This is a genomic window from Paraburkholderia bannensis (assembly GCF_014200455.1).
GTDB classification, from domain to species: domain Bacteria; phylum Pseudomonadota; class Gammaproteobacteria; order Burkholderiales; family Burkholderiaceae; genus Paraburkholderia; species Paraburkholderia bannensis_A.
The window spans coordinates 172428-358437 of the sequence record NZ_JACHBW010000005.1 but is presented as its reverse complement, the minus strand read 5'-3'; the positions used below and the strand labels follow the sequence as shown (position 1 = coordinate 358437).

Annotated in this window: 160 protein-coding genes and 4 pseudogenes; 80 read left to right on the top strand and 84 right to left on the bottom strand. The window is 63.5% G+C overall.

Features of this window, described 5'->3' with window-relative positions; all coding sequences use genetic code 11:
* From F4827_RS11385 to F4827_RS11350, 8 genes are all read right to left on the bottom strand, one after another.
* A partial coding sequence (locus tag F4827_RS11385) for an ImcF-related family protein (protein WP_221303651.1) occupies nt 1-2219 on the bottom strand: 2219 nt, incomplete at its 3' end.
* 26 nt (nt 2220-2245) lie between these two features.
* On the bottom strand, nt 2246-2536 hold the full coding sequence (locus F4827_RS11380; RefSeq protein WP_183723755.1) for a PAAR domain-containing protein: 291 nt from the start codon (nt 2534-2536) through the stop codon (nt 2246-2248).
* 28 nt (nt 2537-2564) lie between these two features.
* The gene (locus F4827_RS11375; RefSeq protein WP_183723756.1) at nt 2565-3854 is read right to left on the bottom strand and encodes a hypothetical protein; all 1290 of its coding nucleotides are present in this window, start codon (nt 3852-3854) and stop codon (nt 2565-2567) included.
* Nucleotides 3855-4052: 198 nt separating this feature from the next.
* Nucleotides 4053-4949 (bottom strand): T6SS immunity protein Tli4 family protein, encoded by an 897-nt coding sequence (locus tag F4827_RS11370; protein WP_183723757.1) that lies wholly within the window; start codon nt 4947-4949, stop codon nt 4053-4055.
* The gene (locus tag F4827_RS11365; protein WP_233178055.1) at nt 4946-5155 is read right to left on the bottom strand and encodes a hypothetical protein; all 210 of its coding nucleotides are present in this window, start codon (nt 5153-5155) and stop codon (nt 4946-4948) included. Before F4827_RS11365 ends, F4827_RS11370 begins: the two co-directional genes overlap by 4 nt.
* A 262-nt stretch (nt 5156-5417) precedes the next feature.
* Complete coding sequence (locus tag F4827_RS11360; RefSeq protein ID WP_183723758.1) at nt 5418-6314, bottom strand: T6SS immunity protein Tli4 family protein; 897 nt, start codon at nt 6312-6314, stop codon at nt 5418-5420.
* Nucleotides 6311-8101, bottom strand: a complete 1791-nt coding sequence (locus tag F4827_RS11355) for a triacylglycerol lipase (protein ID WP_183723759.1) — start codon at nt 8099-8101, stop codon at nt 6311-6313. Before F4827_RS11355 ends, F4827_RS11360 begins: the two co-directional genes overlap by 4 nt.
* A gap of 33 nt (nt 8102-8134) precedes the next feature.
* A complete protein-coding gene (locus F4827_RS11350) occupies nt 8135-10597 on the bottom strand; it encodes a type VI secretion system Vgr family protein (protein WP_183723760.1) in 2463 nt (820 codons plus the stop codon).
* Nucleotides 10598-10938: 341 nt separating this feature from the next.
* Here F4827_RS11350 and F4827_RS11345 point away from each other — a divergent pair.
* Nucleotides 10939-11139 (top strand): annotated as a pseudogene (locus tag F4827_RS11345) (hypothetical protein); the annotation flags it as partial.
* Here the strand turns inward: F4827_RS11345 and F4827_RS11340 are convergent.
* From F4827_RS11340 to F4827_RS11285, 12 genes are all read right to left on the bottom strand, one after another.
* Entirely contained in the window at nt 11134-12768 is a 1635-nt protein-coding gene (locus F4827_RS11340) for a methyl-accepting chemotaxis protein (RefSeq protein WP_183723761.1), read from the bottom strand. The pseudogene F4827_RS11345 and the gene F4827_RS11340 overlap by 6 nt on opposite strands.
* Before the next feature lie 13 nt (nt 12769-12781).
* A complete protein-coding gene (locus F4827_RS11335) occupies nt 12782-13090 on the bottom strand; it encodes a hypothetical protein (protein WP_183723762.1) in 309 nt (102 codons plus the stop codon).
* A 41-nt stretch (nt 13091-13131) separates the two neighbouring features.
* Nucleotides 13132-15663, bottom strand: a complete 2532-nt coding sequence (locus tag F4827_RS11330; protein ID WP_183723763.1) for an EAL domain-containing protein — start codon at nt 15661-15663, stop codon at nt 13132-13134.
* A 217-nt stretch (nt 15664-15880) separates the two neighbouring features.
* Entirely contained in the window at nt 15881-17509 is a 1629-nt protein-coding gene (locus F4827_RS11325; RefSeq protein ID WP_183723764.1) for a hypothetical protein, read from the bottom strand.
* Nucleotides 17510-17973: 464 nt separating this feature from the next.
* A complete protein-coding gene (locus F4827_RS11320) occupies nt 17974-18921 on the bottom strand; it encodes a DMT family transporter (RefSeq protein ID WP_183723765.1) in 948 nt (315 codons plus the stop codon).
* Nucleotides 18922-19120: 199 nt separating this feature from the next.
* Nucleotides 19121-20377, bottom strand: a complete 1257-nt coding sequence (locus F4827_RS11315; RefSeq protein WP_183723766.1) for an MFS transporter — start codon at nt 20375-20377, stop codon at nt 19121-19123.
* A gap of 17 nt (nt 20378-20394) precedes the next feature.
* Entirely contained in the window at nt 20395-21144 is a 750-nt protein-coding gene (locus tag F4827_RS11310) for a glucose 1-dehydrogenase (RefSeq protein ID WP_311673017.1), read from the bottom strand.
* Nucleotides 21145-21420: 276 nt separating this feature from the next.
* Nucleotides 21421-21822 carry a nuclear transport factor 2 family protein gene (locus F4827_RS11305; RefSeq protein ID WP_183723767.1) on the bottom strand — a complete coding sequence of 134 codons (402 nt, stop codon included), beginning with the start codon at nt 21820-21822 and terminating at the stop codon, nt 21421-21423.
* Between the two features lie 18 nt (nt 21823-21840).
* Entirely contained in the window at nt 21841-22113 is a 273-nt protein-coding gene (locus F4827_RS11300; RefSeq protein WP_183723768.1) for a DUF3237 family protein, read from the bottom strand.
* Between the two features lie 42 nt (nt 22114-22155).
* Nucleotides 22156-22566, bottom strand: a complete 411-nt coding sequence (locus tag F4827_RS11295; protein WP_183723769.1) for a DUF427 domain-containing protein — start codon at nt 22564-22566, stop codon at nt 22156-22158.
* 65 nt (nt 22567-22631) lie between these two features.
* Nucleotides 22632-23837: an MFS transporter gene (locus tag F4827_RS11290; protein WP_183723770.1), complete on the bottom strand. Its 1206-nt coding sequence runs from the start codon at nt 23835-23837 to the stop codon at nt 22632-22634.
* 64 nt (nt 23838-23901) lie between these two features.
* Complete coding sequence (locus F4827_RS11285) at nt 23902-24648, bottom strand: SDR family NAD(P)-dependent oxidoreductase (protein ID WP_183723771.1); 747 nt, start codon at nt 24646-24648, stop codon at nt 23902-23904.
* A gap of 150 nt (nt 24649-24798) precedes the next feature.
* Here F4827_RS11285 and F4827_RS11280 point away from each other — a divergent pair, with 150 nt between their 5' ends.
* Nucleotides 24799-25680, top strand: coding sequence for a LysR family transcriptional regulator (locus F4827_RS11280; RefSeq protein ID WP_183723772.1), 882 nt, complete (start codon nt 24799-24801; stop codon nt 25678-25680).
* A gap of 252 nt (nt 25681-25932) precedes the next feature.
* Here the strand turns inward: F4827_RS11280 and F4827_RS11275 are convergent, their stop codons facing one another.
* The 5 genes from F4827_RS11275 to F4827_RS11255 all read right to left on the bottom strand — a co-directional run bounded on the left by F4827_RS11275 (nt 25933) and on the right by F4827_RS11255 (nt 30939).
* On the bottom strand, nt 25933-26580 hold the full coding sequence (locus F4827_RS11275) for a glutathione S-transferase family protein (RefSeq protein WP_183723773.1): 648 nt from the start codon (nt 26578-26580) through the stop codon (nt 25933-25935).
* A 77-nt stretch (nt 26581-26657) separates the two neighbouring features.
* Nucleotides 26658-27404: an SDR family NAD(P)-dependent oxidoreductase gene (locus F4827_RS11270; RefSeq protein ID WP_176122920.1), complete on the bottom strand. Its 747-nt coding sequence runs from the start codon at nt 27402-27404 to the stop codon at nt 26658-26660.
* A gap of 754 nt (nt 27405-28158) precedes the next feature.
* On the bottom strand, nt 28159-29145 hold the full coding sequence (locus tag F4827_RS11265) for an NAD(P)H-quinone oxidoreductase (RefSeq protein WP_183723774.1): 987 nt from the start codon (nt 29143-29145) through the stop codon (nt 28159-28161).
* 14 nt (nt 29146-29159) lie between these two features.
* Complete coding sequence (locus F4827_RS11260) at nt 29160-29489, bottom strand: carboxymuconolactone decarboxylase family protein (protein WP_183723775.1); 330 nt, start codon at nt 29487-29489, stop codon at nt 29160-29162.
* A 13-nt stretch (nt 29490-29502) separates the two neighbouring features.
* Nucleotides 29503-30939, bottom strand: coding sequence for an NAD-dependent succinate-semialdehyde dehydrogenase (locus F4827_RS11255; RefSeq protein WP_183723776.1), 1437 nt, complete (start codon nt 30937-30939; stop codon nt 29503-29505).
* 367 nt (nt 30940-31306) lie between these two features.
* On the opposite strand from F4827_RS11255, the gene F4827_RS11250 reads away from it, so the two are divergent.
* Entirely contained in the window at nt 31307-32263 is a 957-nt protein-coding gene (locus F4827_RS11250; RefSeq protein ID WP_183723777.1) for a LysR family transcriptional regulator, read from the top strand.
* A 62-nt stretch (nt 32264-32325) separates the two neighbouring features.
* On the opposite strand, the gene F4827_RS11245 is transcribed toward F4827_RS11250, so the two are convergent.
* The 6 genes from F4827_RS11245 to F4827_RS11220 form a co-directional block, all read right to left on the bottom strand.
* On the bottom strand, nt 32326-33753 hold the full coding sequence (locus tag F4827_RS11245; RefSeq protein ID WP_183723778.1) for an amidohydrolase family protein: 1428 nt from the start codon (nt 33751-33753) through the stop codon (nt 32326-32328).
* A 25-nt stretch (nt 33754-33778) separates the two neighbouring features.
* The gene (locus tag F4827_RS11240) at nt 33779-34612 is read right to left on the bottom strand and encodes an ABC transporter permease (protein WP_183724030.1); all 834 of its coding nucleotides are present in this window, start codon (nt 34610-34612) and stop codon (nt 33779-33781) included.
* 17 nt (nt 34613-34629) lie between these two features.
* Nucleotides 34630-35433, bottom strand: coding sequence for an ABC transporter ATP-binding protein (locus F4827_RS11235; protein WP_183723779.1), 804 nt, complete (start codon nt 35431-35433; stop codon nt 34630-34632).
* 2 nt (nt 35434-35435) lie between these two features.
* Nucleotides 35436-36470, bottom strand: coding sequence for an aromatic ring-hydroxylating dioxygenase subunit alpha (locus tag F4827_RS11230; RefSeq protein ID WP_183723780.1), 1035 nt, complete (start codon nt 36468-36470; stop codon nt 35436-35438).
* A 27-nt stretch (nt 36471-36497) separates the two neighbouring features.
* Nucleotides 36498-37433 carry an ABC transporter substrate-binding protein gene (locus F4827_RS11225; RefSeq protein WP_260175111.1) on the bottom strand — a complete coding sequence of 312 codons (936 nt, stop codon included), beginning with the start codon at nt 37431-37433 and terminating at the stop codon, nt 36498-36500.
* A 901-nt stretch (nt 37434-38334) separates the two neighbouring features.
* Nucleotides 38335-38688, bottom strand: a complete 354-nt coding sequence (locus F4827_RS11220; protein ID WP_183723782.1) for a hypothetical protein — start codon at nt 38686-38688, stop codon at nt 38335-38337.
* Nucleotides 38689-38868: 180 nt separating this feature from the next.
* Here F4827_RS11220 and F4827_RS11215 point away from each other — a divergent pair, with 180 nt between their 5' ends.
* From F4827_RS11215 to F4827_RS11200, 5 genes and pseudogenes are all read left to right on the top strand, one after another.
* On the top strand, nt 38869-39669 hold the full coding sequence (locus F4827_RS11215) for a phosphodiesterase (protein ID WP_183723783.1): 801 nt from the start codon (nt 38869-38871) through the stop codon (nt 39667-39669).
* 228 nt (nt 39670-39897) lie between these two features.
* A pseudogene (locus F4827_RS35200) lies at nt 39898-40189 on the top strand (tyrosine-type recombinase/integrase); the annotation flags it as partial.
* A gap of 10 nt (nt 40190-40199) precedes the next feature.
* Nucleotides 40200-40607 (top strand): annotated as a pseudogene (locus F4827_RS11210) (GNAT family N-acetyltransferase); the annotation flags it as partial.
* A gap of 669 nt (nt 40608-41276) precedes the next feature.
* Nucleotides 41277-42224, top strand: coding sequence for an EAL domain-containing protein (locus F4827_RS11205; protein WP_311673028.1), 948 nt, complete (start codon nt 41277-41279; stop codon nt 42222-42224).
* Between the two features lie 2 nt (nt 42225-42226).
* The gene (locus F4827_RS11200) at nt 42227-44140 is read left to right on the top strand and encodes a diguanylate cyclase domain-containing protein (RefSeq protein WP_183723785.1); all 1914 of its coding nucleotides are present in this window, start codon (nt 42227-42229) and stop codon (nt 44138-44140) included.
* A 14-nt stretch (nt 44141-44154) separates the two neighbouring features.
* On the opposite strand, the gene F4827_RS11195 is transcribed toward F4827_RS11200, so the two are convergent.
* The gene (locus tag F4827_RS11195; protein ID WP_183723786.1) at nt 44155-45606 is read right to left on the bottom strand and encodes a PLP-dependent aminotransferase family protein; all 1452 of its coding nucleotides are present in this window, start codon (nt 45604-45606) and stop codon (nt 44155-44157) included.
* A gap of 247 nt (nt 45607-45853) precedes the next feature.
* Between F4827_RS11195 and F4827_RS11190 the strand changes: the two genes are divergently transcribed.
* Nucleotides 45854-47410 (top strand): EAL domain-containing protein, encoded by a 1557-nt coding sequence (locus F4827_RS11190; protein WP_183723787.1) that lies wholly within the window; start codon nt 45854-45856, stop codon nt 47408-47410.
* A gap of 71 nt (nt 47411-47481) precedes the next feature.
* Nucleotides 47482-48918 (top strand): PLP-dependent aminotransferase family protein, encoded by a 1437-nt coding sequence (locus F4827_RS11185; protein WP_183723788.1) that lies wholly within the window; start codon nt 47482-47484, stop codon nt 48916-48918.
* A 44-nt stretch (nt 48919-48962) separates the two neighbouring features.
* Here F4827_RS11185 and F4827_RS11180 read toward each other — a convergent pair whose 3' ends face one another.
* From F4827_RS11180 to F4827_RS11145, 8 genes are all read right to left on the bottom strand, one after another.
* Nucleotides 48963-49331: a hypothetical protein gene (locus tag F4827_RS11180; protein WP_183723789.1), complete on the bottom strand. Its 369-nt coding sequence runs from the start codon at nt 49329-49331 to the stop codon at nt 48963-48965.
* Between the two features lie 7 nt (nt 49332-49338).
* Entirely contained in the window at nt 49339-50460 is a 1122-nt protein-coding gene (locus tag F4827_RS11175) for a porin (protein WP_311673033.1), read from the bottom strand.
* 99 nt (nt 50461-50559) lie between these two features.
* Nucleotides 50560-51798, bottom strand: coding sequence for a dienelactone hydrolase family protein (locus tag F4827_RS11170; RefSeq protein WP_183723791.1), 1239 nt, complete (start codon nt 51796-51798; stop codon nt 50560-50562).
* A 41-nt stretch (nt 51799-51839) separates the two neighbouring features.
* Entirely contained in the window at nt 51840-52553 is a 714-nt protein-coding gene (locus tag F4827_RS11165; protein WP_183723792.1) for an SDR family NAD(P)-dependent oxidoreductase, read from the bottom strand.
* On the bottom strand, nt 52540-52902 hold the full coding sequence (locus tag F4827_RS11160) for a Zn-ribbon domain-containing OB-fold protein (RefSeq protein ID WP_183723793.1): 363 nt from the start codon (nt 52900-52902) through the stop codon (nt 52540-52542). The genes F4827_RS11165 and F4827_RS11160 overlap by 14 nt, the downstream gene beginning before the upstream one ends.
* The gene (locus F4827_RS11155; protein WP_183723794.1) at nt 52899-54050 is read right to left on the bottom strand and encodes a thiolase family protein; all 1152 of its coding nucleotides are present in this window, start codon (nt 54048-54050) and stop codon (nt 52899-52901) included. Before F4827_RS11155 ends, F4827_RS11160 begins: the two co-directional genes overlap by 4 nt.
* A gap of 11 nt (nt 54051-54061) precedes the next feature.
* Nucleotides 54062-55399 (bottom strand): MFS transporter, encoded by a 1338-nt coding sequence (locus tag F4827_RS11150; protein ID WP_183723795.1) that lies wholly within the window; start codon nt 55397-55399, stop codon nt 54062-54064.
* Nucleotides 55400-55501: 102 nt separating this feature from the next.
* A complete protein-coding gene (locus tag F4827_RS11145; RefSeq protein WP_183723796.1) occupies nt 55502-57118 on the bottom strand; it encodes an ATP-dependent acyl-CoA ligase in 1617 nt (538 codons plus the stop codon).
* A 96-nt stretch (nt 57119-57214) separates the two neighbouring features.
* Between F4827_RS11145 and F4827_RS11140 the strand changes: the two genes are divergently transcribed.
* Entirely contained in the window at nt 57215-58120 is a 906-nt protein-coding gene (locus F4827_RS11140; RefSeq protein WP_183723797.1) for a LysR family transcriptional regulator, read from the top strand.
* Nucleotides 58121-58386: 266 nt separating this feature from the next.
* On the opposite strand, the gene F4827_RS11135 is transcribed toward F4827_RS11140, so the two are convergent.
* Nucleotides 58387-59049 (bottom strand): SDR family oxidoreductase, encoded by a 663-nt coding sequence (locus tag F4827_RS11135; protein ID WP_183723798.1) that lies wholly within the window; start codon nt 59047-59049, stop codon nt 58387-58389.
* Nucleotides 59050-59115: 66 nt separating this feature from the next.
* On the opposite strand from F4827_RS11135, the gene F4827_RS11130 reads away from it, so the two are divergent.
* Nucleotides 59116-60051: a LysR family transcriptional regulator gene (locus tag F4827_RS11130; RefSeq protein WP_183723799.1), complete on the top strand. Its 936-nt coding sequence runs from the start codon at nt 59116-59118 to the stop codon at nt 60049-60051.
* A gap of 197 nt (nt 60052-60248) precedes the next feature.
* Here F4827_RS11130 and F4827_RS11125 read toward each other — a convergent pair whose 3' ends face one another.
* The gene (locus F4827_RS11125; RefSeq protein WP_183723800.1) at nt 60249-60617 is read right to left on the bottom strand and encodes an antibiotic biosynthesis monooxygenase; all 369 of its coding nucleotides are present in this window, start codon (nt 60615-60617) and stop codon (nt 60249-60251) included.
* A 94-nt stretch (nt 60618-60711) separates the two neighbouring features.
* On the opposite strand from F4827_RS11125, the gene F4827_RS11120 reads away from it, so the two are divergent.
* A complete protein-coding gene (locus tag F4827_RS11120) occupies nt 60712-61188 on the top strand; it encodes a MarR family winged helix-turn-helix transcriptional regulator (protein WP_183723801.1) in 477 nt (158 codons plus the stop codon).
* Nucleotides 61189-61314: 126 nt separating this feature from the next.
* On the opposite strand, the gene F4827_RS11115 is transcribed toward F4827_RS11120, so the two are convergent.
* Nucleotides 61315-61890, bottom strand: coding sequence for a TetR/AcrR family transcriptional regulator (locus F4827_RS11115; RefSeq protein WP_183723802.1), 576 nt, complete (start codon nt 61888-61890; stop codon nt 61315-61317).
* A 133-nt stretch (nt 61891-62023) separates the two neighbouring features.
* Between F4827_RS11115 and F4827_RS11110 the strand changes: the two genes are divergently transcribed.
* The 6 genes from F4827_RS11110 to F4827_RS11085 all read left to right on the top strand — a co-directional run bounded on the left by F4827_RS11110 (nt 62024) and on the right by F4827_RS11085 (nt 67750).
* Nucleotides 62024-62758 (top strand): SDR family NAD(P)-dependent oxidoreductase, encoded by a 735-nt coding sequence (locus tag F4827_RS11110; RefSeq protein WP_183723803.1) that lies wholly within the window; start codon nt 62024-62026, stop codon nt 62756-62758.
* Between the two features lie 104 nt (nt 62759-62862).
* Entirely contained in the window at nt 62863-63462 is a 600-nt protein-coding gene (locus tag F4827_RS11105) for an NADPH-dependent F420 reductase (protein WP_183723804.1), read from the top strand.
* Between the two features lie 382 nt (nt 63463-63844).
* Nucleotides 63845-64684, top strand: a complete 840-nt coding sequence (locus tag F4827_RS11100) for an ABC transporter permease subunit (RefSeq protein ID WP_183723805.1) — start codon at nt 63845-63847, stop codon at nt 64682-64684.
* Nucleotides 64681-65424, top strand: coding sequence for an ABC transporter ATP-binding protein (locus F4827_RS11095; RefSeq protein WP_183723806.1), 744 nt, complete (start codon nt 64681-64683; stop codon nt 65422-65424). Before F4827_RS11100 ends, F4827_RS11095 begins: the two co-directional genes overlap by 4 nt.
* A 32-nt stretch (nt 65425-65456) precedes the next feature.
* Nucleotides 65457-66479, top strand: a complete 1023-nt coding sequence (locus tag F4827_RS11090; protein ID WP_183723807.1) for an NrtA/SsuA/CpmA family ABC transporter substrate-binding protein — start codon at nt 65457-65459, stop codon at nt 66477-66479.
* 29 nt (nt 66480-66508) lie between these two features.
* Nucleotides 66509-67750: an acyl-CoA dehydrogenase gene (locus F4827_RS11085; RefSeq protein ID WP_183723808.1), complete on the top strand. Its 1242-nt coding sequence runs from the start codon at nt 66509-66511 to the stop codon at nt 67748-67750.
* Between the two features lie 45 nt (nt 67751-67795).
* On the opposite strand, the gene F4827_RS11080 is transcribed toward F4827_RS11085, so the two are convergent.
* Entirely contained in the window at nt 67796-68893 is a 1098-nt protein-coding gene (locus F4827_RS11080; RefSeq protein WP_183723809.1) for an LLM class flavin-dependent oxidoreductase, read from the bottom strand.
* 229 nt (nt 68894-69122) lie between these two features.
* Here F4827_RS11080 and F4827_RS11075 point away from each other — a divergent pair, with 229 nt between their 5' ends.
* Genes F4827_RS11075 through F4827_RS11060 form a run of 4 tightly spaced genes read left to right on the top strand, consistent with a single transcriptional unit; the run spans nt 69123 to nt 73293 of the window.
* Nucleotides 69123-70199 carry an LLM class flavin-dependent oxidoreductase gene (locus F4827_RS11075; protein WP_183723810.1) on the top strand — a complete coding sequence of 359 codons (1077 nt, stop codon included), beginning with the start codon at nt 69123-69125 and terminating at the stop codon, nt 70197-70199.
* 48 nt (nt 70200-70247) lie between these two features.
* Nucleotides 70248-71072 carry a class II aldolase/adducin family protein gene (locus tag F4827_RS11070; RefSeq protein WP_183723811.1) on the top strand — a complete coding sequence of 275 codons (825 nt, stop codon included), beginning with the start codon at nt 70248-70250 and terminating at the stop codon, nt 71070-71072.
* Nucleotides 71072-71680, top strand: coding sequence for a cysteine dioxygenase (locus F4827_RS11065; protein WP_183723812.1), 609 nt, complete (start codon nt 71072-71074; stop codon nt 71678-71680). Before F4827_RS11070 ends, F4827_RS11065 begins: the two co-directional genes overlap by 1 nt.
* On the top strand, nt 71677-73293 hold the full coding sequence (locus tag F4827_RS11060; protein ID WP_183723813.1) for a rhodanese-related sulfurtransferase: 1617 nt from the start codon (nt 71677-71679) through the stop codon (nt 73291-73293). Before F4827_RS11065 ends, F4827_RS11060 begins: the two co-directional genes overlap by 4 nt.
* 54 nt (nt 73294-73347) lie before the next feature.
* On the opposite strand, the gene F4827_RS11055 is transcribed toward F4827_RS11060, so the two are convergent.
* The gene (locus tag F4827_RS11055; RefSeq protein ID WP_183723814.1) at nt 73348-74259 is read right to left on the bottom strand and encodes a LysR family transcriptional regulator; all 912 of its coding nucleotides are present in this window, start codon (nt 74257-74259) and stop codon (nt 73348-73350) included.
* A gap of 222 nt (nt 74260-74481) precedes the next feature.
* Here F4827_RS11055 and F4827_RS11050 point away from each other — a divergent pair, with 222 nt between their 5' ends.
* From F4827_RS11050 to F4827_RS11040, 3 genes are all read left to right on the top strand, one after another.
* Nucleotides 74482-75450 carry an ABC transporter substrate-binding protein gene (locus F4827_RS11050; protein ID WP_183723815.1) on the top strand — a complete coding sequence of 323 codons (969 nt, stop codon included), beginning with the start codon at nt 74482-74484 and terminating at the stop codon, nt 75448-75450.
* Between the two features lie 103 nt (nt 75451-75553).
* Nucleotides 75554-76840, top strand: a complete 1287-nt coding sequence (locus F4827_RS11045; RefSeq protein WP_183723816.1) for an acyl-CoA dehydrogenase family protein — start codon at nt 75554-75556, stop codon at nt 76838-76840.
* 12 nt (nt 76841-76852) lie between these two features.
* Entirely contained in the window at nt 76853-77950 is a 1098-nt protein-coding gene (locus tag F4827_RS11040) for an LLM class flavin-dependent oxidoreductase (protein WP_183723817.1), read from the top strand.
* Nucleotides 77951-78011: 61 nt separating this feature from the next.
* Here the strand turns inward: F4827_RS11040 and F4827_RS11035 are convergent, their stop codons facing one another.
* From F4827_RS11035 to F4827_RS11020, 4 genes are read right to left on the bottom strand one after another with little or no spacing between them, the layout of a single operon-like run.
* Complete coding sequence (locus F4827_RS11035) at nt 78012-79055, bottom strand: ABC transporter substrate-binding protein (protein ID WP_183723818.1); 1044 nt, start codon at nt 79053-79055, stop codon at nt 78012-78014.
* Between the two features lie 39 nt (nt 79056-79094).
* Nucleotides 79095-79910, bottom strand: a complete 816-nt coding sequence (locus F4827_RS11030; RefSeq protein WP_183723819.1) for an ABC transporter ATP-binding protein — start codon at nt 79908-79910, stop codon at nt 79095-79097.
* Complete coding sequence (locus F4827_RS11025) at nt 79904-80950, bottom strand: ABC transporter permease (RefSeq protein WP_183723820.1); 1047 nt, start codon at nt 80948-80950, stop codon at nt 79904-79906. Before F4827_RS11025 ends, F4827_RS11030 begins: the two co-directional genes overlap by 7 nt.
* 23 nt (nt 80951-80973) lie before the next feature.
* Nucleotides 80974-81969 carry an ABC transporter substrate-binding protein gene (locus F4827_RS11020; protein WP_183723821.1) on the bottom strand — a complete coding sequence of 332 codons (996 nt, stop codon included), beginning with the start codon at nt 81967-81969 and terminating at the stop codon, nt 80974-80976.
* Nucleotides 81970-82314: 345 nt separating this feature from the next.
* Here F4827_RS11020 and F4827_RS11015 point away from each other — a divergent pair, with 345 nt between their 5' ends.
* From F4827_RS11015 to F4827_RS10980, 8 genes are all read left to right on the top strand, one after another.
* Nucleotides 82315-83277: an AraC family transcriptional regulator gene (locus F4827_RS11015; RefSeq protein ID WP_183723822.1), complete on the top strand. Its 963-nt coding sequence runs from the start codon at nt 82315-82317 to the stop codon at nt 83275-83277.
* A 130-nt stretch (nt 83278-83407) separates the two neighbouring features.
* Nucleotides 83408-83995 (top strand): carboxymuconolactone decarboxylase family protein, encoded by a 588-nt coding sequence (locus F4827_RS11010; protein WP_183723823.1) that lies wholly within the window; start codon nt 83408-83410, stop codon nt 83993-83995.
* A complete protein-coding gene (locus F4827_RS11005) occupies nt 83992-85107 on the top strand; it encodes an acyl-CoA dehydrogenase family protein (protein ID WP_183723824.1) in 1116 nt (371 codons plus the stop codon). The genes F4827_RS11010 and F4827_RS11005 overlap by 4 nt, the downstream gene beginning before the upstream one ends.
* A complete protein-coding gene (locus tag F4827_RS11000; protein ID WP_183723825.1) occupies nt 85104-85916 on the top strand; it encodes an ABC transporter ATP-binding protein in 813 nt (270 codons plus the stop codon). The genes F4827_RS11005 and F4827_RS11000 overlap by 4 nt, the downstream gene beginning before the upstream one ends.
* A gap of 38 nt (nt 85917-85954) precedes the next feature.
* Complete coding sequence (locus F4827_RS10995; protein WP_183723826.1) at nt 85955-87145, top strand: ABC transporter substrate-binding protein; 1191 nt, start codon at nt 85955-85957, stop codon at nt 87143-87145.
* Nucleotides 87146-87206: 61 nt separating this feature from the next.
* A complete protein-coding gene (locus F4827_RS10990) occupies nt 87207-87974 on the top strand; it encodes an ABC transporter permease (protein WP_233177982.1) in 768 nt (255 codons plus the stop codon).
* Between the two features lie 743 nt (nt 87975-88717).
* A complete protein-coding gene (locus tag F4827_RS10985) occupies nt 88718-89179 on the top strand; it encodes a DUF3304 domain-containing protein (protein WP_183723827.1) in 462 nt (153 codons plus the stop codon).
* A gap of 23 nt (nt 89180-89202) precedes the next feature.
* Nucleotides 89203-91005: a DUF2235 domain-containing protein gene (locus F4827_RS10980; protein ID WP_183723828.1), complete on the top strand. Its 1803-nt coding sequence runs from the start codon at nt 89203-89205 to the stop codon at nt 91003-91005.
* Nucleotides 91006-91466: 461 nt separating this feature from the next.
* On the opposite strand, the gene F4827_RS35195 is transcribed toward F4827_RS10980, so the two are convergent.
* The 3 genes from F4827_RS35195 to F4827_RS10970 form a co-directional block, all read right to left on the bottom strand.
* The gene (locus F4827_RS35195; protein WP_409258784.1) at nt 91467-91859 is read right to left on the bottom strand and encodes a phage integrase central domain-containing protein; all 393 of its coding nucleotides are present in this window, start codon (nt 91857-91859) and stop codon (nt 91467-91469) included.
* A gap of 423 nt (nt 91860-92282) precedes the next feature.
* Complete coding sequence (locus F4827_RS34920) at nt 92283-92486, bottom strand: hypothetical protein (RefSeq protein ID WP_260184517.1); 204 nt, start codon at nt 92484-92486, stop codon at nt 92283-92285.
* Nucleotides 92487-92609: 123 nt separating this feature from the next.
* Entirely contained in the window at nt 92610-93563 is a 954-nt protein-coding gene (locus tag F4827_RS10970; protein WP_183723829.1) for a LysR family transcriptional regulator, read from the bottom strand.
* 104 nt (nt 93564-93667) lie between these two features.
* On the opposite strand from F4827_RS10970, the gene F4827_RS10965 reads away from it, so the two are divergent.
* The 3 genes from F4827_RS10965 to F4827_RS10955 all read left to right on the top strand — a co-directional run bounded on the left by F4827_RS10965 (nt 93668) and on the right by F4827_RS10955 (nt 97312).
* Nucleotides 93668-94783 carry an aryl-sulfate sulfotransferase gene (locus tag F4827_RS10965; protein ID WP_183723830.1) on the top strand — a complete coding sequence of 372 codons (1116 nt, stop codon included), beginning with the start codon at nt 93668-93670 and terminating at the stop codon, nt 94781-94783.
* Between the two features lie 14 nt (nt 94784-94797).
* Nucleotides 94798-96156 (top strand): uracil-xanthine permease family protein, encoded by a 1359-nt coding sequence (locus F4827_RS10960; protein WP_183724032.1) that lies wholly within the window; start codon nt 94798-94800, stop codon nt 96154-96156.
* 85 nt (nt 96157-96241) lie between these two features.
* Nucleotides 96242-97312 (top strand): porin, encoded by a 1071-nt coding sequence (locus tag F4827_RS10955; protein ID WP_260175092.1) that lies wholly within the window; start codon nt 96242-96244, stop codon nt 97310-97312.
* A gap of 69 nt (nt 97313-97381) precedes the next feature.
* Here F4827_RS10955 and F4827_RS10950 read toward each other — a convergent pair whose 3' ends face one another.
* Nucleotides 97382-97597 carry a hypothetical protein gene (locus F4827_RS10950; RefSeq protein WP_183723832.1) on the bottom strand — a complete coding sequence of 72 codons (216 nt, stop codon included), beginning with the start codon at nt 97595-97597 and terminating at the stop codon, nt 97382-97384.
* Nucleotides 97598-97974: 377 nt separating this feature from the next.
* Complete coding sequence (locus F4827_RS10945) at nt 97975-98715, bottom strand: GntR family transcriptional regulator (RefSeq protein WP_183723833.1); 741 nt, start codon at nt 98713-98715, stop codon at nt 97975-97977.
* A 181-nt stretch (nt 98716-98896) separates the two neighbouring features.
* Here F4827_RS10945 and F4827_RS10940 point away from each other — a divergent pair, with 181 nt between their 5' ends.
* From F4827_RS10940 to F4827_RS10930, 3 genes are all read left to right on the top strand, one after another.
* Entirely contained in the window at nt 98897-100435 is a 1539-nt protein-coding gene (locus F4827_RS10940) for a DASS family sodium-coupled anion symporter (RefSeq protein ID WP_311673053.1), read from the top strand.
* Nucleotides 100436-100493: 58 nt separating this feature from the next.
* Nucleotides 100494-102917 (top strand): hypothetical protein, encoded by a 2424-nt coding sequence (locus F4827_RS10935; protein ID WP_183723834.1) that lies wholly within the window; start codon nt 100494-100496, stop codon nt 102915-102917.
* A 163-nt stretch (nt 102918-103080) separates the two neighbouring features.
* The gene (locus F4827_RS10930) at nt 103081-104412 is read left to right on the top strand and encodes an LLM class flavin-dependent oxidoreductase (RefSeq protein WP_183723835.1); all 1332 of its coding nucleotides are present in this window, start codon (nt 103081-103083) and stop codon (nt 104410-104412) included.
* 65 nt (nt 104413-104477) lie between these two features.
* Here F4827_RS10930 and F4827_RS10925 read toward each other — a convergent pair whose 3' ends face one another.
* From F4827_RS10925 to F4827_RS10900, 6 genes are all read right to left on the bottom strand, one after another.
* Nucleotides 104478-105386, bottom strand: a complete 909-nt coding sequence (locus F4827_RS10925) for an ABC transporter permease (protein ID WP_183723836.1) — start codon at nt 105384-105386, stop codon at nt 104478-104480.
* Nucleotides 105383-106177, bottom strand: a complete 795-nt coding sequence (locus tag F4827_RS10920; protein WP_311673055.1) for an ABC transporter ATP-binding protein — start codon at nt 106175-106177, stop codon at nt 105383-105385. Before F4827_RS10920 ends, F4827_RS10925 begins: the two co-directional genes overlap by 4 nt.
* A 255-nt stretch (nt 106178-106432) precedes the next feature.
* Nucleotides 106433-107488, bottom strand: coding sequence for an ABC transporter substrate-binding protein (locus F4827_RS10915; protein WP_183723838.1), 1056 nt, complete (start codon nt 107486-107488; stop codon nt 106433-106435).
* Between the two features lie 68 nt (nt 107489-107556).
* The gene (locus tag F4827_RS10910; protein WP_183724034.1) at nt 107557-108486 is read right to left on the bottom strand and encodes a TauD/TfdA family dioxygenase; all 930 of its coding nucleotides are present in this window, start codon (nt 108484-108486) and stop codon (nt 107557-107559) included.
* 547 nt (nt 108487-109033) lie between these two features.
* Nucleotides 109034-110386, bottom strand: coding sequence for an LLM class flavin-dependent oxidoreductase (locus tag F4827_RS10905; protein ID WP_183723839.1), 1353 nt, complete (start codon nt 110384-110386; stop codon nt 109034-109036).
* Between the two features lie 28 nt (nt 110387-110414).
* Nucleotides 110415-111650, bottom strand: coding sequence for an acyl-CoA dehydrogenase family protein (locus tag F4827_RS10900; RefSeq protein ID WP_183723840.1), 1236 nt, complete (start codon nt 111648-111650; stop codon nt 110415-110417).
* Between the two features lie 251 nt (nt 111651-111901).
* Between F4827_RS10900 and F4827_RS10895 the strand changes: the two genes are divergently transcribed.
* The 8 genes and pseudogenes from F4827_RS10895 to F4827_RS34915 form a co-directional block, all read left to right on the top strand.
* Complete coding sequence (locus tag F4827_RS10895; protein ID WP_183723841.1) at nt 111902-112729, top strand: MetQ/NlpA family ABC transporter substrate-binding protein; 828 nt, start codon at nt 111902-111904, stop codon at nt 112727-112729.
* A 197-nt stretch (nt 112730-112926) separates the two neighbouring features.
* Entirely contained in the window at nt 112927-113490 is a 564-nt protein-coding gene (gene ahpC, locus F4827_RS10890) for an alkyl hydroperoxide reductase subunit C (protein WP_183723842.1), read from the top strand.
* A gap of 142 nt (nt 113491-113632) precedes the next feature.
* The gene (locus tag F4827_RS10885) at nt 113633-114403 is read left to right on the top strand and encodes an SDR family NAD(P)-dependent oxidoreductase (RefSeq protein WP_221303650.1); all 771 of its coding nucleotides are present in this window, start codon (nt 113633-113635) and stop codon (nt 114401-114403) included.
* A gap of 172 nt (nt 114404-114575) precedes the next feature.
* The gene (locus F4827_RS10880; protein WP_183723843.1) at nt 114576-115574 is read left to right on the top strand and encodes an aliphatic sulfonate ABC transporter substrate-binding protein; all 999 of its coding nucleotides are present in this window, start codon (nt 114576-114578) and stop codon (nt 115572-115574) included.
* A 159-nt stretch (nt 115575-115733) separates the two neighbouring features.
* Entirely contained in the window at nt 115734-116201 is a 468-nt protein-coding gene (locus F4827_RS10875) for a RidA family protein (protein ID WP_183723844.1), read from the top strand.
* A gap of 14 nt (nt 116202-116215) precedes the next feature.
* Nucleotides 116216-116377: a hypothetical protein gene (locus tag F4827_RS10870; protein ID WP_183723845.1), complete on the top strand. Its 162-nt coding sequence runs from the start codon at nt 116216-116218 to the stop codon at nt 116375-116377.
* A gap of 96 nt (nt 116378-116473) precedes the next feature.
* Entirely contained in the window at nt 116474-116692 is a 219-nt protein-coding gene (locus tag F4827_RS10865; protein WP_183723846.1) for a hypothetical protein, read from the top strand.
* Nucleotides 116693-116737: 45 nt separating this feature from the next.
* A pseudogene (locus F4827_RS34915) lies at nt 116738-117112 on the top strand (HAD family hydrolase); the annotation flags it as partial.
* A gap of 264 nt (nt 117113-117376) precedes the next feature.
* Here F4827_RS34915 and F4827_RS10855 read toward each other — a convergent pair.
* The 4 genes from F4827_RS10855 to F4827_RS10840 all read right to left on the bottom strand — a co-directional run bounded on the left by F4827_RS10855 (nt 117377) and on the right by F4827_RS10840 (nt 123228).
* Nucleotides 117377-118054 (bottom strand): MgtC/SapB family protein, encoded by a 678-nt coding sequence (locus tag F4827_RS10855; protein ID WP_183723847.1) that lies wholly within the window; start codon nt 118052-118054, stop codon nt 117377-117379.
* A 331-nt stretch (nt 118055-118385) separates the two neighbouring features.
* Nucleotides 118386-120680: a TonB-dependent receptor gene (locus F4827_RS10850; RefSeq protein WP_183723848.1), complete on the bottom strand. Its 2295-nt coding sequence runs from the start codon at nt 120678-120680 to the stop codon at nt 118386-118388.
* A 252-nt stretch (nt 120681-120932) separates the two neighbouring features.
* Nucleotides 120933-122027 carry an ABC transporter substrate-binding protein gene (locus F4827_RS10845; protein ID WP_183723849.1) on the bottom strand — a complete coding sequence of 365 codons (1095 nt, stop codon included), beginning with the start codon at nt 122025-122027 and terminating at the stop codon, nt 120933-120935.
* Nucleotides 122028-122055: 28 nt separating this feature from the next.
* Entirely contained in the window at nt 122056-123228 is a 1173-nt protein-coding gene (locus tag F4827_RS10840) for an LLM class flavin-dependent oxidoreductase (protein WP_183723850.1), read from the bottom strand.
* A 443-nt stretch (nt 123229-123671) separates the two neighbouring features.
* Here F4827_RS10840 and F4827_RS10835 point away from each other — a divergent pair, with 443 nt between their 5' ends.
* Genes F4827_RS10835 through F4827_RS10820 form a run of 4 tightly spaced genes read left to right on the top strand, consistent with a single transcriptional unit; the run spans nt 123672 to nt 127559 of the window.
* Entirely contained in the window at nt 123672-124748 is a 1077-nt protein-coding gene (locus F4827_RS10835; RefSeq protein WP_183723851.1) for an ABC transporter substrate-binding protein, read from the top strand.
* 40 nt (nt 124749-124788) lie between these two features.
* Nucleotides 124789-125904, top strand: a complete 1116-nt coding sequence (locus F4827_RS10830; protein WP_183723852.1) for a PhnD/SsuA/transferrin family substrate-binding protein — start codon at nt 124789-124791, stop codon at nt 125902-125904.
* 13 nt (nt 125905-125917) lie between these two features.
* The gene (locus F4827_RS10825) at nt 125918-126739 is read left to right on the top strand and encodes an ABC transporter permease (protein ID WP_221303648.1); all 822 of its coding nucleotides are present in this window, start codon (nt 125918-125920) and stop codon (nt 126737-126739) included.
* 37 nt (nt 126740-126776) lie between these two features.
* Complete coding sequence (locus F4827_RS10820; protein WP_183723853.1) at nt 126777-127559, top strand: ABC transporter permease; 783 nt, start codon at nt 126777-126779, stop codon at nt 127557-127559.
* Here F4827_RS10820 and F4827_RS10815 read toward each other — a convergent pair.
* Both F4827_RS10815 and F4827_RS10810 read right to left on the bottom strand, forming a co-directional pair.
* Nucleotides 127550-128731, bottom strand: coding sequence for a sigma-54-dependent Fis family transcriptional regulator (locus tag F4827_RS10815; RefSeq protein ID WP_183723854.1), 1182 nt, complete (start codon nt 128729-128731; stop codon nt 127550-127552). The genes F4827_RS10820 and F4827_RS10815 overlap by 10 nt on opposite strands.
* A gap of 108 nt (nt 128732-128839) precedes the next feature.
* Complete coding sequence (locus tag F4827_RS10810; protein WP_183723855.1) at nt 128840-129520, bottom strand: class II aldolase/adducin family protein; 681 nt, start codon at nt 129518-129520, stop codon at nt 128840-128842.
* Nucleotides 129521-129984: 464 nt separating this feature from the next.
* On the opposite strand from F4827_RS10810, the gene F4827_RS10805 reads away from it, so the two are divergent.
* From F4827_RS10805 to F4827_RS10785, 5 genes are all read left to right on the top strand, one after another.
* Nucleotides 129985-131259: an alpha/beta hydrolase gene (locus F4827_RS10805; RefSeq protein ID WP_183723856.1), complete on the top strand. Its 1275-nt coding sequence runs from the start codon at nt 129985-129987 to the stop codon at nt 131257-131259.
* 281 nt (nt 131260-131540) lie between these two features.
* On the top strand, nt 131541-132584 hold the full coding sequence (locus tag F4827_RS10800; RefSeq protein ID WP_183723857.1) for a sugar ABC transporter substrate-binding protein: 1044 nt from the start codon (nt 131541-131543) through the stop codon (nt 132582-132584).
* 10 nt (nt 132585-132594) lie between these two features.
* Nucleotides 132595-134163, top strand: coding sequence for a sugar ABC transporter ATP-binding protein (locus F4827_RS10795; protein WP_183723858.1), 1569 nt, complete (start codon nt 132595-132597; stop codon nt 134161-134163).
* Nucleotides 134160-135212 carry an ABC transporter permease gene (locus F4827_RS10790; RefSeq protein WP_183723859.1) on the top strand — a complete coding sequence of 351 codons (1053 nt, stop codon included), beginning with the start codon at nt 134160-134162 and terminating at the stop codon, nt 135210-135212. The genes F4827_RS10795 and F4827_RS10790 overlap by 4 nt, the downstream gene beginning before the upstream one ends.
* A complete protein-coding gene (locus F4827_RS10785) occupies nt 135205-136164 on the top strand; it encodes an ABC transporter permease (RefSeq protein ID WP_183723860.1) in 960 nt (319 codons plus the stop codon). The genes F4827_RS10790 and F4827_RS10785 overlap by 8 nt, the downstream gene beginning before the upstream one ends.
* Before the next feature lie 112 nt (nt 136165-136276).
* Here F4827_RS10785 and F4827_RS10780 read toward each other — a convergent pair whose 3' ends face one another.
* The 3 genes from F4827_RS10780 to F4827_RS10770 all read right to left on the bottom strand — a co-directional run bounded on the left by F4827_RS10780 (nt 136277) and on the right by F4827_RS10770 (nt 140491).
* A complete protein-coding gene (locus F4827_RS10780; protein ID WP_183723861.1) occupies nt 136277-138490 on the bottom strand; it encodes a TonB-dependent siderophore receptor in 2214 nt (737 codons plus the stop codon).
* Between the two features lie 659 nt (nt 138491-139149).
* Nucleotides 139150-140277: an MBL fold metallo-hydrolase gene (locus F4827_RS10775; RefSeq protein ID WP_183723862.1), complete on the bottom strand. Its 1128-nt coding sequence runs from the start codon at nt 140275-140277 to the stop codon at nt 139150-139152.
* The gene (locus tag F4827_RS10770; protein ID WP_183723863.1) at nt 140261-140491 is read right to left on the bottom strand and encodes a hypothetical protein; all 231 of its coding nucleotides are present in this window, start codon (nt 140489-140491) and stop codon (nt 140261-140263) included. Before F4827_RS10770 ends, F4827_RS10775 begins: the two co-directional genes overlap by 17 nt.
* Nucleotides 140492-140832: 341 nt before the next feature.
* On the opposite strand from F4827_RS10770, the gene F4827_RS10765 reads away from it, so the two are divergent.
* A complete protein-coding gene (locus F4827_RS10765) occupies nt 140833-141099 on the top strand; it encodes a hypothetical protein (protein ID WP_183723864.1) in 267 nt (88 codons plus the stop codon).
* 135 nt (nt 141100-141234) lie between these two features.
* Here F4827_RS10765 and F4827_RS10760 read toward each other — a convergent pair whose 3' ends face one another.
* Nucleotides 141235-141708 (bottom strand): MerR family transcriptional regulator, encoded by a 474-nt coding sequence (locus tag F4827_RS10760; RefSeq protein ID WP_183723865.1) that lies wholly within the window; start codon nt 141706-141708, stop codon nt 141235-141237.
* A gap of 61 nt (nt 141709-141769) precedes the next feature.
* On the bottom strand, nt 141770-142021 hold the full coding sequence (locus F4827_RS10755; RefSeq protein ID WP_183723866.1) for a hypothetical protein: 252 nt from the start codon (nt 142019-142021) through the stop codon (nt 141770-141772).
* A 143-nt stretch (nt 142022-142164) separates the two neighbouring features.
* On the opposite strand from F4827_RS10755, the gene F4827_RS10750 reads away from it, so the two are divergent.
* The 5 genes from F4827_RS10750 (at nt 142165) to F4827_RS10730 (ending at nt 148736) form a co-directional block, all read left to right on the top strand.
* Entirely contained in the window at nt 142165-143403 is a 1239-nt protein-coding gene (locus F4827_RS10750; protein WP_183723867.1) for an NADH:flavin oxidoreductase/NADH oxidase family protein, read from the top strand.
* 365 nt (nt 143404-143768) lie between these two features.
* The gene (locus F4827_RS10745; RefSeq protein WP_183723868.1) at nt 143769-144056 is read left to right on the top strand and encodes a YtcA family lipoprotein; all 288 of its coding nucleotides are present in this window, start codon (nt 143769-143771) and stop codon (nt 144054-144056) included.
* A gap of 1 nt (nt 144057) precedes the next feature.
* Entirely contained in the window at nt 144058-145110 is a 1053-nt protein-coding gene (gene mdtN, locus F4827_RS10740) for a multidrug transporter subunit MdtN (RefSeq protein WP_183723869.1), read from the top strand.
* The gene (locus tag F4827_RS10735) at nt 145091-147151 is read left to right on the top strand and encodes an FUSC family protein (RefSeq protein WP_183723870.1); all 2061 of its coding nucleotides are present in this window, start codon (nt 145091-145093) and stop codon (nt 147149-147151) included. Before mdtN ends, F4827_RS10735 begins: the two co-directional genes overlap by 20 nt.
* Nucleotides 147138-148736 carry a TolC family protein gene (locus F4827_RS10730; protein WP_183723871.1) on the top strand — a complete coding sequence of 533 codons (1599 nt, stop codon included), beginning with the start codon at nt 147138-147140 and terminating at the stop codon, nt 148734-148736. Before F4827_RS10735 ends, F4827_RS10730 begins: the two co-directional genes overlap by 14 nt.
* 27 nt (nt 148737-148763) lie before the next feature.
* On the opposite strand, the gene F4827_RS10725 is transcribed toward F4827_RS10730, so the two are convergent.
* Entirely contained in the window at nt 148764-149111 is a 348-nt protein-coding gene (locus tag F4827_RS10725) for a DUF4148 domain-containing protein (protein WP_183723872.1), read from the bottom strand.
* Nucleotides 149112-149467: 356 nt separating this feature from the next.
* Here F4827_RS10725 and F4827_RS10720 point away from each other — a divergent pair, with 356 nt between their 5' ends.
* Genes F4827_RS10720 through F4827_RS10710 form a run of 3 tightly spaced genes read left to right on the top strand, consistent with a single transcriptional unit; the run spans nt 149468 to nt 155389 of the window.
* Nucleotides 149468-152707, top strand: coding sequence for an efflux RND transporter permease subunit (locus tag F4827_RS10720; protein WP_183723873.1), 3240 nt, complete (start codon nt 149468-149470; stop codon nt 152705-152707).
* A gap of 34 nt (nt 152708-152741) precedes the next feature.
* Nucleotides 152742-153914, top strand: a complete 1173-nt coding sequence (locus tag F4827_RS10715; RefSeq protein WP_183723874.1) for an efflux RND transporter periplasmic adaptor subunit — start codon at nt 152742-152744, stop codon at nt 153912-153914.
* Entirely contained in the window at nt 153911-155389 is a 1479-nt protein-coding gene (locus F4827_RS10710; RefSeq protein ID WP_183723875.1) for an efflux transporter outer membrane subunit, read from the top strand. Before F4827_RS10715 ends, F4827_RS10710 begins: the two co-directional genes overlap by 4 nt.
* Here F4827_RS10710 and F4827_RS10705 read toward each other — a convergent pair.
* From F4827_RS10705 to F4827_RS10695, 3 genes are all read right to left on the bottom strand, one after another.
* Nucleotides 155386-156855, bottom strand: a complete 1470-nt coding sequence (locus tag F4827_RS10705) for a heavy metal sensor histidine kinase (protein ID WP_183723876.1) — start codon at nt 156853-156855, stop codon at nt 155386-155388. The two genes, F4827_RS10710 and F4827_RS10705, sit on opposite strands and share 4 nt — an antisense overlap.
* Nucleotides 156855-157532 carry a heavy metal response regulator transcription factor gene (locus F4827_RS10700; RefSeq protein ID WP_183723877.1) on the bottom strand — a complete coding sequence of 226 codons (678 nt, stop codon included), beginning with the start codon at nt 157530-157532 and terminating at the stop codon, nt 156855-156857. The genes F4827_RS10705 and F4827_RS10700 overlap by 1 nt, the downstream gene beginning before the upstream one ends.
* 145 nt (nt 157533-157677) lie before the next feature.
* The gene (locus tag F4827_RS10695) at nt 157678-157959 is read right to left on the bottom strand and encodes a hypothetical protein (RefSeq protein ID WP_183723878.1); all 282 of its coding nucleotides are present in this window, start codon (nt 157957-157959) and stop codon (nt 157678-157680) included.
* A gap of 361 nt (nt 157960-158320) precedes the next feature.
* Here F4827_RS10695 and F4827_RS10690 point away from each other — a divergent pair, with 361 nt between their 5' ends.
* The 4 genes from F4827_RS10690 to F4827_RS10675 all read left to right on the top strand — a co-directional run bounded on the left by F4827_RS10690 (nt 158321) and on the right by F4827_RS10675 (nt 163179).
* Nucleotides 158321-158824 (top strand): sigma-70 family RNA polymerase sigma factor, encoded by a 504-nt coding sequence (locus F4827_RS10690; protein ID WP_183723879.1) that lies wholly within the window; start codon nt 158321-158323, stop codon nt 158822-158824.
* A gap of 11 nt (nt 158825-158835) precedes the next feature.
* Complete coding sequence (locus F4827_RS10685) at nt 158836-159879, top strand: FecR domain-containing protein (RefSeq protein WP_183723880.1); 1044 nt, start codon at nt 158836-158838, stop codon at nt 159877-159879.
* Nucleotides 159880-159997: 118 nt separating this feature from the next.
* Nucleotides 159998-162442, top strand: a complete 2445-nt coding sequence (locus tag F4827_RS10680) for a TonB-dependent receptor (RefSeq protein WP_183723881.1) — start codon at nt 159998-160000, stop codon at nt 162440-162442.
* Nucleotides 162443-162447: 5 nt separating this feature from the next.
* Nucleotides 162448-163179, top strand: a complete 732-nt coding sequence (locus tag F4827_RS10675) for a hypothetical protein (RefSeq protein ID WP_183723882.1) — start codon at nt 162448-162450, stop codon at nt 163177-163179.
* A gap of 64 nt (nt 163180-163243) precedes the next feature.
* On the opposite strand, the gene F4827_RS10670 is transcribed toward F4827_RS10675, so the two are convergent.
* Nucleotides 163244-164230 (bottom strand): DUF535 family protein, encoded by a 987-nt coding sequence (locus F4827_RS10670; protein ID WP_183723883.1) that lies wholly within the window; start codon nt 164228-164230, stop codon nt 163244-163246.
* A gap of 166 nt (nt 164231-164396) precedes the next feature.
* Nucleotides 164397-165152, bottom strand: coding sequence for a hypothetical protein (locus F4827_RS10665; protein WP_183723884.1), 756 nt, complete (start codon nt 165150-165152; stop codon nt 164397-164399).
* Nucleotides 165153-165552: 400 nt separating this feature from the next.
* Here F4827_RS10665 and F4827_RS10660 point away from each other — a divergent pair, with 400 nt between their 5' ends.
* The gene (locus tag F4827_RS10660; protein ID WP_183723885.1) at nt 165553-166167 is read left to right on the top strand and encodes a TetR/AcrR family transcriptional regulator; all 615 of its coding nucleotides are present in this window, start codon (nt 165553-165555) and stop codon (nt 166165-166167) included.
* Nucleotides 166168-166186: 19 nt separating this feature from the next.
* On the opposite strand, the gene F4827_RS10655 is transcribed toward F4827_RS10660, so the two are convergent.
* Nucleotides 166187-167386, bottom strand: a complete 1200-nt coding sequence (locus tag F4827_RS10655; protein WP_183723886.1) for an MFS transporter — start codon at nt 167384-167386, stop codon at nt 166187-166189.
* Between the two features lie 98 nt (nt 167387-167484).
* Here F4827_RS10655 and F4827_RS10650 point away from each other — a divergent pair, with 98 nt between their 5' ends.
* Together F4827_RS10650 and F4827_RS10645 are read left to right on the top strand one after the other, a co-directional pair.
* The gene (locus tag F4827_RS10650; RefSeq protein WP_183723887.1) at nt 167485-168438 is read left to right on the top strand and encodes a LysR substrate-binding domain-containing protein; all 954 of its coding nucleotides are present in this window, start codon (nt 167485-167487) and stop codon (nt 168436-168438) included.
* Nucleotides 168439-168447: 9 nt separating this feature from the next.
* Nucleotides 168448-169296 (top strand): helix-turn-helix domain-containing protein, encoded by an 849-nt coding sequence (locus F4827_RS10645; RefSeq protein ID WP_183723888.1) that lies wholly within the window; start codon nt 168448-168450, stop codon nt 169294-169296.
* Between the two features lie 22 nt (nt 169297-169318).
* Here F4827_RS10645 and F4827_RS10640 read toward each other — a convergent pair whose 3' ends face one another.
* The 4 genes from F4827_RS10640 to eat all read right to left on the bottom strand — a co-directional run bounded on the left by F4827_RS10640 (nt 169319) and on the right by eat (nt 174315).
* Nucleotides 169319-170347, bottom strand: a complete 1029-nt coding sequence (locus tag F4827_RS10640) for a helix-turn-helix domain-containing protein (protein WP_183723889.1) — start codon at nt 170345-170347, stop codon at nt 169319-169321.
* 250 nt (nt 170348-170597) lie between these two features.
* On the bottom strand, nt 170598-171419 hold the full coding sequence (eutC, locus tag F4827_RS10635) for an ethanolamine ammonia-lyase subunit EutC (RefSeq protein WP_183723890.1): 822 nt from the start codon (nt 171417-171419) through the stop codon (nt 170598-170600).
* Nucleotides 171416-172846: an ethanolamine ammonia-lyase subunit EutB gene (locus F4827_RS10630; protein ID WP_183723891.1), complete on the bottom strand. Its 1431-nt coding sequence runs from the start codon at nt 172844-172846 to the stop codon at nt 171416-171418. The genes eutC and F4827_RS10630 overlap by 4 nt, the downstream gene beginning before the upstream one ends.
* 47 nt (nt 172847-172893) lie before the next feature.
* Complete coding sequence (gene eat, locus F4827_RS10625; protein ID WP_183723892.1) at nt 172894-174315, bottom strand: ethanolamine permease; 1422 nt, start codon at nt 174313-174315, stop codon at nt 172894-172896.
* A 265-nt stretch (nt 174316-174580) separates the two neighbouring features.
* On the opposite strand from eat, the gene F4827_RS10620 reads away from it, so the two are divergent.
* From F4827_RS10620 to F4827_RS10600, 5 genes are all read left to right on the top strand, one after another.
* The gene (locus F4827_RS10620) at nt 174581-175981 is read left to right on the top strand and encodes a TolC family protein (protein WP_260175099.1); all 1401 of its coding nucleotides are present in this window, start codon (nt 174581-174583) and stop codon (nt 175979-175981) included.
* A 42-nt stretch (nt 175982-176023) separates the two neighbouring features.
* Nucleotides 176024-177172 (top strand): efflux RND transporter periplasmic adaptor subunit, encoded by a 1149-nt coding sequence (locus F4827_RS10615; RefSeq protein WP_183723893.1) that lies wholly within the window; start codon nt 176024-176026, stop codon nt 177170-177172.
* Nucleotides 177169-180270, top strand: coding sequence for an efflux RND transporter permease subunit (locus F4827_RS10610; protein WP_183723894.1), 3102 nt, complete (start codon nt 177169-177171; stop codon nt 180268-180270). Before F4827_RS10615 ends, F4827_RS10610 begins: the two co-directional genes overlap by 4 nt.
* A gap of 97 nt (nt 180271-180367) precedes the next feature.
* Entirely contained in the window at nt 180368-181030 is a 663-nt protein-coding gene (locus tag F4827_RS10605; RefSeq protein ID WP_183724038.1) for a response regulator, read from the top strand.
* Entirely contained in the window at nt 181027-182388 is a 1362-nt protein-coding gene (locus F4827_RS10600; RefSeq protein WP_183723895.1) for an ATP-binding protein, read from the top strand. Before F4827_RS10605 ends, F4827_RS10600 begins: the two co-directional genes overlap by 4 nt.
* Before the next feature lie 91 nt (nt 182389-182479).
* Here the strand turns inward: F4827_RS10600 and F4827_RS10595 are convergent, their stop codons facing one another.
* Complete coding sequence (locus F4827_RS10595) at nt 182480-184594, bottom strand: TonB-dependent receptor (RefSeq protein WP_183723896.1); 2115 nt, start codon at nt 184592-184594, stop codon at nt 182480-182482.
* A 257-nt stretch (nt 184595-184851) separates the two neighbouring features.
* On the opposite strand from F4827_RS10595, the gene F4827_RS10590 reads away from it, so the two are divergent.
* Nucleotides 184852-185091, top strand: a complete 240-nt coding sequence (locus F4827_RS10590; protein WP_183723897.1) for a hypothetical protein — start codon at nt 184852-184854, stop codon at nt 185089-185091.
* Between the two features lie 57 nt (nt 185092-185148).
* Nucleotides 185149-185445, top strand: coding sequence for a hypothetical protein (locus F4827_RS10585; RefSeq protein ID WP_183723898.1), 297 nt, complete (start codon nt 185149-185151; stop codon nt 185443-185445).
* A 316-nt stretch (nt 185446-185761) separates the two neighbouring features.
* Here the strand turns inward: F4827_RS10585 and F4827_RS10580 are convergent, their stop codons facing one another.
* On the bottom strand, nt 185762-185902 hold the full coding sequence (locus F4827_RS10580; RefSeq protein WP_183723899.1) for a DUF3563 family protein: 141 nt from the start codon (nt 185900-185902) through the stop codon (nt 185762-185764).
* Nucleotides 185903-186010 lie beyond the last annotated feature (108 nt).

Sequence of the window (186010 nt, the reverse complement as noted above, 5' to 3'; positions counted from 1 at the left end):
TGCGCGCCGGCCGCCCCCTGGAACGCGAGCGACTTCATCAACGCAATCAGCGGGGACTGGCGGGCATCGGCGATGAGCTTCAATTGCCCGACGGCTGCGGGCAACGTGGGCGCGGCAGCGCACCGGATGCTGTTCATGAAGTCCTGCCAGCGCTCGGCGTAGTCGGAGAAGTAATGGGCGCGCAGGGCGGCACGCAATGCATCCGGCGTCATGGCTGTGCCCGCCTGCGAGCTGCCGGAGTTAACGGAGTTAGCGGAGTTGCCGAGCACCCAGTTGCCTTCGACGCCATTGTGTTTCGCTGCGTCATCGATCGCGGCTTCGATGGAGCCTTCCCACGCCTGGCGCGTAAAGACGCCCGGCACCGTCGACGAGGTCGCGAAGAGCCCACGCGTGTCCGTGCCCGCGGTCAGCGACGCGAGGGTCTGGTCGGGGTACTTGTGGCCGACCGAGTCGAGAATGCTCTGATAGATCGTGTCCTCGGAGTTCCTCACGCCGATGATCGCAAGCAGCGTCTGGCGCGCGTTGCCCACGAGATCCTCGCGCGGCTGGATGCGCCAGTCGGGATGCGCGGGGAAATGCTGCGCCCAGAAGCCCAGCAGTTGCGCGGACAGGTCGAGTTTTTCGCCGGGGCGCAGACCGGTATCCGGATTCCAGTGCTGCCCGAGCTGGGGCGTCATGAAGGTGGGATCGGCGCGCTGCGGATCGGCCATCATGAGGTAGGTCTTGAGCGCCTGCTGGCCGTCCTGTGCCACCTGGCTGCTCTGGATGTCGACTTGCGCCGTCGACATCTGGCCGAGATCGACAAGCTGGCCTTCGATGTCCTGCTGGACGGGGGAGACGAGCAGTGGTCTGGCAGCGCGTGCGTAAGGCGCCCACAGTGCGTTGAGTATGGCGTGGTCGTGGTTCAGGCCGAAGCGTGTGAAGATCGGCGTATGTTCCTGCACGCGCGTCTCGTGCAGGGCGATGCGCTGCTGGAGGCCGAGCAGGGCGCGCAGACGGGCCGGGGTGTCGCTCGCGCGGTTGAGCGCCTGCAGCGACTCTCTGGTCAGCATGACCTCGTGGGCGTTGTTCATGCCGGAGATGAGCATGCCGGCGCTGCAGAGGCCGATGAGCACAAGCGCAACGGTGGAAGCGATCGTGACCGGGTGGGTCCAGGTGCGGCGGCCCGGTGTACGGTTTGCGGCGTCTGCGAGGTAGCGCCACAACGGCAGACGGGTGCTACCGGAAGAATCGGACGGCGATGCACCGGACATGGCCAGCGGAGCGAAGAACACACCGGCGACCGGCAACGCCCGACGCTGCCAGTCGGAAAGGCCAGAAATCCAGCGCGCTAGCGGGGTCGTACGGGTATCGAGCCGCTTCGAGAGATCCGAGGCGTAGGTATCCTCAGCATTGCTGGCGATCTGGAACACGCTGCGGTCGGCGAGCCGGTCGCGCAGCTCGAACAGGGCAGTTTCAACAGCGGTTGCGTTGAGAGGCCGGGTGAATTCGCATCCCGTCACGGGCGTGTCGATCCGATGAACTGCGTCAGTGCCTGCGATATCAAGGACAAACACCGGTGCCGACCAGCTCAGAACTTTCCTGATGCGCGCAAGATGAAGGCCCCACGAATTCTTCTCTTGCGAGCGCTCCGGCAACAGTGTGCCGTCATCCAGGACGAGCACAATTGCATCAACCGGACGGCTCCATCGAAGCCAGCGGATCTGGCGCAGCCACTGATCGTTAATGCTTTCATGCGGCGGGGTAGAACCCGACAACAGTACCGTTTCGTTGGAGGCGAGCCATCCGCAGCCCTCGATTTCAGGTATCAGGCGATTGACAGCCGTGTCCTCACCGATGAGCAGAAGCCATGGCTGACGATAGCGCCACCGAAATCCGTTCTGCGCTCGCAATAGCTGGCGAAGTGGCTTCAATGTCGGGGATGACGTCTGACTCTTCGTAGCGACTGCGGGTACACCAGCTTGCGTTGTCTTCGCAATTGCTGGTCCGCGAAGCTGCAACAAGTCCCGGAGTCTGCGTAACGCACCGAACCAGCGAACGAGCCCGTCGAAAGAAACGACAAGTGCCAAGAAAAGTGCGCCAAGCGATATGCCGATCAGCGCAAAGCCTTTTGCATTGGGCGTAGTGATTCCCAATGCGCCTCCCCAGATCAGAATGGCACCTGCAACCACTATTGCGAGAAGTACTATCACAAGCAAATCAATATGCAGTTTCTTCATTGGTTCACGCTCTGGTACGGGATAGCTCACAGATCCATATACGAGGCGTCCTGTGATGGAATCAACAGCGGACTAGGACTGCATCGACAAACACATAGGTCGTCGCTTAAGGCTGCTTCTCTGCCATCAGGCGCGGTCATCGGCAGTCGTCGCCCTGCGCAGACGATTCTTCCAATCGTGTTGCACGCAGGACACCAGACCGGATCGTTCTCGTAAGCCTGCTCACGCCCGTTAAGCATGTCGTTCGAATCCCCGTTTTGGACTATGCCGCCCGCCGTGGTTGAATCGCCTTTCACAATGTCGTAGCGTCGCGTCATATCGCACTGCCTATGATTCAGGTAAATATCAGGTTACGGGTGAGACCGCTGAAACGGGTGGCTCTGCGGTGGAAATATTGCAAAGCACTGCGCAGTCGATAGCGCCCCCTTGGCCAGCAAAGACAACCTGCCGTGGCGCGGTTGCGGAAAGAGATTTTGCTGAACATGCAGCCGCAAGCCATGGGGCTGCAATGCCCGCATAGCCGACACGCGCATCAAGATCGACCGGCTGGATTTCCAGCCCCGACTGGACCGCGGACGTACGCAGAGCCCCTGCCTGGATTCGGTCGAGACCTGACTGCCATCCGCCCGAGATCTCGTCAACGGTCGAACTGGCCCATTTCAACGCATACGCGAATGCGCCATTTGAAAGATCGAATGGCCCATGAACCGGCCGATGAAAGTTTGCTCGACGCATAACCTCGTGCTGGCGTGCCAAACTATCCGGCATTAACAACAGGGCGACGCCAGCCTCAGCAGTACCACCAGGAGGAGAGGCTCCCATCAGCGGATGCAGTTGGATGGCGACGACCAGCTTCGCTTGCTTCTCCAGCCCAGCCTCAAGCTGGTCAAGCCAAAGATCAAGCAACTGCAGATTCGCGGGCTCTGCGACCTGTTTAAAATGGCACGAAGAGCAAAACCCAAAACTATTCCAGCATTCCAGCCACAGCGCCTGGTTGCTCTCGCTGGACGCCATGCTTGAAACTAAGAGATGCACACACAAATCGGTCCTCACGGGCAGCGCATTGATCGCTCCTGTAAGCTCCCCAAGCATTTCATTGAACAGCCATCTCGTGACATCGATGTGCCGTTTCAGGTCATCTTCAGACGTGCCAGCGCGCAAGGCAACACCCGGCACCTCAAGCCAGCGCACCTTCCCTGGCTCGCTGTCATGTGCAAACAGCGCTTGAACCGTCAGTCTGAGCGCACCGGACTGGAGTCCCATAACAGCGTTCTCGTCGGGACTCGCCGAAAATCTATGCGACACACCCAATACCGCTATCGGCACACTCGCTGCAGCGAACACTCGATCGTTGTACTGCCGCGTAGCCTGGTTATCCATCTGTGTATCCAGAATGCGTGCTGCGTAGTGCTGATATCGCAACAATACGATGAGTGCGGACAGCCCGACTGGGAACAGAATCAGAGTGCCCCAAAAATCGAACGTATGGGTCGACATATTCTTTGGCCAGAGCATTAGCACGAGGAAAATGCCAACAAGCGATAGAACCAGAAACACGACAATCCATACAACCAAGGAAGGGGGCTTGCCTGTCTCAGGTTTCTCGATTGGCAACAGCGAAAAATCGACCGCCATATCACACCGTGAATTGATGACGCATGGGCGGCACGACACGCGCCGCCTTCTCGGCGGGAGAGGCAAAGACATCATCGCAGAGATACCGTATCGCGGTGCCTACTGACAGGCTACGCAGGGGTGCAGCATCAACGGGTGGTATCAACGCCGCAGCCGGGAAGGCGGTGATCCCCATGATGAACCTACGGCGGGACGTGCTCATACCGCACCCGGCCGCAGGCGGATAGAACTCACCAGGGTGTCCCACAGTTCCAGCGCCTCGCCATCACTCGAAAAGGACTCCCGGTTCGTGGCATACGCACTTTCGCCGACCTGAAGCGAAACGTTCATGTTCGGTTCGGCCAGCGAGTAATCTTTGCCCGGCGCTTCCCATTTGAAACCATAACCGCGCTTTCCGTTCTGGGTACCGGCAACAAGAATCTCGTCTGCCTGGATAGGACCCACTGGACGAGCGTGATTGCGCAGTTGCGCGAGTCCTGCTGCCGCACCGAGCATGCTTGTCAGAATGCCTCCGACACGCTGACGGAGTCCCTCTTCGACAGCTCCTACAAAGCTGCTGACCTCCAGCGAAACGTCGGGTTTGCCTTCTAGCTGAATCAGCAGACGCCAGCTTTCATAGTTGGGGAAATCGTCAGCTAGCATCGCATTGCCCGCAACAAAACCAATTCCCTCCGGAGTCTGGCCGGCAGGAATTTCACGCCATTTCGCGCTGCAGCGCTTGAAAAACGTAATCGCCTTTTCCCTGTTGCTTAACGGAATTGCATCTTTCTGGTATCGGATAATGCTGCGTCCTGCCTTGAAATATGTATCCGACGCGTAGATGGTTTCGTCGTACGGTTCACTCCACGAAAAGAGTGCCACCGAACCATTCGCCAGCAATACACGATCGACAAAGGAAGGCTTTCCAGATTTCTGCAGCTGTTTTCTTAGCTCAGCCTCTCTCCGGGCAACAAGCTGCGCAATTTGGCCATCGTCGCCCGCAGCGACTCGCTCCAGTGCATCTTTGCCGTATTTCCAGCTCTCAACCAGTTTGGCACCTGTCGGAACGTCGACAAAGTGACGTCCGATTGCGTGGGTCTTCCAGACTGAATTCATGCGGACTCCTTTTTATGCCACTGCGCCTGCTTGGCGATCTTGATAATTGCGTACATCGTCGCAAAGAGCGAACGCTGGTGCTTGTCGGCGTAGCTGCCCTGATGGTCATAGCCGAAATACACGTTCTGCGTGCCAGGATTGTCCTGCCCATGTGCAAAGCGACAGGCAATGCCTGCCTTGCCCGGTCCAGAAACACGACAGTCCATACAAGGAAGGGAGCTCGCCTGTCTCAGGTTTATCGATTGGCAACAGCGAAAAATCGACCGCCATATCACACCGTGAATTGATGACGCATGGGCGGCACGACACGCGCCGCCTTCTCGGCGGGAGAGGCAAAGACATCATCGCAGAGATACCGTATCGCGGTGCCTACTGACAGGCTACGCAGGGGTGCAGCATCAACGGGTGGTATCAACGCCGCAGCCGAGAAGGCGGTGATCCCCATGATGAACCTACGGCGGGACGTGCTCATACCGCACCCGGCCGCAGGCGGATAGAACTCACCAGGGTGTCCCACAGTTCCAGCGCCTCGCCATCACTCGAAAAGGACTCCCGGTTCGTGGCATACGCACTTTCGCCAACCTGAAGCGAAACGTTCATATTCGGTTCGGCCAGCGAGTAATCTTTGCCCGGCGCTTCCCATTTGAAACCATAACCGCGCTTTCCGTTCTGGGTACCGGCAACAAGAATCTCGTCTGCCTGGATAGGACCCACTGGACGAGCGTGATTGCGCAGCTGCGCGAGTCCTGCTGCCGCACCGAGCATGCTTGTCAGAATGCCTCCGACACGCTGACGGAGTCCCTCTTCGACAGCTCCTACAAAGCTGCTGACCTCCAGCGAAACGTCGGGTTTGCCTTCTAGCTGAATCAGCAGACGCCAGCTTTCATAGTTGGGGAAATCGTCAGCTAGCATCGCATTGCCCGCAACAAAACCAATTCCCTCCGGAGTCTGGCCGGCAGGAATTTCACGCCATTTCGCGCTGCAGCGCTTGAAAAACGTAATCGCCTTTTCCCTGTTGCTTAACGGTGTCGCGTCGTTCCGGTAGCGGATGATGTTGTTCCCGACCCTGAAATATACGTCTGTCGCATAAATTGTTTCATCGTACGGTTCACTCCATGAAAAGAGTGCCACTGATCCATTCGGCAACAATACGCGCTCAACGAACGATGATTTTCCAGACTTCTGGACTTTTGCTCTTAGCTCGGCCTCTCTCCGGTCCACAAGCTGTGAAAATTGAGCGTCGCCGCAGGGAGCGAGTCGCTCCAGTGCGTCCTTATCATATTTCCAGCCCTCAACCAGTTTGGCACTTGTCGGAACATCGACAAAGTGACGTCCGATTGCGTGGGTCTTCCAGACTGAATTCATGTGGACTCCTTTTTATGCCACTGCGCCTGTTGGGCGATCTTGATAATTGCGTACATCGTCGCAAAGAGCGAACGCTTGTGCTTGTCCGCGTAGCTGCCCTGATGGTCATAGCCGAAATATTCGTTCTGCTCGCCTGGGTTGCCTTGCCCATGTGCAAAGCTACCGGCAATACCCGCCTTGCCGGGTGCAGCCCCTGAGTAGTACGGCACGGTACCATCACCAGGGCAGTCGGGAGCGCTGAGCGTCAGCTTGACCCCGGATGTGGTGGTCAGCGTGCCCTTGCCATCGTCCCGGTAAACAGCGATCTGCGACGGATCAAGACTGCCGATACCTGAGCCTTCCCATGCGACTTCTCCCCACGTGAACAGGTCATCAGCTTCCAGCAGGCAAGTACCGAACAGACCATTATGTTCCTTCGCCGGTTCAACTCGTATACCTTGCGCTCCGTAGTGAGCGTAGGTCGGGCTCTTGTATTTCTTTTCAATGGATTCGTGAAACGCACGGACTTTCTTGATTACCGTGGTCAATTGATCCCGCTGATTACTACGGCCAGAACCGAGATCAGTTGGCTTCTTGCTTGCCGGATCCATCAACCCCTGGTTGCTTTCCGGCACCATGCCATACCAAGCAGGCGACAGGTAAATCTCGTTGTAAGGATCTCCTCCCATCGGCAGGGCCAGAATCTCCGCACCAACCTTATCCGTATTACTACGCTTTTCCCGCACCTTCAGCCAAGGCTGGCCATCGTTGTAATCCGCGGTCGGCAGCAATTCCAGGCCGCCCGGTGACTGCGACAGGATGGCCACTACATCGGCAGCATTGCGGCCAAGAATGACTTTCGCTGGGCCTTCAAATCCCGAGCGCATGCGTTTGTAGGTAGCCGGGGCACCAGTGGCAGGCTGCACGCCATGAGAAACCCCCATCACCTTGTCGCACTGATGAATCTCCGTCAGAGCCCGACTGACAAGGCCGCCCATCGAGTGCGTGACGACAATCACCTTCTCCGCCAATGGCCGGTCAGGTCTCCTGCGACGAATGCTACACTGCTCCGCCCCTTCACCATCAGGCGCCTGAACGGTCGCTTCCCTGCCTTCGTTGTAGTAAGGCAGGATAGTGTTCTCGATCAGATCCCGGATCGCCGCGCCAGAGTCAACGTTGCTTTGCAGCCAATTGTAGCCGCCGGCCCAGACATCAAACTGGTAATTCGCCGCATGGAGTACTTCTTCGCTGGTGAGCGCCTCACCGCTGGACGCGCCCCATTCCGTTGGCACTTGTTGGCTGTACTTGTCCGCCCACTCCTTCAGATCGGCTTCGCAGCGCTGGAAATCGAACTGCGCAAGGGCATTGAGCTGATGCTGCAACTGGCCCATAAATGGATGATAGGACGAGCGCATCAGCGCACCCCAGCCACGCACCACCAGAACCTTCTTCGGCAGGCCACTTTCACCTGCGTCAATTGGACCGGTCGGGTCGATCTCGGCTTCACTGGTCGCGAGATCGCTCGCACGATCCTTTGTAGACTTTCCCATATAGCCAAAAAGCTGCGTAATCATATCCAATGACCCACGCAGGTCGGCGTTCGGCGGGTTCCAGACGTTTTTTTTGCCTTCCTTCTTTCGCAGAAGCGTACCCATAATTCCTGGCAGAAAGACCACCGGGATAACGTACGGTTTCGAAAGAACGACTTTCTCGCGCACGTTATCGGTCGGCGTAAGGGTAGCCGTCGCATATTGATCGCCACTACTGTCGACGATAATCTGATGAAGCACCGGAGAACTATCACTCATGGTTGGTCTGGAAGAGTCCCGTTTTAGATGCCATTAGTCCAACGTCCTGATCTGAATACCCTCTACCAGAAGGCTTTTCTGCAGGGGCGTTTTGCCAGCCGCATCAGTAACCATTCTTAGTCGCGTACCATCGCCGCGTATTAACTCGATCGCGGTGTTCGCAAGGGGCTCACCGGTAGAGGGATTGCGCAGAACATAGGCATCGTTGAAATCAGCATGCTTCCAGGTGTTCATGGATTCAGAGAGCGAAGCCGGCCCTTGCCTGCTAAAAGCCGCTGATTTGATCGTCCGGTCTCCGCGTGTGCCATCCTCAATGCCAATAGAAGAAAGGCGAATATACGACCCACCGCACTTGAGCAGAAGTTCACGGCTTGCTTCAATGACGACGCAACCATTTACGCTGCTTATGGTCATGTTTTTGTCTGACTGCAAACTCATCTCGTCACTCTGGGCCTGAATCTGGACCTTCCCTTTCGCAGCCACTAGTAGCATTCCAAGTTTCTCGGCGAACATCGATACGACTTCGCCAGCTGCCACCGTGAAACGTTTCAGAACGCTGAGTTCAACATTCCTGCCAGCTGATGCGGCAATGCTTTGCTCCGTAGCGATTTGCACACCGTCGGTAGCCACAACGGCCGCTGAAGCGGGAGTGCTCATCAGCAGACCTGGCTTCTTTAGCCCATCCAGATCGTCCTTGACGCGCTCTTGTACGTCCGTGTCGGCAGCAATAGCCTTGGCACTCGCGGCGGAGGTGGCAAGTGTCCTCGCAAGTTCCAATGCGCTCTCAAGCTGCGCAATGGTCTCCTGCATGTCGAGTTGCTTACCCGTAGCACCGGGCCGGTCATAGGTTGTGAGGTGCAGGCCCTTACCCGCACGGCTCACCCCATAACCGGAGGTGCGAAGCTCAAAACCTTCGCCCCTGTACTCAAGCTTCTGGTTCACCAGATAGCCGAGATTCAGTTGCGATTTTCCCGAGTGCTCCGTGCTGAGCTTGATGCCTTCCTGTCCCTCCCAATCCTCCATGCGCAGCTTGTTGTTGCTCTGCGTTCGGATCATGTTGCGGGAGAGCCAGCGCCGGTCGCTCGTCACCAGGTCGCGGGCCTGCGAATGGTGATGGAAACCGCTGATTTCAGGCTTATCCGGGTCCCCGTCCCGGAAGGTAATCTTGGCCTCGTCGTTATCCAGCGCGACGAAGTGCATGCCAGTCTGCAACTTGCCTGCGAAGGGTTTCGCCAGCCGCAGCGGCACACTCTCGCCACCCTTTGGCCAGTCACCAAAATCAGCATCGAGGCGGACGACGTAATAGCCCGCGGCGTTTAAATAAGCATAGGTGTATTTATCCGGGCTGCACACGCGTGCGCTAAGCGTGCCGGCGATTTTGGCCCACTTCCCGGGTTCGAACTGCAAGCGGAAGCGCCGGTCGGCAGGGATGGCCTTGTAGCTGTTCGAATAAGCCTTTTCACGCGCACCGCTGTGGGTGATTTCGGTGATCATCTGCCCCTGCGGCGCATCGGGCAACACGATATCAGTTTCGAGCACGCGCGCGCACTGCAGCGCGACGATGTTGCTCTCGCCTTCGTAGATCACCTGGCGGGCCAGCGCTGCCTCATGGCGGAGTTGCGCCTGCCACCTGGCACCTTGCTGATCGAGGTGGCCAGTCCCGTAAATGTACGGCTGGCCGTAAGTCGTTGGGTCCTGAGGCGCAACATTCGCCTGATCTCTGTATCGTTCCCAGGAAGACTCGGGGTTGTAGTCAGCGACCTGAACTGACTGTGACACAATCTCGGTGTGGGTCTTTAACGTCGTAACGGACTCGATCCCACCTGCTTCAAGCCCGGACGCCTCGCGATACGGGACGATCAACCGCGGGTCGTAGATATAGTGATCAATATCGTCGCCAAAGACGATCTGGTCGCCGTATTCGGTCTCGACGATGTAGCAGTAGATGCCGCTCTTCTCCATGAGCATATGCACATAGTCGAAGTCCGACATCTGGTACTGGAAGCGCCACAGCACTTTCGGATAGCTACCACGCAGCCGGAACAGCATCTGGTGTTCGCGAATGCCGTGCGTACGCAGGATCTTCTGGATGATCTGCGGAATCGTGAGATGCTGGAAAACCTGGGTGTTGGTGCCAGCCTGCAGACGGGCAAAGTGAGACTTCAGGACCACCTGGTATTTGGTGTAGTCCTTCGTGGTCTGCACGGTGGAAAATCGCTCGATATAGCCCGAAAACGCTCTCGTTACCCCATCGTCAGAAACGATTCTGAATATCGCATCGCGATTAAGATATTCGGTGCGTGCAAGCTGCTGCGGATGGGTCAGTTCGATGGTGGTTACGTTTGGCTCGCCCATCTTTTCGGTGGCGGAAAACGACACGACCGACAACGCGGCAGCGCTTTCCGTCCCCGGCACATCGAGAAAGTACGCCTGGCGACCCGGGATTGACGTCAGGCTGGATAAGGACTGCTTCGCTTCATCATACAAGCCTGCCATCGTGCATCATCTCCCGACCGGATAAGTAATGCTTTCTCAGGCCATGCGCAATGAATTGATTAGTCAGCACGCACGGCACCCATGTCTCGCTGGATGGAAGGTACACTGCGGCATACCCCGCAGTGAAGGGGTCGGGGAGCTTTTGATGAGGTCGCGTTACCTTCGATCAAATCGCGGTAACTGGCAGCATTTCGCGCTGGTTTTGAGATGGGCTGCGTGCTAGAACCCCCTAATCCTGTGGGGCCGGGGTAACTCAGAGGCACGTCGCCTGCAGCCAGGTAATCCGCGATTCACGCCAATCGCAGAACACAGCGCGCCGGACTGAAACGGGACGCCTTACCGGCCAGCCCAACCTGTTCGGCGACTGGTGTATCGCCGACGTCGATCTCGCGCTGATGCTCAACCGCCTCGTGCTCAACGGCGACGCCGTGCCCCCGCCGCTGGCCGATTACGCGCGCTATCAGTGGCAGCGGCCCACGGTGCAGCGCTGGCTGGCGCTGGAGCGGCCGCCGCGCGACATCGGCATCGACATCGCGCTATAACGCGACCGTGCCTGACGCGAACGTTTCGAGCGGTGCGCCTGCGTTTTTCAGGGTCTCGCGCATCTTGCCGAGCGCGCCAGGCTCACGCAGCCGGAACGTCGCGACGGCCTCGGCCATCAGGCTCGCCTGTTGTTCGAGCGACCCGGCGGCCGCAGCGGCCTGCTCGACGAGCGCCGCGTTCTGCTGGGTGACCTGATCCATCTGGCTCACCGCCTGCTCGACCTGTTCGATGCCGGCGCTCTGCTCGACCGTTGCGCTCGCAATCTCTTTCATCAGCCCCGAAACCTTTTCGACCGACTCGACGATCTCCGCCATCGTCTCGCCCGCTTCGCTCACGCGCGCCCGCCCGCCATGCACATCCTTCACCGAGGCGTCGATCAAGGACTTGATTTCGCGCGCCGCCGCCGCGCTGCGTTGCGCGAGCATGCGCACCTCGCCCGCCACCACCGCGAAACCGCGTCCCTGCTCGCCCGCACGCGCCGCTTCGACTGACGCATTGAGCGCGAGAATATTGGTCTGAAACGCAATACCGTCGATGATGCCGGTGATATCGGCGATCTTGCCCGAGCTGCGCGTGATCGCCTCCATTGTCTCCACGGCCTCTTCCACCACGCGGCCGCCGCGCTGCGCGACTTCGGCGGCGCCGGCCGCAAGCGCGCTGGCCTGATTGGCGTGGTCGGCGTTCTGGCGTACCGTGGCGGTGAGTTGCTCGGTGCTCGCCGCCGTCTGTTCGAGCGAGGCGGATTGCTGCTCGGTGCGGGTCGACAGATCGAGATTGCCCGCCGCGATTTCGCGCGCACCCGTGTTGATCGCATCGCAGCATGTGCGCACATTGCGCACCGTCTCAGTGAGGCCGTCCTGCATGCGGCGCATGGCGTCCAGCAACTGGCCGATTTCGTTGCGCCCGCCAGGCGCGATCGGCACTGCGAGATCGTTGGCGGCGATCTGATTGAGGGCTTCAACCGCAAGCGCGAGCGGCGTGGTGACGAGACGGCGCAACGCCAGGTGCGTGGCGACGACGAGCACGAGCGCACCCGCTAGGCCAATCGCGACCATCGCCATGACCCAGTCATGCTCGCGCACGCCCTGTGCGAGCGTCGCGCGAACCGTTGCGTCCGCATCGGTATGGAAAGCAGCGATATCGGCGTTGAGCTGCGCGCCCGCATGTGCGATGTCGCCGCTCGCTAGCGTGGCGTAGGCGGCAGTATCGCCGCGTTCGAGCGCATCGGCCGCGCTTCGCAGGCTGGCAGCGAGCGTTGCTTGTGCTTCGATCACGGCGGCGCGGCGCGACGACTGTGCGCCCGACTGGGCCGTCGCGCGCAACGCGTCGCCTTCGCGCGAGGCCTGCGCGACGAGATTGCGCGCCTCGTTCAGCGCCCCGTCGCGCGCCGCCGTATCGCCTTGCTCCTTGAGCGCGGCATAAGCCCGCGCGAGCGCCGCCTGCGCCTGCGCCGCATCCCGGCCCAACGCGTCGGCCAGCGCGGACGCACCCGCGGCTTCGTGCACGCGATGCGCGGCTTCGTCGGCGCGGCCGATCATCAGGACGCCCACGGCTGCCCCTGTTACTAGCATCGCCGCAAAGGTGCACAGCACCGCCAGTAGCCCGCTTCGAATCGTCAGATTACGCATGTTGGCGGCTCCTTCAACGCGGCGCAGCCGCATTGTTGCCGAGACGGTTCAGCAACATATTGCTCTGTTCAAGCAGCGTGGCGCGATAGTCGCCCGGCAACACGGCTTTATCGGTGTCGTCCGCCACGTCGAGCGCATCGCCGATCAGCACGCGAAACGCCTCGATGGTGCGCTCGATCTGCGCAGCCGAGAGTTGCGGCAAGACCGCCTCGGCGAATTTGCTCATCACGACCACGCTCGCGCCAAAACGCGAAATGGCCTTGCCATGCGAGCTGACGAGCGCCGTCATCGATCGCAGCAGCATCTCATCATGAGTGGTCACATCACTCTCCAGATCAACAGGATTACGAAACATCATTCGATTTATAAGGTCTCACATGACATGCCGAAAGCTGGCATCGCGCGCGGCATCGCGGCGGCAGGACCGGGGCGGGCGAGCAGAAAGCCCTGCGCCCGATCGCAGCCGATCTCGCGCAAAAACTGGAATTGCCGCGTCGTTTCCACGCCCTCCGCCACTACCGACACGTCGAGCGACTTTGCCATCGCCACGATCGCGCGAACGATGGAGCCGTCGCCGCTCGCCGCGTCGCCAATCTGCGCGAGAAAGGAACGATCGACCTTGAGCGTGTCCACCGGCAGCTTCTGCAAATAGCGGAACGACGAATAGCCGGTGCCAAAATCATCTATCGCGAGGCTGATGCCGCGCGCCGCCAGTTCCTGCAATAGTGATTCGATGCCGCCGTTCGCCGAGGTCATCGCCATGCTTTCGACCAGTTCGAGTTGCAGCCGGTTGGCGGGCAGGCCGGTTTCGGCGAGTGTCGTGGCCAGTTGCGGCAGAAAGCCGTCGTGCAGACATTGGCGCGCGGACAGATTCACGCAGATGCGCCCGAAATCGAAGCCTTCGTCCAGCCAGGCGCGTGCCTGGCGGCAGGCCTCGCGCAACACCCATGCGCCAATCGGCACGATCAATGCGGATTCCTCTGCAATCGGGATGAACTGGTCGGGCGGCACAAGACCGCGTTGTGGATGCTGCCAGCGCACCAACGCTTCCACGTTCGAAAACCGGCCTGTCTTCACATCGAATTCGGGCTGATAATGCAGCAGCAATTCATTGGCGTCGATCGCGCGATGCAATTGCGCTTCGAGCTGGATGCGCTCCATCGCGCAGGAGGTCATCGGCGCAGCAAAAAACTGGAAGTTGTTCTTGCCCGCATCCTTGGCCTCGTACATTGCGCGATCGGCCTGCATCAGCAGTTGCTTCGCGCTGCGCGCGTCGTCGGGAAACATGCTGATGCCGATGCTCGGCGTGACGAACAGCGTCTGTTCGGCGGCGCGGATCGGCGCGGCCACGGTAGTCAGCAAGGTCTCCGCGATGCGGCCGACGTGACGGATATCGTCGATATCCTCGATCAGCAGCGTGAATTCGTCGCCGCCCAGCCGCGCGACCGTATCGGTTTCTCGCACCGCATCGCGCAGACGCCTGGCGATCACGGTGAGCGCTTCGTCGCCGATGCTATGCCCCATCGTGTCGTTGATGAGCTTGAAGCGGTCGAGATCGAGAAACATCACCGCGACGCGCTTGCCGGAACGGCGCGCGCGTGCAAGGGACAAGGCAATGCGCTCGGTGAATAGCGTGCGATTCGCCAGGCCCGTGAGCGCGTCGTGGGTGGCGAGGTAACTGAGGCGCTCCTCGGTTTCGCGGCGCTGCGTGATATCCGCGAAGATCGCCGCGTAGTGCGTGCAGCGGCCATGCGCATCGCGGATGCTGGAAATCGTCAGGTATTCGAGAAAAATCGTGCCGTCCTTGCGACGGTTCCAGATCTCCCCCTTCCAGTGCCCCGTGACTTCGATGCTTTGCCAAAGCGCCGCATAGAAGGCCGGCCCCTGACGGCCCGAGCTGAGCAGGCTCGCATTGCGGCCCAGTGCGTCATGCTCCGTGTAGCCCGTGAGGCGCGTGAAGGCGGGGTTGATGCGCTCGATGTTGCCACGCAGATCGGTGATCATCACGCCGTCGAGCGTCGATTCCACCACCTGGTCTGCGAGGCGCAGGCTTGCGCGCGATTCGAGCAACGCGTCGTCGCGTTCGCGCAGCGCGTCCTGCAATTCGCGCACGTATTCGTGTTCGAGGTCGCGCAGGATATCGGCGAAGCCCAGCAGACCGGTCAGTTCGCCCGCTTCGTCGAGCACGCCAACGTGCCGCATGCGATGCTCGATCAAATACTGGCGCGCCGAATAAAGGCTGCGCGAGTGGGCAAGCGAGCGCAGCGGGCGGCTTGCGTAGCGGCCTGCTTCGACGCTCGCCTGTTCCAGCGCGCCTTGTGCTACCGCGCGCACGACGTCGCGCTCGGTGAGGATGCCGAGGCCGCCGTCGGCATCGCGCACGACGATCGCGCTCAGGCGGCGCTCGCGCATCTGCGCGGTGGCTTCCGCAAACGGCGTATTGGCATCGATGCAATGCGGGCGCGGCGGCTTCGCGCAGGCAAGTGTGCGCAGGCGCAGGAAGCACTCCGGACCCTGGCTCATGACGAGATCGGTCTGCGTAACGAGACCGAGCGGTTGGCCCGCTCCATCGACGGCGAGGCAATGGCGGATGCCCTCGCGCGCGAACAGCGCGGCGGCCTCGCGGGCGCGGGTCTGGGCGGGAAGCATTCGCACCGGCCGGCTCATCGCGGTAGAGATCGGCCGGTTGGCGGCGGCTGCGTGTGTGTTCAGTGCGAGCGCGTCGCGCTCGGTCCAGATGCCGATGGGCCGCCCCGCTTCCGCGACGACGATCGCGCTATGGCGATGCTCGGCCATCAGTCGTGCGGCTTCGCGGATCGTTACGTCGGGTCCGCAGGCGAGCAGCGGCCCGGATAGAAGGCGCCCGATTTCGACGTCCAGCGTGTGGTGTTGCATGTCGCGCCCCGTACCGCTCGTGTTTGTCTTTTTGAGATGCGGTGAAGTTAGCAGGCGGGAGGCGTTGATTGGATGATCTAGATCAAGGTTGTAGGGAATGGTGATGCGTTGTGCGCGCTGTGCTTTGCGTTTTGCGCCATGCGCAGGGAAGCGCCGGACCTGAAAGACTGGAAAGGCTTCAGGTCCGGCCCGGGTGAGCCGCGACTCGCGCTCTGGGTTAGTGCTTGTGCGAACCTGATGACGGCGAGGACGTGCCGCCGCCAAGGCCACCTACGCTACCGAGCCCCCCGGTCAGTCCGCCGAGCAGGTTCGTCACGGGCGAAAGCAGTGAGGATGCGCCGCTGCTGCCTTCGCTTTTTCCACCACTATTGCCGCCACTATTGCCGCTGCTTGCACTACTCGTTGCGCCGCCCAGTGCGCCCGTCAACGTGCTGACGATATTCGTCAGCGGCGCTGCAAGGTTGGACGTCGATGTCGACGAGCCGCCGCCCTTGTTGCCCTGTCCGGACGAGCCGCCCGACGATGCGCCGCCCGCCACGCCGCCTAGCGCGCCGGTCAAGCCGCTGAGCAGGTTGGTCGGTGAGGCACTGCCGCTGCCGCCGCCAGACGATCCGCCGCTGCTCGCCGGCGCGACGGCGACGCCGCCGAGCAAGGCCGTCACCGGCGCCAGCAGGCCGCCTGAAGTGTGGCCGCCCGAGCCGCTGGAACCACCCGAGCCGGTTTGGGATCCCGCCGACGAGCCGTTGGCGACGCCGTTGCCATTGCCGCTACCGCTGTTGTTGCCGATCGTGATCGGCACGATCGGCACGCTCACCGCGCCGACGTTCACGATCAGGTTGGCGATCGGGCTCAGCAGGCCGCTGCTGCTCTGGTTGCCATTGCCGGAGCCGCCGACGCCGGTGGTATTGCCAGGGTTGCCGCCGGTGTGGCCGCTGGAGCCGCCATTGCCGCCCGAGCCGCCGTGACCGCCGCTGCCCCAGCCACCGTGCCCACCGTCGCCTGATCCACCTGATCCACCTGATCCGCCTGATCCACCTGATCCACCTGATCCACCTGATCCACCTGATCCACCTGATCCACCTGATCCACCTGATCCACCTGATCCACCTGAGCCGCCCGAGCCACCCGAGCCACCCGAGCCACCCGAGCCTGATCCACCACCGCCCCAGCCACCGTGGCCACCGTCGCCAGATCCACCCGATCCACCCGATCCACCCGATCCGCCCGAGCCACCTGAACCGCCCGAGCCGCCCGAGCCGCCCGAGCCACCCGAGCCACCTGAACCGCCCGAGCCACCCGAGCCTGATCCACCACCGCCATAACCTCCGTGGCCACCGTCGCCAGATCCACCGCTTCCACCTGAACCACCAGACCCACCATGGCCGCCGTCACCAGTGCCACCACCGCCCCACCCGCCGTGGCCGCTACCGCCCGAACCTCCACTGCCACCCGAGCCACCATTGCCTGAGCCATTCCCCCACCCGCCGTGGCCGCCATCTCCGGATCCGCCTGAACCACCCGATCCGCTGGAGCCGCCATCGCCACCGTAACCACCATTTCCGTAACCACCAGAACCACCCGAGCCACCCGACCCGGAAGAGCCCGAGCTCGCACCCGATCCGCCTGCATAACCCCAGCCGCTCCAACTGCCGGGAATCGTGCCTTCCGCCCACGCATAGCCCGGGCCGGAGCCGCCCGCGATTGGCCAGCCGGTGTTCTGAATCGTCGAACTTGTCGCGCTTGTCGGCGCGCTCGACGTAGCATCGCCAGCCTGCGCCGTAGCTGCAAGTGACCACCACAGAAGAGCGCTCGCCGATGCAACGAGAGTGTGTTTGAAGAGAGCCATGATTAGTCCTTTCGCGATGAAATCGCGACCTGATTGGTCAAAGGTGTAATCAGTGCCCCCGGGAAACCGCTGATTGGTCTTGCTCTATACGGTTGCTGGATAGCCGATACCGCGTGGTCGCGCGTCGCCTTGTCTGTTTGCCGAGCGGTGCGTGATAGCGCCGCGCTCGTATATGGCTGGATCGGACGTGCCAGATCTGCAAGTTCCAAGCCAATAAAAAAGCGCAAATCGAATTTCGATTTGCGCTTCCAGCGGTTTTGGAAAGGTATGAAAGAAAGCGCCGCGCGCCTTGCTGGTCAAGGCGTTTCGATGAGCGCATTCATGATCGCAAACACCTGTTGGCGTATGCGCGTTACGGCACAGACGTTACGTTTTTGGCGGCAATAGAACGTAACTGCGGAACGTCGCCTGGTGATTACGTTTTGTATGATTCGGTATCCGAATATAATTCAGACAAAAGCGATTTAGACTCCCGCCTCACCCCGCGCCCGTCCCGCTCGCACAAAAATCTGCCGCACCACCGCCTGCCCATTCACGATCACCAGCCCCATCAGCACAAGCGCCGACCCACCCAGAAATGCCGCATCGACGCGCTCGTGCAGCAGCGCCACACCCAGCGCCACCCCGAACAACGGCGTCATGAACGACAGCACGCCCAACCGCGCCGCATAGTAACGGCGCAACATCCAGAACCACACCAGATAACTGGCAAACGTCACCACCACCGTCTGAAACCCCAGACTCGCGAGCGCAATCGGCGTGAGATGAAATGCCGTCTGCCCGGTCACGAAGGCCGCCGGCAACAGCAGCACAAACGCACACGCAAGCTGGTAAAAGAGCGTCTGCGTAGCGGGCGCTTCGCTCAGACGCGTGGTGCGCACAGCCACCGTAGTCATACCCCACGCCGCGCCGCCGCACAGCCCCATGAAGTCGCCCAGCATCCAGTTCGGACCAGGCACCGCCCCATCGCCAACAATCGCTGGGCCCAGAAACGCAGTCGCAATTCCCACGAACGCGAGACCGATACCGCCCCACTGAATTACACCGAGGCGCTCATCAGGCAACTTCATATGCAGACCGATTGCCGCGAACATCGGCGCCGTATAGAGCAGCACGGCGATGTGGGAAGCACTGGTCCAGCGAAGCCCCTCGGCGACGAACAGAAATTCCAGCGCGAACAGCGCGCCCACCACCAGCCCCGAGCGCAGCGCGATGCCAGGCAGCCAGCGCTCGCGCAGCACAAAACGGTTGACGAGCCAGACCAGCGCCGCCGCGCCGCCCGAGCGCAGCGCGACCTGAAGCATCGGCGTGACATCGCCGGCCACCGCCTTGATCGCCACTTGCTGCGTCGCCCACATCAAACACAGCGTCACCATGATGGCGACTGCCACGCCGTCTACATGCTTTCTCATTGCGGTCTCGCCGACATAATTCTCTGACCGACGTAGTATGGATTCGGCGGATTCCAGTCATATAGCGCAAAACTGACAACCGATAGCGATGGACCGCCAGCGGCGCATCCGTTCAGAAGCACTACTGGCGTGGCTTCTTCTCGGGATCGACTGATCTTTATGCCACTCGGGCAAGCCAATACGGCGTTTCAGGTGGGAATCAGCGTCGCTCGTCCTTCGCATTGCGACGCAGGCCGAGCGCGAGTGTGAGCGTGGCGAAGCTCAAGGCGGCGATGACGCCGGCGCCCAGATACACGGCGAAGCCTAGTCCGTGCACCGTCGCCACGCGTCCCAGAATCGGCGCGAGTATGCCGGCGGCCAGATAACCAAGCAGATACAGCGCGGACAGCGTGCCGCCTCGTCGATCGCCGGGGGTCGCGCGGTTGATGAGTTCCAGAGCACCGAGAAACAGCAGGCTATAGCCGGCCCCCGTCAAGGCAGTCGCAGACAGAAACAGTGTCATGCCGTGAAGGGCCGTTGCGAGCGCAAGCAACACCATGCCAGCCGCAGACGCGGCGGAGCCAGCAATCATTGCCGTCCGGGTCGACAGGGTTTTGCCCAGCAAACTCACGACGCCTGACATGATGGCGAATACCGCGAGGATCGAGCCGTTGACAAGCGTGTTCGGGGACTGGACCAGGTCGTGCGCGATCTGTCCGCCGAGCGACAGGATGATGACGCCATGGGTGTAGGCGGTAATCACGGCAAACGCAGCGACCACGAAGGCTTTGCGGGCGCGCTGTGGCACGGAAGGCAAACTGGGCGTCCAGCCGCCTGCGGCGCCGCGCTCTGCGGGCAGGGGCAGGAACCACGTGAGCGGGACCAAGGCGGCGATCAGCAAGGCCAGCAGCCAGAAAACCAGGTGCAAGGGCCACGGCGCGTATTGCGTCAGAGCACCGCCGATGATGAGCGCCGCTGCGAAGCCGGCGGCCTGGGCGGCCGTGGCAACCACGGAGGCACGGCGTGGCGCACCGCTCTGGTTGAATTCGACCAGCGCCGCCGTCGACGGTCCGGCGCTCAGGCCGACGCCGACGCCCATGAATGCCCGTGCCAGGAAAAGCCATGCGATATCGTGCGCGAGCGCGAGGATCAGCGCGCCGAGGAAAGAGGCGCTCAGACCGAGTAGCATCGTCGCCCGCCGGCCGATCTGGTCGGACAGGCCGCCGAACAGGATCAGCACGCTGACAACGGCGATTGGGTAGATCGCGAAGATTTCGGTTGTGGTCGTCGGGGTGAGATGCCATTCGCTGGCATAGAGCCGGTACGTCATGGCGGGTGCCGCGCTGGTCCAGAGGGTATGAGCGACCACACCGGCCGAGACCCAGAAACTGGCCCGGTGGCCAAGAGCGGCACGCCTGTATCGACGGGGGCTCCCGCTGCGAATCGCGGGCGTAGCCGGGCATCGCGTATCGGTCATGGCCGTCTCCCCTCGTATCAGAGCCTGGAGCCGCCATCGACACGCAGCGTGTCGCCCGTCACCCAGCGTGCCGCATCGGATGCGAGGAACACGGCTGCGCCTGCGATGTCGTCGGGTTGCGCCACGCGCTTGAGGGCCTGCATGCCGAGGGTGAATTCCCGCCCGGTATCGGTTTTGGCGAAGTTCGACATGTCGGTTTCAACAACGCCCGGTGCGATGGCGTTCACGCGAATGCCGCGCTCGCCGAGCGCTGCGGCGAAATGCTTGACCAGGGTATCGATTGCTCCCTTGCTCGCGGCATAGGCTGACAGGTTGCCAACCGAAGCGCGGGCTGCAAGTGAGGACAGCAGGACGACGCTACTGCCCTCGCCCAGCACGGGCAGCAGTTTCTGGACGAGGAAGTATGGGGCGCGCACATTGACGGCGAACAACCGGTCGAAGTCCTCTACAGTCGTTTCTGCGATCGACGAGGCCTTCGAGATGCCGGCATTCGCAACGAGAATGTCGAGACGCTCGCCAATCAGCCCGCGTACCTGACGGGCCAGTTCGTGAGGGCCGTTCGGCGCGCTCAAGTCTGCCGCGACCTTGTCGGCAGAACCACCCGACGCACGGATCGCCTCGACGACAAAATTCGCAGCCTTCTCGTCGCTGCCGAAGTGCACTATCACGCGCGCGCCTGCTGCTGCGAGAGCCAGAGCGATTGCGCGGCCGATGCCGCGTGATGCGCCCGTGACGAGGGCAGTTTTACCTTGAAGATTAGTAGTCACGATTAACTCCTGTTGAATTTGGGATCAAATGTGCGTGTAAAACCGGCCGCTCGTGATTGCGACTCTTTCAGAGTCAAGTTCAGCAGATGTTTCCGATACGTTTGAGATGCATCGGTTGCTGCCTTTGCAAGCCAGCCACGCGCCTGGAATTCTCGTGGTGCGTTGTCTGCTGATGGGTAATGTATGCGGGGGCTGGCAAGAGGAAAAAGACTTTCCAGGCACGCGGGCATGCCTGACAGGTATGGCGCGCGCAGGGCTGCCGGTTGCCTGCGAAAATCAGGACGGAAAACGCTCCCCGAACATCGGCAGGCCGCTGACCGATTGCTCCGCGCTGGCCTCGTCCTGGAGCACGTCCCAGTGTTCGGCCAGCCTGCCATTCTCGAAACGCACGATATCGGCGGCAATCCACGCGGTTGGCCTGCCATTCCCGGAAAACCGGCCATGCGCAATCACGTAATCCCCTTCCGCCACCACGAGCTGGTTCTCGTAACGCAAGGTGGCAGGCAGGGTACGGATCAGGTCGAACAGTCCTTTACGTCCAGGCGCGATGTGCGCGCTGTGCTGGATATAGGAATCCGACCAGAAACGCTCGGCGGCAGCGTAGTCGCGCTGGTTGAAGAGCGTATCGAAGGCTTCGAGGAGCAGTGCCTTGTTCTGTGCGGGGGTGGTCGTGGTCATGTTGTTCTCCAGTGAGGATCAGAGCACTTTAAAAACGCTGTACGCGGGGCTGTAGGCGAAGCGATGGCACAGGCCGACGGCCAGAATGCCGTTAAGCCATTCGTAGCGCCCGGCTGGCGCCTCGAACATGCGGTGGACGCGGAAGTCGTCGCTTGCGGGGTCAACGACTTCCCCATGCTCCAGGCGCTGGACCTCGGCGATTTCCTCGGGCGTTCCGGCGCGTTTGAGCGCAACGCCCGACAGCATGGCGGACAGTGCGCCGTTGATCGGTACGACGGGTGAGTCGCTCATGTTGCTTCTCCGGCCGGGTAGCATTCTGCGCAGGAAACGGAATCAAGCGGAAATCGCGTCTGCGGGCAGCTCCTCGATCGCATCGACACGGTCGGGGTAGAAAGCCAGATGCTCGCGGATTGGCGCAACCGCTGCGTACGGTTGCTCGTATGTCCAGACAGCATTGACCCCGCGTTCGCCAGCGGACGGGATCGAGAAGTAGGCGCAGTCGCCCTTGTATGGGCAGTAAGTGGCATGGTCGGTGCGCTCAAGCAGCGCCATGTCGACGTCTTCGCGCGGAACGTAGATCACAACCGGGTAGCGTGCCTCGCGCAGCGTCAGCGCCGCGCGGGTATCGGCGACCACCTTGTCACCTGCCCTGACGACAACCCTCGACGGATGGCGTTCGATGGTGATCGGATGGTCGGGGCCCGGAATCTTGACGGGTTTGTCGTGCGGATGTGCGGTAGACATGATCAACTCCTTGTCGGAACAGCGCAGGGCCGCGGGCCGCACGTGCGCAGCCCGCCGGATTGTGTTCAGGAGGTCGCGGGCTCGTCGATCCTTCGAGGCTGCCCGCCGGTCAGTGCGAGCGTCAGCATCGAGACCACGGCGAGTCCCACGCCGAAGTACATTGCATTGAAGAGACCGAACCCGTCGACGATCCGTCCGCCGATGAATGAGCCCAGTGCAATCGAGATCTGGAAGTTGGCGACGAAGAGCGCCATGCCGCCTTCGCGGACGTCGCGGGTTGCCTGCGCCATCCACATCTGCAGTGCGACCGGCAGCGCGCCATATGCGACTCCCCACGCGGCCAGCGCGACCAGTACCCACGGCCGACTGGTGCCCAGTACCGGAAGCATGGCGAGCGGCAATGCGATAAACAGGATGCTTGCGACCAGGGTTGTCCTGACGCTACGTTGTGCGAACGAACCACCGACGAAATTGCCAAGCAGGCCGATGAACGTATAACCAAGCAGCAGCAATGAGATCACCTTGCCGCCAAAGCCCGACACCGTCGCCAGGAACGGGGTGATATACGTATAGGTCGCAAACTGCCCGCACAGGGCCAACGTCATCGCAATCAGCCCGATGCGAGCCGGCCGCGTAGCGAAGATGCCGAACAGATCGCGCATACCGACACGATGTTCTACATGCAGCGACGGCAACGAAACCCACTGGGCCAGCAGCGCCGCAACGGACAGCGCGAGCGCTGCGCCAAATGCGGCACGCCAACCCGCCAGTTCGCCGAGCAGCGCCCCAGCCGGCCCGCCGATCAACATGCCGAGCGACACGCCCGCAAAGATCAGCGACGTTGCCTGACCGACATACTTCTCCTCGACGAGTCGGGCACCGAGCCCCACGCTGATCGCCCAGAATCCGCCGATGCCGACACCGAACAGCGCGCGCGCCACGACGAGAGTGGCGAAATTGGGCGCAAGCATGGCCGTGAGATTCGAAATCACGAGCAGCAGGCCCAGGCCCAGCAGCACGCGCCGACGGTCGAAGCGTCCGACGGCTACAGTCAGAAGCGGCGCGGAGATCGCGGCCAGCAGCCCGGGCGCCGTGATCATGATGCCGGCGGTTCCTTCGCTAACGCCCAATCCCTGGCTGATATAGCGTAGTAGCCCGACGGGGAGAAACTCAGTTGTGCAGAACACTGTCGCGCTGAGTGCGACCGAAAGAACTGCCAGCCAGTTTCGGGGGCGCGGGAGCTGCTTTGAGGTAGTTTGCGTTTGCATCATGGATATATCCCGGTGCGTGAATCGTATTGAACTGCAAAATATGCCGGTCGCGCGCTCAACGCGCCTAGAGCTTCGAGCCGCCGTCCACATGCAGCGTCGCGCCAGTTGTCCATCTGGCCTGGTCAGAGGCGAGAAAGGTAATCGCAGCAGCGATGTCGTCCGGTTCGGCGAGCCGCTTGATGGCCTGCAGGTTGAGCGTCATCTGGCGGCCCTCATCGGTGCGGATGAAGCTCGACATGGCGGTGTTCACCACACCGGGCGCGACCGCGTTCACGCGGATGCCGCGCGGTCCGAGGTCAGCTGCCAAATGGCGTACGAGCGTATCGACGGCACCTTTCGTCGCGGAGTAGGCCGACAGCTCACCGATGGCTACGTGTGCCGCGAGCGACGAAAGCAGCGTCACGCTGCTGCCCTTGCACATGATCGGCAGCAATTGCTGAACGAGAAAATACGGAGCGCGCACGTTGACTGCGAACAGCTCATCGAAATCCTCGATGCCTGTTTCCTCAAGCGTGGCGGCCTTTGCGATGCCCGCGTTGGCAACGAGGATGTCGAGCCGTTCGCCGACGATTGCCCGGACATGGCGCGCAAGACGATGAGGCCCATCGGATTCGGCCAGATCGGCCTGAAGGCATCGGGCACGGCTGCCCGCCGCAGTGATTTCGGCGACGACGGCCTTGGCCTCAGACGCACCGCGGCCATAGTGAACGATGATCTGAGCGCCAGCCTGAGCGAGCGCAAGTGCAGTGGCGCGCCCGATGCCACGGGAAGCGCCGGTGACGAGCGCGGTCTTTCCAGTCAGGGTGTTCATGATCGTCCTTCCAGCGGATATCTGACGTTGAGGCCAGGGAGGGTTTCGTCCGGCTGATGTGATCGAACGATAGTCGCCAATTGTCCGCGCGAAAAAGACTTTGTAAGCTGATCCCCATACCTGTCAGGCATGACTAAAAGGAACGCGTCCATGGAACTGCGTCATCTTCGTTATTTCGTCGCGGTGGCCGAAGAGGGCAGCCTGAGCGTCGCGGCGGAACGGCGGCTCTACACCTCCCAGCCGTCTCTGAGCCGGCAGATCCGGGACCTTGAATACGAAGTCGGTGCGCAACTGTTCGTGCGTAGCGCGCGTGGCATCGACCTGACCGACGCCGGCAAGGCATTTCTGGACCATACGCGCCTCGCCCTTGCACAAGTCGATGCGGCGTGCGAGGCGGCGCGGCGCGCGGCGCGACCGTCCAAGCCGACGTTTGCCGTTGGCTTTCTGAGCGGACAGGAAGTGACCTGGCTCGCCGAAGCGACTCGCGTGCTCGCGGGCGATCTGCAGAGCATCGAAATGACGGTATCGAGCGAGCACTCCCCTGAACTCGCAGAGGGATTGTCGACGGGACGGCTGGACATCGCCTTCATGCGCGCCGAAGCCAACCGAGCCGACCTCGATTACGTGACGGTCGCACGCGAGCCGTTCGTCGTGCTGATGCCAAGCGACCATCGCCTTGCAGCCTTCGATGAGATCGACGTGCACGAACTGGCGGGTGAATTATTCATCAGCGGCTCGGACGTCGCCGGTCCCATGCGCGGCGCGATCGAAAACTATCTGTCGACACACGGTCTCGCGATCGAGCCCGCGCATCGCGTGCACAACCTGACGATGGCGATGTCGCTGATCGCCTCGACGAGAGGCGTAGCACTACTGCCCGCCTATGCCGAGAAACTGCTGCCCTGGTCGGTAACAAGCCGACCGCTCAAGGGCGAACCGCCAAGGATCGAGCTTGTGGTCGGCTATAACCGGAACAACCGTTCAGCGATCCTGTCGACGTTTCTGTCGCGCATCGACCAGATCAAGCAGTAAGGTGGACGACGGCAGGCTGCACGCCAAAACCTGCGGCTTGCGCGGGAAGCGTTCCTGCACGCGTTAAACGTGCTGAAGCGTGCTGAAACGCGCTGAAAGAAGCTGATTCTTGTCGATGATCGCCCGGACGATCTCCCCGGCGATGACGAAGATGGGATCGAAGCGCTTCCATGTGTCGCTTTCGCCCTACATCCAGCGCTCGCCGAGGCGGCCGAATCGATCTTGACCGATGCTCTTCGGATGGCCGGCTCGTCATGCCTTCGACGACGGACGTGCGTTGACTTTGTCGTACCACGCCTGCAGTGCGTCGAAGCCCGTGGGAATGCTCAACTTCAAGCCGCCCGCCGCGAAGTCGATCGCTACCAGCGTGGTAATGTCAGCCACCGAGAACGCGTCGCCGGCGACGAATGGCACGGTCTTGAGGCGGTCATTGAAATCGGCAAAGAAGTGCTCGACGCGCAGCTTGCTGCGCTCGACGATTTCGGGGATCTGCTCGTACGCATGCGGGCCCGACAGCGCCCGACCTTTCAGCCCGGCAACCGCGTTCCTGACGCCCTCCATCACCGCCGAGAATCCGTCGAGCTCGGCACGCCGTTCCCACATCGTTACGAGCGCCTTCGTAGTTGGCGTCGTGCCTAGCAATGCGGGCCTCTCGGGGTAGGCCTCCTCGATGTAACGCCAGATTGCCGGGACTTCGCCAATCGCTGTGCCGTCTCGCAGCACCAGCGTGGGGACCTGGCGGCGAGAGTTGATCGCAACGTAGGCATCGGAGAATTGCTCTTTGGCGCCGAGGTCCACCGTTTTGGCAGGAATTTCGATGCCCTTCTCGGCGAGAAAGATGCGAACCCGGCGCGAGTTCGGGGAAGCCTTTGATTCGAATAAGGTGAGATCGGTGTTCATCGTTGGTTCTATCCAGATAGTGTCGTTCATATCCGGCTTCGCCGATTCCGCAGGAAGCCTGAATACGCGTTGAAAGCTCAACCCGCTGTCTTGCCGCCATCGACGGTGAGGATCTGCCCCGTAACAAACGCAGCCCCGTCATTGGCCAGGTAGAGCACCGCCGCCGCGATGTCGTCGGGCCTGCCGATTCGTGCGAGCGGAACCGTTGCCGCAAGCGACGCCTTGTTCTCCGGCGTGCCGGTGAAACGGTCCAACATGCCTGTGTCGGTGGGGCCGGGAGCCACGGCGTTGACGCGAACTCGCGCCGACGCGGCCTCAAGCGCAGCCGATTTCGTGATCCCTTCCACAGCATGCTTGCTGCCCGCATACACCGAAGCGAAGGCCGCACCTTCATGACCATAGGTCGAGGAGATGTTGATGATGCTGCCAGCTTGCTGTGCGGTCATCACGCGCAGTTCATGCTTGAGACTCAGCAAGGTGCCGAGCACGTTGGTGTCGAAGGTATCCGCGTAGCTTTCGGCAGTCTGATCGACTACAGGTCCCGGCTTACCTTCCGTGCCAGCGTTGTTGACTGCAACGTCGAGCCGGCCGAAGCGGGCAACGGTTTCGTCGACGAGGTGACGCACGTCTTCGTCGCGGCGTACGTCAGCCTGCACGAAGAAAGCTTGTGCGCCGGCTTCGCGCAATTCGGCCTCCAGCGCCGAACCTTCCGCGGCACGGCGGCCCGACACGACCAGGCGTGCGCCCACGCGGGCGAATGCAAAAGCGGTTGCACGGCCAATGCCCGTGAGGGCGCCGGTGATCAGGACGACGGGTTGGTTCATTTCGCGGCTCCAGTCAGTTAAGTTAAGGTCAAACGCAACGCAGCGAGAGCTTCGATTCCAGGGGAGCGCGCAATATCTGTTGCTTGATATGCAGTTGCCGTCACTGGACGCGAGTTACGCGGCGGCGACGGCGACGTCGTCCGGCTCGTGTGAAATGCTCTAACTCGTGGATGCAGAGTAGCGTTTCAGCTCGCAACGGAAAAAGACTTTCCAGGCTCACCCGCATGCCTACGAAGCATGGCTCCGCAGCCGGGGGTAGTGGGAAAGCATGACGGCCGGTCTACGCTGGCGCGTTACGGTCACTGAACAGGTGTTTGCGTCATGTCATCGGTCGCTCAATCGACCGTTGAGTTAACCGTCGTGCCTGCCGCCGGTGGCCTGCTCCTCTTTGGCGCTCGGCGTCACATTCTGTGCAGGCACGCACAGCCATCGATTCAATGCCGCCGCTGTTCTGGACACTCCTCGGGCTGACGATCGCATTGCAATCGGGTGGAGCGATCGCATTGTTCAGACTGCGGCGCACTGAGCTCCCTCTGTTTACTGGAGGGCTCTGCCTCACCCTCCTTTAGTGGACAACGCAGCACAATGAGTACACGTTTTTGGGAGCCGGTAGCCATGGCACGTACATTGGGTTATTTGGTCTGGCAATCGAATTTCTTGTGCGTGCGTATGCGTGGCGTCTGCGGTCTCGTTCTGTGCTCACCTGAATTCAGCCATCCAGGTCGGAGCGAATCCCGCAGCCTGCCGCCGGAACTCAACTTGTCGTCAGGATGATTTTCCCCACATTCCCCGCCGATTCCATTCGCCGATGCGCATCAGCGGCGCGTGCCAGAGGAAACGTGCTGTCTACAACAGGTTCGAGACGCCGGCCGCCAGTGAACCGGTTGAGCCATTGCTCGCGGAACCGTCGCACCATGGCGTGCTTTTCAGCCTGTGCACGCGACTTCATGACCGTGCCGATAATCTGGATGTGGCGATACAGAATGGTCTCCAGGTCGACACTCACCTGCCCACCGCCGCCGAGTATCCCGACCTGCACAAGCCGTCCTCCATGCGCGAGCGAAGCGACATTGCGCGCGAAATACGGTTCCCCGACGAAATCAATCACAACATCCACGCCCCGCCCATCTGTCTTCTGTGCCACGAGCGCTGCAAAATCCTGCGTTCGGTAGTCGATAGCATGGTCCGCGCCGAGTTGAACCACGCGTTCGAGCTTCGATCCCTCTGCGGTTGCAAACACGGTCGCGCCAGTCGCGTATGCGAGCTGGACCGCAGCAGAACCCACGCCGCCCGCCGCCGCGTGAATGAGCACGGAATCTCCTTGCTTGAGGCGTCCGAGATGCATCATCGCTTCGTGCGCCGTGACGAACACTTCGGGGATGGCCGCCGCGTGCACGTAATCGAGCTGCGCCGGAATCGGCATCGCCATACGCCAGTCGATGCGTGCAAGTTCGGCGTATGCGCCGCCGCCAACCACACCCATCACGCGGTCGCCAACCTTATAGCCTTCTACCGAGGCGCCGACTTCCAGCACTTCACCCGCGATTTCCAGTCCCATGATGGTCGAGTCGCCGAAATTCGGCCGGCCGTAACCGCCACGTCGATGCGTGAGGTCAGCACGGTTCACGCCTGCTGCGTATACACGGACAAGCAGGTCGTCGGGGCGCAGTTCCGGGTTGGGAGCGTCGGCGAGCTTGAGAACATCGGCATCGCCGAATTCGTTGAAGGTGATGGCTTTCATGATTGCGTGTCCTGTTATGCCTGTACATCGCCGAGCGTCGATTGCGCAGCGGCGGAAGCCGAGATTGCGGCCGGGAAACCCGCGTAGAACGCGAGGTGGGTAATGGTTGCAGCAAGTTCTTCGCGTGTGACGCCGTTGCTCACGGCACGCCGCAGATGCGCGGGCAGTTCGTCGTGATGGCCGCCCACAATCAGGGCGGCGACAGTTACGAGACTTCTGTCGCGCAGCGACAGCGCCGTGTCGGCCCACACCTGTGGAAACAGCACGTCATCGACGAGTGCGGCGAGCTTCGGCGTGAATGCGCGCGCGGCTTCGCGCGGGCTGTCGAAATTAGCTTTTGACATGATTGGGCGCTCCTCAAACCTGGCTGATGAATTTGTTGGTGAGATAGAACTCGATACCCTCGGCACCGCCTTCGGAGCCGATGCCGCTTTCCTTGAGGCCGCCGAAAGGCAGCTCCGTCGACACGATGCGATACTGGTTGATGCCAATCATTCCGGCTTCCAACCCGTCGCCAACGTCGAGGGCAGTACGCGCGTTGTTCGTGAACGCATAAGCCGAGAGGCCATACGGCAGGCGATTAGCTTCGGCTAGTCCATCTTCCAGCTGGTCGAAACGCATCATTACCGCGATGGGGCCGAACGGCTCTTCGTGCATCACGCGGGCCTCCATCGGCACGTCCGCCAGCACAGTCGGTTCGAAAAAGTAGCCTTCGCCCGCGACGCGCTTGCCGCCAGCGAGCACCTTCGCGCCGCGCGCCACGGCATCTGCAACGAGTTCTTCCATCTTGGCAATCTGGCGCGGATTCGCGAGTGGCCCGACCTGCGTACCGGGCTGCATGCCGTCGCCCACCTTCAGCGCCTGGGTCGCCGACACAAAGTGCCCAACGAACTCGTCGTAGACCTCGCGCTGAATCAGGAAACGGGTCGAGGAGATGCACACCTGGCCCGTACCACGAAAGCGGTTCGCTGCGCCTTCGACGGCGGCCCGCTCGACGTCCGCGTCCTTGAAGACCAAGACTGGGCCATGACCGCCAAGCTCGAGCGTAATCGGCTTTACGCCTTCGGCGGCGCGTGCAGCGAGCAGGCGGCCTATGGGAACGGAGCCGGTGAAAGTCACTTTCCGGATAATCGGCGAAGCAATCAGCGTTTTCGACACCTCATCGGGCACGCCGAACACGACCTGCAGCACGCCCTTGGGCAGTCCTGCGTCGTCCAGTGCTCGGGCAAGCGCAAGCGCCGTCGCTGGGCTTTCCTCGCCCGGTTTGATGATGACGCTGCATCCTGCAGCCAGCGCCGCCGAGAGCTTGCGGGCAGGCGTGATGGCCGGGAAATTCCACGGCGTGAAGGCGGCGACCGGCCCGATGGCCTGCTTCTTCACGAGTTGCTGCACGCCGCGGCGGTTCGACGGAACAACGCGCCCATCGATACGACGCGCTTCTTCGGCGAACCATTCGAAGTAGTCGGCGGCGCGCAGCACTTCATCGCGGCTTTCGGCAAGCGGCTTGCCCTCTTCGAGCGTCAGCAATCCGGCGATGTGCTCTGAACGCTCGCGAATCAGGTTCGCGCCGTCTTTGAGAATGCGTGCGCGCTCTGCGGGCACGGTATTGCGCCAGACGTCGAAGGCACGCTCCGCCGTCTGCAAGGCCTGATCGAGATCCGCCGCCGTTGCGAGCGGCACGCGGCCAAGTTCCTGCAATGTGGCGGGATTCACAACCCTGGCAGTGTCGCGTTCGCCGGCCGCAATCCATTCACCGTTGATGAAGAGATACAGGAAGTCGTAGTGAGCGTCCATTTTCCATCCTCAATATAGTTTGTAATCCGAATAAATTTGCACTCATACGTTGCCAGATATTCGCGCTCCTCCCGGCGTAATCGCGTTCACGAAACTGGTGGGAGGCCGCTTGAGACTGTCAGTGAGTGCCTGTCTGCGGAACCCAGTCTAGGCGGGATGGCTCTCCGGTTTTAGTCGGGGCAGAAAGAATGATTCTTTCCGTGAGAGGGAAAATCCGGCCGTCGGCTTCAGTTATGGCTTCAGTTACGCTTACCGACATACAGAATGGCGCTCGCCTATGATGGCCGGGCGCCAGACGCCGCAAGGCAACGCGGCACGCGCAACACGGACGCCGGAACGGTGAAATCAGACGAATGGGACAGGTGGGATGGACAAGTTATATAACATGTCGGTTTTTGCAAAAGTCGTCGAAATGGGCAGCTTTACTGCCGTCGCGAACCATCTCGACACGACTGTGGGTAACATCTCGCGCGCGGTTTCGGTGCTAGAGGAGTCGCTGGACACACGGCTCATGCAGCGTTCGACGCGCCGCCTCGTCATCACGGACGCGGGCCGGCGGTTTTATGACCGGTGTGTCGCCATCCTGACCGACGTGGAACACGCAGAAGCCGAGGCCCGAGACGCCCTGCTGGAGCCGCGCGGCACCTTGCGCGTTCACTCGGTGCCCGGCCTTGGGCGCAATCTCGTGACCCGTGCGGTGATGGCGTATCGCAACTCACATCCGGAGGTCACGGTCGAGCTGCTGCTATCCCAGCGCATGCCGAATCTGCTCGAAGAGCAGCTGGACGTAGGCATCGTGATAACGCGGACGCTGCCCGACTCCGCCTATGTCAGCCAGAACATCGGCACCAGCCACTGCATCCTCGCAGCGTCGCCCGAGTATCTGGCCGCCCATCCGGCACCGACGCGCCCGGAAGACCTCATCGACCATCAATGCCTTCTGCTCGGGACGGTCGATTACGCGCCCGACGAATGGCATCTGAGAAGCGCCGGGGGCGATGCGACTTTCCGCCCTGCCGGCCCGCACTTCAGCGTCAACGATATGGACGCCATGTCACAAGCGCTTCGAGATGGGGCAGGTATCGGCCTTCTCGCGGCATTCTCGGCGATGGATGACCTGCGCAGCGGCGCACTCGTTCGTGTGCTGCCGCAGTACCACACGCATGTCCGCAACGTCTATGCGATCTACCCTTCCCGACAGTTCGTCGACGCAAAAATCAAGCGCTTCGTCGAGACGTTGAAGACACATGTGGGTGAGTACCTGGACGCCTACGCTAAAGAACTTGAAAATGAGCCGGCCGCGCCCTTGTCGACCGGGCGCTAGCGTAGTTGACGTGCATATCGCTGCCGCGTCGACATCGATACACTGCCGCCATCCTGCACATGTCAATAGAAAGCACGCACGGCCGCGCGCGCTTCGCGGCCCAGCGCTTCCAAATCGAGACCCGGAATCGCATCGTCGATCACAACCGGCTTGCCCGCCGCAAAGAGCGCCTTCAGCGCAGGCCGGCCGCCGCTCGCCACGGGACCAATGGCAGGATCGTGCAAACCGAAATATCGAGGATCGTCCAGACGATAAACGGCGATGTCAGCAGGCGCGCCGGGTGCGATACGGCCCAGCTCGTTCAGGCCAAGCACATCCGCGCCGCCCGCGGTGCCCCAATGGATCACATCCTCGACGCTCGCCGCGTGCGCGCCGCCTTCGAAGGTCCCGCCCGCGTAGACCGGCCGCGCGGCCATCCCCACGCGCGCACGCTGGGCGAGCCATGTCATATGGACTTCGGAAATCATGTCGGCGGCTTCATTGGACGCCGCGCCGTCCACGCCGATCGACACGGGCACACCCGCCGCAGCCAGTTCGGTCAGCGGACAAATACCGCTGCCCAGCCGCCCGTTGCTCTGCGGACAATGCGCCACGCCCGTGCCAGTCTGGCCAAGCAAAGCGATTTCATCGGCGTCCAGCTTGACGAGATGCGCGAACCAGACGTCGTCACCAAGCCAGTCGTATTCGCCGCAAAACGCCACAGGCGAACAGCCGTGCATCGACTGCGCGCTGTCCTGATACGACACGGTCTCCGAAAGATGACTGTGAAGACGCAAGCCAAGTCGCCGCGCGAACGCCGCGCTCTCGCGCATCTGGTGGGGCGAAATGGAATACAGCACCGTGGTTGGCGCCATGACAACGCGTCGCGACGCGCGCGGCGACGGATCGTGATAGCGCGCGGCCAGGCGTTCGATATCGGCGAGATAGTCGTCGAAGGACTCGGGGCGCAATGCCATCGGCAAGTCGGCTTCCAGTTGGCGCGTGCGCGTCGCGCCGCCCCGCAGCAAGACGAAGCGCAGGCCCAGTCGTTCGGCTTCCTCGAAGAGAATCGCCGAACTGTCGAACGGCATCTGCGGATAGTAGAGGTAGTTGTGATCCGCGACCGTCGCGCAGCCCGAGCGGGCCAGCTCGATCAGGCCGATGCGTGCCGCCAGACGGAAACGCGCTTCGTCGAACGAGGCCCGAAAGCGATAAGGCGTCGCCGCAAGCCAGGGCGTCAGGCTCGCGTCAAGACCGCCGCGATCGCCCTTGAGCAGCGACTGGAACAGGTGATGATGGGTGTTCACCCACGCCGGATAAATCACGCAGTCGGTGGCGTCGATCACCTGCTCGCCAGGCAACGGCGCAAGCGGGCCGATCGCTTCGATACTGTCGCCGCACAGGCGAATGTCGGGGCCGGCCAGACGCGTCGCCTCGTGTTTGCGCGGGTTGCCGCCCGTCATGATGGCGGCGGCATTGCGGATCAGCGTAGTGGAAGAAGTCAATGTCATCAGGAATGCCTCGTCGAGAAACGCGTCATAGCTCACTATCGTGCCAGCCGCGCAGGCAGACACGCGACAGCCATACGGTCAGGCCAAACAGCACGACGCCCGTCACCGTGATCAGCAGCAGCGCCGCAAAAAGCCGTGGGATATTGAGCTGGAAACCCGCCTGCAGGATCTGGTAAGCCAGCCCTGCTCCGCTGTCGCCGGTGCCCGCAACGAACTCCGCCACCACCGCGCCAATCAGCGAAAGACCGCTGGAAATGCGCAGTCCACCAAAGAAGTATGGCAGCGCGCCCGGAATTCGCAGGCGTACCAGCGTCTGCCAGCGCGTGGCGCGATGAATGCGAAACAGACTGACGAGTCCCGGATTCACGCTGCGTAGTCCCAGTGCGGTATTGGAGATCACCGGAAACAGTGCGACGAGCATTGCGCACACCACCAGCGCTGCCGTGGTGTTCTTCACCCAGATGATAATGAGCGGCGCGATCGCCACCACGGGCGTGACTTGCAGGAGCACCGCATAGGGAAAGAAACTCGCTTCGATCAGCGGACTCTGCACGAACAGCAGGGCAATCGCCACGCCCAGCACCGTTGCCACCGCGAATGCGAGCAAGGTAATCTTGAGCGTCGCGAGCAGGCTCACGAACAGCATCGGCCAGTCCTGCAACAGTTGCTCGATGATGGCCGCCGGCGATGGCACGAGATAAGCGGGCACCGCGCCCAACGTGCACCATGCCTGCCAGATGCCGAGCATCAGTAACCCCACGCACCACGGCGCCAGCGCACGCGCTACGCCTGGGCGGCGAAGCAGCGGCACGCGAGTGCGGGTGGCCTTTGCCGGGCTATCGTGTGGGGTTCTCGCCATTTGCATCGATTGTCCGCTCATGATTTCACCTCACTGTCCTGTTCGATCTGCGATGCAGAGTGGGCGCTGGATATCAGTGTTGAAAGCGCACACGTATGTTCGATAAACGGCGCGCTGACGCGCCACGCGTCATCGCGGCTGGCAGGACCGTGAATCGGCACGTCGGCGATCACCCGGCCAGGGCGCGCCTGCATGACCACCACGCGGCTCGACAGGAACACCGCCTCTTGGATGCTATGCGTGACGAACACCACCGTCATCGCGCGCCGCCGCCACAACTCGCGCAGATCGCTGTCGAGCCGGTTGCGGGTAAATTCGTCGAGCGCGCCGAACGGCTCATCGAGCAACAGCAGATCGGGTTCTGTCACCAGCGCACGCGCGAGCGACGCCCGCATCTGCATGCCGCCCGACAGCTCGCGCGGGCGCGCGTTACAGAACTTGCCCAGACCGACGCCTTCGAGCGCCTCGCACGCACGCGCATCCGCTTGCCTGCGCGGCACACCCGCCAGATCGAGCGGCAGCCGCACATTGTCGGCAACCGTCGCCCACGGCATCAACGTCGCCTCCTGAAACACGAACGACAGGCGCCGCCCAGGCGTGCCTACCGTTGCGAACGAACCGCCCCACCAGCGCAGATGGCCGTGCGTGGGCGCTTCGATTCCGGCGAACATCTTGAGCAGAGTGCTTTTCCCACACCCTGACGGCCCCAGCAGCGAGATGAACTCGCCTGCTTCAATATCGAGCCGCACGTCGTCGAGCGCGACCGTGCCGTTGGGATAGCACTTGTCCACGCGCTGGACAGCCAGCAAGGGAACCGTCATGGTCACACCTCCGTTTCGATGCGAAACACTTCGCGCTCGCCATGCGTTTCGAGAAGTTTGAGCAGCATGCGGCGCATCAGCAGCCCCGGCTGGTCCGACTCCATGTGGCACTCCTGTTGCCGGCGAACGTCGATGCAGGCGTCGTAGTCGGTCGCTTCGAGTATGTCGCGGTCTTCGTCGGTAATCGGACGATCCCAGTCGATCAGCTCCTGCGTGGAGCACGCGTCTTCGGTGTCGTTGCGATAGAGCCATTGCGAGAGCATGATCGAGCGATCGTCGATCGGTGTCGCACAGTTATAGATGATGTGATGAACGCCGCTTGCCGGATAGACGCAACCAAAACGTCGCGCGAACGGCATGAACCAGCGGTTCAGCAGGTGGCGTTCAGTGATTTCCTCAGTCGTGCCGGTAATGCGATGGCTCGCAGGTGGATTACGCACAGGTACGTGCGTTTCAGCCTCAAAGCCCCAGTCGTGTGGACGAAATTCGTACCTTGAAGGCTTTGGACTGCTGAACAAACCAAAATTGGCCTTATGCACGAAACTAAAATGAGAATTGTCGAAGGAATTCTCCATCATGCGCAGCGGACTGGTTTCCCAGCGTTCGTAAAACTGCAGAATGCGCCGATAGCCCCCTGCCGCCTCTTCGGGAAATTCGGGGATAGGCTGAAGCGGTTCGTCGAGCGCGACCCACGCGTAGCCATAGCGCGCTTCGCAGCGATAGGCTGGCACCACGGCGCGCGACGGAATCGCCGTGCCGTCGTTCTGCGGAATTTTCACGCAGCGCCCGCTGCAGTCGTATGTCCAGCCGTGATAACCGCAGGCGATATGCCCATCGGCGTCGACGAAGCCTTTCGAGAGCTTCGCCGTGCGATGGCAACAGCGGTCGCGCAATGCGTGCGGCTGACCATCCGCGCCTTTCCAAAGCACGATCGGTTCGCCCAGCAAGGTGAACGGTTGAGGTCCCGCATCGAGTTGCGTCATCGGCATGATGGCGTACCAGAAGCGGCGCAGCACTTTCTGTTGCGTGACGAGCATGCAATTTCTCCTTGTTCCATGCGGTGCTCAGGGCATGACCTTGAGGGTGTCGACGAATTTCAGCGTGTAGGCGTTGCGATAATCCGTATCGGACTTCAGCAGGCCCGCGCTGACCATGTAGTCGTAGGTGCGCTTCCAGCGCGCATCGGTCATCGCGCCAATGCCGAGCGTCGCTGCATCGCCGCCCGTGACGAGTCGCAGTTTCTTCATCTGCGTGACGCCGTACGCGAGCTGCGCATCGCTCATCTGCGGATTGTCTTTCTTGATCAGCGCATTACCCGGCGTCGGATCGCCCAGATAGCTCTTCCAGCCTTCCATCGACGCCTTCACGAAACGCGCGACCAGCTCGGGCCGGTTCTTCTGCGTGTCGCGCATCGTCACAATGGTCGTGTTGTACGGCGGATATCCCGCGTCGGCGAAGAGGAAAAAGTGTGTCTTGACGTGCGCTGCGTCGGCCTGAAAGGTCTCAGACGTGGGGTACGCCTGCATGGCCACATCGCGGTCCACGTAGAACGGCTGCAGGTTGAAGGTATAGGGGCGCGCCTGTGCATCGTTGTAGCCGTACTTCGACTTGAGCCAGGGCCACCAGCTCGTGCGCCCCGATCCGGCAACCAGAATTATCTTGCCCTTGAGATCGGCGAGCGTCTTGACGTCATCGTGCGTCAGCATGCCCTGTGGATCGAACTGGAACGAGGCGGCCACGGTCGTCACCGGAATTTTTGCTTCCACGGCGGACAACACCTGGAAGTCGTAACCGAGAATGAAATCGGCCTGACCGCCTGCCAGCAGTTGAAGTCCGTTGACCTGCGGGCCGCCCATGCGGATCGTCACATCCAGTCCGTACTTCTTGTAGATCCCGGTCGCAACGGCCTGATAAAAGCCGCCATGCTCGGCCTGCGCATACCAGCTTGTGAGGAGGGTGACGTGATCGTCGGCGCGGACAAACGTGGGCAGCAACGTCATCAAAATAGCCGAACACACGCCGGCAGAACGCGCGTGCCGAAGCCAGCGCGCAACGCGAAGCAGAAGATTCATGGAGGCACTCCAGAGGGTGTGGGCGATGGTGGAACGGAGCGGGATCACGGCGCGCGAGAGCACCGTTTTGACGACGAAGAGGGGATGAATCATTTGGGGCTTCTGCATCGCTCGCTCCTTGTTGGCGGAACCCGACGGTTCCGTTCAAACGCCGATCGACGATCGACGTGGGCGCACGATGCGCCCCAAGAGCAATGCCCCACGTTGCCGGCTGCCTGAAAGGCCGTACCGGTCGCTAGCCGCTTCTACTCTGTGTCCTGCTATAAGCGAGCTTCGTGCCAGGGTGGCGCAAAGTCCGAATCCCTTTATCTACCGTTCGCAACCGGATGTGCGTGCAACCTTTGCGGAGCGTTGGCACCTTGACCGTGCATTGAAGCACCATCGCCGTGCGCGTAGGGCAGGAACTATCGCAATGCCGTTTTCACATGCTGCTGATGCTGCCGAAACGCCTCAGGCGCTATCAGGTCAAACCGACACACCTATCGAGGACGCGCTTTCGGCAACCGCGTGCTTATATCGAAGTTCTACGACGCTCCGTCGCCCGGTGTCGACACATGCAGAGTCGTGATTCAGGTTACCCGCGCGATACCGGCGCTTAAGCCAACCTCCACACGCAGGCGCGCTGGGTCCCGCCTACGCTTCTGCCACATGATGGATAGGTATATGGACGCCGTGGGTTAGCAGGGTATTTCTTGGGGCATGCAACATGCATTGGAACCCGGTCCGAAGCGGGCTCGGCGCTTAGCGGGCCGCAAGCCGATGTTCAGACGTATCAATCGTACGTCCGCCTTTGGATGCTCATGCCTGTTGCACGATGCTCAAGCTTCAATCACAGGATGAAGTCTGGTTGACCTTGCAGTGAGCCAATTTTTTGACGTCTGCTAAATTCGGTTGACATCCTTTTCGGTGACACTTCATGAAACTTCGGAACGTGTATTTGATCGAGTCGATGAAAAGCATCGTACTGAGCAGCCCTGACGGACACGAGTTCGAGCTTTGCATGTGCCACAACTAACCAACGGATTTGCGGTTGGTCGCGTGTCCTTGCCAGCGACCGCCTGGCGGCGACGAAGAGCCGTTTCAAGAGCCACGACGAAGGGCGCTTACGGGTCGCGCGCCACCGGTCGCCTGCTCGCGAGGATCGAGCGAAATAGGCATTTCGCATCAGGCGGTAGTCGGCCATGATTGGTCTCTCGTGCTTCCTAACCCAACGTCCGCCATCCCAATCAGCCACTCGGACACAGAATTGTGGACGTTCGGAGCAAGGTCGATGTCACAAAAGGCTCTGTCGATGGGCGAATTTTGTCCGGCCTAAAATCTCTTTGATCTACGCTCGCGCAGGTCAAAGCCAACGGAGAAATGGGTGACGGTCATCGCACAACTTTCAGATGTTCATGTTCGGCCTCACGGCGTCCTGTATCAAGACGCTGTGGATTCAAATCTAATGTTTTCGGCAGCCATCGATGCGCTTAACCGCATTCGACCTGAGCCAGACCTGGTTGTCATCTCCGGCGACCTCACGGACGAGGGCACCGAAGACGAGTATCAAAAGCTTCGCGAAATGCTCGCCGGGTTGAAGCGACCTTTCGTGGTTCTACCGGGTAATCACGATGACCGTGCCAATCTAAGAGCGGCGTTCCCGGAGCACGCGTGGCTTCCAGACAAGGGGGCACTTTCGTTCGCGCTAGACGTGGGCGAATTGCGGCTCGTGGCGTTGGACACCTCCGTTCCCGGACTACATCACGGTGAACTGGACGCCGAAACCTTGGCTTGGCTCGATACCGAACTTATCGAGCATCGCGATCAGACGGTGGTTATCGTCATGCATCACCCACCGTTCTTGACGGGCATTCCTTATCTGGACCTCTACGGGTTACGGAATGCGGACGCATTTGCCGCGGTTCTTGCGCGCCATTTCAACGTAGATCGAATTCTTGCCGGACACGTCCACCGGTCAATGCAGACGCGTCTGGGGAACGTTCCGGTATTCACCTGCCCGAGCACGACCACTCAGATCGCGCTGCGAGTTGAAGCGGACGCGCAACCCGCCTCTTTTCTCGAACCACCTGCATACATGCTGCATCGCTGGACAGGTCGTAGTAAGTCGGCGGTCTCCCACTTATGTTACGTGGGGCACTTCGCAGGCCCGTTCCCCTTCGCGTAAGCGCCCCCTTAGAGCAGAGCGGTCGATAATTTACGAGGCATCGGCACGCTATAGACGGCCTATGGCCAGTTGTTGCCTTCGGAGCCGACATTTCAACTTTCGACGTCGGGTTCCGCAACGGCTCACTCATTGCCCTGCGGCGCCGGGCGCAAACTGTTTCTCCTTCCGTCAAGAGGAGATCGTCATGGAAGCCATTGCTACCGGCAGCGCACGGTACGCCCCTTGAAACTCTCGGTGGGCGACTATCTTTTGCCGATTCGACTCCAAGGCTCGCAGCATCTCTCGACACGGCAATACGCCCGGCTGGTTCATAAGTGGATCGGTGCAATCGGACTTGCCGATGCGGCTAACGGGACGCATACGATGCGCAGGACCAAGGCGTCGCTGATCTAGCGTCACACATAGAATCTCAGGGCGGTACAGTTGTTTCTCGGACATAGCAAGCTGGAGAGCCCGGTGCGGTATCCTGGTATCGAGGTCGACGACTCACTTCGAGATGGCGGAGCAGACCGACGTGTGACCGTCACGGCCGGGCGGCGCTCAAACGATGTCCGGCCAATTTGAGACATTCGGCGGCACCGCGCAAACTACTGCCAAGCATTGTCCGATGGATCCGGGACGGCGACGTCAGCGGCGCAATCGGATTTCGTCGGCAGGCTGGAACAACCGAATTGCCGCCGAACGTGCTTGGACATATCGGCTTCTCTGTCGCGCCTTGGAAGAGAGGCAACGGCTACGCCAGGCAGGCGCTCAACCTGATGCTCGGCGAAGCGAGGCTGCAAGGGTTGTCCTACGTCGAGCTAACGGTTGACCCCGAAAATATAGCCTCGCAGCGGGTTATCGCAGCATGCGATGGTGTCTTGATCGAGCGCTTCCGAAAGACGGCGGCCTATGGATTCGCTGAGTCTCTTCGCTTGCGCATCGAACTGGACCACTGACGAATCTGGCAGCTCTGGTCGGCCATTATTCGTCGTTCGAGTGGACGCCAAGGAGGATATTCAGAGGTCAGCTCGCCGCCGACAGCGGACCTTCGGCAGGAGCCGCGTTATCGGTAGCGTGGTCACCGTCCCTCGCGAATCGACTGCTAGCGAGAACCCGTTTCTAGCCAGGCGACGCGGTGCAGTCACCTCATTCTGGAATCACTGCGCCGCCGGCAAATCCTGCTCCGCTTTCCAGATATCAACATGTGTACAGGGGTGGCAGGCTCCCGTTGTCTATCGCATCTCGGGTCGGGTGTGTACCAAGGGTGAGCTTTCGAAACCAGCCGGACGCGTATCAGCGTGGCACGCAAGCGCTTTGGGCATTTGATGCCTCATGCTCCAGCGGCACGATCTCCGATGCCCAGTCACCGACGGTGATTGTCGTGGCGACGTTGTCAAAGCCGTATAACAGCGTGCCAGACATAATCGATTGCGCCCTGCTTCGGCGACTTGCCGCGCCGACGAACCTCGCATATGACGGCCGATCTGATCCGCATGTTTTGACACGTAACTGCTCCTCGTTTTCGAAACGCAGCCAGGTCATAGTACGCAACTCAGATAACAGCACGAAGTACCCTCATGCGCCTTTTCCGACGCTACATAGCACGAGTAGGCCGGCTGCGACCTGTGTTCGACGAGCATTCGGACACGCTGGTGACTATCGCCGTTGTGTCGGGCGTAGCGGGTTTGCTTGCGGCCAGCCTGATTGCATCTTGCGACACTGTCGTGCGGGTTATCGCGCTATCGGCTTGCGGCGCGTTCGCGTACGTGGCTTATCGGGTTCGCCCACGGGCAAGATTGCGGCGCGCAGTGCGTATCGGTCTTCGTCGCGGGGAGTTCCATGTCGTCTATCAGCCCATTGTGGACACGCGCACGCGCAACTGCGTGGGCGTGGAAGCGCTGCTCCGATGGAGCCATCCAGAGTTCGGAGCTGCAGGGCCGGGGCGGTTCATTGGAAAGCTTGAAGGCACGGATTTGCTCAGGGCGCTGACCTGTTTCGTGCTGCGCGAGGCGAATCGTGCACTCGCCCAACTGTCGCTCCCTCAGTCCTGGCACCTATCGATAAACATCTGCGCGCGGCATCTGATGGAGGACCGCTTTGTCGAGGATATCTGCGAGTCCGCCGGTGCGATGCTGGGGCGCCTTGTTCTGGAGCTGACCGAGCGCAGCTGCGTCGAGCGCACGCCGCGGGTTGTCACAGCGCTTAACCACATGAGGCAACGCGGCGTACGCCTGTCAATCGACGATTTCGGCACCGGCTTCAGCAATCTCGATTTGCTCGCGGACTTCCGCTTCGATTACGTGAAGGTAGACCGGCGATTTCTGGCGATGCGCGGCGAAGCGCGCATTGAGTTTCTGAATTCGATAGCAACGCTGGCGCATTCACTTGATGCGAAAGTGGTTGCGGAAGGCATCGAGACCGCCGCAGAACATGACGTGGTCAAGCGCTCGGGAATCGACCTCGCGCAGGGATACTGGCATGGGAAGCCTATGGCATTCGATCAGCTTCGTGCGTTCGTGTTGGCGCCGGCGTCGATTTACACATTGGACGATGTGGCGGGAATGGAGCATTGAGCGTGAAAGACGACTGCATTATGAATGCGCGACAACCTGGACAAGCAGGCAGCATCCCCTTCCCCACAGAAAGCGAAGGAGATCAGTACTTTGAGCGCGTGACCCGGATCGCAGCACGCGCGCTGAATTTTCCGATCTCCGTCATATGTCTCGACAGTCCGGGCCAGCCGGAAATAATAGGCGTGAGCGGTTGCGAACGGGACGTCGTAGATCATGTGAACACGTACTATGGCCGCACGCTCCAATGCGAAGGACCGTTTGTCGTCAAGGATGCGTTGTGCGATGCGGAGCTTGCGCAGGGGCCGCTGGCAACCAGCACCTTGGCGATCCGCTTTTTCGCAGGCGTTGCGCTGCGTCTACCGTGCGGCAAACCCATCGGTATGCTAAGTGTGATGCACTCGCAGCCGCGGCGCTTCACGCACCAACAGCGTCAGATGCTGGTAGACCTGGGGCAAATGATCGAGCACGAAGTTGGCCTGCGAAAGCTGGACAGCTCTGATCGTTTTGAGGTGCTTCAGGCGATCGACCGGCTTCAGGCCCAGCATGCCCTTTACGTCGACACGTTCCATCGAACTCCGGTCGCTATCGCGCATATCGGAAGGGACTGGGCGTGGCGGCACATGAACGAGGCCTGCGTGAAATTCTTCGCGTGCTCGCGCGCTCCGCTGACGAAAACAAACATACTCGATCTGCTGGATGCGAGCGACCGGAGCAACCTTGAACAGGCCGTGCAGGCACTGAAGCGTGGCCGCGGGGCCGAGGTCCTGACGATCGACGTAACGTTCCGCTTGCGCAACAAGCAAAGCAAACCAGCGCGAGTGCAGGTGGCGTTCAAGCAGACGACGTCGACCCGTGACGGAGGCTGGCTGTTTGTCATTCACGATACCCAGGCGGAGCAACGGGAAAAAACCGCACGCGATGCGCGGGAGGCCGCGTTGCATCGTGGAGCCCATGAGGCCTCTGAAGTTCTGCGCAGGGCGCATGAGCAACTGACGAATGCCGAGCGTCAGTTGGGAGCCACGCGGGTGGACTTGCGCGCCATCGCTGACAATCTGCCGGTGCTGGTCGCTTACGTCGACGGCGAGCGACGTTTTCGGTTCGCTAACTCAACCTATCGCGAGTGGATGGGGCTGGACCCGGAGGAGATCGTGGGACGGCTTACCCATGAGGTTCTCGACACCGACTACTTTGCCGCCATCGAGCCGTACGTCCAACGCGCGCTCAACGGCGAAAGGGTCGAGTACGAGGTCGGAGCCACGCTCAACGGGCTCCAACGTGTCCTGCGTGGTGTCCTGGTGCCGCGCCGCGTCCACGATCAGGTGGCAGATGGCTACTACCTGCTGGTGCACGATGTAACGGAGCGAACGGCATTGCTCGATCGCCTGCGGCATCAGGCGTTCCACGATGCGCTGACCGGCCTGCCTAACAGACGCTCGTTCATCGAGAGACTGGAGCAAGCATGCGCAGCGGGCGCAGACGGTGTGGCGGCCATTCTGTTTATCGACCTCGACGGCTTCAAGGCTGTCAACGATACATACGGGCATCAGTGCGGCGACGAAGTACTTGTTGAAGCCGCGCGCCGGATCAGCCGCTGCGTGCGTGACGGGGATCTGGTTGCGCGACACGCAGGGGATGAGTTCACGGTGCTGCTGACCGGCCCCGCAATCGATCGTGCTGCATTGGAGAGAATCTGCCGTGCAATCCTGCTGGCTTTGAGCCAGCCCGTAGCGCTCGGGGCGAAGGTCGTGCGGTTGTCGGCCAGTATCGGTATGCTACTGCGCGGCCACGCAGCGTCGTCGAGTGGGGAAGCCCTGTTACGCGCGGCGGATGCTGCCATGTATCGCGCTAAAGTCGCAGGCAAGGCGCGTATTGTCGTGCACGAGCTTCACGATTTACCCGCCGGCGTGCCGGGTTGAGATCGACGCCGGTGTCATGCCAGTTGAACCGGCCCGGCCAGGCTGGCGCCGCAACGCGATTCATCGGCGCACAGCGCGCCGAGTGTCGCGACCGCTTTGTCGAACCGGGCCGACCACGGGTATCCATAATTCAGACGTACACAGTGTCGAAAGGCGCCGTCCGCGGAGAAGACCGGTCCGGGCGCGATACTGATGCCACTGTTGAGCGCAGCCTGGAAGAGGTGTATCGAGTCCAGGTAATCCGGTAGCGCGACCCACGTGAAATAGCCGCCGTCAGACTTCGTCGCCGTCGTATTCGCAGGGAAATACCGGCTAATCGCGTCGAGCATTTGCGACTGCTGAAGGGCCAATTCGCGACGTAGTTTGTGCAGGAAGCGTTCATAGCCGCCGTGCTCCAGATAGTCGGCGATTGCGCGCTGCGCCGGCATGCTGGCCGATAGCGTGGTCATCCACTTCGCACGTTCGAGCCTGCACGCGAACCTTCCGGCCGCGGCCCAGCCGATGCGATATCCGGGCGCAAGGCACTTCGAGAACGATCCACAATGGATGACAAGACCTTTGCGGTCGAAGAATTTGGCAGGGCGCACCGGGTCCGGGCCAAAATGCAGTTCGTTGTAGACGTCATCCTCGATGAGCGGCACATCGTGTCTGGCGAGCAGATCAACCAGCGCCTGTTTCCTGGAATCGTCCAGCGTCACGCCGGTCGGATTGTGGAACGAGGTCATGAACCAGCAAGCCCGAACCGGATGTTGCTGCAGCGCTCGCGCGAGCGCATCCAGATCGTGCCCCTCCACCGGGTCGACAGGAATCTCCACGACGTTCAGCCTTAGACGCTCGATAGCCTGCAGCGCCGCATAGAACGTCGGCTTTTCGATCACGATCACATCGCCTGGCGCGGCGAGCAACTGGACGCTTAGCGTCAGGGCTTCGAGTGCGCCGCTCGTGATGATTATCTCGTCGACGGGCACCGTCATCCCCGCCATCAGATAACGCAACGAAATCTGCTGACGCAATCCCTCGTGCCCCGGCGGCAATCCATCTACCATGCCGGCGAGGTACGTTGAACGATTGACCGTCGCGCATGACTTTCCGACGCGCGCCATCGGAAACAGCGCAGGACTCAAAAACGCTGACCCAAATGGGACGGTCTCGGCCTGCCTGATCGTCTTGATGACCTCGAATACAAGGTCGCTGACATTCACGGTCTTCGGGTCGATCGCCAGCGGGGTCTTGGGGCTCGCTCGCGGTAAGTCCGTGCAGCCCGGAGAAACGAAATAGCCTGAGCGCGGGCGCGCCCTGATCTCCCCCCGATTTTCAAGCAGGTAGTAGGCACGAAATACCGTCGCGGGGCTCACGTTCCACGCCTTGCAAGCCGCGCGAACCGAAGGGATACGCGCGCCGGGTGGCAGATCACCGCGCTTGATGAGCTCGCTGAGCTGGTCGGCTAAACGCTCGTACCGTTTCAACGTGTACTCCTCGCAGAACACACCATTGCAGGCGTCGGGTCAGTTCCGTCAGAACGCCCACCCACATTTAGAAGATAGCCACATTCCAATCTGATATGGCGTTTCTTTTGCCATCTGCTGCTATTGCGGACGCCCACACGCTGGCAAAGTGCGGCGCAGACCGGTTCCACTTCTGTCGATGTTTCGTCTACGCATAGCGGTTCGACCGATAACGCTTCTCAAGCTGAATTCCTCTAGCGATAAATCAATGGCATTTGCATTTCCTGTATCAACATTCAGGGGCGGCGCCTTCAACACGCTGCGTCGAGCCTCAGAAACAGGGTTGGCAGTCGTTCTGGTCATCTGCACATGTACCTCACTTGCTTTTGCTGGTCCGGCCGACACCAGTTCTGGTTCCATTCCGACGATTGAGCGCAACGTCTGGCAACAATTGACGGACTGGCTTGCCGGTCCCCCAGCGGCCCCGATTCGCATTGGTTCAGATTGCGCGTCCATTGCGGAGTTACCCGTTGTTCCCGCCGCCCTTGCCGGACCGGTTGCTGGCCCGATGCCTGTGCGAACGAATACCTGCGATTCGCTGAACGACATGCGCGACGTCGCCATCGGAACTGCTGCTGCAAAGGCCGCTTCGGGGCCGAACGCTGTGACGCTGCTCAGGGAAGTACGGTGGCACATCGGCGACCAGGAGGCGGCAGAACGAAACGCCCCTCCTGCTTCTGACGCAATGGCCGGCGTCAGCTCACGCGCCGACTGGGCGGAGCAGTCGCCGGAACAGCCAGCGATCTCGGCCCCCGACTGCTCCGCGGGTAGCAGTTGTGAAACGCAAGCGATCTCGCCTTCGATCGGCGCCGACACACTCGCCCCGGCGCGGGCTTTGGCGGCCATTGCTACGCAGCGCACCTCGGCACGGAACATATTGGGCTTTGTCGTCTGGCCGATCGTGGTGGCGGTCCTGGTCGTCGTTGCCGGCTGGGCGCTCAAAAGATGGTTTCGCTACGACAGGTCGCTCCTGCGTGCTGCGCGTGCAGGGCTGCGTCGCGGCGAATTCCATCTTGAGTACCAACCCGTCGTTAGCGTGAGGCGGGCCAGATGCGTTGGCGTCGAAGCGTTGTTGCGATGGGACAACCAGAAGTACGGCGCACTGGGCCCGGCTCACTATATGGAGTTCATTGAGGACAGTAGTTTGATCGGTCCGATGACGCGATTCGTCGTATCGCGTGCAGCTCAGGAATTGCGCGAAATCGGCGCTCCGAAATCGCTCTACCTGGGCGTTACGGCTCCCGCTTCTTACCTGATAAGTTCCGGGTTCAACGCGCACCTTGCCGACGTTGGTTCCCTCGGCGTCCCACCGCTAATACTCAAGATCGGAGCGGGGAGCGCGAGGAAGTTCAAGAAACGTCTAATCCCGCTGATGGCGCAGGCGCGTGAAAAAGGAGTGCGCTTTGCCCTGTCCGCCGTGCGTCCCACTGATGTCGGACTTGAACTGTCGAAAGAGATGAGCTTCGAGATGGTGAAAATCGACAGGAACGTGCTGGCAAACGATCCTGATGAGCGATCCAGACAGGTCAGCGCATTGACGCGCATGGGCCATGAGATTGGCGCCGTGGTCGTGGTCGAAGGCATTGAGAACGCGGCTCATCACCACATCGCGCGGACGAGTCGTGCCGAGTTTGGTCAAGGTTTTTTCTATAGCCGCGCACTAAGCGCAAGCCGGCTGAAAGAGTTCATCGAGACAGTCAATGCCCCGTCCTCAGAGCGGCCGGGAGCCGCAACCATGCTCACCTGGAGGGTTCGAAATTTCTGAATGAAGTGTTCCACCCGCAACCGCACCCGGAGCAAAGCGCGACAGCTCCATTTAATTAGTATGACATATTAATGAAGCGCTATCTCCAACTGGCGGCGGAGTTCGAAAGCCTGATTCTTAACGGTACGCTTGAACCCGGCGTGCGGCTCCCGTCGGTGCGTCAGGCAAGCTGTTCGTACCGCGTGAGCCCCTCAACTGTTTTCCACGCCTACTACACCCTCGAACGACGAGCCTTGATCGTCGCAAGACCTCGGTCGGGTTATTTCGTCGCAAGTCGGTCTGCGTCGACGAAATCACTGGCAATTGTTCCAAAGCGCAGCATTGAAGAGGCTGATGGTGACAGCCTGACTATCCGCTTCATGAAGGCTCAACGTCGATGCGCGCATCCGGGACTTGGCTCTTCGGAGCCGAGTGCCCAGCTATTCCCGTTTGGCCGAATTTCGCGCTCTTTGACTGCAGCAACCCGGATGATGGCCAGTTCGCGCAATACCTTGTCGGCAGGAACGGCCGAAGCAGCGCTGCGTCGCCAGATCGCACTGCGCTACGCGGTCACGGGCGTCACGGTCCCAATCGAAGAGGTTGTGGTGACGAGTGGCGCGCTCGATGCACTGATACTCTGCTTAAAGGTTCTGACGCGGCCCGGCGACACCATTGCAATCGAACGGCCAGCTTTCCATGCGGTACAAGATGCGGTTAAGCGCCTGCGTTTGAAAACCGTTGAAATACCCGTCGATCCGCACCGTGGACTCGACCTCGGGGTATTAGCGGCGGCGTTGCGGCAGCATCCGGTACGGGTTTGCTGGTTCATGACGACGCTGCACCAGCCGACAGGCGCGACACTCTCCGATGAAAGGAAGGAAGCACTCGTCAGCTTGCTGGCGAAACATGGCGTGCCGCTAATCGAGGACGACGTATTCCGCGAACTGCATTTTGGTTTGACGCCGGCCTATCCGGCGAAGCGCTTCGATTCGAATGGTCTCGTGCTGCACTGCGGTTCGTTTTCGAAGAGCCTTGCGCCGGGTCTGCGGCTCGGCTGGGTCGCGGCGGGCCGCTACGCCGCGAGAATTGAGCACGAACGCTGGCTGACGATGACCCCGGCGTCTGTGCCTGCGCAATGTGCAATCGCTGACTACCTTGAGCATGGGGACTACGACCGGCTTCTACGTAAATTGCGCCGCCAACTGGCGTCCCTTCAGACATTGATGGTGGCCGCGGTTATCCGATACTTTCCCAAAGGGACCGTGGTGATCAGGCCGCCGGGAGGATTCTTTCTATGGGTGCAACTTCCAGAAGGCGTAGAGGCAGTGCAGTTGTTCGAAATGGCGGAAGCGCACGAAATCGCAATAGCGCCCGGCGCAATCTTTTCGTGTGGCCGCGAATTTGACCGTCACATCCGGCTTAACTACGGCCGTCCTTGGTCCCCCGACGTTGAAAAAGAAATACACACTTTGGGCACGCTGGCGAGGCGAGCAATAGCTTGTCAATTGAAGCCAGAAAGCTGCCATTGACGAGTCGCGGGTCGCAACTTGCACTGAGGGTCGACATCAGAAGCTCAGTATATGCATATCCTCTTTCGAATACGATCGTGAGCCTGCTTCCCCTGCTCATCAGGAATTCGATTGCGATCACGGCACTCACGATCCGCCCCGCCACCGTTGACGACGCAGCGCTCATCCTGCGATTCATGCTGGTCAGAAGTTTCAGTCTTCATTGGCTCTTTGCCGAATCTCTTTTGGGGAAACCGGTTGACGTTCTCATATTGCCGAAACATGGCTGGTTCCAGGAATACAACGGCCATTTGGACGGCAAACTGCGAAGGGCGGTTCGCGGCCGAACTCTGCCGGTTGTCCCACTTCAATTCCACGTTGGATAATGAAGGATGCACGAAGCCGCGTCCCGCCTTGAACAGTCGCTCGATCACTTCGCGCTTAGAACTTCTTGCGCATACCGATACGCAGCGCGACCTGATTGGCCGAACTCGAGGCCGACAACACCGGCGCGAGATCAGCAAGCGCACCGCCGCCGGCGTGCAGCCAGGTGGCGCTCGCATACACATCGGTCATTTTCGAGAGAAAGTAGTCGACGCTTGCGTCGAGTTCGGCGTAGTGCGGCAATTGACCGGTGGAGGAAACATTCCCCGCCGTATAACTAAACGCCGTGCCAAGTTGCAGCGTGGGCGTGACGAAATAGCCGCCGACCAGTTCGCCCGTATCGAACGTGACGTGACCGCCTACTTTAGCGCCCAGGGTCGGATCGAGATCGCCAAAACGCGTATGCGTCCAGTCCGCACTCACGCGAAATGCGCCGAAGGTGTAGCCTGCTCCCACCCCGGACACCGAATAGTGGCCCGCGGCCTTGCCGTAATTGCCCGAGACGGTATTCGAGGAGGTCCATAACCCCTCGGTGACTGCATCGGCCGGGTGATCGATTGCGGTGTAGGCCGCGGCGATCTGCACGCCGCCATACGTGTACTGAAGCGCGAACGACTTCGCGCTGTTGCGCGCAAAGTCGCCGGCCACACCACCAAAGCTGTACAGCGCCATGGCGGAAAAACCGCCTATAGTCGGAGAGAGATACTTCACCGTGTTATTCAGGTGATAGTCAATGCCGACGTTGTCCATATCGCCTGGATGCGCGAATAGAATGCCGCCTGGCAGCGAGCCATTCGCCGTGAGCGGCCCGATGTAATCGCCAATCGCCTCGCCCTGACGCCCGAGAGTGATCGTGCCGTAATGGGTGTTGGACAAACCAACGTAGGCAAGCCGTCCAAACAGCCGGCCGCCTTGCGACGCTGTGCCCGTGTTGCCGTTGAAGCCGTTTTCCAGCCTGAAAAGTGCGGACCAGTCGCTACCCAGATCCTCTGTGCCCCTGAACCCCCATCGGTTACCCTGGGAAATTCCCGCCTGCATCTGCCATGCGTTGTGGCCACCCTGGTTGCTCGACCAGGTCAGGCCATCGTCGATGATGCCGTAGATCGTGACACTGCTCTGGGCATACGCCACCTGCGAAGAGAGTAGCAATCCTAACGATAGTGCAGATAACTTTTTCACGAAATCTCCAGTGTGGTTGGCTATGATTGGTATTTGCCTGCCGCCTGAATCGGCCGATACATGTCTGGGACCAGGCGGTCCGCTGGGCAATGACATTGATCAGATGCGCTTGCCTTCGCTCGATGTCCAGTTCGTCATGAGCGTATTGCTGGGCAGCCGTTCATCAACCATTTTCTTCGCGGTCTGGATGCCCGCGATGGGCAGTCCGGTCTGATCGAGAACGCCGATCTGCACCAGCAGCGACGCCTGGTCCCAATAGATGTGTTCGTTGTAGAGCTTGTCGCCGCGGAAGCAGACCACCGCGAGCATCGGAATTTCGAAATACTTGCCGGTGGGTGCCAGCCCCGGAAGCAGCCAGTCTATTTCCCGGTCGTGGGTTGCGCAGAACACAAATTCGTCGACGATGCGGTCCGCGCCGATCGTGCGCGACAAGGGAATCAGACGCGTGTCCTGCGGATTCGCATCCACGAAGTGATACCTGTAGAAGCGCTTGAGCTGATCGTGTCCCACTCCGCCGGTCATGGTCGGTACGTGATTCACGTACGGTTGCGCGACCATGGTCGGCATGATGGCGTCGACGTCACGCGTCGCGAACTCATGGTAGCAATGCGCCTCCCATAACGAGTTCAGATCGTAGACGGGACCAAGCACCTTGCGCAGCAGCGCGACGGTACGAGACCACGCCATGCTGGCAGCGGGTTTGTCATATGAGGCGCGCTCCGGCGTTGCAAATGCGTGGTCGCAATCGGGGTACACGTACTGATCGATGAGCGGATTGCGCGACATCTCGGCCTGAATGGCTTCGCGCACGGGCGGCGGGCAAAGGCTATCGTCAGCCGCGAAGTGAAACGCCATCGGACAGCGTATTGCCGAAATCTCGTCCAGAAACGCGTCAAGTCCCACACCGTAATAGCTGACTGCGCAGTCGACATCGGTGCGCGCGGCCGTCAACATGGCCAGCTTCCCACCCAGGCAGAATCCCAGCGCACCCACCTTGCCCACCTGCTGCCTGAGCCCCCGCAGCGCCGCCATGGTCGCGGCCACGTCCTGCACGGCACGATCGACGTCGAGCCGCGTGTTGTACTGCAGGGCCTGTTCGAGGTCCGCACCTTCGTACGCGAGATTCACGCCGGGTGTCATGCGCCAGAACAGATCGGGCACGAGTACCACATAGCCCTCTTCAGCCAGCAGATCCGCCATGTCGCGCATATAGCCGTTAATGCCGAAGATCTCCTGCAGCAGCACGATGCCGGGCCCCGAGCCGTATTGTGGGGTAGCGAGGTAAGCCGCGAATGTCTGGCCGTCGTTCGAAGGAATGTCGATGAAAGTACCGCTCACAATGTGCTCCTTGATTGCATAAGTATCGAGATGGAAGTCGCTCAGGCGGCGCTCGCTAGATAGCGCTGTGTCGCCTGCCGGTCCGTCGCGAGGCCCGCCGCAACCTGGGCGGCCATGTCGCCTACGTATATCTCGCTGGCCTCGCCGCCGAGTGCATTCAACACGGCCTCTACGACGTCCGCGGGCGCGAGCTTCGGGGGCGGGAAATCACGGCTCATCGCTGTGTCGATCGCTCCTGGCAGAACCGAGATGACACGCACGCCGCGCGGCGCCAGTTCGGCATGTGCGCCTTCAGCCATGCGCAGCGCCGCGGCTTTCGAAGCACAGAGCGTAGCCATCGACGGCAACGTGACGCGCGCGAGAATCGACAGCACGTTGACGATCGTGCTGCCCGCCTCCATTGCAGGAGAGAACGCTCGGATCATCATCAGCGGTCCGAAATAATTGACTTCCATTTCGGCGCGCGCGGCCTGCATGTCGCTACAGGCGAGCGCCGGCTCCAGACGGTTGAGACCGGCGTTGTTCACAAGGAGCGTCGTGTCGCGTGCCAGCGCGGCGGCGCGCGCGATCTGCGCAGGATTCGTTACGTCCAGCTCGACGACGCAAACGCGCGGATCGTCGTAGTTCAAGGCATCGATGCGCCGCGCGGCAGCGTAGACTTTCGCCGCACCGCGTGCGAGCAGCGTGCGCACAAAGCATTCGCCCAGGCCGCCGTTCGCGCCCGTCACGAAGGCGACGCTTTCATTGATCGACATGGTGATCCCCCGCCAATCCGGTTGTATCGATAGGGTGTGCAACGATGCGATGCAGGGCATCGACTGCGAGACTGACTAGCGTCTCGTCCGCGAGCGGCATCTCCATGCGCGCGATCACGACGGGACCTGCCTGCGTGCGCACGCTCGCAAGATGCAGTGGACTGGCCCCGCCCTCGCCCTCGCCCGCGCGATGGCGCACTACGGTCGCTTCCATCACGACGCCAGTTTGCGTCGTGCGCGCCAGCCAGTTCTTCCCTCCGCAGGCGGGGCAAAAGTAACGCGCCGGAAACAGCGTCGTACCGCATTGCGTGCATTCGTGAACTTCAAGTGATGTCGTGGCGCCGTTCATGTCCGCTCCAGTACGACCGCGTTCGCGCACATGCCGAAGCGGTACTCGACCATGCCATAGCCGCTTACGACGGCGCGGGTGGCGCTCTTCACCTGCCGCTCGCCAGCCGCGCCGCGCAGCTGGGTGATGGCCTCCACGAGGCCGTGCATGCCGCCCGCGGCGCCCGCCTGGCCGGCCGATAGCTGCCCGCCCGACGTGTTGACTGCGAGCGCGCGCGTGCCCAGGCGGCTGATCAGCGCGCGCAGATCGCCGTCGGGCGCGAATCCCAGGTCGCACAACTGCACGAGCGTCATCACTGGGTAATCGTCGTAGACCGAAACCACATCGACATCGGCAGCGCCGAAGCCCGCCTGTCGCCAGAGTTCGCCGCTGATGCTTGCAAGCGGCGTTGTCAACCCATCGCCTTCCTGATGATCTGCGTTGTAGAGGCATTGAAGCGCGCGCACGCGAACCGTCGGGACACCGGCGGCAAGATCGGCGCGCGTGAGCAAGATCGCATTCGCGCCGCTGACCACCGGCACGCAGTCGAAACGCCCGAGTGGATCGGCGACCGGCGGCGCTTCGAGATAGTCGGCGAGCGACATCGGTGTGCGATAAACCGCTTGCGGGTTCTGCGTGGCCCAAGCGCGTTGCGCTATGCACACCGCGCCGTAGTCGCTGCGCGTGAGGCCATGGCAGCGCGCGTGGCGTTGCGTGAGCATGGCGAACACGCTGTTGGGACCGCCGTTCTGCAACGGGCGCAGCCAGGTCCGTGTGGTGAGGTTGTAGTGCTCGACGAGCTGACGAAAATCCGCCGCCTCGAATCGGTCGCCTGAGACGAGCGCTATCGCATTTGCGTCGCCGTGCTGGATCGCACGGATCGCATGCTGAAGCAGATTGATGCCACTCGCGCCTCCGTGGCAATCGTCCATGCACCAGCGCGGGCTCAGACCGAGCCGCCACGCGAGATCGATCGCGTGGTCGGGGCCGAGCGTGAACGAGGCCACGCCCAGCCCGTCGATCTGCCTGGGAGACAGGCCCGACTTTTCGATGAGCAGTCCGAACGCGCGCGCAAGCAGATCGCCGGTATTGCCTGCGCCGGGTTGCCGGCTGTACGGCACTTCCACGGCGGCCGGAATCACCACGCCGTCGAAATCGTTGAAGGACATTGCGGTGGGCCTCATGCGGGTGCGCGCCGCACGACGGTCTCGCGCGTAAAGGCCAGCGCGGCGACTGTAATCAACCCCATCGCCATCATCATGAGCGCGACCGGCCATGCTGCGTGATAGTGGGCAAGCAATGCCGTCGCGATCAGAGGGGAAAGGCCACCAGCGAACACCGCCGCGACTTCGTGACCGAGCGCCATGCCCGTGTAGCGCACTTCGGTACTGAAGAGTTCGCTCATCAGACTCGGCTGCGTGCCGATCATTGCACCGTGACAGACCGCATTGCCTAGCAGGAATGCGAGCCACACGAGCGCCGCTACGTGGCTGTCGATCAGCCAGAAGAACGGAAACGCGATCACGACAAGCCCGCCTGCGCCGATCAGGTACACAGGACGCCGTCCGATGCGGTCGGACAGCCGCCCCCATAGCAGCATCGTCACAAGTTCCACGCTCATCGACACGATCACCCCGCCAAGCATCACCTGATTCGACACGCCAATGAACTTGCCGTAGGCGAGCGAGAACGCAAGGATGATGTACGAGCCGCCGTTCTCGGCCACGCGCAGGCCCATCGCCAGCAGGATTTCACGCGGGTGCTTGCGAATGACTTCGACGAGTGGCATATGCGTTTCTTTGCCCTCGGCTTTGTGCTGCGCGAATTCAGCGCTTTCAGGCAGTCGCGAGCGGATATAAACGCCCACGCCGAAAATGAGGATCGACAGCAGAAACGGCACGCGCCAGCCCCAACTCATGAAGGCGTCCTTCGGCAGCATCTGTACGACGAAGAAAATCGCCGCCGAGAGCACAAAGCCGCCACCCACGCCGATCTGGCTGAGCGAGGCATAGAAGCCGCGTCTTTCCGGAGGCGCAGACTCGCTGATCATGAGCACCCCACCTCCCCATTCGCCGCCCGCTGCAATGCCCTGCAGCACGCGCAGCGCGAGCAGCAGCGCAGGCGCCCAGATGCCAACCTGTGCATAGGTCGGGAGTGCACCGATCAGGAATGTCGCGCCGCCCATGATCGACAACGTCCACACGAGCGCGCCTTTGCGCCCGAACCGGTCGCCAACATAGCCGAACAGGATGCCTCCCAACGGTCGTGCCGCAAAGCCCACCGCAAAGCCAGCGAAGGCCGCGAGCGTGCCGATCAGCGGATCGGTGCCCTTCGGAAAGAACAGCTCGCCGAACACGAGCGCGGCGGCAGTGCTGTAAAGAAAGAAGTCGTACCACTCAAGCGCGTTGCCGGCCACAGAGGCCAATACGATACGTTTCAGTGACGTGTCGTCGACGCGCGCAGGCGATGCGCCTGGCGCACGAGGGTCCGGTTGGGACAGGGATTGCAGACTTGCCATCAGCGGCTCCAGATGTGCAGCAAATGCACTGGGTAGTTCGATGGAATTGCAGCGGTCCGCCGCGCACCAATGCACGGCGTCTTTCTTGTCATGCGCGCGGCTTTAAGCGCGCCTAAGCCGGTAACCCGAGGCCTCTAGATCCCAGGTCGTTGAGGTAATACCGATATCGCGCAAGCGGAACTTCTGGATTTTGCCGTTCTCCGTTTTCGGCAAGGTAGTACGGAAGTCCAGATAGCGCGGCACCGCGAAATACGGCAGACGCGGCTCGCAGAACTTCACAAGCTCGAGCGCGTCAAGGACGGCGCCTTCACGCAAAACGATCGCCGCCATCACTTCGTCTTCCGCGAGCGCCGACTTCACCGCGAACACGGCGGCCAGCTCTATCGCTGGATGACTCAGCAGGACCTGCTCGACTTCGAACGACGAAATGTTTTCGCCACGCCGGCGTATCACGTCTTTAAGACGGTCCATGAAACGGTAGTAGCCGCTGGCGTCGCGCACCACGCGATCACCCGTGTGAAACCACAGGTTGCGCCACGCTTCAACGGTCTTTTCCGGCATGCCGAAATAGCCGCTCGCAAACGCCCATGGCTCGTCGGCGCGCAGGATGAGTTCGCCCGCTTCGCCATCGGGCACAGGGCGATCGTGGGCATCGACCACGCGCGCGTGAAATCCCGCCGCGAGCTTGCCCATAAAGCCGTCGCGTCGTTCGGCGAGTTTGCCGCCGATCACCGAATTTGTTTCCGTCGAACCGTAACCGTCAATCAGACCAATGCCAGTGCGCGCTGTGAATGTGTTCTGGAATTTCGCCGGCACTCCCGGCGCGAGCGCGACTCGCACACGATGCGCGCGCTCCTTTTGCGACTCAGGCCGCGACAGCAGGATTGGCACCATTGCACCGAGCACGAAGGTCACGGTCGCGCCAGTTTCGATCAGAGCGTCAAAAAAGCCACTCGCTGAAAAGCGCCGGTCGACGATCAGTTGTGCGTCGTGCATCAGCGCCTGACAAAAGCTGTTGAGCGCGTTGGTATGAAAGAGCGGCAGGCAGGTGTAGAGCACGTCGCCCTTGCGCACCTCGAGATCGCCGCCCGTGTTGGCGCCCCACCAGTAAAACTGCGCATGCGGACAAACCACACCTTTCGAGAGCCCAGATGTCCCCGAGGTATAGAGAATGGCGAACGGATCGCCATCCTCGAGGTCGACCGCTTCAAGTGCTTCACCAGGCCGCGGAAACTCACGAACGGAAAATGCGTGCACGCCAGGTTCGATGCCCGGCACCGCGCCTATCGCCCAGATCGCTTCTAGCGACGTCGTCTGTGCGGGCAGTGCGAATACGGCTTCCAGCAGCGATGCTTCCGCGACCAGCAGACGCGCACCGGAATTGCTGAGAATATGCTGCAACTGCATGCCGCGCGACGCCGTGTTGATCGGGACTGCCACGGCGCCGATCCAGGCGCAGCCCAGCATCGTCTCGATGAATTCAATGCGGTTCGAGCAGAGAATGGCGACGCGATCGCCCTTTTTCACGCCCTGCTCGCCAAGCACGCCCGCGCGCCTCGCAGCGGCATCGATCGCTTCGCAGGCGCTCCAGGTCGTCGCGCGATCGGAAAAAAGCGGCGCTTCGCCGTTGCGCGCCACGCGCTGTTTTAGCAACGCAGGAAGGGTGCGCTGCGATGCGGGAGGACGCGCCGAATCCAGCGGATCGTCTAGCCTATTCATGCGATCAAACACCTCAGGGAATATGTGTGGGTGCGATCGAGTCTAGGTTTGCCTATACTATCCGTCAAATTCATAAATAATATGGGAAACATAAATATGACGGATTTCAACCGGATCGATCTCAATCTTATGCGTGTGTTTCAGGCCGTTCTCGAAGAACGCAGCCTCACGCAGGCAGGCAAGCGCCTTGGCTTGTCACAACCAGCAACAAGCTATGCGCTCGGACGCCTGCGGGCGTTGTTCGACGACCCGCTTTTCATACGCACACCTGAAGGAATGTTGCCAACACTATTCGCGCAACGAATCAGCGATCCGGTCGGCCGTTCGCTAGCCGCCGCGCGCGAGGCAATCCGCCAGAGCGAGCAATTCGACTCCGCAACCAGCACCCGCGAATTTCGGCTTTCGATGTCCGATGTGGGGGAGCAGGTTTTTCTACCCGCCATCTGCGAAAAGCTACAGAAGTGCGCACCCGGCGTTTGCATCGCGGCGGAAACGGTCCCGCTAACTGAAGTCGAGGAACGTATGCGGTTAGGTAGGCTGGATTTCGCAATTGGCAATCTGCCTTCGCTGAAGGCGACGACATTGCACGAACTGCTTTTCAACGAGGAGTACGCCTGCATGACGCGCAAACGTCCGGGTCTGCCGTCGCGCCGGATCTCCGCCAAGTGCTTTCAGGAACTGTCTCACGTTGCAGTTGCTTCGGCGGATCGCAGTCATGTCCTGATCGAGGAATCACTGCGTCAAGGCGGATTGCATCGGCGCATAGCATTGCGTGTTTCGCATTTCAACGTGACGCCAGATATTCTGCGACATACCGACTGGATGGTCACGCTGCCTCGTGGCGTTGCGAAGGCGTTCAACGAATCGGGACATTTTGCCATCTACCCCTTGCCCATCGATCTACCCCGCTTCGAATCGACCTTGCACTGGCACGAACTCTACGACGGCGACACCGGCATACGGTGGTTGCGTCAGTTGCTGGTCGAAACGCTCGGCCATTGAGCATCAGGCAGCGTAGCCCATCGAATGGCTTGCAGAGACAGCAAGCGCTACGTCTTATTCATCGGTGGCTCTTTGTATTGCTGACTGCCTTCGCCAATGAATGAATTCGTCGCATTGATCGCAGGGTGTTGGAGCGGCACGCTTTGCCGCATCGCAGCCGCTGGATGCGGATCATCAATATGCCGCAGGCAGTGCTCAGAGAAGAGATCGACTCACACCACCGCCTTGAGATAAGGGCACCTGGATGGCACGACCGGGCGCCATCTTCAGGCGGTTTGAGTTGGATAGGTCACTTCCGGCGCCCAGCTTTCGCGAGGTTGTGCATACAGATCCCAGAAGGCTTGCGCAACGCCACGCGCCTCAGGCGAGTCAGCCGATACCAGCGTCGCGACGGTGACGGAGGCGGCGTGGACGCCCCGCTTCTTGAACGTGTCGAAAATCCCGTATGTCAGGTTACGAATCCCGGCTTTGCCAATGCTGAGCGACAGATAATCGGGATGGGGCTGGGTCGCAAATGCGCCGCCGGTCAAAAGGATCGCGCCGCTGCCGCGCTCGAACATCCCCTTCGAAACAGCTTGCGTGGCCACCAGGGCCGCGCCGATATTGACGGTCAGATCGGGTACGAACGTGTCGATGGACTGGGTTTCGATCGACGCTGCGTGCATCGACGCCGCATTGAAATGCAATACATCGATTGCGCCGAATTCAGCTTCCGTATCGCGAACCAGTTGCAACACGCTTTGCAGGTCTGCGGCGTCGACGGCCTTGGTGCTGACCGCGTAGCCCTTTTCCGTTAGCTGTTTCGCTCGCTCGACGAGCTTGTCCGGGTTGCGCGACGTCAGGACCACGCGGAAGCCCTCACGCGCGAACCGTTCGGCCGTCGAGATGCCGATGCCGGGACCCGAGCCGATGCTGAGAAAAGTCTTCATGCCACACCTCCATTGAACAATGGGTGCAATGTACAGGCGTGCAACCGGCGAAACAATCCGCGTACAATGCAAATCAATCGTGCATGGAATGCATTTATCGTGTCATATGAAGGTTTCGACGATCTGATCGCGTTCGCCGCTGTCGCAGGCACGGGCAGCTTTCGCGCAGCGGGGGCGGAACTGTCTCGCGACCCGTCCGTCATTTCCCGCCGCCTCAGCCAACTGGAGCGGCGTCTGGGAGTCAGACTGCTGGTCAGGACCACCCGTAGCGTGACGTTGACGGAAGCCGGCACGTTCTACTTTCGCCGGGTGCGCTCGGTGCTTGACGAACTCGATATGGCAACGCGCGAGGTTGGCGACTTTGCGGCCTCGCCGCAAGGTACGCTGAAGGTCTCGTTGCCGGTGTCGATTGGACGTGAGTTGATTGCGCCACTGATCCCGGATTTTCTTCTCAAGTTCCCGCAGATCCACGTCGACGCTCACTTTCTCGACCGCACCGTTGATATCGTGCGCGAGGGCTTCGACGTCGTGATCCGCACGGGCACGATCAAAGACAGTTCGCTAATCGCAAAGCGCCTCACGTCGTTCCGAAGCATTCTCGTCGCTGCGCCAGCTTATCTGGAGGCGCGCGGAGCACCCGAATGCGTCGAGGACTTGCAGTCGCACGCATCATTGGGCTTCACGACCCACGGCGACTGGCCCCTTTGGATACTGGAGAAGAATGGCGAGCGACGCAGCGTGCGTCCGGGCGGACCGTACTCTGCCAACAGCCTTGAAGCCATTTTCGAAGCCGCCGTGAAGGGTGTCGGTATCGCCATGGTGCCGCCGTGGATGGCTGCGCCCTATCTGGCGGATGGACGACTCAGTGAAGTCTTGCCCGGCTGGTGTTCCGTGCGAGACATCGGTATCAATGCGGTGATGCCACCCGGCGCGTTGATCCCCGCGAAGACGCGAGTGTTCGTCGATGAGATTGCAAAGGCACTTCTTCCGGGCGACGCCTGACGCTTGCATCCGGCACATGTCATGCGTGGTCATGGGTGCCAGTGCATGGAAGGACAGTCAGAAGGCGGCTCCGGCCTGCGCACCGTAAAGCTGTCCGTCACATCCCTGTCGCCCTCGTCGCATCCCTTCGTGCGGACTGTGTAGCCAACCCGCGTGAAAAGGCGCGTTGCGACATTGCTTCAGCAGGGCGTCAGTCCCTAGCTGACGCAAATTCCCGGCACGGCAACCTTCTGGAACAGGTGGGGAGAAGCGATTGCCGAGGAGGGATAGGCGGCCAGGCTCGCCTTGAACTCCGGCTGAGAGAAAGCCGCCCGGAAATGAGCAGTGGACTCCCAGACAGCGTAGTTCATGTACGTCGGATGTTCTCCGAGCGCGCGATGGAGTTGCGTCGAAATGAAGCCGGGTTGCTGCTTCATAAACGCGGCATCGTCTTGCCAGGCCTTGAGAAAGATCGGCTCGTCGGCCGGATCCAGTGTGAACACATTCATGAGCACGACGGGAACCGCGTCAGTGGCAAGTTGACGGTCGATCGCGAAGGACGGGTCAAGGGGACGTAACTGCAGCATGGCGCACTCCTCGGTTTGGAAGCATGATGTCAACCTGACATGATCAATTTATAGAAATTGACATGATGTTGTCAATTAAGTTTTATGGTGACATATGCGCAAAAAAGCGAGAACGCCAGCCGGCGAATTCCTGACAGACGTGATTCTTGACCTCTTCCGGCTCAATAGCGGACTTCTGACCGCGGGGGATCGCCTCGTTGCGGGACTTGGGCTTACAAGTGCACGCTGGCAGATCCTTGGCGCCATCAGCGCAACAGAGCGGCCTCAACCGGTGGCTTGGCTCGCCCGGGACTTAGGGGCCAATCGTCAGAATGTCCAACGGATAGTGAACGACCTGGCCGAGGACGGTTTGGTTCGTTTCGAGGCGAACCCGCACCATCGCCGCGCCCAGCTTGTCGTTCTGACAGACGCGGGAAGGCAGGCCTTTGATGCTGCCATGAGCCTTCAGGCGCCATGGATCAACCGCCTCTCTGATGGATTGGCCGTCGACGACATCAAGGCCGCGCATCGCGTCATCATGCGATTGCAAGCGAATCTGGACGGCATGATCGAGGCCGATGGTCCGAATTGATAAGCCGTTCGCCGTTTCTTCTTCTTTAGCCGCGATATCCAATGCACGGTGTGCGACGTGCTAACAGCACGCAGCCGGCTCCGACCCCATCCGACGCAATGCAGACAACAAATTCGTTGGACGCTGTTACGTTGCCGTCTTGATATCGTTGCCGGGCCGATTTGTCAGGATGGCACCCGTAATAACGTGAAATAGATGATCCCCTCGCGGAGCGAACCCGGGCTGGCCGACGAGCCAGCCGAGGGACGACATCAGGGCGAACAGGTCCACCCCATCGATATCGGCGCGCGCCGTTCCCTCGGCCTGAGCACGGCGCAGTAGTCGCTCGCCGGCCGAACGCAGCGCGGTGCTTGCAGCATGAAGCGCGGAGTCCGGGTCCGCGTGCGCGGTCGCAAACATGGCGCAAATCCCGTTATAGCTACGAACGAACGCCACCCCGTCGCGAAACCACGCCACTAGCGCTTCGTCAGGGGGAATCGACGTTTCGAGTTCAGCTGCCTGCTCTATCAACTCGTCCACGTTCATGCGCAGCAACGCTTCGAACAAGGCCTCGCGTGTCGGGAAATGGCGAAATAGTGTGGCAAGCCCGACTTCGGCCCGACGGGCGATATCTCGCATGGACGCATCGGCTCCATGCTCGGAGACGACCTCACGCGCGACTGCAAGTAGATGGTCGTAATTCTTTCTGGCGTCAGCTCGCATAAATTGCCTTGACAAACGGATCAGTGATCCGAATATAATGAGCCCGTATCCGGATCGGCGATCCACAAGATACAGCACATTTGTGCAGCTGGGAACAGCAGAGGCGCAGCACGACACCACGAAAGGAGATGTCATGGGAAAGCTTGAGGGCAAGGTTGCAGTCATCACGGGTGGATCGAGCGGCATGGCGCTGGCGAGCGCCAAGCGGTTCGTCGAAGAAGGCGCATATGTGTTCATCACGGGGCGGAGGCAGGAGGTGCTCGACGAAGCCGTCAAGCAGATTGGCCGGAACGTGACCGCCGTGCGCGGCGACGCGGCCAATCTCGACGACCTCGACCGCCTCTTCGATACAGTCAAGCGGGAGAAGGGGAAGATCGACGTTCTGTTCGCGAGTGCTGGCATGGGTGAAGCGGTTCCACTGGGCGAGATTACCGAGCAGCATTTCGACGCGACCTTCGATCTGAATACGCGCGGAACGCTGTTTGCGGTTCAGAAGGCGTTGGCGCTGTTCAACGATGGTGGATCGATCTTCATGACCGGGTCCGTTGCCTCGGTGAAAGGTTTTCCCGGTTACGGCGTGTATGCGGCGAGCAAGGCGGCGTTGCGTTCATTCGCACGTACCTGGCTTAACGAACTGAAGGGCAGGAATATCCGGGTGAACGTGCTGAGCCCGGGACCGATCGCTACACCGATGCAGGATCAGGTTCTCACCGAGGAGGCGAAGCGGATGTTCGAATCCCTGATCCCGCGAGGAACGATGGGTCGTCCCGAGGAAATTGCGACCGTCGCGCTGTTTCTTGCTTCAGACGATTCGAGCTTCGTGAATGGGGTGGATTTGTCTGTCGACGGCGGCTTCTCGGCGATCTGAAATCGCGTCGCAAGGCGGCTAGCAGGGTCTGTCAACACAACGAAGATGATTCGGTCTGCGTCTATAAATATGGACTACCAATCAATATTGAAAGGAAGATTCGCATGAGCTATTCGATTATTGGCTTTGGTGCGGTAGGTCAGGCGCTCGCCCGAGCCTTCGCAAGAAAGAGCATCGATGTGACCGTCGCCAGCCGGCGCCCTCCTGCGATGTTGATGGAGCGGGCGCGAGCGATTGGCCCCAACGTTGTCCCCGGGACTCTGGAGGATGCGATCGCGTCCGACACGATCTTCCTCGCGGTTCCGTTTTGGGAACACCGCGAAGTCGCGAAGCAACTCGCGACCTGGCAGGGCAAGACGATTATCGACACGACGAATGCTTATGGTGTTCCCGTTGAAGAGCTGGAGGGTCAGCCGCCGGCCACGGTTGTCGCCAGGGCGTTTACCGGCGCCAGGTTCGTAAAGGGATTTAACCATCTCCCCGCTGCCGTCCTGGCCGCTGATCCGGGCGTGAATGGCGGCAGCCGCGTCGTGTTTTTGTCGAGCGATGACGAAAACGCGGTGGCACCGGTCGCGGCTCTGGCCGAACAACTCGGTTTCGCGCCGATTGCGTTAGGACCGCTCAAGGATGGCGGCTTGCTTGTCCAAGGCAGGGGGAATACCTGGGGTCAACTGATCTTCCAGGATCTCGTCAAGTTCAAGTAGCGGCGCGTCACGATAAAGTCACAGCGGCCACGCGCATCGCTCAACGCGTGCTGATGATTTGAGGGGGATTGCACTGGTGCTTCTGCACCAGTGCATGATGGCCGCGCGCGGCAGACGGGTGCGCACGCAAGTTCGTCGAGCCGACGCATCGCGCTGATGCCACGTCGTGATCCCTATTTTATATGCGCATATTTCTTATATTTAATCATGCAACCAGCGCATAACGCAAGCACGAATTGCAGCGCATCAATTCGAAAAAGCAAAGAATAAATAACTGTTTGTCACGGTTCAGCCCAAGCGTCTTTAATAGCCAGTCGATGCCGCATAAACGCGGATTTTTTCAATCCAGCGTGCTGGCTGGCACTGTGCAAAACCTGACTCCATGGCTGACGTTACCTCATCCTCTCCTCGCTATCTCCCGGCGCCACGCGCCGGCTCTTTGCTTGCGAAGGAGCGCGCCTATTACTGGCTGTCGTGGGCCATTCCCGCGTTTATCCTCGCGATCTGGGAGATTGCCGCGCGCGTGGGCTGGCTCGAACCGCAAGTGCTGCCCGCGCCCAGTAGCGTCGCTGTCACGGCGTGGCATCTGGCGCGCAGCGGCGACCTGTTCGTACACCTTGGCGTTTCCTTGCTGCGCGCTGCGTGCGGCTTTCTGATCGGCGGTGCCATCGGACTGGCGCTGGGCGTTCTGGTCGGCTTTTCGCGGCTTGCCCAGGCGCTCATCGACCGCTCGATCCAGATGGTGCGCGCCATCCCTTTTCTCGCGATGCTTCCGCTCGTCATCGTGTGGTTCGGCGTGGGCGAAGGCGCGAAGATTTTCCTCGTCGCGCTTGCCGTGCTGTTTCCCATCTATATCAATACGATGCTTGGCATTCGCCAGATCGATCCGAAGCTCATGGAGCTTGCCACGGTGATCGGCATGAAATGGCCGGCAGTCGTACGCCGGATCATCCTGCCCGGCGCGATGCCCGCCATCCTCACGGGCGTGCGTTATGCGCTGGCCCATGCATGGCTTGCGCTGGTGATCGCCGAAACACTGGCGACGACCAAAGGCATCGGCTTTCTCGCCATGGACGCGCGCGAATTCCTGCAGACCAACGTCATCCTGCTGACCATCATCATTTACGCGATCATCGGCGTCGTCGCCGACGCGCTGGTTCGCACACTCGAAGCCCGCTTCCTGTCGTGGCACGCGAATTACACGAAGGGAGAGAACGCATGAGCGTCGCTGCCACCTTGTCGCCGCTTGCGCAGGCCGCGCCTGAAGGTGAAACCGCAACCGCCGCCTCTCAACTGGCCGTATCGGTGCGCGGGCTCCAGCGCCGTTATGGCGCGCGTACGGTCATCAATGCGCTCGACCTCGATATCCGCAAAGGCGAATTCGTCGCCCTGCTGGGTGAAAGCGGTTGCGGCAAGACCACGCTGCTGCGCTCGCTCGCCGGACTCGACACGCCGGACGCCGGGCAGATTCGCGCGCCCGCACGCCCTTCCGTGGTGTTTCAGGAGCATCGGCTGCTGCCCTGGGCCACGTTGTGGGAGAACGTCGCACTGGGTCATGAATCGAGCATCGGACGCGAGGGTGCATCGCGCGCGCTGGCCGAAGTGGGTCTCGCGGGGCGCGAGCTCGACTGGCCGCGCAATCTGTCCGGCGGCCAGGCACAGCGCGTTGCACTGGCGCGTGCGCTGGTGCGCGATCCCGCGCTGTTGCTGCTGGACGAACCGTTTGCCGCACTCGATGCGCTCACGCGCATCAAGATGCATGGGCTCGTCAAGGAACTGGTCGCGCGCCACGCACCCGGCGTGCTGATCGTCACCCATGACGTCGACGAGGCGCTGGTGCTCGCCGACCGGATTCTCGTCATGCGCGCGGGGCGCATCGCCGCTTCGTTTCAACCCAAAGACCACACACCGCAGGCACTGCGGCTCACGCTACTCGAGGAACTCGGCGTTCAGGAACACTGAACCGCTCCTCGCCATAAAACCAGGAATGATGAATGAATGACGCTTCACTGACTCGCCGCCGCCTCCTGCGCGCGGCGGGTGGACTGCTGGCCGGCGCGGCCGCGGCGCGCCTGCTGCCGGCGCAAGCCGCACAATCTGCACAACCTGCACAAACCGCCAAGCTCACACGCAACACCGATACCGTGCGCATCGGCTGGGGCTACGGCGCCCTGCCCGATATCGCCAAACAGCGCGGCGTGTTCGAGAAAACGCTGGCGGCGAAGAACATCAAGGTCGAATGGGTCGGGCCGTTCCCGAACCACGCACCGTCGATCCAGGCGGTGGTGGGCGGCAGTGCCGACTTTGGTTTCTGGGGCTCGACGACACCGGCGCTTGCCGCCATGCTGGCCGGCTCCCCCATCGTCTTCACCGGTTTCGACGTCTATTCGCCGCGCTCCACCGCCATCATCGTCAAGAAGAGCAGCGGCATCAATTCCGTAGCCGATCTCGCCGGCCGCAAGGTCGCGGTGAACCGCTCGGGGCTGGGCGAGTTCCTGCTCATCGCCGCGCTGGAAAAGCATCACGTCGATCGCAGCAAGGTCGAATTCGTCTATCTGAATCCGCCCGACGCCGCGCCGGCGTTCGCACAAGGCCGCGTCGACGCTTGGTCGATGTGGTCGCCTGCCGTGGATATCTCGCGCCATGCCAACGACGCGAAGGACATTTTCAACGAAGGGCGCGACCTCGATTTCCTGATCGACTACAGCTCGCTGGTAACGCGCCGCAAATTCACGGAAGAAAACTCCGAACTGGTGCGCGCCGTGCTCGACGCGTACTACGTGGAAGGCGCCTGGCAATCGCAGCATTCGGCCGAATCGGAACTGCTGGTGCAGCGCGAGGCGAAATACCCCGATCAGGTGCGCGATTATCTGGCGGGCCTGAAACGCGTGAACCAGTTCCACGAACCGGACGACGCCGCCTTCATGGCGCAGTTCCAGCGCGCGGCGGACTGGCTCGCGCAGCGCAAGATCATCAGCGCGCCGATCAAGGTCGCCGATTACAGCGTCAAAGTGTAATGAGCGTCGCTTTATGAAACGGAACACCCATGGCTGAAACCGCTGTGCATACGCCGGGCGCGGTCGCGCTCGTCTCGCCCTTATCGGCGTCGCTCGGTTTCTCCGAGGCAATCGGGGAGATCGCCGCGACGGCCGCACAGCGCGAACGCGAGCAGCGCCTGCCGTACGAAGAGATCGCCACCTTGAAGGCGCTCGGCTTTGGCGCGCTGCGCCTGAGCGCCGACGACGGCGGCCACGGATCGACGCTGAGCGGGCTATTCGAAGTCGCGCGCGACCTCGCCGCAGCCGATTCGAACATCGCCCACGCGTTTCGCAATCACCTCTGGCAAGTCGAAGCCGCCCTGCTACGCCGCGACCATCCGTTCCACCCCCATGTGCTCGATCTGGCACGCCGGCGCAAGACGGTGGGCCTGAGCTTTGCCGACAGCGACGCGACCGCAGCGGGCGCGCGTTCGAGCCGCGTCCTCAGCCGGCTGGAATGGGACGAGCGCCGCCAGGTCTATGTGGGCTCGGGCGACAAGGTCTATGCGACCGGTAATCTCTACAACGACGCCTTCGTCGGGCTGGCGATCGAAAGCCGCGCGAACGCCACGGTGCAATACGTGCTCGAACGCAGCGCAGGCGTGGCTGCCGAAGACGACTGGCAGGGCTTCGGCCAGCGCCTGACCGGCTCGGGCACGGCGCGGTTTCGCGATGTCGTGGTGCAGCCCGCGCATGTCTATGCGCCCGACCCGCCGAAGACGCCCGAGGCCGCGCCGTGGGGCTTCACCTTCCACCAGGTCTACCTGACCAACTGCATCGCGGGTATCGTGCGGCGCGTGGTGCTGGACGCGGTCGAGGTGCTGCGGGCACGCAAGCGCAACTTCTACCACGGCGAAGCCGCCCAACCCGCCGACGAACCGGCCCTGCAGGCCTTGCTCGGACGCATACGCGCCTACGCCGCGTGCATCGAGGCCAGCGCGCAGCGCGCCGTGCAGGCGCTGGAACGGGCGCAGGCTGGCGTCGGCACGAGCGAGGAATACGCGCGCACGCTGGAAGCCACGCTCGCCGCCTCGGAAGCCAAGGTCGTGATCGACGATCTCGCCCCTCAGGTGGCCAGCTGGCTCATCGATCTGGGTTCGGGGTCGGCGGTGTCGAGCGTGGCCGCGCTGGATCGGCACTGGCGCAATATCAAGGTGATCGCCTCGCACAATCCGCGCCTTTACAAGGAGCGGCTGCTCGGCCAGAACCTGCTGAGCGGGCAGTTGCCGCCAACGGGCGCGTTTTTCTGACCGCCAGGCTCGGGCCCTGCCTCAGCACGTCAGCGCCCGGGTACTTCAGTCCGCCAGCTCGCGTCGCACGCGCGGCACGATTTCCTCGGCGAAACGGCGCATATCGTCCTCGAAGGGCTGGAACTGCAGCATGAACAGCTCGACTCCGGCGCGGTGAAAATCCGCGATGCGCCGCGCGACCGTGTCATAGTCGCCCACCAGCCCTGCCGCCGTCCCGCCATTGGAGCCCACGCGCGGCGAGCGGGCGAAGGTCTGGATCATCACCACGTTCGGATCGATGTTGGCCTGCTGGCGCTCGCGCAGCGGTTTGTCGAGTTCGGCCAGCGCGAACAGATGATCGAGGTGAGCCTCGGCCTGCGCCTGGGTCTCGCGCGCGATCACGAACGCCGACAAACCAAAACCCAAGGCCTCGTGCCCAACGGGCCGCGCGCGAGCCGCTACATCCGCGATCAGACCCGCCACATCGTCGAGCGGCTGGCCGTTGATGAACCACACATCGCCGTGCCCGGCCACCAGCTCGCGCGCCGGTTCGGATTCGCCGCCCACATAGATGCGCGGGCGGGCGCGAAACGGATCGGCGGGCAGCAACTGATAGTCGTCGATCTGGAACTGCTCGCCCCGGTGAGTCACGCGCTCACCGCGCAGCAACGCTGCCACTACCGCGATCCATTCGCGGCCATAGGCATAGCGGTCGTCGTGCTCCGCGAAAGCGATGCCGGCGCGCTCCAGCTCCGGACGGTTCCACGCATTGACCAGATTGATCGCGAAACGTCCGCCGCTGATGTGCTCGATCTGCTGCGCCATCTTGGCGAGCACGACCGGGTGGTACAGAAAGGGCTTGATGGCGGCGATGATCTCGATGCGCGAGGTCAGCGCGGCGAGTGCCGCCGAGGCCGTCCACGCCTCCAACTGATCGAGCGCCGGATCGTGCGGATTGACCGTGTGCTGCGCGACGAGCACGGAGTCGAAACCCAGACGCTCGGCTTCGAGCACGAGCGCCCTGTTGCGGGCCCACGACGCATCGTAAGGTTCGGCGGGATCCTGCAGCGCGGCACGGCTGCCGTGCACGAGCGCCCAGATGCCAAAACGAGGGAATGAGCGGGAACGGGAACGGGAACGGGAACGGGAACGGGAACGGGACATTGCGTGAAAACGTAGAGAGGCGGCATGGCGGGGGCGTTCATGCTAACGCCCTGCTGCACGTGCGCCTTCCAATTTTTCCTGCTATCCAGGCCACAAAAACGTATTAGCGGGCCGCCGCCTCATGATGCTTATGTGGAATATTTATATGCATTCAATATTTAAACTTTGCATGCACCGATGCTAGTCTCCTTGCCATAGATAGCTTAGAGATGCCCTTCAAGGAGCCAGCATGAGTGTTGAATTCATCGGGATGATCCAGCAGCGCAAGGTGTCGGAGACGCATCAGGCGAGCGGCCCCGCCATCGACGTCGACTACGTGCGAGACTTCGCGCAGGCGCACGAGCGCGCGGGCTTCGACCGCATTCTGGTGCCGCATAGTTCGACCAGCGCCGATGCCACGCTCACCATCGCCTACGCCGCGAGCGTGACCTCGCGCGTGCATTTCATGCTCGCGCATCGTCCGGGCTTCGTCTCCCCCACGCTGGCGGCGCGCCAGCTCGCCACCCTCGATCATTTTTCCGGCGGCCGCCTGGCGGTGCACTTCATCTCGGGCGGCAGCGACGCTGACCAGCGCCGCGACGGCGATTTCCTCAGCCACGACGAACGCTACGCGCGCACCGACGAATACCTCCAGGTGCTCAAGCGCGTCTGGACCGAGGATAAGCCCTTCGATCACACCGGCCGCTACTACCGCTTCGAAGGGGCGTTTTCTGAAGTCAAGCCGCGCCAGCAGCCGCACGTGCCGATCTACTTCGGCGGCGCATCGGCGGCGGCGCTCGCGGTGGCGGGCAAGCACGCCGACGTCTACGCGCTGTGGGGCGAATCGAAGCAAGGCGTCGCCGATCTGATCGCCCGCGTGCGCGGTGAAGCCGCCCGGCATGGTCGCGAGGTGCGCTTTTCGGTGTCGTTCCGGCCGATCCTCGCCGATACCGAAAAGGCCGCATGGGAGCGCGCCGAACATATTCTGGCCGAGACGCGCCGCCTGCGCTCGGCCCAGGGCCTCGACAAGGGCGGCCCGCTCGAAAGCGAAGGCGCGCGGCGTCTCTTGGGCGCGGCCGGCGACGGCGTGCGCGCAGACGATCGCTTGTGGACGGCGGTGGCCAAGGAAATTGGCGGGCGCTCGAACTCCACCGCCCTGGTGGGCACGCCTGAGCAGGTTGCGCAGACGCTGGCCGAATACCACGCGATCGGTGTCACGACCTTCCTGATCCGCGGCTTCGATCCGCTTGAGGACGCGCTGGATTATGGCCGCGTGCTGATTCCCGCCACGCGCGAACTGACCCGCCGCGAACGCGCCGCTGCATGAGCGCGGCACGAACTAGAACAAACAAGCACACAGCAAACAAGGAACGACATGAGCGCGATCCTCAGCACGACGACTGATAGCATCGATACGGATTTCAGGCACGCCCCCATCCGCAAGTTCTGGTTCGACGACGAAAACACGCCCGCACGTTCAATCGCCGAGGAGCGCCGTCATCGCCAGACGCGCCTGGCCGGCGCATTCCGCCTGTTCGCGCGCTATGGCTTTGATCAGGGCCTCGCCGGACATATCACCGCACGCGATCCCGAATGGCCCGATCACTTCTGGGTCAATCCGCTGGGCCTGCATTTCGGGCGCATTCGCGTGTCCGACCTGCTGCTCGTGAACCGGCACGGTGAGATCGTGGTTGGCGCAGGCCCGGTGAATCAGGCTGCTTTCGCGATCCACGCGGCAATTCACGAGGCGCGCCCCGAAGTGGTCGCCGCCGCGCACACGCATTCGCTGTACGGCAAGGCGTGGTCCACACTGGGGCGCACACTCGATCCGCTCACCCAGGACTCGTGCGCGTTCTACCGGGACCACACGCTGTTCGACGACTTTCGCGGCGTGGTGCTCGATACCGACGAAGGCGCGCGTATCGCTGATGCACTCGGCGATCGTAAAGGTGTGATCCTGAAGAACCACGGCATCCTTACGGCAGGCCCGAGCGTGGAAGCCGCGGCGTGGTGGTATATCGCGCTGGACAACGCCTGCCACACGCAATTGCTGGCCGAGGCCGCGGGCAAGCCGCAGCCGATTTCGCACGAGATCGCCACCCTCACGCACACTCAGGTGGGCCGCGCGGCGGGCGCACGCCATGCGTTCGAAAGCCTCTACGCGGGCCTCGTCGAGCGTGAACCGGAGTTGCTCGACTGATGGCCATCCATAAACTGCGCCGCTTCGTCGGTACGATTGCGGAACTGGTCGAACGGCAGCCGCAAGGATTTTCGCAGGAATCCGAACTGATCGATCACGGTCTGGACGCATTGCGCGAACTCGTCAGCGAGGACGACTGGCTGCCGCACGCCTACGCCGCGCCCTCGCCCGAGCGCTATCAGCAATATCTGCTGCACGCCGATGCGCGCCAGCGTTTCTCCGTCGTGAGTTTCGTCTGGGGTCCGGGCCAGCAGACGCCGGTGCACGATCACACAGTCTGGGGTTTGATCGGCGTGCTGCGCGGTGCGGAATACGCACAGCCCTACGCGCGAAACGCGGACGGCACGCTGCGCCCCCACGGTCCCGAAGTGCGCCTTGGGCGCGGCGCGGTGGAAGCCGTTTCGCCGACCATTGGCGATATCCATCGCGTACGCAACGCCTACGACGACCGCGTCTCGATCAGCATCCATGTTTATGGCGGCAATATCGGTGCGATCCGGCGCTCGACCTATCCCGCCGACGGCCCGCCCAAAGCCTTCATTTCCGGCTACTCGAACGACGTTCTCCCGAACCTCTGGGATCTCAGCAAGGAATCCATAGCCTCATGAAGTCATTCCCCACGCGCTCGTATCAGGACGTGCGCGACGCCCTGCTCTCGCGTCGCGAAATTGCGCTGCTCGATGTGCGCGAGGAAGATCCGCACGCGCAGAGCCATCCACTGTTCGCCGCCAATCTGCCGCTCGCCAGAATCGAACTCGATGCGTGGACGAAGCTGCCGCGTCGCGACGTGCCCATCGTGTTGCTCGACGACGGCGAAGGCTTTGCCGCGCGCGCGGCCGTCAAGCTGGATGCGCTCGGCTTTAGCGATGTCGCGCTGCTCGAAGGCGGCCTGGCGGGCTGGATCCGCGCGGGCGGCGAGGTGTTTCGCGATGTCAACGTGCCGAGCAAGGCCTTTGGCGAATTCGTCGAAGCGCAACGCCACACGCCCTCGCTCAGCGCCGAAGAAGTCCACGCCTTGCTGGCGGGCGACGCGCCCGTGGTGGTGCTCGATGCGCGCCGCTTCGACGAATATCAGACCATGAATATTCCCGGCAGCATCAGCGTGCCGGGCGCGGAACTGGCCTTGCGCGCCCGCGCGCTCGCGCCCGATCCGGCCACGCGCGTGATCGTCAACTGCGCGGGCCGCACGCGCAGCATCATCGGCGCGCAGTCGCTGGTGAATGCGGGGCTGCCGAACCCTGTCGCCGCGCTGCGCAACGGCACGATCGGCTGGACCCTCGCCGGGCAGACGCTGGAACACGGCGCGGCGCGCCAGTTCGACGCCGAAGCGGGACGCGATGCGGCCACGCTCGCACCGTCGCGCGAAGCCGTCCGCGCGCTGGCCGACAAAGCAGGCGTGCGCCGCACGACGCTCGACGAAGCCGCGCGCTGGGCCGCCGACAGCACGCGAACGACATATCGCTTCGACGTGCGTACGCCCGTCGAATACGAGCGCGCGCATGCGCCTGGCTTCCAGGGGGCGCCCGGTGGCCAGCTCGTGCAGGAAACGGAGATGTTCGCGCCGGTGCGCGGCGCGCGCATCGTGCTGTTCGACGACGACGGGGTGCGCGCCAACATGACGGCTTCCTGGCTCGCGCAGATGAATGCCGAAGTCTATGTGGTCGACGCGGTCGACGGATTCAATGCCGATGCGCTTGGCGAAACAGGCCCGTGGCGCGCGGCAAAACCGGCGGCGCCGGCCATCGCCGCAATCACGCCCGAAGCCCTCGCGGCGCGCCTGGCGCAGCCGGATCACGGCACCGTGGTACTCGATTTCACGTCGAGCGCGAATCACGTGAAGGGGCATATTCCCGGCGCGTGGTGGACGCTGCGCTCGCATCTCTCGGCGGGCTTTGACGACTTGCGCGCGCTGCCGGATGCCAGGCGCTACGTCGCCGTCTGCATGACGAATGCGCTCGCGCCCTTCGCCGCGCCCGAAATCGCCGCGCTCACCGGCAAGCCGGTCGAGGTGCTCGAAGGCGGCACAGCGGCGTGGCAGCGCGCCGGTCTGCCGCTCGAAAGCGGCGACGCGCATCTGGCCTCGCCGCGCATCGACCGCTATCGGCGTCCTTACGAGGGCACCGACAATGCGCGCGAAGCGATGAACGCCTACCTCGAATGGGAATACGGCCTCGTCGAACAACTCGGCCGCGACGGCACGCACGGCTTTTTCACGGTCTGAACGGGAGGCAAAGCCCGGCGGGCCCGGGCCGGGCTCGTTGCGCAGGCACTGCGATCATGCAGCACGCGCGACGCGCACCGCCTTGAAGCTGCCCGCCACGCTCTGCGCGAGCACCGCCAGCGCCGATTCCATCTTGCCGATCGCGCGCGAGCGCACCACCCACACCGCGATTTCCGGCTTGAAATCGCTCACCTGCACGATGTCGAGCGCATCGGCCCAGGCGCTGGCCGCCACCAGCGGCTGCGGCACCAGACCCAGCCCCACCCCATCGGCGACAAGGCCCAGTTGCAGTTCGGTGCCCAGCGTTTCCAGGTTCAGCTTGAGCGAGTGGCCCTGCGCGGCAAGCGCGTGTTGCAGGCCCGCGCGAAACCCGCAGCCATCGGGATTGAGCACCCAGCCGTGCGCTTCGCATTCCGCCAGCGTATGCGCGCGCCGCTTGAGCAGCCCTTTCTTCGCGACCACGGCGAGCTTGAGCGAGCCCAGCGATTCGCCCGCCAGCGTCTCCGGGAGATTGCGATTGGCGGGCAGCAGCGCAACGGCGGCGTCGAGTTCGCCATCCTCCACTTTCTGCAGCAGCGGCGCGCCCCAGCCCGTCGTCACGCGCGCCTGCAGTTCCGGGTGCGCCTGGCGCAGTGCGTGCAGCGCGTCGAGCATGGCGATATCGGCCACGGTCTGCGCCACGCCCAGGCGTAGCACCCCCGCGAGCGGCGCGCCGTCGTTGACAAGCTGACGCAGCGCGTCCATCTCGGTGAGGATCGCGCGGCACTGGTCGTACACGGCGCGCCCCATCGGCGTGGTGCGCAGCGGCTTGGTGTTGCGGTCGAGCAGTTCGACGCCCAGCGCTTCCTCGAAGTTCTGGATGCGCCGCGTCACGGCAGGCTGGGTGAGGTCGAGCCCCGCGGCCGCCTGGCTCAGCGACGCGCTGCGCACCACGGCGACAAAGGCTTCGATTTCGTCGAGTTTCATGAATGGTGTTCGATAGACGTGCAAACGGTCGCCCAGCTTAGCGCCAATACGGCCCTGCGTTCAAGCTTTGCTATTTCATATATGCATATTTGTATCGAAGAACAATGCGTTTGCCTTATGGTGACGCGCTCCGTATCGTGTGTTGCTGTGATTTTGTGATTTCGCGCGCGGGGCTTCGTGCCCGGCGGGCGGCTCCGTTCAGCTTCGATCGAGGATTCTTTCATGCGTCGTCCCTTCTCCCGTCATTCTTCGCGCCCGGTGCGGCTCCAACGGCTTTCGCGTGCGCTGCTGGCGTTCGCCGCCGCGCTGCCGCTGTGCGTGAGCGCGGCCACGCTCAAGGTGGGCGACCAGCAGTTGCAGACGCGCGGCATTCTCGAAGCATCGGGGCAGCTCAAGGACGTGCCCTATGAGATCCAGTGGTTCAACTTCCCGGCGGCGCAGCCGCTTGGCGAGGCGCTCAATGCAGGCGCCATCGACGTGGGCGGTCTGGGCGATGCGCCGCTGATCTTCGCCTATGCGGCGGGGGCGAAGATCCGCGCGGTGTCGGCGGTGCGCTATACGCCGGTCGATCTGGCCATCGTCGTGCCGGGCAATTCGCCGATCCACGGCGCCGCCGATCTGAAGGGCAAACGCATTGCGACCACGCGCGGCTCGATTGGCCACTATCTGGCCATTGCCACGCTGGAGCGCGCCGGGCTCAAACTGACCGACGTGAGCTGGTCCTTCATGCAGCCCGCCGATGCGCGCGCCGCGCTCGCTTCGGGCAGCGTCGACGCCTGGTCCACCTGGGACCCTTACGTCGCGCTGGCGGAGGCGCGCGACCACACGCGCAGCGTCGCCAACGGCGTGGGCCTGTCCTCGGGCTTGAGCTTCGAGGCCGCCACTGACAGCGCAATCCGCGACAAGCACGCCGAACTCGCCGATTTCCTGCGCCGCGTTGCCGCCGCCCAGCGCTGGGCGCTCACGCATCCGTCCGAAGTGGCGGCGATTCAGTCGAAAGTGACGGGCCTGCCCGCCGACGTGCTCACCACCGTCTATCAGCGCGGCCAATGGCATCCGGTGCCGATCGACGATGGCGTCATTGCCGAACAGCAGCGCACCGCCGATCTTTATCACCGTGCGGAAGTCATCAAGGCGCGCCTGGACGTTGCGCCGAGCTTCGACAAGCAGTTTTCAACCGCTGCGCAATGACCGTCGCCCGCTCTTTGCGGCTCGAGCGCGGCTCGAACGCGGCTCGAACGCGAATTGAACACCGATCGAACACAGATCGAACCAAAGGCTCCAAACGACGCTCATGACACACCGCCCGCCCGACACCGTGCTCGCCCAGGCGCAAGCAAGCGCCCACCCCGACACCGAACGCGATAGCGAAGCGCTGGCCGCCCTCGCCGATCTCGACTCGCCCGCGGCTCACGCATGGCTCGCGCAACTGAGCGCCGATTTCGCGCGCGGCGCAGCGGCGCTGGACGCGGGCCCGCATTTCCCGCACGACAATCTCGCGCGCCTGCGCCGCGCCGGGCTGCTGGCGCTGAGCGTGCCGCGCGCGCTGGGCGGCCGTGAAGCCACGCTTGCGCAGACGCTGCGCGTGGTGCGGGCGATCGCACGCGGCGAGCCGTCCACGGCGCTGATCTTCGTGATGCAGTGCCTCTACCATCTGCGTTTGCAGGCCAATCCGCACTGGCCCGCCGCGCTCAAGGAACGCGTGGCGCGCGACGCCGTCGAGCATGGCGCGCTGATCAACTCGCTGCGCGTGGAGCCGGAACTCGGCTCGCCCTCGCGCGGCGGCTTGCCCGCCACCGTGGGACGGCGCGATGGCGATCGCTGGATCCTCAACGGCCACAAACTCTACTCGACCGGCAGCCCCGGGCTGACGTGGTTCGCCGTCTGGGGCCGCACCGCCGAGCCCGAACCGCGCGTGGGCACCTGGCTCGTGCATCGCGATTCGCCGGGCGTGCGCTTCGGCAAGCCCTGGAATCATCTGGGCATGCGCGCAACGGGCAGCCACGAAGTGATATTCGAAAACGTCGAAGTCCCGCTCGAACAGGCCGTCGATTTGCAGCCTCCCGGCCCGGGCAACGGCATGGACCCGGAAACCACGGTCTGGATGAACGTGCTGCTGCCCGCGATCTATGACGGCGTGGCGCGGGCCGCGCGCGACTGGTTTGTGCAATGGGCCGCGAACCGCGTGCCTTCGGGTCTGAACGCGCCGCTCGCCAGCCTCGACAGTTTCCAGCAGACCGTGGGCCGCATCGATGCGCTGCTGCTCGCCAATCGCGTGCTGCTGGATGCGGGCGCGAGCGGCAATGTGCCGGCGGGCGAGGCGCAGACGCTCAAGTATCTGGTCAGCCGTCACGCCATCGAGGCCGTCGAAATCGCGCTCGAAGCCAGCAGCAACCCCGGACTCAGCCGCGACAACGCGCTGGAACGCCACTACCGCGACGTGCTGTGCGCGCGCATTCATACGCCGCAGAACGACGTCGTGCTCGGCAACCTGGGGCGCGCCGCCTTCGCCGCTTTCACCGCTTCCGCCTCATCTGCCTCATCCAACGCATTGAACGACAACGCGTCCCACGATCGATAAAGGAGTCTTGCCATGAGCGTCGAATTCATCGGCTACGTCAGTCATCAAGAGTCCAGCGAAATTCATCTGCCCGAAGGCGCGGCCGTCAATCCGCCGTGGATCGCAACGGTTGCCCAGGCGCATGAATACGGCGGCTTCGACCGCGTGCTGATCGCCCATTCGAGCGCTTCGCCCGACGGCCTGCAGATCGCCTCGTTCGTGGCGCACCAGACGCAGCGGCTGGGCATCCTGCTCGCGCACCGCCCCGGCTTCATCGCGCCGACGCTGGCCGCGCGCCAACTGGCGACGCTCGATCATTTCAGCGCAGGCCGCGCCGCCGTGCACATCATCTCCGGCGGCGACGATGTCGAACAGCAGCGCGATGGCGACTGGCTCACGCACGACGAGCGCTACCGCCGCACCGACGAATATCTCGACATCGTCAAGCGCGCCTGGACCAGCAACGCGCCCTTCGATCACGAAGGCGCGTTCTATCGCGTCGCGGGTCACCGCTCGCAGGTCAGGCCGTTGCAGCAGCCGCATCTGCCGGTGTATTTCGGCGGCTCGTCGGAGGCGGCGATCGCGGTGGCGGGCAAGCACGCGGATGTGTTCGCGCTGTGGGGCGAATCGCTCGACGCCGTGCGCGAAACCATCGCGCGCGTGCGCGCCGCTGCGGCCGTTCATGGGCGCGCGCAGCAGATCCGCTTCAGCCTTTCGCTGCGCCCGATTCTCGCGCCCACCGAAGACGCCGCGTGGGCGCGGGCCGAATCCATCCTCGCGCGCGCCCAGGAGGTGGTGGCGCGTTCGCCCAACTTCACGCGCCGCCCCAAGGACCCGCAGAACGAGGGCTCGAAGCGACTGCTGGCCGAGGCCGCCAAAGGCAAGGTGGTCGATACGCGGCTGTGGACCGGCATCACGGCGCTCACGCGCGCGGCCGGCAATTCCACCGCACTCGTCGGCACGCCGCAACAGGTGGCCGACGCGTTGCTCGAATATCGCAAGCTGGGCGTGTCGACGTTCCTGATTCGCGGCTTCGATCCGCTGGAAGACGCGCTCGCCTATGGCCGCGATCTGCTGCCGCTCGTACGTGCAGCCGTGGCAAAGGAAGAGGCCGCACTACGGGCGGCCTGATATTGCGTGGTGCGGCAATGGCCGCCGCGCCCGCTCTGGCGGGCGCGGCGAGCGAGGTTTGTCAGGCCAGCACGTCAGCGAATACGCGCGACGCAAAGCGGTTCGAATCGGTGCTCGCATTGACTACGCCCACCGTCTTCAGATCGTCGGCATACAGCGCGATCTCCTTGCGGAACGCATCGCCCACCGGATGATGGCGATCCGTGTGGCTCCTGAGCATGGCGGCGAGCTGGCCCACATCGGCGTTCGGCGCATAGCCCGAGAACACCTTGGCGGCGGCATCCTGATGGTTCGCAGTCCACTCGGTGGCTTCGAGCAAGGCAGCGGTCAGCGCCTGCGCGGTGGCGCGGTCCTTGCGCACCAGCGTGCCGCGCACGCCCAGTACGCAGCACACGCGGTTCTCGTATTCGCCGCACAGATTGTTCGACACCTCGTAGAGATGGTCCGATTCACGCAGCGTCCAGATGGTCGGATCACCGTCGGCGATGGCCTGCACCTCGCCCTTCTTGAGCGCCTCGCCAAGCAGATTGGCCGGGTACTGCCGCCAGCGCACCTCGGCGTCCGGATCAATGCCCTGCTTCTTGAGCGTGATCGCAAAGAAGTTCTTCGCCGGGCTAGCCATATCGCTCACGCCCACCGTGCGGCCCTTGAGTCCCGCCAGATCGACGATGCCTGAACTTTTCGTGGCGAGCAGGCGCATGCACCCACCGTGGATGCCCGCCGTGAGCTTGACGTCGAAACCCTGCTCCAGCGGCTTGATCCAGCGCAGCGCCATGCCCACGCCCGCATCCGATTTGCCGGTGGCGATCGCTTCCAGCAACTGGTCGGTCGAGCCCGCGAAGTTCACGAGTTCGACGTCGAGCCCGCGCTTTCTAAAAAAGCCCTGCGTCAGCGCAACGGGAACCGGCGCGGTGCAGATCGCCCCGGCATTCCACGAGAGTTTGAGCGATTTAGCGCCTTCGTCGGCGAGCGCCCGGGTGACGGGCAGCCCGAAGGACAGACCGCCCAACGCGGCGGCGCCGGTGGCGAGCGCGCTTTTGCGCAGCCAGTCGCGGCGTTGCGGGGAGGATGGCGCGGCGTGTTTCGATGCGTCGAGGGGTTTCATCGGTGTGGTGGTTCCGTGAAGGATGTAATGAACGCTTTCTCAAGCTTCGAGCCCGAGTTGCGCGAGCACGTCTTTGCGTAATTCGACCAGAGCCGGATCGTCGCGATGGCGCGGATACGGCGCATCGTTGTGCACCTCGCTGACGATGCGCGCGGGCCGCCCGCTGAACACCACGACGCGGTTGGCCATCACCAGCGCCTCCTCGACGTCGTGCGTGACGAACAGCACGGAAAAGCGCGCGCGCTGCCAGAGCGCCACGAGTTCCGCCTGCATGCGCATGCGCGTGAGCGAATCGAGCTTGCCGAACGGTTCGTCGAGCGCGAGCAAGGCCGGATCGTTGACGAGACCGCGTGCCAGCGCCGCGCGTTGCGCCATGCCGCCCGACAATTGATGCGGCCAAGCCTGCGCGAACTGCGTGAGACCCACGCGTTCGAGCGCGGCGTCGATGCGTGCCTCCACTTCGGCGGCACGCGGGCCGCGCCGCGCACCCTGCGCCTGCGGCCCGAGCGCGACGTTCTCGCGCACCGTGCGCCACGGGAACAGCGTGGGGTCCTGAAACACCAGCACACGCGAGGGATCGGGCGTGATCACCGGTTTGCCGTCGGCTTCGATACTGCCGGTACGCGGCGTTTCCAGCCCCGCCGCCAGTCGCAGCAAGGTGGATTTGCCGCAGCCGCTCGGTCCCAGCAGCGCGACGAATTCGCCGGGCTGGACCGTCAGGCTCACATCGTCGAGCACAGGCAGCGTCGAGCCGCGCAGCGCGAAGCCGTGGCTCACATGGCGAATCTCGATGCGCGCGCCCGTGCGCGTTGCGTCCTGGCGGACGTGTTGCCGCGTTGCCTCTGCGATCACCATTTGAGCAGCCCCTTTTGCCAGCCGAGCACGCGGTCGCGCACGCGGAACAACAGCGTGATGAGACCCGAGCACATCAGCGCCATCACCAGCAGCCCCGCATACATGTTGGAATACGCGGCCCAGCCCTGGGCCCATTGCAGATACCAGCCCAGCCCCGCTTTCACGCCCATCATCTCGGCGACGATGAGCACGGAGAACGACGCGCCCAGCCCCATGAACAGGCCGACGAACACCGAAGGCAGCGCCGCCGGAATCGCCACGCGCAGGATCAGGAAACCGGGCCGCGCGCCCAGCGTGCGTGCGACGTCGTAGAACGCCGGGTTCACACCCGCGACGCCCGACCACGTGAGCACCGCCACCGGAAACGCCGAGGCCAGCGCGATCAGGAACACGCTCGCGCTGAAGCTGGACGGAAAAAAGAAGAACGCCAGCGGCAGCCAGGCCGTGGCGGGCAGCGGGCCGATCAGGCGCAGCAGGGGATGCAGCCAGTAGCCCACCGCTCGCGACCAGCCGATGCTCACGCCCACCACGAAGCCAGTGGCCGCGCCGATCGCATAGCCGTAGGCCAGCAGGCCAAACGAGTGCGCCACGCTGGAGGCGAGGCGTGCGTAGTCGTCGAAGAACACCGCCACCAGCGCTTCGGGCGGCGCAAAGAACGGGCGCGGCAGCCATTCGAGCTTGGCCGTGGCGATTTCCCATGCGCTTATGGCCAAAGCCAGCGCGAGCAGCCACGGTCCCGTTGCGAGCCAGCCGTGCAGCGCCGGGTGTGCCTCGCCCTCTTCCGCCGCAACGGGCCGCTGCGTGCGCTTTGCCAGCGCGATGGCGAACGACACGGCCGCCAGCACCAGTTCGAATGCGAACAGCGCATCGGCGTGCGGCCAGTCGTCGAGGCTGGGCCAAGCGCGCGTGATCGCCGCCGCCCCCAGCCACGCGAGCCCCGCCAGCGCGCTGACCAGACCGCGCAAGGCATCGCCCTTCGGCCTTGTCTGCCGTATGGCGTTTTGCAGCGCCTGCGTGGAAGCTTCTGCTTGAGTAGACATGAATGCGGACTCCGAATGATCGATCAGGCGACGCCGATGTGCGTATCGGCCAGCGACGCGACATCGAGCGGGCGCGGCAGAATGCCGTCGCGCACGGCCACATCGGCGACTTTCTGTAGCGTGGCGATATCGGCCGTGGTCACAAAACGTTGTCTGAGCGACGCGCGCTGCGTGATGGTGAGCGCCGTGTCGGGCGGCGTGCGCGTGAGCTTGCTGTAAACCTCGGCGTAGTCTTGTGGATGAGCCAGCGCCCAGTCGCCGGCGCGTTGCAAACGCAACAGCAGATCGGCAATGGCGGCGCGCTTGAGAGGATTGGCATGCGCCGCGCCCGAGGCCGTGATGAAACCGAGTCCGCTATTGATACCGCTGCCGTCGCGCAGCACGCGCCCGCCGCGCGACGCCGCGATACCGTAGTACGGATCGAAGGTGGCCCACGCTTCGATCGAACCCGAAGTAAACGCCGCGAATGCATCCACCGGCAGGATGTAGCGGATCTGGACATCCGCGCGCGAAATACCCGCTTCCGCGAGCGCGCCATCGAGTTGGTACTCCGAAATACTTCCGCGCGCCGAGGACACAAACACCGTGCGCCCCTTCAGTTGCGCAACTTCGGTGATCGTCGAATGCTGCGGCACGAGGATGCCCAGTTGCCTCGCCGAACCCACGCGAGTGGCGACGATGCGCAGCGACGGATCGCCCGTGGCGGCAGCCAGTACGGGCAAGTCGCCCGCAGGCGCGATATCCACGGCATTGGCGCGCTGCGCCTCGAACAGGGGCGCAGCGCCCTGGAAATTGGCCCAACGATACGTATAAGGCGTGCCTTCCAGCACGCGCGACGCTTCGGCGAGCGCGCGCAGGCCGCCGGCCTGATCGCCCAGCACGAGCGTCAGGCCCGATAGATCCGCTGCGCCGGCGGCATACGCCGTACCCGCGGCGCCCAGCGCCGCAACCGGTGTTGCGGCGATCGCGCCGAGCAGACGCCGGCGCAGACGAAACGATGTGGAACTGGAGCCTGCCATAGGTCCTCGCTAGCGTTATCGAAGCAAGACTAGCGGCGAACCCCGGCACTGTGAATTATTCTATTTTTATATGTTTATCTCGCGCGATCATTTAACGCCCGCATAATTTCGTGATTGGGGACACAGGTGCCGTTTGCGTGTCCCGATGCCAGCGGCCCGATGACTCCCGCGCCGTATGCGAGTAAGCGAATTCGTTCAGAATGCCGATAACGCCCCTTGCAGGATGTCCCAATCCTTCAACGCGCATAAGCATCGAACAATAACTTGTTTGGCGCGCCGCCAAAACGAATTATGGTGAGTCACCGTGCGCAACGTCCGCGTGCGCTTTTCTCCCGTGTTGATTCCATGCCGTCCCACGTCGATGCCTTTTCCGCCTGGCTGATTGAAGGTCTTGAAGTCACCAGCACGCTATTTCACGTCGGCCAGTATTGCGGCGCGTGGCAAGCCTCCACGAGCGGGCATCGGCGCGCCAGTTTTCATGTCGTCCTGCATGGCCGTTGCTGGCTGCATCTGCCCGCGCGCGGCGGCCTGCCTGCCCGCAGCGTAGCCCTCACGGCAGGGGACGCCGTGTTCTTGCTCAACGACATCGCGCACTGTCTCTCGCCCTACGCGCTGCCGCCCGCGGCCGGGCACGAACAAGCGCGTCACGGCACCATGACGCCGCTGGACACCGGCTATGCGCCCGCGCCGGACAGCCTGGGACTCGCGTGTGGCTTTTTTGAATTCAAATCGGGTCTGGACGGCCTGATGCTCGATCTCTTGCCTGACCACGTCGTCGCGCGGCACGATCAGCCCGCGCTGCACGGCGCGCGCCAGATATTCGAGCTGATCCGGGCCGAGGCGCATCTCGATGCGCATACGCCTTCGCCACTGATCGCGCGTCTCACGAGCCTGCTGTTTCTTTACACCCTGCGTGCGCTCGGCACGAATGACGAACTGACGCCCTGCTTCTGGGCGCTGCTGCGCCGCCCGGCGTTCGCGCCGCTCGTTGCGGCCATCGTCGCCGAGCCGGGCAAGCGCTGGACCACCGCCAGCATGGCGGAATTCGCGCACATGTCGCGCGCGCGTTTCTGCAAACAGTTCGCCGAACTCTGCGGCCAGCCGCCCGCTCAATTCCTCACGCTCGTGCGCATGAAGCTTGCCGCGTCGATGTTGAGCACCGGCACAAGCATGCCCGACGCCGCCGAGCAAGTCGGCTACCAGTCCGAATCGGCCTTCGCACAAGCGTTCAAGCGTGTGACCGGCGTTCAACCCGGAGCCTGGCGGCGCGCAGCCGCGAGCGACGCCGAGGCCGCCGCGCTTCACTAGCCCACATCGCTCAGACGAACACGCCGAAGCCCAAGACAAATCCGCATGAATCGCGGACAACGGCGCATTGTCCAGCGCCGCCGCCGCGCAGACAATCGCTCCATCGACCTAAAGTCCACGAGGATATCCGATGAGCCGTCTGCCGCTGCATACCGTCGAAAGCGCCCCCGAAGCGAGCCGTCCTTTGCTTGAACGCTCGCTCGCGTCGAATGGCTTCCTGCCTAACCTGGTGGCCTCGCTGGCGAACGCCCCCGTTGCTCTGGAAACCTATCTGAGCGTTGGCGAGATCAATGGCCGCAGCGGTCTGACGCTGGCCGAACGCGAAGCCGTGCAGATCACCGCCGCGGCCATTCACGGCTGCGGATTCTGCGTGGCGGGCCACACGGCCGTCGCGCTGAAGAAGGCGCAACTTGCCGAGCCTGTGGTCGCTGCACTGCGCACGGGCCATGCAAGCGGCGATACGCGTCTTGACGCAGTCGCCGCCTTTACGCGCGCGGTGATTTCCACGCGCGGCGCCGTGACAGACGACGCGCGCACGGCATTCTCCGCCGCCGGTTTCAGCGACGCCAACGCGCTCGAAGTGATTCTCGGCGTGAGTCTCGCCACGCTCTGCAACTTCGCCAATAACTTCGCCCAGAATGAACTGAATCCGCAACTCGCGAACTATCGCTGGAACGCGGCGGACTACGCGAAACATGCGACGGAGCAGGCTGCATGACACATCATGCCGGGGACGCACTCCCTGCCGGTCTCGCCGACTGGATCGACGTGCATGCGGAGTCGCTCGACACCGACGCCACTTTTGCAGCGCAGGTCGTGCCCCGTCTTGGCCGCGCAGGACTGTTCCGCGTGGGCGTGCCACACGCGCTGGGCGGCGCAGGCGGCACCACTGTCGACGCGATCGAGGCGATTGCATCCGTCGCCCGCCATTCGCTTGCGAGCGCGTTTGTGTTCTGGGGCCAGCGCACCTTCATCGAATATCTGCTGCAAAGCGCGAATGAGCCACTGCGCGTGCGCTGGCTGCCGGCGTTGCTTGCAGGCGAACTGGCGGGCGCAACCGGTCTTTCGAACGCGATGAAATATCTGTGCGCGATCGAGCCGCTGCAGATGCGCGCCACGCCGCTCGACGCCGCTCGCGCCCGATTCAGGCTCGACGGCGCACTGCCGTGGATCACCAATCTGCGCCGCGAAGGCTTTGTCGTCGCGGCGGCGTTCGATCGGCACGACGGCGCGCCGCCCGCAATCTTCGCGGTGCCGCATGATCTACCCGGCGTCGCGCGCAGCGACGACCTCGACCTGATCGCACTGCGCGGCAGCAACACGGCGGCACTCACGCTGGACGGCGCCGAACTCGACGAAACCTGCCTGATCGACGCCGATGCCCGCTCGTTCCTGGTTCGCGCGCGCCCGGCTTTCCTTGGGCTGCAATGCGGTATGTCGATCGGTCTCGCGCGTCGCGCGCTCGACGCGGCCGACGGCAGCAGCGCACCGGTACGCGCGGCGTTGATCGACGATGTCATCGCGCTACGCCACGAACTCAACGCCCTCGCCGGGCGGCTCTACGAAGGCGTGACGTCGGGAACGTTCGTTGCCGCACCGGCCGCGCAGTTCGAACTGCGTATTGCGCTCGCCGCCGTGGTGGACGCGGCGGCGCGGCTCGACGTCCAGGCGGCGGGTGGGCGCGGCTATCTGCGCTCGCATGCCTCGCGGCCAACGCCCAACGACACCGCGCGCCGCAGCCGCGAAGCGGCCTTCGTGCCCATCGTCACGCCAAGCCTCGTGCAGTTGAAATCGCAGCTCGCACAACAACAACGTGGCGAGGCAGCATGAACGCACGGGTCGGCGCGCCGCAGGATGACCTCTCAGCGCATCGCGAAGCGCCGCGTCTGCAACTACGCGGCATTGGCTTGCGCCGTCAGCAGCGCGACGTGCTCTCGAATGTCAACCTCGACGTCGCGCCCGGCGAACTGGTTTCGATTCTCGGCGCGAGTGGCGCAGGCAAATCCACGCTGCTGCGCATTGCGGCCGGACTCATCGCGCCGCACGCCGGCAGTGTGCGTGTGGACGGCACGTCCCTCGACGGAGCGCGCCCGGACGTTGCGCTCGCCTTCCAGGACGCCTGCCTGCTGCCCTGGTTATCGGTCGAGCGCAACGTGGCATTCGGGCTCGGTTTTCGCAAGCAGCCCAGGCTGCCGCGTCAAGAGCGCGAAGCGCGCGTGCACGCGGCCCTGCAGGCCGTTGGCCTCGCCCACGCCGCCCGTTTCGCGCCGCGTCAACTTTCGGGCGGCATGGCGCAGCGCGCGGCGCTGGCGCGCGCACTCGCGCGTGCCCCGCGCACGCTGCTGCTCGACGAGCCGTTCGGGGCGCTGGACGAAGTCACGCGCGCCGATATGCAACGCCTGCTCGTCGGCATCGTGCGCGAAAGCCGTGCGGCGACGCTGCTGGTCACGCACGACATCGACGAGGCACTGCGGGTATCCGACCGGGTCGCCGTACTGGGCCCGCAGGGCATCGCGCTCGATCTCGCCATCGCGCTGCCCGAGCCGCGCGCCGATCACATCGAAGCATCAGAGGCCTTGCGCGTGCGCCTGGTCGCCGCGCTGCATGCAACGATGGCGCGCGCCCCGCGTCCCGTCTGATACCTGTTCCCCCCCATCAACAAGAGGAAGACCACCGCATGTGCCAGCTCCCCATGACCCGCCGAGAGTGGCTCAAGCTCGCCTCGCTGTTTACCGTCGCGGGCGCAGCACCCCTGCTGGGCGCCGCCAATGCCCGTGCGGCGGCCGAATCCGACGCGCCGTTGAGAATCGGCTATCTGCCGATCACCGATGCCGCGCCGCTGCTCATCGCGCACAACAACGGCTATTTCGAACAGGCGGGTTTGAACGTCGAGAAGCCCACGCTTCTACGCAGCTGGGCACAGCTCGTGGAAGCCTTTCTGTCCGGCCAGGTCAATGTCGTCCACCTGCTCGCGCCGATGACAATCTGGGCGCGCTACGGCAGCCACGCAGGCGCCAAAGTGGTCGCGTGGAATCACGTCAACGGTTCCGCGCTCACGGTCGCGCCTGAAATCAACAGTCTTGCCGAGCTAGGCGGCAAAACCGTTGCCGTGCCGTTCTGGTATTCGATTCACAACGTCGTGCTGCAGGACATGTTGCGCGCGCAAGGCCTCTTGCCTGTGCTCACCCAGGATGGCGCGCTGAAGGCAAACCAAGTGCGCCTCGTGGTCATGGCGCCGTCGGACATGCCGCCCGCGCTCGCCGCGAAGCAGATCGCAGGCTTTATCGTCGCCGAGCCGTTCAACGCGACCGCCGAGGCGCTCAAGGTCGGCAAGGTGCTGCGCTTTACCGGCGACGTGTGGCGCGACCACGCGTGCTGCGTGGTCTTCATGCACGAACGCGATCTGAACGGACGGCCCGAGTGGTCGCAGAAGGTCGTCGACGGCATCGTCAAGGCGCAGGCATGGACCCGTGAGCATCCGCAGGAAGCCGCCCAGCTATTGTCGAAAAGCGGCGCGAACCGCTACACGCCGCACCCGGCGGGCGTGCTGCAAAGCGTGCTTGCGCCCAGTGCAGCCGACGAGGGCCGTTATCTCGCCGACCGGGCCATCCTCCACGCCGACTGGCACGAAAAGCGCATCGATTTTCAGCCCTACCCGTATCCGGCCTATACCGAAGAACTCGTGCGTCGGCTCAAAACGACGCAACTGCAAGGCAATGGCCAATTTCTGGCTGGACTGGAGCCTGCCTTTGTTGCGCGCGATCTTGTGGACGACCGCTTCGTCAAGAAAAGCATCGAGGCTGTGGGCGGCATGAAGACGTTCGGGCTACCGGACACCTACGCTCGTACGGAGACCATCGTTGTCTAGCCTTAGCGAAGATCCTGGCGCATTGCTCACCGCCCCTAACGTCGAGTCCGGCGCGGCGCACCTGAAACTCCGTGCGAAGCGTCTGCTGCTCGGCGTCAGCGGACTTGCCGCGATCGTGCTGGCGTGGTGGGTCGGCGTTGCGCTGGTATCGCGCCACAGCGCGCTGGCGGCGCAATTTGGACCGGTTGCAGCGTGGCGCACGCTCCCCGCGCTCGTCACCGAAGACCAGCTGTTCGTCCATGTCGGAGCCAGCTTGCGCCGGATTGGCGTCGGTCTTGTCTGGGCCATCTTGCTGGGCGTCCCGCCTGGTTTTCTGATCGGCCGCTTCAAGAGGCTTGAAATCGCGCTATCACCGGCGCTGCAATTCCTGCGGATGATTTCCCCGCTCGCATGGATGCCGATCGCGGTGATGTCGCTTGGCGTAGGCGATCCGCCGGTCTATTTCCTGCTGACCTTCGCGGCGGTCTGGCCCATCGTCATCAGCACCGCCGCAGGCGTGCAACAGATCGATACGCGCTGGGTCCAGCTTGGCGAAAGCCTCGCCGCCACGCGCGCCGAAATGCTCTGGCACATCTACGTGCCCGGTATTGCGGCGCATGTGCTGACCGGCGTGCGACTCGCCATTGGGATTCTGTGGATCGTGCTGGTGCCGGCGGAGATGCTCGGCGTGAATTCGGGGCTTGGCTTTTTGATTCTCGATTGCCGCGACCGGCTTGCTTACCCCGAACTCATGGCCGTCGTGCTCGTGATCGGCGCGCTGGGTTTCCTGCTCGATAGCATGGCGCGACTCGTCTATCAACGATTCGGTTCGGTGCGCGAGAGCGAGTGAACACCGCGTCGCGCGCGACCGCATTTAATGAAGCGTCACGCCGCCTGCCCGGCAAGTGGCGGCGCGCTGTGTCGTAGCACGCCGTCTATCGTTTGTGGCTGCTTCAGCAGGTTGAAGATCGGGCAGACAGCTTCAACGGCTTCCGCCAGAGCGGACCATAAAACCCTGCAAATTCAGTTATTCACGGGTTTTTGTTTTTCCAGCCCATCATCGCGCACAAACTCACCGCCTTCCTACGCGTTTCAGACATCTGCGCGTCCTGTATCGTTGGCGCGACAGTCCGCTAGAATCCGCTCATTCATGTTTCCCATCACGGGACACCTCATGGACGAGTTCGATCTATGCAGGATCGCCGATACGTCTTCGCTTGCGGGCGCGGCAGCATTGATTTGCGGCATCCGACCTAATAGCTGTCCATGTAGCGGGTAAGACACTGAGGCGCCCCGTGGTTTGGGCAAATACGCTAGTAGTTGTTCCCTTGCTTGAGCTACCCGTTCAGTTCGCGCTTCCGATTGCGCCTCCTTGCGACGTCGCAGTTAGCAAATCAATCACTTCCGCCGAGAGCAGACCGGTCGCCCTCATCGGGGCTCGCTTTGCGCTCTTTGTCAAATATCGTCAATCAATGCTCCGAATCATGGACATTGTTCAGATGATTTGCTCTACTCGATTGCCTTCGACGCGGTCGCTACCCGTTTAGCCACAGCGGAGCGGCCCACTTCATGCAGAACGGCAGTTGAGCACCAATGACAACACCAAGAAAACTTGCCTTTGGACTGGCGTTCGTGCTGAACGCCTTGCTTTCCGGTTGCCATGCCGATGACGGCAGCATCCACCCCGCATCCAGCACCGAGACAATGGGGCTCGGTGTGGTCGGCTACAACCATACCGATCACGATATTGGAGACTTCTCAGTTAACGGCGAGGCCGGTTCATATGTTGGCAGGCACGAAGAGCATGGTGTTGCCTGCTGTGTGTCTCTGCCCGCGAAATATACGCCTGGCCTGACGGTGACGGTGACTTGGACGGATGAGTACAACAAGCACCCGCAAAGTCGTGCTGTCGCCGTTCCTCCATACACACCAGCCGATGGGGGGGAATTTCACGTCCACTTTCTTCGCAACGGAAACATCAAGGTATTTGCCACAGCCATTGTCTTTCTCAGCAACCCCGACTATCCGCTGAAGGGAGACGAAGCCGGGATGTAAATCGAATAACAAGGACAGTCCAAATGTCTTACTCAGTCTCTATTCCTGAACCTCTTCCAGCGGATGGTTACCGCAAGCTCTCTCCGCGTGAAATGGCCCGAAGGGCCGCCGCAATGGAATGCATCCACAAGAAGGAAGCGGGCCAATGCCAAGGGCAGATATATGCCACGCTGTTCTTCGACGGCACCGGTAACAACCAGGACTGGACTGAGCCGAAGACAACAGGCAATCAGCAGGCTCGTAATAAGCACAGCAATGTTGCGCGGCTGTTCAACGCAACGCCAATCGCACGAGCAGAGGGATTTTTTCCCTACTACATTCCCGGCGTCGGCACGCCGTTCGCTAAGATCGGAGACAACAATCAGAGCGGCGATACACTCGGCCTCGGAGCTGGTTACATGGGGGCTGACCGCATCAACTGGGGCATCACGCAACTCTTCAACGCGGTGCATGAATACGCCACGGATGGCCATGTCCTGATCACCGACGATGCGGCCAAGGCCCTCGTGAACTCCATCAGTTCCAACTCAGCCTCAACGCTGGAGCAAATGCTGGCGAACATGGCGGTCGAGAAGCAACGCCGCGTTACAGCTTTGCGCCAACTGGAAGAAAAGCTTGCGGCGGTGCTGAAAACCACGCAACGCAAGGTGACTTCAATCAACGTCGCGGTGTTTGGTTTTTCACGCGGTGCGGCAGAAGCCCGCGCGTTTACGAACTGGCTGAACGATCTACTCAAGCGCGATGATGGCGGTTACTACACGCTGGCGGGCGTACCGTTGCGCCTGTATTTTCTTGGCCTGTTCGATACGGTTGCGTCAGTGGGCGTTCCCAATATGATTCCGGGGGTGAACGGGCATATGGCGTGGGCAGACGGCACACAGACCGTTCCGGAAATCGTGGAGCAGTGCGTCCATTTCATTGCGCTGCACGAGCAGCGCGCCTGCTTCCCGCTGGAGATGGCGTCCAACGTGCGCCAGGTGGCCTATCCTGGCATGCACTCGGATTTGGGAGGCGGCTACCTGCCCACCGAGCAGGGCAAGGCCGGGCAGCTATCTCAGATTCCGTTGAACGACATGTATTACGAGGCGTTCAAGGCGGGGGTGCCGCTGTTATCTCGCGACGAGATAAATAGCAGGCCCGCTCTGAAGACCCAGTTCGAGATTCCAGCTGACTTGCTAGCTGCGTATAACGCGTACTGGCGCGACAACGGTATAGGTGCCGGCGCTTCCGGCAAGGACAATGTACTTCGGATGATCCAGCGGCATACGCGCCAGTATCTCCAATGGCGCAAGGCCCTGCCGTCACGGCTCGACTTGGACAAGCGCCCCTTCTGGGAGCGCGCCGAGAGTGATGACCAGGCGCAATTGTCCGAGGCACAAAATGACCTGACCGAGCAGATACATGATATTGGCCCACGCCTGCAATCCACACTGAAAACCGCTGGAACTGCGACAATGCTTGAGGTGCTTTCGCCAGCCTTAGCTTCACGGTACGCGTGGGACCATCGTCCGGTGAGCAGTGAAACGCGCGAACTGTTCGCCGTTGTGACCGAGAATGCGAAAGTACCCGCCTCCGTGCAAAAATTCTTTGATGACTATCTGCACGATTCGCGTGCGGGATTCCGCATTCGGAACAAGATGGAGTTCCATGGACTTACAGGCGGGTATCTGCGCTATCGCAACATCTATCAGAACACCCGCGAGCAGACGGTGGCGGTTGAACCGCTGGATCCCAACTCCTACGAACAACAAGCCGCACAGATGCAGCAGATGGTCAACATGAAAGGATACGGCGTCCAGGACATGTTCCCACCTGGCGGCTGGTAGCCGGGTTTGCGGCTCAACGGGCGCAAACATGCGCCGCCCACGCTTCCAACATCGGGCGGCGCTGTTCGAGCAAGTCGGTACGGTTATAGGCCGCTTCGACCTCGTTCGAAACCGTATGTGCGAACGCCCGCTCGGCAAGGTCGCGAGCGTAGCCGTTTTCGCTGGCCCAATCTCTGAAGCTTGACCGATAACCATGCACGGGCGCGACGCGGCCCGGCGTATTCGTTTTTCGCCTTCACCCGGCGCAGTAGCGCCGTCAAGGTCATATCGGACGGTACGTTCCCGCGCACCGAAGGAAACACAAGCGTCTCGTGCTGCTCTTCAAGGTCTTGACGATATCGTGCGCCGCCAACGAAAGCGATACGCGGTGCAGTACGTTCGCTTTCATGCGTTCGCCTGGGACAGTCCAGATACCGCCGTCGAGGTCAAGTTCGTTCCACGTCGCACCGCGCACTTCGCGCCTACGCGCCGCCGAACAGCAGGGCCACTCGCGTGTTGTCGCCGGGTTTGATATCGCGAAGCTGCACCTTCGAAAACGCGGGAACGTCGCGCCACGGCATCGCCGGTTGGTGGTCTTTCTTCGCGCCCTGCTTCGGCAAAAGATAGTCAACCACACTAACCGTGGTTCGCCGTGATATGGCCGTGCGCCCAGCACCATTGCAAGTCGCATGCATCCTTTGGCGGACCCGGCTGACGGTATCGGCTTTTTCCAACCAGATCGGTCGAAGCACGTCGGCGCAGTCGGCGGGCGTGATCGCATCGAGCGGCTTGTCGCCGAGTTTCGCGAACACGTAAGTCTCGAGCGTGCTAATCCATTGGGCCGCATGTTTTTCGTTCCGCCAGCCAAGCTTCAATTCCTCGTGAACCTTACGCGCTGCTTTCTCGAGGGTAGCCCGGACGCGGGGACACTCGCGGCTTTCTGTTCACGGTCGCGCTCTTCGATTGGGTCTCTCGCCGCGTCGAGTTGGGTGCGCATGGCAAGCGCCTTGTTGCGCGTCCAGTATTAATACTTCAGCATAGCACCGAGGCCCGCATCGCGCCGCTTGCCCGTTACCGGGCTGGTGAAACGTAGCGTCCACTTGCTGCCCGTCTTGCCCGGCGTGAGCATCAACCCTGTTACCTTCCCGTCGAATACCGGCTTGTCGCCGGGTTGCAGTCCCTTTGCCTGTCTGTCCGTAAGTAGAATTGCAGCCCATCGCAAAGTGGCGGATAGAGCCGGCTTATTGTATGCCTGTTGCGGCTTCCGTATAGATTCAATCCCCTGATAGGATTTAATTTTACGGAGTGACAAGGAAATTCTCGGAATATATTTTGGCTTTCACTGCTTCGTGAAGCAAACGAATAGTTTCTGCGGATTCCGACGACACGATATCGAGCGTATAGCGAATATTGTTCGGAAATATCGGTATATTCTCGAAGCCGGGCCGCTGGGCGTGCCACGCCGCGCGCTTTTGCGTCAGATATTCATTGAGTGTCGTCATGATCGGAACAGGAAAAGTCACGCTCGATAGCGTCTTGAATGGGGTCCGGCTGCAGGCGGTTTCATCAAGAGAAAAAGTATAGGGAACCCTGCGCCCCCGACTAAATGCGCAATTCGAATTTGATTATTCGCGAGCACGCTTTGAACTGCGTCGGCCTCGGGGTGCACCCAGACGATCTTCCATGGCTTCGATGGCCTCGATCAGGATTTGCAGAAACATGTTGATCGCGCCGGTGGTGGACATATCGGCCCGCTGATACAGACAACTGAACGATTTCGCGCCAGCATCCGCAAGCGGCGTCCACGCGAGCGCGCCACGCGCGACATCCTCGGCGACGTTTTCGGCGATCAGAAAGCCGATGCCGACGCCCTCGCCGGCCAGACGCCGCACCATCGACACCGAACTGGTTTCCACCAGCGGGCGCACGCGCTGTTGCTGGCGATGATCGATCTGCTCCACCATCGCGCGCAATTCGGTATCGGGCGACATCAGGATCTGCGGATAGTCGAGGCAATCGCGCAGGCGCGGCTTGCGCCCGGGCGAAGCAAGCGGATGGCCAGGGGCCGTCACCACCCCGAGCTTCTGCGCGAATGCGCGCACTTCCACCACGCCGGGCGGCGGCCGCCTTCTGAGCGCGTAGCCAATGTCGGCCTCGCCCGTTTCGATTGCACGCAGGATGCTCTCGCCGTTGCCCGAGCGCACGCTGTACGTCACGCCGGGGTAGCGCGCCATGGCCTCGCAAATCGCACTGGGTACGAGATGTTCAGCCGACGACGCCGACACCGCGAGATTCACATGACCACGCCGCACGGCGCGCAGATCCTCCACCTGGGTCAGCGCGTTGTCGAAGTCGCGTTGCCCTCGCCGCACCGCGGCAATGATGATCTCGCCCGCCGCGGTCAGGCGCATGCCGCGCGGCATGCGATCGAACAGCGGCGCGCCAACCTGTTCTTCCAGATTGCGGATTTGCTGATGCACGGCCGCCGCCGTCAAATGCAACGATTCGGCCGCTTTGCGGATCGATCCGCGCCGCTCCACCTCGTCGAAACATCGGAACGTCTGTGATATTGAACGCATTTGTCTACCGTTAGATTTTTCTGAACGCCCCGTTTAGAACAATCCAGTTTTCCCGATCGCGCAGATCCCCTAGATTTCGCTTCATCATCTTAACGGAGCATCTCATGGCGACCACTGTCGATCAGATTACCCAGCGCCGGCGTGGCGTGGGTCTCATCGCACACGATCCTCTTCGCAGCGCGGGCGGCTTTACGCTCATTGCACCTCAAACCGCTGCGGGCAACGTCTATCTCGTCGATATCGAAGGGCGCGTCGCGCATCAATGGAAGATGCCGGTCAGGCCGGGCCGTCATGCCGTGATCCTGAGCAATGGCAATCTTGGATATAACGGCAATCATCCGCAAACGGATGCGCGCTACGCGCCCTGGTCGATGTGGCACGGCGGCGACTTCTACGAAGCCACGCCCGAGGGCGAGATCGTCTGGCGCCATGAAGACCCCGACCATCATCACGACGCGCTGTGGCTGCCCAACGGCAACCTGCTCTATGCCGCGTGCGAGCGCGTGTCCGACGACTTCGCGCGACGCGTGCCGGGCGGGACGTCTCACACGGAAAATGAGCCGATGTATGCCGACGTGATCCGTGAAGTGAATCGTCGCGGCGAGATCGTCTGGAGCTGGCATGCGCGCGAGCATCTCGCGCCGGAGGACTTTCCGATCGCCCCGGGCTTCGGTCGCTACCACTGGCCGCTCGTCAACGGTCTGGGGATCGACGCGCAGGGCCGCGTGCTGATGAGTCTGCGCACCACCTCGGGCATCATTGGCGTCGAGCGCGACAGCGGCGCCGTCACGCTGCATATCGGCCCGGACGTGCTCTCGCACCAGCATGCGCCGACGCCGCTCGCCAACGGCCATATCCTCGCCTTCGACAACGGCAACTTCCGGGACGGCGCGCACGTGGCGTTCTCGCGCGTGGTCGAAATCGAGCCGTCGAGCGGCCAGGTCGTCTGGTCCTATACCGACGATGTCGTCAATCTCTTCTACACGCCCTTCATGGGCAACGCCCAGCGCCTGCCGAACGGCAACACCCACATCACGGAGTCCGCCTCGGGCCGTCTGTTCGAGGTCACGCCCGCCGGCGAAGTGGTGTGGGAATACATCATTCCGTGGTTCGCCGAATATCCCGACGAGGACGCGCGCCGCACCGGACCGGGCCAGCTCAACAGCGTGTTTCAGACCTTCCGCTACAGCCGCGAGCAGTTGCCGTGGCTCAAAGTCTGAAGGGGATGAACGTCATGGCCGAAGCCAGCCTCCCAGGCACTGCCGCAGCATCCCCGCACGCGGTCGATGCCCGCCCGCCCTTCTGGAAACTCGTTCTGTTCGGCCTCCAGCACGTGCTGTCGATGGCGGCCTCGCCCATCACCGCCGTCTTCCTGCTGGCGAAGTTGCTTGGCCTCGACTCGGCTCTGACCGTGCAACTGATCGGCTCGACGTTTTTCGTGTGCGGGGTGGGCACGCTGATCCAGTCGATCGGCGTGGGGCCGGTGGGCGCGCGGCTGCCGTTCGTGATGGTGCCGGGCGGCGCACCGGTGTTCCTGTTCGCCGCCGCGGCAAGCCAGGCCGGGCTGCCCGCGGCCACGGGCGCGGCCATGATCACCAGCCTGTTCTACTGGCTTGCTTTGCCCTTTTTCACGCGTGCGCTGCGGTTTTTCCCGCGCATCGTGGTGGGCGTGATGCTGCTATTGGTGTCCATCAACCTCATCAAGATCTATGCGGGCATCGTCGTCGGCCAGCCCGGCAGCGCCGATTTCGCCAGCCCGCGATCACTGACGATCGCACTGGTAACGATTGGGGCCACGCTGATCGTGGCACGCGTGTTTCGCGGCACGGCTGGGCGACTGGCCGTCTTTGCCGGTCTGGTGGCGGGGGCGCTGTTCGCCTTCGCCACGGGCGCGATGCATATCGACGGCCTGTTCGCCGGGCCGCCGCTCATGCTGCTGACTTATCCGCACTGGATGCCCTTTGGCATGCCGCGCTTCGACTGGGTGGCCACGGTTCCCTTGCTGGTCTTCAGTGTTGTTTCGATGGCCGAAGCGGCGGCGCAGACTGTGGCGGTCTCTGAAGCGTGCGGCAAGCCGATCGACTTTCGCCGCGACGTGTCGCGCACGATCCGCGCCGATGCCCTGACCTCCCTGCTGGGCGCCTGCTTCGGCACCTCGCTCATCATTACGAGCGCGGAAAACATCGGCGTCGTACAGACAACCGGCGTGCGTTCGCGCCATGTCACCGCCGCCGCCGGTGTGCTCCTGCTGCTGATCGCGCTGTTCGTACCCCTGGCGCGCATCGCCAGTGCGATTCCCGCGCCCGTGGTGGGCGGCACCGCCCTGATCGTTTTTTCGATGATCGGCGTGATGGGCATCCGGTTGCTGGCGGGCGTCGATTTCGCTGCGCGCGGCAACCAGTACACGCTGGCGACGGCGCTGCTGGTGGGCCTGCTGCCGATCCTCGTACCCAATCTGTATCGCGCCTTTCCGGTTCCGCTTCAGGTGGTGCTGGGCAACGGCATGGCCGCCGGCACGCTCGCCGCGATCCTCGTGAATGCGGTGTTCGTGGCGAGCCGCCAGAGGGCCGGGCAGGCCGCAGCACCGCATTAGCCGTTTTTTTCCTTTGTTTATTACGTATTCCTCTATATTTATGAAAACCAGCCTATTCGCGCGTGCGCTGTTACCGGCGTGCGCTTTGGGGGTCGCTTGCGGCACGGCTTCGTCCGCAGCCCGTGCGCAAAGCAGCGTCACGCTGTACGGCAGTCTCGATGCCGGCGTTGGCTATGTCAGCAACCTGCATGGTTCGAGCGCTTTCATCGCGGAACAGGGCACGCTGCAGGCCGATCGGTTCGGCCTGATCGGCGTCGAAGATCTGGGTGCGGGACGCAGCGCCCTTTTCCGGCTCGAAAGCGGCTTCGTCACCACCACGGGCGCGTCCGCCAGCAGCACGTCGTTCTTCAATCGGCAAGCGTATGTCGGTCTGTCCGACCCGGCTGCGGGCACCGTGACGCTGGGCCGGCAGACGGACTGGAATTTCGACTGGCTCGGCTCCGTTTCAACCGGGCAAGTTCTCGGCGATTTTTCCGCGTTCCATCCCGGCAACCTCGACGGACTGGGCAGCACCTTGCCCGTGCAGCTATCGAATGTGGTGAAGTGGAAAAGCGCGCCGTTTTACGGCCTGACGCTGGGCGCGCTCTATGGTTTCCCGGGCGCGGCGGCCAGCAATACCTCGGGACGCACCCTCAGTTTCGGGGCCAACTATACGCGCGGGCCGCTCAAGCTCGTGGGCGTCTGGTCCGAGTACAACGACCGGCTGCTGCCGCTGGCCACGGCCCTCGGCCTCACATCGTTCCAGGAGCGGACGCTGCCCGCCGGGGCGACCTTTCTCGCATCGCGAGTACGCGACGCAGGCGTGGGCGGTTCGTATCAATTCGGCAAGCTGACGGTGCACCTGCTGGGCACCGATGTGCGCATTGCCTCAGCCGGTGGCGCAGACCACTTCCGCAGTGTGGATGGCGGCCTGAACCTGCGCGTAACCCCCGCCGAGGAAGTGGCCGTGGGCGCGTGGTCGGCCTGGCTGGACGGCAAGCGCTGGACCCAGGCCACCCTTGCGAATGTCTATTCGCTCTCCAAAACGACGCAACTCTACGCGGATCTGATGTACGAAACCGCAGGCGGCGGCGCGGTCGCGGATACGCTGGGCATCGGTGCGTCGTCCGGGAAGCGGCAGATCGTCGTGCTGTCCGGCATTCATCACCTGTTCTGATTTCCAGCCCGCATTCCGGCGATCAGCGGGCAATCACTGCGGACGGCATCGGAGATGCTCGTCTGCGGCTCATTGCGCGGGCCTTGCGCGCTGATCGATCCACAGTCGCGCCCAGCGAGCCGCATACGCAATCGCATGATCGGCCTCGAAGAAGTAGTCGAGCGCTTCGAACGAAAACGACGACCCGGCAGCAGGCAAAGCCGTTTCGATGGTCAGATTCGCCGCGTAAAGTCCGCTCGGCAACGCATAGGCCGACGGCTCCACTTCGTATCCCTTGTATCGCATGCATGTCTCCGTAAAGACAATCGCGGACACAATCGTCCGCCACGCTTGCATGCTAGTGCGCGCGACGCGCGCCGCCAACGAAGGCTTTTGCGTTAGCAAATCACTGCTGACATCAGTTCGTCATGACGATGTGCGGCACGGCCGCGACTCACGATGGCAGACCTTCCCCACCGTCGGACGGGCTTTGTTCGTACGCGTGCGCCACCGCGTCCGCCGCGGCGCGCAGATCGACAGGGACCCGCAAGGCTTCGAGCGCCCTTCCATAGGCCACCACATTGGCAAGCACAGCCTCGGCGTTCGCGTTGCGCCCTGTGTGATATTCGCGATTGACTCGTACGCCTGCAAGGCCCTTCCGCGCTCAGGAATTTCGCTTTCTGCTAGCCCACCACCCGCGCCTCCAACCCACTGCGCGTAACCAGATCGAAACGCTCCGGACGGATGTGAAAGACCGTGGATTCACACACGCGGCCGTCCGCGAGCCGCGAGGTACGCCTGAGCACCAGCAATGGCGCATGCGTGGCCACATCGAGATACTTCGCGATCTCGCGCGACGCGGCCACCGCCGTGATCGACATATCCGCGTCGACGATGTGCCAGCCGTCGAGTTTCTCCAGCATCTCGTAAGACGGCAAGGTCTGTGCCTCTTCGCGTGAAATCACGCTGGCTTCCGGCAGCATGCAGGTCTGCGCCAACGCCACCGGCACGTCATCGACGCGATGCAGGCGCTCGACATAGACACAGCGCGTGACCTCAGCGGGAAAAACCTCGCGCAACCCCGGCGGCACCGCGCACATTTCCATACTGAGCAGTTGCATGCTCGCCCGCGCGCCTTGCGCGGCCAGCGAATCGTAGAAGCCGCGCAGCACATCGAGCCGATGCTGCAGGCGTGATGGCTTCGCGAACGTGCCCTTGCCCTGCTTGCGCTCGACCACCCGCGCGTCGACGAGCTTGCCCACCGCAAGGCGCACCGTCACCCGGCTCACGCCAAAGCGTTCGCTCAGTTCGGCTTCCGATGGCAGCTTGCCGCTCGGTGCATAAACCCCTTGCCCGATTTCCTGCTCCAGCGTCGTCGCAATCTGCTCATAGAGCGACGTCACGTCGTCTCGCACCAACGTCATCAATGTTCCTCGTTGCACCGGCACCGCGCCCTCTGCGCCCTCTGCGCATTTCGCGATATCGATATGAAAAGCAATTGGATGGCTCAACTTGTATTAATACGTATTATGCCACCCAGAACGACCCCGAGCCGCCCCTCGGCTCGCGTCGCCCACCCCAGCAAGACCGCCCGGAAGCATAACAGTGACAGATAAAACCCTCGATGCCCCGCCACTTGAGCGCCCCTTGCACGCGGGCCTGATGCAAGCCGACCGGCACGCCGGCCCGCGCGGCAGCGGTGCCTTGCTGCGTGCGCGTCTTGGCTTCGTGGCCGCGTGGATCGCTTTCTTCGCGGTTGCGTGGCTGCTACCGACGCCAGCCGGTTTGAACGCCGCCGGCCACGCCACCCTCGCCGTCGTTGCGTGGGTGGCGATCGTCTGGGTGACCGAGGCGATTCCCGTCGGCGTGAGCGGCATTCTGCTGCCGATGCTGCTGGTGCTCTCGCACGCCAGCCCGAATTTTCCCAAGGCCGCCAGCGGTTTCGCCGCGCCGGTGGTGTTTCTGTGTCTCGCCGCGTTCCTGTTCTCGGCGATCATGCAGGCGAGCGGGCTGGATCGCCGCATTGCGCTGGCGCTGCTCGACCGTCTCAAGGTGCGCACCGCCAATGGCGTGATCTGGGCCATGTTCGCAGTCAACTTCCTGATGGCGATGGTCGTGCCCGCCGCGAATGCACGCTCCGCTGCCTTGTTGCCGGTGACCAACGGCATCGTCAAGCTGTTCGGCGCTTCATCGCGCGAGCAGGCCGCGAAAAAGGCCATCGTGATCCAGTCGCTGGTCTATGGCGCGATGATCAGCGGCATGTGCATTCTCACTGCGCATCTGCCGAACATGGTGGTGTCCGGCCTGCTCGAAAAGCAGCTTGGCATCCGCATTTCGTACTTCACGTGGTTCAAGCTGCAGTGGCCGTATCTGGGCATGTTCGCGATCACGCAGTGCTGGGTTCAATACTATTTCCGCTCGCGCGCCGTGCAGATTCCCGGTGGCCGCGCCGCCATCACGTCGATGCGCCGCGCGCTGCCGCCGGCCTCGGGCAACGACTGGACGGTGCTCGCGCTGTTCGCCGCCGTGGCGATTCTCTGGGCGACGGAGCCGCTCCATCATCTGTCGTCGGAAATCGTGGCGCTGATCGCGCTGGCGGTGCTGTTCGCGCCGGGCCTGCTGCGCTTCGGCTGGGCCGAGGTCGAGCAGCGCACGATCTGGGGCACGCTGTTCCTTCTGGCGGGCGCGCTCTCGTTGTCTTCGGCGATCAGTTCGTCGGGACTCGCGCAGTGGGCGGCGGATCATATCTATTTCGTCGCACATGGCCACGGCTGGTGGCTCGCCATCGGCATCGTGATGCTCGGCACCCACCTCATCCGTATCGGCATGCTGTCGAATGTGGCGGCCGTGACCATGATCGCGCCGATCGCACTCGCCCTCGCGACGCGTCTGGGCCTGCATCCGGTGGCCTTCACCATGCTGATCAGCGATACCGACAGCTTCGCCTATCTGCTGCCAACGCAGATCACGGCCGGCGTGATCGCCTATAGCAGCGGCGCATTCACGACCGCCGATTACGCGAAGGTCGGCGTGGTGTCCGTGTTGATCGCGATTTTCTACGGGCTTTGCGTGATCGCGCCGTGGTACGCGTTCATGGGCGTGCCCGTTTGGGACGCAAGCGCAGCGTGGCCGTTCGCGCATTGAGCGCGCGCTGCTTTCCCTGTCTCCCTTATTCCCGTATTCCCGAATATCTCGATCCATCATGAGCGAAGCGAATCAACCCGATCTGCATGCCCGCGCGCGCGCCCTGCGCGAACGCCTGGGCGCACATGTCGCCCCTGCGGGCCTCTATGAACAACTCAAACAGCGGCCCTTCGCGGGCAGCGTGCGCTGCAACGTCTCGCGCCTCGAAGCGGGCGACTGGGCCGAGGTCGTGCTCGACTACGAAGTGGGGTCGTCGGGTATCGCCGATGGTGGATGGCTCAAGGCGACGTTCAAGTTCTACTCCGACTGGGCGCTGTTCCAGACCAGCGACCCGCGCGCCGCGAACTACATCAGCGCGGAGTATCACGCTGCGCCGCTCGTCGCGGGTCAGAGCCCGGCGACGGTGCAGGCGCTCAATGTACGCTTCGACCAGAAGGGCCACGAGCGGCCCTATCAGAAGGCCGTGATCGTCGATGTCGTCGATGGTTATCTGAATGCGGGCGACCATATCGTGATCCGTCTGGGCGACCGTCGGCAAGGCCCGGGCACCCGCGTCCAGACCTTTGCCGAAGACAATTTCCGCTTTCGCCTCTATGTCGATCCGCTGGGCACCTCGCGCTTCGTGGCCGTGCCGGGCGATATCTCGATCGACATTCAGGCGGGCGCGCCCACCGATGTGCTGCTCAACGGTCCGCGCTTCGTGCGGCCCGGCGAGCGCGCGCCGTTCCGGCTCGTGCTGCAGGATCGCTGGGGCAACGCGTGCCGCGATCTGGGCGCAGACACGCGTACACCGCCCTTGCTGGCGCGCGTGATCGCGCATGATGAAAGCGGCGAGGCGGTATATCGGCGCGACTTTGCGGTTCCGGCACAAGGTTTCGCGACGCTCGCGCTCGACGATCTGCCGACCGATCGCGGCAGCCTGAAGGTTATCGCCGATGTGCCCGCGCATGGCGGCATCCGCGCCGCGCAAGCCTGGCTTACCGTCGACGCCGCCTTGCCCGCGCGGCGCGCGCTCTACGCCGACCTGCACGTACACGCCCACGACACGGTGGGCACCAACAGCCCGGCGTATAACGCGCAATACGCGCGTGACATCGGCGGCATCGATATCCTCGGCTATACCGCCAACGACTTTCAGATCACCGATGCGAACTGGCAACTCGGCGTCGAAGCCGTCGAGCAGTTCAACCAGCCGGGGCGTTTCGTCGTCTACCCCGTGCAGGAATGGTGCGGCAGTTCGACCGCGGGCGGCGATCACAACGTGGTGTTTCTGGGCGACGAGCGGCCCGGCTTCCCCTACAACGCACGCGGCGAACACAACCGCACGCTGGTGTGGAACGAGGACATGAAGGGCCATGCCGTCGAGCTCGGCCGCTGGCCCGTCGAAGAATTGTGGGACGCCTATGCGGACGACGCCGAACATCACCTAGTCATGCCGCACGTGGGGGGCCGCCGCTACATTCCGGACTGGCATCATCCTGAGCTTGAACGGCTGGTTGAAATCGCCTCGACGTGGGGCCACTTCGGCTGGCTCTATCAGGACGTGATTGCTCGCGGTTATCGGCTTGGCGTAGCGGCGAGCGGTGACGAGCATCGCGGTCGCCCTGGCGGCGGCGCGCCGGGCGTGCAGGTTTTCGGCGTGCATGGCGGCTTGACCGGCGTGCTGGCCGATTCGCTAGACCGCCGCAGCGTGGCGCAGGCGCTGCGCGCGCGCCATACGTGGGCCACCACCGGCGAGCACAGCGCCCTGCTTGTGCGCAGCGGCACGCATCGGCAAGGCGATGCCTTCACGCACAGCGGACCGGCCACGCTCGATTACCGTTTGCTTGGCAATGCGGGCTGGGAATACGTCGCGGCCTACGACCACAGCGGTCTGATCTGGGAGCGCAATCTGCATGAGGAATTGGGCTTTGCCGACCGACTGATCCGCGTGCGTTGGGGCGGCGCGCGTATTCGCGACCGCTATCGCTGGGCGGCGTGGCGCGGCCGGATCCGCATTCTCAACGGCACGATTCACAACTTCGGCTCGCACGGCTTCGAGCACGCCGAGGAATCGGCGTGGCGCACCGGCGCCACCGATATCGAGTTCAGCAGCGACACCTATGGCGACGCCGACAGCATCGACATCGACGTGAGCAATCTGGCGGCGGCGACGATTGTGATCGAGGGCACCATCGACGGTTTCGTGAAGGTGGGCGATCCACTGGCGGGCAATCCGTTCGCCCATGCGCCCACGTTCCGTTTCGAGATTCGCGGCGCGGATCTGCTCGCGCAAGGCAGCGCTACCCATGCGCTGGGTGGCACGGAACTGTTCGTCGCTGTCGAGCGGCTGACGGACAAGCCCTTGCCGGTCGATCTCGAAGGCAGTCTTGAAATCGAGGCGAAAAATGCGCCGTTCGGCTACCGGCCGGTGTATTTCTTCGGGCGGCAGCGCGACGACAGCAAGGTGTGGTCGTCGGCACAATTCATTACGTTCGAATAGGCATTGCGGCGGGCGCTATTCCTTAACGCGTGGATTGCGAAGCAGAAATGCTTCCAAGCCAATCGTTGACCGTGGCGCGCGCGCGGCGCGATCATCATTGGGTTGTGCGCAAGAATCGACACAAACCGGGCACAAACCCGGCACGATCCGCAGAGGCAACGAGATGACCCGCAATCGGCAACTTCACCTTGGCGCCTTCATGCGCCCGGTCAGCCTGCATACAGGAGCATGGCGTTTTCCGGGCGCATGGCCCGACGCGAATTTCAACTTCGCGCATCTGAAGCACAGCGTTCAACTGCTCGAAAAGGCCTGCTTCGACGCCTTTTTCATGGCGGATCATCTCGCCGTGCTCAACATGCCGATCGATGCGCTCAAGCGCAGTCATACGGCGACCTCGTTCGAGCCCTTCACGCTGCTCTCCGCGCTCGCCGCCGTCACGGAACGGATCGGTCTCGTCGCAACCGCCTCCACGACGTTCGACGAGCCGTGGCACATCGCGCGCCGCTTCGCCTCGCTCGACCATCTCAGCAACGGGCGCGCGGGCTGGAATCTGGTCACCACGTCCAATCCGGAGGCCGCACGCAATTTCGGCCGGGACACGCATATGGATCACGACGAGCGCTATCGGCGCGCCCTCGAATTCCATGCGGTCGTCACAGGCCTATGGGACAGTTGGGCCGACGATGCATTCGTGCGCGACGTCGATTCTGGCCTGTACTTCGATCCGGCGAAGCTGCACGTGCTCGATCATCGAGGCGATTATTTTTCGGTACGTGGACCACTGAACATCGCGCGTCCCGTGCAAGGCTGGCCGGTGGTCGTCCAGGCCGGTTCGTCCGAGGCCGGCATGCAGGTGGCCGCGCAGACCGCCGATGCGGTCTTCACCGCCCAGCCCACACTCGCTGCGGGTAAGCGCTTCTACGCCGATCTCAAGGGCAGGCTCGGGCGCTTCGGCCGCTCGCGCGACGATCTGAAGATCCTGCCGGGCGTTTTCGTGGTGGTGGGCGAGACGCGCGAAGCCGCCGCCGAGCAACGCGCGCGGCTCGATACCTTGGTGCACTACGACAGCGGCATCGCATCGTTGTCGATCGCGCTGGGCCATGACGTATCGGGCTTCGATCCCGACGGTCCCTTGCCGGAGATACCCGAATCCAATGCGAGCCGCAGTGCGCGTCAGCGCGTCGTGGATTGGGCGCGTGAGGAGAAGTTGACGATTCGCGAACTGGCGCAGCGGGTAGGCGGCTATTCGGGCCTGGAGATGGTGGGCACCGCGCACGATATCGCGGACCAGATGGAGCAGTGGCTGGTGGAAGAAGGCAGCGACGGCTTCAATGTGATGTTTCCGTGGCTGCCTGCAGGTCTGGAAGAGTTCGTCGGCAAGGTGGTGCCGGAATTGCAGCGCCGCGGCATTTTCCGGCGCGAATATGCCGGCACCACACTGCGCGAGCATCTGGGTTTGCAGCGGCCCGCCAACCGCTTTTTCGCGAACAGCTAAAGAGGAACAAAGCGGAGGCAAAGCGGCGGGGCAACGGCGTGCCCCGCGCGCGGGGATCATCCGCTTTACTGCTGCACGCCCCAGCGCCGTACGGTCAGGCGCTCCAGCGTGTCGAACACCAGATGCTCGACCAGCAGCCCAATGATGATGACCGCGGCGAGTCCGGCAAAAACACGATCCGTATAAAGCTCGTTACGGTTCTGGAAAATGTACCAGCCAAGGCCGCCCTGCCCTGCGCTGGCGCCAAAGACGAGTTCCGCCGCAATCAGCGTGCGCCACGCGAAAGCCCAACCCACGCGCAGGCCGGCGATAATCGACGGCAGCGCCGCAGGCACCAGAATGAGGCCGACATGGCGCAAGCCGGTCAGCCCGTAGTTGCGCCCCGCCATCCTGAGCGTAGCCGGCACGCCGAGAAAGCCGGTGTACACGTTCAGCGCGAGCGGCCAGAGCACCGCATGCACCAGTACAAACAGCAGGCTGCCAGTGCCCAGACCAAACCACAGCAAAGCGATAGGCAGCAAGGCGATCGATGGCAACGGGTTGAACATCGCGGTCAGCATCGAAAGCAGATCGCGCCCGAAACGGGTCGAAACCGCCAACGCCGTGAGTGTGAATGCGAGCACCACACCGATCGCATAGCCGCGCAATAGCACCGAAAGCGATATCGCGGTCTTCTCGATCAGTTCGCCACTGAGGATGCCCTGCACGAACGCTTCGAACGTCGCGCCGAAGGTAGGCACCAGCAGATCGTTATTGACGATGCGGGCCGTGATTTCCCATGCCCCGATCAGGATCAGCGCGATCAGCGTGCGGCGCAGCCAGCTTGCGTCGGCAAGACGGCGCGCGAGCGGCAGCGGCACGGAATCCCCGCCGGGCGGCACAGCTTGCAGCGGGCGCTCGTACTCGGCGCGCACAGGGGGCAGCGGCGGCAACGGCGGCAAGCTGCGATCGCGCGTAGTCGAAGGCGTGCTCATGCGCGTGCCTCCACGTCCGTGCCGGTTTCGAACAACAGGTGATGGATGCGGGCGACACTGGCGCGGAAAGCGTCGTCGTCGGTGCTCGCGTGCGACCACGCGTGGCTGTTGAGTTCCGCGCGCACGCGCCCAGGATGCGGCGAGAGCAGCAGGATGCGATTGCCCACCACCAGGGCTTCCTCGATCGAATGCGTGACGAACAGCAGCGTGAAGCGCTCGCCTTCCCACAGGCGCAGCAGTTCCTCCTGCATCTTGCGGCGCGTCAGCGCATCGAGCGCCGCGAACGGTTCGTCCATCAGCAGCACGCGCGGCTGCATGGCGAGCGCGCGCGCAATCGCCACGCGCTGTTTCATGCCGCCCGACAGCGTATGAGGGTAGGCATCGGCGAATGCGGCAAGGCCGACCTTGTCGAGATAGTGCAAGGCGCGCGCCTTCGCTTCGGCGCGCGAGAGCTTGCGGGCGACGCGCAGAGGAAACGCGATGTTTTCCAGCACCGTCTTCCAGGGCGGCAACTGGTCGAATTCCTGGAACACCACCACGCGGTCGGGACCAGGGCCGCGCACGGTCTTGCCATCGAGCGCGATGGTGCCCGCCACGGGTTCGATAAAGCCCGCAATCGCCTTGAGCAAGGTGGATTTGCCGCAGCCCGAAGGCCCCAGCAAAACGAAGCGGTCGGCGCCATAGACGTCGAAGCTGACCTCATGGGTCGCGCGCACGATGCGCTCGCGATTGCGGTATTCGAGGCTGACGCCATCGATCGCGAGCAGGCGTTCGCCGTACGATGCGTCCACGGCGCCAGCACCGTCTTGGCGCGCGCGCGCCTGGGCGTCGTGGGGCGGCTGGGTTGTTGCAGCCGGCCCGCTGCGCGTCAGCGGCGGGTGGGCTCCAAACTGTGACGGCGGGGACATATTGACATTCACGATCGGAAATCCAGCAGATAAAGCGTCAACATACGGGCCGTGGCCGCGCATCCCAACCAATGAATCGCCATATTCATTACACGGCGACGCATAAACAGCGTTTGCGCCGCTCCAGCAGGCAAGAACTCAGCTTCCGCCCGCCGTGGCCGGATCGTCGAAGAAGTAATCGCGCCACGACTTCGGCTCGTTGCGGATTGCGCCGGTGCGGTACATCGACTGCGCGAGGCCCAGCGTGTTCTGCGGCGCGGTCTTGAACTGCACCTGCGGGTCGCGCAGGATCTTCAGCAGCAGATTGCGGTCGATCTTCGAATCGTTCACGCGAATATAAATATCGGCGGCCTTTTCCGGGTCCGAAGAGATCAGGCGGGCGGCGTCGGCAAGCGCGGCCACGAAGGCGTGATAGGTCTTCGGGTTGTCGTCGCGGTACTTTTGCGTCGTGTAGAGCACCGTGGCGGAACTTGGGCCGCCCAGCACGTCATAGGAATTGAGCACGATGTGCGCCTTCGGATTGCCGGCCAGCTCCTGCTGCTGGAACGGCGGATTGCCGAAATGCGCCGTGATCACGTTGCTGTTCGCAATCAGCGCGGCGGCTGCGTCGGGGTGCGGAATGGCCTGGGTGAACTTGTCGAGGCGATCGAACGCCTTGTCGCCCCACTGCTTCGCCGCCGCGTACTGGAGCACACGCGACTGCACCGACACTCCCACGGCCGGCACGGCGATACGATCCTTCTCCGTGAAATCCGCAATCGTCTTCACGTTCGGATCGGTGCTCACGAGGTAATACGGCAGGTTGCCGAGCGAGGCCACGCCCTTCACGTTCTGACGCCCGTGCGTGCGATCCCACACGGTCAGCAACGGGCCGACGCCCGCGCCCGCGATATCCACCGCGCCCGACAGCAGCGCATCGTTGACCGCCGCGCCGCCCGAGAGGCGCACCCAGTCCACCTTGATATCGAGCCCTGCCTTGCGGCCTTCCTGCTCGATGTAGTGCTGGTCGCGCGCGACGTTCAGCATTAGATACACCACGCCGAACTGTTCGGCGATACGGATGGTGCCTTCGGCGTGTGCCGGCTGGGTGGCCGCCAGCGTAGCCACCGCCAGCACAGTGGAAAGAGCAGGCGCTGCGGCGCGGCGCAGGGCGCGCGCGCCGCGGGCAACCGCGTCGCGAAGCAGAATCGGCATGGAAATACCCCGTGTTTATCGTATTGGAAAGATGGGTCGCGACGCGCAATGCGTCGTGGCGATGCGCCTCAGTACGGCACGCTGCCTTCGATCGTCGTGCGATAGAGCCGACGGCGCAGATGATCGGGCGTGCCTGCCGCCAGATGCATCAACGAGCGGTTGTCCCAGAACACCATGTCGTGCTCGCGCCAGACATGGCGGTACAGGAACTCGTCGCGAACGCTGTGGGCGAAGATTTCGGCGAGCAGCGCCCGGCTTTCGTCCTCGGGCATATCGACAATGCGCGTGGTGAAGTGCTCGCTGACGAATAGCGCCTTGCGGCCCGTTTCCGGGTGCGTGCGCACCACCGGGTGGACCACGGGCTTTACCTGCGCGATCTGTTCGGCGGAAAGATTCGGCCGCCACGGGCTGCGCGACTGCAGCTCGGCGTAGCGCGCGAGATAGGTGTGCTCCGCGCGGCGCCCTTCTACGGCACGGCGCAGATGCTCGGGCAGCGCGTCCCACGCGAGATGCATGTTGGCGAACAGCGTATCGCCGCCTTCCGCGGGCAATTCCTGCGCATGCAGCATCGACCCGAGGCTGGGCTTTTCCTTGTACGAAAGATCGGAGTGCCAGAAGTGTCCCGCATCGCCCAGCCCCACCGGCTTGCCGTTCTCGACGATGTTCGAGACGATCAGCACTTCGGGATGGCCCGCCAGCGCGAACTGGTGCAGCACATGGATCTGCAGCGGGCCGAAGCGCCGCGAGAATGCGATCTGCTGCTCCGGCGTGATGCGCTGGTCGCGAAACACCAGTACGTGATGATCGAGGTGAGCGCGATGCAGGCGCGCGAAATCCTCTGCGCCAAGCGGCTGCGCGAGGTCGAGACCGATCACCTCGGCGCCCAGCGGCGCATCGAGCGCGCGGATTTCGAAAGGCTGTGGCGCGACCTGAGCGGATTGGGCGTGCAACGAATCGGAGGAAAGGGCTGGCGAAGAAAGGGACAGGGATGCGGGCATAGTCACGCGGATTGCCTTACGAATTGCCAAAACCGCCAATCTACGTGCCCCCTGCCACGCTGGCAACGAAGCAAATCGGATACGTTTATCCAATCGAGTCATAAAGCCGCTGCTAACGCATACGGCGGCCTGCAAGCGCATGCATGGGCGTTCCCTGCCGCACCGGGCGCGCGTAATCGCACTCGCATATAACCGTAGTCCAAAACGCTATTAGGCGGCGCGCACGGCCCTCCTATACTGCCCGCTTGGCCGGATACGTCCCCAACCGGGCGGCGCGGCCTCTGCCCACACAACTCATGCGCTTTTTTTCCGATCGCGAGCCCCCGTCCCCGCTTGACGGCTTCCTGCCCGACCCTCGACCCGGCAAGCTGTAGAGCGCGTTACAGTGGCCGCCAGCGCTTCGCGCAAACGGTGTTCGACGACGCGGTGCTGAATCCCGCTTTCGTGCGGGTCGTTGCGGTGGCCATTGCCTGCACGCAGAAGAACGAAGCGAACGAAGCGCACCGGCTGCGGTTTCACGAACTGGCGCTTGCGGTCCACGTTGACGCTAGCCCGCAGCAGGCTCCAGAACGCGTACGCCCGGCCGGTCGAGACCCAGATGAGAGCGCAAGGTGTTGCCCTCGTATTCGGTTCGAAACAGGCCGCGCCGCTGCAGGATCGGCACGACTGCGCTCACAAACGCCTCCAGGCCGTCCGGCAGCGCGTCGGGCATGAGATTGAAGCCATCGGCGGCCTCGCCCTTGAACCAGTGCTCGATATCGTCGGCAATCTGCTCAGGTGTACCGACGATCACACGATGACCGCCGCCGCCCGCGAGCGTGCGGATCAGCTCGCGCACCGTGTGGCCGCCGCGACGCGCCTCGGCCAGCGTCGCGTGAAAGAAGGTGTGGTTGCCGTTGCCGCCATTGGGCAGCGCGAGATTGTCGGGCAGGCGCGCGTCCAGATCGAGTTGATCGGGTGAAAGGCCCAGGATGCCGGCCAGCCGCGTGAGGCTGTAACGCCAGGGAATCTGCTCGATCAGTTCGTCGCGTCGCCGCAGCGCCTCGGCCTCGGTCGCGCCGATGATGGTCGTCAGGCCCGCCAGCACCTGCACGCCCTGCGCGCGCCCATAAGCGGCGGCCCGCGCATTGAGATCGCGCCGGTATGCCGCCGACTCCTCGAACGACTGCGAGGCGGAAAACACCGCCTCCGCATGGCGCGCCGCAAGATCGCGCCCATCGCCCGATCCGCCCGCCTGCACCAGCACCGGATGCCCTTGCGGCGGACGCGGCAGGTTCAGCGGCCCCTGCACCTTGAAGAAGCGTCCCTGGTGCGCCACGGGCCGCACTTTCGTCGTGTCGATAAAGCGGCCGCTTGCCTTGTCGCCAATGAAGGCGTCGTCGTCCCAGCTATCCCACAGCGCCTTCACCAGCTCCGTGAACTCCGCCGCGCGTGCGTAGCGCTGCGCATGATCGGGCACCGTGTCGTAACCGAAATTGCGCGCCGACGGCAGATCGGCGGTCGTCACCACGTTCCAGCCTGCGCGTCCGCGACTCACGTGATCGAGCGTGGCGAAGCGGCGCGCGATGTTGTAGGGCTCGTTATAGCTTGTCGACGCGGTGCCGATCACGCCGATATGGGTGGTGGCCGCCGCGATGCTGGCCAGCAGCACCGTGGGTTCGAGCGCCGTGATCGGGCGGAAGTCGATCTGGTCGATGATGGCCGCGTTATCGGCGAGAAACACCGCGTCGAACTTCGCGCTTTCGGCGAGTTGCGCGACCCGCACGTAATGCGCGACGTCGATGAATGCACGCGGATCGGCGCCGTCGAGACGCCATGCCGACGGCACGAAGCCCGAGTGCAGGATATTGACGTTCAGATGCAGGCGGCGCGGTGCGCTGCTGGCTGGGGTTCGGCTCATCGCGTGGACACTCCCTCAGTCATGGCTTCTAGAACACGCGGCCTTCGGTGAGGTGCGTGGTCACGTCATTCAGGACGTAATCGCCCACCACGCGCGCCTTATGCAGCAGCGGGTTGTGACTGAAGATCGTGCGCAGATTGCGCCAGTGCCGGTCGAAATTGTGCGCGCGCGAGGTGGCCGAAGCGCCGCCCGCTTCGAACAGGCGCTCGCCGGCTTCCAGCGCCAGCTTGCTCACCACGATCTGCGTGCGCGCTGTGGCCAGCGCCCCTTCGAGCACGAGCGCATCCGCATCGGGTGCACCCGCCCGGATCGCCTGGGCCGACCGATCCAGCGTGCGGGCGTTCTCGCGCACCAGCGCGTCGATCGCGTGACTATGCGCGGACAGCGCGCCCACCACCTGCTGGATAAAGGCATCCTCGCGCGCGCTGGGCGCGGGGCTGTGCAGCACGGGGCGACCGTGCTCCAGCACATAGCGCTTCGCATCGGCGACCACGTTGCGCACGATGCCCGCGGCCACCGCCACCAGATGCAACTGACGCAGCGCGCCAGTGTGACGCCCGGTGAGCGTGTGCAATGTGCGCGCCGTGATTTCGTCGGCGTGCACCAACAGGTTCTCGAACACCAGACTGCCGCTCGCCGTCATGCGCTGTCCCATGCCGTCCCAGTCGTCGAGCACCGTCAAGCCCTCGCGACCGGTGGGGACGATCACGACCACGGCCTCGCCCTCGTCGTTCAAGACGTTCAGGCGCGCGTAGTCGGAAAAAGCCGTACCGGTCGAATAATATTTGCGGCCGTCGAGCCGGTAATGCTCGCCGTCGCGCCTCAGCGTGGTGGTGTACTCGCCGGGGCGCGCGGTTCCCAGTTCGGTCGACGCGCCGCCAAAAATGGCCCCGTCGATCACGCGCCGGATCTGCAAGTCGTTGAAGCGCGTGCGCGCCGAAAGCAGCAGCGCTTCGGTCTGGTCGTAGTGAATGCGCAAGGCATGCGCGAGGTTGCTGTCGGCGGCGGCCAGGGTCGAGATCACCTCGAACTCATCCAGCAGCGAACCGCCCAGACCGCCCCATTCCACCGGCAATCTCAGGCGCCCCAGCCCCGAGCGCCGGAACGCCTCGAAGCCTTCGAAGGGCAATTCGCGACGACTTTCGCGCGCCGCCGCTTCCTTGCCGATTCGCTGCGCGAGCGCGGGCAGATCGGCCAGTGCATTCTGCAAGCTGAGATCGGCGGCGAGATTGCGAACCGGTCGTTCATTGGGAAGCGCGGACATGCAGTTTTCCTTTTTCACGGTGTTTCATTCGGGAAAAAGTATAAGGAGCGGCTTGTGCGCGACTAACCACGGAATTCGACTTTTGTTATTCGCGCGTCTGCGTTGGCAGGCGCGAAGCAGCCAGCACCTTTGCATGAAACCATTGCAGTTTTCGTTGTTTGACCACCTTGCCGGCGCTTGCCAATAATCGATCGATGCATGCCGATCACGCGAAAATCCTACCCCATCAATCTGCATCACGAATCAATATCATGCGCCATCGCCTGGTTCTATCCGCCCTCTTTTCTGCGATTGCACTGTTCGCGGCGCAATCGCAGACTTCCCGCGCCGCCGACAACGCAGCCCACGTGCTGCGGGTCGGCTTTGTTCCGGGCCCCTATGCCGATGAATTCCGCGAAGGCGTGGAGCCGCAACTCAAACGCAAGGGATACACGGTCCAGTATGTCAACTTCAGTACCGGACTCGAAGCGAATCAGGCCGTCTGGCATGGCGAGATCGCCGCCGACGTGATGCAGCACAGCGTCTATCTGAAGGCCTACAACGCGCGCAACGGCACCGATCTGATCGGGGTCGTGCAGGTGCCCACGCCGCCGATGGGGCTTTATTCGACCCGACATCATTCACTGGCCGAGGTCAAACCCGGCGCGACGGTGGCCGTGCCGAACGACCCCGTCAACCTCGAACGCGCGCTCAAGATCCTTCAGGAAGTGGGCTGGATCCGCATTCGCGAGAATCCCAATCCCGTCGATGTGTCCGAGCATGACGTGATTGCCAATCCCGCTGGCATTCGCATTGTGCCGCTCGATACCGCACAGGCGCCTCGCGCGCTCGAGGACGTGGATTTTGCCGCCATCCAGGGCAACTTCGCCATTTCGAGCGGTCACCGCCTGACTGAAGCCCTGGCGCTCGAACACATGCAGTCGCCTTATGTGAATCAGGTGGTTGTCAAAGCAGCGAACCGCAATGCGCAGGAGACCGCCGATATCGTTGCGGCCTATCGCGCCGATGAATTCCGCAGCGCGATTTTGCGCAACACCACCTACAAGGGCTATCGGCTGCCGGATTATTTCCCGCGCTGATCCGGCTCGAAAGCCAGCATGAATCGTGCGATTCCACGTTGGGCGGCTTTTCTGCGTGCGCGGATTCCATTCAAGAAAAGATCGCTTCCGGCGGCCATCCTGCTCGACTAGTCTCTGGGTTGGCTACCGCCCGATCAGACATCGGGCAAAGACTCATCCGGCCGCTATCCGCCGCCGGATCACTTCAAGGAAATCCTATGTCGCTCATCAACACGCAGGTCAAGCCTTTCAAATCCACGGCCTACCACGGCGGCAAGTTCGTTCCCGTCAGCGAGGAAAACTTCAAGGGCAAATGGTCGGTGGTGGTTTTCTATCCCGCCGATTTCACTTTCGTCTGCCCCACCGAGCTGGGCGATCTCGCCGATCACTATGCGGAGTTCCAGAAACTCGGCGTCGAAATCTACGGTGTCTCCACCGATACGCATTTCACGCACAAAGCCTGGCACGATACCTCGGACACCATTGCCAAGGTGCAATACCCGCTGGTTGGCGACCCGACCGCGACGCTTGCGCGCAATTTCGAGGTGTTGATCGAGGAAGAAGGGCTGGCGCTGCGCGGCACCTTTGTGATCGACCCGGAAGGCAAGATCAAGCTCTACGAAGTGCATGACAACGGCATTGGCCGTGATGCGAAGGAACTGCTGCGCAAGGTGCAGGCCGCGCAATACGTCGCCTCGCACCCGGGCGAAGTCTGCCCGGCGAAGTGGACGCCCGGCGCGCAAACCCTGACGCCGTCGCTGGATCTGGTCGGCAAGATCTAAAGGCGCACGGCCTCGCGAGGGAGCGTCTATCCCATCGGCCGCATGCGATGCGACGCGATGGGAAGGGTTGGGTTGCGCGCGAATACCCCTATGACGTTTCGTTGTTTTGGAAAAACGCGCGCGAAAACTGGCGTGAATCATCATGAGCGAACTTTCCCCTTCTTCCGTACCGCTCGCGTGGATTGTCGGCGTTGGCGCGAGTGCCGGACTGGGTGCGGCGCTGGCCCGGCGCTTCGCGCGCGAAGCGTTCACGGTCGTGCTGACCGGTCGCACGGCTGAGCGCGTCGAAGCCATCGCCGCCGACATCCGCGCACAAGGCGGCCGCGCCATCGCGGCGCCCGGCGACGTCACGGATGAACAAGGCATCGCGAAGATCGCCGCGCAAGTGCGTGAACACGGCACGCTGCGCAGCGCAATTTTCAATGCGGGCAATGCCGTGCGCGCCCCTGCGCTCGAACTCGAAACCGCACAGTTCGAAGCGGCGTGGCGCACCAATGTACTCGGCGGTTTCATTTTCGCGCGAGCGGCCTTGCCGCTGCTGCTCGCCGCTGAAGACGCGAGTAGCGCGCCTTCAGGAGCGGGTAGCCTCATTTTCACGGGTGCGACAGCCTCGCTGCGCGGGCGTCCGCCCTTTGCCGCATTCGCCGCCGCCAAGGCCGGCTTGCGCTCGCTCTCGCAGAGTCTTGCGCGCGAATTCGCGCCGCGCGGCATTCATGTCGCGCACGTCGTGATCGACGGAGGCATCGACGGCGAACGGCTGCGCAACGCAGCCCCGCAACGGGTCGACGATGCGGGCCCGGATGGACTGCTGCAGATCGACGCCATCGCCGCGAACTACTGGCATTTGCATAGCCAGGGCCGTAGCGCGTGGACTCAGGAACTGGATCTGCGCCCATGGCGCGAGCCGTTTTGACGGGAGACATCATGGGGACGCGGCGACAGGCCACGACGCAACATCGAACCGACCGGTGCCGCCCCCAATGCGTCCCCGCAAGAATCCTTAGCACGATCTCTTCGTTGTCCCTGGCGCCATGGGCGGCTAGCCTTTGCGTTTTTATCATTGCAGCCATTGCTGCGACATTCCCATGTTCTCACCTGCGCGCCGTAAACTGCTCATTCACGCATCGGTGCTCGGCGCTGCGGCCGCCACGCGGCTGGCCTTCGCGGCCCAATCCGACGCCCAGCCGACGACGCTTCGCATCGGCTACCAGAAGTCGTCAACGCTGATAACCGTCTTGAAGGCGCAAGGCAAGCTCGAAGCCGCGATCGCACCGCTCGGCATAAAGGTGAGTTGGAGCGAGTTTGCAAGCGGTCTTCCGCTCACCGAGGCACTCAATGCCGAGGCGGTGGACTTCAGTGCAGATGTTGCCGACACCGTCCCGATCTTCGCGCAGGCTGCGCACGCGCGCTTCGTCTATGTGGCGCAGGAAGCCCCCTCGCCTGGCGCGCAGACCATTATCGTCAAACGCGATGGCGCACTGCATACGCTCGGCGATCTGCGCGGCAAGGACATTGCCGTGACCAAGGCCGCTGGCAGCCACTATCTGCTGCTCGCGGCGCTTGCGCGCGCCGGCATCCCCGCAGATGGCGTGCGTATTCACTACCTCACACCCGCCGATGGGCGCGCGGCGTTCGAACATGGCAGCGTGGACGCATGGGTGACCTGGGACCCTTATGTCGCGTCGGTGGATCAGCAGCCTGACGTGCGCATTCTCGCCAACGGCGAAGGTCTTGCTGCCTACCAGCGCTATTACCTCGCCTCGACCCGGTTCGCCGAAGCGCAACCGGGGGTCATCGCGGTTATCTACGATCAACTGCGCAAGGCTGGCGAGTGGGTGCGCAATGCGCCTCATGATGCGGCACGTTTGCTTGCGCCAATCTGGGGACTCGACGCAGCCACGATCGAGCGAGCCAACGCGCGCCGCAGCTACCAGGTGCGCGAAGTGACGCCGTCGAACTTCGGCGAGCAGCAGACCATCGCCGATGCGTTCCTCAACGCGCATCTACTGCCTTCGGCCGTCGATACGGCACGCGCGGATCGCTGGGATTTCGCGCAGAAGCGCGCGGTGCCGATTGGGACTTGAGCGATATTCTCACCCTCGTGCAAGCGGCTCCGGCAGCGCGCTGACTCACGATTGCACGCTCTCCTGCCGTTGAGCGCCTCGAACAGAGTTTCGCGCAGCGTCTCGTCATCGTTGTACGAGGTGTGGAAACGGCCTCGAACTGAAAAGAACACTCAACCCATGAATGCCGACGACAAACTCGCCGCCTTGACTGAGGGATATTCAGGCGCCACCGCTCCCGCCGCCAACTATCGCAACGCGACTCGATGGGGCAACCTGCTGTTCCTGTCCGGGAAATCTTCGCGCAGGTCCGTGGAGGGCAGGTTAGGCGTCGAAATCGATCTGGACGAAGGCAGGCAAATCGCCCGGGACGTCGCGCTGGAATTGCTGCTCGTCCTGCGCGAGGAATTGGGCTCGCTCAGTCGCGTGGGCCAGTTCATCGAGTTGCAGGGCTTCATCAACGCATCGGAAGACTTCAGGGAACATGCCAGAGTGCTCGACGGCGCGTCCGACCTTCTGGTGGAAGTGCTGGGATCCGTTGGCGTCCACGCCCGCTCCGTGCTCGGCGCGGTTTCGTTGCGCGGCGCTCAACCGGTCATCTTGCGCGCCGTCGTGGGGATCGGTGATCAAGAGGCATTGCGCGATTAAGGCGGCGGTTTCGCGTGCGGGCCGGCGAGACGGCGCAGCGTCTTGCATGGTTAGGCGAAGCGCCGGACGATCTGTGCGAGGCCGGGCATATCGGCGAGCGGGTGATGATCGAACCCGAGGCATTAGCAATCGAGGTGACGGGCGCGCCAGCTTGCGAGAACATTGTTTCCACTTGATGAAGCAAAATTCGCCACGTACGCTAGAGGCATTCGGGCAATCAACACTGCAACGGCGCAACGGACCGCAAGCATCGGCTCGCGGGGTAATGACACATGAAACTCTCCCATAAACTTCATTCGCGCACGGCAGCGCCATCCTGGCTTCTTGCCTTCGGCCTGCTGCTCTCTGCTGGCGGCATCGCCTTGTGGTGCCAGGCATCGACCGTCACTTCGATGGAAACGACAATTCAGTCATTGGCCGTATCCGCCGTGCTGCTCGGCGTGATATCGACCGTCTATGCGGCACACGAGCTTTCGCAGAAGCCTCGCTAAGCCCGGCCTGCTTTTTAAAAAAAACGCTACACCACAGAGATCGTCATGCAGCCGCTGTCTTGCGCGCCGTTTCACGAGTTTTCCGCTGTCCGTTTCGTATTGACCGACATGGACGAAACGCTGACGTACCAGGGACGTCTGGCGGCCGCAACATACGACGCCCTCGAACGGCTGCAATCGGCCGGCATACGCGTCATTCCTGTCACGGCGGCGCCCGCCGGCTGGTGCGATCAGATGGCCCGCATGTGGCCCGTGGATGGTGTCATCGCCGAAAATGGCGGTATCTTCATGCGTCGTGACGGCACGCATCATGGCATTGAGAGAACGTGGTGGACCGCGCCCGACGCGGTGAGCGCAATGCGGGCGCAGCTCAGTGCAATCGCGAAAGCCGTTCAGGCGGCGGTTCCCGAAGCGCAGAACACATCGTCGACGATGGTGCGCGCTGCGCCGTACCCACCGATCAGCGCGTCGGCTTCCGTGGCGAACGGCGTGCCTCTTTCCGCGCCAAAGCGCAACGGCGCACATGCCGCGACCGCACTGGTCGCCTGAAAGATCCGCACGACCGCGACATAGCCGGGCCGTCCGCGAGCGGTGTGCTTCGATGCGATGGTAAAGGCATGCTCCACCGATATCTCAAGCCTGAAGCCCTCGTAATCGTAAATGCACGTCATGGCTGCCCCTGCCTTACCTGTCGTGCCGGCATTCACGCACGCCCGCCATGCCGCCCAGGCGCGAACAGATCGCCGTATATTCGGCGGCCGCCACACGCGACAGCGCAATCTGCACATCGTCGAGATCGGCATCGTCCTCGGATTGCTGGACGATGAACTGTTTCACCCGCACGCTGCCGCTACCCAGCGCCCGATGCACAGAATCCAGCGACACGCTCCCGCGCTCAGCCAGCAACTGTATGCTGCGCTGTTGACGCACGGAAATAAAGCGGCGCTCCAGCGGTTTCACGCCGGCCAGAATGAGCAGGATAATCGCCGTGGCGCCGATGGCCGCGGTGTACATGCCTCCGCCCACGGCAAGCCCGATCCCCGCCACCGACCACAGGCTGGCTGCAGTCGTCAAACCGCGCACCACCTCGCCGCGCAGCAGGATCGAACCCGCGCCCAGAAAGCCGATCCCCGACACGACCTGGGCGGCGACCCGGGACGGATCGAGGACCACGTTCTTCTGGCCGAGCACGTCCGCGAAGCCAAACGCCGAAACGAGCATCATCAGCGCGGCCCCTACGCACACCAGCATGTGCGTTCGCAGGCCGGCCGCCCAGCTAAGCCGCTCGCGCTCGAAGCCAATTACGCTGCCAAGCAGCGCTGCAATCAGCAGCCGCGACAGCAATTCGATATTCCCAATCATGTCTGCGCCCCAGAAACAGCGCGTCCACCAACCGGACGCGACGCGCATTGTGACACTTTCATGACATTTTCGCACGACCGCCAGAGTCAACGCGCGGCGGCAGCAGGATCGATATCGAGCGACGGAGCGTCATCCATCACCTGACCAGGCGTGTGCTTGCTGGCACGCCAACGCTACGCATGAACGTTTTCTCGTCGTGCGCCGCGAGCTTGCGGTCGAGCCAGACGCTCAGATCGCGCGCTGTCGGGCTCGAACGCGTCGCACTAATCGATGATGGCTTCCTCCCTCTTGCGAAGGCATCTCCCGATGCCTTCCCGCCCAGCCGCCTCGATCAGATTTTCGCGGTAAACGTCACCCCCACGACGCGCGGATCGCCATACAGGATCGGATACGCGCCATAAGACGGCAACAGGCCGAGTTTCTTGTAGACCTTGTTGGTGAGATTCGTCACGTAACCGGTCAGCATGTATTTGCGGTCGGGTGAAGTCCACGAAATATGCGCGTTCAGCAGCGTATAGCCGCCTTGCCACAACTCCGGATAAGTCTGCCGCGTCGCACTGTAGAACTGCAGGCTCTGGTAATTCACGTCGCCGCCCAGCGCAAAGGTGCCGATATCGAACGGCAAGCGATATTCGCCACCTGCATTGAAGGTCGTATGCGGCGAGCGCGCGAACGAATTGCCCACCGCCGTTGGCACATAGTCGAACTTCGTATACCGGGTGTTAAGCAGTCCGAGATTGGCGAACAGATAGAGGCTGTTGATCGGCTGCGCTTTGAGCTCCAGTTCGAAACCATCCGCGCGGCCTTGACCGGCATTCGACAAGGTCGAAACCGGCGAACCGCCCAGCGGATTGGGCGCCAGCGCGAACACCTGAATGTCGCGATAGTCGTAGTGAAACACACTCACGTTCGCGATCAGCCGCTTGTCGAACCATTCGCTCTTGATACCCGCTTCATAGTCGGTCAGATATTCAGGCTGCACCGTGGAAACCGTGCTTTGCGTGTACGCATTGCCGTTGTAGCCCCCTGAGCGGAAACCTCGCGCATAGCGGAAATAGGCGCGCACATTGCTGGAAATCGCGTATTCCGGCGTGAGATCCCATGTGGGCGCGCGCCAGGTGTTGGTCTGATTCTGACGCGCGCTCACCGCCAGCGGTGACGTGACCGAAGAGGACGACCACCAGCTTGCCGTATCGCTCCACGTAACCGGGCCGTCGTTCTCCAGACCGGTGAGATTGATATTCTTGCGCTCGACCGTGTAACGCAGCCCGGCCGTCACGTTAAAGCGGCTCGTGAATCGATATTTCACGCTGCCGAATACCGCCGCGCTTTGGGTGTGCTGGGTGATGTCGGACAGATGATAATAAGTCGACGAAGGTGCACCAGGCGCATCGGGCAAACCTGCGCCTGCGCTTTGCTCGCTCAGTTCTTCGGTGAAGAAGTGCGCGCCCGCGATCCAGCTCAGGCGATCGGTTTGCGGCGACTCAAGACGGAATTCCTGCGAGAACTGATGCGACGCCAGCGTATCGTGCGAGCGTGCCGCATCATAAGGCGAGTAGTCCTCGTCGTCCTGATACCAGCGATTGAGCCCTTCGAGCGCTGTAATCGAAGTGAGCGTCAAGGCCGGATTGATATGCCAGTGGGCAGTCAATGACCCGCCGTAAGTCGCGATGTGATCGCTCGACGGCGCATTGAGCGACACCGTGTAGGGATCACTCGAACCGACGAAACCAAACGCATTCGCGCCGCCTTTTCCCGTGCCTTGCGCGTGCCACGGATCGCCACCGCCGGTGTAGTTGCGCGCGTGCACATTGAGCAGGAAATCCGCGTTCGATGTCGGCACGGCGAGCAACTGGAAGCGCACCGCATTGTCGTGAAAGCCGCCGAAGCGCTCGCCCGAAAACGCATTGGTGAAATAGCTGTCGCCGTTCTCGTGATAGACGGACACGCGCGCGGCAAGCACGTCGTTATTGCCGATCGGTCCGCCCACAGCGGCTTCGACCAGTTTGGTGTCGTACTGGCTGAACCCCACCTTGCCGTAACCGCTGTAGTCGAAAGTCGGCTTTTGCGAAGTGATGCTCACCGCGCCGCCAATCGTGTTCTTGCCCCAGAGCGTGCCTTGCGGTCCGCGCAGCACCTCGATATGGTCGAGGTCGAACAGCGGGAAGCCCTGACCGAACACGCTATTGATATACACATCGTCGAAGTAGACGCCGATCGGGCTCAGCGAGAGATCGGAAGGATCATTGCTGCCCACGCCGCGCAGAAACCAGCGCGGCCGTTCGCGACCTTCCGTCGAAAGACCCGCGAAGTTCGGCACATATTTGGTGATGTCGTTAATCACGCGCAGTTCATTGCGCTTGATGGCGTCGCCACTGATGGCCGTCACGGCCACCGGTACGTCCTGAATGCTTTCCTTGCGCCGCCGCGCCGTGACGGTCACGGTATCGAGTTTCGCCTCGGCGGGCTTTGCCTTGTCCTTTCCCGTTGCATCCGCATTCCCCTGCGCGTTCGCGCCGGCAGGAGCGGTTTGCTGCGCGGCGCTATCCGCCCATGCGGGAGCAGCAGATAATGCGCCCCCCAGCAAACCGCCCAGTGCGACGACCAGTGTTTTTCTCTTGAACATTGATTTCGTAATCCTGATCTGTTTATCTTTCCATCGCGACCCCGCGTCGCGCATGCGATCAGATCAATGCAAAAGGAATGCCAACGTTGAAAGCGCCTTGTTTAAAGGGGTTCCAGCCTCGAGCCACGTTCGTGGCTGTTGATGCGCACGCAATCTGGTGCACGGCTGCTGCGTGCGCAACAACGGTCGAGCTGTTTCAACAAAAAAAACGCGCCGGGTCTGGCGCGTTTGCAGACGGCAAGACCGTCTCGATCAGGATGCCCAGCCGTAGCGGCCAGGGTCCACGCGTTCGAGCGGGCCGGCATCGATCCATGCGCGCGCATCGAAATCCCGTTCGAGAAAGCCCCATTCGAACAGAAAATCCTTGAACGCCACCAGCCCGTCGATGGAAGTCTGGGCGAGACCGGTCTCCAGATGCCGATTGACCTGATCGCCATACGCATGACGCACCCATTCATCGGAGGCGCGTGTTTCCCGGCCAATATAAGCGACGGTCTGCGCGGCGTTGCGTGTCGCCCATTCGCCTGCGCTCACCACTACACCAAGAAAACGCTCGACCAAATCGGGCCGCGCATCGATCAAGGCTTGGTCCACGGTCAGCGTGCGCGGCGTACCGTTGCCGATACGCACGAGCGGATCGGGATGCGAGCCGAGGTCAATGACCACTTCGGCGTCGATCAGATGCACGGTCGCGAGACCCGCCACGCCCTTCACGAACACCGCGTCCACCTCGCCGCGCAGCAATGCCGCCACTTCGAGCGCATATTCGTGCGGGCCAAGCTCGGCGAGCGTACGCGCCTGAGGATCGCGTCGGCGGCGGGCGGCTTCCTGCTCTTGCGGCTCGGGCAGGTCGACCCACTGCGCGTCGGCATAGCCTAGCCCCTCCAGTTCCAGCGCACTCAAGAAACCCTTGAGCGCTGCTGCGCGCCAGAAGTCGATGCTGATGCCATGACGCGGCAAACCCAGCCGACGCCCGCGCAGTTCGCGCGGCTGCGTGATGCCGCTGCCCCGCAGCGTGACGATGGCCTGGAACTCATTGGTCCACGACAAACCGATCACGCGCGTGCGCGCACCGCGCGAGCGCGCCCACAGCGCCGGTATGTTGCCGCCCTGCCGAAACGAATGCGGCAGGCTGTGGTCGAAGTGCGACTCACGTTTGTCCGCGGCGTCGATTTCCTGCAACGAACCGAGCGTGATGCCGTCCGCGCTGAATTCGTCGTCGAACCAGCCGCGATGCACGGCAATGCCCAGCGCGGTCGGCACCGGACAGCGCGTATACCAGAGCTTGTCGAGCGCAGGTTTCGGCACCTCTTCGCGCGCGCTCCTGTCGATTGGCGTAATCGTCATTCTGGATTCCTATTGATTATCAAGTTGTTCAAGCGCGCAGCGCACCACGCGTGCGAACTTCATCCTGCGCGCCGGCCACCAGCGGCAGCACTTCTTCGCCCACGCGATACGCCTCTTCCAGATGCGGGTTGCTGGCGAGGATAAAGGTCGAAACGCCGATATCGACATACTCGGCGAGCCGTTGCGCCACCTGCTCGTGGCTGCCGACGATCACGCAACCGGGACCGCCGCGAATCTGCGACATGCCGGCCCACAGATTCGGGCCGACGATCAGATCGTCGAAATGCTGCGTCTTGCCCTGATGCAGCGCGAACTGGCGCTGGCCGCCCACTGATTCCGAATCGCCGAAGCCGCTGGTCCTGCGCGAATGGCCCTGCCGCGTGGTGTCGTTGACGGTCGCGAACATCTGGCGCAGTTCGGCCCAGGCCTGCTCCTCGGTCTCGCGCGCTAGCACGTCGATACGCATGCCGAAGCGCAGATCACGCTCGGCGTTCTGCGCGTCGAGCACGCGGCGCGCCTTGTCGATCACTTCCTTCTGCTTCGCAAGCGGCTCGCCCCAGCTCAGATGCACATCGCCGTGACGCGCCGCCACGCCCAGCGCCGCGTCGCTCGCGCCAGCCAGATAAATGCGCGGCACCGCCTGGCTGGCAAGCGGCGGCAACAGGCCGCCGTCTTCGATCTGATAGAAACGCCCGTCGAAGTTAAAGCCGCTGCCTGCCGAATAGCCCTTCACCACCTGCAGGAACTCGTCGGTGCGTGCATAGCGGCTGTCGTGATCGATGAAATCGCCGTAGGCGCGCTGGTCTGCCCCGCCGCCGCCCGTGATGACGTTCCACTCCACGCGGCCCCGACTGATGCGCTGCAGACTCGCGGCCATTTGCGCGGCGTAAGCGGGATGCACGAAGCAGGGTTGCAGCGCGATCAGCAAACGCAGGTTGCGCGTCTCGCGCGCGAGCGCGGCGGCCACTACCCAGGGCTCCTCGGTAAAGCGGAAGATCGGAATCAGCGCGCCATGAAAGCCAACGATGTCGGCGGCGCGCGCGACCTGCGAGAGGTAATCGATATAGCCGAAGTCGTCCGAGTCGATCTTCGGCGCGACGCGTGCGCCCTGCTGACGATTCCATTCTCCGCGCGTGTGAAGATCGTGTGCGCGGCGCCCGTCGCCATGCATCGGCAAGCGCCACAGAAATTCCACAGCCATTGTTCGGTTCTCCTTGTGAACGAAGCTCGCGAGGCGGCACGCGGCCAGCGCGTAACGAAGACTCGCAATCGTTCCTCTAAAGCACGGGTTATGCCAATCGCGCCTGCATCATGCAGCGCGCGGGCGCATCGGGCGGTAGGGATGGCGTTGCGCACCATCGGGCAGTGTGCGGCAGCGCCGCCAGATGTGGCGCGGCGAGCAGCACCCATTGTTGCCTGCGCAACAGCGCCTCTGCGTGCTGCTGCGAGCGCAGCACTGGCTGGCTCGCAGCGCACCACTCCTCATGGCCTGACCGCACCGCCTAACAGGCGCACTGCCGCATGGCGACGCACCACCACGCCTTCTCGCCCTGCTGGTCTGGAACTTGCATTAATCCCGCTGAGCCCGCGCGACTGGAAAGCATCGCGCGGGCTTCTCAAGCGACCTCGAAATGGAAATCACACATGACAAGCAAGTCCGATTCGTCATCGGCACTCTCCCAGCCGCTCTGGTATGCCCGCTCGCCGGTCCCGACGCCGCTAGGCATCGCTGTGCATCTCGGCTGGCTCAACGGCGAACTGTCGGCTGACGGCGTCGCCATCCGGTCGCTACGCGACTCGGCCCAGCACGATCACTCATCGATCAGCGACCATACGCTGGCGCAGTCGTTTCGCCAGGGCGGCAGCATTCCCGCGATCTGGGCGCGCTCGAACGGCGCGAGGACGCGCGTGATCGGCCTGTCCTGGGTCGATGAAAGCCAGTTGATTCTGACCCTGCCCGCAACGGGTATTCGCAGCGTTGCAGCGCTGCGCGGCCGGCGCATCGCGATTCCGCGCCGCCGCAGCGACCGTATCGACATCTTCAGAGCCTCCGCACTGCGTGGCTTCGTCAACGCGCTGAGTCTGCAAGGCCTGACGACGCGCGACGTCGAACTGGTCGAGATCGCGGCGCGCACGCTGCAGTCGGTCGAAACCCACAACGAAGCCACCCGCGCCGCCTCACCGGAAGGCTTCAACAGCCGCTCGCTCTACGCCGCCGAAGCGGCCGCGCTGCTGCGCGGCGAAGTCGATGCGATCTACGTGAAGGGCTCGACGGGTCTGGAAATCGCGCAATTGATCGGCGCGCAGGTGGTGATCGACATCGGCTTTCACCCTGAGCCGCGCATCCGCAACAACAACGGCACGCCGCGCCCGCTGACGGTCAACGCCGACGTGCTGGCCCAGCATCCCGATATCGTCGAGGGCTTTCTCAAGCTGGTCGTCGATGCGGGCGAATGGGCGCGCGCCCATCCGGACGAGACAGCCGACTACGTGGCGCAGGAAACGGCTTCATCGGTGGAATGGGTGCACGCGGCCTATGGCCCGAACGTGCATCACCATCTGGGCATCAATCTGGAGCCGGAATCCATCGCGGCGCTGGCCGAATTCAAGGACTTTCTCCACGAGTGGGACTGTCTGGAAGCCGATTTCGACGTGAACGACTGGATCGATCCACGCCCGCTGAATGCCGTACTCCAACCGGCGCTGCGCAAGCACGCCTGAGCGTACGCCACCTCGAATCGTCACCTTTCGCGCCTCCATCATGAATCACACCTTGGCTCTATCGCTGCACGCCGCCAGACGGCGCCTGAAAATCGTCTTTGCCGCAGCACTTGGGCTTTCGCTCTGCGCCACCGCGCCGGTGAGCGCGATGGCGCAGGACGCGACGCAAGTCGTGCGCATCGCCGTGGTTGCCTGGTCTAGCGGCGGCAAAACGCAGTACGCCGGCGCCTCCGCCCTGATCGACGCGGACAAATCGCTCGAAAACGCGCTTGCGGCTCGCCATATCAAGCTTCAATGGGTGCCGGTTTCCACCGCGGCCGTCGGCACGCTGGTCAACGAAGGCTTTGCGAGCGGCACCATCGACTTCGCCGGCTACGGCGACCTGCCCTCCGTGGTGGCGAATGCGGCCGGCACGCGCACGAAACTGATCGTGCCGGGTGGCGTGGGCAGCAATACCTATCTCGTGGTGCCCGAGAATTCCAGCGCGAAATCGATCCTCGACCTCAAAGGCAAACGTATCGCGCTCAATCGCGGGCGTCCCTGGGAGGTGTCGTTCAACAAGTTACTGGCCGCAAACGGCCTGAAGCTTGCGGATTTCCGCATCTTCAATCTCGATCCGCAGGCGGGCGCGGCGGCCGTCGCGGCAGGCCGCGTGGATGGTTTCTTTACGCTCGCCGACGCGTGGTCGCTTGCCGACAAGCACGTCGGCAAGATCATCTGGTCGACAAAGAACGCGCCGGACGACTGGAAAATGCGCGCCGAGCTGTGGGGCGACGCGCGCTTCGTCGCGCAGCATCCGGACATCACGCAGATCGTCGCGGATGCCTACGTGCGCGCCGCCTGGTGGATCTCGCAGCCGCAGAACCGCGATGCGTTCGTGAAGATCCTGAGCGCCTCAGGCCAGCCCGAGAGCGTGATCCGGCGCGAGTACGACGGCGAGCAGACCACCTGGAAACAGCAATGGGCGCCCCTCTTCACGCCCGCACTGAACGCGCACTACCGCGACGTTGCCGCCTACAGCGCCCAGACGCGATTGGCGTCGACGCCCGTGGATGTGAACAGCCTGCTCGCGCCGCAATTCGTTGCCAGCGCACTCAAATCGCTCAAGCTGGAAAACTATTGGAGCGGCGACACGACAAACGTCGCGAAACAGTGAGGAAGCACGCCCCATGACGCGCCCGTTCGCTCTTGCCTGGCCCACGCCCGAACGCTCCCCTCGCCCCTTCCGTGCGCTGATGCTGCTGGCGCGTCTGGCCGGATTCGCGCAGTGGTGGGCTGCGCCACTCGCCATCGGCGTGCTGTGGTGGGTTGCGAGCGCGCATGGGTGGATCAGCGCCCAATTGCTGGTCTCGCCGCAGCGGGTCTATGACACCACGCTCGACCTCTGGCGTGACGGCGAATTGCAGCAGAACCTCGGCATCACGCTGCATCGGCTTGCGGTGGGATTCGGCTGGGGCGCGACGAGCGGCGCGTTGTGCGGATTGCTGCTCGCGCGCAGCCGCACGTTCGCCGACTACGTGCAGCCGCTCTTTAACCTGTTGCGGCAGGTCCCCACCCTCACGCTGATTCCCGTCCTGATCCTGCTGATTGGCATCGACGAAGCGTTGAAGGTGGTGATCGTCGCCAAGGCGGTGTTCTTTCCCATCGCGCTGGGCACGCAGAGCGGCGTGCGCGATGCGCCGCGCGATCTCATCGAAATGGCGCGTCACTACGGTCTGGGACGCGTGGCGCTGCTACGCGAAGTGCTCGTGCCCGCCGCGCTCGCGGCGATGCTCACCGCCGTGCGGATCGCGCTTGCGCGCGCGTGGCTGGCGCTGGTGGCCGTCGAACTGCTCGCGGCCGATAGCGGCATCGGCGAAATGATGGAGATGGCGCGGCAGATGCTGCGCATCGACGTGGTGCTCGTCGATGTGTTCGTGATCGGACTGATCGGCTTCGCGCTCGACCAGGCGCTTTCACTTGCGCAACGCTGGTTGATGCGCTGGCAATGATGTCGATTCTCTCTACCCTGCAAAAGGCGCTTGCCTCATGACTCATTCTGTTTCCGCCAGCCCGACGCTACGCCGGCGAGCGCGTGGCCTCGTCCTGCCGCTCGCGCTGCTGCTCGCCTGGCAGGCCACGGCCTTGCACGACGCGTCGAATCAATATGCTTTCGTACCGCTCGGCCAGATTGCCAGCGCCTGTGTCGAACTCGCGCGTAGCGGCGAGCTGTTCATCGATCTGGGCGCAAGTCTGCGGCGCACCTGTATCGGTCTTGTCTGCGGCTCGCTGGGTGGCGTCGCGCTGGGCATGGGCATGGCGCTCTCGCCGCCGTTGCAAAGGCTCTTTCAACCGCTGTTTCAGGGCCTGCGCTACGTGCCGCTGCTGGGGCTGATTCCGCTCCTGAGTCTTTGGGTGGGCAGCGGCGATTTCGCCAAGACTTTCGTGATTGCACTCGCCGCGCTCTATCCCATGACGACCGCCAGCTTCGACGCACTGCGCCGCATCGACCGCCGCTTCTTCGAACTGGCGCAGTCCTATGAGCTGACGCGCGCGGCATGGCTGCGCGATCTGCTCGCGCCCGCCATGCTGCCCGATCTGTTCGCCGGACTGCTCCAGGCCGTGCCGATTGCCTGGATCACCGCGACGACGAGCGAATTGTTGTTCAATGCGGGCGCCGGTGTCGGCAATCTGATGCAGAACGCCCAGGCGGGCGCGCGCGTGGATGTGTTGCTGGTCTGCGTGCTCGGTGTGACGGTACTGGCGGTGGCGATGAGCGCGCTGTGCGAGCGCATCGCAAAGCGCGTGTTGCGCTGGCGCGATCAGGCCTGACGACGTGCGGCGGGTTCGGCGTTGGCGGGTTCGGCGTTATCGCCCGCTGCATCGTTCGCTTCGGTATCGGCCTCGCTGGTATCGCGCAATTTGAGCAGGCCCAGTTGCGCGAGCCGCGCTCGCACGATATTGCGCGACAGGTCGAGCAGCCGTGAAGTCCGCAATTGATTGTTGTCGCTGTATTCAAACACGGTGCGATAAACGGTTTCTTCGATGTGCTGCCACAAATGCGGTGCGCCGAAATCCAGCAGATCCACGATAGAAGCACGCAAAGCCGCGCTCGCTTCTCCGATGTCGCGCGGGCGGCGCGCGCTCAAGCCCGCATGGCCGGCAACAGCCTGGGGAAGGTCTTCGGGCGGATGCGCAAGCGCGAGCGACGAAAACTGCAGATCCGCCACATCGATCGCGCCCCCCGTGCACACCAGCACGGCATGATGGATCACGTTTTCCAGTTCGCGGATATTGCCCGGCCACAAATGTGCGTGAAGACGCGCAAGCGCTGCGTCGGTCAGCACGGGCGGCGCGCCGCGCAGGCGTTTTGAATAGCGTTCGAGGAAATGATCAATGAGCGGCGCGATATCGCCGGGCCGCTCGCGCAGCGGCAACAGGCTCAACTTGACCACATTGAGCCGGTAATACAGGTCTTCGCGGAAATTGCCCGCGCGCACCGCCGCTTCGAGATTGACATTGGTGGCGGCCACGAGGCGCACGTCGATCTTGACGGGCTTGCGCGAACCCACCGGCACCACTTCGCGCTCCTGCAGCACGCGCAGCAGTTTGACCTGCGCCGCCAGTGGCAGATCGCCCACCTCGTCGAGAAAGAGCGTGCCGCGATTGGCGGATTCGAACCAGCCCGGCTGGCTCGCCACTGCGCCCGTAAATGCGCCGCGTTCGTGGCCGAACAACTCGCTTTCGATCAGCGTCTCCGAAAACGCGCCGCAATTGATGGCGACGAACGGACCATCGCGCCGCTCGCTCAACGAATGCACGAGCCGGGCAATCAGTTCCTTGCCCGTACCGCTCTCGCCGGTAACGAGCACGGTAGCGTCGCTCGGCGCGACGAGTTGCACGCGTTCAAGCAGGACGCGCGATTTCGGATCGTCGAAGGTGAGCGCCTTCGCGCGCACCGTGATCGCGTGCGAAGTGGGATCGGCGAAACTGAAGACTGCCATGGCGCGGCCAGCGGGATGAATGGATGGAATCCGACGATAGCAAGCACGCCGCGCAGCGAGAACCAATTCATCGAGCTAACGGTATAACGCGGGCAGGATATACGCGGCTCAGGCAAGTCCCGTCATCTTCCATTGCTGCTCGATCGTGCCGGGGCCGAATTCCTGCGAACCGCCCAACGGCTCGGCCAGGGCCTGGAAGCGCGCGCCCTCTTCGAGGATCAGGATGTATTTCGACACGTCGAGAATATCCTTGCCCCAGAAGGTCGCACCGCCGTTGGCTTCGAGAATGGCGGGGATATTCGCGTCGCGGCGGATCGTGTCGAGGATAAAGCGCGGCTCGCCCGGGCGACGGTCGATATAGATGGGGATTTCACGCGCGCGCGTGAAGCGCTGCGCGGGCGCGTAGCGGATCGGCAAGGGGCGATGGGCACTGGCCCATGCGCCCAGATACGGGCCGTGGACGTGAATCACCACATCCACTTCGGGCGCTTCGCGAAAGACCTCGGCATAACGCGGGCCTTGCCCCGCTGCGCGCGCCTGCCCGATCAGCACCGTGCCGTCGAAACCGACGACATCGGCCTGCACGGCTTGCGTGTGCGCCCAGGGCGAAGGCGCGCCGAGTGCGATCACCGCCTGTGCGCCGGGCACGCGCAGATAGGCCTGAAACGTGTTGGTGGCCGACAGTGTGCCGGTCTCGCGCAGCACCGTGGCCGCTTGTGTGAAATCGCGCGTGGCGCGCTCGACCTGTGCAACGAGTTCGAATGAAGCAATGGCGAATGTGGCAGACATGCGGTGTCCTTACGATGTGGATTGACGTCCGGGCGCTGTGCGAAGCCGGGTAGTGCTGCGCCGCTACGGACTTGTTTAGCACCAAGCATGCCAATGCCTGCCCGCAGCCGTGATTCATCGGCTAACGCAAGCAATCCGGGTCGTCCGGTGGATCTGCGGGATGCCGATTTCGCCAAACGAACGCGTATCGCGTGGGCCGCGATTGCTGCGTGCTCAACAATCTCGCCGAGGGTCTTGCTGCCAGCGCCGCAATGCGAGGCGGAAGATTCTCCATGCGCAACGTCCGTCGATCGCACACATCGGCGCGCCCCAGACAGCCGCCGCGCCGAACGTCGCGGGCATCACGCTGCTCACCATGCTGCGGATGGTTCGGAACTTGCAAGGGTCGCATCGCCTGCGCGAAATGCGCTCGCGCGATTGCCCGGTCTTGATCTTCGCTTCTTTCCGCACTCTTCGAATACCTTATGAAATCATCCTGTTTCACTCTGTCCTGCGTGCTCAGCGCCGCACGACTGGCTGCCGGCAGCGCGCTGCTGGGCGGCTTCCTGCTCGCCCATGCCGGCGTGCGAGCGCCTGCGCCCGATCCGTTGCAGGGCGATGGCCGCGTCTCCGCGTTCTATAGCTGGGACGCCGACATTCCCGCCACGCCCGGCGTACTGCTGCGCTCCGAACCGTTGCCGCAGACGCTCGGCCTGCCCTCCGCCGCACGGCAAACGCGCATTCTCTATAGCTCCACCGACGGCGTCGAAGGCAAATCGCCCATCGCCGTGTCCGGCGCGCTGTTCATCCCCTCGGGAGCCGCGCCTCAAGGCGGCTGGCCCGTGGTGGCGTGGGCGCACGGCACATTCGGCATGGCGGATATCTGCGCGCCCTCGTGGTACGGACGTTCGTGGCGCGACGTACGCTATCTGGACGCGTGGCTCAAGGCGGGCTTTGCGGTTGTCGCGACGGACTATCAGGGACTCGGCACACCCGGTCCGAATCCACAGCTCAACAACCGCTCGAACAGCTTCACGCTGCTCGACAGCGTGCGCGCCGTGCTGCATGGCGTGCCGGGACTGGCCAACGATGTGGTGCTGGTGGGGCAGTCGCAGGGTGGCTCGGCCGTGATCGCTGCAGCGGGATATGCGCCGGACTACGCCCCCGATCTGAATATCCGGGCGACGGTCGCGACCGGCACCATCTACAACGCGTCGCCCGCCACGCTTGCCTCGCTCGCGCCTTTCAAGACCCATCTGAAACGCGATTCTGATCGCGTCGATCCCACGCTGGCCTATGAGTTCTACTCGGTGCTTTCGGCGCAGCAGATCGACTCGACCTTAAAGGCCGGCGATGTTCTGACCGATAGCGCCGCGCCGTTGCTGGAACAGGCGCGCATCAGTTGCCTTGCGTCACTCGAAGACGACGCGCGCCTGGCGGGTCTCACGCGGGCCAACACGGTCAAGCCGGGCGCAGAAGCGCGACTGAAGACCTGGTGGGACAACTATCTCGCGTATCCGACGTTGCATCTGAAAGCGCCGGTGTTCATTGGCGCAGGCGCGGACGACGGCCTCGCACCCGCGGAATTGGCGCTCGCCAGGGACGCCTGCGCGGCGGGCACGACGGTCGAAGCGCATCTCTACGAAGGGCTGGAACACAACGGCACGCTCAACGCATCGCTGCGCGACTCGATTCCGTTCGTCAAACGTGTCTTCGCCGGGCAGCCTGTTTCCCCGGTCTGCGAGCCGATCGAACGGTAATGCCGCAAGACAGAACAAGATCGACGGCGCCGAAGTCGACTTCGATCCAGTCATCGTCATGCTCCTCGTCTGTCCTGATGATGTTGGCCGACTACGGCGCCGTTCCTCCGCCAGATTGCGTCAAAAGCTATTCACATCACGCGAGCTATTCTTAGCTCGATTTAATGTTTTGCAGGTGGGCCCATGCCGCTTAGATTCGCAGCACAGTGCGATCTCCGCCGTTTCGTCGATGACACGGAACCGGCAAGTGGAAATCGCCGTGACAACGAACCGACGACGACATGAGCCACGAGACACTCCGCCCCAAAGCCTCCCTCAAACGCGCCGCCACGGCGCTTGCGATCGCACTCACCACGCTTGGCGCTCTGGTCGGAGCCAGCCCGGCGGCTCACGCCCAGGGCGATGCGGACGTGCCTTCGCTCAAAGGCAAGCGCATCGGCATTACGGCGGTCGGCACCGATCACTACTGGGATCTGAAGGCCTACCAGGGCGCCATCGACGAGGTCAAGCGTCTGGGAGGCACACCTATCGCCCTTGATGCGGGGCGTAACGACAACCGCCAGATCGCGCAGATCCAGACGCTCATCGCACAGAAGCCCGACGCCATCGTCGAACAACTGGGCACCGCGACCGTGCTGGAGCCGTGGCTGCAGAAAATCCGCCAGGCCGGCATCCCCCTGTTCACGATCGACACGGCGTCGCCGTCGAGCCTGAACGACACCACCTCGGATAACTTTTTCATCGGCGAGCAACTGGCGCTCAAGCTCGTCAACGATATTCACGGCGAAGGCAATATTCTCGTTTTCAACGGTTTTTACGGCGTGCCGGTATGCGCAATCCGCTATGACCAGTTGAAGGCCGTGCTCAAGTATTACCCGAAGGTTCATATCATCGAGCCCGAATTGCGCGATGTGATTCCGAACACCGTGCAAAGCGCCTACGCGCAGGTGAGCCAGTTGTTGGCGAAATATCCCAAGGGGCAAATTGCGGCGATCTGGGCCGCGTGGGACGTGCCGCAAGTGGGCGCGACCCAGGCTGTCGATGCGGCGCATCGCAACGAGATTCGCACGTATGCCGTCGATGGCAGTCCGGACGTCGTGACGCTCGTGAAGGATCCCAAGTCGAGCGCCGCCGCTGTGGTTGCGCAGCAGCCCGCGCTGATCGGCAAAACGGCCGTCGACAACGTTGCGCGCTATCTCGCAGGCGAACGCAATCTGCCGCCCTACACCTACGTGCCGTCGATTCTCGTGACCAAGGACAATGCGGGCGACGTGCAGAAAGCGCTCGGCCAGGGGCTGCAGACCGGCCAGATCGCAGCGAAGTGAGCGTGCCGGGATGAGTCCATCGAATGGTGGCGCGCCCGCGCTCGAACTGCGCGGTCTCGTCAAGCAGTATGGCGGGGTGCAGGCGCTGCGCGGCGCGTCACTGAGCGCCGCACGCGGCACCGTACATGGCCTGATCGGCCAGAACGGCGCGGGTAAGTCCACGCTCATCAAGATTCTCGCGGGGCTGGAGCATGCGGACGCGGGCGAGATTCGCGTCGATGGCGTGGCGATCGACGCCGGCACGCGCAGCCAGATCGCCTTCATTCATCAGGAGCGGCTGCTGTCGCCGACTTTCACCGTGGCCGAAGCACTCGCGCTTGGCGACGAACCCGTCGCGACGTCACGCGTGGGAAAGCTTCGCGCCCTGCTCCCGCTCGATCTGCGCCGCATGCGGCGACGCGCCGGCGAGGCGCTCGAAGCCCATTTCGGCGTTGCCTTGCCGCCAGACCGGCTGATCGGCGAACTCAGCGTCGCCGAGCAACAGATCGTGCAGATCACGCGCGCGCTGATCCGCTCGCCGCGCATTCTGGTCTTCGACGAACCGACTGCCGCGCTCGTGAGCCGCGAAGTCGAGCGCCTGCTTCGGACGATCGATCAACTGCGCTCGCGCGGCCTGACGATTCTCTACGTATCGCATTATCTGAACGAAATCGCCTCACTGTGCGATCACGTCACGGTGTTGCGCGATGGTGTCGATGTCGCGCACGTCGATGCCCGCGAAACGCCCGTCGAAACGCTGGTCTCGGCGATGATCGGCGCGCAGCCCGAGGCGCGGGCGCGTCGCGCGGCAGCGTCAGCGCAGGACGTGGCGCTGGAGGCGCTCGATCTGCATGCGCCTGGCCGCTTCGGGCCGTTGTCGTTCGCGCTCAGGCGCGGCGAGGTGCTGGGCGTCACGGGCCTGGTCGGATCGGGCGGCAAGCCGCTGGTGCGCAGTCTCTTCGGTCTTGAACGCGGCGTGCTGGGCGAATTGCGCGTGCGCGGCAAGGCCGTGCGCCTGCGGCGTCCCGCCGATGCGGTGCGCGAAGGCATCGCCTTCGTTCCGGAAGACCGCCGCCGTCAGGGCGTGGCAACCGACCTGCCCGTGCGCGACAACTTTTCGTTGCCCGCCCTCGGCCGCTTCAGTCGTTTCGGTCTGCTCAACACACGCCGCGAGACGGCAGCAGCACGCGCGCTGATCGACACGCTCGGGGTACGCACGCCGGGCCCGCTTGCGCCGGTGCGGCATCTGTCGGGCGGCAACCAGCAGAAGGTGGCGCTCGGCAAATGGCTGGGCCGCGCCACCGACGACGGGGCCGCCATCTACATCCTCGATGAGCCGACGGTGGGCGTCGATGTCGGCGCGAAAGCGGATATCTATCGGCTGATCGACACATTGGTCGCGCAAGGCGCGGCGGTGCTGATTTTCTCAAGCGACCTGCACGAACTGCTGGACCTGACCGACCGCGTGCTGGTGCTGGCGCGCGGCGCGATCGTGCAGGACGTGCCCTCGCATACGGTCAGTACCCAGGATCTGCTTGCATGGGCCACGCTCGCGCGCACAGGCGATCCAACTGAAGCGAAACGGGAGAACGCCGCATGACCGGCAAGGCAATCGGGCACGTGGATGCGCTGCGTCCAGGCGACCCTCGCGAAACTGGCGCAACGCGTCCCGGCAGGATCGCGAGCGCGCAATTCTGGGTACGCGGCGGCGCTGTGCTCGCGTTTGCGCTCGTGTTCGCGGTCTTCGCGGCCACCTCGCCGCTCTTTCTGACGCTCGCGAATCTGGCCAATATCGTGCAGCAATCGGCGGTGGTCGGCGTGCTTGGGTTGGGGCTGACGGCCGTGCTGATCGGCGGTGGCGCCGATCCGATCAAGGGCGGCCTCGATCTCTCGATCGCCGCGAACATGGGCCTGTGCGCCGCCGTGCATGCTGTCGCCCTGCGCGCCGGCGCGCCGGCCACGGCGGCGGTGGGGCTGGCGCTCGCGGCAGGCGTGTCGGTCGGCGCGCTGAACGCTTTCGCCGTGCTCGGGTTGCGCATCCTGCCGCTACTCGCCACGCTCACGACGATGAATCTCTGCGCGGGCCTCGAACTCGTGCTCACGCAGAACACCTCGGTGCCGGCGGCTTCGCCACTGCAGGCGTTTCTGATCGACGCAGGCGCGTTCGGCATTCCACATCTTGCTACCGCGCTGCTGGTCGTCGCCCTGTTCTTTACCGTCCTGGTGCACTACACGCCGTTCGGGCTGCGCCTGCGTGCAAGCGGCGAGCACGCGCAGGCCGCGCGCTCGGCCGGATTGAACGTGCGCGCTTATGTGGCCGCGAGCTATCTGCTCGGCGGCCTGGCGGCAGCGCTGGCTGCGTTGGCTTCTTCGGCGCTGCTCAGCGGCAGTTCGCCCGGCGCGGGCGAAAACCTGCTGGCCGTGGTGGCGTCAGCACTGCTTGGCGTGGTGTTCTCACGACGCATGGTGCCGACCATGCCCGGCACGCTGCTGGCCGTGCTCTTTATCGGCGTGGTCAGCAACGGGTTTCAGCTCGACAACGTCTCCAGCTACTGGGTCAACGGTGTCGAAGGCGCGCTGATCCTGTTTGTCGTCGCCACCACCGCACTCCTGCGCCGCCGTCACCTCGGAACTCACGCTCATGACTGACTGGTTCGCGCGCGTTCAGCGCTTTTCGCTGCCGGGTGCGCTGGTTGCCGTCAGCGTGTTTTTCGCGCTGTGCTCGCCGGGCTTCGCGCGGCCGGGCAATCTCGCCGATGTGCTGCTCAACAACTTCGCACTGCTGGCCATTGCCGCACTGGGCATGACACTCGCGTTGTCGATTGGCGCGGTCGATCTGTCGATCGGCACTGCCATCGACGTCAGCAGTCTCGTGTTCGTGGTGCTGAACGCGCACCATGCGAGCGTGGCAGTGGCAGCGCTGGCCGCTCTTGGTGCGGCCTTGCTGGTGGGCGCGTTCAACGGCGTGCTGGTCGCGGGCCTGGGCATCGCGCCGTTTCTCGCGACGCTCGGCACGCTGTTCATCGGCCAGACCTTGCAGCAACTCGCCACCGATGGCGGTCAGCCGGTCTATCTGCTCGGCTTCGATCTGCCTGCGGTGTTCGGTGCACTCGCGCACGGCAGCTTCGCGGGCTTGCCGGTACCGCTGTGGATCGTTGCCGCGCTAGCGCTGATCGTGCATCTCGCGCTCGCGCATTCAGTGTACGGACGCCATAGCGCAGCGCTCGGAACGCAAGCCGGTGTCGCACGGTACTCGGGTTTGCCGGTCGCGGCGACCATCGTCGCGACATTCGTTGCGGGCGCACTGATTTACGGCGTCGTCGGTCTGCTGCTTTCGTCGATGGTGAAAGCCTATGTGCCGCAAGCCGGTAATGGCTATCTGCTCAACGCAATTGGCGCGACATTTATCGGCACGACGCTTTCGGGTGCGCGGCGGCCGAATGTGCCGGGTACGCTGCTCGGCGTGCTGTTGCTGAGTCTCGTGGCAAATGGGCTGCTGCTGATCGGCTGGAATTTTTACTGGCAACAAGTGGCCACGGGCGTACTGATTTTCGCGGTGCTCGCATTGAGCTTTGCTACGCGGCGTGGAGAGTGGGTATGACGTGGTATGGGGATGATCGGCCCGGGAGCGAAGTCGTCGCACGCTTCTAGTGGCCGACCGCCTGCGCCGCAATGCCCAAGGTGGGTAGCTAAACAGGTAGCCAGACCCAGAATCAGAAGTCGATCTTCGCGTTCAGGCTGACCGTGCGCGGGTCGCCCGGCGCGATATAGCTGTCGTACTGGAACATCCAGTAGCGGCGATTCGTGAGGTTGTCGATCGCCGCGCGCAGCGTAACGTCGTGGCCGCCGATGCGCGTCATATAGTTCGCGCCGAGGTTCACCAGCATGTAGCCGCCCGTCTCCAGGTCGCCTGCCGGACGCACACTGGTGTTGCCCGTGTACTTCGCATCGGCGCCCAGTTGCAAGCCCGGCACGAACGGCACATCGTAGCTCACGCGCGCAGCGGCGGTGAACTGCGGCGCACCGGCCACGCGCTTGCCGTTATAGCTCTGGCCCTTCGCGTACCACGTATCGAGCAGCATGATGTCGCCGCCCACCTGCCAGCTGCGGCCCAGACGCACGCTGCCGCCCGCCTCGACGCCTTCGTAGATCGAGTTGCCATCCTGCATCAGCACGTTCTGGCTGTTTGCATAACTTGCGCCACGCTCGATACGGAACAGCGCCGCGTTCGCGCTCCAGCGTGCGCGTTCGGTCTTGATGCCCACTTCATACTGGCGCGAGCGCAGCGGATTCAACACCGATCCGCCGTTCGCATAGCTGCTGGAAACGATCTGGCCCGCCTCCAGCGATTCCAGATAGCTCGCGTAGATCGTCGTGAGCGCATCGAGCTTGTACATCAGCGCGAAGGTCGGCGTGATGACGCCGTTCTTGCCATAGGACGCCGTGGTCGCGCCCGACTCCGCGAAGGTGTCCTGATCGTAGTTGGTGTAACGCAGGCCCGCGAGCAACGACCAGCGGCTGGTGAGCTGCATCGTGTCGCTCAGGAACAGCGCTTTCTGGTTGATCTCGCTCGCACGGTATTTCTCAAGGCCGCTGCCCGAGTAGAAAACGTACGGGTTCTGCACGTAGAGATTGCCGCTACCGAGCACGCCACCCGCGGTGGTCTGCGCGTTGTTGTAGTCGTTGGTCTGACGCTGGACCGACGCGCCAAACACCAGTTGATGCGTGAACGGCCCGGTCTTGACCTTGCCCTCGAAGCTGCCTTGCCAGTAGATGTCCTGATGACCTTCATCGCCGTTCCAGCGGGAATCAGAATAATTGCCCGCCTGGTTCGCGAGCGTGAGCGTGCTCTCGTTACGGTCGCGCGCCGACTTGCTATAGCTTGCCGACGTGTTGAACGTCCAGTCCGGCGCGATCTGGTATTTCACGCCCGCCGTGTAGAGCTGCAGGCTGGTGTTCAGATGCTGCCCCGCGCTGTTGAGCAGATTCGAGCCGCCGCTGATGGTCGCGGGCAGGCTCGTGCCCGCATACGACGGCGAAATATAGATCGCCGGCGTCTGGCCGCTCGAACGGCTGGTTTGATAGATCGCGTTGAAATAGACGTCGAGGTCGCGCGTGAGCTGGCCGTCGAGCGCGAGCGCCACCGAATTGCGGTTGATATCGCCCGCGTTATAGGTCTTGCCCGCTTCGTGCGTGTAGTTGATGCGCGCGCCGAACATGCCGTCCGGGCCAAAGCGGCGGCTCAGATCGGCGTGCTCGCTGATCACGCCATCCATGCGGTAGCCGATATCGATACTGGTCACCGGATCCTTGCCCGGTTTCTTCGTCACGTAGTTCACCACGCCGCCCGGCTGCGCGAAGCCGTACATGAAGCCGCCCGCGCCCTTGAGCAGTTCCACGCGTTCCAGGTTTTCGTAGGGCATGGTGATGCCGTACGAAATGAACGGATTGCCGTCGATCTTGAAGCCGTTCTGCCAGTCGATTGGCAGGCCGCGAATCGTGATGTAGGTCGCCCAGGCGCTGTATGCGTTGCTGTTGTCCGTCACCGAGGCATCGCCCGCGAACACATCGCCAAGCTTGTTAGCCTGACGGTTGGCGAGGTCCTCGCCCGTCACCACCGTGGTCGAGAACGGCGTGTCGAGCTGCGAACGCGTGCCGAGCGCGCCGTTCGAAACCGGCGTCGTCAGATGCAGGGGCGAGTCGTCTGCGCTGCTCGCGCTGACCTTGACGGCGGGCAGCGATTGCTCCGTGCCGTTCCTGGATGTCGCAGTCGAAGTCGATGCGGAAGCCGAAGCAGCGCCGCTGTCGGTCGAGTCGGTCTGGGCGAAAGCGCATTGCGCTGCGGCCGCAAAGGCCAGCCAGACGGCAATCTGCAGAGGACGAGCGAGCGAACGCTCCGTGCGACGTACGGGTTGTGAATGGTTCATGTCGGCGAGAAGTTGGAGCGTCCCTCGCTCCGTAATACCAATGAGAAGTATTCTCATTACATAGCGCCGGCATGGTAGCAAAACCGTTTAGTTTTTGAAAGGCTTATGTCGCCTGCTGTCAGGATGTGGCATGCATGACAAGCAAGCACCCGTGAGGCACCCGTGACGTGGAATTTTTGACCGATCGTGCGGACTTTTGAGACGCACGGTCAATAGTCAGCGGAAAGAACTGCTATGTTGGTGTGTGTCCGGCGTTTGAGAGACGCTGGGCGGAAAGACGGGGGACGCTCCGGCGCGCGCGGTCAGCCACGCGCCAGCGGCTCGCCAGGCGCATGCCACGCGAACTCACAGGGGATTCGTGCTGCATGCGCCGGCTGGCTGCGGCAAGGCACCTGCGCCGGTGCAGCGATACGCATCACGACAACACCACCGAGGGCCACAGCCGGAGGCGGGTTCACGATCCAGCGCTTTATTGCGAGTTTCGATGGGCCACATCGACCGGCGGATGCGTATCCGTTGCACTGCGCGAGGCTTGCCGGTGCAGACAGGTGTGGGATGAGTGCGCGCGCTGGAGTGTCCCTTTTTTTCTCGTTTTTTATCTCACCACTGCGCGCGATGTCGTCGCCCGCTCGCGCGGGCCGTAACACGGTCATAAGCGCTCAGGACCTGGCGCTGCCCGCCTCCCGGCACCATCCGCCGCGTCTGCGTCCACCATTCACCACCGGCTCCTGCGCAGTCTCGCGCCACCAGCGCTCGCCGCGCTGCGGCTCGGCCAGATCGAGGCGCTCGCCCATGCGCGGCGTCGCCAGCGCCACGCCGCGCGCAGCCGCCAGTCCCGTCACACGCTCGAACGGCTCCTGCCAGCGGTGCAAAGCCAGATCGAATGTGCCGTTGTGGATCGGCACCATCCAGCGGCCGCGCACGTCCAGATGCGCCTGCACCGTTTCTTCGGGCTGCATGTGCACATACGGCCACTGCGGGTCGTAGGCGCCCGTTTCCATCAGCGTCACGTCGAACGGCCCAAGCCGTTCGCCGATCATGCTGAAGTGCTCCGAATACCCCGTATCGCCGCTAAAGAAGACGCGCAGATCGTCGTCCGCGATCGCCCATGAGGCCCACAGCGTACTGTTGCCGTCGAACAGGCTGCGCCCCGAAAAATGCTGCGCGGGCGCGGCGGTGAAGGTGATGCCGTCGATCTGCGCGCTCTGCCACCAGTCGAGCTGGCGCACCTTGTCCGCTTCGATGCCCCAATCGATCAGCCGGTCGCCCACGCCCAGCGGCGTGAGAAACACATCCGTGGTTGCGGCCAGCGTCAGCACGGTCTCGCGATCCAGATGGTCGTAGTGGTCATGCGAGAGGATCACGCCACGCAGCGGCGGCAGGTCTTCGAGCGCGATCGGCGGCGCATGAAAACGCCGGGGGCCGAACCGCTTGAACGGCGAGGCGCGTTCGCCGAACACGGGGTCGGTAATCCAGTATTCGCCGCGCAGTTTGAGCAGCAGCGTGGAGTGGCCAAGCCGATAGAGGCTGCGATCGGGCGCGGCGTCGAGATCCGCACGGCTCAGCGCGGCGAGCGGCAGCGCGCCGGAAGGCGCCGTGCCGCGCGGCTTGCGGAACAGCACGTTCCAGATGATGCCCAGGCTCTTCACCAGACCTTCCTGGGGACGCGGTTGCACGTTGCGAAAGCGCTGGCCGTCATGCTGCGGCGAGCCGCCCGACAAAGCGCGCGAGCGGCGCGCCGCGGCAAAACCGAGGGTGCGGCCAAGAAAATCAGGGATCGATGCCATGAGCGCCTTCCAGTGAAAAGTAGACTGTGCGGTGTAGTTTATCCTGGCTAAAAATAAACTGCGCGGTGGAAATCGGGCCGAGTCGTGCCCTGACGTGCCCTGTCGTGCCCGATCCGGGCCGCGCAAGGCTACGTATGAGCGACATCACACGATCTAATCGAGACGGATTCTTCGGCGAGCGCTCTTCCTTGCCATGCAGCACGGTGCAGCGCATTCAATACTCCGCAGTCCGAATAATAAGAACCGCGATTGCTTGAATGATCTATCTGCCCCCTGCCGTGTCAACAAACCTTTTACGGACGTCATGCCATGAACGTTACCCACCATGGGACAGCAGCGATTACCCCCTGTTTCCCCGCAAATTATTAATTTGGATACCTTATTTTTAGAAAATAAGTGAAAGACTAAAACATTGAATCCTGCACCGCGACATTTCCATTGACTTGCTGCATTGCCGCACATTGAGTTAGCGATACGTCAGGGAATTCACTGAGTATTCCGCTCATGGATCGTGTGCGACTCTATGTCTCAGTGCCATTCCCTATGGAGACAGGCATGCAATCAGAAAAGCTCAAGAATGCAAAGGTCGCCGTTTTCCTGAATCGGTCGGCGTTGTGTTTGCTGCTGTTACCGGTTGCGTGCCTCTGTCTGGCACTCAATGCCTACTCAATACAGAACGCGTTCCTCCTTAGTTTCGTTCTCGCTACCTATTCGTGGCCATTCGCCGGCGTGCTTTATGTCGTATCGGCGGCGTTTCACGTCCGCACGCGCGATCAACGCCCCGAACACGACGCCGGTCTGCGCGAAGCTCACGGGCACTGAACGCTGCGCTTGCCAGGTGGGCGGCACGGTGTTGCGGGTCGAATCGACATCGATTTGATGTTCGCAAACCAGCTCGTGTCTCATGGCCGGGTTATTGCGAGATCGATCGTCAGTTCAAGCGGGTGTGGCCGTGCTTCAACGCGCGGTGCGCCGCTTGGCCTTGCGTAGCGTCGTGACATCCGTGGGCACCAGCGCGGGGCCTTTCACCTGCCCCGCTCGAATGCGTGACAACACGCGCTTTGCGTTGTCGCTGCAGTCCATGTTGTCCGGCTTTGCGTCGATCTCCGCCAGCAGCGCGACGAGATGTGCCTTGCTTTGCGCAAGCCGCATTTCCATCGCTTCGATTTCCTGCACCTTGGCGCGCAGCGTTTCGACCAGCGCGCCATGCCCCCATTGCGCCATGTCGAGCGGCAACAGCGTGCGAATCTCATCGAGGCTGAAACCGGCCTGCTGTGCAGCCGTAATCAATTCGAGCACGAGCACGGCGTCCGATGAATAGCTGCGGTAACCGTTCGGCTCGCGCGCGGCTTTCAGCAGGCCGATGTCTTCGTAGAAGCGAATGCGCGATGCGGCCAGGCCGGTGCGCAGCGCCAATTCCCCTATTTTCATATTCCCGATACTCCCTGCCCGGAATCCATCGTCTCAGCCACGATGTTGGCACATCGACACTTCAAAGCGGCGTGCGCCAGTTCAGCGCCACTTGCGCATTCTTCAGCACATCCAGACGGCCAATCGTCAGCGGGCCGCCATTGCGCAGCAGCGTCACATCGCGCGGGAAAAGGCGTTGCGCGAACCAGAACGTATTGGCCTGCGCCGTCGCCTGATGCCACTTGCCATCGACCAGATTGATCATCGTGGGCGTGCTCACAGGCGATTGCGGTGCGAGTTCGCGCAACGCCGGGCCGGGCTGGCGGATCACCACGGCCCCCGGGACTTCATCATAAGGTTAAAGTCAACTTGAAGGTCAAGCGATCGAACGGTCACGCGGGCGCAACGCAGAAAAGCGGTTGACATTCAAGTTGGCTTTAACCTTAAAGTCGGAACACGATCTAACGAGGTGAACTCATGAACGTGTTCGACAAGCTGACGTTGCCCAACGGCTCGACCATCGGGAACCGCATCGCCAAGGCCGCGATGGAAGAAAACATGGCCGACGCCCATCACGCGCCTTCCGCGCAATTGATGCGCCTTTATCGGGCCTGGGCAGAAGGCGGCTCGGGCTTGCTCATCACCGGCAACGTAATGGTCGACAGCCGCGCGATGACGGGTCCCGGCGGCGTGGTGCTCGAAAACGACCTGCACCTCGAAGCATTCAGGCAGTGGGCGCAAATCGGCCGCGCGAAAGGCACGCATTTCTGGCTGCAGATCAATCATCCGGGTCGCCAGATGCGCGCCAATCTGGGCCAGCCGACGTGGGCGCCTTCGGCGGTTCCGCTGGCGCTGGGCAAGATGTCGAAGCATTTCAGCACCCCCCAGCCGATGACCGAAGACGTCATCGACGACGTGATCCAGCGCTTCGCCCGCACTGCGCGGCTGGGTGAACTGGCTGGTTTTACGGGCGTGGAAATTCACGCCGCTCATGGCTATCTGCTGAGCCAGTTTCTTTCGCCGCTCGCCAACCAGAGAACGGATCGATGGGGCGGCTCGCTGGAGAACCGCGCGCGTCTCTTGCTGGAGATCGTCAAGGCGGTTCGCGCAGTGGTGTCGCCGCGCTTTGCCGTCGCCGTCAAACTCAATTCCGCCGATTTCCAGCGCGGCGGCTTCAGTGCCGACGACGCACGGCAGGTGGTCGAACTGCTCAACGCACTGCCGGTCGATCTGGTCGAACTGTCGGGCGGAAGCTATGAAGCACCCGCGATGCAAGGCGAAGCGCGCGACGGCCGCACGCTTGCCCGCGAGGCGTATTTCGCCGAATTCGCCCGCGACATCCGCACGATCGCCAGCATGCCTGTGATGGTCACGGGCGGCATCCGCCGCCGGGCGGTTGCCGATCAGGTCATCGCGAGCGGCGTGGATATGGTGGGGATTGGCACCGCGCTCGCCATCGACCCCAATCTGCCGCGCGACTGGCGCGCCGGCAAAGACAGCGCGCCGGCGCTTCTGCCGATCACGTGGAAGAACAAGCCGATGGCGTCGCTCGCCAATATGGCGGCCGTGAAGTTCCAGTTGCGCAGATTGAGCCTTGGAAAAAGACCTGATCCGGAGGTATCGCCATTGCGCGCGCTGCTTCTGCAACAGCTCGGCGAAGTGGTTCGCACGCGTGAATACCGGCGCTGGATGACGCAACGGGTGTGGCCGGTCTAACAGCAGTCGGCACCACGACCATCATTATTTGCATGCCTGAACGAAAACACCTCCAAGCCCAGTTTCAGCGAATGATGCGAAGCGAGCGGAGCGAAGGAAAGATGAGCGCTCCAAACCCTCGCGAATGAACGCCGTTCCCCCGCTGCGCACCGCCAGCAAACCGCGCGACAAGGGCTGCGCTATGATGAGGAGCCTCGCCAGCCGGTGCGGCACTCAAGACAGCATCGTGAAGCCAGCTGTAAGCCACGCACGCGACCAGCATCCGGATATACGCAAGCAGAAATAAACATCAAGCCAATACGTCAGCCAATCGCAGGAAAAGGCAGACGAGTGGGTATCCAGTTCTTGTTCCAGTCACGAAAGCGATGAAACAACGTACATGGCCCAGATCCGCCATCGCCTGTGCACTACTGGCAACCGTCCCGCTTGCGGGCTGCGCGGCGCGCGGCGCGCCGTCCATCGCGCTCTTTGGCGCGTACTTCCCCTTCTGGCTGACCAGCGCCATCGCGGGCGTGGCAGGCGCGCTGATCGCGCATCGCGCATTCGTCAAGACCGGCTGGGCCCACGAAGTGCCTTACCAGCTGTCGGTCTGCACGGCCATCGGCATCATCGTCGGGGTGCTCGTCTGGCTGCTGGGCACGGGAGCGCTCTGAGATGAAAATGGCCGGCGCTCCCGCCTCACCCGCCTGGAAAGGCCGCGCCATTGCGGCCGTGATCGTCGTGCTGGGCGCGGCGGCGCTCTGGTATGCCTACGACCGCTCCACGCGCTATCCCGCGACCGACGACGCCAGCATCGACGCCGATGTCGTGCACGTCGCCTCGCCCGTTGGCGGGCGCATCGTGCGCGTTCCGGTGGAGGAAAATGCGCACGTCGCGCAAGGCGATGTGCTGTTCGAAATCGATCCCGTGCCGTACCGTCTGGCAGTCGAGCAGGCGCAGGCTGAAGTCGAAGTGGCGCGCGCGGCGCTGGCTACGCGCAGGCGCTCCGTGATCGGCGAAACGTCGAACGCGGCGCTGGCCGCCGACCAGACCCGGCGCGCCATGCACAACTACGACCTCGCCTCGCGCAGCGTCGAGCGCTTGCGTCCGCTCGCAGCGCAAGGTTATGTGTCGGCGCAGCAGTTCGATCAGGCGGTCGTCGCGCAGCGCGACGCCAGCGTGTCGCTCGAACAGGCCAAAGTGCAGCAGAAGTCCTCGGCGCAAACCATCGGCGACGACGCCGACGCCATCGCTTCCCTGCACGCACGCGAAGCGGCGCTGGCGCGCGCTCAGCACGCACTCGACGATACGATCGTGCGCGCGCCGTTCGAAGGCTACGTCACGGGGCTTTCGATTCTCGCGGGCGAGACGGTGGCGCCGAATCAATCCATTTTCACGCTGATTCACGCGGGCGAATGGTTCGCCGTGGCGAACTTTCGCGAGACCGCGCTGGGCGCCATCCAGATTGGCGACTGCGCGACCGTGTATTCGATGATCGACCGCAGGCAGGCGATGAGCGGCAAGGTCATCGGCATCGGCGCGGGCATCGCCGACACCGATCGCATCAATATCCCGCACAGCCTGCCCTATGTGCAGCAGTCGGTGAACTGGGTGCGGGTCTCGCAGCGCTTTCCGGTGCGCGTGCGCATCGAGGCGCCGCCCGCGAAGCTGGTGCGCATCGGCGCGAGCGCAATCGTCGAGGTGCGCCATGGCCAGTCCTGCCGCTGAGCTGCGCGCGGGAGATCGCGACGAATTCCGCGCCAGCCTCGCGGGCGACGTCAACGCGCCGCGTCCACGCGAGATTATCCGCCTGCTTGCGCCCTTTCCCGGGCGTGCCTCGATCGTCACGCGTATCGCGCTGATCTGCGCGCTCACCGCGCTGGTCAACAGCGCGTACGGCGTGCCGGAAGCCGCGACATCGGCTTATATCGTGTTCTTTCTGAACCGCCCGGACCGGGTTACGAGCGTCGTCATGTCGTGCGCGTTGTTCCTGCTCGTCACCGCGATCATCGGCATCGTGATGGTCTTCGCGATCTTCTCCATCGACGTGCCCGCGCTGCGGGTCGGCTATATGGCGCTGCTTTCGTTCGGATTACTATTCGTTACGTCCGCCAGCAAGCTGCGGCCGGTTGGAGTGATTGTCGCGATGATCGTCGGCTTCGGGCTCGATGAGCTGGGTCTTGCGCCCGTGGGCGAAGCGGCCACGCGCGGTTTGCTGTACGCGTGGCTCTTCGTGTCGATCCCGATTGGCATCGCCATCGTGGTGAACCTGCTGATCGGACCGTCGCCGCGACGCCTGGCAAACGCGAAGCTCGCGCAGCGCCTGAAGCTTGCGGCCGCCTGTCTGACCGATACCGCGGACGCCGCGGGGCGCGCCGCCTTCGAGGCCAGCCTGCGCGAAGGCGACCATCAGATCTTGACGTGGCTGAAGCTCGCCACGCTGGAAGGCAGCCTGAAACCCGTCGACGCCGCCGCGCTGCGCCAGGCCGCCGCGTCCACCACGGCGATCCTGATCGCCGTCGATCTTGCCACGAGTGAGCGCGGCGCGCGCTTGCCGCCCGCTTGCGCCGCGCAATTCGCCGAAACCTTCACACAGATGGCCGCGATGCTCAACGCAGGTGGTTATCCCATCGACATCACCGCCCCCGCCGCCGATGAAAAGGCGCTCGCACCGCTCGCCGCCGTCGTGCTCAAGGACTTGCGCGCGGCACTGGAGCATTTCGCCGTAGCGCCGGAAGCACCTGCTCCAGCGCCCAAGCCCGCGCAGGAAAAACCCGCACACAAAGGCTTTTTCGACGCCGACGCCTTCACTAACCCCGATCACGTCCGCTACGCGCTCAAGACCACGGCAGCGGCGATGTTCTGCTACCTGCTCTATCAGCAGCTCGACTGGCAGGGCATCCATACCTGCTTCATCACCTGTTACATGGTGTCGCTGGGCACCACGGCCGAAACCGTCGAGAAACTTACGCTGCGCATCGCGGGTTGCCTGATTGGCGCGGCGCTGGGCACGGCGGCCATCGTGTTCGTCACGCCCATGCTGACCACTGCCTGGCAGTTAATGGCGCTCGTTTTCGCGGGCGCATGGCTGGCAGGGTGGGTAGCGATGGGTTCGCCGCGCATCGCTTATGCGGGTATGCAGATTGCCTTCGCCTTCTTCCTGTGCGTGATCCAGGGCGCGGCGCCCGCGTTCGACCTGACGCTGGCACGCGACCGCGCGATCGGCATCCTGATCGGCAATGTCGTGATCTATCTGGTCTTCACGCGCGTCTGGCCGGTAAGCATCGCGGGAAGGATCGACGCGGCACTCGCGAAACTGGTTGCGCAATGGACCCGCATCGCTCACGCCACCGACGTCGCCACGCGCCGGGCCCTTGCCGCCGCCGCGCTGGCCGATTACGGCGGATTGCGCCAGAACCTGGGGCTGATTCACTACGAACCGTCGTGGGTGCGTCCTCCACCGGCATGGATCGCCAGCCGACGGCGCGCGCTCGCCGAACTGGGCGCGCTGGAAGCGCCGCTCTTTCTGGCGGCAGGACAGGCGGGCGCGGAAGGCGAGGCGCGCCTGAACGAGCTTGCGCGGCAGCTCGCGCCCGAAGGCGAGGCCACGCAACGCGCCCCGACGACCCTGCAAGCCGGTTGCGCCGCCACCCCCCACATCGACGCCCTGCTCGAACTCATCGCGCAACGCTACGCGCGCATCGCCGCGACCGCTGCGACCGCCGCGCCCACTGCGCCCAAGGAGACGCCACCCGATGCGCGCCCCTGACCCGACGCCGCGTTCGACCCCGCTGGCCGTCGCATTGGCGCTGGCGTTCGCCATCAGCGCGCTCGCCGGCTGCGCGACTTCCTCGCTCGATCTCGCAGCGCCCGCCGCCGACCGTCCCTGGCAACCGCAAACCGATAACGCGGGCAACATCGTCCCAGGGCCGCCGCTGCACCTTGCCGATACCGCTACCCGGCGCGACAGCTACACCCTGCCGCGCAGCGCGGCCCTATCGAGCATCGAGCCCGCCGCGCCGCTCGACCCCAGCCATGCGTACACGCTGCCCGAACTGATCGACATGGCGGAGTCGACCAATCCGCTCACGCGTATCGCCTGGAACGACGCGCGCAACGCAGCGCTTGCGGCCGGCATCGCCAAAACCGCGTATCTGCCGCAACTCACCGCCACGGCGATGGGCGCCTACACGGCTGCGAGCGGCTCGGCCACGACGACGCTGCTCGGCACCGCCTCCACGAGTACCGAGATTCACGGCACCGTGTCGGTGCTCGCGCTGCAATGGCTGCTGTTCGACTTTGGCGGCCGCCGCGCGCGCGTGGATGCGGCCAACCAGCTATCGCTCGCCGCGAACATCGCCTTCACTGCCATTCATCAGCAGGTGATCCACGCAGTGAGCGTCGCGTACTACACCTACGAAGCCGCCTCGGCCCGCGCTCGCACCACCCAGCAGGCGCTCGACAACGCGGACGGCATCCTTGCCGCTGCACGCGCACGCCTCAAGCAGGGCGTGGGCACCGTGGTCGAACTCGCCCAGGCCAACCAGAACCGCGCCCAGGCCAACCTCGCCAAAGTGCAGGCAGACGGTCTCGCGAGCGACAGTTATCTGAACCTCGTCTCGGCGCTCGGCATTTCGCCGCTCTCGAAGCCGACGATTGCGGCGCTGCCGCCGCGCACGCTTTCGCCCACGATGCAGCGTCCCGTAGACGAGATCGTCACGGACGCCATCGCGCGCCGCCCGGACGTGCAGAGCGCGTACGCGCTCGAACAGGCCAATCAGGCAAAGATCCGCGCGGCAGAGGCAGCGTTCATGCCGAAAGTGTTTCTCTCCGCGTCGGCGGCCTACGGCACGGGCACGACGGCAATCACGGCGATTCCTTCAATTGGCGACCAGGCGGCCACCGTGAACCTGAACGGCAGCCGCCGCAGCGGCAGCATCTTTTTGGGCGTGACAATTCCGCTCTACGACGGCGGCCTGCGCTCCGCCGTGCTGATGCAGGCGCGCAACGACGCCGACAGCGCCGCCGCGAAATCCACCCATACGCGCGACGAAGCCGTGCGCCAGATCGTCTCCGCACAGAACGCGCTCACCACCAGCCTCGCTTCGAACAACGCGGCAAAGGCGCTGCTCGACGCCACGCAAACGACCTACGACGCGGCGTTCGCGGCTTATCGACACGGCGTGGGTTCGATCACCGACGCGCTGCTCGCGCAGAACCAGTTGCTCGCCGCACAGAACGCCTACGCGGACAGCTATAGCGCCGCGCTATCCGCCGCCGCGTCGCTCGCGCTCGCCACCGGAGAAATGGGCAGCGCCCCACCGGGCGCGGACACCGCCTGGCAGGGTGATTAAGCGCAAGACAACGCGCCTGTGGACCGCTCAGGAGTGGCTGTAAATCGGCTCCAGACCCACCACGTCGTTTTGCACGCCGGTGTCGGCGCGGTTGGCTGCGCTGCGCACCGCACGCGCACCCGCCGCCGAGTTGCCATTCGAACCCGAACCGTAAGCCGACGCAGCCGCCTGATTCTGCGCATCGACACGCGCCTGCGCAGTCTGCAGATTCTGCGGATATTGCGTGTAATCGGCAGCCGGGTTGTAGCCGGCCTTTTCAAGTTGCACCAGTTCGGCGCGCACCTGGGCGCGCGTGAGCGGCTCATTCGATTGTGCGAACGACACGGCGGGCACGGCGACGGCAACAGCGACGAGCAGGGTTTGAACGAGTTTCATGGCTTTTCTCCAGCGAGTTGAGTAAGGGATTCAGTGCTCCGGTCATCTGGCTTGATCGCCCTTGCGATGCAGTTGACTGGCTTGGGTGTATTTGAACGCCCCGACGTATCCCGCTTGTGTCCGCTCAACGCCCCTTCTGCAAGCCTGCATGTCTGTGTACGCGCCAGATACACGGCGATACAAAAAGCCCTCGCCTGACTGCTTTGCCGCAGAGCGCGCCCAACATTTCAGATTCGTAATCCGCCGGTCAGCCTCCGGCAAAGCCTTCACCCGCAGACTGCGAACCTCCATACCGTCGCGCGCGCCCGCTCCAAGAGCAGCGGGCACACGCGACTTCACGCTCATACAGGTTAGTCATGTGGATTGTCCGGCTCGCCCTGCGCCGCCCTTATACCTTCGCCGTGCTCGCGATTCTCATCCTGATCGCGGGCCCGCTCGCGATCCTGCGCACGCCGACCGATATCTTCCCTGACATCGACATCCCCGTGGTCAGCATCGTCTGGTCGTACAACGGCTTTTCGGCGCAGGACATGGCGCAGCGCATCACCTCGAACTACGAGCGCGCGCTGACCTCGGACGTCGACGATATCGAGCACATCGAATCGCAGTCGCTCAACGGCGTCTCCGTGATCAAGGTGTTCTTCCATCCGGGTGCCGATATCAACCGTGCGATCGCGCAGGCCGCCAGCAATTCGGCGTCGATCCTGCGCGTGCTGCCGCCGGGCACGCTGCCGCCGAACATCATCACGTACAACGCCTCGACCGTGCCGATCCTGCAATTGGGCCTCTCCAGCGCGACGCTGGCCGAGCAACAACTCTACGACCTGGGCAACAGCTTTATCCGCACGCAGCTGGCCACCGTGCAGGGCGCGTCGGTGCCGCTGCCGTTCGGCGGCAAGGTGCGGCAGATCATGGTGGATATCGATCCGCATGCGCTGCAGGCCAAAGGTCTCGCACCGCTCGACGTGGTCAACGCCATCAACGCGCAGAACCTGATCCTGCCGGGCGGCACCGCGAAAATCGGCGCGCGCGAATACAACGTGCAGATGAACGGCAGCACCGATAGCGTGGCGGCGCTCAACAATCTGCCCGTGAAAACCGTGAACGGCAGCGTGGTCTATGTGCGCGACGTGGCTCACGTACGCGACGGCTACGCGCCGCAAACCAATATCGTGCGCAGCGACGGCAAACGCGCGGCGCTGCTCACCGTCGAAAAAACCGGCAGCACCTCCACACTGTCGATCATCAGCCAGGTCAAGGCGCTGTTGCCGCATATCGCGGCGGGGCTGCCCAGGGCGCTCACGATCACGCCGCTGGACGACCAGTCCGTGTTCGTGAAATCGGCGATTGGCGGCGTGGTGCGCGAGGCGCTGATCGCTGCCTGCCTCACTGCGCTGATGATCCTGCTGTTCCTGGGTAGCTGGCGCGCGACGCTAATCATTGCCGTATCGATTCCGCTGGCCGTGCTCACGTCGATCCTCGCGCTTTCCGCGCTCGGTCAGACCATCAATATCATGACGCTGGGCGGCCTTGCGCTCGCGGTCGGCATACTGGTTGACGACGCAACGGTCGCGATCGAGAACATCACCCATCATCTGGAAAACGGCGAGCCGCTCTACGACGCGATTCTCAACGGTTCCGGCGAAATCGCCGTGCCCACTTTCGTCTCGACGCTGTCGATCTGCATCGTGTTCGCGCCGATGTTCCTGCTCACCGGCGTGGCGCACTACCTGTTCGTGCCGCTGGCCGAAGCCGTGATCTTCGCGATGGCGGCGTCGTACTTCTTCTCGCGCACACTGGTGCCCACGCTCGCGCTCTATCTGCTCAAGCCGCGCACGAACCCAAAGCGACCCACGAATGCGCTGATCGCCCGCCTGCAGGCATTGCAGAGCGCCTTCGAAGCGCGTTTCGAAGCGTTGCGCCTGATGTATCGCGCGACGCTCGCCAGCGCCATCGCGCGACGTCGCCGCTTCGTACCGCTGTTTCTCGGCTGCTGCGCGGCCTCGCTCGTGCTGCTGTTTTTCACGGGCCGCGACTTCTTCCCGAGCGTCGATACCGGCGAAATCCGTCTGCATCTGCGTGCGCCCACCGGCACGCGCATCGAGCAGACCGCGCGCCTCACCGATCAGGTCGAAGCGGCGATTCGCAAGACCATTCCGGCCAGCGAGCAAGGCGCGATACTCGACAATATCGGCGTGCCCGTCAGCGGCATCAATCTCACCTACGATTCGTCGGACCCGGTGGGTGCGGGCGATGCCGACGTGATGGTCTCGCTCAAGCCCGGCCATCGCCCGACGGCTCAATACGTGAGCGAGTTGCGCACGCAGTTGCCCAAGGCATTCCCGGGCGTGACGTTCGCGTTCCTGCCTGCCGATATCGTCAGCCAGATCCTCAACTTCGGCCTGCCCGCGCCGATCGATATCCAGATCGTCGGCAACAAGCTCGCCGCGAACCGCGTGATTGCCGACGATCTGCTCGCGAAACTGCGCCATGTGCGCGGTCTGGTCGACGCGCGCATCCAGCAGCCCGGCGACGCGCCCGCGATCAATATCGACGTCGATCGCACCAGGGCGATGCAGGCGGGTCTGCTGCAACGCGACGTCGCGCAGAACCTGCTGATCGCGCTGTCCGGCAGTTCGCAGACCACACCCAACTTCTGGCTCGATCCGAAGAATGGCGTGAGCTATCCGCTCATGGTGATGATGCCGCAGTACGACGTGAATTCCCTGCAGGCGCTGGCGAATCTGCCGCTAACCGGCTCCGGCGCGGTGAGCGCGGATACAGCGAAGAACGCGGGTGACGGCGCGCCCGTGCAGAATCTGCTCGGCTCGCTGGGCACGTTCTCGCGCGCCACCCAGCAGGCCGTGGTCTCGCACTACAACGTGCAGCCGGTGCTCGATATCTTTGGCGCGGTGCAGGGGCGCGACCTGGGCGCGGTGGCAAGCGACGTCGCCACGGTTGTGGACAGCGAGAAAGCGAAGCTGCCGCCCGGTTCGTCGATCGTGATCCGCGGCCAGGTGCAGGCGATGCACGAGGCTTTCTCCGGACTCCTGATGGGTCTCGCGTTCGCCATTGGGCTGGTCTATCTGCTGATGGTGGTGAACTTCCAGTCGTGGCTCGATCCGCTCGTGATTCTCAGCGGTCTGCCCGCATCGCTTGCGGGCATCGCGTGGATGCTGTTCGCCACCGACACCACGCTCAGCGTGCCCGCGCTGACCGGCACGATTCTTTGCATCGGCATTGCAACTGCCAACAGCATTCTGGTCGTCACCGCCGCGCGCGAGCGTCTTGCGCAAGGCGCAACCCCCTTCGAGGCCGCAGAACAGGCCGGCTTCACGCGCTTTCGCCCCGTCATGATGACGGCGCTCGCGATGTTGATCGGCATGCTGCCGATGGCGCTGGGTCTGGGCGACGGCGGCGAGCAGAACGCGCCGCTTGGACGCGCCGTGATTGGCGGCCTCGCGTGCGGCACCGCTTCGACGCTGATGTTCGTGCCGGTGGTGTTCGCCATCGCGCATGGCTGGCTCGCGCGCCGCAAGACGAAGCGAGCCGCGCAGAACGCCGCCCTCGACCAGCCCGCCGACGCCGAACAGTAACGCTCACCGATTTCGCGCCTTTTATCTACCGATCATGACCGACCTCGACAAACAACCCGCGCCGCGCCGCAAGGCCGCTTTCGTGCTGGCCGCGCTTGCGCTTGCGCTGCTCGCCGCCGGTGTGGTGCCGCGCCTGCATGCCAGCCGCGCGCTCGCCGCGCAAACCGCTTCGCAAAGTACGCTCACGGTTTCGGTGGTGAGCCCGCAACCCGCGCCGGCGAGCCAGGATCTCGTGCTGCCCGGCGCGGCGATGCCCTTCGCGGACACCGCGATCTTCGCGCGCACAAGCGGCTATATCGCGCACTGGTACACCGATATCGGCACGCACGTGAAGGCCGGCCAGGTGCTCGCGGATATCGCCGCGCCCGATCTCGACGCCCAGTTGCGCGCCGCACGCGCCGACGAAGCCTCGGCGCAGGCCGCCTACGCTTACGCGAAAACCACAGCGCAACGCTGGCAGACGATGCTCGCGAGTCAGTCCGTAGCGCAGCAGGACGCCGACGCGAAGCTCAGCGACATGCAGACCAGACAGGCGGCGCTCGCCGCGGCGCAGGCCAATGTCGCGCGGCTGGCCGAACTGGTCTCGTTTGAAAAAGTGACCGCGCCATTCGACGGCGTCATCACTGCACGCGACGTGGACGTGGGCGCGCTCGTGACAGCGGGCGGCACGCCCGGTTCGCCGTCCGCCGCCAACGAGTTGTTCCATCTTTCCCAGACGCAAACCCTGCGCGTATTCGTCGATGTGCCGCAAGACGATGCGGCGGATGTCAAACCCGCCACCGAGGCATGGTTGACGACGCAACAATATCCGGGCCGCCGCTTCAACGCGCGCGTGGCGCGCAGCGCGGGCGCGATCGATCCGACCAGCCGCACCTTGCGCGTGGAAATCGACGTCGACAATGTGGACGGCGCGCTGCTGCCCGGCGGCTACGTGCAGGCGCATCTCGCGCTCAAGAGCACCACGCCCGCGCTCGACGTGCCGGTGACCACGCTGCTGTTCCGTCCCGACGGGGTAACGGTGGCAACCGTCGATGCGACCGGCAGGACCTTGCTCAAGCCCGTGCATCTGGGCCGCGACTTCGGCACGCACGTGGAAGTCACCTCGGGCCTGTCCATGAGCGATCGCGTCATCGACAATCCCGGCGACAGCATCAGCAACGGCGAAACGGTGAGCATCGCCCAGCCTGCAAAGGCGGCTCAATCATGAGCACGCGACGTTTCCCTCTGCGTCTGGGTGTGATCGCGGTCGCCGCGGCGCTGGCGGCCTGTTCGACCACCGCGCCTTATCAGGCGCCCACGGTTGAAATTCCCGCGCATTATGCTGGCCAGCCGGATTCGAATGCTTCGAATGCTTCGAACGCTTCGAACCCCGCGTGGCAAGTCGCCTCGCCCGCCGATGCCGCGCCGCGCGGCGCCTGGTGGACCGTATTCGGCGACACGGAACTGAACACACTGGAAGCGCGCATCGACGTGTCGAACCAGAGCGTGCGCAAGGCGCTCGCCAATCTCGCCGAAGCGCGCGCCACCACCGACTATCAGCGCGCGGGCTTCCTGCCGACCATCACCGCGGGCGTCGCTCAGGACCGCTATCGCACCTCGGCGAACAAGCAGGGATCGTCGCTCGCGGGCAAAACCGTTCCCGACTATTCGATGGGCGTGACGGCGACGTGGGAGCCCGATGTGTTCGGCCGTATCCGCGATGAAGTGACCAGCGCCAACGCCACTGCGCAGGCCAGTGCCGCCGATCTCGAAGCCGTGCGTCTTGCGATGACGGCTCAGCTTGCCGTCGATTATTTCAATCTGCGTTCGCTCGACGCGCAAAAGCAGTTGCTCGACGACAGCGTAAGCGTCTACACCCGCGCACTCGCCATCGTGCAGGATCAGTTGCGCAATGGCGCGATCGATGCATCGGCGGTGGCGCAGGCGCAGACGCAACTGGAGAGCACTCGCACCCAGGCACGCGATATCGACGTAAGCCGCGCGCAACTGCAACATGCGATTGCCACCCTGATCGGCGAGCCGGCCTCGATATTCTCGCTGCCGCCCGTACCCGATGCACAGGCCGCGCAGGCTGGATTCAAGCTGCCGGCCATTCCTGCGGGCCTGCCCTCGCAACTGATCGAGCGTCGCCCCGATATCGCCGCCGCCGAGCGCCGCGTGGCCGCTGCCAACGCGCAGATCGGCGCGGCGCATGCGGCCTTCTTTCCCAATCTCGTGCTCAGCGCGACAGCCGGGCTGGAAAGCTCGATGTTCGCGCCGTGGCTGAGCGCGCCGAGCCTGTTCTGGTCGCTCGGGCCTCAACTGGTCGGCACGATCTTCGATGGCGGCAAGCGCAGCGCAACGCTGCATGCGGCCAGCGCGCACTACGACGGCACCGTGGCCGACTACCGGCAGACCGTGCTCACGGCGTTCGAGCAGGTGGAGGACAACCTGTCCGCGCTGCAGGCGCTGGCCGACGAATCCGCCACGCAGCAGCGCGCCGCACAGGCCGCGCAGCAGGCCTTGCAGCTCACGACGAACCGTTTCAATGCGGGTGCGCTCAGCTATCTCGACGTCGTGACGTCGCAGACCATCGCACTGACGAACCAGCGCGACGCGGTGGTGATCGAGGGCCGCAGAATGACCGCGTGCGTCAGGCTGATCGAGGCGCTGGGCGGCACCTGGAACAACAACGCGGGCTAGGCCCGCGGGAAGCTCAGAATGAAACGCGTGCTGCGCGCATCGCTTTCGGCCCGCACCTTGCCGCCGTGCAGTTCCATCACGGTACGCACGATGGCAAGGCCCAGCCCCGCCGAGGCCCCCGCGCCCGTCGATTCGGGCCCGCGCGTGCGCGAGGGATCGGCGCGATAGAAGCGCTCGAAAATACGCTCAAGGTGTTCGGGCGGAATCGGCGTGCCGGGGTTTTCGACCATGATGTCGAGCGTCGCCTCATGCGCCTGCACGGCCAGCACGATCGTCCCGCCTGGCGGCGTATAACGCAGCGCATTCGCCAGCAGATTGCTGAGCGCGCGGCGCAACAGTTCGACATCGGCGCTCAATGACGCGCTGCCCTGCACGCTGATGGCAAGACCCGCTTCGTCGGCGAGACCTTCGAAGTATTCGGCGATGCGTTCGAGTTCGTCGCGCAGATCAAACGCGCGGCGCCGCATCTCGAAGCGTGGATGCTCGGCGCGCGCGAGGAAGATCACGTTTTCGATCATGCGCGACAATCGTTCGCATTCCTCCAGATTGGACGCCAGCACGGCCTGATATTCATCGTCCGAGCGCGGGCGCGCGAGCGCGATTTCGGTCGCTCCGCGCAGATTGCTCAGGGGCGTGCGCATGTCGTGCGCAAGATCGGTGGTGAACTGGCTCAGACGCTGGAAACCGGCGTGCAAACGTTCGAGCATCGCGTTGAGCGATTCGACCAGCGTCGCCAATTCGCTGGGGATATGTTTGACGCGGATAGGCCGGTCGAGCCGGTATGCCGTCACTTCGCGCGACTGATCGGCGATCTGCCGCAGCGGCCGCAGCGCGAGCCGCACCAGCGCATAGCTGCCCAGCAGCACCACCAGCGTGCCGATACTGCCCGCCAGCCCGAGCGTGTCGCGATACGAATCGAGCAGGCTCAGCGGGCCGCGCAGATCGCGCGCAATGCCCACCCGCACGGTCTCGCCATTGCGCAGCGCGACGTCGAAGGCGATGCTGCGCACCGGCACGCCCTGGACGCTGCGCCATTCGCGGATCGCCGTATCGACGATGCGCGCGTCGGGCGCGAGCACGAGCGCACCGGCGCGCGCGGCGGACAGATCGATATCGTTGGCGGTAACGGCGTCGTCAAGCGGCCTCGGCGGTTCGTCGAAGGTCGCGCCTTCGTCGTGTGCCGCCACAGGATGGCCCTGTGCATCGACAATGCGCAGGGCGAGCGCCTGATTGCCCAGCACGGCGCTCGACAGACGCAGCGCATGATCGCGCGCGTCCTGGGCGGAGCCCAGCTCGGCAGCCAGGCGGCGCACGTGACGCGCCGCCAGCACGATGTCCTGATCGTCCTGCTTGCGCACCTGATGCGCGAGCGCTACATAGAGATACCAGCCCACGCAGGCAAACACCGCGAAGGTGGTCGCGCTGAACAGCAGCGCCAGCGTCAGCGCGAGCGAGCGGCGCGCCATCAGGGCGGGTCCTTTTCTTCCATCACGTAGCCCACGCCGCGAACCGTGTGAATCAGCCTGCTCTCATAGCCGTCGTCGATCTTCGCGCGCAGGCGGCGAATCGCGACTTCGACCACATTGGTGTCGCTGTCGAAATTCATGTCCCACACGAACGAAGCGATCTGCGTACGGCTGAGCACTTCGCCCTGGCGTCGCGCGAGCAGTTGCAGCAGCGAGAATTCGCGCGGCGTGAGGTCGATGCGGGTTGCGCCGCGTTTGACGCGGCGGCGGATCACGTCGATTTCGAGATCGGCGATACGCATGGTTTGCGCTTCGCGCGGCGGCCCGCGACGCGCCAGCGTGCGCACGCGCGCGAGCAGTTCGACGAAGGCGAACGGTTTGACCAGGTAATCGTCGCCGCCCAGTTCGAGCCCTTGCACGCGATCGGCGACATCGTCGCGCGCGGTGAGAAAGAGCACGGGAGTCGCGCGCGTGGCGCGCAGACGCTTGAGCACCGACCAGCCGTCGAGCACCGGCAGCATGACGTCGAGCACGATCACGTCGTACTCCTCTTCCTGCGCGAGCAGCAGCCCTTGCGCGCCGTCGGTCGCGAGATCGACGCTGCAGCCCGATTCCTCAAGCCCTTTCTTGACGTAGGCCCCCGCCTTTGGCTCGTCTTCGATCACGAGGACTCGCATACGCATTCTCCCGCCTTCATGGTGGGTCGATTTTACCCAAACCCGCGTCAAGCAAGGGGCCGCCGGATAACGCACGGATAACCGGCGGATTACATTTTCGACATCCGGGGGCCCAGTGGGAACGCACGCACAGCGTAAGCGCAGCTCAGTGGTGAAGGTAGAGCGCGCTCAAGCGAGCGTCTTCCGGGGCGCTGCCCGATTGCGAGTTTCCGGCTGTCGCGTTGCCGTAACCGCTGGTGCCGGAAGCCGAAGTCTTGACGACGCCACGCGGGGTATCCACGCTCGGCTGCTGCTGCGTGCCGCTCTGTTGCGCCTGCACGCTCTGCGGGCTGACCTGCATGTTCTGGATACGCTCGTTCTGCGCAAAGGCGATCACGGGAAACATCGTTGTGCTTACGATAAGTGCAGCAAACAGTTTGGCTTTCATGGTAATGCTCCTCGAATAAGGCAAAAAATCATTGAATTGCGCGCCGATGGACATTGGCCTTGCGCGCCGCGACTTCAGAAGAATCGCGAAGTCAGGAGCATTGTGTGCGTCGCTGACTTAAGGGATTCTGAAACCGCAGGACGATGACAAAATCGTAATCAGGCTGATATTTCAGCGTCAGCTGGCGTCGCTGTTTCACCAGAAAGGTGCAAAGTGCGGACCACCAACCCTCCCTATTCGCGAACAATTCTCATTTACTTATGCGAAATCAACGTGTAAGCTACGCTGCCTGGATGTAAGCCAACGCCCGATTCTCTAACCTGAACGCTCCCAGACCGCACACCGCCTTGCGTCACGCCGCATGACTGCCCTTCCGCCCTCCGCCCAACTTGAGATCGACGCGCTTTACCGCGCGCATCACGGCTGGCTGCATGGGTGGCTGCGTCGCAAGCTCGGCTGCGCGCACCGCGCCAGCGATCTCGCGCACGACACCTTCATGCGTCTGCTCGCGCGCGAGGAGCCGGTCGAAGCGCGCGAACCGCGTGCGCTGCTCACCACCGTCGCCCAGCGCGTGCTCTACAACCACTGGCGGCGCGAGCAGGTCGAGCGTGCGTATCTGGAAGCGCTGGCCTATATGCCCGAGGCGCTCGCGCCCTCGCCGGAAGACCAGGCCGTGCTGCTCGAAACGCTCTGCGAAATCGACCGCCTGCTCGACGGTCTGCCCGTTATCGTCAAGCGTGCGTTTCTGCTCGCGCAGCTCGACGGCGCAACGCACACCGAGATCGCGGCGACGCTTGGCATCTCGCTGGCCACCGTCAAACGCCATCTGGTGAGAGCCGCGGCGCAGTGCTTCTTCGCGCTGTGAGCGAGACGCCGATGTCAGCCACCCCGCGCGATATCGCGCCTGAAATCGCCCATCGCGCCATCGAGTGGTGGCTCGATCTGGGCAGCGGCGCGATCACGCCGGCGCAGCGCGCGGCGCTCGATGCGTGGCGCGCGGAACACGCTGATCATGAGCGCGCCTGGCAGCATATCCAGACCGTCTCGCAACGCTTCCAGTCGCTGGGTCAGGGGGCATCGGCGCATGCGGCGCGCGCCGCGCTCACGCGCGGCGTTTCGCGAGGCCGGCGCTCGACCGTCAAGGCGCTGGCCGCGCTCTTCTTCGTGGGCGGCGCGACGTGGAGCGCGCGGCATCGCTACGCGTGGCCGGGCTGGACCGCCGATATGCACACCGCCACCGGCGAAATCCGCACCTACACGCTGGAAGACGGCACGGCGCTGACGCTCAATACATCGTCGGCTGTCGATCTGCGTTTTACGGCGCATGAGCGCCGCGTCGTGCTCAGGCGCGGCGAGATCATGGTAGTCACTGGACATCGTGACGAGGGGAATGGCAGCGCGAAAGGAAGCACGAGAGGAAGCACGAAAGGACGCAGAAGCGGCGGCGCAACCCTGCGCCCCTTCGTCGTGCAGACCGCGCAGGGCACGGCTACGCCGCTCGGCACGCGCTTTTCCGTGCGCCAGCAGCAGGACGACACGCGCCTTGCCGTATTCGAGGGTGCGGTGCGCGTCGTCCCCGACGATGCGCCGCTGGCCGCCCGCACGCTGCACGCGGGCGAATCCACGCGTTTCACCCGCAGCGCGCCAAGTGAAATCGAATCGATCGAGAACGCAGCGGCGGCCTGGACGCAGGGCATGCTCGTTGCCAACGATATGCGTCTAGACGATTTTCTGGTCGAACTTGCGCGCTACCGCGAAGGCGTCCTGCGCTGCGATCCGCGTGCGGCTTTGCTGCGCGTATCCGGCACCTATCTGCTCGCCGATACCGATCGCGTGCTGGATACGCTCTCGCGCGCACTGCCATTGCGCGTGGATTATCTGACGCGCTACTGGGTCACGGTGACCCCCGCACGCAGCTGATTCGCGCCTCGCCCGATCATCGGCATAAAAAATTTTCGAAAACCTGAGCTGTTTTCGATTCTCGCGGGACAAGCCAGATGAAAGCACTTTTATCTGACTCATTCCAGCCTTCGATTCCATGTCATCACTTCTTCAGGCCTCGCGCCGACGCCATCACTGGATCGGCGCGGCAGTCCTCGCGCTGTTTGCCGCCAGCGCCCAGCCGGTCGCCGTTGCGGCGCCGCCCGTCGCTTCCCTGCCGAGCGCCAGCGTGCAGCACTACGAGATTGCCGCGGGGCCGCTCGCAACGGTGCTCAACCAGTTCGGCCAGCAGGCCGGCGTGATGATCGCCTATCCGGGCGCGCTGGCCGCGAATCGCGCGAGCGCGGGATTGCACGGCGATTACCGCGTTAGCGACGGCCTCGCGCGCATTCTGCGCAATACGGGGCTTAGCGCCAGCGCACAGGAGAACGGCAGCTACACGCTCGCGCAAGACGCCAGCAACGCCGCGCTCCCGGACAGCGCCGTGCTGCCCACCGTGAAAGTGGCGGCGGCCGCCATCAAGGCGGGCAGCTATCGCGCCCCCACCGAAGCCAACGTCACGCGCTCGGACACGCCCGTGCTCGATACGGCACAGGCCGTCAACGTGGTGCCCGCGCAGGTTCTGCACGATCAGCGCCCGCGCAATCTGGACGATGCGCTCGCCAATGTGAGCGGCATCGTGCAGGGCAACACGCTCGCGGGCACGCAGGACACGCTGCTCAAGCGCGGCTTCGGCGGCAATCGCGATGGCTCGATCATGGAAAACGGCATGCCGCTGGTGCAGGGCCGCGCGCTCAACGACGCCGTCGACAGCGTCGAAGTGCTCAAGGGCCCCACTTCGCTGCTCTACGGCATCATGGACCCGGGCGGCGTGGTAAACGTGGTCAGCAAGCAGCCCTTGCTGACGCCGTATCACGCGATCTCCGTGCTCGGTTCGACCTATGGGCACGGCCGCAATGGCGGCGGCGCGACGCTCGACACCACCGGTCCGATCGGCGATACCGGTCTGGCCTACCGGCTCGTACTCGATCAGGTCAGCGAACAATACTGGCGCAACTTCGGCGAGCATCGGGAAACGCTGGTGGCGCCTTCGCTCGCGTACTACGGCAGCGATACCCAGGTGGTGCTGTCGTATCAATACCGCAAGTTTCTGTATCCCTTCGATCGCGGCACCGCGCTCGATCCCAAGACCAATCAACCGCTGGCGATTCCCGCGCGCGAACGTATCGACGAGCCGTTCAACAACATGACCGGCGAGTCCCATCTCGCACAGTTGCTCGTGGATCATCAGATCAACGCGGACTGGAAGGCGCACTTTGGCTACAGCTATAACCGCGAGACCTACGACGCCAACCAGTTGCGCGTGCAAGGCGTCAACAGCACCACGGGCGTGCTCTCGCGCAGCAACGACGCCACGCACGGCGCGGTGAGCACGGACAGTTACGCGACCGCCTATGTGGACGGCCACTTCACGCTGGCCGGTTTGCGCAACGATCTCCAGGTGGGCGTGGACGACGAATACCGCCGCATCTATCGTGCCGATCTGCTGCGCCAGGCCACGCAATACAGCTTCAATTATCTGCATCCGGTCTATGGCCTCGAAAGCCCGTCGAGCACCGTCTCGGCCAGCGACAGCGATCAGACCGATACGCTGCACGATGCGTCCGTCTACTTCCAGGACAGCCTCCATCTGAGCGACAAGTGGATTCTGGTAGGCGGCGCGCGCTTCATGACCTACAACCAGATCGCCGGCAAGGGACGGCCTTTCAAGGCCAATACCGATCTGAGCGGCAACAAATGGCTGCCGCGCGCGGGCGTTGTCTATAAGGCAAGCGAAACCGTTTCGCTCTATGGCAGCTATACGCAATCGCTCAAGCCGACTTCGACGATCGCGCCGCTCAGCACGGGCGTGGTAGTCGATTCGTCGGTGAAGCCGGAAGAAGCGACTTCGTGGGAACTGGGTGCGAAAGTCGCCATGCCCGCAGGGCTCACGGGCACGCTCGCGCTCTTCAATATCGACAAATCGAATGTGCTGGTCTCGCAGTACAACGACACCACCAAACAGACCGACTGGCGCACCTCGGGCAAGGCGCGCTCGCGCGGCGTGGAACTGGATGTGTCCGGACAGATTGGCGAGCACTGGAGCGTGATCGCCAGCTACGCATATATCGACGCCAGGACCCTCGAAGACCCTGTCTATGCGGGCAACCGGCTTTGGAACGTCGCGCAGAATACCGCCTCGCTCGCGGCCGTGTACGACTTCGGCACCGTGTTTGGCGGCGACCAGTTGCGCGTGGGCGCGGGCGCGCATTACGTCGGCTCGCGCCCCGGAGATTCGGCCAATAGCTTCACGCTGCCCGCCTATACCGTGGCCGACGCCTTCGCGACCTACGACACGAAAATGGGCGGCCATCGCGTGTCATTCCAGCTCAACGTCAAGAACCTCGTCAACAAGACCTACTATCCGTCCAGCGCGAACCGTTATTTCGTCGCCGTGGGCGACGCGCGCCAGGTCTCGCTGCTTTCCACTTTCGAATTCTGATCATCATGGCTTTCCGATTTGCTCCGCGTCCTGCGCGACGCCGCGCGCTGCTCTCACTTGCGGCTCTCGCTGCCGCCTGCGTCGCGCCTGCCGGCCATGCACAAACCCCGCCAGAAAAAGGCGCGATCCTGATGGTCGTGCAACTCGACGGGCCCAATATCGCCGTGGACCGGCAGATCGCCGCGCATCTGCAAAGCCGCGGCTATGAGGTGCAACTCGTGAACCAAGACTTCGATCCACGCGCCGCGTTGGGTGCGAGGCTCGTGGTGATTTCTTCCACCGTCTCGGCCAAGGACGTGCCGCCCGGTTGGCGCGACGCTCCTGTGCCGTTGCTCACATGGGAAAACGATCTGCTCGACGATCTCGCCATGAGCGGCAAACGGCATGACGTCGATTTCGGCGAGGTGGAAAAGGAGCGCTATCTGTGGCTCGTGAATGCGCCGCATCCTGCGTCGGCGGGGCTGCCCGCCGGCGTCGCCAACGTCTTTCGCAAACAGGCGCCGATGAGCTGGGGCAAGCCCGGGCTTGGCGCATCGATCATCGCGACCATTTACGGCCAGCCTGAAAAGGCCGCGATCTTTACCTACGAGAAAGGCGCGACGATGGACTACGAAGCGCTCGCGCCCGAGCGGCGCGCGATGTTCTACATGGACAACGATTCGTTTGCGAACCTCTCGGCGGCGGGTCTGAAGCTCTTCGATGCGGCGATCGACTGGAGCGCGAAACGCGCGATCTAATCCGCATCGTGTATTCAGGAAGTTCCGAAACGGTCAGTGATCCTGCCAGATATGGGTTGCCAGTCTACTTCCTGAGGGTGTTCAAGCCCAGTTGAGCACCCGCCCATGCGAGGCCGAGCGGCTTTGCAATACGCGTCGGAATGCTGATTTCGGCGAACTCGCCCTCGCGCTTCGCTCCACGGAGATGGTCTTGAATCTGTGCGCTCATACTCGCGATCAGCGCCTGGCGACGCCGGAACGCCGAACGCTTGTTCGACGGCACGTCTTCGATCGCGCGATGCGGCAAGCTCAACGGCAAGGCATAGCCACTTTCGATGGGCACACCGCCCAGTTCGAGCCAGAACGTGTCGTAGTCGGAGCGAAACTGTGCGTCGCTCGCGCTGGAGATGTGCGACGCACGCGCCACCGCCACGATGCGCGCGAGGCCCAATTCGCGGCCCATCGCGCAAAGCGCTTCGATCACCGCCGCCTTCGGGCGCAGGCCATCGCAGGCCCGCGTCACCGCGCGCACGCGATCCCGATGCTCGCCCGACGGTCCCTGCAGACCGCCGATAAATACGCCCGTGCGCCGGTGCGTGTCCTGCTCGAAGATAACGCTTATCCACGCGAGATCGACACCGGTTTGCGCATCGCGCATTGAAATACTCAGTAATCCTTCGCGTTTGCAAAGCGTGACTTCGCGCGCCACAATCTCAAACTGTTCGCACGATGCCAACACCACGGGCTCGCCGCTCACATAGAGCCTCTCCAGCCAGCTATCGCCAAGCAGTCGCGACATGGCCGCGTAGTGTCCCGCGATCAGCGTCGCTCTTGCTTGCGCGTCGAGACCGGCGCGGCCGAAGCGGTGAAAGGGCTTCTCCGCGAAACGCCGGTCGCGGCGCGCGGCGGCGGCCAGCAAGGGAATATCGGTGAGTGCGCGTATCCAGATGCGCCCCGCGGCGGGTTTCAGGCCGGCATAGAGCCAGACGCGGGCGCGACTGAAGCGCGCCTTCAAGGTCGAACCCGGAATGGATTCGCGCAGCAGCCGCTGCATGGCAAGCATGGTTTTCATTGCTATAGCGAAGGTAAAGCCGGTCCTGCACTACTCGTCCCGACGCGCAGCATGCGGTCGGCCCAAGCGTATTCTGGGCAAGCGCCATGCAGCAACTATCGAGGAATGATGGAGATCGTATGGAGCGCGCTCGGTCCCCGGGCGCGCAAACGTTTCCCCCAAAAAATCAGGCAGGAAAAATACTTGCCACGGCGTCCTGATCGTGGCTGGCGATCTGCATTGGCGCGCCATAGCAACGCTCAAGCAGATCGGTGCGCATGACTTCGCGCGGCGCTCCATCGGCGATGGAGCGGCCGTTCGCGATCAGCACGAGGCGGTCCGCATGGCGTGCGGCGAGATTGCAGTCGTGCGCGATAGCGAGCGCGCCGATATTCCACGCGCGCGTGAGCCTGCGCGCCGTGGCGAACAGCCGGTGCTGCTGAACGAGGTCGAGCGCCGCCGTGGGCTCGTCCATCAACAGATAGCGCGGCGGCATCTGATGGGCGTCGAGCGTCCATAACTGCGCAAGCGCACGTGCGAACTGCACGCGTGCGAATTCGCCGCCCGAAAGCGTGGTGATGTCGCGATCCGCCAGCGGCGCGACGCCCGCCAACGCCAGCATGTCCTGCACCAGCACGTCGACAGGAAACGGCATGGCCGCGCCATCCAGATGCGCGTAACGGCCTAGTCGCACCACATCGCTCACGGGCACCGCGAGAGCCTGCTCGCGGCGCAGGACGTCGGCGCGGATTGGCCTGGCGGCGCTCGCGCCTTGAGTGTCCGTGGAGCTTGAGGCGTCGCCGGTCGCCGCGCTCTGCGCGAGCGTTGCGGTGGCGGCGGGCTGGGCCGCCTGGGCGGCCAGTGCGTTGCTGGCGTAAAGCGCGCAGGCTTCGGCGATCAGCGCCGGTAACACGCGCCGCACCAGGCTTTGCTTGAGATGCATCGAATCTACCCCGTAGTCAGAATCCAGGCGCTTCGGCTTCTTACGAACCGAAAGCGGGCTCGACCTTAGCTTGAATGCAAACAATTCGCATTTACTTTTTAATAGACGGTCAGGCTCAGGGTAATGAATACTCGCTGAAAGCCTGCTCCGAAACCCCGCGGACGCGGCTGAAAAGCGCCGTCTTATCAGGCAGTTAGTTGCTATCTTGAGGTGCGGATAGAAACAGCCGCGTATGTTTGTTTTGTGCGACTCCGGCGACGGCAAGCCCTTATATGCAACATGGGTATGAAGTGCGCAATCCGCTGGAATTGGCATGAATTGGCCGGAAATGCCCGGTTTCGGCGCGAGAAACGCCGCGCCGGGATCGCTCGGCAGCGAGGCGAACCAGTAAAATCGCGTCATGGATTCGACCGCCACCCCGCAACGCCTGACCGACCGCAAACGCGCCGCCATTCTGGAAGCGGCCATCGAGGAATTTCTCGCCGCCGGTTACGACGCCACCAGCATGGACCGCATCGCCGCGCGCGCGAGCGTCTCCAAGCGCACGGTCTACAACCACTTTCCGGGCAAGGAGGCGCTGTTCGCGGCGATCCTCATGCGCCTCTGGGATGCGAGTCAGACCGGTGCGCCGCCCGCCTACCGCGCTGCGGAACCGTTGCGCCCGCAACTGCTTGCGCTGCTCGCGCGCAAATTGCGCCTGATGGCCGATGAGTCGTTTCTGGCGCTCGCGCGCGTGGCGATCGCGGCAGGCATCCACTCGCCCGAGCGCGCTCGCGACATGGTCGCGCGCCTGGGCGAGCGCGAGGAAGACGTGACGGTGTGGATTCGCGCCGCCGCCGCCGACGGACGTCTGCGCATCGACGATCCGCTGTTCGCGGCGCAGGAGTTGCAGGGCATGGTGAAGGGTTTCGCATTCTGGCCGCAGGTGACGATGGGCCAGGCGCCGCTGGACGAAGCCGCACAGGCGCGCATCGCCGAATCCGCGGCGGATATGTTTCTCGCCCGCTACGCCTGAGCCGGCGCGCGCCGGCAGGTCAACGCAGCGGCACCCGCGCCTCGATACCCGGCACGCCATGCAGCGCGCGTGGGCGCCAGAACCGCCACGCCAGCAGCCCCGCCAGCGCCTGCGCGCCGATCACGAAGGCCACGCAGCCGCTCCAGCCCCACAGCCGCCAGGCGGCCACGGGCAGCACCGAGCCCAGGCTGCCGCCCAGGTAATAGAACGACAGATACAGGCCGATGGCGGTGGGCCGCGCCGCGCCGGCGCTCTGCGAAATGAACGTATTGGCGGCCGCCTGTTCGACGAAAACGGCGGTCGATCCCAGCGCGAGGCCGAGCAGGATCGGCACGAGACCGTGCGCGAGCGTGAGCAGCGCGCCTGCCAGCGCAAGCCAGGCCGCCCACACCGCCAGATCGCGCGGCGAGCGATGACGCGCGATGCGTCCCGCAAGCGGCGTCACTACCGTTGCGAGCAGGAACACGGCGTAAATCGCGCCGATCTGCGCGGCGCCAAAGCCATAAGGCGGCTGCGCGAGCCGCAGTCCGGCAAACGTGAAGGTGGCCACCTGCGAAGCAAGCACGCACGCGCCAAAGCCGAACGACGCCAGTAGCGGCGGCCGCGTGAACAATTGCAGACGCGATGGCGCGGGCGGTTCTCCGATACGCGATTCGCGCCCTGCACGCCTGACATCGGGAAGCCATGCATAGATCGCCACGCCTGACACCAGGCTCAACATCGCCACGACATCCAGCGCATGCCGCCAGCCGAGCGCGGACACGCACGCATTCGTCACGAAGCGCCCGGCGAAACCGCCAAGCGTGGTGCCGGCGACGAACAGCGCGCTCACTTGCGCCGTCTCTTCGCGCGAAAACAGCTCGCCGATAAATGACACCGCAATCGCGAAGATAAACGGCATCAGCATTCCGACGGCGAAGCGCGCGGCGAGAAACGTCGCGAACCCGCCCGCATGGGCCGCCCACCACGCGGGCAGCGCGGACGCCATCGCCGCCCCCGCGATCACCGTGCGTCGAGCGAAAGGCGCCGCGATTGCGCCGACGAATGGCGCGATAATGGCAACCGCCAGCGTGGTTGCGCTCACGCCCTGCCCGGCGCGTTCGGCGCTCACGCCAAACGCCTGTGCAAGCTCGCGCAAAATGCCCTGCGTGGCGTAGAGATTGAGGAAGGCCGCGCAGCCGCAAAGAAAGAATGCCGCGCGCAAGGGCTTGCCTGACATGAATGGTTTCCGTGACGATAGGCGTCCATTCAGTCTGCCGGGCCCGCGCGTCGCAGGCCAATACCGTTTTTGTCGTGATTGATACCGGAACGCTTCGCATGCTCGATCTGCGCCGCCTGCGCTACTTCGTGACCGTCGCCGACGAACTGCACTTCGGCCGCGCCGCCGATCGTCTGCATATGGCCCAGCCGCCGCTTACGCGCCAGATTTCCGCGCTCGAAACGGAACTGGGCCTCCGCCTGTTCGAACGCTCGACGCGCAATGTCACGCTGACGCCGGAAGGCGCGCAGTTTCTCGATCACGCGCGGCGGGTGCTGGATGCCGCCGCCAGCGCGCAGACTTCGGCGCAGCGGCTTGCGAGCGGCGCATCGGGACGTCTGGCGATCGGCTATACGAGTTCCATTCCGATGTCGCGCGCGTTCAGCGAGATCGTGCGTGAATTCGGCCGCGCGGCGCCCGAGGTGGAATTGAGTTTTCGCGAAGTGGCGAGCGTCGATCATCATCGGCAGATCGCGGCAGGCGTGCTCGACATTGCCTTCGGCTGGGCCGCGCCGCAAGCCGTGCCGCCGGAGATCGCGCAGCGCGTGCTGGCGCGCGAAGCGCTGGTGGCCGCCGTGCCGTCTGGCAGCGACCATGCCGCGCACGATGCGATCGACTTTGCGGCGCTCGCGCACGAGGCCTTTATCAGCTATCCGCCGGGGCAAGGCGCCGCGCTCAATGCGGCGCTCTATCGCCTTTGCACGAAAACCGGCTTCACGCCACGGCTGGGGCCAACCGCCACGCAGGTCGCGACGCTCGTGGCGCTGGTCGCCGCCGAGCGCGGCGTCGCGATCGTGCCCGCTTCCGTGGCGGCGTTGCAGATGCCCGGCGTGCGTTACGTGCCGCTTGCGAACGAGGCGCCACTCGAACAGACGCTGCTGTGGCGCGCGGACGATGCCTCGCGTTGCGCGCTGCGCTTTGTCGAGTTCGCTCATGACAGCGTCAATCTTGGCTCAAGTGGTGGCTCAAGTGGTGGCTCAAGTCGAAGCGCAGATCGAACGCAATCCACCTGACGCCAAGCCATGCCCAAGCCACGCAAAAACGCAAAATCCAGTGCGCCGCGCCACGCGCCACACCTGCGCCAGCCGCCTTTTATCGATACGCTGCCGGTGCCTGTGTACTTCCGCACCGAGCACATGCCTTCGCACGCGACCTATCCTTCGATGTGCCACCCGTGGGGCGAGTTCGTCTATTCGTTCAGCGGCATCACCGAACTCACCACGCGCGACGACTACTTTCTCGCGCCGCCGCATATGGCCTTGTGGATCGCGCCCGGCACCGAACACGTGGGCTTCAATCACGCGGAAACGGTGCATTGCTCGGTCTATATCAAGCGCGAACTATGCGCCGCGCTGCCCGCCCAGACCTGCGCGGTGATGGTGTCGCCGCTCGTGCGCGCGATGCTCGAACATCTGCGCTCGCTGCCGCCCGAAGGCGAGGACGGCCTCGAATCGCCCACGCGCGCGCGCCTGCTGCGCGTGCTCGTCGATCAGCTCGGCACCTGCGCGACCACGGGCAGTTATTTGCCCCAAGGCAACGATCCGGAGCTGGACGCGGTGCTCAAGGTCTTCCACGACAATCCCGCCGATAACCGCCCGCTCGCCGAACTGGCCGCCGCGTTTCACATGAGCGAGCGCACGCTGATGCGCCACGCTCAGCGCGAGCTGGGTATGTCGCTGACCGAATGGCGCGCGCGTCTGCGGCTGGTGAGCGCGCTGCCGCTGCTGCAGGCGGGGCGCAGCGTGGAGTCGGTGGCGCTCGATCTGGGCTATGCCACTTCATCGGCGTTCATTGCGATGTTCCGGCGTCTCACGGGCACAAGCCCGGGCAAGTTCATCGCCCGCCCCGCCAATCATCAGGTGTCCGGATGATTCTCCGGCGCGACGCGTGGAATTACGCCGCGCGCAGCGCTTCCGAAGGCCGCATGCCGAACATGCGCCGATAATCCGTCGCGAACTGGCTCAGATGCCAGAAGCCCCAGGCCGCCGCCACGTCCTGCACGGAGCCAGCGGCGCGCCCGCACAGATCGCGGCGCGCGCCATTCAGGCGCAGCGCGCGCAGATAGGTGGCCGGGGCCATGCCCAGCACATCCTGGAAGCAGTATTGCAAGGTGCGACGGCTCACGTGCAGTTGCTCGCAGAGTTCGGGCACACCGACCGGACGCGAGCGATGCGCAAGCACGTAATCGCGCGCCTGCGCGACGATCCAGCGGCGGCGCGACGGCGCGTCGGCTGGCGTGTCGCCTGGCTCGTCGTTGTGCGCCGTGCAGGCATCGAAGAGCGCCGCCAGCAGTTCTGCCTGAACGTCGTCGCGTTCGATATCGGAAAGCACGCCGTCGCTTTCTTCGCCATCGTCCGTGTTGCCCAGGCGTTGCGCGAGCAATCCACAAAGCTGCGCAAGGCGCGCCGCGCCCGCGCGCACCGTCGGCGCGGCAGGCAGGCGCGCGTCCAGCGGCACGCGTTCGACGGTTTCAGCATAGCGGCGCAGCACGTCGCCGCGCACGACCACGCCGTAGATCGAAAACTGCGCGGGCGTGAGCAGTTCGAATTCGACATTGCCGGGCCGCACGGCAATCGCATGCTCGCCGAAGGGTTGCGAATCGATACGCGCCTGCGCGTCCGGCGCCGCCGGAATGCCGAACCAGTACGCGTCGCCACGCACCTCGCACGCCTGACGCAGCGTGTGGCTGGTGGTCTCGCAGAAAATCTTCATGGTATCGAGCGGAATCTCCGTGAGCGTGCCGACGAAGCGGCCCGCCGCGAGCTGGTCGTAGGTCTGCCGCCAGCCGACCAGATTGCGCGCCTGCTCGTCGGCGTCATGAGCGACGCTCACGATCGCGCGCCCGGCCGGCACCTGTGCGCCCTGGGCGTTGAGGCGGGTGTCTTCCGCGGTCTGTTCGATGCGCGTGCCCGCTTGATTCATAGGTGACTCCTTGCGCATGAGATTGATCGAAACGATCAGGCTTCGATGCAAAATTCGCGCCAGGGATGGGCGGGCCAATGCCGCGGGATAGGTGCGTCCTGCTTGTGACACGGATGGGTCGAAGATGCGCCTTCGCGGAACACCGCGGCAAGCCTGGCGCGGTTTATCGATGTTCAAAATCGGCGCATCGTTGCGCAATGCGCCGTGACTCACGCACCAAAAATGTGCGTGCGCAATGCCGCGCGCTCACTTACGCCGTTTCAACGCGCGCCACAACCGGCTCTTGCGGCAAGGTCGCATCGCTATCGTCTTTCAGGCCCACGCCCGTCAACTGCAACCGCCGCGCCTGCGTGAGCAGGTAATGCAGCTTGTGCGCCGCCGCTTCGTAGGGCAGGCCTTCGGGCCGCACATTCGAAATGCAGTTGCGCTGCGCGTCGTGGCAACCCACCTTCGGCGCCCATGTGAGATAGACGCCCAGACTGTCGGGCGAACTCAATCCGGGACGCTCGCCTATCAGCATGGCGACGAGCTTCGCGCCCAGCAATTCGCCGATTTCATCGCCCAGCGCCACGCGCGCCTGGCGCGCCACCACCACGGGGCCGATGCGCCAGGAATTCGTGGCGGCGTCGTCATCCAGACGCCTGCGCACTGCCTGCAGCAGCGGCAAGGCCTGTTTCGCCGCCGCAAAAGCCGAAAGCCCGTCGCCGACCACGAACACCACATCCGGCGCGATATAGGCGGCGTCGGCCTCGGCGTTGGCGCGCAACTGGGCAAGCGCCTCACGGCTTTCGTCGCTTAGCCTGCGCCCGAGGTCCGGCCGACGCAAATAATGCTGCCGGTCAGCCGCTGCGCTAGCCACGCCTAGCGTCGCGAAGCCTTGCCCTTCAAGTTGCGAGCGCAACGTTTCTGCATCGAGCGGCTGATGCACCGCGTCGCGCGCCTGCGCGTGCGAGAGATTGAACGCCAGCAGCGGCGCGGTCGGCAGGCCATTGCCCGCGCGGCCCAGCGCAATGCGCGCGTGCGTGAATGCCTTCAGCCCCGCCCAAGGATTCTTTTCGACGGCATCGCTCATGCGCTCGCCTCCTGGCCTGCGCCCACGCCGCTGCCCTCGATCCCCATCCACTCGTTCGCGCCAGCGAGCAGCGGCACGCGCGCCGAGGTGGGCAGCAGCACGCCCTTCGCATCGGCGATTTCCATGGTTTCCAGCCATTCCTCGAATTCAGGCGCGCGGCGCAGGCCCAGCACCTCGCGCACATAGAGCGCGTCATGGAACGACGTGCTCTGGTAGTTGAGCATCACGTCGTCCGCGCCGGGAATCCCCATGATGAAGTTGATGCCCGCCGTGCCCAGCAGGGTGAGCAACGTATCCATATCGTCGGAATCGGCTTCGGCGTGATTGGTGTAGCAGATATCGCAACCCATCGGCACCCCTAACAACTTGCCGCAGAAATGGTCTTCCAGCCCTGCACGGATGATCTGCTTGCCATCGTAGAGATATTCCGGGCCGATGAAACCCACCACCGTATTGACGAGAAACGGATCGAAATGGCGCGCGACTGCGTAGGCGCGCACTTCGCAGGTCTGCTGATCGACGCCGTAATGCGCGTTCGCGGACAGCGCGCTGCCCTGCCCCGTTTCGAAATACATGAGGTTATTGCCGACGGTGCCGCGTTTGAGCGACAGCGCCGCTTCGCGCGCCTCGCCCAGCAGCGCGAGCGAAATGCCGAAGCTCGCGTTGGCCTTTTCCGTGCCCGCGATCGACTGGAACACCAGATCGACGGGGGCGCCCTTTTCGATGGCCGCGATGGTGTTGGTGACGTGCGTGAGCACGCATGATTGCGTGGGCACGCGATAGCGCTCGCGAAAGCCGTCGATCATCGCGAGCAGCTTGACGATGGCCGCGAGGCTATCGGTGGCGGGATTGATGCCGATCATCGCATCGCCGCAGCCGTACATGAGGCCGTCGAGCATGGAAGCGGCAATGCCTTTTACGTCGTCGGTGGGATGATTCGGCTGCAGGCGCACCGACATGCGACCCGGCAGCCCCACGGTGTTGCGAAAACGCGTGATCACGGGACGCTTGCGCGCCACCGCGATCAGGTCCTGGTTGCGCATGAGCTTGGAGACGGCCGCGACCATCTCCGGCGTGAGGCCGCGCCCTACGCGCTCAAGCGCGGCGCTATCCGCCGCGGGCGAGAGCAGCCAGTTACGGAAGTCGCCCACCGTGAGATGGGAGACCATCGCGAACGCCTGCGCGTCGTGCGTATCGACGATCAGGCGCGTGACTTCGTCACTCTCGTAGGGGATCAACGCTTCGTTCAGGAAGGTCTTGAGCGGCACCTCGGCCAGCGCCATTTTCGCGGCGACGCGCTCTTCCTCGCTGGCCGCCGCCACGCCGGCGAGCTGGTCGCCGCTGCGCAGCGGACTCGCCTTCGCCAGCAGGCTTTTCAGGTCCGCGAAACGGTAGGTACGCGGACCGATCGTCTCCGTATAGGCCATCGGTTCAACTCCTGCGCTCAGGCATGGTGCGGAGAATCATTGTGCGCTCATTCCTCCAGCAGCGCGCCGGACGTTTCCAGCGGGTCTGCGGCTTGAATGACCTGGGAAGCGGCTTCGCGCTGGGCACGGGTCGCGAGGAAATAAGCATAGCCGAGCGCGAGAAAACCCACGAAGATCACCGCGACCAGCGCATTGAAATACACCATCGTGCCAAGGCAAACCAGCGCGGCAAGCAGCGCGAAGGCCGGGAAGAACGGGTAGAGCGGCGCGCGGAACGGCCGGGCCAGACGCGGTTGCGCGCGGCGCAGCTTGAACAGCGCGGCCATGCTGACGATATACATGACGATCGCGCCAAACACCGACATCGTGACGATATTGGCCGTGAGCGTCTGGCCGCCGAACTGGATCAACTCGTCGCTATAGATGGCCGCGATGCCGATCACGCCGCCCGCGATAATCGCGCGATAAGGCGTCTTGAAGCGCGGATGCACCTTGGCGAGCCACGCAGGCAGGTAGCCTTCGCGAGCCAGCGCGAAGATCTGGCGCGAGTAGCCCAGGATGATGCCGTGGAACGACGCAACCAGACCGAACAGGCCGAGCCAGACGAGCATATGCATCCAGCCGCTATGCTCGCCAACGATGTATTTCATGGCTTGTGGCAGCGGGTCGTTGATATTGGCGAGTTTGGTCCAGTCGCCCGCGCCGCCTGCGAACACCATCACGCCCACGGCGAGCGCCACCAGCGTCAGGATGCCGGCAACATAGGCGATCGGAATCGAACGCTTGGGGTTCTTCGCTTCCTCGGCGGCCATGGCCACGCCTTCGATGGCGAGGAAGAACCAGATCGCGAACGGAATTGCAGCGAACATGCCGTGGAAGGCGCCCATCGAAAAGTGATCGACGCCCGACCAGCCGCCTTTGGAGAAGTGGTCCCATGAGAAGCCCGGCGACACCACGCCCATGAACACGAGCAGTTCGAAGATGGCCAGCAGCGTCACCACCAGTTCGAACGTCGCGGCGATCTGCACGCCGACGATATTGAGCGCCATGAACACGAGGTACGCGCCCATCGCTGCGTGCTTCGGCTCAAGTCCCGGAAATTGCACGTGCAGATACGCGCCGATAGCCAGCGCGATGGCCGGCGGCGCGAACACGAATTCCACCAGCGTGGCCGCGCCCGCCAGAAAGCCGCCTGCGGGGCCGAAGGCGCGGCGCGCATAGGCAAACGGTCCGCCCGCGTGCGGGATCGAAGTGGTGAGTTCGGTGAAGCTGAAAATAAAGGTGGTGTACATGGCCGCCACGAACAGGGCCGTGACGACGAAGCCTAGGGTGCCGGCGCTCGCCCAGCCGTAGCTCCAGCCGAAATATTCGCCGGAAATCACAAGCCCGACGGCGATGCCCCACAGTTGCCACGTGCCGAGCGTCTGCTGAAGCGCGGGCGCGGACTGGCCTTTTGACTCTGCGTGCATGGTGTTTTCTCCTCGATGAAAGCCCGCGCGGGCGTGGCGGTGAGTCGACGGATGCGACCTCGGACAGCCCAGGCGGGGATGAAAACCATGCTAGAGAGTCATAAATCGACGTGTTATCGAAAATCGGCAATCTGGAATTATTACAATTGCCATACGAATTACTATCAACTGGCTGTTTGATCCCTTAAGCAGCACATAAGCGTTTACCCAGCAGAATGCCTCGCAATGCTGCCGTAGCAGCCCTGCATTCGTCGAGGAACGTCCGTTGTCCTGCCTGTCTTTCCGTGTGTCATGTCGCGCCTTGCCGCTCGCCGCTCTCATTCTGGGCGGCTGCGCGGTTTATCACGCGAAGCCCTTGCCGTCGAACGATTCGTTGCTCACGCAGGAGACGCTTCAGCGCGTGCAGATCGATCCGGCGACCATGCCCTTGCCTGTGCTCGCGGCGCATCGCTTCGATCCGTCCGATGGTTTTGATATCGACGAAGTGGCGATGCTGGCGGTCGCGAACAACCCCGATCTGCGACTCGCCCGCGACGATCTGCACATCGCACAGGCGCAGGCCTTTTCCGCAGGACTGGTACCCGATCCGCAGGTCGGCATATCGAGCGACTATCCGGGCGCTGCGGGGCTGTCTCGCGCGTTCAGCTACGGCTTGAGCATGGACGTGATGGCAATCGTCACGCGTGGCGCCAATAAACGCTCAGCCGATGCCACCGTGCGTAAAACGGATCTGGGCCTGCTATGGCAGGAATGGCAGATCGTTGCGCAGGCGCGCCAGTTGTTCGTCAAGATGCGCTTCCAGGGCGAGGCGTTGCCGCTGCTCGCCCAACAGGCCGCCCTGTCGCAACAGCGCTACATGCGAATCGCGCATGCGGCACGCGAGCACAACGTCACCGGCGACACGGCGACCGCCGCGCTCACGGCGTCGCAGGACGCGCGCAAGCAATATGTCGATATGCAGCGCGCGCACGAACAAGCGCACCACGACCTGAACGCGCTGCTTGGTCTCGCGCCCGATGTCGATCTGCCGTTGGCGGGCGAGGCGCAAGTCCAACCCGTCGATGCAGGCGCGCTCAACGCGGCGCTCGCCGCGCTGGCGCAGCGCCGCCCCGATCTGATCGCGCTACAGGCAGGCTACGAAGCGCAGGAACAGAAATATCGCGCCGCCATTCTCAACCAGTTCCCGAGCCTGTCCGTGGGCTTCACGCGTCAACGCGATACCTCGGAGATCTATACGAGCGGCTTCGCCATCAACCTCACGCTGCCGGTGTTCAACCGCAATCGCGGCAACATCGCCATCGAGCAGGCCACGCGCGAGCGTCTTGCCGACGAGTACCAGAGCCGTCTGAACGCCGCCCGCGCCGATATCGCGCATTTGCAGGCCGACGGCGCGCTAGCCTCGCAGCAACTCAACGAGGACGAAGCCGCGCTGCCCGAACTCGACTTCGCGGCAGCGCGTGCGCGCGACGCTTACGCGGCGCACGACATCACGATTGGCCAGTACGTCGATGCGCAAAGCGCAGCGCTTGCACGCCGCGTCGACACCGCCGCCGCGCGCGAGGCGCTCGCGGAGCAACGCATCGCACTCGAAGCGCTGCTGGGTGGCGCGATTCCCCCGCCCTACGGCGCGGCGAACGACAGCACACGGGACGCCGCCTCCCGCTGATACAGGCACCGATCCAGAAAGCCGACACATAAGCCGAAACTCATGTTCAACCGCAAAATCCCCATGCGTGCCGCTGCGTACGCCCTGTGCGCCGCTGGCGCGCTCGCTGCGGGCGGCGCGTTCCTTGTCGCCCACGCGGCGCATGCGGATGCCTCCGCAACGGGCGACAGCGCAGACTCCGCACCAACCGTTGCCGTGCAAACCGCCAGGGTGGTCCGCGAAAACGTCTCGCAGCGCATCGTGGCTTATGGCGTGGTCGCCGCCGCGGGCGCGAACGCCGCCACCGTGAGCCTGCCCTACGTCGCGCGTGTGACGCGCGTGCTGGTGCAGCCGGGTCAGCGCGTCGGCCGCGGCGCGCCGCTATTCGTGGTCCAGGCTGATCCGGCCGCCGTGATTGCGCTCACCCAGGCGCAAAGCGCAGCGACGCTCGCGCGCGGCGAACTCGCCCGCACCCAGGCGCTCTATCGCGACAACCTCGCCACCCAGTCGCAACTCGCCGCCGCGCAAAAGGCGCTCGACGACGCCATGCAGGCGATCGCCGCGCAAAACGCTTCGGGCATCGCTGCGGGCGCGAAGACGATCACGGCGCCGGCCGCCGGCGCAGTCGCGCAGGTGAGCGCCGCGCCCGGCGATCAGGTGCAGGCCGGCGCCGCGCTGGCGCAACTGGTCGGCGCGAATGCAGGCGACGCCAAAACGCCGAATGTCTCGCTAGGCGTCGAAGCCGCCGACGCCGCGCTGATCCATCCGGGCGACCGCATCGTGCTGCACGCGCTGGCCGCCTCGCAACCCGCGCTGCAGGCGCCGGGCCAGATCGCGATGGTGGGCGCATCGGTCGATGCGCAAAGCCAGCTCGTCGATGTGGGGGCGAGCGTGCCGCTCGCTGGCACGGCGTTCCTGCCCGGCACGCGCGTGCGCGCCGATATCGATGCGCAGCCCGGCGACTGGTGGAGCCTGCCGCGCGCCGCCGTACTCCAGGACTCGCGTGGCCAATATGTTTACCAGGTTGTCCCAGGCAATAAGGCGCATCGCGTGGCGGTGACCGTGAAAGTCGAGCACGGCGATATCTATGGCGTGGACGGCGCGCTCGATGCGGCACGACCGCTCGTCGTGAGCGGGAACTACGAACTCGAAGACGGCATGACGGTGCGCGTGGCGAATGCCGCGCAGGCCAAGCCAGGCGGCGCGCGATGACCTTTGGCCAATGGATGCAGCGCCGTCGGCGCTCGCTGCTGTTCGTAATCGCGCTGGCCGCTGTCGCGGGCGCGCTCACCGCCCTGAAACTGCCGATCTCGCTCTTTCCGAACGTTTCGTTCCCACGCGCCGTGGTTTCGCTCGATGCGGGCGACCGCCCCGCCGAGCAGATGGCCACGCTCGTCACCGTGCCCGTGGAGGAAGCGCTGCGCCGTGTACCCAATGTGCGCGACGTGGAATCGCGCACCAGCCGGGGCGCGGCGGAAATCTCGCTGAATTTCGACTGGGGTACCGACATGGCCCAGGCGACGCTGCAGGCGCAATCGGCCATCGCCGAAATCATGGCGACCTTGCCGCCCGGCACCTCCATGCAGGTGCGCCGCATGGACCCCACCGTGTTTCCGGTGATCGCCTACAGCCTTACGTCCTCGCAGCGCTCGCTCGCGCAGCTTTACGATCTCGCGCAGTTCCAGTTACGCCCCCTGATTTCCTCGGTCGAGGGCGTGGCGCGTGTGGACGTCACGGGCGGCGCACGCGACGAACTGGAAGTGGCGGTCGATCCCGCGCGGCTCGCGGCGTACAAACTCTCGGTGGCGGACGTCTCGCGCGCGATCGGCGCGGGCAACGTGCTGATGGCAACAGGCCGCATCGAGGATCACGACAAGCTTTATCTAGTCGTGGCCAATACCGCCGTGAACGGGCTCGATGCGCTGAAAAACGTGGTCGTCACGACGAGCGGCGCGAATCAGGTGCGGCTGGGCGAGATCGCCGCGGTCTCGCAAGGCACGGTCCCGCAATGGATTCGCGTCACCGCCGATGGTCAGGATGCCGTACTGATCAACGTCTATCAGCAGCCCGGCGCGAACAGCGTGGCGATGGCACAGGCGATTCGCGCACGGCTCGCCGCCTTCGGCAGGCAGATGCCGCCCGGCGTGCATCTGGCCAACTGGTACGACCAGAGCGAGCTTGTGGTTGCGTCCGCAACTAGTGTGCGCGACGCCATCATGATCGGCGTGGTGCTGGCCGCGCTCACGCTCTTCGTGTTCCTGCGCAACCTCAAGATCACGCTGATCGCCGTGGCGCTCGTGCCCATCGTGATGGCCGCGACGATTCTGCTACTCGACGTGTTTGGCATGGGCTTCAACATCATGACGCTCGGCGGCATGGCGGCGGCGGTGGGTCTGGTGATCGACGACGCCATCGTGATGATCGAGCACATCGCGCGACGGATGCGCGAGGCCGGCGCGCACGCCTTCCATGGCCGCGTGATGAGCGCGGCGCTCGAATTCACGCGCCCGCTGGCGGGATCGTCGGCGGCCACGCTGATTATCTTCGTTCCGCTTGCGTTTCTCTCGGGCGTGACGGGCGCGTTTTTCAAGGCGCTGTCCGTGACGATGGCCAGCGCCCTCTTCATCTCCTTCCTCGTCACCTGGCTGGCGATTCCGATTCTGTGCGATCGCTGGCTCAGCGCACAAGACGCCGAAGAGCACCAGGAAACGCGTTTTGCCGCCTGGCTCAATCGCGGCTACGCAAAACTGGTTGCTCGCGTGAGCGCGCGTCCCGTGTGGGCGCTGGCGCTGCTCGTGCCGCTGCTGCTGGCTGCCGCGTTCGCCTTCACGCGCGTGGGCAGCGGCTTCATGCCGTCGATGGACGAAGGCGGCTTCGTGCTCGACTACCACACGCGGCCGGGCACTTCGATCACGGAAACCGATCGCCTCATGCAGCAGGTGGAGGCCATCATCCGCGCCAATCCGAACGTCGCCACCTATTCGCGCCGCACCGGTGCGGGTCTCGGCGGCGACCTCAACGAGCCGAACAAGGGCGACTTTTTCGTGCGCCTGAAATCGGGTTCACGCGAGCCGATCGACACGGTGATGGAAGAGATCCGCTCGAAGATCGATAGCCAGGTGCCGGGCGTGAGCATCGAGCTCGCGCAGCTGATGGAAGACCTGATCGGCGACCTCACCGCCGTGCCGCAGCCGGTGCAGATCAAGATCTATTCCGACGATACCCAGCAGCTCGACGACACGGCGCAGCGCGTGGCGGCGCGCATCGGCAAGATCGCGGGCATCGTCGACGTGAACGACGGCATCAATCCGGCCGGCGACGCCATCGATCTGCATATCCGCCCCGACGCCGCCGCGGCCGAGGGCGTGGATCCGCAGGCCATCGCCCAGCAGGTGAGCGATCTGCTCGACGGCAATGTCGCCACGCAGTACCAGAGCGGACCGAAGAGCATCGGCGTGCGCGTGCGGGCTCAGGGCGCGCTGCATATGACCGATACCGCGCTGGGCCAGTTGCCGATCCGCGCGCCCGATGGGCACATTTTCGCGCTCGCGCGCGTGGCCGATCGCACGACCGTGAGCGGTCAGCCCGAAATCAGCCGAGACAATCTCAAGCGCATGGTGGCGGTGACGGCGCGCATCGACGGGCGTGACCTGGGTTCGACCATCGCCGATGTGCAGCACGCGCTCGCCGACCCGAGCCTCCTGCCTGCCGGCGTGTACTACGAACTGGGCGGCCTCTATCAGCAGCAACAGATTGCGTTCAAGGGGCTCATGGCGGTGTTCGGCGCAGCGGTAGCGCTGGTGTTCGGCCTGCTGCTGTTCCTCTATGAACGCTTTCGCGTGGCGCTGGCCGTCATGGCGATGCCGCTGTGCGCCACCGGCGCGGTCTTTATCGGCCTGTGGATGACGGGGATCGAGCTGAATATCTCCGCGATGATGGGCATGACGATGATTATCGGCATCGTCACGGAAGTGGCTATTTTCTACGTGTCCGAATTCCAGGGACTGGTGCGCGACGACGGCCTGCCGCTGCACGAAGCGCTACAGGCCGCCGGCCGCAACCGTCTGCGCCCGATCGCGATGACCACCATCGCCGCGATCCTCGCGCTGCTGCCGCTGGCCTTCGCGCTGGGACAAGGATCGGCGATGCAGCAGCCGCTGGCGGTGGCGATCATTTCCGGGCTGATCGTCCAGATGCCGCTCGTGCTGCTGGTGCTGCCCGCCTTGCTGCGGGTGCTGCTGGGCGCGAAAGCCGGAACCGGGACCGGAACCGGAACCGGCACCGGAGGGCGCAGCCATGGCCACGAATGAGCGACAATCACCCAACGAAACACCGCGCGCGGCGCAAGGCGATTCACAGCGTGGATCGAGCGACGTCGCGCCCAATGATGCGAACTGGAGCACCACGATGCGCCTCCTGCTGGTGGAAGACGACGAGATGATTGCCGAGCCCGTGCTCGACGGGCTGCGCCGCGAAGGCTATGCGGTCGACTGGGCAAAAGACGGACGCGAGGCCGAACTCTCGCTCGCCAACGACGTGTACGACCTCGTGCTGCTCGATCTGGGCCTGCCGAAAAAGGACGGCGTGTCCGTGCTGTCCGCCTACCGGCGGCGCGGCGGCGAAGCGCCGATCCTGATCCTCACCGCGCGCGACAGCGTGACCGACCGCGTGAGCGGACTCGACGCGGGCGCGGACGACTACCTCGTCAAGCCCTTCGATCTCGACGAACTGGCCGCCCGTGCGCGCGCCCTGCTGCGCAGACGCACGGGCCGCAAGCAACCGGTCTATGCGCATGGCAATCTCACGCTCGACCCGGCCGCGCACGAAGTCACCATGGACGGCGTGCCGATTGCGCTGGTGCCGCGCGAATTCGCGCTGTTGCACGTGCTGATCGAAGAACCCGCGCGCGTGTTCACCAAGGCCGAACTCGAAGAACGGCTGTACGGCTGGGGCGAGGAAGTGGGCAGCAACACCATCGAAGTGCATGTGCACAGCCTGCGCCGCAAGATCGGCGCCGAACAGATCGTGACGGTGCGCGGCGTGGGCTATCGGCTCAAGAGGGCGCAATGAGATCGATCAAGCGCCGCCTGCTAGGCTGGCTGATCTGCGGCTTCGCGGCGGGATCGGCGGTGGCGGGATTCGGCATTTTCCACACGGCGCGCAACGAGGCGAGCGAGCTTTTCGATTACGAACTGCGCGCCGTCGCGCTTTCGCTGCCCTCGAACCTGCGTCCGGGCAACGGCAGCGAGCAGCACGAGCCCGACATGCAGGGCATTGCCGACGATCGCATCCTGATCGAGATCTGGGACCGCAACGGCACGGCGATCTATCACACCGCGCAGGCCGAACCGTTGCCGCGCAATCCCGCAGGCTTCCATACCTTCGAGCACGAGGAGTCGCACTGGCGCACCTTCGGCGTACAGCAGGCCGATCGCTTCGTGCAGGTCGCGCAGCCGGTCTCCGTGCGCGAGACGCTCGCGCTGAAACTGGCGCTGCACACGCTCTGGCCGCTGGCGGTGTTCGTGCCGGTGGCCATCGTGCTGGTACTGCTGGTGGTGGCGCGTGGGCTGGCTCCCGTGGGCGCACTCTCGGCGCTGCTGGCCGCGCGCTCGCACAATGCGCTTGGGCCGGTCTCGCTCGATCGATCGGTGCCGATCGAATTGCGTCCGCTGGTGGTCGCGCTCAACGATCTGCTTGCCCGTTTGAACACGGCTTCGCAGGCGCAACGCACCTTTATCGCCGATGCCGCGCACGAACTGCGCTCGCCGCTCGCGGCGCTCAAGCTGCAATTGCAGGCTGCGTTGCGCGACGGCACGCTCAGCGGCGAGCCGCAGACCACCGGGCGCATCGAAACGCGTCTGAACCGGCTGATTCGCCTCGTGCAGCAATTGCTCACGCTCGCGCGCGAGGACGCCCAGGCGGAATTGCCGGTGGCCGCAGTAAGCCTGCGCCGTCTGGCCGAACACGCCATTGGCGATCTCTCTTTGCTGGCAGAGGAAAAAAATATCGATCTCGGGCTGGAACTGCGCCCGCCCGTCACCGACGACGATATCTGCAACGTAGCCGCCGACGCACACGGCCTCGCAACGCTGATGAACAATCTGCTCGACAACGCGATCCGCTATACGCCGCCCGGCGGCAAGATCGATCTGGTGCTCACCCGCACGAATGGCCGCGTGGGTTTCGATGTAGTGGACAACGGGCCGGGCATTCCCGAGGAACATCTGGAACGCGTACTGGACCGCTTTTATCGCGCCAATCATGTGCCGGGCACGGGCAGCGGATTGGGACTTTCGATTGCCATGCGGATCGCGCAACGGCATGGTTTGAAGCTGGTCCTGCGCAATAATCCGGGCGGACGCGGGCTGACCGCCTCGGTCAGTGGGCTGGTGGTGCAGGAAGAGACAGAAGTCAAAGCACAGGTGTGAACGAGGGCGGCATTTACATGCCGCCCTCACCGATCGATCAGGAATGCTATGCAGCCAATCGATATCGATCCGGCTGACAGGCACGCCTTGTCTAGAACGTCGTCCTCAAGCCCACCATCACGCTGCGCCCGCCTTCCGGTGCGATATCGCGCACCACCGAACTCGCATAACGCACGTCCTGATTCGTGAGATTGTCGCCGCGTACATACGCAAGCCAGTTCGTCGATCCCACGTGGAACTTGTAAGTCAGGATCAGCGCGAGCGTGGTGTAGCCATCGGTCGGCAGATCGTCCTCGGGCACGCGATGTTGCGCCCAGGCATGCACGAGTTCCGCGCGCGCGCCGAACGGACCATAACCGTAATCGCCCGCCAGCGTCGCGCGCAGCGGCGCGATACGCGGCAACGGTGCGCCGGTATCGACATTGCGTGCGTGCGTGTAATCGGCCGTGAACGATACATCCACGCGATGCGCGCCCTTTTCGAATACGCGCCATTTGCTGTCGATTTCCACGCCGTAGAACTCAGCGCGTACGCCGCGATAGACCGCTTCATTAAGCGCACCGTCGGTGCCGGCGGGTACGACTTCGTCATCGTCGTTCACGAGACGGCCCGTGTTGTACTCGGTCAGATAGTTGCGGAACCGGCTATAAAACACGCCCGCGCTTGCCTTGTTGGGGCCGCGCTCGAAGCGCAGCGAAAGATCGCCGGACATCGCCTTTTCTTTCTGCGCGTCCGGATTGCCGATCAGATATTGCCCCGTGGCATCGTGCGGGCCGTTCGCGTAAAGCTCGTAAAACGTGGGCGCGCGTTCCGTGTAAGCCACGTTGCCTGCCACCGACCATGCCGGCGTCAGCTTGTAGAGCGCTCCCGCAGACAGACTGCCCGCATTGAAATCGCGCCCTTGCGCCGAGGCGAACTTCTCGTTGCCGTTGGGCGTCGGGTCGAGCTTCACGTGCTCGTAGCGCGCGCCCAGGCTCAGCTTGAGCGCCGGGGTGAGGTTCCATTCTTCGAGACCGAATAGCGCGACGTTGGTGGTCTGCGTGGTCGGCACGAGCGCTTCGTCGCCGAGCGCGGAGAACGTGTTTTGGCTCACCTGCACGCCAATCGCGCCTTCGAACGGCCCGATTTTCTTGTGGCGCGCTTCGAGCCGTGCTTCGTAACCGTGATTGCGGAAGGTGGTGCCCACGGTGCCGTTGTCGATTTCGCGGTGTTCGTAGTCGGTGTAGCCGAAGTCGAATTTAAGCTGGCTGAACGGCCCGCGCAGATTGCGCACTTCCGAGGCCACGGCCACATGATCCTGATGCATGCGCAGACGCACGTCGTCTTCGGCCACCGAACCGTAATCGCTTTGATAGCCGTTGTACGAGACACCCGCGTAGCCGTCGGCCCAGGTGTACGAGGTGCCGACCGCGCCGCCATGCCAGCGGCCGTCGCTGTTCGGGATGCTGCCGTAGGCTTCGCTTGCGTGCGCACCGTCGAGGGCGCGCTGGCGCGTCGAATGCGCGTAGCCCGGGATGCGTTCGTCGCTGGTATCGCGGTCGAATGCGTCGACGTGGAAAGCGAACTGGCCATTGCCGGCCTCCACTTGCGCCGCGCCCGCGCGTGCGTCGTTGGCGCCGCCGTAGCTGGCGTCGACCGCGCCCGTCACACCCTGGATCGGCTCGCGGGGAATCCGGTTGTCGATGGTGTTGACGACCCCGCCGATCGCGTTGCCGCCATAGAGCAATGCCGCCGGGCCGCGCACGATTTCGACGCGCTCGACCGTGAGCGGGTCTTGCGGCACGGCGTGGTCGTAAGAGAGCGAGGACGCGTCCCAGGCCGCGACGCCGTTCTGCAGCACGCGGATGCGGTCGCCGTCCATGCCGCGGATGATCGGGCGGCCGACCATCGGGCCGTAGGTCGTCGTCGATACGCCGGGCAGGCCGTTGAGCGTTTCGCCGATCGAATTCGCGGCGCGCAGCGTCAGTGCGTCGCCGTCGAGCGCCGTGGCGGGCGAGATCAGATCGGCGTCGCCGAGCGGGTTCGCGGTGACGAAAACGGGCGCCAGCGTAGCTTCGGACGCCGCGTTGGCGCTAACGCTGCTCGTAGCACGGTTGGTGGACTGCGCATGGGCCAGCGCGCCGAGCAGCGCGAGCGAAACCGGCGTGAGGCGCAACAGCGCCGCACGGGATGACAATGCGCGTCGCGGACGTGCGGCGCGCCGCATCGATGAAAGTTCAGACTGGGTTGAAGTCGCCACGGTGATCGTTGTTTGCTTCTTGAGTTGTGTCGGTGGAATGAGGCGCGGCACACGGGCGATTCCCCTGGCCCTTGTGCGCGGCGCGTGAGGCGCTGTTGCGTTGCTGGCCGCAATAGTCGACGCGAATGTTACGTTATAACATTACCTATTGTGAAGATGAATTTTCAGTTTGCTTATCACTTCGAAGCAGGCGGGAATCGCTGGACAGCCCGCCAGGAAAGCCTTTGACGGGCGAGGAAAATAGTTTCGGGAATGTTGCAATGGGGCGCGCAGGCGCGCATATTGACGACATCGGCCCGCAGGCGCGGGGCGAATCGAATTTCAAAGTCAGCGCAAAGGCAGACGCAAAGGCGCTCATGGACCGCGCCTCATGGAGCGCCGCCCTACCTGAAGCCCTCGCCGATGGCCGCAGTGCTCAACCCGCAGTGCTCAACTTTTGCGTCGCGCTGCCGACAAACGGATAGACGCCGTTCCCATCCATCGATCCCTGCGCCCGCAACAAAGAAGAATCGTTTCCGAACATGTCCCGCCCTATCCGCCACTGGCTGGCGTTAGCCTTCGGGCTCGCCCTCAGCCTCTCGGTTCTCGCCACCGGCGACGCCGCCGAACCCGCTCCGGCCTCCATGGTCGTGAGTCTCGTCGTCCAGCAAAGCTGCCTCATCAGCGCAGCAGACGACCGCGTTGCTCCCGCCGTGAGCTGTCTGCACGGCGAGCCCTATCTCGTCTCGCAAGCCGATCCTTCTTCAATGCGGATTAACTCCGCCGTGGAGTTCGGCGCGCAACGCACGGCGAATGCGCTGTGGACCGTGACGTTTTGAAGTCGATCAGGCCAATGAAAATCAAACGCCCGGAATTCCGGGCGTTGTTTTTTGGTGGGGAGCGTGACGCTGCGGCGGCCCTGCGCAAACTAGCCTGCAGTTCTAACCGTCCGGCCGCCACATCCGCCCCGGGGTCTTCGAAGCGCGCTTCGAGATGACTGAAATTGCGCCCGGCGTAGACATCGTCATGGAGCCGGCAGTAGACGTACATGCCCGAAACACCGTGCTGGCGGCTCCAGATTGTCTTTGCTGGCGAGCCGTGACAGTGGATGAGGATGCGAACCGCTGACAATGTAAAGCAGACCTTGCTGATCCGCTAGCCGCGTCTTTCAAGTACGCGCATCCGGCGCTCCAGTTCGGCGAGGTCGGCCGCGCCCGAGAGATACCCCACGTTTTGCCGCTGTTCATGGCGCGCAATCCAGCTAAAAATCCGCATGAAAAAGAGAAAGTCAGGCATATCGACCTCCGGGAAGTGGCTAACAAGCGTTGCATGTAGCTCGCACTTTAGGCGTCGGATTCGTACACGTATACTTATCGTTTTTTTAGCAATACATTAGCCGATTTG

Bases quoted from the DNA above. Each gene is read 5' to 3' on its own strand.
- F4827_RS10865 (WP_183723846.1), top strand. From the start codon at position 116,474: ATGAAACTCTCCCATAAACTTCATTCGCGCACGGCAGCGCCATCCTGG.
- F4827_RS10600 (WP_183723895.1), top strand. From the start codon at position 181,027: ATGAGATCGATCAAGCGCCGCCTGCTAGGCTGGCTGATCTGCGGCTTC.
- F4827_RS10715 (WP_183723874.1), top strand. From the start codon at position 152,742: ATGACCGACCTCGACAAACAACCCGCGCCGCGCCGCAAGGCCGCTTTC.
- F4827_RS10720 (WP_183723873.1), top strand. From the start codon at position 149,468: ATGTGGATTGTCCGGCTCGCCCTGCGCCGCCCTTATACCTTCGCCGTG.
- F4827_RS11275 (WP_183723773.1), bottom strand. From the start codon at position 26,580: ATGAACACCGATCTCACCTTATTCGAATCAAAGGCTTCCCCGAACTCG.
- F4827_RS10690 (WP_183723879.1), top strand. From the start codon at position 158,321: ATGACTGCCCTTCCGCCCTCCGCCCAACTTGAGATCGACGCGCTTTAC.
- F4827_RS11075 (WP_183723810.1), top strand. From the start codon at position 69,123: ATGAGTGTTGAATTCATCGGGATGATCCAGCAGCGCAAGGTGTCGGAG.
- F4827_RS11265 (WP_183723774.1), bottom strand. From the start codon at position 29,145: ATGAAAGCCATCACCTTCAACGAATTCGGCGATGCCGATGTTCTCAAG.
- F4827_RS11225 (WP_260175111.1), bottom strand. From the start codon at position 37,433: ATGACGTTGCTGCCCACGTTTGTCCGCGCCGACGATCACGTCACCCTC.
- F4827_RS10875 (WP_183723844.1), top strand. From the start codon at position 115,734: ATGAATGCCGACGACAAACTCGCCGCCTTGACTGAGGGATATTCAGGC.
- F4827_RS11105 (WP_183723804.1), top strand. From the start codon at position 62,863: ATGAGCTATTCGATTATTGGCTTTGGTGCGGTAGGTCAGGCGCTCGCC.
- F4827_RS10900 (WP_183723840.1), bottom strand. From the start codon at position 111,650: ATGTCCGCGCTTCCCAATGAACGACCGGTTCGCAATCTCGCCGCCGAT.
- F4827_RS10995 (WP_183723826.1), top strand. From the start codon at position 85,955: ATGTGCCAGCTCCCCATGACCCGCCGAGAGTGGCTCAAGCTCGCCTCG.
- F4827_RS10645 (WP_183723888.1), top strand. From the start codon at position 168,448: ATGCCCAAGCCACGCAAAAACGCAAAATCCAGTGCGCCGCGCCACGCG.
- F4827_RS11010 (WP_183723823.1), top strand. From the start codon at position 83,408: ATGAGCCGTCTGCCGCTGCATACCGTCGAAAGCGCCCCCGAAGCGAGC.
- F4827_RS10905 (WP_183723839.1), bottom strand. From the start codon at position 110,386: ATGAGCCGAACCCCAGCCAGCAGCGCACCGCGCCGCCTGCATCTGAAC.
- F4827_RS11165 (WP_183723792.1), bottom strand. From the start codon at position 52,553: ATGTCGATCAATGAAAGCGTCGCCTTCGTGACGGGCGCGAACGGCGGC.
- F4827_RS11250 (WP_183723777.1), top strand. From the start codon at position 31,307: ATGGACAAGTTATATAACATGTCGGTTTTTGCAAAAGTCGTCGAAATG.
- F4827_RS10640 (WP_183723889.1), bottom strand. From the start codon at position 170,347: ATGAATCAAGCGGGCACGCGCATCGAACAGACCGCGGAAGACACCCGC.
- F4827_RS11115 (WP_183723802.1), bottom strand. From the start codon at position 61,890: ATGCGAGCTGACGCCAGAAAGAATTACGACCATCTACTTGCAGTCGCG.
- F4827_RS10805 (WP_183723856.1), top strand. From the start codon at position 129,985: ATGAAATCATCCTGTTTCACTCTGTCCTGCGTGCTCAGCGCCGCACGA.
- F4827_RS10670 (WP_183723883.1), bottom strand. From the start codon at position 164,230: ATGAAAACCATGCTTGCCATGCAGCGGCTGCTGCGCGAATCCATTCCG.
- F4827_RS11090 (WP_183723807.1), top strand. From the start codon at position 65,457: ATGAATGACGCTTCACTGACTCGCCGCCGCCTCCTGCGCGCGGCGGGT.
- F4827_RS10840 (WP_183723850.1), bottom strand. From the start codon at position 123,228: ATGGCTGTGGAATTTCTGTGGCGCTTGCCGATGCATGGCGACGGGCGC.
- eutC (WP_183723890.1), bottom strand. From the start codon at position 171,419: ATGAGCGATGCCGTCGAAAAGAATCCTTGGGCGGGGCTGAAGGCATTC.
- F4827_RS10695 (WP_183723878.1), bottom strand. From the start codon at position 157,959: ATGAAAGCCAAACTGTTTGCTGCACTTATCGTAAGCACAACGATGTTT.
- F4827_RS11070 (WP_183723811.1), top strand. From the start codon at position 70,248: ATGAGCGCGATCCTCAGCACGACGACTGATAGCATCGATACGGATTTC.
- F4827_RS11325 (WP_183723764.1), bottom strand. From the start codon at position 17,509: ATGGCTCTCTTCAAACACACTCTCGTTGCATCGGCGAGCGCTCTTCTG.
- F4827_RS11000 (WP_183723825.1), top strand. From the start codon at position 85,104: ATGAACGCACGGGTCGGCGCGCCGCAGGATGACCTCTCAGCGCATCGC.
- F4827_RS11255 (WP_183723776.1), bottom strand. From the start codon at position 30,939: ATGGACGCTCACTACGACTTCCTGTATCTCTTCATCAACGGTGAATGG.
- F4827_RS10880 (WP_183723843.1), top strand. From the start codon at position 114,576: ATGTTCTCACCTGCGCGCCGTAAACTGCTCATTCACGCATCGGTGCTC.
- F4827_RS11300 (WP_183723768.1), bottom strand. From the start codon at position 22,113: ATGAGCGACTCACCCGTCGTACCGATCAACGGCGCACTGTCCGCCATG.
- F4827_RS10660 (WP_183723885.1), top strand. From the start codon at position 165,553: ATGGATTCGACCGCCACCCCGCAACGCCTGACCGACCGCAAACGCGCC.
- F4827_RS10910 (WP_183724034.1), bottom strand. From the start codon at position 108,486: ATGCCCGCATCCCTGTCCCTTTCTTCGCCAGCCCTTTCCTCCGATTCG.
- F4827_RS11080 (WP_183723809.1), bottom strand. From the start codon at position 68,893: ATGTCCCGTTCCCGTTCCCGTTCCCGTTCCCGTTCCCGTTCCCGCTCA.
- F4827_RS11140 (WP_183723797.1), top strand. From the start codon at position 57,215: ATGACGGATTTCAACCGGATCGATCTCAATCTTATGCGTGTGTTTCAG.
- F4827_RS11305 (WP_183723767.1), bottom strand. From the start codon at position 21,822: ATGACCACGACCACCCCCGCACAGAACAAGGCACTGCTCCTCGAAGCC.
- F4827_RS10815 (WP_183723854.1), bottom strand. From the start codon at position 128,731: ATGGCAGTCTTCAGTTTCGCCGATCCCACTTCGCACGCGATCACGGTG.
- F4827_RS11035 (WP_183723818.1), bottom strand. From the start codon at position 79,055: ATGAAACCCCTCGACGCATCGAAACACGCCGCGCCATCCTCCCCGCAA.
- F4827_RS11055 (WP_183723814.1), bottom strand. From the start codon at position 74,259: ATGAAACTCGACGAAATCGAAGCCTTTGTCGCCGTGGTGCGCAGCGCG.
- F4827_RS10585 (WP_183723898.1), top strand. From the start codon at position 185,149: ATGTCCCGCCCTATCCGCCACTGGCTGGCGTTAGCCTTCGGGCTCGCC.
- F4827_RS11135 (WP_183723798.1), bottom strand. From the start codon at position 59,049: ATGAAGACTTTTCTCAGCATCGGCTCGGGTCCCGGCATCGGCATCTCG.
- mdtN (WP_183723869.1), top strand. From the start codon at position 144,058: ATGAAAATGGCCGGCGCTCCCGCCTCACCCGCCTGGAAAGGCCGCGCC.
- F4827_RS11235 (WP_183723779.1), bottom strand. From the start codon at position 35,433: ATGACGGTTCCCTTGCTGGCTGTCCAGCGCGTGGACAAGTGCTATCCC.
- F4827_RS10855 (WP_183723847.1), bottom strand. From the start codon at position 118,054: ATGATTGGGAATATCGAATTGCTGTCGCGGCTGCTGATTGCAGCGCTG.
- F4827_RS11350 (WP_183723760.1), bottom strand. From the start codon at position 10,597: ATGGCAGGCTTGTATGATGAAGCGAAGCAGTCCTTATCCAGCCTGACG.
- F4827_RS10675 (WP_183723882.1), top strand. From the start codon at position 162,448: ATGGCTTTCCGATTTGCTCCGCGTCCTGCGCGACGCCGCGCGCTGCTC.
- F4827_RS10960 (WP_183724032.1), top strand. From the start codon at position 94,798: ATGGCCGAAGCCAGCCTCCCAGGCACTGCCGCAGCATCCCCGCACGCG.
- eat (WP_183723892.1), bottom strand. From the start codon at position 174,315: ATGCACGCAGAGTCAAAAGGCCAGTCCGCGCCCGCGCTTCAGCAGACG.
- F4827_RS10745 (WP_183723868.1), top strand. From the start codon at position 143,769: ATGAAACAACGTACATGGCCCAGATCCGCCATCGCCTGTGCACTACTG.
- F4827_RS10655 (WP_183723886.1), bottom strand. From the start codon at position 167,386: ATGTCAGGCAAGCCCTTGCGCGCGGCATTCTTTCTTTGCGGCTGCGCG.
- F4827_RS11245 (WP_183723778.1), bottom strand. From the start codon at position 33,753: ATGACATTGACTTCTTCCACTACGCTGATCCGCAATGCCGCCGCCATC.
- F4827_RS10580 (WP_183723899.1), bottom strand. From the start codon at position 185,902: ATGCCTGACTTTCTCTTTTTCATGCGGATTTTTAGCTGGATTGCGCGC.
- F4827_RS10830 (WP_183723852.1), top strand. From the start codon at position 124,789: ATGAATCACACCTTGGCTCTATCGCTGCACGCCGCCAGACGGCGCCTG.
- F4827_RS11330 (WP_183723763.1), bottom strand. From the start codon at position 15,663: ATGCAACACCACACGCTGGACGTCGAAATCGGGCGCCTTCTATCCGGG.
- F4827_RS11285 (WP_183723771.1), bottom strand. From the start codon at position 24,648: ATGAACACCCTGACTGGAAAGACCGCGCTCGTCACCGGCGCTTCCCGT.
- F4827_RS11040 (WP_183723817.1), top strand. From the start codon at position 76,853: ATGAGCGTCGAATTCATCGGCTACGTCAGTCATCAAGAGTCCAGCGAA.
- F4827_RS10700 (WP_183723877.1), bottom strand. From the start codon at position 157,532: ATGCGAGTCCTCGTGATCGAAGACGAGCCAAAGGCGGGGGCCTACGTC.
- F4827_RS10935 (WP_183723834.1), top strand. From the start codon at position 100,494: ATGAGCGAAGCGAATCAACCCGATCTGCATGCCCGCGCGCGCGCCCTG.
- F4827_RS11360 (WP_183723758.1), bottom strand. From the start codon at position 6,314: ATGAATTCAGTCTGGAAGACCCACGCAATCGGACGTCACTTTGTCGAT.
- F4827_RS10710 (WP_183723875.1), top strand. From the start codon at position 153,911: ATGAGCACGCGACGTTTCCCTCTGCGTCTGGGTGTGATCGCGGTCGCC.
- F4827_RS10925 (WP_183723836.1), bottom strand. From the start codon at position 105,386: ATGAGCACGCCTTCGACTACGCGCGATCGCAGCTTGCCGCCGTTGCCG.
- F4827_RS11020 (WP_183723821.1), bottom strand. From the start codon at position 81,969: ATGGCAGGCTCCAGTTCCACATCGTTTCGTCTGCGCCGGCGTCTGCTC.
- F4827_RS11155 (WP_183723794.1), bottom strand. From the start codon at position 54,050: ATGTCCTTCAACGATTTCGACGGCGTGGTGATTCCGGCCGCCGTGGAA.
- F4827_RS11185 (WP_183723788.1), top strand. From the start codon at position 47,482: ATGAAGCGCTATCTCCAACTGGCGGCGGAGTTCGAAAGCCTGATTCTT.
- F4827_RS11045 (WP_183723816.1), top strand. From the start codon at position 75,554: ATGACACACCGCCCGCCCGACACCGTGCTCGCCCAGGCGCAAGCAAGC.
- F4827_RS10760 (WP_183723865.1), bottom strand. From the start codon at position 141,708: ATGAAAATAGGGGAATTGGCGCTGCGCACCGGCCTGGCCGCATCGCGC.
- F4827_RS10835 (WP_183723851.1), top strand. From the start codon at position 123,672: ATGACAAGCAAGTCCGATTCGTCATCGGCACTCTCCCAGCCGCTCTGG.
- F4827_RS10785 (WP_183723860.1), top strand. From the start codon at position 135,205: ATGACTGACTGGTTCGCGCGCGTTCAGCGCTTTTCGCTGCCGGGTGCG.
- F4827_RS11150 (WP_183723795.1), bottom strand. From the start codon at position 55,399: ATGGCAAGTCTGCAATCCCTGTCCCAACCGGACCCTCGTGCGCCAGGC.
- F4827_RS10750 (WP_183723867.1), top strand. From the start codon at position 142,165: ATGAACGTGTTCGACAAGCTGACGTTGCCCAACGGCTCGACCATCGGG.
- F4827_RS10810 (WP_183723855.1), bottom strand. From the start codon at position 129,520: ATGTCTGCCACATTCGCCATTGCTTCATTCGAACTCGTTGCACAGGTC.
- F4827_RS11320 (WP_183723765.1), bottom strand. From the start codon at position 18,921: ATGAGAAAGCATGTAGACGGCGTGGCAGTCGCCATCATGGTGACGCTG.
- F4827_RS11190 (WP_183723787.1), top strand. From the start codon at position 45,854: ATGGCATTTGCATTTCCTGTATCAACATTCAGGGGCGGCGCCTTCAAC.
- F4827_RS10845 (WP_183723849.1), bottom strand. From the start codon at position 122,027: ATGACGATTACGCCAATCGACAGGAGCGCGCGCGAAGAGGTGCCGAAA.
- F4827_RS11130 (WP_183723799.1), top strand. From the start codon at position 59,116: ATGCAAATCAATCGTGCATGGAATGCATTTATCGTGTCATATGAAGGT.
- F4827_RS11280 (WP_183723772.1), top strand. From the start codon at position 24,799: ATGGAACTGCGTCATCTTCGTTATTTCGTCGCGGTGGCCGAAGAGGGC.
- F4827_RS10770 (WP_183723863.1), bottom strand. From the start codon at position 140,491: ATGCGCTGCACCGTGCTGCATGGCAAGGAAGAGCGCTCGCCGAAGAAT.
- F4827_RS10950 (WP_183723832.1), bottom strand. From the start codon at position 97,597: ATGCGATACAAGGGATACGAAGTGGAGCCGTCGGCCTATGCGTTGCCG.
- F4827_RS10705 (WP_183723876.1), bottom strand. From the start codon at position 156,855: ATGGCGCGCCGCTCGCTCGCGCTGACGCTGGCGCTGCTGTTCAGCGCG.
- F4827_RS10650 (WP_183723887.1), top strand. From the start codon at position 167,485: ATGCTCGATCTGCGCCGCCTGCGCTACTTCGTGACCGTCGCCGACGAA.
- F4827_RS11260 (WP_183723775.1), bottom strand. From the start codon at position 29,489: ATGTCAAAAGCTAATTTCGACAGCCCGCGCGAAGCCGCGCGCGCATTC.
- F4827_RS11370 (WP_183723757.1), bottom strand. From the start codon at position 4,949: ATGAATTCAGTCTGGAAGACCCACGCAATCGGACGTCACTTTGTCGAC.
- F4827_RS10790 (WP_183723859.1), top strand. From the start codon at position 134,160: ATGACCGGCAAGGCAATCGGGCACGTGGATGCGCTGCGTCCAGGCGAC.
- F4827_RS11355 (WP_183723759.1), bottom strand. From the start codon at position 8,101: ATGAGTGATAGTTCTCCGGTGCTTCATCAGATTATCGTCGACAGTAGT.
- F4827_RS10680 (WP_183723881.1), top strand. From the start codon at position 159,998: ATGTCATCACTTCTTCAGGCCTCGCGCCGACGCCATCACTGGATCGGC.
- F4827_RS10970 (WP_183723829.1), bottom strand. From the start codon at position 93,563: ATGCGTTCAATATCACAGACGTTCCGATGTTTCGACGAGGTGGAGCGG.
- F4827_RS11230 (WP_183723780.1), bottom strand. From the start codon at position 36,470: ATGCTCGTCACGCAACAGAAAGTGCTGCGCCGCTTCTGGTACGCCATC.
- F4827_RS11110 (WP_183723803.1), top strand. From the start codon at position 62,024: ATGGGAAAGCTTGAGGGCAAGGTTGCAGTCATCACGGGTGGATCGAGC.
- F4827_RS11005 (WP_183723824.1), top strand. From the start codon at position 83,992: ATGACACATCATGCCGGGGACGCACTCCCTGCCGGTCTCGCCGACTGG.
- F4827_RS10780 (WP_183723861.1), bottom strand. From the start codon at position 138,490: ATGAACCATTCACAACCCGTACGTCGCACGGAGCGTTCGCTCGCTCGT.
- F4827_RS10630 (WP_183723891.1), bottom strand. From the start codon at position 172,846: ATGGCCTATACGGAGACGATCGGTCCGCGTACCTACCGTTTCGCGGAC.
- F4827_RS11290 (WP_183723770.1), bottom strand. From the start codon at position 23,837: ATGATGCAAACGCAAACTACCTCAAAGCAGCTCCCGCGCCCCCGAAAC.
- F4827_RS10965 (WP_183723830.1), top strand. From the start codon at position 93,668: ATGGCGACCACTGTCGATCAGATTACCCAGCGCCGGCGTGGCGTGGGT.
- F4827_RS11270 (WP_176122920.1), bottom strand. From the start codon at position 27,404: ATGAACCAACCCGTCGTCCTGATCACCGGCGCCCTCACGGGCATTGGC.
- F4827_RS11380 (WP_183723755.1), bottom strand. From the start codon at position 2,536: ATGACGCGACGCTACGACATTGTGAAAGGCGATTCAACCACGGCGGGC.
- F4827_RS11025 (WP_183723820.1), bottom strand. From the start codon at position 80,950: ATGTCTACTCAAGCAGAAGCTTCCACGCAGGCGCTGCAAAACGCCATA.
- F4827_RS34920 (WP_260184517.1), bottom strand. From the start codon at position 92,486: ATGACGACACTCAATGAATATCTGACGCAAAAGCGCGCGGCGTGGCAC.
- ahpC (WP_183723842.1), top strand. From the start codon at position 112,927: ATGTCGCTCATCAACACGCAGGTCAAGCCTTTCAAATCCACGGCCTAC.
- F4827_RS10825 (WP_221303648.1), top strand. From the start codon at position 125,918: ATGACGCGCCCGTTCGCTCTTGCCTGGCCCACGCCCGAACGCTCCCCT.
- F4827_RS10945 (WP_183723833.1), bottom strand. From the start codon at position 98,715: ATGACGTTGGTGCGAGACGACGTGACGTCGCTCTATGAGCAGATTGCG.
- F4827_RS11365 (WP_233178055.1), bottom strand. From the start codon at position 5,155: ATGGACTGTCGTGTTTCTGGACCGGGCAAGGCAGGCATTGCCTGTCGC.
- F4827_RS10820 (WP_183723853.1), top strand. From the start codon at position 126,777: ATGACTCATTCTGTTTCCGCCAGCCCGACGCTACGCCGGCGAGCGCGT.
- F4827_RS11295 (WP_183723769.1), bottom strand. From the start codon at position 22,566: ATGTCTACCGCACATCCGCACGACAAACCCGTCAAGATTCCGGGCCCC.
- F4827_RS10915 (WP_183723838.1), bottom strand. From the start codon at position 107,488: ATGCCGATTCTGCTTCGCGACGCGGTTGCCCGCGGCGCGCGCGCCCTG.
- F4827_RS10800 (WP_183723857.1), top strand. From the start codon at position 131,541: ATGAGCCACGAGACACTCCGCCCCAAAGCCTCCCTCAAACGCGCCGCC.
- F4827_RS11145 (WP_183723796.1), bottom strand. From the start codon at position 57,118: ATGAATAGGCTAGACGATCCGCTGGATTCGGCGCGTCCTCCCGCATCG.
- F4827_RS11100 (WP_183723805.1), top strand. From the start codon at position 63,845: ATGGCTGACGTTACCTCATCCTCTCCTCGCTATCTCCCGGCGCCACGC.
- F4827_RS11220 (WP_183723782.1), bottom strand. From the start codon at position 38,688: ATGGCCGACTACCGCCTGATGCGAAATGCCTATTTCGCTCGATCCTCG.
- F4827_RS10775 (WP_183723862.1), bottom strand. From the start codon at position 140,277: ATGGCATCGATCCCTGATTTTCTTGGCCGCACCCTCGGTTTTGCCGCG.
- F4827_RS11085 (WP_183723808.1), top strand. From the start codon at position 66,509: ATGGCTGAAACCGCTGTGCATACGCCGGGCGCGGTCGCGCTCGTCTCG.
- F4827_RS11065 (WP_183723812.1), top strand. From the start codon at position 71,072: ATGGCCATCCATAAACTGCGCCGCTTCGTCGGTACGATTGCGGAACTG.
- F4827_RS11060 (WP_183723813.1), top strand. From the start codon at position 71,677: ATGAAGTCATTCCCCACGCGCTCGTATCAGGACGTGCGCGACGCCCTG.
- F4827_RS10685 (WP_183723880.1), top strand. From the start codon at position 158,836: ATGTCAGCCACCCCGCGCGATATCGCGCCTGAAATCGCCCATCGCGCC.
- F4827_RS10665 (WP_183723884.1), bottom strand. From the start codon at position 165,152: ATGCATCTCAAGCAAAGCCTGGTGCGGCGCGTGTTACCGGCGCTGATC.
- F4827_RS10610 (WP_183723894.1), top strand. From the start codon at position 177,169: ATGACCTTTGGCCAATGGATGCAGCGCCGTCGGCGCTCGCTGCTGTTC.
- F4827_RS11030 (WP_183723819.1), bottom strand. From the start codon at position 79,910: ATGGTGATCGCAGAGGCAACGCGGCAACACGTCCGCCAGGACGCAACG.
- F4827_RS10725 (WP_183723872.1), bottom strand. From the start codon at position 149,111: ATGAAACTCGTTCAAACCCTGCTCGTCGCTGTTGCCGTCGCCGTGCCC.
- F4827_RS10850 (WP_183723848.1), bottom strand. From the start codon at position 120,680: ATGTTCAAGAGAAAAACACTGGTCGTCGCACTGGGCGGTTTGCTGGGG.
- F4827_RS10605 (WP_183724038.1), top strand. From the start codon at position 180,368: ATGCGCCTCCTGCTGGTGGAAGACGACGAGATGATTGCCGAGCCCGTG.
- F4827_RS11095 (WP_183723806.1), top strand. From the start codon at position 64,681: ATGAGCGTCGCTGCCACCTTGTCGCCGCTTGCGCAGGCCGCGCCTGAA.
- F4827_RS11240 (WP_183724030.1), bottom strand. From the start codon at position 34,612: ATGGCGAGAACCCCACACGATAGCCCGGCAAAGGCCACCCGCACTCGC.
- F4827_RS10735 (WP_183723870.1), top strand. From the start codon at position 145,091: ATGGCCAGTCCTGCCGCTGAGCTGCGCGCGGGAGATCGCGACGAATTC.
- F4827_RS10980 (WP_183723828.1), top strand. From the start codon at position 89,203: ATGTCTTACTCAGTCTCTATTCCTGAACCTCTTCCAGCGGATGGTTAC.
- F4827_RS11125 (WP_183723800.1), bottom strand. From the start codon at position 60,617: ATGCTGCAGTTACGTCCCCTTGACCCGTCCTTCGCGATCGACCGTCAA.
- F4827_RS10765 (WP_183723864.1), top strand. From the start codon at position 140,833: ATGCAATCAGAAAAGCTCAAGAATGCAAAGGTCGCCGTTTTCCTGAAT.
- F4827_RS11375 (WP_183723756.1), bottom strand. From the start codon at position 3,854: ATGGCGGTCGATTTTTCGCTGTTGCCAATCGAGAAACCTGAGACAGGC.
- F4827_RS11120 (WP_183723801.1), top strand. From the start codon at position 60,712: ATGCGCAAAAAAGCGAGAACGCCAGCCGGCGAATTCCTGACAGACGTG.
- F4827_RS10795 (WP_183723858.1), top strand. From the start codon at position 132,595: ATGAGTCCATCGAATGGTGGCGCGCCCGCGCTCGAACTGCGCGGTCTC.
- F4827_RS10895 (WP_183723841.1), top strand. From the start codon at position 111,902: ATGCGCCATCGCCTGGTTCTATCCGCCCTCTTTTCTGCGATTGCACTG.
- F4827_RS10930 (WP_183723835.1), top strand. From the start codon at position 103,081: ATGACCCGCAATCGGCAACTTCACCTTGGCGCCTTCATGCGCCCGGTC.
- F4827_RS11340 (WP_183723761.1), bottom strand. From the start codon at position 12,768: ATGCGTAATCTGACGATTCGAAGCGGGCTACTGGCGGTGCTGTGCACC.
- F4827_RS10985 (WP_183723827.1), top strand. From the start codon at position 88,718: ATGACAACACCAAGAAAACTTGCCTTTGGACTGGCGTTCGTGCTGAAC.
- F4827_RS11315 (WP_183723766.1), bottom strand. From the start codon at position 20,377: ATGACCGATACGCGATGCCCGGCTACGCCCGCGATTCGCAGCGGGAGC.
- F4827_RS11015 (WP_183723822.1), top strand. From the start codon at position 82,315: ATGCCGTCCCACGTCGATGCCTTTTCCGCCTGGCTGATTGAAGGTCTT.
- F4827_RS11160 (WP_183723793.1), bottom strand. From the start codon at position 52,902: ATGAACGGCGCCACGACATCACTTGAAGTTCACGAATGCACGCAATGC.
- F4827_RS10730 (WP_183723871.1), top strand. From the start codon at position 147,138: ATGCGCGCCCCTGACCCGACGCCGCGTTCGACCCCGCTGGCCGTCGCA.
- F4827_RS11050 (WP_183723815.1), top strand. From the start codon at position 74,482: ATGCGTCGTCCCTTCTCCCGTCATTCTTCGCGCCCGGTGCGGCTCCAA.
- F4827_RS10615 (WP_183723893.1), top strand. From the start codon at position 176,024: ATGTTCAACCGCAAAATCCCCATGCGTGCCGCTGCGTACGCCCTGTGC.
- F4827_RS10885 (WP_221303650.1), top strand. From the start codon at position 113,633: ATGAGCGAACTTTCCCCTTCTTCCGTACCGCTCGCGTGGATTGTCGGC.
- F4827_RS10595 (WP_183723896.1), bottom strand. From the start codon at position 184,594: ATGCGGCGCGCCGCACGTCCGCGACGCGCATTGTCATCCCGTGCGGCG.